This window comes from Leptothoe kymatousa TAU-MAC 1615, from assembly GCF_018739865.1.
In the GTDB taxonomy this organism is placed as follows: domain Bacteria; phylum Cyanobacteriota; class Cyanobacteriia; order Phormidesmidales; family Phormidesmidaceae; genus Leptothoe; species Leptothoe kymatousa.
Window position 1 is genome coordinate 1 of the sequence record NZ_JADOER010000009.1, and the last position, 207,167, is coordinate 207,167.

A 207,167-nucleotide genomic window follows, 5' to 3' on the forward strand; every position below is an offset into this window, starting at 1 on the left:
CTTGCATCGATGATTCTGCTTGCCGTTATGAATCATGCCGTTCTTAACGACCCTAGCAGAGTCACAATCAGGGCAATTTGGCAGAGGGGATGACATGATAAAGACGATGCATGATGTTATGGCTATACACTACCCTATCCTTACGTCTTTAGGACTACCAAATTGTATTACCTCCATTTACGCCCGAGCAGGTACAAATATTGGCCTTAAACTATGGCCTCGAATGGTCACGGATCGAAGCCACTGAGCTCTGCAATTTGGTGGGTGGCAAACCTTATCTTGTGCATCTTGCAGTTCACCATATTTGGAGTGGAGAAACATCCATAGGAGAAGTGCTAGATGCCCCACTTGTATGCGGCATTTTTGCATCTTATCTACAACAACAATTACGCCGATTGCAACAAGTACCGCGTCTAGCCAAAGTATTTAGCCAGGTTGTCTCAAACCAACTCTCGCATAGCCGCACCGCACTAGACCAGTTGCAAAGCATGGGTTTGGTCAGGCTAGCGGGGCATCACCCCCAACCAGCATGTAACCTTTTCGCCAATTACTTCTGTACCCAGTATGCCTATGGGGAAGGCTAATGCATGCGCACCCCGACAGTGGGGAACGAATATGCTAGAACGGAAGCGCTACTGGCATGATGCATCTGCTAAACGGTAAGTGAATAAACGTATTTCTCACTGGCTAGAAAATAACTGGGTAACCCCCGCCTACAGCGGTTGGGTGTTGCTAGGCATTACCCTTTGTTTTATTGGGGCGGCAACAAACACCATGGCGGGCTGGCTATACGTGATTGGTGGTGTCAACATTGCCCTGCTGTCAGTATCATCGATTTTGCCCCAGCGGGGTTTGGCAGGCATATCCTTGAGTCGCAAACCACCACGCCCGGTATCAGCAGGGGAAGCGCTGTCGATGGTGGTCGACGTTGAAAATACCACGGAGCGCCCTAAGAGTTTGCTACAGGTGCAAGACTTGGTGCCGAGGGCGTTAGGCAAAACTCAGAAGCATGCGATCGCAACACTCCCGGCCAAATCCCATCACACCTGGCGCTACGAAATCCCGACGGAGAGCCGCGGCATTTACAGCTGGCCAGAGATACGCCTGCGCACAGCCGCTCCCCTCGGCTTATTTTGGTGTAGCCGAATTCAGGCGGCCAAAGCAAAAGCCATTGTCTATCCACAAATTTTACCCCTGACCCGCTGTCCAGTGATGGACACCTTAGGCGATGAGGCCGGTAGACAACAGCTACAAAAAGAACCCATTAATGCCACTGGCACCGAAGGGCTTACCCGAGCACTGCGCCCCTATCGTTGGGGGGATCCCACCCGACTCATCCACTGGCGCACCAGTGCCCGCTATGGAGAACTCAGGGTACGCGAATTAGAAGTGCTCACCAGCCACCAAAGTTTAATTATTGCCCTAGATACATCCCACACCTGGGATCTCAACAATTTTGAAAGCGCTGTTATTGCCGCAGCATCACTGTACGACTATGGCCAAAAACAGGGGCTGGCCACCCAGTTTTGGAGTTCTCAAACCGGATTAATCCAAGAAAAAATCAGAGTATTAACCACCCTCGCGGGCATTCAGGCCGATACCACGGGCAACCACAAGCTACCGGCCCCACCCCTAGTGTGGCTAACAGCCCAGCCCAATCAACCGTTGCCCCACCATAGTGCAGAAATTGTGTTCTCCCCCCAAACGGCAGCCCATTCCAGTGGCGATAATACGACCACCAAGCACCGTCGCCTGGTGATTAATCCGGTCGATGATTTACAGCGTCAGCTCCAGAATGTGACCTAACTCAGATCTTGCACCAAGTCGGTTTTGAGCCTTAAACCCACATTGGATTCAAAATCCAACGCTAATTGAGGGCTGTCCACTAAAGGGGCAAGATTGGATTAAAAGCTCTAAATATAGAGCTTTCAGAGATCCTCTAACCCCTTTTAGTGGGTTTTCATTCGATTAGCCTTGGCACTTTTAGTCCAAGGTGGGCCGTGCTTCATCACCAGGTGCAAGATTTAAGCTAAGGCAAAATAAGAGGTAGTACAAAAAACAACCTAACGAGACGAATAGTAAGGTAAGCAATCAGGTGTAGCCATGGCCCAGCTTAAAACCCGTCGCCCTGAAAATATTGACGGCGATCTGTTTGTGGACACTAGCTGTATTGACTGTGATACGTGTCGTTGGATGGCACCAGCGATTTTTAGTCGTGCTGGAGAGATGTCTGCGGTGCATACCCAACCAACCACAGCTGAGCAACGGCTCCAGGCCTTAACAGCCCTATTGTCTTGCCCCACCGCATCCATTGGCACGGTGGCACGGCCCGACGACATTCAGCAAGCCCACAGGCAGCTGCCCGCACCAATTGAGGACAATGTTTTCCATTGTGGCTATCATTCAGAAAAATCCTATGGGGCTACAAGCTATTTTATTCAGCGGCCGGGTGGGAATATTTTGATTGATTCGCCCAGGTTTGCGGCGCCCCTCGTAAAGCAACTGGAAACCATGGGCGGGGTGAAATATTTGTACCTGACCCACCGAGACGATGTGGCGGATCATGCTAAGTTTCAGCAGCATTTTGGCTGCGATCGCATCCTGCACCAAGACGACATCACCCCAGACACCCAATCCGTTGAAATCCAACCCACAGGGCCATCCCCTTACCCCCTCGCCCCAGACATCACCATCATTCCAGTGCCGGGCCATAGCAAAGGCCATACGGTCATGCTCTACAAAAATCGGTTTTTATTTACGGGCGATCACCTTGCCTGGTCGAGCTATCTAGGGCATCTCCATGGGTTCCGGCGCTACTGCTGGTATTCATGGACCGAACAGATTCAGTCCATGAAACGATTGGCTGATTACGACTTTGAGTGGGTCCTACCGGGCCACGGTCGGCGGTTGCATAGCGCAGCCATGGCCCAGGAGATGCAAACCTGTATTGCCTGGATGGAAAAAGCCTAGTGGTCTGTCGGCCCATTCCCCCAGCAGGGCACTGCCCTGGGGGCCATCAACTGCTCTGCTGGGTGGGCCCATCCATCAACTGCTTTGCTGGGTGGGGCGCAGCAAAATATCGTGGACCTGCACATGAGCGGGCTGGCCTAGGGCATAGCCTACGGCATTGGCAATATCTTGGGGCTGTAGGACCGGAAACTGCTCGTACACCTGCTGGGCTTTCTCCTCACTGCCCGAATATTTGGCCGCAAACTCAGTTTCCACAAACCCTGGACTAACGGAAGAAATACGAATGGCGCTGCCATCGGCCCGCAGTTCTTTGCGCAGGCCCTCCGTCAGGGCACGCACCGCAAACTTCGAGGCAGAATACATGCCGCTACTGGGCACACGATGGCCAGACATGGAGCCAATATGGAGGATATGGCCCTGGTCATCCCCCCATTGCCGCATCAGTTTGACCGCTTCACGGGTGCAAATGCACAGGGCAATGACATTAACATCCAGGGTTTCTCGCCATTTTTCGGTATCCCCCCGGGTGAGCGGTTGTTGGTAGCCCAAACCAGCATTATTCACCAGCACATCTAAGCCTTGAAAACGCTCTGCGATCGCATCAAACCAGCTCAAAATTTGAGCTTCCTGGCGTAAATCAACAGATTGGGTAAGTACTTCAATTTCATATTGCAGCGCCAGGGTATCAGCCAATTCGGCTAGACGCTGGCGGCGGCGGGCACATAGGGCCAGGTTATAGCCCTGGGCAGCAAGCTGAGCCGCAATGGCCATACCAATGCCACTGGAAGCGCCGGTAATAGCCGCAATCGGGCGGTTATGCATAGTAGACAACGTGGGAAAAAACGATGGGGCTAAGAACCCTTTTGATTTTGAGAACGAAAGCGACCACCTTCAAAGCTGCGACGCTTTAGATGCTTGGTGTTGCGACCGGTCACTCGCTTCCGCCACATTTTGAAACTAGACTGCTTCATCTCCCGACGCATCAGGGCAATCACCTGCTTTTCTTGGAGGCCATATTGCAGTTCAATCGCCTCAAATGGCGTGCGATCTTCCCATGCCATTTCAAGCACACGGTTGATATTATCGGAATCCAGCTCGGGCAGTTTCACAGCAAACCTCTGATATTTAACGGTTGCCACATCCAGGCTAGAAGTTTCTCGAACCGAAAAACTATTATTTCCCTTGGACGTGGTTTATGAGAATATTATGTCTAAGTATTTATTAAAACGTTTTTCTCCGCAGGAGGTTCGGTAATGGACATTGATTTCCGTGTTGTCGCTGTTCTTGCTCCCATTGCCCTAGCTGCGGGCTGGGCTGGGTTCAATATCTTCCAAGCTGCCCTAGGCCAAATTCAAGATTGGCTAAGCGACGGCGAGTAAGTTACAGCTTGTAACGAAAAGTTATCGAATTACTCATATAAGTTGCCTTCTGCAAGGGAGGCAGCTTTTTTGTTGAGCTTTGATGCTGGTCTGGCCACGCCAGGCTCAGGCCTTTAGCCGTGAAACTTTATCGGCTGAGGGACTGACAAACGTCCCTTGTGTAGGCTTGGCCTCACAGGGTTTGAGCGTTTTGCCAGTCCCTCAGCTTGATCAAGCTGAGGGTAAAAGCGATCGCAGTCAAGCCAAGGTGAGTGTTTGGAGTCGTTCCATAATTTGGGCAAAGGCAATCCCACGATGGCTGTGGGTTTCTTTTTGGGCATCACTCATTTCGGCAAAGGTTTTGCCCTGGCTAGGTACATAAAAAATTGGATCATAGCCAAACCCATGGCTGCCCTTAGGCCCAGTCAAAATTTTGCCAGCACAGATGCCTTCCGTTTCTAAGGCAATGGCACCATCCGGGCTAGCCAAGGCTAGGGCGCAGACAAATTGAGCGCTGCGGTTTTCCGTATCCTTGAGCTCCCTCAGTACACGGTTGATGCGGTCTTGGTCATCTTTGCCGTAGCGCGCAGAGTATAGCCCCGGTGCGCCGTTTAAGGCATCGACCTGGAGGCCGGAATCGTCGGCAATGGCCCACTGACCGGTTGCGATCGCAACTTCCCGGGCCTTCAACCGGGCATTTTCAATAAACGTCGTCCCAGTCTCATCCACATCGATCTCTTTGGGCTTCAGCTGCAACTCCCAACCCAGGGGAGTTAGATAAACCTGCATTTCCTTCAGCTTGCCAGGATTACCCGTAGCAACAATGACAGTCGGCATAGCGCAAAAAAGAGTCTCAGCGTCCACATTTAACCATGGGACCCTGGGATAAAAACCTGATAGCGTAATCCAGGAGACGCCTACTGTTCATATCACCTTGGATAATCGCCCTAACTACTGGCAACTGCTGCCCTATATCCGCCGCCAGCAGACGATTCTCATTCCTGCTTTTCTGTGTACTTTAGTTTTTACTATTTACTGGCCCATCCTGGCCAAGTTAGGCGGTTTAGCCATTTCCACCCTAGTCCAGGGACAAGTGGCCGCCTTTGGCAAAGTGGCCGCCCTCACCTTAATCGGTTTGCTGATCCAAAAAGCCGCCCAATATGGGCAAGATTCCCTAATGGCCAAGGCGGCATTTCGGGTGGCCCATCAGCTGCGCACGCGAGTCTATGGCCATCTCCAAACCCTGAGTTTGACCTACTTTGAACAAACTAAAACAGGGGACTTAGCCTATCGGCTGACAGAAGATGTGGACCGCATCGGCGAGGTGATTTATAAGCTCTTCCACGATTTTGTCCCCTCAGCGCTACAGCTGGTGGTCGTGTTTGGCTACATGATCTACCTCAACTGGCAGCTCACAGCAACGGCCTTGATTTTAATTCCACTGCTGGCGGTGCTCTCGGGCTGGTTTGGCGAAAAAATGCTCAACGCCGCCCGCAGCAGCCAGGATAAAGTGGCCGATTTATCCTCCCAGGTGGCAGAAGTATTTGGCGGTATTCGTCTGGTGCAAGCGTTTGCGGCAGAAACCTACGAAGTAGACCGCTTTTCCCAAGCCTCTGCCAAAAACCGGGACGCCCGCTATTCAGTGGCCTGGCTCCAGGCCGTGCAGTTTCCGGTGGTGGGGTTTCTCTATGCCGGCATGATCGTGATTTTGCTGCTGGTGGGCACCTGGCAAATTAGCGTCGGGAATTTAGCCCGCGAAGGCTTTGGCACCTATGTGATCAACGCCCTGCTGCTGATCGATCCGGTGAACCATGTGATCCAAAACTTTAATGAGTTTAAGCAGGGGGAAGCATCCATCGACCGCGTGCTGGAGCTATTGCGCTTACAACCGGCTGTCAAAGATCGGCCCAATGCGCAACCGTTGCCAGCGGTCAGCGGCCAGGTGGAATATCGCGATGTTAGTTTTGCCTACGAAGCCGACCAGCCCGTCCTGCAAGCGGTTTCCTTAAGGGCACAGCCTGGCGAAACCATTGCCCTAGTTGGGCTATCGGGGGCGGGTAAAACGACATTGGTCAATCTGTTACCCCGTTTTTATGACGTGACCACGGGCGAAATTTTAATTGATGGGCACAATATTCAGCAGGTCACGCTCCATAGCCTGCGGCGTCAGATTGGCATTGTGCCCCAAGAAAATGTCCTGTTTTCCGGCACCATTGGCGAAAATATTGCCTTCGGCCAACGAAATTTTAACTTGGGAGAGGTGGAAGCCGCCGCCAAGGTAGCCAATGCCCATGGCTTTATTAGCCAGTTTTCCCAGGGATACCACACGTGGGTCGGAGAACGGGGCGTCAATCTATCGGGGGGCCAACGGCAGCGCATTGCGATCGCACGTGCTGTTTTGTTTGACCCCAAAATTCTTATCCTCGATGAAGCAACATCTGCGCTTGATGCGGAGTCAGAAGCATTAGTTCAAGAAGCACTGGAGCGCCTAATGCAGGGACGCACTGTGTTTGTGATTGCTCACCGCCTGGCCACCGTCAGACGATGCGATCGCATTCTGGTAATGGAAAAAGGCCGCATTATCGAATCCGGCACCCATACCCAGCTACTGGAACAATCGGGGCGCTATGCAAGCTTTTACACAAAGCAGTTTCAAGGATGACGTCAGAGAATCATCTGTTATCAGGAAACATCTTTTCAAAACTTTATGAATACGTTGGGATTTGATAGTTTTTTCAGAGCTGGTTCAGTATGGCTAGCAACTGTAGCGAAATATCTGGTATTGGATTACTGAGAGAGTGTCCTTAACTAAGGAAGTCATGCAAGGCAGGCGCTACAAAAGCATCACACCACTCGGCAGTACGGAGACAGCGTATCTGCTAAAAAATGGCATATGCCAAAATCGGGCACTCTGGACCGGACAAGGTCCAAAACGCAACTATTCACGCAGGCAAGCTCTGAAGTTAATCGGATTATCCACCGCCAGCACGGTTGTTAGCTTGGGCTGTCGGAGCACCCCTGGGAACTTTGTCGCACCCACCGGCAAGCCCTTAAAGACATCACGGTTTCAAACCGTCCAGGTGGACGCCTATGGGCAAATCGTTGGCAAAAAATCGATGCAAGCCAGCTATTTTGATGAGCCTGTATTACGAAATCCGTTGAGGAAGCTATTACCGCTGAGAATGATCAAAATTCCAGCCGGTGAATTTATGATGGGCTCCCCTGCCAGTGAACCCCACCATGATGATCAAGAGGGTCCCCAGCGTAAGATTCAGGTCCCCAGTTTCTACCTGGGAGCCTTTACCATCACCCAACGGCAGTACGAAATCATCATGGGCAGCAACCCATCCTATTTTACCGACGACCAAGGTAAGGATGGAGCTAATCTACCCGTGGAACAAGTGACCTGGCAAGATGCCGATGCCTTTTGCAAAAAGCTCAGCGAGATGTCCGGACGCACCTATCGGCTACCCAGCGAAGCTGAATGGGAATATGCCTGCCGAGCCAGCACAACAACACCGTTCTGTTTTGGCGAAACACTCACAACAGAAATCGCCAATTTTTTTGCTGACTTTAGCTTCACTGAAAATTACGAAGAGAACTACAGGAATACGCCCGTAGCTGTGGATAGTTTTTGGCCCAACGGATTTGGCCTATACAACATGCACGGCAATGTGTTTGAGTGGTGCGCCGATGATTACCATGAGAACTACAAAAATGCTCCCAAAAGTGTTGCCCCTTGGATTTCGGGACAAGCACAGGCGACAAAAATGATGCGCGGTGGCTCATGGTTTAACGATACCCCCTACTGTCGTTCGGCTGCGCGCGACAAAAACACCCAGATTGGCCTGAGCAACGCCTCAGGTTTTCGAGTTGTATGCGAACCAATAATTTGATGAGAACGAGGGTAGTATCGTACTTCGCTTGATGAGATTGATATATCTCTACAGCGTTATCAATCTCATCATTTGACTTCAAAAAATCGCTAATGCATTTTACAGAGCAAAGTCAGCCACAGACTATCAAGGGAAAGAGAGTCCTCCAAAAAAGACGGGAGGCCCAGCACCTTCTACCGCAAGGGTATAAGAACCAGTTGAACCAGTTTGATCGAACACACCAACATAAAATGTTCCTGTCTGACCAATACCAAGACCTGGGGGACGGAAAGTAAAGAAAGGATCTAAACCACCCAAGACAAAACTGCCCTGCTGATATGAGACGAGTTGCCCTGAGCCATCGAATATTACGACAGCAGGATCAGGCAAACTACCTCCATTCGAGGCTCCTAATGCACTAACGACATAATCGACTCCACCTACCAAGGTCTCTTGATAAATATCAATTACTCCTGTCTCTGGAAATTGAAGAATATAATCCTTGCCACTATTTAAAGAAAGTGGAGCTCCGAGAAGCTCATCCTGATAAGTTGCCATAGCTATGCTCCTCTAACGAGAATTAGACTGTGAACTTTACCAAGAAAATTATCTGGAGGCAAAATAATTCCGTCAAGTCTTTTTGTTAGAACATTCTGACAAAATTAAAATGTGTATACACATTCCTCAATAACCCCTAAAAACTATAGCCAGCAAAGCATCTAACCTCGAATCCTCATGGCATTACACAATCAAATCGGGCTATTTTTTTCCAGTTACTAGACTTTAGCAGTATTCAACGACTCTATAAGCATAGCTAGCCCACGGGAGGTTATTTATCTCTATGCTCACTCCAAATATAAAACATTTGATTTCCAGAAAAGTTCTTCTAGAAACCAAATGTTTTGAAGAAAACAATCTAAGCCCAACAACCATAACAGACTCGTCTCTATCAACAATCTCTTCGGGAGATCGCAAATCTTCCACCATTTCTTGGATATGTTGCGGCGATGGTGGCGTCAAACGAGAAACACCAATGTGATGACCAGGTTCAACAGTATACCAATAGTGCCAATCCCTTCAGCGAAGATATTGAAGAACTAGGTGGGCATGCCGAAGATTTTCACACCGATAATATAGAACAAGGTGAAAATTAACCCCACAGCATCTTTACGCTATCACCTTCACGATTGGTCCACTTGTCAAAGATGCCCAGGATAATAGCTGGGAAGAAACTCGCCGCCGCCAGACCCAAGGCAAAGGCCACCAACTGCCCCACAAATCCAGAGGAGTTCAGCCCAAAGAACCGGCAATTACCAGGGTCAGACCTACCATCACACGCCCCACAAACACCCGTTTCTTTTCAGAAGCATCTGGGTTGATCGGACGACAGCACACATCGTAGGCAATGGAACTGGAAATCACCAACAGCAGTCCCGATGAGGTCTAGAGAGCAGCAGCTAAACCACCCGCCGCCACCAAGGCAATAACCCAAGGTGCTCACTTCGGCACCTCGGGGGTGGAAAGCATAATGATTCTCGGTCAATCGATTAAAACGGCAAGATCTCCGTAAGTTTACGGAAGTCTTGCCGACGGATTACTCGGAATACTGCCAATGCCAGGGTTCTTGCTCTCCGGCTGGGTTCCCCTGGGGGTAGGACAGCGCAAAGCCATAGTTTTTGGCATATCTCTTTAGCCAACGATAGCCATCGGTTCTTTCAAAACTAATATCCCCATCAGTACTCTCATCAGCGTTTTTATCTCCAATCGCAACGGCATACCCACTGTGATAGTCACTTTGTTGCAACCACTGACGAATATCAATATTGTCTGCCGCTCGCTCGCGCAATCGCTGACGCTGCTCGGACAATGTCATAAAGCCAGCCACGGGGAACAACTCAACCCCCTCATTGCGAGCAGCCGCTACCATACGCCAAAAGGGTTCTACCACCTCCGGCTGAACCTGAATGCTACCGTCATCTAACAGATTGACTAAGGCATCAGGATTCGCTTCCCCATAGGTTTTAGGCTGGGGCTTAATGGCATCCCACCGACGACTGAGGGTATACGCTGTCCACTGATAGCCCTTTACCCCAAATCCCAACATTAGTAAGACCACGGTCACGCTGCCTAACACTTTCAGAATTAGCTTGGGTGGAATCAGCGTAATCGGTTTAGTAACAGGGGCAGAATCAACTGGCACATTAGCTTTCGCCGCCACGTGGGTAGGTAGCTCGCTATCATGGCCTACCTCCATGGCATTTACCGTTTTAGTCAAGCCAGCCAACGCCTCTGAGGCATTAGGGTAGCGCTGTTCGGGCCGCACATCGATCAGCCGTTTAATAAATGTTGCTAGCGCTGGACTAATGCTGTTGTCTGACCAGTGCACTTGCTTCGTCAGCGGATGAACCGGCAGCTTTTCAGGAACAACATCCGCCAGGGCCGCAATGGCTAATATCCCCACCGAGTAGAGATCGCTGGCATAACAGGGTTTTCCCCGTGCTTGTTCAGGGGCCATATAGCCAGCTGTCCCAACTTTTACAGTAGTTGTCATGCGTCCTTGGGGATCTAACTGGCTATGGCTCAGCTCCTTAACTACACCAAAATCAATCAAAAAAATATCGCCATTGCTATGCTGCCGAATCAAATTTCCAGGCTTAATATCCCGATGAATCACACCATTTTGATGCACAAACGCTAAAACCTGCAGAACATCCTTCAACAACTTGATGACGTAGCTCTCATCTAACTGTTTTCCTGGTCGAATTTCTTGGCGCAGATCATGCCCCTGGATCAGTTCTTGGGCAATGTAAAATTTGTTGCCCTGGTCAAAATACGCTAGCAGCTTAGGGATATGCGAATGTCGGCCAATCGTCTTTAAGACCCTTGCCTCTCGGCGAAACATGTCTAAAATTTTAGGGCTGGTGTGTATCAGCTCCTTAATGACACATTCCACCCGCTGGGGATGATGATGGTCAAGGGCGCGATAGGTAATGCCATAACCACCCTTGTCCAAAGTCTTTAGAATTTCAAAGCGATTCGCTAGCTGCATGGATAGTGTGTCTATTCGCCAATAACTAGGGGCAGTGAAGAATACTGCAGACGACAACACCCCATTCTCTACTGAATCTTGGCTCCATCAGCGCAACCCATAGCATTCTTTTAAATTCGTCTACTTGTCTCTAAAAGATGGCCAAATTTTCTGTCGTCCCGTCGCGTTTAGGGGTATCCACGGTTTAAGCTGATATGGCAAGCAATAGCTATTTATCGCTTACGGGTCAGGAAAGCCTTTTCTATCAAGGCTTTTAGGAACATAACATGTTCGACATAACCTGACTATTTGGATAGTGTCACAGGTGATTATTTATGGTTGGTCGCTACAGACGGGTATTTCCCCTTACATTGGTCGCTACGTTAGCTGCCATGGTTAGCCATGGTGCCACTTACCAGCCCCTATGGGCACAACCTAGCCCCACGATTGTCTGTAGCTATGACCCTAGTACCGGTGCGGCCAATCCCCTCGGCATGCGCACGTTTATCACCATGACCGAAACTGGCGGCACAACGGAAGTCAGCTACGAGCAGCTAGGATCCTTTGTGCCAGGTCCGGTGGAAGCCGTACTAACCAACAAACGCGCCTTGATTTTTCCCAATACGTCGATTGATGAGGCCCGTCAGCTCCTTCTAAACACAGACCAGTACTATCAGGAGCTGGTTGGCTTCAATGATCCAGAGGGGTTTGGTCCCGTGAACAATACTTTGGTTTGTCGAGCTTCCGCGGTAGCGGCCCCGCCAGTGCCGCCGCGTTCTACAGCCGCTGCCGAACTGCCAGATCTCGGGGGCAATACGACTCGAGAAGAGCTACCCAATTTAGGTGGCCCTATTGTAGGTGGCCCCATACCCACTGGCAGCCCCACCAGCCAGGCGGATGCGGCCCCAACAACTTTTTACAGCACCATTGCAGGCTTAGCAGATGGCAACTATCGCTATGTCTCGGGTCCTGCGGATGAGCGAGCGTATTCGGACCAAGAGTTACTCAACCGTGGTGGTGTTCTCTTCGTTTTTAGTAAGCAAGGAAACGCCGTCATTGGTAACTATAGCTATATCGATGGAGATTCGATCTGCGTCACCGGGCGTGTGAGTGGCAATACGATCACTGGGCAAGCTTACCCAGCCGATGGCATGGTCAACGACCTGGAAACCGATGTTGCGTTTTGGGGGCCGGCCACATTCTTACAGGTGCGTCGTCCCCAAGGGGATGATGGCCAACGTTACTACGGCAGCGCCACCCTAGAACTGAACGATTTTTCTAGAATTAATGCCGGTGGTTCTCTGCCCCCCAGCACGTGCCAGTGATACTCATGCACTTTAGCCAAACGGCCAAGACTTGTTTGGTTTAGTCTCCACCAACAGCTGATCTAAGTTTGTTTGCATGTGGGTGACTACTTGGTCATAGCATTGTTGAACATAGTGGCTATCCTGGGCGGCGCTCCGACCGGAGCGCTCAAAGATGATGGGCGCACACACTCGAGTATGAATGGGGCAAGGCCACGGCAGATGGGGAATAGGTCCGATCGCCAAACCCCAGGGCAAGCCTAGATATATGGGAAATACTTCTGGATCAATCCCCCATATCCATGGGAGCAGACCTTGCTGGTTTAGCCATTGGGCCTGTTCGTAGCAGTTTTCTAGGACGATAAATGTGTCATGGGCACCCAGGGAAACAACGGGGACAATGGGTACGTTTTCGCGCAGCGCTAGCTTAATAAATCCGGTCCGGCCCTGGAGCTGAATTTGGTGGCGCTGGCGGTGGGGTCGGAAAACATCTTGGGCACCACCGGGAAATACGAGCACATCGGCACCGCGCTGGAGGGCTGCGATCGCAAACTTAGGTTTGGCTGGCACTGCCCCACACTGCCCCGCCAAACGAGCCAACTGCGGATTCACCTGCCAAATTTTGGCATGCATCAACCCATACATGGGTCGGTCATACCCAAATCGCCGAAACCAATCCACCATGAGCATGACCAGATCCGGCGCGGCCAAACCGCCATTGTGAGACGCCACAAACAGCGCCTGATCAGGCACCCGGTGCCAACCATCGGTTCGCGCCCGAAAATAATGCTCATAAAACCATTCCCACTTAGGCATTAGCGACGCAATCACCGTTGGATCACGCTGGGCCAAAGCTACCTCAACGCTGTGGGTGCTAGCGGGCATAAATTCCTTTCACCGTTACTAACTACGCGAGGCCCCAAAGTGCCCCATCCCAAGAGACAGGATACAAGGCCCAGGACTATCCTCCCGCAAGGGTGCCCCCACAAAACATGGCCCCTATAAAATCGAGTGGCTTTGCTTGGCAAAGCCACTCGATTTTATAGGCCGAACTGTACGGATCAACACATCCGCCAGAAAACGTCCTGACCCCCTGCAATTCTTGTGAATATTGAAATGCTTTATAGCGCTGCAAATAGCTACAGATACAAAAAGGGCCCCCACCGAAGTAGGAGCCGCAGTAAGCGTTATTCCTTAATGATCTAATTGTGCCAATAAAGTTCGCTCTAAGTTGTGACGATGATCATGCCTTAGACGTGTTTAAGTTCATATCCCTGGACGAATATTTTCTGTACCGATCTGGTGCGAAGTGCGATCTGGTAGCCCAGGTAGACTAAATTTCTCTATGAAAAGAACTACCATATAAAGGTCGGCCCTGTGAAGCCGGCACTGCCCCCCTAAGCGCTACTGCCAATCCCATGGAATTTCTTAACCGTTTGCTAGGCCGTGATCCTGACGCTGTTAAGGCAAATATAGAAATCTACACGTGGCAAACTTGCCCTTACTGCATCCGGGCCAAATTGCTGCTGTGGTGGAAAGGGGCTAGCTTTACCGAATACAAAATAGATGGGGACGAAGCCGCCCGCGCCACCATGGCAGAACGGTCTAGCCAGCGACGCAGCGTGCCCCAGATTTTTATCAACGATAGCCATGTGGGCGGATGTGACGATCTCTATGCCCTCGATAGCAAAGGCCAGCTCGACCCATTGTTAACCCAAGTAGCATCGTAGGGTGGCCCATACCCACCATGGGAATTTAACGTTTGGGAATCAACAGGTTGATGGATTTTCGCATTGGCTGCGCCGTATGGGCCTACAAAGAATGGCTAGGTGATTTTTATCCCAAAGGCAGTCGCGCCACAGATTTTCTAAGGCTCTACGGTGAACGCATGACCTGCGTCGAGGGCAACACCACCTTTTACTCCATTCCCTCACCAGAAATCGTGCAGCGCTGGGCCGAAAATACCCCCGACACCTTTCGGTTTTGCCCCAAGCTACCGCGAACCATTACCCATGCCGGGGCACTGATGCCGCAATGGCGCAGTGCATTGGACTTTATTGAATTAATGCAGGGCCTCGGGCCAAAACTGGGGCCAATTTTTGCCCAACTGCCACCCAAATATAGCCCAGCCGCATTTCTAGATTTGCAGCAGTTTGTCACTCGCTGGCCCCATGGAACAACGCCCTTAGCGGTGGAAGTGCGCCACCTAGATTGGTTTAAGCCACCCCAAGCAGAACGACTGGATGCTTTGTTGACCCAGTTTGGGGTGGGGCGCGTGTTGCTGGATACGCGGCCGATTTATACCTGGAGCAATCCAGCAGACGACCCACAGCTACGCTCAGAGCGCAAAAAGCCTCGGGTGCCCCTATTGCCCACAGCAACGGCCCCCTTTGTGCTCGTGCGCTACATTAGCCATCCCGACTTGGACCGCAATCGTGATTTCTTAGCCGAGTGGGTAGACCATGTGGGCCAATGGCTGGCGCAAGGTCTCGCTGTTTACTTTTTTGTCCACTGTCCCCAGGAGGCAAAGTCTCCTGCCATTGCTCGCTATTTTCAAGAACAGCTAGAAAAAACAGGCATTGCTGTACCTCCACTGCCCTGGGCGTCAATTGAAGCCCCACCGCAACAACTGGGTCTATTCTGACCCGCCATAGAAGATTTTGACCAACAGCCTCCCGCAAAAAAACTTTATGGGTCTGCACCATGACAACCCAAGAAGAGAACGATGGCTTTGACTACTTCAAACTATGCTGGCTTCTACACTCGCTCCTGCCATCGAGCTAGAACTTGACGGGCACTCGGCTAATTGAGCTAGCCTGGACCGTGTTTTTTTAGAACCCTTTTTTCATTCCAATAAAATAGGGGAGCGCTAACTCCCCCGAGGTTCCTTGAAACGAAACGAAGCAAATCGCCAAATCCCTTCAATTTCAATGGCTCCAGCAAGTCTACTGAATGGTTGGCTTAGCTTTGGCTTAAATTCAGCCCGTTTAGAAAAGTGAAAAAGTAGTCAATAACTCAACAATCAATCAAATAATGCTAACTATCCATTGATATATAAGGGTTTTAAGGTGTTGACTAACTACTCAACAATTGGTCAACAGTCAGTCAACATGCTCAACATCCATTCATAGGAAGGGAAAGGTTTTATCGGTCCCATCAAACCGAATCATCCACCCACCCACATTCCCCACAATCTCAATGGACCCGCGCTGGTTTTGCCTGACGGATTAGCATCTCACAGTTGGGGCACCGGCCAGTAAACAGCGAATGCCAATCGAGCAATGCAAGCTGCTGTTCAGGGGTGAGTTTGACTGCTTTGGGGTGATACGGACTACCAGGACATTCCTTCGTCGTTGTAGGTTGGGGTGTCGTTGAGCTTCATGGAGTTAGGTGTAATGCAAGCCCTTGCCATACACAAAAATCAACTGCATCAACCTTATGTTATGAGTTAGATACCGTAAGGCAACGACGCCAAATAGTATTACTAGAATCCACTACGATTACCTCAAAAGTAAATACTGAATAAACTTCTTGAACTTCAATTACAGCATGCTCAAAAGCGGTTTCTCCAACATCAACCAGCTTTTCGCCGTGCTCATGGCTAGATGGAATAACACAATCAGAATATTCAATTCGATTGCCCAATGGATGGGGCCTTAAATAGATAAATATTTGATAATTCCAAAGTGTTACATTGCCTCTGTTGGTAATTGATATTTCTATCCAATGAGATTTGGATCTCTTTTGGAGTAGAACACCCGATTGAATTTCTAAATCAACTTTTGGGCTTAATATGCGGCCCTTAAAGAAACGTATGTAAGCTAAAGTTCCACCTATAAAAATACCAAGTATCCCTAAAATACTTGATATGGCATCAATAAGGTCCTTATTGGCAGATATTTTTTGAAAGGATATGATGCCAGCTTTGAAAGGGGAATATAATAATAACAGCAGTGCAAAAAGAAATAAGGCTTGTATCGTAAAACTGCTTGCGCGCCATAAGGGCTTCATGACTTAAAAGAAGACATACCAAATTATTAGGCTTAAAATTAGAATAATTAGCAAGATGCCTATTAAAGGGGGCCCAGGAGGTCTGGTCTTTCTCATCATGGAACGAGGCACAGGCCGCATAGAAGGACGAGAATTACTAGGTCTACTCATAATTCTGGTAAAAATATTTGATTGATACTGATGGTATACATATCTACTCTAAATTTTACGGATTTAGTCGTATTCTCTTAACCTCAGACTTTAACAAAGCGAATTATGGGGACCCTGTAGCCAGCCACAGGAACACGCATGACCGTCCCCAAAGCATTAACCAAGCCGAATCCAAGAAATCGTGTCCGACGCTGCTGCGAGTGCGGCGAAGGCAAAGAACAGGGAAAACCTGATTGGGTTAGGGGGACTGGCTCTAGTGCTGCTGGTGGCTGTGGTGGTTATGCGGGTGAGGGGGAAGCAGGTTGGTTAGCTGTGATTACCTGGCCTTGGACGGCTGCTGAGCGGGTGCGGCATGGAGTGTATGGGCGGCAGGGGGTTAGCCTTGGCTGTCGTTAGACTTCTCAGTAGTTTTTTCCTGAACATTACACCGGCTTACTAGCTCTTTAATCACTTCAGAATTAATTCTTTTTAGCCCACCAAGCGCGTGCATATCATCTTGACTCATTACGAGTGCAAGGGCAGTTAAGGTTCCTTCTACAGGTTGAAAACTTTCAAGGTCTTTCTGTGCTTGAGCCTCAATTTTTTTTAGTCGTTTGATTTCTGTGCATAACTCCAAGTCTGATGCTTTTGAATATGCGATTATTTTTTTTACCGTGGTGAGTGACTCTGGCGAATGTTCTCCAAGGTCAACGTCTTTGAAAAAATCCCTTGCCTTAAATTTATTAGTAGACATATTTCACTAGGGCTAAATAATCCGCCTAGTATAGCAATCACAAATTATGGAGGCCTTTTACTCACTAGCAGCTTGCATCAGAACCTGTGCAACCACCTCAAGCTTTACTTCAACCCCCATTTCCTTGAGGCGAACTAGGCTATCAACTACTTCTTTGAGCCTTTGGGTTCTCAGCTCATACATAGACTCTTGGTGCTCGGCGATAGCTTTATCCCGCTCATCTATTAGCTTCTGCCGTTCCAGCTGCAGGGAGCCTAGCTGAGCAAGCGCCTTAGCCTTGATCTCAGCTGCTTTGGCCGACTCTTGCTCACCCCTGCCCTGAACATAGTTTGTAGCACCGGAAAGCCCACATTCAAAAAGCTCTTCAATGGACTCCCTGAGCTTTTCTAATAGGTCTGGAGGGCTGCCAGGCAACTGGCGCATTCTGATGCGATAACGCTCTTCGTTCATGGCTAGACACCCACCAGCTCACGAACAGCAACTAGGGTTTCCCAGTCTTCGACTTCGAGCCCATTGCCGCCATGCGCGATGTGATAGGCATTTAAGGCTTTACATAAGGTTGCTAGCTCGGCAGCGATTTTGTCATTTGAACTAGACTTTTCATTCACTTGCAAGGTCAATGCAAGTGGAGATTGATTACCTGGATATGCCCCTAGCACTTTGCCCGTCGTTTGATTACCTGGATATGCCTCTAGCACTTTGCCCGTCGTTTGATTAACGATCATTAGGTAGTCACAGTGACTACATTGAGTTCGAGTCACGTTCTGACTACTTAGATAATGTCGCTCAGCACCAAGTCCACAATTTGGACAGTGTAAGGTTTGTTATGACGGCTAACGCGGTTGATGCAGGTCTGAATAGCCTAATACCAGGGGGAAAGGAGGTTAGCCAGCACCTATGGCTAGTCCCCGATAGCATTGCTGACGGCAAAACCTTGGCGGTTACCGATGGCCATAAAGAAAACACGCTTCAGCTCTGTGGTGTGGCTGTATCCGAAGGCGATCAGGTGGCCCGTGACCATCTACGTGAGCTGGTAGATATCGGGAATGGTGCCGTTATCGTAGTGCCCATCAAAAAGAACCGCAGTGGCCAGACCTTAGCCGATGTATTCATTACCAAATCTGGAGAAGAAGAAATTCATCTGAACTCGCAAATGATTCTAGATGGCCTGGCCTCAGTTGATGCTCAGGAAGTTGGCCAGTGCCCGCAGCCGGAAGTCTTAGCAAGGGCTGAAGATATAGCTAAAGAGCAGTAATCAAAGGCATTGGCCTATGCCCGCGTGATTCCGTGCGCTGTTACATATGTCAATATTTTTGCAACTGTGTGGGCGTGAATAGTGTGAGCGGTGTGAATTCATGTGAATCACGTTAATGGCTTATTTCCGTCGTCGATCAGACCGCATCGAACTCTGACCATGACGGTTATTGGTTAAGCAGGTTAAATAGGTATATACGCAGAAAGCGACGCTAACTTGGCGGGAAGCGTCGCTTTCAAGGTTTGTTCAATTGTTGGTCCCATTGTAATCGATGGTTCGGATTTTTTTGGCCCATGCCAGTGAAGATAAGACTGCTGTTATTGATTTGTATCAACGTCTAAAGGCACGAGGGTTCCACCCTTGGCTGGATAAGCTGGATTTACGGGCCGGTCAGAATTGGCGGGCTGAGATACCTAAAGCGATCAGAACCAGCGATGTATTTATTGCCTGTCTATCCAAGCAGTCAATCGCAAAACAAAGCTATGTCCAGCGGGAATTTAGGATAGCTTTGCAGGAAATGGCTAATAAGCCCCCTGGCAAGATTTACTTGATTCCGCTTCGTTTGGATGATTGCGATATTCCAGACCTCAGACAGGAAGAATCTGGCATTAGTTTGCGGGATTACCATTGGGCTAACCTTTTTGAGCCTGATGGGTTTGATCAATTAGTCAAAGATATTGAATATGGCTTTGCCGATATTCAAGGCAGCTCAACTGCTGTTTCGACGCCTTCTGATGCGGATAGCTCTGAACTGCCAGACTCCTTTAGGGCATCCCAGGATTCGAGCTATGAGGACGTATTGAAACGGCTAAAGGAACTCGAAGATAGAGTCAAGAATCAATCAGCACCTAAGTATGATCTGCGCGGTGCACAGTTTGCAGGCGGATTTGCTGAAACCGTTTTAGGTAACCAGATAGGTGAAGTCGTTAGCAATAAGTCATCAGCATCACAAGAGCCTCCCCATCAGTTGGCTACACCTTCGCAGAAAGCGCCAGTCAGAAAGACAAAGCCTAAAGAGGTAGCTAATAGATCACCTAAGCGCATAAACCTAGGCAAAGGTGTAATCCTTGAACTTGTTCACATCCCTGGTGGCACGTTTCTCATGGGCTCACCTGAAGGAGAAAGGGATGAAAATGAACAACCACAGCATCAGGTAAAGGTGCCTGAGTTTTGGATGGGAAAGTATCCAGTTACTCAGACTCAATACCGAGCAGTGATCGGTGAAAATCCTAGCCGTTTCAAAGGTGGTGATCGTCCTGTAGAAAGCGTTTCCTGGAATGATGCTATACAGTTTTGTAGCCAAGCATCTCAAAAGAGAGGAGAGGTGATCCGTTTACCGAGCGAAGCTGAATGGGAATATGCCTGCAGAGCCGGAACAACAACGCCCTACTCCTTTGGTGAAACATTAAAAAAAGAGCAAGCTAACTATCGCGGCGGCCTAGGTGAAACAAGTTTTGTAGGAGCTTATCCTGCTAATCAATGGGGGCTTTACGATATGCATGGCAATGTATGGGAATGGTGTCAGGACACTTGGCATGGCAACTATAAAGGCGCCCCAAATGATGGTTCTGCTTGGGAAGATCGAGAGGATGACAGCTCCCGCGCAATACGCGGTGGCTCCTGGATCAACGCTCCGTGGGTTTGCCGCTCCGCCGTTCGCTACGTCATTACGCCCGACTTCCGCGACAGCTACTTCGGTTTTCGCGTAGTATGTTCTGCGCCCAGGATTCTTCAGTAGCTCTTTTCACTTCTTGCTCTTTTGCCCTTTGCAAAGGTGAATCAGACATTACACTGAGACTAAATGTATCTAATTAAGACTGTCACAAGGCAGTCTTTGGCGCTTCACAATCAAAAACTGCAACTGTCACAATTACCGCCACACTTGATTAGTCCCGATTTAGTCCAGGACTAAAAGCAGTCCGTCCTAGTCCAGCCTGAATCCTTTGTGTGGCAGTGCATTTGATGTGATTGGTCCATTTTGGATTAGTTGCGGAAGGAGCAGCAAGTCAATCAGGCAAATATACTGAAAGCTATGTATATCAATACTTATGGCGATTAGTCCAGAAAAATGACTAGTCCAACGCTGGACTATACGGGGGTACCCCGATCCATGGGTCAGGTCATCCGAAGTGGCACACCGAACTAGTCGCATGTAAGACAGCGTTTTCTCAGCTTGGTATCGTGTAGGCGTTGGTTCACTATCATCATTGGGTTTCCGCCGATGATATGGGTGACGTGGAAGTACGGTGATTGATCCTCACCCAGCACTTGACCACTGAAACCAACGATTAATCAACTTCGACTGTGGCAGCAAGACATTTTCCTCGTTGCTGGTAATCATCTGGGTCATAGGTATCTGTATAACCGTATTCCCGGTTGTTCCACTGGATGAGCCCTTCAATATCGGCAGCATCAGCCATTGAAATCATATATCGAGCCGTATCGCCAAGCTGATTGGTTACCGAGTATGTGGCCGTCGCCAAGGTAGTCCCGCCGAACTCCTGAGCCCCTTCCTCGATCAACTCCCATTCAACCACTTGCTGCAGTTCATTAATCCGATTATCAGGCGACTTAGCGCAGAATAATTCACTTGCCTTGGTCGCATCACCTTCGGCCAGAGATTCCAAGTACTGCAAATGCAGCGGAACCTTCTGACCGCAACCGGCTAGGACAATCAAGCTAGCAACTACAAGATTTCTCATTCTGATTTTTCAGGAATAAAGGCACCTAATTATTCTTTTAGAGCCTTCGGATTCAGGATGGGGCGCATTAGCCTAAATGCGATCGCAAAAAAAAGAACCTGAAATCGTCAGGGTTCGGTACCATTGCGGCATACGAAAAATGTTCAAATTATGCCCAGGCCAGCCCTGACGAAGGAAGAGTGCTTGGATCGATATGGAGTTTCTGAACTTCCCAGCGATCCGGCTGAACGAATACGCCTTGTTCAGCCATGGAAAAACGCTACAGGGCCAAAAACTGAGCTTGGCAAAATGATCAGCTCCCAAAATCGCTTGAAACATGGGCTTTATAGCAAGAGTCACTTATTTGTCTATCTTGCCAGGGTTCGATTGGAGGCGATGATGCTAGCCGAGGTGCAAGAGAATTTTAGATTGAAGCTGGATGCGATCAAGGTCCGTGTCCCCGCATTGGGCGCGGCTGTGGAAGAAATACTGGAACAGGAGATCGAAGCTTCAGGAGTCCGGATTGTTTGACTGTCGCCAATTACGGGAAAATTGTTGTCTGGTTTTACCGTAATGTATCTGGCTTAGCCTGCTTTCAGTGGCTTCAGTCCATAGGCAATTTCAGATTCTCTAATCAATTCAGGGTCGGGCCGATCAAATTCGCCTTTTTGGATAGTATCCCAGGCCGTCTGAAAAGCCCATTCTTGCTCGGCTTTGCGCTTAGCTTGAGGCTTCCAATAGTTCAGTGCCCCAGGGCAGGGGCAAGTATCTCGGAATAAGCCTGGATTTGCTATCCGGTGGGCATAGCAGCTATCTTCCTGACTCCAGAAGCTGTCAATAATCTCTGCAAAGCCGATGATTGCTCCCCGCATTGCATCGATGCTCTCTTTAGTGATATTGGGATAAGCTTCAGCAAATTCTTTCTCGTATGAGCGGTTGCTACCGACATGAAGCAGGGTTAAGCCCCGGTGCTTAGTGTCCCAGCTCCTGAATTCAAGGGGTTTGACTCCCATGCCAATATCCAAGCAAAAGGGATTATGAATCGTTATCGCTCGTAAGTCTTTCGGGTATTCCATATTTGCTCCAGATATCTCTTTTCTGGATGCATCCCTTTGCTAATTATAGCTTAAAGAAGGTCGCCTAAGATCCTTTTATATCAAGCTTTATAGCCTTTTTGCAGCATTCAGGTTAGGCTTTACTCTGAAATTCTCTTCTCTCCATTGATTCCAGGTTTCTACTCCCTGCTTAAGCCGCGCTAAATGTTCTGAATCTGCCACCCATCAATCCTCACCTCAGCAATCCACAAACACTCTACCCATTCGGCTTATGCCACCCCTCAACCAATGCTTTCAGCACCGGGCCATACGGCACCTCTTCAATCGCCGCACCACCAGCTGACTTCAACGCCCCAATAAACCGCTCACGTTTAGTTGGCAGAATCATCGCACTCAGATACGCTGTCTGCTCAGCTTCCGTCGCAGTGGGGTTAGACGCTTCTAGTGGTTTGAGCAAGGCTTGAATTTCGGCAGCAGCCTCCGCGAGGGAAGGCGTTTCAGCAGATTGATTATTGATGGTGCCACCGATTTGGTCGCCTTGAACGGTTTCGGCAAAACCACCTGAAAACTGTGCATTACGGAGGTCGTACTTAGGAGTTTCAGACATTGGTGGCCTCGCTGCTAACAACTCTGTTATCTTCATCAAGTTTGCACTCTGCTCCCGATAAGCTACGATTTCACCGTCTTTGGCATTAAGCTCAGCACGATATCGTTGCTCCATCAGTGCCAACTTCGTTTCATAAAGTTCTTTTGCGCTGCTCTCTATAGCTGGTTTATCAGCATCTTCAGGCACCTCTAAACGAACAACAAAGGCCCCATCTTTTTTCTTTTCGATAGCCTGGATGGACAGGTCCTGCTCAGCATATTGAGTGCGGAGAGCTTGGAAAGATTGGAAAAACGCTTGCCAATCGATACCGTCTTTAAATATAAGGTCTACAGTATTTACGGCCTGCTGAAATAGTGCTGTAAACTCGCCAGGCTGGAACGTACCTTGGCTAGGACGACGCTCTTGTTGATTAGACTTGAGGTAAACATAATCACAAGTGATGTCAGCCAGTTTCGTAGAACTATTAACGTTCCAGTCTTCTATACAGGCTCCGGTCAAGGTTGCACCAGTTAAATCTGCCTGGTCAAGCTGCGTTTGATTTAGTTGGGCATTCGACAGATCGACACCTTGTAAATTCACTCGGTTAAGATCAGCGCCGATGAAATAAGTATTGGTTAAGGTGGCTCCTTGAAGCGTTCCCGTTTTGAGAGTTGAGCCAGTGAAATCTGCTTTGACCAGATTTGCACCTTGCAAGTTGATACCTTCCAGATTGAGGAGATGATCGTAGGACTGCCCCTGGTCATTGCCCGTAATCACCAGCTCACGAATTTTAGGATTATCTAGATAACTCTCTCCTGGGCGTATACGGTCCAGTTTTTCAGCATCTCGCCAACGGGTACGCATTAGCACGGCTCGCCTGAAGTCAGTGCTTTTGAGAAGAGACTGAGAGAAATCTGCGTCGGTCAATGTAGCCCCTCGAAAACTAGTGCCACCAGTGGCTGATAATGCAAGTGCAATAGAGCGAATCCAAGAATCTCGTATATCTCCTTTTAAGGCACGCCTAGCAATATAGGCACTGACCCTGACAAAGAATACAGTAGCTATAACCCCGACTAAAGAAGAATACAAACGGAAAATAGAATCCGGCTCGCTTGTGGTCACTAGCGCGAGAACAATACCTATACCTATGGCCACTGCCGTAACAGTCAAGACGGTTAGCATGGCCATCGAAGCGGTCTCAACTATGGCAAATGACACAGCGAAAGCACAGACCACCATAAAAGAAAAGGTAGTGGAAAAAGTAGCAAATACAAGAAAGATGCTGAGGAATAGATTACCGAAAAGTTCAGCACCCACCCGGGATGAGAGTGCAATAAGGAACACAGTAGGAGCCATAGTCAGGGCTAAAGTGGATAGCCCTATGCCTTTACGGAGAAAAAGAAAAATTATAGCCACACTTGCAATGAGAGCAAGAAGGTTGATGGGGGACAAGAATGATATATATATATATAAAGCACCCGTTGAAAAGCATAAAACACCATATAAAAGCAACGAGGCAACAACCAACCCAGCTGCCCAACGCCTTTGTAACCCAGCTTTAGCCTCACTAAAGTTCACCTCTGTCAAATTAGCATTGGTAAAATTCGTACTACGGATATCAGCTTCGCTGAAGTCTGCACCTGATAGGTCTTTGCCCTTAAAGCTTTGACCTCTGAGACTGACTCCTTTGAAATCCCGTCTACCTGCCTCATACAGTCGCAGCACCTCAGCGGCTTTCATGTCCTAGCTCCATACACCCAACCAATCAGCAATACCTTTTTAACTCATCAAGTACCTAGCCCACCTCAACTACTCCAAAGGCATCGCTGCAAAATGTTTCCGTAGCAGGTCATGCACAAATCGATAACGGCCACCGGTTCTTTGAATGAACCGATGTTTGACGGCATGGTCGAGAAAACGGGCGTAGTTCCATGGGGTGTATCCGTACTTTGTGAGGAAGATGCGAAGGACGAAGTGTTTAATAGCTACATATAACCCACCCAACATGGTGGATATTAGCCCGCTCACTAGTCCAAGAGACAGTCCACTCATCACACCGCCAAGAAGTCCACTCATCACCCCGCCAAAGAGTCCACCAAGAACCCCGTAACGAAGTGCATTTTGAATGCTTTTTCTTATGCCTTGATTTGGCATATCTTTTTCTGTGATTACAACGTTCCTGAAACCATTAAGCAGCCCGCTTATCAGTGATGTTATCAGCCCGCTTATCAGTCCAAAAGCTAATCCTATAAGCAATCCGCCAATCAGCATAAAAATAAACAAATTTGTCAAAATGCTCATTAGCCCGGCTATCCCCCCAAGCATAATTCCGAATATCAATCCGATCTTCAGTCCGTGCTTTAGTTCGTGCTTTAGTCCGTGCTGCAGTCCACGAAAAGACCACTGTACTTTTTCTATTGGTTCAATAGCGAGTACACCTAGTTCGTCAATTAGTCCAATCATTAGCCCGACAAGAAGCCCGAAAGCTAGTCCGAACGATAGCCCATCAAGTAAATCGCTCCTCAGCCAGGAAATTACCCAAAAAATCTGCCAGCAAAAAAGCCCAGAAATTAGCCCAACACTTATTCTATAGAGCATGCTTTGCCTATCAACATCAAGCCAATCTGGCTGCAATCCTTCAATCAAAAATTCAGTTTCATGGATATTTTCAAGCTGCTTTGCTAACCAGATAAGATAATGAATTGTTTTCTGTGGGCTAGGCTCTTTAACTGATTTATAAGTGCCTTGATTACCAGGCTCATGGAGCTGTTTTTCAACATAAGCATCAAATAGTTCCTGCTCATTACGAATAGGCTTACCCTGATATGCCACTACCAGCATGAACAGGAACAATGGCTTCTGGGCTAGCTCCAGTAGTGTGGGGTTACCCTTGATATTCTTCCAAAGACTTAATCGATTTAATTCTTCAAAGTACTCGCGAATCTGAACTTCTTTTAAGGACTCTAAATAGATAGCTCCATTTAGGCTGTCTAACTTAATTGCACCAGCTTCATACTCCTCCCGACGACAGCAAACAACAAGTTCTGGCATATGGGTTGTTTCTAAAAACTGGTTGATTTTCTCAATGCACTGCCTTTGTTTGGTTAGTCCTAGCTCATCTAGGCCGTCTAGCAAGAGCAGTATTTGATAATTAGCCAACCATTGGTGGATGGTACCTTCCGACAGATCATAGCGTTTTTGAAACTGATCAACTATCCATTTGCCAATAGATTCCCCATTCCAGCTCGAAAGCTCCAGGATAACTGGCACTGGTTGATCTGCATCCTTTTCTGTGCGAGCCACTAGATCTTGAGCCAGTTGCAATAACTCAGTTGTCTTGCCAGAACCTGGTTCTCCAAGAATAAGTAACTTCCCCTGTATGTCCTGACGTTCAAACACCTTCATGATTTTCTTGAACTTTAGTGGCAGTGGGGTTTTATTGCCTTTGATCCGTAGAGTTCGGTTAATAGTCGGAAAACTAGATTCCGTATCCTCTGGCACCAGTTCAATCTTAGATTTACCCACTCTTTGCCGCTGGTCTTCCATATAGAGATCTAGCTTGACCAGCTCATGTAAGGAGTTAGCTAGACGAAGATTGACTTCTTTTTTGACAATTTTCAGTAGCTGTTGGCGAGTGCGTTCTAGCTGGTCTGTGGTGGATTGAGCACGTTGAAACGGACTGCCAAAAATACCAGACAGCTTATCCCCGATATCAATCAGTACTAGAAAGGCTACGACTGATAGTGAAAGTACTACCCATAGCCAGGTAGGCATTAGCGACTGAAGCGTTTCCGCTACAGTGCTCCAACGGAAAGGTTCAGATTGCTCAGTCGAAGCTAAGAGAAGTGAGATCGCAACAGCTGAACCAGTCCCCAACATCACGTCTGCCCCTGCTGAGCTTGCTTCAGAGCTTCTTCTTCCTTAAGTTTCCGAATCAACGCCTTGACTTGAGCCTCAAAGCGAATGGGCACTCTAACAAGCTTGGTGGTTCGGCCAGTGGCAGGTCTACTCATGGGGATAACGGTTAACCGCGTTATCAGGAGTATACAGCTGGTCTATTGGGATTCCGTAAGCAATTAAATAACCCCCGATGCACTGAGCACCAGGGGCTGCTTTTTATAAGAATTTGAAGTGGCAGTATGTCTGCCATCCATACCTACAGTGCCAAGGATTAGATTCCTGACATCCATCAACTAGACCAGCTTTAATTAGGTATACATAGTAGAAAGCGACTCTAACTGGCAGGTCCGAGTCGCTTTCAAAGTGTGATGTGATGTTAGCCCAATTGTAGTAGATGGTTCGGATTTTTTTGGCGCATGCCAGTGAGGATAAGGATGCTGTTATTGACTTATACAATCGGCTAAAAGCTAAAGGTTTCAAGCCCTGGTTAGACAAGGTTGACTTACTACCTGGTCAGAGCTGGCGAGCCGAAATCCCCAAAGCAATTCGAGACAGTGACGTTTTCATTGCCTGTCTATCCAAGGCATCGATTGCTAAGCAAGGCTATATCCAACGTGAATTTAGAATGGCGCTTCAGAAAATGGGGGACATGCCACCTGGACAAATCTATCTAATTCCAGTTTGCTTAGATGATTGCCAAGTGCCCGAGCTGCGACAGGAGGAATACGGTATCAACCTGGCAGATTTTCAAGGGGTGGACCTGTTTCGAGAGGGGGAATTCGAGCGGTTGGTGAAGTCAATTGAGCTGCATTTTCCTAATTCGAAATTTACCCAAACTAGTTCTGCTTCAGTAGCGAATACTATAACGACGGAAAGCTGGCTAACCCTAGATGACGAAATTATTGACTGGCTTGAAAAAAAGAGTCAAGCATCAACAAATGAGGCAGCTATTCAGAAAGTATTCGACTGGCTTAAAGCCACGAAATCTAGCTTTCAGAGGGCAAATACCTTGATCCTGATGGGCTACCGACTGGGTCAGAACAGTGTTGACGATTGGCTTAATGACTTTAAAGCACGGCACCACGAGAAGTCGGTGTCATTAAATAAAGCCCTTCAGTGTTTTGAAGCTGGAGAATTCAATGAGTACATTTATGACGGTACTCCCAAGCAATATTTGGAGGACCATTATATGAGCGACATCATATGGATAAATCAGGAAACATACATCAAGGCTACCGAGATCTTTTGGCATATCGAATTACCTAGTACATCTCAGGGCTTTGGTGTGGCTGATACAGTACTACAAACGTTGACCGAAATATTCAAAGTCGATCAAGATAAACTTAAATATGAAGGCAGCAAAGCTTGGTATGAGGAATTCCGCAAGTGGTTCAACCCTACATATTTTGGTGCTGATGTATGGAATAAGTACTCAACATTTATTAAAACTAAGCACCAAGCTCAGTTTTATGATGAGCGCAATGATGCGTTGACTGATTTTGTAGCACAGGCTATTGGTTGGTCATATATTTATGGCAGCAGCTATCTTCGTCTATCTGGTACTGAGGCTAGGCAATATTACAATGTCCTAACTTTAGGAAAAAGCCTTAGGACGCTTCAGCAAAGTGTAAAGCATAGTCCTCCAGAAGAGCAGTACGTGTCTGAACTCGATACAGCTAAGGGATTGCTGCGCTGGGCAGAAGACAGTGCCTACACACCGGAAATTTATTTTTTCAAGCCATTATCACCCTACTCATCTAAGGTACGCATTAGACCCTGAATGTTTATAAGGGCTCTGGTTATTACAAGTTCCCATTGCTGAGGTTATTGAGTGGTGATTTAGGTTACGCCTGGGCTGGCCAACACATTTAGCACTGGCTCAGACATCTTCCATAATACTTTTACACTTCTTCCCCTCTTAAACTTTGCAAAAGCCCCTCAGAACAATCAAAATGAGACAGTTCACCTCAAGGTAAGAATGCTTGCTCCAATCCTCAAAGATGCTCTAGCCGCACTTAAAGACATCGCCAGAGATCTGAATATTTCACTCGATGACCTCACCCCAGAGTTACTAGATACGTACATCGCTGAGTGTTTTACAAACGCCCGTTTAAGAGACACATCCGATGGGTGAGTTTTATCAACGGTAAACATAAGCTTTACCTGTCTCTTAACTTGTCTCAAAAACTATGTGTCATAATTAAGTCATGCACATGAGTTCTGAGACACATAAAGATGAAAATCGGTTACGCCAGAGTTAGCACCCACGATCAGACCTTAGATCTACAAATTGATGCCCTTAACGCTGATGGGTGCGATCGCATCTTTACTGATGAGGGTGTGTCTGGTGCAAAATCATCCCGACCGGAGTGGGACAAGTGCCTTGATCAGTTACGCAAAGGTGACGTGCTGGTGATATGGAAACTAGACCGCGCTGGCAGGAGTACTAAGCATCTAATCGAGGTATCAGAGTTCCTGGAGTTCAAAGGTGTAGAACTGCGCTCTATTCAGGACCAGATCGATACCAGTACAGCCATGGGCAAGTTCTTCTTTCGCACCATGGCCAGTATTGCTGAGCTAGAACGGGACATCATCAAAGAACGTACCGAAGCAGGTTTGAAAGCTGCTCGTGCCCGTGGTCGTAAGGGTGGTCGCAAGAAAACGGTTACTAAAGGTCAGGAGTTAGAGGCTAAACGGTTGGCTGAGGCTGGAGAAATGCCAATCACGGAAATTTGTAAGCAAGTGGGTATCAGCCGAGCTACTTACTACCGTTTGGTTGATTAAGTTGCTGTCATCAGGCTTATCTAAAACCAACTTCTTTTCCAATCAGACATACTCTCCGCCCAGTTTTTCAATGACTCGTAACGGCTAAAGGTTCTATCCGCTTGCCTGGACAGTATAAGGGGAACCAAATCTCTCACTGATGACGAATAGCGCAACAGTGCCAGGTAGCGAATGAGGAAAAAGCTAATGAATTCGTAGAGAAAGTTATCATAATACAGCTTGACAAGCAGACTGAAATCCTTATTTTTTGCAGGCTATAGTTTTCCGTGCGAGAGGAGAGGAGCTGGGAATATCATAGTTGTAAGCTCCAGCAGTACTAATCCACTGCCCCCACCTTTTAATCCAATTCGCACTACGAAGGAAATCATAACCCCTGTCCCACGAAGACACTCCACCACCCAAAGCCGCCGTCAAAGGTTGCGAATATGGCCAGTCCAAGTCCGGGCTGTTCAGGGTCGCTATCGGAGAGACGAAAGGGAGGTGACCAGGAGGTGCTACCAGCTCTTCCCCCTCCATCCCTTGTGACCATGTCAGTTCGTCGTGGCTAAGCCAATATCCTTCCACTCCACTCTCATCATATTGATTCCATCCTACCCTCCGGGCGAACTGTATCCAGGCTTCCTTATTATCCTGTCCTGGGATATTCTCTGTTTCTATTAAGATTTCCAACTGAACTCCAAAACCATAACGCTCCCCAGAATGCTCAAACCAGAGGGTGTCTATCTCTTGCAAATTGGAGCAGGCGATATTCGAATACGAAAAACGCAAATCCCTGGAACGTGCTGATGATAACAGCGCATTCCAAGTCAGTTCGTCAGCTTCTCGCCACTGATGCTCCTCCAAAACCTGATCTAGCTTCCGAATCAATTGCTTCGCTCGAAAGTCATAGTGCTTTTTAAGGGCTGGGGTCACTAATGCACGAAATTGATTGTCCTCTAAATCGTCAGATGATGAAGACGCCAGTAATTGGTTGAAGGAGTCTGCAATGTCCTCTGAATTAAAGTTTGGTTTTTCAGGGATGTAGCCGAAAGCTTGTTCATAGGATGAACGGGCATTAGATGGTTCTTCTTGTTCTTCCCGTAAATTACCCTTAACCGCATAGGTAAAGAAAGCGATCTCTCGCCCCGATTTTGATTTAAATACATCAGGATTAGCATTGATCAACCGCTCACTTTCATCAACCAGAGTTTGCGCTTTTTCAATTCGCTTTTGTGCCTTTTCAATTTGTTTTTGTACTTTTCCACTAGAGTCATCAGAGGTAAACGGTATGAGATGGAGGTGAGCCATGGCCATGCTGCTCTTTAAGAGAGTCTGCTTCAACTCAGGACTATCGTCTGTAAACTCGGTAAAGGAAAAACCAATGTGTTTGATCGCATCTTCGGCAGCTTCTGGTTTTCCTTCATCTTCTGGCTTGTTGTATTCATACAGTTCGCCAACTAGAGTTGAGAGTTCATCCACCGTCTCAATATGGCTGGTGATCGCCATCGTCTTTTCTTCTGCCTGAGCTAAGTCAGCATCGGCATCAGCTAATTCTTGTTCAAGCTGCGCTAGTAACGCCTGCTGTCCCTGTGCCTTCTGCTCAGTTTGTTTGAGTTCCTCTTCTACCACTTGGCGCTGTGTTTCGGATTCTTTCAGGTCTTCCCCGGCCTTGGCAGCAAGGACTTCGGCATCCTGACGTTTTTGATTAGCCTCTTCAGCCAGGGTCTCAGCATCTTCACGCCGCTGATTAGCCTCGCTCATTTGCGCCCTCGCAAACACCGCTAACCCACATAAGACGGCTGCCATAGCGAGGGTAGCAACTAAAACTTGCCTTCCCCACCGAATCTCCCGTTGGGCCTGCCGATTCGCTTCTGCCTGAATCTGCTCGGCGTCTTCGGCAGCTTCCCGTGCAGCTTTTTCCCGTGCCAGTTCAGCTTCTTCTTCTTGCTGTTGAATACGTGATGCCGACAAAAACTCCTGATCTTCGATACTGGGGCTTCTCTCTGCGGCCCATTGCTCTGCCTCTGCCAGCGCCTCTCCACGCAATAATCGGGAACTATCCGTTTTACCCGACGCAACCCAGGCACGAAAACTTTCCGAGTAGGGGCGTAGTTTTTTTAATTCCGCGTCAATCCACACCTCGTCAAAGACAGCAGCGTAAATCGGGTTATAGACCTGGAGCAGGCCATCGTGCTTGACCACCAACCCCGCCAGTTGCAACTCCCGCTCTTCTAATCGATTCTGCGCAGGCAGCGACCCCACCTGCTGGATCTGGCGATACAACTCCAGCAGATATCCGGCCTTTTGCTCATTATCCAGCAAACGTTGGCGAATCGTCTTCAGGTGCTCCTGATGGTCTTGCGATTCCCACTGCTCAATCACCTGAGATCGCACTAATCCTTCGACTGCCGTTGGTTCACTGCCCTCGGTGATCGGAAATTTAGAATCCACCACCAATTGACATACCCGTTGAGTGAGAAAGGGTTGCCCGCCAGTCCAGTGCAAAATTTCCTGTAACACCGTCGGGGGACGATCTGCTTTTACTGCCAATCCAGCTGCCAGAGGCAAGGCTTCCTCAACGTCAAACCCTTTCAGGTTAATGGCCTTGCCAATATTAAATGGTGTTCGCTTGACATCCCCAATTAACTCCGATGGCATGGCCACACCGAACAACGCCAGGGTTAACCGTTGATAGTCTAGATTCTCCGCCCGCTTGTTATAGCAGGCACGAATCAGGGCAAAAAAGTCATCGGTAAAAGGTAGGGTGATGGTGCTATCAATCTCGTCAATCAAAATCACAATGGGACGATCAATGCCCGGTAAGAGCACCGTCTCGATGAATTCCCCTAACCGTTCCACTGGGTCAATAAAATCACGCTCTTTCAACCATTGACGAAATGTGGGGCGATCGAGCAATTTCAATTCACGATTCAATTGATTAATAATCCCGGCATACCAGCGGTCGGGCTGTTCAGATTGGCTATCCTTAGCCGAAAAATCAAGGGTCACTCCCGTCCAACCGTCTGCTCGCAATCGAGTTAGCGTCCGCACCATCAGACTCGATTTACCCATCTGCCGCGAATTCAAGACGTAGCAGAATTCCCTGGCTTTCAGGGCTTTATACAATTCATCATCGCTGGCCCGTATTATATATGAGGGCACATTCTGCGGTAAGGACCCTCCAACTTTATAAAAAGTGGCAGACAGGGGCGCGTCACTCATGCCAGACTCCTTAACCGTGAGCGGAAATAGGGACGATAAAGGCGCTCGTGGCGCAGTACCACATCATTGCCTTGCAACGTAACCAATCCCATACCATTGAGTTTAAAGCCAAGTATCGGTCTTAGCTCCACCGGGCGATCGGTCATAATCACTTGCTCAAACGCTGTGGCCAAGTCGGGATGTTGTTGCAAATTCCATAGGTGGCGTCGCAGATGTTCGCTATAAATCCCGCCATCGGTGGGAGCGTCCGTCAGCAGTTTTGGTAATGTCATATCCTGTTGCGCTAAATGATACAGCGCCAGACGCACCAGATAGGGATGTCCCCCCACCATATCCATCAACGCTTCCACATCACCTGTACCCCAACTCAATCCATGCTTGTCCATTAACTCCAACACCTGCGCAACACTAAACTCAGGCAGCTCCACAGCCAGTCCTACATTGAATGGCGAGGAATTCGTATCCAAGACCACATAGGATTCGGTGGAATGGGCGATGGCCATCCGTAGCTTAGCCCAGGTGTCATTCACCTTGGCCTTTTCATTCCAGGAGCGCAACAGTGTGAGAAATTCTTTCGAGACCGTTTCATAGGGAAACAGGCGATCAAGTTCGTCCAGTCCCAAGAATAAAGGCGTATCGAGCGTTGATAATAACTCCTCTTCAAAATAGTCGCTACAGTTTTCCTTAGGACCAAATAAGTCTTCGTCCCAACAGTCTTTTACCCGCTTGGGAGATAGCCCTAATTGCTTACTGACAGACGCACAAAATCGTTTCAAAAACACACTGGCATCAGCAAATGCTCGTTCGTCTGTCTCTAAAAACGAAATTGCCACCGGGCGATAACCCAATTGGACGGCACGATCTCGAATCCTCGCCAACAGAGATGTTTTCCCCATCTGTCGTGGTGCTTTAATCCGCACCAGTCCAGCGCGATTCTCAATCTCTTGCAGACAGCGCGTGTCCCAAGGTTCACGGCGGATGTAAAACTTGGAATCCAGTAGCATTGTGCCACCAGGCAGCTCCAGATCGGCAACAGGGTGCGGTGGCCCGTCATCAGATGGCTTTGCCTCATCGACTGGCTCCGCTTCAATCGGTTCTGGTACTTTACCCTCAGTAATCACCTCGGCTAGGTCTTGCACAAGTCGAGGAGTATCAGCAGGCGATTGCCAGTTTGACTGAGGAATCGCCTGCAAGGCTCGCCATAATTCTGCATGGAGAGGATAGTCCTTAGGTAAATTGACCCGAATTGGCAAAATTATAGGCTTTCTATGCGGTTTCCATAGCTGGCGAGCTGTTTGCACCTCCCCGGCTACTCTGTCACTACTCGCCGAGGTCTCAGACAATAACAGCAGTAGGTAATCACAATGTCGCAATTCCTGATCAATCTGAGTGACCCTCTGGAGTCCCTCAGCCGCCAGCACTGGGGTATGTCCCGCTGCTTTTAGATGGTCATGGAAAGCTTGCGCCAGAGTGACCTCAGGTTTTTGATTCCGATAGCGAATGAACACACGTTGCCCCGAAGTAGGATCATCCGTCGCTGTGGATGGCCCCAGCCAGATAGGTGTGTGTTCCTCTGGAATTCCTGCCAGTTGAATCGCATTACGGCCAAATTTGTAAGCCTCCTCATAGCGCTTGCCCGCTCCCAGGGCATCATAGAATCCCACAGCAAACTCGATGGCCGACCGGTCGCCAATGGCATTTGTCATACCAATCACGTAGGGAATATGCTGGGCGATCGCTTCTGCCTGCTCCTGGGAATAGCAGGCATTGAGCAAGACGCACTCCACCTGATCAGCCACGAGTTCGAACAGCCCAGACAAGGCCTCCCCATTGACAAGTTTTGCGTGCCCCGTCTCATCTTCAAAGACCAGCCCTTCTTCACCTACTCCATGTCCTGAAAAGTGAACAATATGGGGGTCGTGGCGTAGTATCGAACGACGCAGATCCCGGTAACGCAATGCTGTAGCCGTCTCGATGGTAAATTGCGATCTCTGCTTGGCACGGAGGAGTCCTTCCTCAATCTCCCGCATCTCCTCATCCAGACGCACCTTTGCAGTACCTGTCGGATTCGCAGATAACAGTAAGATTTTGCGGAGATCGCTCATGACATCGCGGCTTATAGATGTGGCTGCTGATTTGGGTTAGTGACAGCATAGTATTTGTCTGTGAATGCCGCAGTATCCGCAATGGTACTTATTCACTCTTCTTGATATGTCATAGCACCCGGTGTTATCCAGGGGCTTTGTTTTTGACAATCAACTCAAACTCTATTCAATTAGAATCCCGTGCTTATTCAGTAACTCGTGCCGATGCTCACAATACTGCTGTAGTTTGCCACAGCTTGTTACAGCCAGTTACAGATAGCCACAAGTTATAACTATTCAACTACCCACCAGGCATCCACAGTTGTAGAACCGGATGCAACGGTAGCTGTGAATTCAATAGACTCTACATTGAGTCGCATCCATACATAACCGGATCCAGCTAGCACCGCATCACCCCGACTCTGAATTACGTCTATCAATTTAGAGCCGTTTTCTTCCCCCACCCCTCTTCAAAAAGCGAGCGATAACCGAATCTACAGCTACCGCTCAATCGCTTATTGATGTGGTTATCGACCGCTTCCCCTATGGCGGGTGAAGCCTGGTTTTCGATTCGTGGTTTTCATATTGATTCAGTGACATATCTTGATTTCCAGGAATGGTGTAGATGCAATGATTTTTATTGGATTGGAATCCCGTGCTTTTCAAGTAGCGCGTGGCGATGTTCGAGCACTCGCATTTGACTATGGGACACTGCTAAAAGTTCTGATACATGCGCCGTCTTACGCCTCTCCTTTTCTTGGGCTTGCCAGGGGGCAGTAATGGGGCAAGGGGAATGAATTCAATATTCCATCCTGGGTAGGTGATTTGTAACAATGAAAGCCCCATACAGTAGTAGCTGTTTGCCACGATGTTCATCGTTTTGGATGGCCCATCAACATCAGCCAGAACGTAAACTTCCCCACGGAAAATCATGTCTATAAACCACTTATCCTGGGATCGCTTAAAGCACTCCACCGCGAACAGAATAGCCGGATCATTTACTTCTGAATTTCTTATTTTTTCAATCATTTTAGTTATTAGTTTGATTTTAATTTATAGCCTTAGACAATTCCCTTAGACAAAATATCTAGCGGCCTAGTGGGACTGGTGGGGCTGGTGGCGAGTACCTAAGGGCTGTCTATCCCTAATCTGTATGGTTTTAACGATTCTTTGCCCCCCTTAGACAACGGTATAAAATGGGTGTCTGGGTGGGTAAATGGGGGGTGTCAGCGGTCTGTCTAAGGGAGGTTATTTACTATTTAACCCCCCTCTCATGTGCTCACTAAGCGGCGTTAGCATCAGCTATTGACACCTTAATTGTTTCGCCGTTTACTACGACGTTTAAGGCCCCTGTATCTAGTCGATTGTTTCGCAGTCCATCGAGCACAATAGCCCATCCATGATTGGGAATTTCTTTTAATACCCTAATCTGGCTTCTAACCCTGCCGATGGTAATAGGTTCAGTGATTGATTTCCGTTCTAGATAGTCGGCAATAGTTGCGATCGCATCCTGAGCAGTGAAGCCCCCAAACTGAGCAACATCGCTCTTATTGCCTTGGGTAAACTCCACCACATTGCTAGGGGGGATAGGCTGTTTTGCTGGTGGTGGTGTCGGTGGTTGCGGGCCTGGTGGGAGCTGGTGGGCGAGGTTAGGAAATGCCAGATAAAACGGCTCATCAGTTCCCGGCATAGTGATATGTGCCAAGCCCTTTTGAATTAATTCTATCCTTACCTCACCGTTAGCGCGTAGCTTGGCTGTCCCTTTGGCGTCCCCCCTGGCGGTATTGGTATCAGCATGGGCAACGCTAATCAGCCGATAGTTAACCTTGCGGAAGTCAGAGAGACTACCTTTCATAAAGGTTTTGGCTACATCTTTGTCGATGTGCCCATCCCAGTTAGTCATTTCTTCCGCAATGATCGTCACGGGCTCAAACGTGGCACCCTTGACGGTGGAATAGATTTGGTAGCGCTCTTTTACTTCGGCGCTGACAGTCTTCAGATAAGCCTCAATCCCTGGGTAGTCCTGAGCTTTGCCGATAATTCGGTTAACACCTGCCCAGTTGCCCGCCTTGTAATGGGAATCAATCACCACGATTTCACCCGTCAGCAATTGCTGGATGTACTTTAAGAACGTAGTTTTGCCGCTGCCCTGTCTACCAGTGAGAAAGACGCAAGGGTAAAGGAATGAACCATCGGAGTTCTTAGCCGCGAATAGCTCAGTAAAGAGCGGTTGCCAGTCCTGGCGGGGATGCTCGATACTTCCCAGTGTTGGCGGTTCCGGTTCTGTGGGGGCGTCAGGTGGGACCTGTTGTTGGGTGAGTAGTTTATATAGGTTGTCTTGGCGGGCTTGGGTGTGGACATCCCGCTTATCTTCCCTATCCCTGGCATTGGCGGTTAGTTCATCAGAGGCCACCTTGGCAGCGGCCAAACTAGGAGCCGCCATGAGTAGCATTCCAGTTCGGCCCCAATGCTGGCCAGTGCCCTGAAAAAGACAGGCGGCAATGGTGAGGGCGCTGCTAAGGACTAAGCCCCCAATGCTAGTGGTATAGAGGGTTTGGCGGTGCTGTAGCCGTTGGGGTTCTTCGCACCGGCGCAACATTTCAAAGGTCACAACCATGGTCAAAATCTCACTCCATAAAATGCGATCGCAATTCCCACACCAAGCAATAAGACCCGGTATAGGATGGCTACTCTTAAATGCCTTTTGCTATTCCAAACCTGCCAGGTAAGCACCAACGGCACGGCCACCAGTAGGGCACCAATGGCAAGCGATAACAGTGGCGGGAATAGGCCCGCTATCACCAGGGAATCCAGCAGGCGGGCAGGGGTGGCAATGGTCAGAATCCATAGGAGGCAATCGACATAAGGCCCCCGTGATGGGATTGCCAGGGCATTGGCCCACCGAAAAGATGATTCGGAATAGATAGATAGTCTGTTGCTATCAACCTCTATCGCCTGGGTGATGGGTAGGCCCATAGGCCCCACGGTGGTCTGATTGACGTTTGCTTTATTGCTCATTACCACTGCCCCCCAGTTGGATGGTTGCGGATAATCTGCAGCTGTCTCTCATTGGTCCAGTAGTTACTGTTGGCCTGGTGGATGATGGCATTGCCGACTAACCATGTACAGAGCAACGCAACCAGACAACCAGCTCCCCACTTTGCAACCTCACCTAAACCGCTATCGGCCATGGGCTTAGGGCTGTAATGGCTGGGCCTTTCAGGCTGCACGGGGGCCTGGTGGATGTGCTGGTGAACAATGATTTTTCCTGGGTAAGTGGCGGGAAAATTATCCCAACTGCCCTGGCGACGTACGACGGGCGCTTTGTCGGTGGGTACGATGGCCCGGTTGTAATGCTTCATAATATGTAAATCCTGCTTCACGGCTGGGTAAGAGGGGATAGGGCTTTATCACGGCTACCTGTCCCCTTTTTGCATGGCTTAAATTTCATCGCCCCATCCACCACCGGCATTCACGGCTATAGATGATTGCTCTTGCTGTTGCGGTGGTGACTGTGGCACCGATGCCCCCTGGCGGGCGATTAGTGGGGATGTATCCACCATGACTAGCTCAGTCACGTAGTCCACCAGGGCTGTATACCCCAGTTCCGATGCCCGTTGCTTTGCACGGTCCCTAATGTGTTGCGGTAGTGTGATCCGGTTTTCGGTTCTTTCAGTTGCCATCGTTCTAAATGATTATGTTTCCTCGCTGGTGAAACCCTAGTGGGTCAATAGATACAGCCCTTGTACTTCCTTCTCTTGTGGGTCAGTAGCCACACCATAGCCACGGGCAGCGGCCAGACCTTTCACCCCCGGCAGCTGGCCACCACCACCGGCAATAAATGTGTGTTGGGCTTTATCCAAAATGTTCTGGGCACCTGTTGCAATGGCACTCATACGGGCATCAAACCAGCGCTCTAACTCGGCGTAATAGATGTCCTTAAAGTCTGTTGACCCATGCCCCTTTAGCAGGAATGTTGCACCCCCGGCAGTCTCTACACCAAGCCGTACTTCCTCGACGGTGGCCGCGTGTCCGTTGGTGTTCAGCCGTTGGGCAATGGTCTCGTAAAGCTTGGCAACGCCAGGAGTAGTGGAGTGGAAACCTAGCAGGGTATTTTCTTCATCCAGGCCAGTGATCGTGGTGTTTGCAAAGCCAATGTCTAAGACGGCAAAGCTGGCAGGAGCGGCCCCCTTCATAGCCTGTAGGTGTGCAATCTGAGCACAGGTGCCTAATCCCTCTGGTTGGGCAACTACACGGGAGATATTGACCTGAACAGATGCCCCATTAATGCTGACAAGGTGGTGACCTTTGAGACTACCGAGCTGGGCTTTCATCCCCTGGGTAGGAATAGAGCAGGCAACCTCAACGGGATGAACTTGGTGAGGCTGATCATGGGGCAGCAACTGGGCAATCGCAGCAACAGCAGCCACCGGGTAAAAATTGCCTTTCTCGCCATTGGCAAGAGACTTGGTTCCGGTCATGCCGTCGAGCTTGTCACCCAGGTAAAAAACACCTTGACCGATAGGACTGTTTTGCAATTCAACACGCCAGTTCTTTGAGTTCTGGCCAAAGAAATCAGTGGGCTCTGTCTCCAAAATTAGCGACCGGGCCTTGACAACTTCAGCCCCATTTGTGGCCTTGACCCACCCAGCACCCACCGCAACGCCCATAAGGTTAACGATGGTTTGCTGTGGTTTTGCCGGGTTAGCGTAACCCACTGATTGAGATGTGATTTGTTGATTAGCTTCGATTGAAAGCATTGATACTCCTGGGATTGAATTGGTTTTTCAGGGCGGCCACATTCCAGCAGTGGCAACGGATTGCAACGGTTTAAAGTCGCTGCTGGTGGTTTCGCGAACCGTTTTGCCCCGTGACATTCAAGGTAACACAAGGTACCATACTGTCAACTACTGAAGGCTACTTTAGTTTTCAGTGCTGTATTTTTGCTAAAACTTAGGAGTCGAACATGCTTGAAACCGTGCCAACTAAGAAGCCTCAAGTCAGCGCCTACGTGGATGTCTATGTTCAGAAGGTGATCGAATGGCTGGCCGAACAAGACGATCGGACGGTAAGCAAGTTTGTGGGCAGGCAACTTAAGCAGATAGCGGATGAAGCGATAAACAGCAATCAGTTGCCAGATCAATTAATGGATGAAATAGAACAACTCCGCGATTCAGAATAGAAATCGCAACCCAATCCCAAAAAGTTGTTTTAACAATTATAGGTAAAACAATTACCCAGCAAGGAATAAAAGACATTTACGGTAAAATCGTCTTCCGTTTTTACCGTAATTACTTGCCCTGAAAGGCTTGCAGGACTCTGCGGCATCTGTTAAGTTGATGTTGCCCGAAAGGGATGCCTTTAATCTAGGACGCTATTAATCACTCTTTCTTTGTGGGAAGAGTCCATGTTCTTTTGATAAGTAAGGTATCCCTATGTACGCCAAGGCACGAGGAACTGCAGAGCGAGCGAGCAGAGTCAGGACATTAACTGTAGAGTTCCCGAAAGAAGTACGGATCAATATCACAAAAGCATCGGCAGATCTTGAAATCTCCTGTGGGCAACTCGTTCGCGATGCAGTTGGCTCTTATTTAGAGCAAATCGAAGCGCAAAAGCAGAATCTTACCGCCGCTTAGCGGCAGGGCTCGGCCATCGGTCGGGTCTTTTTGTTTTTTCAGATTTTCCAATGAAAAGACCCGCGTGCGAGAAACACCGGGCAATGTCCACATTTTGAAGCCGTGAGGAGCGGCGAAATCTAGTATGGAAATTATAGCGAATAGACTGGCTGAGACGCTAGTCTCTCGGCTGGCCCAATTTGCCACTGGGGGTCAGCGATAATGGGAACCCCAGGAAAAGAAGTCAGTAAAAAAGACCCCTGCCCGATCTGCAGCAAGGGCGATTGGTGCCTCCAGCTGGGTGATGGCATTACTTACAACTGCAAACGTGTCGAAAAAGCCCCTGACGGATGGCGAGAGGTTCATCCCGCTAAAGATGGCACCAAGATATTCAGGCCCATTGAGGAACAATGGCAGAAGCCTCGCAGAAAAGCTCAGGTAAGGCAGTGGAATTACCACAACACAGACGGCAAAGCGACTGTCCAGGTCCACCGAAAAGATGATGATCGGGGCAACAAAAAGATTTGGCAAACATCTCTGATCGCTGGCAAGAAACCGAGACAACTCCTGTCTCAGGTGATGCCCTATCGCTACCAGGAATGCCTAGAACGAGCGAAGCGAGGAGAACGCATCTTTTGGGTGGAGGGGGAAACCTGTGCTGATGCTTTGTGGGACATTGGTATTCCTGCAACAACAACCATCCGGGGCAGTAAGGGATACAACTCTGAACAACACGTCAAACTATTCCCCACGGGCTCAATTGTTATCTGCCCAGACCGGGACAAGCCAGGACTTGAGTACGCCAATGCCATCGCTCAGGATTACCCAGAGGCACAATGGCTATACGCATTCCCTGATAGTTCGCTTTGGCAACGGCTGAATGATAGTGGCGGCGCTGATATAGGCGACTGGATTGAATCAGGAGTTACTGCTGAGCAAATACATGCGGCAGTTGGCCCCCGGCGCAATTATGGCGAGTTGCAATCTAAACCACGACAAAATAAGGGAAAAGTCGTTGCATTACCCACGGCAGCCCCCTTAGATATTGAAGGTTTAGGGAGTGCGATCTCTGAACTAATTGCCCAGGACTTAGAAGGGAGCGATCTGGCGCTTCGGCTAACAGGGTTGGCTGATGAGTTTCACAAGCCACACAACCAGATTGAAAAAATCTATTATCAGCGCAGAAAGGAAGTAGAGCGATCTGAGCAGGTCAAGGATGCTGCTACAGGGTTAAACACCCTCCAGCAAGTCAAGCAATCCACGCTGCCCATTGAAGCTGGTTTGTATGGCGATGGTGGTTTACTGGCTTGGCAATTACGGTCAATGGCTGAGGCGATGCCAACAGCCCCTGAATTCCTGGTCACAACATTAATCCCTGTATTGGCTAGCCGATTGGGAACGACTCAAACGCTAGTGATTAGCCCCCGTGCTGGGTATAAGGCCAGGCCAATTTTCAGGACAATGATTGTTGCTGAGACTGGCCGAAAAAAGACACCAGCCCAAAAGGCGATCATTGGCGCTTTTCATGAACTAGAGTCTATTTATTATCAAACATACAAACAGCAGCTAGAAAATTATGAGCAGGAATTAAGTGCTTGGAAACGTAATTCTGACGGAGAAGAACCCAAGCCATCACCCCCTGTCCGTAAGCGCTATGTGTCCACTGACGACACCCCAGCTGCCCGCATCCAGATACATGCCGAGAACCCTAGAGGACTTTGCTTATATCGAGATGAAGGCTCGCTATTTAGTACCGAGCGTGGCAGATACAACAGTGGCAAAGGCGACGGTGGCGAGACGGAGGCAGACCTGAGCGAATTCAACGGCGGGGCACTGTCCAAAGACAGAAAAGGCGATGGCTCAACATTCCTTGAAAAAACTGGAATATCCAGGACAGGTGCTATCCAGTACGCCAAATTGAAAGACCTCATGGGCTCTCACCAGGACGACTGCGGGGAATGGGCACGATATCTTTTCTGCACTGCGGATGCCCCACCCAGCTACCTCGATCTAACGGGTGATGATTCAGACGTCGGACTACAAAAGACGCTCATTGATTTGATTCAATGCCTGGATGAACTGCCCGAGCGTGACTATCTTCTCAGCTATGAGGCAAAGACGGCATTCATGGGGTATCAGCACCTATTGACCGACAGGGCTATGGAGACGGATCACCCAGCAATGGGGGCAGCGTTACCGAAATTTGAAACGTACTTTGGTAGGTTCTGCTTATTACTCCACGTGGTCAATGCAGTGCTGGCAGGTGAGCAACCGGCAGCTACAGTGGACGCTCATACCGTCGAAATCGCCCGACAATGGACTGAATATTTCTACGGTCAGTTTCAACTGCTGATGGCGCTCAACAGCCCCCAACAGGAACTAACAGGCAAACTCCTGACCCTACGGGATTACATTGCTCGCAAGGATGGCATTACAACTGCTGACCTGACCAGGGCCAAAAAGGGTAAGAAGGTTGAACTATTGCCAATGCTGACAACGTTGGTGGAGCAGGGGTTTATCCATGAGCAGGATGGTAAATACTTTGCCGGAGAACAGCCTACCCAGCAGACTGAAACCATTGCCAAACCTGAAGCTGATAAATCAGAGGCACCAGGCGAAACACCAGTAACACCTATCACCGTAAACACTCAGGTGGAGGTTATCTATCCCTCTGGAGAGGCACCCCCACCAGAGACCCCCCCGCCAGGCACTAAGGGGACAGTCACGGCCATCAACGATGACAACATCACCATCTTGATACCTCCCCCACCGGATAAGCCAGAGACCCCATTAGGGCAGTTATTCAAAACTGTGCCGTGCCATGTCGTCAAAGCCCTTCCGGCTTTAGCTAGCTAGGGGGTGACATCATGGAAATTAAACTACGCCGCTACCAGGAAACCATGGTGGTCAAGCTCTACAGAGCTATAAATCAAGGCCAGCGCCGGTTGTTGTGGATCGCCTTGATGGGACTCGGTAAAACCATCCTGGCATCCTGGGTGATGCGTGATGCTGTGTCCAGAGGAAGAACCTGTGTGTTCCTTGTTCCGTATACCGTCCTAATTGACCAAACCATTGAGACATTGCAGCTGCTGGGCGTTGAATGTTCGGCATTGCAAGGCAGCCGCAAATGCGATCGCAATGCTCCGGTAATAGTTGCATCCATGCAGACCATTACTGCAAGGCTGGGTAAATATTCCCTAGATGAGATTCTAGGACATCGAGATTTAATCTTTGTAGATGAGGCTCACGAAACGGCATTCCATAATAAATACCCTCATCTTGAAGAATGGGTTTTATCCCGTGGCGGTTACACCGTAGGGATGACGGCAACACCGTGGCGATTGTCTTCTAAGCAATGGCTCGGACAAAGGTTTGACATTGCCATCGAAGGACCACAGCCACCGGAAGCCGTCAAGCTTGGTGCAGTTGTCCCATGCAGGCCATTCCGCATTGGTGGAGTCTTTGACCTTGAAACACTGCGGGTAAAGAGTACTGGCGACTACTCCGAGGGAGATATGTCAGCACAGGCCACCAGGCCCGAGGCGTTGCGCCATGTGGTCAGAGAATGGCGACGCTTGGCAAGGGATAGGGCAACGATCATGGTGGGCTCAACCATCGAGCAGGCTAAGGCTACGCAGGATGTATTTAAAACCGCTGGTGTGGCTACTGCCCTAATCATCGGCGATACTCCCATACCTGAACGTAAGCGCATCTTCAAACAGGTGGAGGCTGGTGAAGTTCAAATAATCTGCAGTGTTGGTTGTTTGACCGCTGGGTTTAATCTGCCGGTTATCTCCTGTGTGCTCTATGTCAGGGCGACTAAGAGCAAGAGCCTGTTCTACCAAACTGCGGGCCGTGCGTGCCGTCCAGCCCCAGAGAAAACAGACTTTATCCTTTTGGATTTTGGGGGCAATGTTGGCCGCTATGGGAACCCAATGGCAGCACAGAACTATTCCATCCAGGGTGAACTCATTGAACAGGCACCCCCATCAAAAACGTGTCCCGACTGCGATGCTGAGGTCTTAGTCTTTGCCCAGATGTGCCCTGAGTGTGGCCATATGTTCTCTGATGGTGAGGAGCTACCAGAGGAGCCAGACACTGAATTAGGGCGTCTCACCGAATATGTGGACAAACTGACAAAACAACAAATAGCAGACCTGAGACGATGGCGTAAGGAAGCTTGGAAGGCTGGCACCAGCCCAGACCTACCAATTGAGTCATTCAGCCATGTTTACGGGTTCATCCCACCAGCGGAATGGATGCAGCACGCTTGTTTAGGCAAACGTGTCTCCACCAGGCGCAAACTGAAGTTTGTCGAATATCTAGAGAACGCTTATCAGGGTAAGCCCCAATGGGCCGAACGCTGGCTTTGCCACCACCTACAGATTGAGTTTGGCACCAGCGACCTTTCTATGATTTGCGATCGCAACTGGGGAGATGTTCTAGATCTGCCCTACTCCGCATCTTGGCAAGAGGTTCAACAGGCATATATGGAGCGAATGCGTTACACAACAGACCCTGCCGATGCGGTAGCCCTCAATGCTGCCCTGGACGATGCCAAAGAAAATTTGCAAACTTTTTCAATACCCGCGTAGCCATGACTGATAGATTGATTCCTGAATCCGAACTCAAAGCAATCGTCAAACAGATACTGGCAGACCTGTTAGGTGTAAACCCAGCTCAACAGCACCAGCGACAATGGTACAAAGCCTCTGAAGCAGCGCCATTAGTTGACATGGACACACCAAACAACCTTCATGACTTACGCATGTCGGGCGACCTTATCGAGGGCAAGCACTGGCGCCAAACCAACGGAGCTAACTCCAAACGTCCAACATACCAATATCACGTTGGCAACTGTCGCAAATTCTTAGAAAACAAGCGCAGCTAAGCAATGGCAAAACCGGATATTCAAGCTGAAGTGAAGGCTATAAACCTTACGCTGAAAGCTGACTGTCATCGTGTTTCTATCCAGGTGAGGGGAAGGCGGTTGTCCTTAGTGTCAACACTCCCCCCCAAACCAGGTAGCAACAAACGCAAACCACATCAACAACGAATATCACTAAAGCTAGGTGCAACCCTTGCAGGGATAAGGAGGGCAAAAGCTCAGGCGATCCTCTTATCTGATCAGTTAGATAGGGGAAAATTTACCTGGGAGGATTGGGGTCAAGACACTACCAAGACAACACGAGAGGTTAATAGCTGCGGTTACTGGCTCGACAGATTTAAGGCCGAAGTATGGAAAAATCTGCCAGAGGATAAAGAGTTCAACTGGCGGAAGAGATACCTATACTTCGGCCTTAATAAGCTCCCAACAGACAAACCACTGACCCCAGAAGCTATCGTCTTAGCTGTGTTGACCAAACCAGAGGATAGGAAAGCAGCTCGTGATAAAGCCTGTACTAGACTGCAACGATTCGCCAATTTTGCTGGCGTTGATGTTGACCTAAGCAAATACAAGGCCGGTTACTCAAGGTCTGACATTAAACCACGGGATATTCCTACAGATAAAGAGATTGAAACCCTCATCGATAACGTGCAAGATGCTGGCTGGAAGCATGTGTTTGCGCTGATGGCTACCTATGGGCTCAGAGACCATGAAGCATTCCTATGCACCCTGGAAAGCCGCAATGGGGCCCTAGTCGCTAACATCCCTAAAAACACCAAAACCGGCACCAGGACCGCTTACCCCTACCCTAAACATTGGGTTGAGCGATGGAGCCTAGCAGCCGGGCAGCCGCCTGAACTTAAAGCTCATCAGGCCTATGGGCAAAAGACAGCTGAGCATTGGAGAGATCGCCTGAAGTATCCAGGCACCCCCTACAATCTACGGCACGCTTATGCCATTCGATGCCACCATGCAGGCGTCGCCATTGGGACCGCAAGCCAATGGATGGGGCATTCACCAAAAACGCACTTGGACAGATACCAACGGTGGATATCTGAGACGGTTAGCCGTCAGGCATGGGAAAAACTCTAGTTCATGTTGAGTTAGTCAACATGCCCAGTTTGTTGACTAGCGTGTTGCCCCTCATATTGAGTCAAGCAGAATCCTTATACAGCAATGGTTTTGGCTTCTCAATATCCCATTTATCGCCCAGTTTGTTGACTAGCGTGTTGAGTAGCTGGTCAACGAGTGAAACACCTACACAGCAATATCTTCAGCCCCAAAAAGCTTTTTATTGACCTGTTGAGTAGCTATAGGTATTAAAAAACTGACAAGCTGACTTACAAGTTGACCAGCAACACAAGGCTACAGCGGAACTTTTTGGCTTAATTCTGGCTTAAAGATCTAGAGAATTAAGCCTATTTCAGGTGATTTTAGGGGTATCCATTAAACCGGAAATACCTTACCCGCAGCTAAATCGCCCAATAAAATAGGGGAGCGCTAACTCCCCCGAGGTTCCTTGAAACAAAACTTGTATGTTGTGTACATTATACCGATAAAATTCCCGTTTGGGAGCCCCGCAGTCCTTATTCCTAAAGGGCTTACGAGGAAATGCCAGTTTGGCCCAAAAAATCCGTACTACTACGTAACTTTCCTAGGAGCTTTGTAGGGAATAAACCTAGACCAGTCAGGGCGGCCAGTATTTTGCATTCAGAGAAATTAAGTTTTTTAAGCGCTTCGATTTTTCCGACGCTGAATCGATAGGTCAATGGCCAAGTTGATGGCCGCCACCATACTATCTGGGCGGGCAATACCTTGGCCGGCGATATCAAAGGCGGTGCCGTGGTCTGGCGAGGTGCGAATAAAGGGTAAACCGATGGTGGTATTTACGGCCTGGTCAAAGGCCAGCATTTTGACTGGGATTAGGCCTTGGTCGTGATAGAGGGCTAAGTAACCGTGGTGGGCTGGATGGCCAGACACGCTCCAGGCGCGGGCCGGGGTCACCCAGAGGGTATCGGGCGGAACAGGGCCATCGAGGGTGACCTGGGGAAATCGCTGTTGTTGTTCATGGAGCCAAGGAATCAACCAGTCCACTTCTTCTCGCCCGAGCTGTCCTTGCTCTCCACTGTGGGGGTTGAGGCCTGCGATCGCAACCCGGGGCTGCTGAATACCAAAATCCTGCTGCAAACAATCCAACAACAGCTCTAGTTTCAGGGTCATCAGCTCCGGGGTAAGCGCTGCTGGCACCTGACGCAACGGAATATGGGTGGTGGCCAATAGGGTACACAGGGTCCACTGGGTGATGGGAGATCGCGCTGCGAATAACATGCCAAACCGATCCACACCGGCCATCTCCGCTAGCAGTTCCGTTTGGCCAGGGTAGTGGTGCCCTGCCGCTAACCAAGCAGATTTTGCAATGGGCGCTGTCACCACCCCGTCATAGCCATCTTTGAGGCAATAGCTAATGGCGGTTTGCAAACTGCGAAAACTTAAATCGCCGCTGGCGGCATTGCCCTGCCCCAGCTGCAACCCTTGGTCAGCCCCCAAGGGCACATCAATCGTGGCATAGTCCCCCAGGGGCAACTGCACCTGATCGCCCAGGGCACGCAACCGCTGTTGATTCCCCACCAAGGTAATCTGAACATCCTTTGCCTGGATTAAGGGTAAGGCCTTCAGCACCACCTCTGGCCCAATCCCAGCCATATCCCCCAGGGTTACCAATAGCCTAATTGGATTAACGATTTCCATGGCGCTCATGCTCCCAGACAACTACCCATTTTCCAACCATATAGCAATCTGCTAACCCCAGCCGTCCGATACTACTCCAGGTTTTCCAGGTCGGTTCATGGACGACATCAGCAACGGTGAACAAAATGTTAGCGTTAATGAGTTGATCACATCGGCCTTGTCCCATGGCATTTAAACAGGTTTTCATTCGCACCGTCACCACTGCTGCCCTCGTGGCATTAGTGGGCTGTGCGTCTAACTCAACGCCAACTGACCAGGGGCCTGGAGCGCAAGCTGATCCAACACAACAGGCAGAAGGTCCTGCCCCGAGCCAGGCTGAGCTAGACGCCGCAGAAGCCGATTGGCGGGCGCGGCAGGACGAGATTAACCAAGTGCTAGCGTCCATGGACAGGGGCACATTTATTGGCAGCTCCCCAACGAAGGGCAACGCCACGGCAGATGTGGTATTGGTCAAGTTTTCTGATTTTGAATGTCCGTTCTGCGCGGTGGCAGCAGGCCACATGAAAGCTTTTGTGGAGGAACGCGGCGATGAAGTGCTCTATGTCTATAAGCACTTGCCCCTAAATAGCATTCATCCCGAAGCGACGCCTGCGGCTAAGGCATCTTGGGCCGCAGCCCAACAAGATCAGTTTTGGATCTATCACAATGGCTTATTTGCCAATCAAGAACGGTTGGGGGATGCCCTCTACCAAGAATTGGCCGAACAGATTGGGCTAGACATGGAACAGTTTGAACGCGATCGCACCAGCGAAGCGGCCCAGACAGCCGTTGATGCCGACCTAGCGTTAGCCGAGCAGCTACAACTACGCGGCACCCCCAGTTTTCTCATGGGGGGTTTGTTAATTCCGCCCGGCGTTCCCCCCGAGAGTTTTGGAGAACTCCTCGACAACCTGAAAGCCACCCAAACGCCCTAAGTACAGTCCTGAGTTCACCAGGCTTAGCCACTCTCCCACAATTTTTCCCTCACCGCCCTAGACAATCCATCCATGCCCATGTCTGCTCGCCCCAAAATCATTGTTATTGACGACGATCCCACCGGCTCCCAAACGGTCCACAGCTGTTTATTACTGCTCAAGTGGGATGTCGCCACCCTCAAACAGGGTCTGCTAGACAACTCTCCCATCTTTTTTATTCTGGCCAACACCCGGTCGCTCACCGCCCCAGAAACAGAACGCACCAATCGGGAAATCTGCCAAAACCTCCAACGGGCATTGCTAGAGACAAACACTCAAGACTACCTAGTGGTTAGCCGTTCAGACTCCACCCTGCGGGGACATTATCCCTTAGAAACCGATGTTGTTTCGGCGGAGCTAGGGCCGTTTGATGCCCACTTTATGGTCCCGGCCTTCTTTGAAGCAGGACGGATCACCCTAGACAGCACCCATTACATCGAAACAGACGGCATCCGCACCCCAGTCCATGAAACCGAGTTTGCCCAAGACTCTGTGTTTGGCTATGGTCACAGCTATCTGCCCAAGTATGTAGAAGAAAAAACCGCAGGTAAAATCCCTGCCCATCAGGTTAAACGGTTTACCCTAGACATTATCCAAAAAGATTCGACAACAGCCCTCATGGATCTAAAGGAGAATGTTTGTGTTGCCGTTGACGCACAACAACAAGCTGATCTAGATCGATTCTCCCAAGACTTGTTAACAACCGCCTCCCAAGGCAAAAAGTTTCTCTTTCGCAGTGCCGCAAGCCTACTCACCTCCTTGGCCGCCCTGCCGCCCCAGCCGATTGCCCCAGACAAGATGGCCAGCTACACCCGCAACCAAAAACCAGGGGTTATTTTGGTGGGCTCCCATGTCCAGAAAACCACACGACAACTAGAACACTTACTCAAGCAACCTGGCGTGGCTGGTTTAGAAGTAGATGTAGCCCGCCTAAACTCAGACCTAACCCGGGCCAGCACCATAGTGGCTGAAATTTTATCGCAGTTAGCCAGCGCATATGCAGCGGGGCAAACCGCCGTGGTCTACACCAGCCGCCAAGAGTTGGTCTTTGATGATGTGGACACCCGCTTAGCCTTCGGGGAAGCTGTTTCGAGTTTGCTGATGGATATTGTGCGGGGTCTGCCGAGGGACATTGGCTTTCTTATCAGCAAAGGGGGCATTACCTCCAATGACACCCTCAGCAAGGGTCTGGGCCTGACCTCCGCGCGTCTGCTAGGGCAGGTAATACCGGGCGTTTCTGTGATTACCACAGGGGAAGAGCACCCCCACTTTGCCAATCTACCGGTGGTGTTATTTCCCGGCAATGTCGGCGGGGATGATGCGGTCACCGCTGCCTTCCAGCGGATGGCAGCGGCCTAAGCTATTAGGCACGATTGGCGTTTTCTAGTTTTAGTTCAGCGAGGAGATCGGCTAAGCGATCGCACTTGGCCTCGTACCTATCTCCACAAAAATGACAGATCGCCTCCGCCGGTTCCTGTTTATTGATCATGTCCTGCAGCTCATCTTCGCCCAACAGCTTCAGGGCCGACAGCATGCGATCGCCATCGCAAGAACAATGGAACCGTAGCAGCTGACTCTCAGGAAAAATCTGTAGCCCCATATCCCCGACCAAATCTTCAAAGATCCGAGGCAGGGTCTGCTTAGCCCGCAGCATAGGCGTAAAGCCCGTTAGCGCCGATAGGCGAGATTCCAAAGCCGTTATCAACTGTTCATCCCTGGCGGCCTTAGGCAATACCTGCAACAACATTCCCCCCGCAGCTTCCACGCCGTCATGATCCACAAACACTCCCAACACTAACGCAGAGGGTGTTTGTTCAGAGGTGGCCAAATACTGCGTTAAATCATCTCCAATTTCCCCCGTCACCAGTTCCACAGTGCTGGAATAGGGATAGCCTAGCCCTGAATCGCGAACAACATACACATAGCCATTGCGCCCAACCGCCGCGCCCACATCGAGCTTGCCATGCTGATTAGGGGGTAGCTCCACCGATGGGTCCGACACATAGCCCCGCACGGTGCCATCTAATCTGGCATCGACTAAGATGCCCCCCAAGGGACCATCCCCCTGCACCTGAATATTAATCCGCGAATCTTCTCGCTTCATGCTGGAAACCAGCAAAGCCCCTGCCGTTAAGGTCCTACCCAAGGCCGCAGTGGCAACATAGGAAAGCTTATGACGCGTTCTGGCTTCTTCAACTAAACGGGTGGTAATGGCCCCTACGATTCTGATGCCGCCATCGGCTGCTACTGCTCGAATGAGCTGATCCGCCATGATATTCCTGATTTTCCTTAGACTTCTCTACTGTCCTATTGCTGCCCAAACGGAGCACCCATGGGCAAAATTAGTAGCCTGCTTTTGCACCCGACGAGAACAACACCATCGCCTTAGGCCTAAATCGCCAAGGGCGCACACGACTAATCTTTCACCACATCAAAGCACTCTACTGCTTTTACTGCTTTAAAGTGCCTTAGTGACATGGAAACGTGGCACAGCACAACCTTAGACAATTACCATTGTAAAGGTATTGCCGTCGCGTCAGCGGGCCCACAACTAGACCACTGTGCTCTAGTTGTTTGTGTTCTAGTTGTTTCAACCACTGCTATGTTCGGGATTTATCAACAAAGCAACCTACGAATTGAAATCGAGGCAACGGTGGCCCAACTGCACCAAAGCTTGACCCAGCCAGAGCAACTCCGTCAGTGGCTATGGCCCCAGCAGTTTTCCGATAACTTTCAAGCACCGCTGAATACCGGACAGGCTTTCTCTAGCTATGTCGGTCCCATCCGCATTGACCACACGGTAGAAACCTTATCGGATTCATCCGTTCGGTTCTTGCTCCATCGTGGCGTGGATGGGTTTCACGAATGGCACTGGGGCGATGGCTGGGTGCAATCCCGCATAGAAGGAGTCTCCACGCTGCCGCTCAATATTGCTCAAACCACCAGCCTGTTGCGTCTGCGGTTATATCTAGGGATGCAAAGCAATCAAGCAACCGAAAGCTAACCGCTTGAGCTAGCCCCCTCCTTACATCAAGCATTCTCGCCTGGGGCCAGAGCCCCCCAAACCAAGGCAATCACCTCAGCCATCCCCATATACTCTGCGCTAACACGACACTAATCGTTGTCCTGCACCCGCAACCGCACCGAATCCCCATGGGACGGAAGCCCCTCTGCCCCTGTCAAAGCATCAATCGCTTCAGCTACATTATTTAGGGCAGATTTGGAATATTGGATCAAGCTGGAATGCTTCATAAAGGTTTCGGTACTCAGGGGGGACGCGTACCGGGCGGCCCCCGACGTCGGCAAGGTGTGGTTTGGACCAGCGAGGTAGTCGCCTACGGCTTCTGGCGTATCGTGCCCGAGGAAAATAGCACCCGCCTGACTAATTTTTTCCAGCAGCTCCCAGGGTTCTTCCACTTCTAATTCCAAATGCTCTGGAGCAAACTGATTAGACAATTCGGCAGCCATCTCTAAGGAATCGACAACAATGGCAATGCCGTAGTGGGCAATTGCTTTTTCGGTAAGGGTTTGGCGCGGATGGCCAGCCAACTGACGATCGACTTCAGCCACGACTTTTTCGGCCAGAGTATTATCGGTGGTGATCAAAATGGCAGCGGCGAGGGGATCATGCTCAGCCTGGGCCAGCAAATCTGCAGCTACGTGCACAGGATTCGCCGTATGGTCGGCAATAATCAGCACCTCCGATGGCCCAGCCAGGGAATCAATGCCAACGGTTCCGTATACCTGCTTCTTCGCCAAGGTGACATAGATATTGCCAGGACCACTGATGATATCCACCTTGGGCACGGTATCGGTACCATAGGCTAGGGCGCCAATGGCCTGGGCGCCACCCACGCGATAAATTTCCTGCACCCCTGCTTCTTGAGCGGCCACCAGCACCGCTGGGTTAATGTGCCCCTGGGGAGTGGGCGTCACCATCACTAAGTGCCCCACTCCAGCTACTTGTGCAGGAATGGCATTCATGATCACGGTACTGGGGTAAGACGCTCGCCCCCCAGGTACGTAAATACCAGCCCGGGCCACAGGTGTGTAGCGCTTACCTAAAACAACGCCATTCTCTTCAAAGGTGACCCAGTTTTTGGGCAACCGCTGCTGATGGAAGGCTTTCACGTTTTTACACGCTAGGCGAATGGCGCTCAGCAACTCACTGGACACTTGTTGATAGGCAGTGTCGACCTCTGCACCGCTGATCCGCAACTCGCTAGCGGTCAGGGTTTGCTGATCAAACTTAGCGGTGTAATGCAAAAGGGCCTCATCCCCTGAGCTCCGAACAGCATTTAGAATTTCATGTACGGTGGCTTCTTGCTCAATCACCTGATTGGTGTGGATGCGATCGCAGATGCGCTGGAGTTCGGACTGCGCTTCACTGAGCTTGTATAAAGTTCGCAACATTGAGGCGGTTAGCGAGGGTGGGATGACTGTGACTGTTATAGCTTAGCGCGGATTAGATTAGGCCAGCCGGATTACCCAACCAGATTTTGAGTCCCGGAGGACCAATAACACACGATTTGGTGCTATAATTCGAGACCGACAAAAATTACATTGGCTAACAGTGGCAAATATTAAATCTGCGATGAAGCGCATCCAAATCGGAGAGCGCAATCGTCTACGCAACAAGTCCTATAAGTCAGCCGTAAAGACTCTGACCAAGACTTACTACGCAGCGCTCAACGATTACGCGAGCGAGCCTTCTGATGACAAGAAGAAGGCCGTTGATGCGACGATGTCGGCGGCGTTTAGCAAAATTGACAAAGCCGTTAAGCGTGGCAGCATCCATAAAAATGCAGCCGCTCGTCAAAAGTCCAAGCTAGCCCATGCGCTCAAGCAGCATGAAGCTCCCGCCTCCTAAAAGATGCAACTGGTTGATACCCACGTTCATATCAACTTTGATAGCTTTCAAGAAGATTTAGATGCCGTGGCAGCTGCTTGGCGACAGGCGGGTGTGGCTCATCTAGTCCATTCTTGTGTCGAGCCATCGGAGTTCAAAGCGATTCAGGCAATTGCCGATCGGTTTTCCGAGGTGTCCTTTGCGGTAGGGTTACATCCATTGGATATGGATAAGTGGACCCCCTCGCTAGCTGGTCAAATCAAAAAGCTAGCCTCATCCGATCAGCGTGTGGTTGCCATTGGCGAAACCGGCCTCGATTTTTTTAAGGCAGACGATCATGATTGTCAGATTGAAGCTTTTAAGGCGCAGCTCGCTGTTGCCCACGAGCTAAATTTGCCCGTCATCATTCACTGCCGGGATGCAGCACCAGCCATGCGAGAGGTGTTGCAGGCTTTTTGGGAAGAGCATGGCCCTGTGCAGGGTGTGATGCATTGCTGGACCGGAACCCCGGAGGAAACTCAATGGTTTCTAGATCTGGGCTTCTACATTAGCTTCAGTGGCATTGTCACATTCAAAAGTGCGACCCAGGTGCAAGCGTCGGCTCAAATGGTGGGGTGCGATCGCATCCTAGTGGAAACCGACTGCCCCTTCCTATCCCCCGTACCCAAGCGTAAAGAAAAGCGAAATCAACCGGCCAATGTGCTTCACGTAGCTGAGTTTGTAGCTAACCTACGCGGTATATCCCTAGAGGACCTAGCAGCTCAGACCACAACGAATGCCCGAACGCTATTTCATCTTCCTGACACATCTTTTAGCGTCACAACTTCATAAAAATAAGGGGGAGATGAATATTCAACCCCACTTTAATTAGCAATCAAGGGATAGCAAAGCCCTTAATTTTTGAGCACATACTCCATAAATAAACATACAAAGCGACAAGAATATTAAATTTCACTGCTAACTTGTGATATACTATCCCGGCTATGCGTTAGCCTTACGTTAGCCAACATGAATCCGCCCATGGACCTAACCACAATTTACGACGTTGGTGCCTAACGGTTGTTCTTCAAACTTGCCCATTGCGTCCATTTTAGCTATTGAATGCTAGCAAAACACTTGAAAATTCTTGATTTGGCTGCATTACCCCAGCGGTACGTGTAGTCATTCTTGTGTTTGCTTCTATCAATTAACTGGTTTTAACGATTTTTTTTTAACTCCTTCGTTTTATACCCCACTTAGTTTAGGCCTGACCTGCTTGAGGAGACGAATGACTGACTTAACCATTTCCCAATCCTCCTTTGTACTGCCCGACCTAGTTGAAATTCAGCGTTCTAGTTTCCGCTGGTTTCTGCAAGAAGGTCTAATTGAAGAATTGGAGAGCTTTTCCCCAATTACCGACTACACAGGTAAATTGGAGCTTCACTTTCTTGGTAAGGATTATAAGCTCAAAAGTCCTAAATACACCGTTGATGAAGCAAAGCGTCGTGATAGCACCTACTCGGTGCAGATGTACGTCCCCACACGCTTAATCAATAAGGAAACTGGGGAAATTAAAGAGCAGGAAGTATTTATCGGCGACTTACCCCTGATGACCGATCGGGGAACATTCATCATCAATGGTGCCGAGCGCGTCATTGTCAACCAAATTGTTCGTAGTCCCGGCGTCTACTACAAGGCAGAGACTGATAAGCACGGTCGTCGTACTTACAACGCTAACCTGATCCCCAACCGTGGTGCCTGGTTAAAATTTGAAACCGACAAAAACGACCTGGTTTGGGTCCGCATCGATAAAACCCGTAAGCTATCTGCCCAGGTACTCTTCAAAGCTTTAGGCTTAAGCGATGGTGAGATCTTTGATTCTTTACGTCACCCTGAATATTTCCAAAAAACCTTAGAAAAAGAAGGGCAGTTTAGCGAAGAAGAAGCACTATTAGAGCTCTATAGAAAGCTACGTCCCGGTGAGCCTCCAACCGTCTCCGGAGGACAGCAACTCCTAAACTCTAGATTTTTTGATCCCAAGCGCTATGACCTGGGCAAAGTAGGTCGTCACAAACTCAACCGCAAACTGCGCTTAAACGTCCCAGATGCTGTACGAGTACTCACACCCCAAGACGTTTTAGCAGCCATTGACTACCTGATTAACCTAGAGTTTGATATCGGGATCATCGACGACATTGACCACCTAGGAAATCGCCGTGTGCGTTCCGTAGGTGAGCTACTACAAAACCAAGTACGGGTAGGTCTCAATCGTCTAGAGCGGATTATCCGCGAACGCATGACAGTGTCAGACGCAGATTCTCTGACGCCTGCTTCTTTGGTGAACCCCAAGCCTTTGGTTGCGGCCATCAAAGAATTTTTTGGTTCCAGTCAGCTATCCCAGTTTATGGACCAGACTAATCCCCTGGCAGAGCTCACCCATAAACGTCGTATTAGCGCCCTAGGCCCCGGTGGTTTAACCCGCGAACGTGCTGGTTTTGCAGTACGAGACATTCACCCATCACACCACGGTCGTATTTGCCCAATTGAAACCCCTGAAGGCCCTAACGCGGGTCTGATTGGTTCCCTGGCAACCCATGCACGGGTTAACGACTTTGGCTTCATTGAAACGCCCTTCTTCCAAGTCGACAATGGTCGGATTCGACGAGACTTGCCATCCGTTTACATGACGGCTGACGAAGAAGACGATTTTCGTGTGGCTCCAGGGGATGTTCCCGTTGATCACGATAGCAATATGGTGGGTGAATCAGTCCCCGTCAGATATCGTCAGGACTTTATTACCACTGCGCCATCAGAGGTAGACTACGTCGCCGTTTCTCCCGTTCAAATTATTTCGGTAGCGACATCTTTAATTCCATTCCTAGAGCATGATGACGCTAACCGAGCCCTAATGGGTTCCAACATGCAGCGTCAGGCAGTGCCCCTATTGCGTCCCGAACGTCCATTGGTGGGAACAGGCCTAGAAGCTCAAGCAGCCCGTGACTCCGGAATGGTCGTCGTTAGCCCCGTAGATGGCGAAGTCACCTTTTTAGATGCCACTAAGGTAGTCGTTACGGATGCCGACGGGAAATCGTACGCCCAAGAGTTGCAAAAGTATCAGCGTTCTAACCAAGACACCTGCCTCAACCAGCGGCCCTTGGTGTTCACTGGAGACAAGGTAGTCACCGGTCAAGTCTTAGCAGATGGCTCTGCAACTGAAGGTGGCGAAATTGCCTTGGGTCAAAACGTACTCGTAGCTTATATGCCTTGGGAAGGCTACAACTACGAGGATGCCATCCTCCTCAGCGAGCGTTTGGTGTATGAGGATCTCTATACATCCATTCACATCGAAAAATTCGAGATCGAGGCTCGTCAAACCAAACTAGGACCAGAGGAAATCACCCGAGAAATTCCCAATGTCGGTGAGGATGCCCTACGGCAGCTTGATGAAACAGGCATTATTCGTATCGGTGCCTGGGTCACATCTGGCGATATTTTAGTCGGTAAAGTCACACCAAAAGGTGAGTCAGACCAGCCTCCAGAAGAAAAGCTATTAAGGGCAATTTTCGGTGAAAAAGCTCGGGATGTTAGGGACAACTCCCTCAGAGTACCCAACGGTGAAAAAGGACGAGTCGTCGATGTTCGTGTCTTTACCCGTGAGCAGGGAGATGAACTTCCCCCCGGTGCCAATATGGTTGTCCGCGTTTATGTAGCCCAAAAGCGGAAGATTCAGGTAGGCGACAAAATGGCAGGCCGACACGGAAATAAGGGTATTATTTCCCGGATCTTGCCCATTGAAGATATGCCCTATCTACCAGATGGCACACCGATTGACATCGTGCTTAATCCTCTGGGCGTACCTTCCCGTATGAATGTGGGGCAGGTATTTGAATGTTTACTCGGGTGGGCTGGCGAAAACTTGAACGCTCGTTTCAAGATCACCCCATTTGATGAAATGTACGGTGCAGAAGCATCCATGGAAACCACCCATGGCAAACTGCAAGAGGCACGGACCAACACGGGGAGTGACTGGGTATTTGATATCGATGATCCGGGCAAAATTCAGCTTTATGATGGCCGTACAGGTGAAGCTTTCGACCGCGCTGTCACCGTAGGTAAACCCTACATGCTGAAACTAGTTCACCTAGTGGACGATAAGATTCATGCTCGTTCCACAGGGCCTTACTCTCTGGTCACTCAGCAACCCCTAGGTGGTAAAGCGCAGCAAGGGGGTCAGCGCTTTGGAGAAATGGAAGTATGGGCACTTGAGGCATTTGGTGCAGCCTATACATTGCAGGAGCTGCTTACGGTTAAATCCGACGATATGCAAGGTCGTAACGAAGCACTCAATGCAATTGTGAAGGGCAAAGCAATTCCTCGTCCCGGGACACCAGAATCCTTCAAGGTATTGATGCGCGAGCTTCAGTCCCTATGTTTAGACATCGCGGTTCATAAACTCGAAACCCAGGAAGATGGCACCAGTCGAGATGTGGAAGTTGATCTCATGTCAGACTCCATCAATCGTCGTTCACCATCACGTCCGACCTATGAGTCCATCTCTCGTGATGAAACACCTGGAGAAGCACCGCCAGCAGCACCAACGGCTACACCTGCAGCTGCGCCTCCTCCTGGCCTAGAAGAGCCACAACCTTAGCAGTTTTGATTTGTTCAAAGCATTCAGGTAACCCACTAATCGCCTGACAACGTGGTTGTCATGCCTGAATGCTTTGAATCATGCCAAGAGTTTGAGGTCCTAGTTAGCCTTGCGAATGAGCAAGTGCTCCCCAGTCCATAACTATGTCCTGATGCATAGACCGCGTACAAGGAAGCAAGAGAATGCCGAAACTAGAACAGCGCTTTGACTATGTCAAAATCGGTTTGGCTTCGCCCGATCGGATCCGTCAGTGGGGCGAACGCACACTCCCCAACGGTACAGTCGTAGGGGAAGTAACTAAGCCAGAAACTATTAACTACAGAACGCTTAAGCCAGAAATGGATGGGTTGTTCTGTGAGCGAATTTTTGGCCCTGCTAAAGACTGGGAATGCCATTGTGGCAAATATAAGCGTGTCCGCCACCGTGGCATTGTTTGTGAGCGTTGCGGTGTTGAAGTAACCGAGTCGCGAGTACGCCGCCACCGCATGGGGTATATCAAACTGGCAGCCCCAGTCGCCCATGTTTGGTACCTCAAGGGAATTCCTAGCTATATTGCCATTTTGCTAGATATGCCCTTAAGGGATGTAGAGCAAATTGTCTACTTCAATGCCTATGTAGTACTAGATGCTGGCAATGCAGATAGTCTCAGCTACAAGCAACTACTGACGGAAGATCAGTGGATCGAAATTGAAGACCAGCTCTACGACGAAGAATCAGAGCTTTCAGGCATTGAAGTTGGCATTGGTGCTGAAGCGCTGCAGCGCCTCTTGCAAGACTTAGAACTTGAAACAGTTGCTGAACAACTGCGGGAAAATATTGCCACTGCTAAAGGTCAAAAACGCGCCAAGCTAATTAAGCGGTTGCGCGTCATCGATAACTTTATTGCAACCGGCTCACGGCCAGATTGGATGGTTCTGGATGTAATTCCTGTAATTCCACCGGATCTACGCCCCATGGTCCAGTTGGACGGTGGCCGCTTTGCAACATCAGACCTCAACGATCTCTATCGTCGTGTTATCAACCGGAATAACCGCCTAGCTCGACTGCAGGAAATCTTAGCGCCTGAAATCATTGTCCGAAATGAGAAACGCATGCTCCAGGAAGCTGTGGATGCGCTCATCGATAATGGCCGACGTGGTCGAACAGTCGTAGGTGCTAATAATCGACCGCTGAAATCACTGTCGGACATCATTGAGGGTAAACAGGGACGATTCCGACAAAACCTACTGGGTAAGCGTGTTGACTACTCAGGACGTTCTGTGATCGTGGTCGGTCCTAAGCTTAAGATTCATCAATGTGGTTTACCCCGTGAAATGGCTATTGAGCTATTTCAACCCTTTGTGATTCATCGATTAATTCGTCAAGGATTAGTCAACAACATCAAGGCGGCCAAGAAATTAATTCAACGCAATGACCCCAGTATTTGGGGAGTGCTAGAAGAGGTGATTGAAAATCACCCAGTTATGCTCAACCGCGCGCCCACACTACACCGTCTGGGTATTCAAGCATTTGAACCAATGTTAGTGGAAGGCCGTGCTTTGCAACTGCATCCACTAGTTTGCCCAGCATTTAACGCCGACTTCGATGGCGACCAAATGGCTGTACACGTGCCGTTGTCACTCGAAGCTCAATCAGAGGCGCGGTTATTAATGCTGGCGTCTAACAACGTTTTATCCCCTGCAACGGGACGACCCATTATTACGCCTAGTCAGGACATGGTACTGGGCTGCTATTATCTCACCGCAGAAAATCCTTATCAGCAAAAGGGAGCGGACTCCAACTTTGCCAGTATGGAAGACGCCATCATTGCCTATGAACAAGGCATTGTTGATCTGCATGCCTGGGTTTGGTTACGTTTTGACGGACCAGTAGAAGAGGAAGGCGATCCGATCGAAGTGATTGATAACGGTGACGGCATGGTAACCAAGCGTTATCAACATCGTCGGGTCCGCGAAGACAGTGACGGCAACCTAATCTCCCAACACCTGTACACCACACCGGGACGAATCATCTACAACCATGCTGTCCATACGGCACTTGCCAGCTAACACCACAGCATTGCTGAATCAGCAACGGCAAAACATTCTGAAGTCTTATCCAGTTAGCCAGTCACAAATTGAGGCAGAGAGACCCCATGGCAGATCAAGGTAACGAACAAGCTAACAACATCATTTTTCGTAATCGTATTATCGATAAGAAACAGCTCAAAAATCTAATTTCTTGGTCCTTTGATAATTACGGTACAGCCCGTACATCCGCGATGGCTGATGAGATCAAAGCGCTGGGTTTCAAATATGCAACCCGTGCAGGGGTGTCTATTAGTGTGGATGACCTACAGGTTCCCCCAAGTAAGCGCAAGCTATTAGACGCGGCTGAAGAAGAAATTCGCGACACCGAAGAACGGTATACCCGAGGGGAAATTACAGAAGTAGAACGATTCCAGAAAGTAATTGATACCTGGAATGAAACTAGCGAAGAACTGAAGGATGAAGTTGTTCGTAACTTCAAAGAGAATAATCCGCTCAATTCGGTTTATATGATGGCGTTTTCCGGCGCCCGGGGAAATATTTCCCAGGTACGTCAGTTAGTCGGGATGCGGGGATTGATGGCAAATCCCCAGGGTGAAATTATTGACTTACCCATTAAGACCAATTTCCGTGAGGGTCTGACCGTAACGGAATACATCATTTCATCCTATGGTGCTCGTAAAGGCTTGGTAGATACGGCACTCCGCACGGCGGATTCAGGGTATTTAACCCGTCGTCTTGTGGACGTTTCTCAAGACGTCATTATCCGTGAAATTGACTGTGGCACGGATAGATGTATCCCCCTTAGCGCGATGACTGATGGGGATCGAGTATTGATTTCTCTGGAAGATAAGCTGTTAGGAAGGGTCTTAGCGGAGGATGCAGTGCATCCCAAGACGGGCGAAGTGATTGTGCCTCGCAATGTGCCGCTCGACGCAGACATGGCGAGGGAGGTGGATCAGGCCGGGGTCAAAGAGGTGAAGGTGCGCTCTGCTTTGACCTGTGAGGCCGCTCGTTCCGTATGCCAACACTGTTACGGTTGGAGCTTAGCCCACTCCCATATGGTGGATTTGGGAGAGGCCGTGGGCATTATTGCGGCTCAATCTATTGGTGAGCCGGGCACCCAGCTTACGATGCGCACATTCCACACAGGCGGTACGTTTACTGGTGAACTGGCGCCTCAGATCAGGGCTAAAGTGACTGGTCAATTCCAAATGCCTGACGATTTGAGAACTCGTCCGTTCCGAACTCGCCACGGGGAAGATGCCCTCGTTATGGAGGCGAATGCCGATGCTAAATTGGTCATGGAAAGCGGTAAAACTCGCACCGTTTCCTTGCCCCAGGGTTCGATTGTGTTTGTACCCAACGGGGCCGCATTAGCGAAGGGAGATCTGATCGCAGAATTACCAACCACAGGTCGTGTCCGCAAAGTTACAGAAAAAGCGAGTAAAGACGTAACCTCTGACTTATCTGGAGAGGTCTTTTTTGAAGGCTTGGTCCAAGAAGAGAAAAAGGACCGCCAGGGAAATATTACTAAGCTGGCACAGCGTGGTGGTTTGTTATGGGTTCTTTCTGGAGAGGTTTATAACCTACCCCCAGGGGCTGAACCGACCGTTAAAAACGGTGACATGATCGATAGCAATGGCATTTTGGCTGAGACCAAAATTGTCACTGAACGCGGCGGTGTTGTACGTTTACCAGATCGATCTGATAGCAAGGGTAGTCGAGAAGTTGAGATTATTACAGCTTCTGTAATGTTAGACACTACCGAAGTGGCCGTCGAAAGCGGCCAAGGTCGTGAGCATTACTTCTTGCAAACGGATAAGGGCATTCGTTACTCACTAATTGCGACACCGGGTGCCAAGGTCATTGGAGATCAGGTTGTTGCCGAACTTGTAGACAATACCTATCACACTCAAAGTGGTGGCATCATCAAGTTCTCTGGCCTTGAGATTGCCAAGAAGAGTAAGGGCAAGCAAGGTTACGAAGTCACCAAAGGCGGCACTGTTCTTTGGATTCCAGAAGAAGCCCACGAGGTAAATAAAGATATTTCACTGTTGATGGTGGAAGATGGCCAATACATTGAGGCCGGAACTGAAGTTGTTAAAGACATTTTCTGCCAAATTAGTGGTGTCGTTGAGGTTACTCAGAAGAACGATATTCTCCGAGAAATCGTGATTAAGCCTGGCGCTATTCATATGGTGGATAGTCCAGATGCAGCCAGCGGCAAGGATGGTGTGCTGGTCAGCGCTGGGGAGGAAGTAATTCCTGGAGTAACAGCAGAGGAACTGCGTTTCGTTGAATATGTAGAAACTCCTGAGGGAGCTGCCTTATTGCTACGCCCTGTACAGGAATTTGAAGTTCCTGATAAGCCAACGATCCCTAGCCAACACGCCGTAAGTGACAGTGAAGATAACTCGATTGCGATCAAAGCCATTCAGCGTATTTTCTACAAAGATGGTGAACGGGTTAAATCCGTTGATGGGGTCGAAATTCTCCGTACTCAGTTAGTGCTCGATACGGATAGTGAAGCGGCTCAAATAACGGCTGACATTGAGTTGGTTGATGATCGAGAAAATTCTGAAATTCAGCGTTTACAGCTGGTGATTTTAGAAACCCTGGTGATTCGACGGGATATCGCTGCGGACCAAACCCAAGGCAGTACACAGACTCGTCTCTTGGTAGAAGAAGGCCAGGAAATTCAACCAGGGGCTGTTGTCGCCCGTACAGAGATCCAGGCGAAAGAAGCTGGAGAAATCCGAGGTATTCGTCAGGACGTAGAATCGGTGCGGCGTATTCTAGTTGTTCGTGATAGCGACCTTACAACCCTTGATCTAGGTGGTAAACCACCCAGTGTCAAAGTAGGGGATCTGTTGGTCGATGGGAGTCTCTTGGCTGAAGGTTTACTCTCTGAGGAATCGGGCCAGATTGTCGCTGTGAATGATGGCAATATCGTGCTGAGAACAGCAAGACCCTATCGAGTATCGACGGGGGCGGTTTTACACATTGAAGATGGTGACCTGGTGCAAAGGGGTGACAATCTAGTACTGCTGATTTTTGAGCGTGCGAAAACAGGTGACATTATCCAAGGTCTGCCGCGAATTGAAGAACTCTTGGAAGCGCGTAAACCGAAGGAAGCTTGTGTATTAACGGAGCGACCGGGTACAGCTCAGGTGGTGTATGGCGAAGATGAAACGGTTGAGGTGAAAGTTGTTGAAGATGATGGTGTAGTTTCTGAATACACTATCAACCCTGGACAGCCGATGATTGTTTCCGATAGTCAGCAGGTAAGCCTAGCGGAACCCCTGACCGATGGACCGTTGAATCCCCATCAAATTCTGGAGTTCTTCTTTAAGTATCATCGCGAAACTAAGGGCGTACACGAGTCGGCGATGATCAGCCTCCAGAAGGTACAAACGTTCTTGGTGAACGAGGTTCAATCGGTATATCAATCACAGGGTATTGATATTGCTGATAAACATATTGAGGTGATCGTGCGCCAGATGACCTCTAAGGCCCGGGTGGAAGATGGTGGCGACACCACGATGCTGCCTGGTGAACTTGTAGAGATTCGTCAACTTGAGCAGGTGAACGAAGCCATGTCGATCACGGGTGGTGCTCCGGCGGAATATACTCCGGTCTTGCTAGGTATTACCAAGGCATCTTTGAATACGGATAGCTTTATCTCGGCGGCTAGTTTCCAGGAAACGACTCGCGTGCTGACCGAAGCGGCTATTGAAGGTAAATCTGACTGGTTACGGGGTCTGAAAGAAAACGTGATTATCGGTCGCCTGATTCCGGCAGGTACAGGTTTTAATGCCTATGAGGAGCGTTCTACACCTGAACTTGACCCATCGTTTGATAAGGCATTTTTGTCCGATGATGTGGCGTTGCAGGATATGGTCTTGGATGATAGAACTGCCCGTGCCTATGACCGTGAAGGTGGTTTGAATATGTTCACCGATGAAATGCTGGGTGGAACGAACCCCAGTGGCGATGCGGCGGCAGCGACAAATACACCCAATACCCCAGAAGCTGGGGGCGGCAGTGCCCCGGAAGCCAAGACGCAACCACCGGCTTCGTTCTTGGATGATAATACTCTGATTGATGATCAAACAGCAGCACCTTAGTCGAGAGCGCTTAATTGTCGTTCGGATTTAGGTATCTGGGGCGATTAGCGCGTTATGCGTAGATTCATTGATTGACTATCTTTAAAGGGGTTGAGGCGAAAACTCACCCCCTTTTTTTTGCCAGAAAACCTGCCTTGTGAACAAGATCTTTACTGCTGAATACTTTTTTGGATGAAATAGGGTATAACCGTATGACAGTGTGCGAGTGTTCTGATTTTCTAAGGCAGTTATGACATCCCAAAGGTTTAATCCACAGAATTTTGTAGTCGGTGTGATTAAGTTCATATGTGGTGTTGCGATCGCGATCTTCGTCATTTGCCTAGCTGGCGCTGCCACGGCCCGCTACTTCTTAACGCAGCTATCCACATTGCCAGAGCGACCAGTCTACGAAAACGACGCTCCTGCAGCAAAAACGACCAATCCCCCCGACGCATCGAGCCCAAATCAGCCAGCTGCTGGCAATGAGCAAGCCCAGACCCCAGCCGCTGAAGCCCCCAAGCCCGAAGCATCGGACGCAAACGTCCTATTCAAAGCAACCGTCACTTACAGCGCAGGATTACTCGTGCGGACCGGGGCTGGAGCAGATTCTGAAACCATCGATGGCATAGACTATAACGAAACTATCGACGTTCTAGAAGAATCAGGAAAATGGTACAGAATACGCACTAGCAGCGGTGTTGAAGGCTGGATCAAAGGCAAAGATAACACTAAGCGCCTTTAATTACGATGATTATTGGTGTAGTTAATGCGAGCACCTGCCCAAAGTAATTTATTCCGCAACGTCTGATAGTAAGACTGATTTTGACGAAGAATTACAAACTTCGCCATATGTTCAGCCATGGAAATATCGGCTCGCTGACCAGGCCAAATAGATGTCGCCAAAACCCCATCCATCCACAGCTTAGTTGTCACAGCCGGATCGGCCAGGGGCCAAACACTCACGACACTACCGGCCGGAATGACCACTGGCCGACTAGATAAACTCAGCGGGCAAATAGGCGTAACCACCATCGCATCCATACCCGGATGCACAATCGGTCCATTAGCCGCCAACGTATAGCCCGTAGTGCCTGTGGGCGTACTAATTAACAAACCGTCTCCCTGATATTGGTCCACCACCTCACCATCAATTTCCATTTCCAAAATGGACGTAATCATCCGATCCGGTGATGCTGGTTTCACACACATCTCATTGAGGGCCCAATAGACCTCACTTAAAGGTTCACGATTGGTACGATTACCCTCGTGGATACAGGCCCTCAACATCATGCGCTGCTGCACGGCATATCGGTCTTCCAACAACCGATCCAAAACCGTCTCAAAATCCTCAATTTCATCGGAGGATTCCGTCAAAAAACCTAAATGACCACCAATATTAACAGCCAGGATAGGAATGTTTTCCGGGGCCAAATGTCGAGCTGCCGCTAATGCTGTCCCATCTCCACCCAGCACCACAGCTAAATCAATAGGCTGGTGCGCTGATGCTAGAAAAACCGGATAGGGATTATCTTTAGGCCCACTAGGACCAAGCAACACATTGGCTCCACGGCGTTCTAATTTTTCAGCACATTTTTCAGCCCAGCTCTTGCTGTAAGGGTTACCAGCTTTATGAACAATAATGACTTGGTTAAGCTGCACGGCAAGAAGAAAAAAGAATAGCGTCGCTAATCCGTTGTAGAGTTTTCTGCGCACGATACTGGAACATATCGAGTATGTATACAGTTCGCTTTATCCTCTACATAAGAAATGACAAAAGAATAGCATTACTGACTACTGGAACCGTTGTAAATGAACAGTAGTTGATAACTAGGTCCCTAGACTCAACCACTTACCCCAAGCAAAAACCATCAGGCCATCCACGACTACTGGTCACCACGCCAATCAATTTCAGCTTGTTCGACCACATAATTAGCCAAGGAACGAATTTCCTGTTCTGTCAGCTGATCGCCATAGGCACTCATCAACCCTTTCCCATTGGTAATCAATGTGGCAATTGCCTCTGCAGACCCATAGCCATGACGTTTTAAGGCTCGCTGTTTCAGACTTTTACCCCGGCGAATAATGTTGGCCCCATTTGGATGACAGCCTGCACAATGCACATCAAACAACGCAGCCGAAGAGGAACCCTGATCGGCCCAAGCCGACGGAACAAACAGCCAGAAACTGACCAGGAAGAAGCTAACGATTAGCCCCTTCACCATTGGTAACAATAATCGCATCCTACGTACTTTTGGCAACATTCAACCACCCACTGTGAGTCAAGAAACCTTCTCCCACCCCGGCCAGATCATTTGCCAGGTAGATAGCAGATTGTCCCATGGTAGTGCCTTTAAAAAATTGTCTGAATAGAAATTAAGAGAAGACTTATCCACGGATAGAGAAGCTAAACTTTGAAAGATCTTAGGGCAGGCAACCATAGCACCATGCAAAAAGGACCGTTACTCGTAAGCTTAGTTGTCCTCTCAGCAGTCGCTGGAGGCAGCTTTGCCTACGGCTGGAACAGCATAGAACAACTCAGCTTCACTGCCCCAGATGAGATTTCTGAGACACCGGCAGCAGCAGCGCCACACCCTAGACCTCAGTCTCCAGACCCCCTCCAGCAAGCGCCCGAAACAGCAGCACCCTCAAAAAAAGCTCTGGAGGGCAACTCCATAGAGGCAACTCTGTCGAATGTCACCACCGCACACGGCGTGCAAACCCTTGTTTTGGATGAATCGGAACTTAACCAGCTCGTTAGTGAAGCCCTTTTAAGTCAAGAGCACACAGCTAAAGTATTAGCCCATGCTCGTTCTTTTAGCACCAAACTTGAAAGCGATCGCATCGAAACAGGAGCCGTCGTCAACCTATCAGAGATCCCTCTAGACGGACTCCCAACCGACATCAAAACGGGCTTAACCCAGCTCCTAACTACAGTCCCAATGCTGGGCAATCGCGACATCTACCTGGGAATTATCGCTTCCCCCGAAATTCAAGATGACCAAATCAGCCTGCAGGATCTAAACATCAAGTTGGGCCAGTTGACCCTGCCCATGACAGATGTATCAGAGCACCTAGGGATCTCACAGTCAGACATCGAACAGCGACTCAATGCCGCTATTCTCAAACGAGGTATCAACCTCGAAAACATACAAATTATGGACCAAACACTCGTACTAACCGGCAATACTCCCTAAAACGGAGAAGCCAGCCTACTCCAAATCATTAGGCTGAACGCCCTTCATAATGCGTGACAACTCACTCTTTTCATCCACAGAAACCCGAGTGGGCGAGCCACTAATAATACGCTCTAAGTTACGGAAAGAGTCTTTAATTTCTGGACCATTGGCACTAATGGTATATTCGCGAATAGCCTTGTCATGCCAAGATCCCCGCATTTTAAAGACATTTAATGCCCGCGACATCTGACCTCGAATTTCCACGTACTGCAACATTAAAATCGTGTCCGTAATCGTGGAAATATGGGAGTCCGTAATGGAGTGGGACCCCATAAATTGCTCAGTCGTGTTCGTAAAAAAGCCGGTAATTTCTTCCTGCTTGGCATAGCCAGTTACGCCAATCACAAACTGCCGGAAGGAATTATTACTCACCCCCCGATCTAACGCAGACAATGAATCAATGGCAATGCGAGAAGGCTTAAAGGTAGCAATTTCAGATTTAATAATCTGTAAATGGTCTTCTAAACCAGCGGATTCAGGATAAGCACAAATAATTTTTAGCAGCCCTGCACGCTCTAGTTCTTCGAAATCAATTCCCCAGGAATAGGCATTTCGAGACAACTGTGCCCGAGACTCCTCGTAGGCAAACAAAATAGCTCGTTCGTTAGCCTTACAACCGTTCTCAATAAACTTACTCACTAACAGAGTTTTGCCGGTGCCGGTTGCCCCCGTAGCCAGAATAATCGAATCCTTAAAGAAGCCGCCCCCACACATTTCATCTAAAGCCTCTACACCAGACGAAACACGCACATTCGAAGACCGCTGGGTCAAGCGCATTGCCCCTAGGGGGAAGATATTAATGCCATTATTCGTAATCGTGAAGGGATATTCTCCCTTCATGTGGGTCGTACCCCGTAGCTTGAGGATTTCAATGGTACGACGACGGCGTTCTCCTTCTAAGACGTTACGCACAATCACCACATTGTCAGACACAAATTCCTCAACACCAAAGCGGGCAACTGGACCGTATTCATCCACCCGCTCAGTGGACATGAGCGTCGTTACCCCCATTTGTTTCAGGCGAGCGACTAAGCGGAATATTTCTCGTCGGACCACTTGAGCCGCATCGTACTGCTGAAACACAGCAGTCACCGAATCAATGGATACGCGCTTGGCCTTATATTTTCTAACGGCGTATTGAATACGCTCAATTAAGGCAGAAAGGTCAAAGTTTCCAACGATTTCCTGTCCTTCAGGATCAGGAGATGCGTCAAGAATAAATAGCTTGCCATCATTGATCAGCTGCTGTAAGTCCCACCCGAAGCTGCAGGCGTTTTGGATAATATCAGCTGGCGATTCCTCAAAGGTGACAAATACCCCTGGCTCGTCAAAATCAGTAATGCCGTTATATAGAAACTGAACGGCCATCAACGTCTTACCAGTTCCTGAGGTGCCACTAACCAAAGTCGCGCGACCAGAAGGCAAACCACCATGACTGATATCGTCAAAGCCTTCGATCATGGTGCGAATTTTTTTGACACCCGCCAAGGTACTATTCGAGGGGACCTCACCTTGAGAAGACTGAGTCATGATTTAGTAAATTGACCTGTTAAAAAATATTGTCAGAGAAAAGTGCATTAGTAATATTTCAACAGGTTAAGCTTTCAAGGGCAAGCATTACTGCTAATTCTGTGGAAAACAGAACTTTAACCCAGCCTAAAATCACAAATGCTCAAACAGTCGAATATCAGAGACAGCTATCAGAAATAAGAATTAAGTCGTGGAAAATACCTAATTCAAGCCTTGCATAATCAATTCTCCATTGCAAAGGATTTAAAGGTATTGACTCTCAATATTAATTAAAGTCAATTCAACTTAAATATGGCGCTGAGGCGATTGCAGCTCTCCAAACAGCGATCGCCTACTCATCCTCCCTGAGCTCGTCATACAGCAAGTCCAAACCAATCAGAACTCGCTCACGATCGGACAAATCGCCAATAATTTTACGCACAGGAGGGGGCAAAATTTTAGCTAATGTCGGGGTCGCCAGTATTTTATCTTCTTCAGCTAGCTGTGGATTTTGCAAAACGTCAATAACCTTAAGTGCATAAACACCTTGAAACTCTTCTTCCAATATCGTATTGAGCATTTTTAATGCCCGTGTAGAGTTAGGGGTGTTACCAGCAACGTACAGTTTTAAAATGTAGGTTTTTTTATAGGCCATTAGAAGACTCCCGAAGACATAGTGGATGTGGAGCATCATTGCCCACAGACATACACGGGAAGGGTGTAAAGTTGAGGCTAGATTTCACGAGGAATAGAACGTCGGTACATTTCACATAAATGAGCCAATACGTCAATTAACGTTAAACGGTAATCCAGTAGAATTTCTTCACTTCTACCTTCCATATGCAGCTGTTTGGAAAAATGATCCATAAGTTCCATATGAATCTCAACAACCTTAGAGATTGATACATCTGCAAAAAACGCCAAATTGACATAATCATCAATTCGTTGATTCAGACTTTTATCGTCCGATGAGAAATAGCTCAAAATGATTTGACGATAGTCTTGGCGAAGCTGATCTAAAAATTCATGGCGCTCTTCCAAAGTCATATTGCGAACAAAGTTTTGGGAATTGCGTTTGTAGTAAACGCCCAAATATCCCAAACGCTCTTGCAATTTCTCAGTTAAACGTTGTTGCTGAAGGCTGAGCAAGAACAGGCGATTATCGCGCGTTTCTTCTGCCGCTGCATTTTCATTTTCATTCAAAGCATTTTGATTGGCGGGGAGCTGTAGAAAGCGATCAATAGCTTCTCTAACTTGACTCTCGATAGAATCCAACTGATCGGGCGCGGCCATAATCACAGCGTCATGATAATCAGCTTGCGAAACAACAGCCTCTTGCTCAGTAATAACCAAAATTGGCAGCAAAATATCTCGCTCCCACAACTCATGCAAAAAACCCCATCCATCAGGAGCAGGTTGAACAACTAAACAATCGATTCGATGACGATTGCTAATGGTCCATTGCACAAACTCTGTTTGTGTTTTACTCCAACTAATGGCAAAGGGACTGTGGGCAAGCGTTTTTTTCAGTAGCTCAGCCATAGAGGCTTGAGCAGTATAAATTCCAACTAGGAAGCGTGCAGCCAAGGGTTAAGCAGATGTGACGCAATGTTAACTATTTATTACATTTATTTAACAATATTTCCCGTAGTAGATGTAAGCAACTCCCCTAATTTCAGTACTTGTACAGTCGATATTCGTAGTTGACCAAAACTTTGAATGGCTTGAACAATAATGCCCAATGACAACACCAATAGTCGAGTTCCCTAAGGATATAGGGTTAGGGTCAATGCTATAGCAAACTTAAGTATTTTTTATTTGTGTACGACCTAAACAAACACAACGTACCTAAGGTGTCAGGTTGTACACACTCTTTAAAAAGTAGTGATATTAATTAAACGAGCATGGAGGGATTCGAACCCCCGACCGCCAGAACCGGAATCTGGTGCTCTATCCAACTGAGCTACATGCCCTGGAATCCGACCTAAGTTAAGCCAGGGACCGTGCTTAATAGTAGCACTTGTGTTGGTATCTGTCTTAGGACCTTTACTTAAAAGTGACCGATACCCTACTCTCATGAGGCTGCACAATACGAGCTACGTGCTTGATATCCAAAACTTATCGAAAACCTTTGGTCAGCGACAGGCATTAACGGATTTAAATCTCACGGTATCACCAGGGGAGATTTATGGCCTTTTGGGCCCCAATGGGGCAGGGAAAACGACCACCATTAATTTATTGAGTGGACTATTATTCCCCGACGAGGGCGAGGTAAGCCTAGCTGGGACCCCTGTTTCAGACGCCACAAAACCTTATTTGGGGGTGATGCCGCAGCAAAATTTGCTTTACCAAAGTCTGACCTGTCGAGAGAATTTAGTTTTTTTTGCGAAAATTTATGGCCTATCAGGGTCTGAGCGCAACCGACGTATACAGAGGTGTCTGCAGTCAGTGCAATTAGAAAACCGTGCCGATAGTGTTGTCGGGGCATTAAGCGGTGGTATGCAACGCAGACTAAGCCTAGCGGTGGCTATTGTCCATGAGCCTAAGCTAGTGGTTTTAGACGAACCAACCACGGGGCTAGATATTGAGGCTCGTTATGGCGTGTGGGACCTCATCCGTCAGCTGAAACAGGATAGGGTGGCTGTTTTACTCACGACCCATTTGTTGGATGAAGCAGAGCGATTATGCGATCGCATCGGTTTTCTCAAGCAAGGACATCTGCTGATGCAAGGCAGCCTAGAAACCCTTCGTCATCGCATGCCGGCCCAAGAAGTCGTCACCATAGAAACACCGGATGAAGCCGCGGCCATTGCCCGAGCACGGGCCCATGGCTTTACTATGCGGCGCTACGATACCCGCCTCACCTTTTGGATACCCGAAAAATTAGAACTGCCAGACCTGCTAGCTAAATTTGATGGCATTACCTTAGATTCCATTGCCCGCAGCCCACTGACCCTAGAACACATCTACCTAGAGGTCACCCGAGCAGCATCCACACCAAAATAAGGAAGTTTTTGTAACCCTAGGGTTGTAGCAAGCACGGGCAAAACTCACGCAATTACACGGTCACCTTTAGCCCAGATTCACTGAAATTTACTCGGAGTTTATGGGCACACTCACATTGTGAGCGGTAGGGTGGACTAGTTCGACAGAACTTATATACCCGCTGCAATAGCAGCATTAACTTTCTATCTGACTGACTTTTTAGCAGTTCCCCCTATACAGAACTATCTATTTTACAAAGGGCTTTTGCTTACGGGCAAAGGTCCTTTGTGCAAAGGGCCCTTTTCACCAAGGGCCTTTTCACCAAGGACCTGTTTACAAAGAGCCTTTTGTGCAAAGGGTCTTTGTTTTGGTGGGATGCCGCCCATCGGCCTACCAAAGCTATAAATGTGAGCGACAACACATCCCTTTAAAGGTTCTTTAAATACACTTATCTAGGCTTTACAGACATTACTAAAGATCACAGGTTAAGTTAGTTGTAGTGATACGAACTACGTATACAGAAACCTAACTATTGGTTGAAACTTCCTGACAGAAGTTTTTGACCGTTATCCTAAACGGATCCTTATATACTGAAAACCTAAAACGCTGAAGCCTCTACCAATGGTGGGGGCTTCAGTGTTTTAAAGGACACACGGCGGCTACGATGGAATCTTAAACCTGACCATCAGCAACGATAAGATGGCATCACCACAACACTGCCAACGCTTGGCCCCAGGTGGAGACACCATAAGATGAATGGACCTAGAGCTATGAATAAATTTTTGCTAGTACTGCTGCCTGCATGTTTAGTCACTGCGATCGCAATCCTATCAGTGCAAAATGCAGACCCCGTCTCGCTCAACTTTCTAATGTTCCGCTCAGTTGCCCTACCCTTTGGCCTATGGCTGGGCTTTGGATTAGCCATAGGCATGGTAGGCATGGCAAGCTTATTGAGCCTGTCGGGCATCAAGTCGCGTTAATGGCCCATATCTAAACAACCATCAGGTAAAAATAGCGCCCCCCATCAGTTTTTCGTAACGGCGGTTCAGTTCCTGTTTGATCAAGGGCCACAGCTCTAACGTAGAATCTTGCAAAATCAGTTCCTCTGCCGCACCACGGGCTAGCTCCAGCACATCTTGATCATTCACCAGACTGGCCAACGCAAAATCCGGTAATCCCGATTGACGAGTCCCCAGCACCTGGCCCGGTCCTCGAAACCGCAGGTCCATTTCAGCAATAAAAAAGCCATCTTGAGACTGTTCCAATACCCGCAGACGCTGCAACGCAGTGTCACTCTTACTGCTACTCATCAATAAACAATAGGACTGGTCGGCCCCTCGCCCCACTCGACCACGCAACTGATGGAGCTGAGATAGGCCAAATCGTTCAGCATGTTCAATGAGCATGACACTGGCATTGGGCACGTCTACCCCCACTTCCACCACAGTCGTAGAAACTAAAATTTGCGTATGACGATCGCGGAATGCTGTGATGGCCGCATCCTTGTCGGCAGAACTCAAACGACCATGGAGTAGTCCCACCTTAAACTCAGGAAAAACCACCTCACTCAGGCGCTGATGTTCCTCAATGGCAGACCGCAGATCTAGCTTTTCCGATTCATCCACCAGGGGCAACACAATATATATCTGGCGACCCTGGGCAATTTCGCGACGGATCAAATCGTAGGCATGGTTGCGATCGCGACCACTCAATAACGTCGTCTGAATCGGTTTTCGCCCCGGCGGCAACTCATCGATCTGACTCACATCCAAATCACCATGGAGGGTGAGGGCCAGTGTCCGGGGTATGGGGGTAGCCGTTAGGGTCAGCACATGGGGATTGTCGCCTTTGCGCTGGAGTTTGGCACGCTGCGCCACCCCAAACCGATGTTGCTCGTCAATGGTGACCAACCCTAACCGATTAAATTGGACCGGGTCTTCAATTAAAGCGTGGGTGCCCACCAAAACTGGTAATTCTCCCGTCTCTAACTGGGAATGAATTTCCCGCCGTTTGGCCGTCTTAGTAGATCCCGTTAGCAGTTCTACTGGCAAATGCAAAAGATTAAACCAACCCACCAATTTTCGATAGTGTTGCTCCGCTAGCACTTCAGTGGGGGCCATCAAAGCAGCCTGATACCCAGCCTGAATAGCCGCCAAAATTGCCACCACAGCCACCACCGTTTTTCCAGACCCCACATCCCCCTGCACCAACCGATTCATAGGGATGGTTTCCTGCAGATCAACCAAAATCTCCTGCACCACTCGCCCTTGAGCTCCAGTCAGCTGAAACGGCAACACCTCATAAAACTGATCAATCAGCTCCCCGGTGGGCGCCATGCGAATTTGAGTTTGAGCCTGCTGCTGTTTGCGCCTAGACAACAGCCCCAATTGCAAATAGAAAAACTCATCAAACACCAAACGCCGACGGGCTAAGGAGAGGGCGTCATTGTCTGGGGGAAAGTGAATGTGGGCAATGGCCACCGGCAACTGTACCAACCCATGGTGCTCCCGTAGTGCAGTGGGGAACGGATCGCGAATTTCCACCGCAGCAGGTAAAGCCGCCACCACGGCTTTGCGCACAAGGGACGCTGGCACACCATCAGTCAGCGGGTAAACCGGCACCACACGCCCCACGGTGTCAGAATCGATTTCCTCTTGAGCATCCCCCAAAACTTCTAAGTCTGGGTCATCTAAGGTAATGCCATATTTTCCTTTTTTGACCAGGCCGGAGGCCGCGACCGTAGACCCCATGGGGTACATACGCTTTTGCCGCTCTTGCCAACCACGGTTGCGAAACCTAGCGCCTGCAAAAAAACGCCCAATTTTTAAGGTGCCGGTACCGTCATAGAGGCTGAGCTCAAAGATACTCAGCTTGGCATTACGCGGACTATTGAAACAATTGCAACGCCGTACCGTTCCCACAATGGTGACGGTTTCACCGGGTTTAAGATCGCGAATTTTAACCTGGCGAGCATAGTCTAGATAATCGCGCGGGTAGTAGAAGAGCACATCCCGCACCGTCAATAAACCTAGTTTGGCAAGGCGTTCACCATTTTTAGGCCCAATGCCCTTGAGGTAGGTGATGGATTGCTCCAAAGGATGCTTTGAGCGTAGCCCCCCGGTAGCCTGCAAAGACTTGGTTTTAGGCCGTTTCGATTTGGCAACGACAGGCGATTTGGTGGCCTCCGCCACCTGAGGCCGCTCACTAATTTGACGACTCTCTTGCAAGAATCGACGGGTATTGGCCACCAGGTGCTGTCGCTGGGCAAAGGTCAGCGCACTATATTTATCAAAATCTTCCGACAATGTACGCCATCGATCTTGCTCCATGGGCGTGGAGTAGGGCGGCGCGTGACGCAAACTATCACGGAGAAATTCACTAAACCGCTTGTGGTGTCCCTGCAGGTCATTAAATCCGGTTTCCGCCTCAACACTCAGGGCCTTTTGTAGGCGAATCCAGTCGGGCAGTTCGGCCATTAGTCGTTGGTCCAGCTCGATCTCCAGGCATCTTCAGCTTGAGCGATCGCAAGCTGTTTTTCCGCCGATTTATACGCGTGGCCCACACGCTTCAAATGGGCCATTTTTTTACGAATACGATTTCGCCAAACCGCCACATTGGCCTCAGCAAACTCAATTTCCGAGAGTCGCAAATGAATCATGACAAAATTAGGCAACGACTCCAACTGCAAAAGACGCGGCATCGGTCCTGCCCCGTCATCGCTAACCCTGTCCGCCTCGTCATCCCCCGCACTATCATCCCCCGTAATAATCGCAGCTGTAATCTCAGCCTCCTCCGACCACTGTTCAGATTCCTCACCATTCTCTTCGTCATCGGTCATCTGCTCGTCATCATCGTCCAACCGCCCCTTGCCAGGCTCATGCACAATTTTGATGGCCAACTTGACTAAATTAGGAGTCTTCATCGGAATATGGCCTAGCCGCTCCGATTCTGACGCAGCATTCAAAAGAGCCTGCGGCATTTCTGGCATCACATGGGCAGCCTGCAAAACCTCATTAGCCTGTTCCGATATCGCTTTTAGAACATCACGAATAGCCTTTTCAATTAAAATTTGCCGCCGCATTAACTGAGCAGGTTGCATCGATCCACTATCCAGGGGCTCCTCTTCAGCATCTTCAGCCATGGATACCGCATCCAACTCCTCGCCACCAATCACCAAGGTGCGAATTTCAGCCAGCAGTTGTTCCTCTTGGGATGTATCCGCAGCAGCCCCCTCATCCGCTGAGGTCTGCTCCTCCAATGGAGCCTCATCCGATAATTCATCGCTGCTATTATCCGACTTACGCTCAGCATCATCAGCCCCCCCTGAGCGATCCCGCAGGGATGCAGCCTCTAAAAACAACTGTCGAATAACGGCCAAACCATCCTCTTCCGCCGGACGCAAACTTAATTTCTTAGCCGTTTGCCATTTTTCCTCAAACTGAGACTGAATACTATTACCCAATTCACGTAAGCGCTGCTGCAATCGGTCCCGCTGCGACAAACTCAAATCCAAAAAACGCTCTGGATAAATTTGGGTACACACATGATAGGCCGCCAAAACCAGCTGTCGTTTACTAGCTTGACTCAGAATCTGTAAATAGCTATCCACCAAGGATTCCAATTCAGTGGCAATATCAGCAGTTTGCGTTTGAAGTTTAGAAAGCTGCTGTTCAATATGACCACTTGCATTACCCATGGGCAGAGATGTTTAACAAAGCAATAATGTAACAACAGAACCAGAATACGGCACCGTAAATCCCAGTATAAAAACTATAGCGAAAGTCTAGACTCCAGAGGACAGGGTACAACCAATTAACAAAAACTCTTAAGGCAAACTGAACCCACGTGAACGCTCGGCAAAATCAGCCCATAAAAATAGGGCAGGAACTATAGCAGGCCTGCCCCATGGAAATTAAAGACGTCAAATGCGATCAAAGACGAAGAAAATCTACTTCTTTTTCTTTTTGCCTTTTTTCTTATCAGACGCAGGAGCGGACTTTTTCTCTTCAGCAGGCGCTTCTGCTTTCTTTTTACCAGTTTGAGCAGCTACCTCTTCTGCAAAGTTTTCCTCTTTCTTTTCAATGCCTTCACCCAAAGTAAAGCGAGAAAAACGGCGAACTTGAATATTTTCACCCAAAGTTGCAACAGTCTGCTTGATCAGCTCTTCAATGGTCACATTCTGATCTTTGATGAAGGGCTGATCCATCAAAGACTTTTCTTTGAGGCCCTTCTCAATGCGGCCATCAACAATCTTGGCGCGAATATTCTCAGGCTTTTTAGCCAAATCTTCACGCCCCATCTCAATTTCTCGCTCGCGGGCAATGTCTGCTTCCGGAATGTCGCTAGTTTTAACCACCGTCACATTAGGACAAGCGGCAATCTGCATGGCAATATCACGGGCCAACGTTTGAAACTCGTCGCGACGCGCTACAAAGTCAGTCTCGCAGTTAACTTCAACCAGCACACCCACACGACCACCGGTGTGGATATAGCTGGCGACTAGACCCTCTGCAGCAACCCGACCTTCTTTCTTGGCAGCTGAGGTAATCCCTTTTTGCCGCAACCATTCAACAGCCTTTTGCAGATCGCCATCAGACTCCTGCAGGGCTTTCTTACAATCCATCATGCCTGCGCCAGTAGTATCACGCAGCTCTTTTACTTGCTTTGCAGAAATACCTGCCATTATTTCCTCCTACACTAACGTTATAAATTGCGTCAACAGACCTTACATAACTGGCTTCATCAGAAACTAGCTACGACTTAACACATCAGCAGCTGAGCCCGGTTGGACATCAGCTGCAAGGGTGCGAGAATCGAGGTTAACGTTGGACCTAATTAACCTTCTGCCACAGAATCGGCACTTGCCACAGGTGTTTCATCCGCTGCAGGCACTGCATCCGCTGCAGGTGCTTCATCCGCTGCAGGTGCTTCATCCGCCGCAGGTACTTCATCCGCCGCAGGTGCTTCACCAGCAGACGGTTGCTCATAATCATAGTCTTCTTCAGCACTTGGATAGTCGGCATAAATATCGCCGCCTTCACCACTTTCATCTTGGCGAGGCTGGCCGTGGGCTCCCTCGTAGATGGCGTTCGCAAGACTACCTAAAATCAGCTTGATTGAACGAATAGCATCGTCATTACCAGGAATAGGAATATCGACGACGTCAGGATCACAGTTAGTATCCAAGAGTGAAACGATGGGAATGCCAAGCTTTTGACATTCTTGAACAGCGTTATACTCACGCTTGATGTCAACCATGATGACCACATCTGGCAATCGACGCATCAACTTGATGCCGCCCAAATACTTCTGCAGTTTCTCTAACTCACGACGTAGAACCGCAGCCTCTTTCTTAGGCCGCAAGGCTAGCGCACCAGTTTCCTGCATACGTTCTAGCTCTTTCAAGCGCTCAACTCGAGTCTTAATGGTCGACCAGTTGGTGAGCATACCACCCAACCATCGCTGGTTAATGTAGTAAGAACCACAACGCTGAGCTTCTTCAGCCACAATGCCAGCGGCCTGACGCTTGGTGCCAACAAACAGAAACTTTTGACCCCTTTCCGCTGAGCTCCGCACAAATGAGTAGGCGTTATCGAGCAGCTGAGCGGTCTGAACTAAGTCAATAATATGAACACCGTTACGCGCGGTGAAAATATATTGATCCATTTTGGGGTTCCAACGGCGGGTCTGGTGACCAAAGTGAACCCCGGACTCAAGCAATTGAGCCAACGTTACAACAGGCATTTTTTTTCTCCTTTCGGGTTAAACCTCCACCTGGTGTGCATTCCAGCAATTTAACAAAGAACGAAAGCCCCCTTAAATTTGCTGCAACACCCGAAATAACCAAGTGTGTGAATTTTTCAAAGCTAAACTAGGGTAACACAGGACGTGCCTGAGCTTTTTGAGTAATACCAATGGTTCTGGTCAAGGGTACGAATTTGCTACCTACGGTTGCGATTTTGGGTAGGCTTTGAATGACCGATGACGTGTGTTTGATCTTCAATCTTCAAAGGCATAGGCTTGTCTCCTTTGATGCTGTCCGTCGTGAAATGAAGGCTTTTGGTGCTTATGACTGATTCACAACGCCCCGCTCCCATGCCATCCGCTCCACCGCCACCCCCCAAGCGTTCAGCACCACCACCGCCACCCCCCGGAATGGCGGCGGCCCGTGCAGGTGGCTCCCGTGCGGCGGCACCGCCTCCCATGCCAAAGTCTGCAGGCGGTGTTCGCGTTGGTAGTGGCCTGACCCTTGAGCGGCTTGTTCGTGAAGCCTTCGATAAAGGATTTTCTGATATTCACTTGGGTGTGGGCGAAGTACCTCGTTTTCGTAACCGTGGTGAAATTGACTCTACGGACTACCCAGAAACAGATGAGGCTACGTTTTATAGCTGGCTGGCTGAAATCCTAAAGCCGGATCAAATCCAAGACTTTAAACAGACGATGGATTTTGATGGGGCGGCCCATTTTGACTTCACCCGCGTGCGGATCAATATCTTCAATACTCTGCGCGGCCCTGCAATGGTCATGCGTCTGATTCCAGTCAAGATTTTGACGATTGATCAGTTGAACTTGCCGGTGGTGCTGAAAGACATTTGTCACTATCACAAAGGTCTGGTGCTGGTAACAGGCCCCACGGGCTCTGGTAAGTCCACATCGCTGGCCGCGATGATTGACTACATTAATACCGACATGCCCAAGCACATCATTACCATTGAAGACCCGGTGGAATTTGTGCACACCAGCCGCATGTCTTTGATCAAGCAGCGAGAAGTTGGCATTCACACCATGGAGTTTAAGAATGCGCTTAAGGCATCTCTGCGGGAAGATCCTGATGTGATTTTAGTGGGTGAAATTCGCGATCGCGAAACCGTTGACATCGCCCTGAAGGCAGCACAAACCGGACACCTCGTCTTTGGCACACTCCATACCAACAGCGCCGTTAAAACAGTGGAACGTGTCCTAGGTATGTATGAACCCGAGCAGCAAAGTGCCGTTCGAGTGTCCATTGCTGAATCCTTAGTAGCTGTCGTAGCCCAGGGGCTATGCCGCACCACTGATGGAAAACGGGCCGCATTCCACGAAATCTTGATCAATACCGATGCCATTAAGGACTACATCCAACGGGGTCAACTCGATGAAGTGGAAGCACTGCTGCCAAAATGCGGCTTTGACGGCATGTGTAACATGAACCAATCCCTTTACTCACTCTATGAATCCGGTCGGATTACCGAGGAAACAGCCCTAGAGATGTCACCTCGTCAAAATGAAATGGCGCAAATGCTACGAGGGCGAATTTAAAGCATCGCCCAGTAGTAATTCAGCTAAAATTTGCCATCCAGCCTTGCTCGCCAGGGCTGGATTTTATTTTGCAATGCTAATGGCAGCCAATGATCGTATTGAGGATAAATGGGCAATCTGGGTTTCAAGCTGTAGCCATGGGCCAGCAGCAAATCAGACAATTCCCCCAATCTCTGATGGGGATAAGTGGGGTTCACTTCATCTAAAGGACCAATACCCCCTAAATCAGAAACACCAGCCTCGATACAAGCCAAGATCGTGTCCGGAGAGCTGACCAAATTGGGAGGAATTTGAATCGCAATATCTTCAGGCAAAAGAGCTCTGGCGCATTTTACTGCGGCAATCAACATAGCATCGTCACAGGGCTGACCGGCCAACTGTTGAGACGCCCCAGGTTGATGCGGCTGCAAAATCACCTCTTGAATATGACCATAGCGTCGATGCAACGTTGCGATCGCCCGCAAAGACGCATCCCAGTCAGCCCTAGTCTCACCTATCCCCAAAAGCAAACCAGTTGTAAAAGGAATTCTGAGCTGACCGGCCCAAGTCAACTGCTGCAATCTCACCGCTGGTAACTTGCTTGGAGCATGGCGATGCACCGTTTTCAACAAACTTGGAGTTAGCTGCTCCAGCATTAACCCCATCGAAACATTAACCAATTTAAGACTTTGCATTTCCTGCAAACTTAATGGCCCCACATTAGTGTGGGGCAAAAACCCCGACTCTAAGGCCATCACACACAGCTGCTCAATCCTCTCCAGCCAGCTTGAACGCCTTGAACTCCGTGGATGCACCTCCCCACTCAGGATCAGAATTTCGATCGCCTCAACTTTATCAAGAATCGCTTTAGCCGACGCCAGACTAAGCCAACTATCCTGCCCAGGCGACACCCTGAAATTGCAGTAACTACAGTGATTGAAGCACTCGTAAGTAGGCACCAATGTATAGGCGGGACTATACGTTATGCGGGAAACCAAATTACCCAAAGCAGCTAATTATTTTTACAAAAAAGTGAGCAACCACTCATACGAAAAATAGGAATTTCAATAGGCCTAAACAGTAATAACACGACAAAAAGACAACCAAGACACGCTGACAACCGACACAGCGAAACCAAAAAAAGACTGTAAATAGGTAGTTTCAGCGACACAAGGGTAGCATCACGTACTACTCAAAGAACATGGGCAATCATTTGGCCTAAAATTCTACGCGTATTAAAAAGTTTACAAAAGTAGTTATTTATTCTAAGATAGATACAAGTAGGTAATCACCTACTGTCGTACCTCGACAATATTCATAGGATTCATAAATCATGACGACTACTCTACAGCAGCGCCAAAGCGCTAACCTGTGGGAGCAGTTCTGCCAGTGGGTAACTAGCACTGAAAACCGCCTATACGTAGGTTGGTTCGGCGTGCTAATGATCCCCACTCTGCTAGCTGCTACTGCTTGCTTCGTAATCGCCTTCGTCGCTGCTCCTCCCGTTGACATCGACGGTATCCGTGAGCCCGTTGCCGGTTCTCTTATCCTAGGTAACAACATCATTTCTGGTGCTGTTATTCCTTCCTCCAACGCTATCGGTCTGCACTTCTACCCCATCTGGGAAGCTGCTTCTCTAGATGAGTGGTTGTACAACGGTGGCCCTTACCAGTTGGTAATTTTCCACTTCCTCATTGGCGTTTTCTGCTACATGGGTCGTGAGTGGGAACTTTCCTACCGCTTGGGTATGCGTCCTTGGATCTGTGTTGCTTACTCTGCTCCTGTAGCAGCTGCAACTGCAGTATTCTTGATCTACCCCATCGGTCAGGGTTCTTTCTCTGATGGTATGCCTCTAGGTATCTCTGGTACCTTCAACTTCATGCTTGTTTTCCAAGCTGAGCACAACATCCTTATGCACCCCTTCCACATGATGGGAGTTGCTGGTGTATTTGGTGGTTCTTTGTTCTCCGCTATGCACGGTTCTCTGGTAACTTCCTCCTTGGTTCGCGAGACCACTGAGGTTGAGTCCCAGAACTATGGTTACAAGTTTGGTCAGGAAGAAGAGACTTACAACATTGTTGCCGCTCACGGTTACTTCGGCCGTTTGATCTTCCAGTACGCTTCCTTTAACAACAGCCGTTCCTTGCACTTCTTCTTGGGTGCTTGGCCCGTTGTTGGTATCTGGTTCACCGCACTGGGTATCTCCACAATGGCGTTCAACCTAAACGGTTTCAACTTCAACCAGTCCATCATCGACTCTCAGGGTCGTGTTGTTAGCACTTGGGCTGACGTTATCAACCGCGCCAACCTTGGTATGGAAGTAATGCACGAGCGTAACGCTCACAACTTCCCCCTAGACTTGGCTGCTGGTGAAGCTGCTCCTGTTGCTATGGTTGCTCCTTCCATCAACGCGTAGTCATCTTGATTGCGTAGTCTAGTTTAAGTAAAAAGCCTCCCTCGTTTGAGGGAGGCTTTTTTGCTTTTAAAGGTTTTTTTGCCTTACGACTCAATTCAGCGATGGTAGAAATTATTCATAAACGGGTTTCCCCGGCTGGGCACAATGCAATAATACGAACTTTGCAGCATATGGATAATTACGGCATCCGGAGAATAGGCTGACACTGCTGGAGATCCACCTGAAGCCATCAGCATAAACCTCAGGAGCAAGCCCCCGGATGTATGTCGTCACCAACCGTAATCTACAGCCCAATGCCCGTCCAGAAGAACGCTTTGGCGCCACATTCAACCGTAAGGGTCCCCATGAGCTGCGTCTAGCAGAAGCCCAAAAGGTGGGCGATCGCTGGCAGGTGGAAATTTTGGAAGACCGGGTAACCCACAACGGCGAAGAAATGTGGGCCAGTGAAGCCGCATTTTTAAAAGCGCAGCAACGCATGGGCCAAAATAAAACCAACGCCCTATTTTTTGTCCATGGATTTAATACAGCATTTAGCGATGCCCTAGAAATTGCCCATCGCATTGAGCGATTGTATAACCTAGAAATGGTTTTATTTACCTGGCCTTCCAATGGGGGCGGCACGGTTGAAGGTTTGGTCAGCTATCAGGATGATAAGCGCGATGCCGCCATCTCCATCGGCGCATTTGACCGATGCCTTGAAAAAATGGCTACCTACTTTCTCAAGCACAGGGATAACGCCTGTGGGTGCAAGTTTAATCTAGCCATGCACAGCATGGGCAATTATCTCTTTAAGCGATTGTTGTCGTCCTCAATTTATCAAGGAGAGACCCAGCTATTTGACAACATTGTCATGCTGGCAGCCGATGTCAACAACGAAGACCACGCAACATGGGTAGACCGGGTGCGTTTTCGCAATCGATTGTTTATTACCATCAATGAGGATGATACGGCCCTGTTAGCATCAAAGGCACTGGCAGGCGATGAACAAAAAGCAAGGTTGGGCCACTGGACCCGGAATTTAACCGCCCGCAATGCCACCTATTTAGACTTTACCGATTCGGCCCAAATTCAAGCGCACCACAATTATTTTACGGATGAGAGCGCCTTGAGAAATAGCCGGATTAAGGACGTCTTTTCGCGGGCGTTTAACGGACAAAAAGCAGAACGGGGCCTAGAATTTGATTCGGGCACAGGGGCATATCGGATTTTGTAACGGTTGCTTAAGTCCTTGACGCCGTCGTTGCTTAAGTCCAACGACGGCGTTTTTGTTCATACAGACAAATAGATAGAAAACACAACAAAATAGAATATTTAGAGACTTGGGATTAACGCCCCCAGGGATAAACACAAGGTTTTATCCTTGGGGGTTCATTCTATGGAACTCAGTGATTTATTCAAAAAGCGTGTGGGTAATGGCGTATATATATTAAGCAAAGCCGGATTAGCTAATTATTTCAGAGTAGATTGATATATCTGAACCTCTAGAAAGTTCTCATCTACTGTTTTACAGCGTTTGTGCATTGGGTGCTATGCCACGCGCGCATTTTCGATTTTCTAATCTATCAAGACTGTTGTGAAAAACAATTGTTTCACCAAATTCTTCGGCTTTGGATTGAGCATTGTCAGTATTCTGATGTTGCAGACCTCAGCCAATGCACAAACTTTAACATGGGCTAGGATCGAACTACTGCGTAATCGCGTACATCTTGTTTCTAAAGGTCGCACGGCAAGACGTGCTCGAATTTTTGACCAACTCAGTGTGGGAGATGCCCTCCGCACGTCTGCGTCGTCACGAGCTGAATTACGATTTAATGATGGTTCTTTGGCTCGCATTGGTTCTCACGCCACATTTAGATTCACTCCAAATACCCGCAATTTTCAGCTATCTAACGGTACAGTGTTGATGCTGGTGCCGCCTGGACATGGCCGTTCTACCATTCAAACCCCTAATGCAGTCACTGGTATTCAAGGGTCAGCATTATTTGTTCGATTTATTCCAGAAACCAACACCACCATTATTGGTGCTTTAACAGACAATCCTGGTGGACCGATGATGGCCTACAATCAGGACGGTTCGCAACAACAACCATTATCTTCTGGGCAGTTGGTGGTGGTAAACAACAATTCCGTTAGGCCACCTGTAGAGTTTGATCTTAGAACTTTCTATGAAACCAGCGGATTAGCCGAGGGTCTCAACCTCAATAACCCCAATGGTTCAATTGAGTCTGACGACCTAGATGCAGTGAGACAAGAGATCAAGGATGCCATCGAAAAACAAGCCCCATTATCAGACAGGGCAACTAGTAGTGCAACCTTTTCGGTACCTGCTTCAAGTTCTGGAAGTAATGATTTTTCCGAAGAACAAACAGACAGCTTTGCCAACTCAGAGACTGCGTTCAAAAACTCTCCTGCTGCTACCTTTCTAGGGGAAGTTCCAGCGCCCACACAATTGTCCGAGACAACTTCACCCAATGATGGTGGCACCAATGTACCCCTACCTTCCATAGATGAGATTCCACAAACAGCAGATATTGAAAGCAGCATTAGTTCTGATCTAGGGCTACCAAATAATGGTGCTGCTGCCAGTACATCCCCGCCCTTAAATGGCACGCCGCCTGGGTTAGGGGGCAATGTCCCCCCAGGGCAAGGTGGCACACCGCCTGGGTTAGGGGGCAATGTCCCCCCAGGACAAGGTGGCACACCGCCTGGGCAGGGTGGCACACCGCCTGGGTTAGGAGGCAATGTCCCCCCAGGACAAGGGGGCACACCGCCTGGGTTAGGGGGCAATGTCCCCCCAGGGCAAGGGGGCACACCGCCTGGGTTAGGGGGCAATGTCCCCCCAGGGCAAGGGGGCACGCCGCCTGGGCAGGGTGGCACACCGCCTGGACAGATTAATTAACTTCGTCATTGTGGATAATGTCTATCTGTATCGTTGTGATTACCTAGAGGTCTGCCACGAATAAGTTTGAGGGTGAGGCTAGCAAAAAGTTAACCGCGATGATTTTAATTTTGAACACGCCCTAGGCTCAATTTAGCTTTGACGGCTGTACTAAGTTTAGGTAACCACAACAGTTCTCTTACTAAACCGGCCCAGCAACATGGGAATCGTTGAAGGTGATGGTGTGGCCAGATGGCTCGGTAACGTCAAAAGAGCTATGGACCCCACCTTTTTTGATGGATGTTGTTGTGTAGCCAGCGTTTTTCAATAGCCCATGATGCAAATCTAAATCATCGACCATCAGGTCAAAGCTCACCTGATTAGGACGAGGAAGCATTTTCTTGATTAGGACTAGGTGGGTGCCGCCTCTTAACTCAAGGATGGCCATTCCTGGCATGTGGGCCACTTTGCGCATACCAATGAATTCAAAGAATTCAAGGGATTTGCCGAAGTTCGAAACATGTAAGCTGACGTGACCGATTGCTACGGCAGGACGTGGATCCGCCGGGGTTGAGGTTTGGGGTGAGGGGTTGGTTGTTGTATATGTCATGTTGTTGGTTGTAGAGAATAGTTAGATGTGATTATTGCGGTATTCCGTAGAACACGTGCATTGCAACGGTGATGCGTTCCCAGATACCGAGGATATATTTTTACCTGTTGGGTGGTTCTAGCATTTTGCTGAGGACATTTGCTTGTGTTAAAAACCACGGTAAATTAGATGCACTATTTTCAACAAGTAGTCATTTTTTTGTGACTATGGTGGGGAATGTTGTCTAATGAAATTTGGGCTCTCAGGGTAGGGTGGAAAGCCGTACCTCTAGAACATGCGGTAGAAAGCAACAAGAAAATCAATTATGAACGACTATGGCAAACAAATTTCTGAAAATTCATGTCCGGTTACCTATTGTTTGAGTGTAATCGGTGGCAAGTGGAAGCCGGTGATTTTGTTTTTGATTAGCCAGGATATTAATCGGTTTGGTCAGCTGCAGCGGCAGATCGATGGCATTAGTAAGCAAATGCTGACCAAGCATTTACGGGAGTTGGAAGAGGATGGGGTGCTCCATCGTAAGGTGTTTGATGAGGTGCCGCCCAGGGTGGAGTATACGCTGTCGGAACGTGGGAAGAGTTTGTGGCCGGTGATTAAGGCGATGCGGGATTGGGGAAATCAGCAGTTGGCGAAACAGTAGGGTGAACACCCCAGGCACGGCCCACCATGCCAATATTCGTTGCGATATGAAATATCCCCACATTCCCAATCGCATTGGAACATTGCGGTTGTATTAACCAGTTAACCGCCATTTGCCTGCCGTGGCAACGGCCCGCGGAATATCGCTGTTCTTAAACAGTTGCCAAAATGCCCCAACGCCCCCACCGGCCAAACCACCGGTCATAATTACTTTGAGTGCAATATCGGCAATTTTCTCGTTTAGGGATGGTTTAGGGTTAGGGCTGCCCATCATGGCATTGTTTGTCTGGGGAACTTGCCGAAATATTAACCCACTTCCACCGGTTCTGGTACCGGTGAATTGGTCCAGTAGCGGGCGTGCATGCGATCGCAATATGCCCCAAGATTCTCCAACTTCAGCCCATACTCTTGCATGGGCGACCCCACCGACGCCCGCAACAGATTTACCAGGGTGCCATATCCGGTCGCATCCAGGCTGGTGGGCTGGTCTCCCATTAGGTAGGGCTGGTCGCCCAGAAAATCACTAATGGCCTGTATATCCTGAATGCCAATGTCGTAGACCTCTTCACGACTGTGACGCCCCATGCCCTGGCCATAGATATCCCGTAGGGCATTCCGCCGCACCACATTGGGCACCAACCACTTGATCGGCACGGGCAAGTGGGCAAAAAACTGTTCTCGCACCACGGCCCAGGCTTCTTCTTCGGCCCAGCGGCTATAGAACATCGCCCAGTACAAATTCTCTTCCATCAGTCGCCGCATCCCGAGCATGATCGACTTTTGCCCAGCACTCAGATGCCGATCTAACGGGTCACCGTAGGTATCTTTGAGGTAGTTAATGATAAAACTAGAATCTGGAATGACCCGTCCCTGATCTTCAATATAGGGAAACTTCTTTTTCGGCGCCTTGAGCACATCGGCATTGGCGGCCACCTGATATGGCAACTCCGTCATCCGCAGGTAGGTTTCTAACTTAAGGCATGGAGGACTGGGACAACGAATTCCCAAGGAAGATGGAAACTGGTAAAGCGTAATCATGACGTCCTACAATGCGGCATTAGCCTAAGGGTAGAGGCCCCAGGCAGCAACAGCACAGACAAGTTACGAGATGTTGTGAAATGAAAAAAAGGGACAAACACCGACAAAGGCCAGACCGAAAATAGTCGCTGAGGAGCAAGCATCTGGGTAGTGGTAAAACGGCCTAGTGCAGCGTCAGAACTAAAAATTGAAGTAAGGACAGGGAGGGGGGAATCGCGAGTGGGGTATGAGGTTAGCAGCATTTTGCTAATCACTCATCGATGCTAAATTTTAGTCTTGACAGACCACTAGCTAAAGACAGGGTTAGTCAGCATGGGACAGCTGGGTAGGAATTTGGATGCGAAACATTGTTTTATTGTTGCTAGACTCACAGGTGAGACAACCCTGGTGATGCTCTACTACAATTTGGTATGAAATCGATAAGCCTAGGCCGGTACCTTTGCCAGGGGGTTTTGTGGTGAAAAAAGGATCAAACATACGTTTGATTACCGACTCTGGCACCGTAGGCCCGTTGTTGGCAATGCTCACGTCTACATTAGAACTGTTGGTTTGTAACGTAATCTCCACGGTCGGGGCTTCCACCTGATGTTCATGGAGGGCATCGATGGCATTGCTGATGATATTCATAAATACCTGGTTCAGCTGAGCGGGATAGCATTCCACGGTGGGAATATCGTTGTAACGTTTAATGATTTCAACGGCGGGAACGTCACCATCGGCCTTTAGCCGGTGCTGCAAGATCAGTAGGGTACTGTCGATACCCGCCGCTAGGTCTACGGCTTTGACTTCGGCTTCGTCCAATCGGGCAAAGTTCTTCAAAGAGGAGACGAGTTCTAAAATTCGCGTACTGCCGTTGGAAAGAGAATAGAAAATCTTAGGTAGATCTTGGATAACAAATTCTAGGTCGGAATCTTTGGTTAAAGATACCAATGAATCGGGTAAATCTGGATGCTGTTGATAGGCGTCCAATAGCCGCAGTAAATCGCCAACATATTCTTCAAGGTGGGCGATATTACCATGGATAAAGGTGACAGGATTGTTGATTTCATGGGCCAGACCGGCCACTAACTGCCCCAGGCTAGACATTTTCTCTCCTTGCACTAGCTGTAGCTGGGTGGTGCGCAGGGTGTCTAATGTGGTCATTAACTCGTCCGCCTGCTGGCGAGTTGCTTTTAATAGGGTGGCCTGCTGAATGGCCAACCCCATTTGGGCGGCAATTTGAGCCATTAGGTCTACGTCGCCAGACTGCCAGCGGCGGGGACCATCGTTTTGATATCCGGTCAATAGGCCCCACAGATTTTCACCTTGAAAAATGGGTGCGATCGCATAGGCCTTTGCCTGGAATTGTTCTAGTAGTTGAATGTGGCACTCGGTGTAGCCGGCGGTATAGATATCATCTACGGTAAATGTCTCTTGGTGGCGGTAGCGCCCCCCGAGGGTATCTTCCAAGAACGTATCCTTAATGGCTGTCAGCGTTCCCACCAGGGCATCCCATTCTTGACCGACGGATTCCGCAACAAACTGCCCGCTCCAATCGGGGGCAAACTGGTAAATGGCCACCCGATCTAACTCTAGTAAATGCCGAACTTCCCGGGTCGTGGTTTGAAAAATTGTTTCAATATCGAGAGATTGCCGAATTTTGTTGACCGTCCTGGCAATGAGGTTTTGTCGTTCTAGCAATTGTTCACGGGTTTTAGCCGCTGCCGCCCGCGCGCTTTGCTGCTGCATTTTCTTTAGATAGTCAGCCTGTTGAATGGCAACACCCAGGTGTTCTACAAGCAGCTGAACAAATTCAATGTCTTCTTGGGCCCAGTGGCGCGGTCCCTCGCACTGGTGAATACAGAATAGGCCCCAAAGCTTGTTTTCGATGTTGATGGGCACGACTAAATTGGCGCGGATTTCAAACTGTTCTAGAATTTGTCGGTGACAATCTTGCAGGTCGCTTTTGGTAATGTCTGAAATAGCATGGTATCGACCTTGGACATAAAGCGGAGCAAAGCGATCGCTAAAGCAATGATCGTGCACATGTTTATCGAGGGTGGATTGCCAACGGGCCCCCACTGACTCGGCAATAAAGGACCCTTCCCAGTCCTGGGTCGGATCAAATTTGAAAATACCGACGCGATCGCTATCGAGGAGATGGCGCACTTCTTGGGCCGTAGTTTTAAAGATGCGATGGATATCCTGGGATTGGCGAATACGAGAAATGGCCTGTACCAGAATCTTTTGGCGATCGGAGCGTTCTTTGACCACCTGTAAATATTTGGCTTGCTGAATCGCCACCCCCAGCTGCTCGGCAATGCAGTTAACAAATTCCACCTCATCTTCTTGCCAATACCTGGGGTTTTCGCACTGATGCACACAGAGCAATCCCCACAGCTCGGTTTGGCTGGTCAAAATTGGTACCACCAGGTTGGCGCGGACTTCAAACTTCTCTAAAATTTGAATGTGACAATCTTGCAGATCGTGGTTGTAAATATCTGGAATGCTACAGTATCTTCGCTGGGGGTATAGGGCCGCAAATTTTTCACCAAAACAATGGTCGTGCACTGGATTTGCCAGGGCCGACTTCCAGGGAGCCCCTACGGATTCGGCAATGAATTCACCTTCCCAGTCTTGTTCGGGGGCGAACTTAAAAATGCCGACACGGTCTGCATCTAGCAGGTGCCGCACTTCCTGGGCCGTAGTTTTAAATGTGCGAAACAGGTCTTGGGATTTACGGATTTGGCCCAGCACCCGCACCAGCACTTTTTGTCGATCGGAACGGGCTTTGACAGCTTGTAAATATTCGGCCTGTTGGATGGCTATGCCAAGCTGTTCACCAATGGAGCTGACAAAGTCAATTTCGTCGGCTTTCCAATCCCTGGGACCTTCACATTGGTGGACACACAGGAGTCCCCACAGGGTTTTCCCTTTAACGATGGGAACGACCATATTGGCCCGCACCTGAAACTGGGACAAAATTTGAATATGGCAGTCCTGCAAACCATGGTCGTAAATATCTGCGATCGCATGGGTTTTACCTTGCACATATAGGGGGGCAAAATCGTCACTAAAGCAGTGGTCATACACTGGACTTGCTAGGGCCGATTTCCAACTAGCCCCCACCGATTCTGCTACAAATTCGCCTTCCCAATCTTGATGGGGATAGAAATAAAATATCGCGACGCGATCGGCTTCTAAAAGTTGTCGGATTTCACTAGTCGTAGTCTTAAAGATACGGTGCAGATCCTGGGACTGCCTAATCCGAGTTACCACACGAAATAAAGCTGCTTGCTGAGACTCAGGACTATTGAAAGTTAAGGAAGCCGGCATAAACCAAGACCTAGTAAATACACATCTCTCGGACCAGAAGAATCCAGAATTTACCGTTTACTTTAATATTCCCGACCAGCTCTCACAGTTAGCAATACTACCTATGGCCCACGTTTAGCCGCCAATAGAGACCACCGATATAGCAAGTATAGGCACCGCTGACAAACAATACTATAGACTAACCATCAAATTCACATCACATTACACAATGACAACCTGGATCCATGTACCCGGCAAACTTATTTCAGGCCATGGCGTGGCCTCGGGCCAAGGGGGAGACCCACGTTTTCCCGGCGGTACGATTCGGATGCAACGGCCTGCATTTAAAGCCCTAGGGCTGGATCTTAGTCGCTATTTTCCCGGCACCCTCAACATTTCTATTCACCCCCAGCAGTACAGCATCCAGCAGGCAAAATATACGTTCAAACAGGTAAAGTGGGCGGACCATGCTCCCCCAGAAGATTTTTCATTTTTTGATTGTTGGCTCATGCTAGAAAGTGCCCAGCGCATTCCGGGATTAATCTACTACCCCCATCCAGAAACAAAGCCTGAGCATTTTCAAGACGGTGCCACCCTGGAAGTGATAACAGAATTTATCGACGGATTAAGCTATGGCATGGGCATGGGCATCGAACTAGATCAGAGTCAAATCCGGGTATGGCTGCTATAAAATCCATTACCGTATATCTGAAAAACGAACCTGGTAAACCGGCACAGAGTCTGGCTGGGGGAAAATCGAAATCTCATTCACCCTGCCCTGGTAGTAATACGGATGAATAGTATCTAGCTCAGGCGGTTGTTCAAATGCATAGTAAAGGACAGCGGCTTCTTGATGTAGCTGGCTGGAGGTGATGTAGCCCACCAATGCATGTTCAAAGGTGTGATAGCCATTTTTCCAAGGCCATTGTTTCGGAAAATCTTCCATGGGCTCATCGGTGGAGGCATCAATGTTGTTCCAGACCTCACCGAATTGCGGATCAACAAAATAGTTAAACCAGTAGTTGTAGGTCCCTGGGAGATATTTTGCCACCGTTGGCTCTGACAACGCCAAGGACGCCGTAAACTGATCTAGCTCAGCGTGCACCCACCAGGAGCGGGTCTCATTGATGGTACCATCGGGCAAAACACCGGAAGCCCAAGTCTCTGGAGCTGACAAATAGGCGCGCTCAAGGATTTTTGGACCGTTGTTCACAGCAAAATCCACCAAAGTTTGGTTACCGCTCAGGATACCAATCATGCGCATAAACCACATGGTTTTGATGGAGTGGCCAAAGTCAGTCTCTTCTAACAGGCTGGAAGTATCTGGGGAGAGTGCTGACAACAGAAATAGATTTTCTTCTTGTAGATAGAACTGGTCGAGCATAATTTCCGATAGCCAAACCATATCTTGGGTCCATTCTGTTCGCTCCGGCTCCGGCAAAATGGGTGCTAGCAACATCATGTAGGCATTGAGCTGATCCAGCTGGGCCACCAACATTTTATCGAGGGCGTTCCCCCATTCGCCGTCTTGTAGCTGCCATTGCAAAATACCCAGCTCAGCATTGTAATAGGTATCAAAGATAAACTCTTTGAGGGCCAGAATATCGGGTAGTACCTCTGGATCGCGGGTGAGGTAGTAGTAATAGCCAATGCCCATGAGCGCATAGGCCTGTCCTTGGGGGTTGCGATCTTCTAAGGCTGGCTCCCACTCGTTACTTTCAGCACTCCACAAGCCATAGGCACCCCCTGCTTCGCGATCAAACGCATGCTGTCTAAAATAGTCAACCCCCGCTTTGGCATAGTCTAAATATTGGCGTTCCCCGGTTAGGTGAAAGGCAACGCCATAGGTGTAGATCTGTCGCGATAGGGAAACAACATACTGCTCCTCTTTAATCAGCCAATCATTTTCAAATCCTTGAACTTCCGCGCAGGGGTTTTCTGGATTCACCAGGGTGCCATTGTCACATCGCACTGAGGGAAAGTTACCCATGGGGTCACCGAGGGCCGTGGGTAAGGTCCAAAAGGGAAGTAAGTCGTCTTGAACGTGGTTTAACCATTGCTGCCCCGTGGGGATGGCCTGCGACAACGCCTCCGTTGCCGTAGCGTCAGGCATAGTTTCCGGCAACGGCGCGGGGGAGGCTAGAGCCGCCCCTGAATTGGCCCCTTGGGACCAGGGTGGCAACGGTGGTGGTGGCATGGTTGCGGCTACCGCATCAACGCCCCACATCCCCACGGCCAATGCCAATGCGCTGATATTTGAACGACACACAAATCGATGGTTCATCTTTGAGGATGCCCTCAATGCTTTAAGTTTATGGACCGGTATCCATCAACTTAGGTTGCTAAGTTTGCCATTGTTAACATTGCGGCACTAGGCCATGGCCCAATGTGGCTGCACCGCTTTGCTAGAGCCGTTAGCGGCGGCCGGAACGCTGATGGTGGGTGCCACACCGGCCCGCTCTAGAATTTCTGGAATCAGGTCTTCGCGACGGATGGCCATGATATGGACACCCTGGCAAAGCGATTGGGCCAGTTTTACCTGTTCGGCAGCGATGGTAATGCCTTCTTGTAGGGGGTCATCCGCCGCCGCCAGGCGATTGATAATGGCTTCAGGGATATGCACTCCGGGCACGTTGCGGTTGAGAAATGCTGCATTTTTGGCAGACTTTAGCAAAAAGATGCCGGCTAAGACGGGCTTTTGGGCTGGAGCGGCGATTTGGGTCATAAATTTGTCCAGACGGTCAAAGTCGGAGATGAGCTGACTCTGGAAAAATTGAGCCCCGGCCTCTACCTTGCGTTCAAATCGTTTTTGCAAACCGGACCAGCTGGGGCACTGGGGGTCCACGGCGGCACCGGCAAAAATATCGAGGGCACCATTGGGCATGGGTTTTTCGTTGAAGTCTACCCCTTGGTTCAAGAGGCCAATGGTGCGCAGCAGTCGCACGGATTCTAAGTCGAACACGCCACGGGCTTTGGGGTTATCCCCTGCTTTTACCGGGTCTCCCGTCAGGGCCAACACGTTATGAATGCCGAGGGCGTGGGCCCCCATGAGATCGGCCTGGAGGGCAATGCGGTTGCGATCGCGGCAGGCCATTTGGCAAATGGGTTCAATGCCTTCCTGCTTGAGTAATACCGCCGCCGCTAGGGACGACATCCGCATCACCGCCCGGCTGCCATCGGTGATATTTACACCGTGCACCCGTCCCTTTAGCAATTTGGCCATTTCTACCATATGGCTGGCGTCGCCACCCTTGGGGGGCATCACCTCAGCGGTGATGATGAATTGGTTAGCTGCGATCGCAGACTGTAGCAAAGAGGACGGTGTATGGGAGCGATTAGTCATAACCATAAAAGTGACGTATTAAATAAAGGTGACGTTGCTATCTGCAAAAAGGTCAATTGTTCACACCTAGGGTGGAAACTAGGTATGCCAATGCCCTTGTCTCCAGCAACAGCAAAAAACATAAGGTGGCGATCAGCAGCCAGCGATAAAAAGCATCATTAATTGGGGACCCAGCCGATAGTTGGGCCCCGTCCCCCCTGGGTGAGACGCTACCCACAGCAGTAGAAACGGTTATTCCAAAGCTGCTGGAATTCAGACTAGAGGCGATAGAATTTAGGCCCCTGCTAAATTCAGCATTCTCCATTCGGGATTGGCCAGTTCACATGGCTATTCCATAATTATACCTATGGGACTAACCACCCCCTGCCAGATAATGCTACAGAGGTCTGGCATAGCCCAAGGCGTCCTTCACTTTGGTCAGGGTTTGGTCGGCGATGGTAGTCGCTTTTTCGTTGCCCTTTTTAAGCACCGACTCCAGGTAGCCCCGGTCATCCATCAGGGCCTGATACTTTTCTTGGATGGGCTGTAGCGCTGCGATCGCAGTTTCCGTCAGCAACGGCTTAAACTGGCCCCAGCCCATATCGGCACATTCCGCCGCCACCGCATCCTTTTCCTTACCCGACAGCAGCATATACAGCGTCAGCAGGTTATTACACTCAGGCCGTTCCGGGTTACCAAACTCCAGACCGCGCATGGGGTCCGTCTTACACTTCTTAATTTTCTTCTTAATCAGGTCGGGGGTATCACCAATTTCGATGCGGCTCAGTTCCGACGGGTCCGACTTAGACATTTTTTTCGTCCCATCCGTCAGGCTCATCACCCGCGCCCCATCGGCCCGAATCAGCGCATCGGGCACCTTCAACACCGGCTGCTTTTTCTTCCCAAACTGGTGGTTTAGCCGCACCGCAATATCCCGCGTCAGCTCAATGTGCTGCTTTTGGTCTTCGCCCACCGGCACCAAGTCCGGCTCATAGAGCAAAATATCCGCCGACTGTAGTACCGGGTAGTCCAACAGACCCACGCTGACATTTTCCCCCTGCTTTACCGCCTTTTCCTTAAACTGAATCATCCGCTCCAGCCAGTTCAAAGGCGTAATGCAGTTAAAGATCCAGGCCAGCTCGCTATGGGCACTTACATGGGACTGCACAAACACCGTGGAACGCTCCGGGTCAATGCCACAGGCCAGGTAGGCCGCCGCCACCTTATAGGTATTCTCCGCCAGCAGCTTCGGATCGTGGGGCACCGTAATGGCATGGAGGTCCGCTAAAAATAGGAAGCAATCGTATTCATCCTGCATCCCCTCCCAGTTGCGAATCGCCCCCAGGTAGTTTCCCAAATGTAAATTGCCAGTGGTTTGAATGCCTGAAAGAATACGCTTTTTAGTCATGAAGGAGAGTGGGCACAGCCCACGGATAAAAGGTTAAAGGGAAATGGGCGATTGAAAACCGCAGATTCCCATGTAGGGATATTGATTGATGGGGCCCCCGCCGCAAACCCGATGGCAGAACGTATCCCATCGGGAGGACGTCTTCTGAAAGATTTTATAAGACCACAGAGGATTTCTAGAAACAAGTTTGATATTCCCTGGCGGCAGCCCCCTAATCCGGGAAATACAGTTCATTGAAGTCGGACTATGTACCCTTTCCGACTTCCGCATTCCGCATTCCGACTTTCGAACACCAACAGACACAGGGCCTATCTCCACAAAATTATCCATACCTTAAAAACTCAGCCCTACCGATCCTCGGATCGACCCTTGGCCTATGATGGAAAACTGCCAAGTCGTTTTCCTGCACCCATGGCCAAGTGGACTCTCAAAACAGAATTTACCTTTGACGCGGCCCATTACATCAAAGACTATACTGGCCCCTGCGGTCGCATGCATGGCCACACCTACCGGGTCCGCATGGAGGCCGCCGCCCCCAAACTCCACAGTTCCGAATATTGCCCCCACGAAGTCATGGTCACCGATTTTCGCACCCTGCGCTGGGCCAAGCTGGATGTGGAAAAGGGCGGTTTGGACCACTGCGTACTCAACGAAGTCATGCCCGAAGGGTACGAAACCACCGCAGAAATGATTGCCAAATATATCTATGACAAAACATCCCAGGAGCTACCCGATGGCGTCACGCTGAAAGTGTGCGTGTCGGAAACGCCGGACTCCTGGGTGGAATACGAGGAGGATTGATGACTTCGATGGAAACGGTGGGCCGTGCCCACCCTGCAAATGTTGGAACTGCAAATGTTGGAACGGCGGGCCATGGCCACCCTACGGCCTATCCCATTGTGGAAACATTCCATTCGGTGCAGGGGGAAGGTGTTTGGACAGGCACCAATGCATTCTTTATCCGCCTGGCCGGGTGCGATGTGGGCTGTCCCTGGTGCGACACCAAAATCTCCTGGAGCACTAAACCCCATGCCCCCATCAACCTTGGGGAGTTGGTACACCAGGCCCAAGCGGCCCAGCCCTTTATGGTGGTGATTACCGGTGGTGAACCGCTGATGCACAATCTGTTGCCATTGACCCAGTCCCTGCAACAGGCCGGACTCCGGCTGCACCTAGAAACCTCAGGGGCCCATCCCTTAAGCGGTGACTTCGACTGGATTTCCCTCTCCCCCAAACGGTTTAAGCCACCCCAGCCCGAAATCTATGCCCATGCCCATGAGCTTAAGGTGGTGATTGCTAACTCAGACGATTTAGGGTGGGCAGAGGCCCAAGCGGCCCAGGTGCCGGAGACGACGGTAAAGCTGTTGCAGCCGGAGTGGACCAGCGATCACAGCCAGCAGCTGGTGTTGGACTATGTGAAACAACATCCAGCCTGGCGCATTAGTTTACAAACCCACAAATTTCTGGGGGTGAGGTGACCGTTCCTTTCGACTCCGCTCAAGGAACGACTTTTCCCAAGGCATGGGCTTAGGGCCTGTTAAAAATTAAAATCATGGTCTTTTTCCTTAAACGCATGGCTTAACAAGCCTTTTCGGATTAAGCCGTGAATTAGTTGCTTAACAGCGCCTTAGAACACCACCATTGCTGGCAGAGCAGAACCAACGCCAACCCATAGAACAGTTATACAAATTAAACGATGAAAAAAGCTGTTGTTTTACTCTCCGGTGGTCTAGATTCTGCCACGGCGGCAGCCCAATCCATTGCCGATGGTTATCGGCCCATTGCCCTATCGTTCCGCTACGGTCAGCGCCACGACCGTGAGCTGGTGGCCGCTAAGGTAATCGCTAGTCATTTGGCCATTGACCCACATTTTATTGTGGATGTGAACCTGGCCCAGTGGGGGGGATCGTCCCTGACGGATACGCAACAAACGCTGCCCCAAGATGGGGTGGTCACCGATGTGATTCCGTCCACCTATGTGCCGGGTCGCAATACGGTATTTATTTCCTTGGCCCTATCCCTGGCGGAGGCCCAAGGGGCCGAGGCGATTTATCTGGGCATCAATGCGGTGGATTATTCCGGCTATCCTGACTGTCGCCCCGAGTATTTAGAGGCGTTTCAAAAACTGGCCAGTCTCTCTTCCAAGGTGGGGGTGGAGGGTACGCCCATTGAGCTAAAAGCTCCCCTGGTGATGGATTCGAAGGTGGATATTGTCAAGCGGGCGGTGGCGCTGGGGGTGCCGATTCCTGAAACCTGGTCCTGTTATGCCGGTGGAGATAGGCCCTGTGGTAAGTGCGATTCCTGTCGAATTCGTGATCAGGCATTAGTCGAAGCGGGCTATCCGCAATGGGTCAGTTCTCACTAGTTGAATAGCAATGTTAATAACTTCTAAGAGACTGAGGGGGGGGGTTTTGACTATATTGCTCCAGGTCAATACCACCAAAGTCTTCCATAATCAGCCCATAGCCATTACCCCAGATCTCCAGACTGAGAGGACGAACAATTCCCTCAATCGGCAGATTTTTTGCGACCGTATATTGATTTCGAAACCTTACAAGTTCACTAAAGTTCGGATACTTCTGGGTCAGAGTCTTAATCACCACAGACTGCTGAGTTGCTATCTTTAAAGCTCGATATACTGTTGTTCGAGGGCCTTGATTAAGCGTCTCAACACAGGCATAGCCAGGTAGATGAGGGGGAGTAATCGGTACGGCAGTAATGCTCATTACTGGGTTTAAAGATGTGTCTGATCATATCTAGAATTCCCTTGAATTCGGTGTCTTGTACTTGTGCAGGATTCCCTAAAGAGGACTAGGGGGATCCTCTAGGGGGATTCGAATTTGAAACTCGGTGCCCTGTCCTAGCTCAGACTGTACGTCTAAACTGCCGCCGTGGGTCTCGACGATGATTTGATGTGCGATCGCAAGTCCCAATCCAGTCCCCTTGCCGATTTCCTTGGTCGTAAACAAATGGTCGAAAATCCTGGATTGCACCTCATCCGTCATCCCAGTACCATTGTCTGAAATTCGAATTTCCACATACTCAGCTAACTCAACAGTATTAATAGTGATTGTCTGAGGAGTCTTCTCCAAATCTTCAAAGGTCATGTGATTTGCCATTTCATCAAACATATCAATGGCATTGGCCAGAATATTCATAAATACCTGGTTCAGCTGTGCCGGGAAACAGTTGATTTCAGATAAATCATCACCATAGTGTTTAAGCACTTCAATGGCTGGACGGTGTTCATTCGCTTTAAGTCGATATTTGAGAATTAACAGGGTGCTATCGAGTCCTTCGTGAATATTGACGCTGACTTTTTGGGTTGTATCGGCCCGAGAAAATGTACGGAGACTGGTGCTGATATCTGTAATCCGATCAGCGGCAGTTTGCATTGAGTTTAATAGCTTAGGAAAGTCTTCCAGGAGAAAGTCTAAATCAACCTCTTCTGCACTAGCTTGTACTGCTTCATTGGGGGGCTGTTGCGATTGATAGGTATCTAGATGATCAAACAGATCTTGAATATAGTCTTTTGCATTTTCAACGCTACCGTTAAGAAAGCCAATGGGATTGTTGACTTCATGGGCCACCCCTGCGACTAAGTTGCCCAGCGTAGCCATTTTCTCCTGTTGGACAAGCTGTAGCTGGGACTGTTCTAATCGCTTAGCATAGTGTTGAGATTGTTGATAGAGGCGGGCATTCTCTAAAGAAATTGCGGCCTGGCTACAGAGAAAATTGAGTACTAAAATACGGTCTTTAGTAAATGCACCACTGGTGAGATGATTGTTGAGATATAAAATGCCAATTAGATGTCCTTGGTTGAGTAAGGGTAAACATAATATGCTTTTGGGTCGATGCTTTCTGAGGTAGTCATCAATGACCGGTAAGTCAGTCTTTAAGTCATTAATGACCAATGTTTTCTGGGTGTTTTTGACATATTGAATCAGGTTGACTGGTAAATTTGGATTATTGGCCAAGGGAACAGTCTGAAGTCTTGTTTGTTCAGAGCTAGCCGTTGCCTGTACCTGCCACTCTCCTTGTTCCGTCGGTAAAACCAGCGCACAGCTATTGCCCCCAGAGTTTTGGAGAATAATTTGGGTCAGTTGAGACAGCAGCTCGTCTAGTTGAATAGTGCCAGACAGTGCTTGGGAGGCTTTGAGGATGCTGGCAAAATCTAGAGCCTCATTCAGACTTGTGTTCTTGGAACTGTGGCGTGTGCCAGGATGAACGGAATCCTCTGGTGCAGCGATAGTCATCAGGGTGGTCAACATATCCCCTGCCGCCGCTGGTGGTTGCAGAATCGGTTCTAATAGTTCAGGATATCGGATTTCTAGGTCAGCGACTTTTACCTTGGCTCCCCAGCGTGCATAGCAATAGTAGGCTTCTTGCATATAGACTGCAGCAACTTTTTCTTTTTTCCACCCTAGGTAGAGCTTAGCTGCAAGCTCATTAGCAACGGCTTCTTCTTGAATATAGTCTTCTGCTTTGGCTCCGGCAATGGCCCTATCGTACCAATCTATGGCATCAGCATACTGATGCAGATAAGCGTACGTTCGGGCTTTAACTAACTCGTACTTATGCTGATAGTTAGCCGGACTATGTTGTCCCCACAGTTTCAACTTTTCTTGATTTTCAGCAATTCGTTGCAACAGTAAATCTGTGTGTTCTCTGCTAGAGTCTCTATTAGAGTCTAGGCTAGTTAAATCAACACATTGTTCTAGTTGTACAAGGGAATCGTAAAAAAAGAATAATGGTTGCATTACCATAGCTGTAGCGCTAGGCGCATGCTGTCGGGCTATATCAGCATATTCGCTTGCCAAGCTTAATTCTTCGAATAAATAAGCTAGAACCATTTTGTTGCTATACAAAACAAATAGGCCGATACCTTCACTTGCGGCTTGATATCGAGAGCTGACCTCAGATTCATCAAACGATGAATCTGTCAGTATCCAGGGCTGTGGATCCCCAATCGTTAATTTCGCCACCACCTGACTGTAAATGCGACTCCAGCCCAATTGCGACTCTTGATGAATGTTGGCAATTGCCTGACAGTAAGGCGGAATGAGCGATCGCAGGTCGTCTAAGTTCAGCCCCGCCAAAAATGATGTGGCACAAAGAAAAAACGCGCCGTAGGCAGCAAATTCTAAATCACCTGAGTCAAGCGTTTCCTGATAGGCCTGTTCAAGCGGATTTAGGAAATCTCTTAGGGCTTCTTTCCAGTGGGCGACTGTCATGTAGTGAACCACTTTAGCCCTGGCCTGTAAGCCCGATTTGGGAAACTGTTCGGTAATGGCCAGGGCTAACTCACCAAATTGGTACCCGGTTTCAATGTCATTTAAGACGGCGCATAACAGCAAGCCATAGTCTGCGTAAGTGTGGGCTGATTCCGGGGCGCTACCATACGCCAAACAAATGTTCATGCGGGTACAAATTTCAATGGGAATCAGTTGGGGGGCAGCAAAAAATGCGGCTGAATGCACCGCTCCCAAAATTTCAATCATGGCCAATTGGTCAGAGGTTTGATTGTGGGGGAGTTTGAGTAAATCCTTGATAGTCCTACCGGCAAGGGCCGTTTGAGTTTTAGCTAAGAGAGCTTCAACATCCGAGGGGGAGGGCTGCAGGGTAATGTTTGCTCCCAAGGCCTGTAGGATCTGAATTGCCGTTTCTACCGCTAGTAGGGGCTGACGGCTGGCCGTTTGGGCCTGAATTTTTGTTTTGTAAATGCCTACGGTCTCCAGGGGTGTGCGCACATGGTCTAACACTGTTTGGATACAGCTTTCCATGAGTTCAAATTCAGCACTCAGGTAGGCTGATTCTGCTGCTTTTTCATAGAGCGTCAATGCCAGGTTATAGTCCACACTCCAAATGTCATTGCCCAGTTTTTGGAGTAACTCCAGAGCAGCTCGGATACAGTCCAGTGCAGTGGAGTAGCCGGTCACTTCAAGCATTTTGTCCGCAGCTTGAAGGTTCAGCTGAATCAAGGCCCTAATGTCACGTTCAGTACTCAGTTGTTTGATTCCTACATTGAGATGAGATACGACTTCACAAATGACGGCATCTAAGTCTTCTGTGGGGGTATTGGCTAGCAACAATTGACCAATGGTGACATGGGTCGTAATCCTCGCCTCATCAGACAACAGTAAATACGCCGCTTGCTGGATTCGATCATGGGCAAAGCGGTAGATTATAGTTGGTTGAGCTTTGTTATGTTGAATAGTTTTTGAGGTAATATCAGGTGCTATTTTGTTAAGGGTTCTATTTTCATAAAAGAACTTATAGTGCCCTGATTCTGGAATCAGAAACCCTTCCCGCAGAGCGATCCATAGTTGTTCGGCAACATCATGGGGCGATTTTTCACACACCATTGCCAGAGTCTCCAAATTGATCTGGTTACCCATGCAAGCAGCCAACGTTAGTACCCCTTGCGTTTCGGATGGTAATGTCCTCAATCGCCCCATCATAAAAACAACCACATCATCTGTTGCAACTCGTTGTTCAACTTGAGCTAAGTTGTAGTTCCAAGACCCTGCATCGCTGTCAAAGTTAATACAGTTTTCCGCGTGTAATTCCTGCAAACACTGGGTTGTAAAAAACGGGTTGCCCTGGGTCTTTTTATAGATCAACTGGGCCAAGGGGTCAGTAAGGTTGATGGGACACCGCAGTGTATCGGCCACTAACTGAACAATATCCGGCTGGGCCAAGGGGGCAAGATCCAAGGTGCTGACGGGGATATGCTGACTAATATTCTCAACGGTCAGCATTAGTGGGTGAGCCGCGAATACCTCATTGTTCCGGTAGGCTCCCAACACAAGCAAATAGCCTGTTTGCGGATCGAACTCAGCCTCGACCATTAATTGGTTCAACAAGTTCAATGAGGCTAAATCAGCCCACTGAAGATCATCTAAAAAGATGACCAGAGGGTGCTCTTTTGTGGTGAACACCTGCACGAATTTACCAAATACCAGTTTGAATCGATTGAGTGCAGCACTGGCAGACAGTTCTGATAGTGCAGATTGTTCCCCGATGATATTTTTTAGTTCGGGAATCACCTCCAGGATGACTTGCCCATTGTCTCCAACTGCATTCAGAATATCTGTCTTCCATTGGGTAAGGGCCGCATCAGATTCACCTAAAAGTTGACCCACCAAGGTGCGAAACGCTTGGACAAAGGCACTAAATGGAATGTTGCGATTGAACTGGTCAAATTTACCTTTGATGAAGTAGCCCTTTTGTCGCGTAATCGGCTTGTGGACTTCATTAACGACGACTGTTTTACCGATGCCGGAAAAACCTGCCACAAGCATGAGTTCTGAATTACCTTGGGCAACCCGCTCAAAGGCATCTAGCAAAGTTTGGACTTCCTGTTCACGGCCATAGAGTTTCTCCGGGATCATGAAGCGATCGCACTCATCCCGCTGGCCCAATTTAAATGCGGTAATTTTCCCGTGTGACCGCCATTGCCCCAGGCATTGCTGGAGATCGGATTTAAGTCCAAGGGAACTCTGATAGCGGTTTTCAGCATTTTTAGCCATCAGTTTGGCCACGATTGTCCCCACCATGGGGGGCACTTCCGGGGCGACTTGATCCACAGGTGCAGGCAACTTAACCATGTGGCAATGGATTAATTCCAACGGATCGGCGGTGGGAAAGGGGAGTTGACCGGTGAGCAGTTGGTACAGCGTCACCCCCAGGGAGTAAAAGTCCGTGCGGTAGTCAATAACACGATTCATGCGGCCAGTTTGCTCAGGGGCCATATAGGCCAAGGTCCCTTCCAAGCTCTTGGGATTTTGGATAGCCTGGGTTTCCTTGGGCAACAGCGAGGAAATACTAAAGTCAATTAGTTTGACTTGTTTAGATTCTGGATAAATTAGAATATTGGCGGGCTTAATATCCTTATGAATTACTCGATGCTGATGAAGCTCGTGGAGAATATTCGCCAATTGGGTTGCGATACTGAGGATCTCAGAGAGTTTAAGGGTTTTTTGTTTAACAAACTGTCCTAGGTCAACGCCTCCCCTGTCTTCCATTACCAGGGCATAGCCATTACCGATGGATTCCAGACCGATGGGGCGGACAATGCCTGATAAGGGTAAATTTTTGGCAACCGTATATTGATTGCGGAACTGTACGAGTTCTGAAAATTTTGGATATTGCTGAGTCAGGACTTTAATCACCACGGGCTGTTGGGTGGCTGTTTCTACAGCTCGGTAGACTGTGGTTCGAGTCCCCTGGTAGATCATTTCTGTAACGGTGTAGTCAGTCAGTTGATGGGAAAGAAATGATTTAACAGCAGTGTTCATATCCTGAAAAATTAAAACAATCGTGGTAGCTCTAGATTTCCCAACATCCGAGTTATCGTTCTTGCCCTTGAAGCTAACTAACTTTTTGGTCAACTCAAGCCGTGCAACTCTATAATTAATCGATCTCAACACTTTTACGATGACAGTTCCTGCACGTAATCCCATCCACGTTATCGGCGGCGGCCTGGCTGGTACCGAAGCCACCTGGCAAATTGCCCAGGCGGGCATCCCGGTCATCCTCCACGAAATGCGACCGGTGAAGCGCAGCCCGGCCCACCATTCGGAGCATGTGGCGGAGCTAGTGTGCAGCAACTCCTTTGGGGCCAAGGCCACGGATCGGGCCTCCGGGCTGCTCCATGGGGAACTGCGGCAGCTGGGGTCATTGGTGATTGCTAAAGCCGACGAGAATGCGGTGCCAGCGGGGGGAGCCCTGGCGGTGGATCGGGCGGTGTTTAGCCGGGAGCTAACGGAAACCCTGGAGCAGCATCCGCTGATCGAGCTGCGTCGCGACGAAGTGCAGTCCATTCCCGACGACAGTACGGTGGTGCTGACCACGGGGCCCCTCACCAGCGATGCCCTAGCCACGGACCTGCGCCGGTTTACGGGCCAGGACTACATGAGCTTTTTTGATGCCGCTAGCCCCATTGTTGTCGGCGAATCGATCAATCGGGATGTGGCCTTTATGGCCTCCCGCTATGACCGGGGGGAGGCGGCCTATTTGAACTGCCCCATGGACAAAGAGCAGTACCTGGCCTTTTGGACGGCGCTGTGTGAGGCGGAACAGGCGGAGCTGAAGGACTTTGAACGGGAAACGGCGAAGTTTTTTGAGGGCTGTTTGCCCATTGAGGTGATGGCCCGCCGGGGGGAGGACACCATGCGCTATGGACCTCTGAAACCGGTGGGGTTGTTTGATACGGATCGCTATGGTGCGTTTGATGCGCCGGAAAATAAGGGTAAAAAACCCTATGCGGTGGTGCAGCTGCGCCAGGAGGATAAGGGTGGCCAGCTGTGGAATATGGTGGGCTTCCAGACGAACCTGCGCTGGGGCGAGCAAAAGCGGGTGTTCCAGATGATTCCGGGGCTGGAAAATGCGGAGTTTGTGCGCATGGGGGTGATGCACCGCAATACGTTTATTAATTCGCCGGAATTGTTGAGCAGCGCCCTGCAGTTCCACAGGCGGGAGAATTTGTTTGCGGCGGGGCAGCTGGTGGGCACCGAAGGGTATACTGCCGCCTGTGCCGGGGGCTGGTTGGCGGGCACCAATGCGGCCCGGTCGGTGTTGGGTCTGCCGCTGGTGTCGTTGCCGGTAACTACCATGGTGGGGGCGCTGTTTGGCTTTATTAGCTCGGCGGAACCGAAGCATTTTCAGCCGATGCCGCCTAATTTTGGTATTTTTCCGGCCCTGCCTGAACGGATTCGCAATAAGCGGGAGCGCTATGGTAAGTATCGCGATCGCAGTTTCTCAGACCTCCAAACCTGGGCCGAGGCCAACCAAATCCAGTTAAAACAACTCGCCTTAGCCACCGCGTAGCACCGCCCAATTCACCGAAATCATGGATAACCACTTTATCCTGTTGTTTTTAGACGGCCTCGGTTTAGGTACCGCTGGGGCCCATAACCCGGTGGCCGATCCAGAGGCCATGCCACGGGTGCGATCGCTATGCGGCCAGCCCTGGCTAGAACAGATCCAGATCCAACGGCCCAATTTTCTACTCAAACCCATTGACGCCACCCTGGGCGTTCCCGGTTTACCCCAAAGTGCCACTGGCCAAACCACCATCTACACCGGCCACAACGCCGCCAAATTTCGCGGCAAACACCAAACCGGGTTTGCCAATGGCTCCCTGCGGCGGCTAATCGAACCCCATGGGTTGTTCAAACAAGTCATGAAAAAAGGCGGCACCGCCACCCTGGCCAATCTTTATTCCCCCGCCTACTTCGAAGCCATTGCCCAGCGTCGGTGGCGCTACTCTGTGTGCACCCTGCTCAACATGACCGCCGGTCTACCCTTCCGGATGCAATATGAATACGAACAGGGCGAAGCCATCTTTTGGGATATTACGGGAGATATTGCGTGCGATCGCGGCATCGCCACCGCCCCCATCTCACCCGAAACAGCCGGCCAATGGTTAGCAAACCTGGGCGCCCACCACACCATTACCCTGTTTGAATGCTACCTCAGCGACTACGCAGGCCACGCCCAAAACTACCAGCGCGCCATGGACGTACTACAACGCATTGACCGGTTTGTTACCGCTGTACTAGACGCCCTATCCCCCAGCACCACCCTAATCGTCGTCAGCGACCACGGCAACGTGGAAGACCTATCTCGCAAATGCCACACCCATAATGCGGTGCCCCTATGGGTAGTGGGTCCAGCAGCCCAAGCCTTTGACCATGTGCAAGACCTCACACACATTACCCCGGCGATTCTGGCCCAGGTCTAAAGGGCTGGCACGCCCTCCCCTTAACAAGCATACAAATGCTGGGGACGGTATTTCTCAACAACCGTCAGCAAGTCCTCCGACTGCACCGGTTTAGACACATAATCTGTTGCCCCAAGAGAATTTCCCAATGGTTCATCCGCCTGCATCGTATGCAAAATCAAAGGCGTTTTAGCAAGCACCGGGTTATCCCTAAGTGTTTTAATCATTTCCCAGCCATCTACCTTCGACGTCACCACATCCAAAAGAATAATGTCAGGCATCAACTGTTCTGCCATTTGTAACCCCGCCTGGTGATTGTGGCTCAACACAACAAAGTATCCCTCACTGGCAAGGATTTTGCGCACCACATCACAGGATTCCAAATCATCATCAATCACTAACACACAGCCTAAACAGTCATCCCCCGGCAACTCTGGCACCTTCACCGCCGCATCAAGGGACAGCGGCCGGTCCAACCCATGGGCGCTACTGCCAACCGGTTCCTCCACAGGGCTTTCCACAGGGTTCTCTACACCACCCCCCCCAGGCTCAACCATTTGAACAGTTTTAGGAATACGCAAAGTGAAGGTGGTACCCACCCCCATTTCACTTTGCACATCCACCGTTCCCCCCATCATCTCCACAAACTGTTTCGTGATGGTTAGCCCCAACCCCGTACCGCCATACTTGCGCGTAGTAGACGAATCCGCCTGGGCAAACGCATTAAACACACGCTTTAGCTGGTCGGGCAGCATGCCAATGCCCGTATCCTGAATTTGAAACGTAATCCAAGGAATCTTACCGATGATACTGATATCAACACTTAAGGTAATGGTGCCATTATGGGTAAACTTGTTGGCATTGCTCAAGAGATTATACAAACTCTGCCGCACCTTCACCGCATCTGCCCGCATCTTACCAATGGTCTGGGAACATTGGATTTGCAAATTGTTGTTACTTTTAACAACAACCGGTTGAATGGTAGACACCACATCCTTCACTAAGGGCATCACCTCAAAGGTCTCTAGATGCAGATCCATCTGTCCCGCTTCTACCTTAGAGAGATCTAACACACCATCAATCAAACCCAGCAAATGTTTGCCCGCATCCTGAATCTTTTTCAATTCAGGAATAAACTCCGTTTGCTCCATATCCTGAGCATCTTCCTCTAATAGCTCACTGTAGCCAATAATGGCATTTAGGGGCGTGCGCAGCTCATGGCTCATATTAGCCAGAAAATCACTTTTCGCTTTGTTGGCCTGTTCTGCCTTGAGCCGTTCTGCTTCCGCTTTTTGACGCGCCTCATCCGCCTTTTTCAAGGCTTCGTCATTGGCCTCTAGGCTTAATGCCAGCTGAAACTCTGCCCGTTTCTGATCACTAATGTCCTGCCAGACAATGGACAGCCCCGTCGCCGTCGGAGTTAGACTCAGCTCCAACCAGCGCTCTTGGGCATACAATCGCGTCTCAAACGTCAGGGTCTCCTGTTGACTAACCGCCCGCTGATAATAATGTTTTTTCTCCTGCCCCAACTCCTTAGGAAACACAGACCACAACTGTTTTCCCATCAAATCTTCTGGCCGCTGATTCAAATCCTCCAGCGCAGACGCGTTAATACTCGTAATCATCCACTGATGATCCACGTCCACAGAGGCATCATCCATACTCTCAAACAGAGTATCAGCGATTTTCTCAACGCGATAAAATTGTTTTTTCAGCTGCCAACCATAGGCCGCAGCTCCCAGCATGCCTAACCCCCAGGCGATCGCTGCCAGTTGAAACCATCGAGTACGAACCGTAGTTTGCTGATAGGTCAACTCATAGGTTGCCATCAACGACTGCAACTGCTCAGTCGTGGGCACAGCCAAAAGGGATTGGGTCAACTGATCGACCTGGGGCTTCCTATCCAACACCACATTGGCCTGCTGCAGAATAGCACCAATGTCACCTTGCCCTGCCTGCTTCCCCGCCAGTGCCTGCACTTGACTAATGGTGGCACTCAGGTCAGCCGCCGCCGCATCGGCCGACAGGCCATAGACTAAGGCCTGATCAACCAAATGCGTAAGGGATTGCCCCAATGCACCGTCTGCATTGACCTGCCCTAGCAAAGCAGACATCTTCGCGAGAGACTCTTTTATCTGCCCATGCTCAACCTGAAATTGCTCGGATAGCAATGCCTTTTCTTCCAGCAGTTGATTGCTAGTTTCTACAACCTGCCACAGCTGTTGAGTGGCCTGATCATTTTGAGTATTCAACAACGCAGGTAGCGCCTGCAGACTCTGGCGAGAGGCCTCCGTCTGCGTTAGAGCTTCGGCTAAGGATGCATGATCAGGGTCCAATGTCTGACGCACTTCTAATACAGCCTGGTTGACACCAAGGTCATACTGCAGTTGCTTAGCTAGTGCATCTTTATATGTGACATGGTCTCCAGTGGGAATGGAGCGGCCTTTAAAAAGTAGTCCCCCCCAGATCATTAGTGCACCGGCAGTCGCCGAAAGTATGATCAATTTTTGCTTCATACTTTATATCCTGCAAAATGGTCCGTTGTTGTACATAGGATTAATGGACCTGATATCTACAGAATTGTTTCAAAATCAGATCAAATATTTATTTACCAAAAGGTCGATCGCCCTAGCGCCTAGAATATAAGATCCACAGGAGATCAGGAAACTTCTCAACAATTAAAACAAGCGCTTAAAAACATGAAGTCCCCATGGAATTTTCAACTTTCAAAAAAGATCTTTCCGGCTCACAAAGATGAGCTCCCATTACCCCAAAGAACAGCAACTGATAGAAATGAAATCCTCTTCCATGGCGAAAATTAACATTGCCCACGAAACCAGCTCCGCTGCCGCGGCAGAAAAACACGCCCAGAAACTGCGCAGAAATGGAGAAACCGTCACGTTAATCTGTCGAGAGACTTTCCCAATAGCAGATGCCATGTTTCCGTTTCTCGCCCATCTATCAGCAACGGCTGACTACACCCTCATTTTACTGCCACCTAGCTCCACTTCTAGCTCATCTGTTTGGATATCAAAAGAACTACATTTACAACATTCACTAGGCAACTTCACCAATATTTACCCAGCATTTTCAAACCACACAGACGTACCCAGATGGTGGGCAACAGAAGATAGTACAGTGAGAATACTCAGTTAACAACGTGGATCCACACATTAACAGAAAATACTAGCCTAACAGCGAGGCCATCGACCGATGGGCCGTTTGCCCCAACATCGTCTGGCCATCAATGTCAGCATACTGACGGCTTGAGCCAAACACCCCATCACCAGTGACAATCATATTTTTCTGTCGATCAAACCCTAGCATTAACCACAACAACGCCAGACCCACAGCGGCGATCAAAGTCGCTGCGAATCCTAAAGCATTTATCATTCTTGTTAGCATTAGCCTTAACCTGTTGCGCATTCGCCATGGGCATTATTTTTGCAACCCCACAGGCGTAAAACATAGACCTACCTCTGCACCCATGGGGTCTATAACCTTGTCTAGAGCATGCCCAAGAACAGCGTAGTTAACACACGTCAGTAGTAGCTCAAGGCCTCGGAAAACAGATATTCCTTGGCATACTTTTACCGTCTAAACCTAGACGACTAAAAAATCTCGACCATCGGTTCACAAACGAATTTACACAGCCAGCCCGTATTAAATCAAGATCATCTTAGCCATAGCTTAAAATCTGACCATTCTTTATAAAGAGGACTTTACAATCTGACCATACAGTCTAGAAAATTTGGCCATGCCCCATGGTGGCTGGCATAGGCTGCTTAAAATATTGTCAGCTTTTACAAAGACTGAGGATGCACCGCAAGAAATTTACTCAGGGACTGATAAAAGGCATCTGGCTCCACCAGGAATGCCCAATGATTCCCTGGTATTGTTTCTGTGGCTAGGTTTTTCAAATATTTCCGATAGGGTTTTAGCTGCCAGTCAAACCGGTTCACCCCTGCTTCTGGCTGCATAAACAAGCTAGGCACCTGAATATCCCCAATCAATCCTGGCACTCTCAGCACCGCATCAAAAATGCCATCCCGCGCTTCTAGGGTAAATTTACTACCTATCTTGCCATCACGTTTCTCTTCCAAACTCTCTCGGAAGACAGCCGCTTGCAAATCATTCCAGGCACGATATTGTTTCATCCGCTTACCCTGGTCAATGGCATCATCCCAGGTTTCAAACGGCCCCATCCCTTTTAGGAACGGTAGCGTGCCATAAAACAAAGGAAACGTCAGCCGAAAAATGCCCGGCATACCATAGACAAAAATGGGATCCACCAGCACCATAGACAAAAATCGCTCGGGTTGCCGCGTGGCCCAGTAGGTTGCCACCTTCCCCGACCAGGAATGTCCCACAATATGCGCTTTTGCCCAGCCCAGGTGATCCATCAGCTGAACCAGATCATTAACCACCGTATCAAAGTCATACCCGCCATCGGGTTTATCGCTTTGCCCATGGCCTCGCATATCCACGGCAATGGGTTGATAGGTCTGGGCCAACTGATCCGCCACCGCTGACCAGCCCAAAGCATGATCGGCTAAGCCATGGAGCAGCAAAATGGGCTCACCATCGGTTTCCCAGTCGAGATAAGACAGGTTAATGCGATTTAGGAAAACAGTTTTACGAATAGCCATAACATCATGGGGGTAGATGCCTATTCATCATGCCATTTGAGGCTCAGTTAATCACTGGCAAGCTCGGACTCAATCGGTAATTAACTGGGGTCAACTAGGGGCGCAATCCAATGGGGTTCGGAATTTTGAATTCGGAATTTTGAAGTCTACCCTAGCCAAGATGATCGGTTAAATTCGTGCCCCGCCAGTGATGGCACTCTGCCAGACAGCTTGTTGGAATATTTTGGTCTGGGCAAAAAAAATAAATCCAAAGTCTGGACGGTCCCGTACAGATATTTAGTTAGCAATCACACCAATAGATCAGGCCACGGCTGATGACGAACAGCTGCTCCCAGCAGTTTGTTCATCAGTGGTGCAGATTTTGCTGCTTAATCGTCAACAACATTAGGAGAAGACTCAGGCATGACTACTAACTCTCTAACCACCATTGCCGACATTGTGGTTCAAAGCGGTGGCGAGTTTGACCATAATAACCAGGACTTTGATATCCTGCTCCAGGCACTACAAACGGCTAACCTCACCAATGTTGTTGCAGATCCAAACGCAGATCTGACAGTTTTTGCCCCTACGGATGCCGCCTTTATTCAGCTAGCCCAAGACCTTGGCTTTGAGGGTAGTGATGAAGCCGGAGCCTTTAATGCCATCGTCGGAACCTTAACTGATTTGGGCAACGGCGATCCAATTCCGGTATTGCAAGCTGTGTTGCAATACCATGTTTCGGCAGATGCAAAGACTCTGGAAGATATTCAAGCTGCCGACTCAATTAGCACTTTGTTAGACGGGGCTACACTAACGCCCAATGGCAACTCTCTTATCGATAATGAGCCAGATATTGTTGACCCTAGTTTTATCGAAGCACTGACTGATATTCAAACCGATAACGGCATCATCCAGGGTATCGACCGGGTGCTAATCCCCCTAGATATTCCTGGTAATGGGCCAGCGCCTAGTCCTGCGCTGCCAGCTACCATTGCCGATGTTGTAGCGCAGAGCGGTGGCACTTTTGACGACAATAATCAGGATTTTGACATCCTATTAACGGCCCTAGAAACCGCCGGACTGACTGCGGCTGTAGCCGATCCAAATGCAGACCTGACAGTTTTTGCTCCGACAGATGCGGCCTTTATCCAGCTAGCCCAAGACTTGGGCTTTGAGGGTAGTGATGAACCCGGTGCCTTTAATGCCATCGTTGGTGCCCTGACTGAGTTAGGTGAGGGGGACCCAATTCCTGTATTGCAAGCTGTGTTGCAATACCATGTTTCGGCAGGTGCAAAGACTCTGGAAGATATTCAGATTGCCGACTCTATTAGCACTTTGTTAGACGGGGCCACCCTCACCCCCAATGGCAATTTTCTGATCGACAATGAGCCAGACATTATTGACCCCAAGTTTGTTGATGCACTCACCGATGTGCAAACCGGTAACGGCATCATTCAAGGGATTGATCGGGTACTGATTCCCCTGGATATTCCTGGCAATGAGCTGAATGTTGTACCGGGGACAAACGGTAACGATCATCTGTTGGGGACAGATAGCTCTGACCGGTTAGTGGGTTTTGCTGGCATTGACCGTCTCGTTGGGGGGGGTGGGGATGATATTTTTGTGCTTGGGGATGCCCACGGTAGTTTTTACGCGGAACATGAGTATCTAGACTTTGCTGACATTGTTGACTTCCAGGCAGGTGCGGATATTATCCAGCTAAGCGGCTCCATGGGGGATTACACGTTTAAGGCCGTAAACGGCGGCACGTGGATTTTTGCAGGTAATGAAAGTAAGGGAGAATTGGTGGCGGATGTGTTTAATGCATCGGTCGATGATGTGACTGCGAGCATTCAGTTTGTTTAGTAGGGTTAGCCGTTAGACTTGCAGGGCAAGCATCCTTTGAAAACGGTTGCCTGCCCTGCAAGTTCTCTGAATTTCAGGAAGATTGAACGCCTCTCAAGGTTCAGCGATAACACAAATCTAATGTAGGGGTTAGGGAGAAATCCAAAACTTTTTCAATTCTACCGCCCAAAAACTTACTGTCCCCAACAACAATGCCAGCCCCAAATCAGTGGGGGCCAATGCCACCGTCGAAAATATGTGCTGACACATTGGCACATACACCACCCCCAACTGCAAACAGAAAGTCAACGCCACTGCCCCCAGCAGTTTTTTATTTGACAACAGCCCAATCTTGAACAACGACTCTGAAGACGATCGCACCGCCTCCGATAGGGCAATGCGCGAAAACGCTAGCGTTGTAAACACCATGGTCTGCCAGGCCGGATTGCCCCCAGACCAATAGCCATGGGCCACCAGGATTAACACGACGCCCAACAACAACCCAATCCACAGAATGTCTTTACCCATGCCGCGGCTAAAGATACTCTCATTGGGTCGATAGGGATCCCGCTGCATTACCCCTTGTTCAGCCGGTTCAAAGCTTAAGGCCACCGCCAGCAAGCCATCGGCGATTAGGTTAATCCACAAAATCTGGATGGGCACCAGCGGAATGGGCATGCCCAAAAACGGAGCCAACAACAACAGCCACAGCTGGCCCACATTCCCCGCCAGGGTATATTTAATAAACTTCCGAATGTTGTCGTAGATCACCCGCCCTTCTCGCACTGCTGCCACAATCGAGGCAAAGTTGTCGTCTTGGAGCACAATATCCGCCGCTTCTTTGGCCACATCGGTACCCGTAATGCCCATGGCCACGCCAATGTCCGCCTGTTTCAGGGCGGGGGCATCGTTCACCCCATCCCCCGTCATGGCGACAATGTGCCCCCGCAGCTGCAATGTCTGAACGATGCGTAGTTTATCTGCCGGTGTCACCCGTGCATAGACGCTGGTACGCTCGGCCACAATATCCAACCGCTCGGCGGGCATTTTGCTGAGGGCTTGGCCGGTCAGCAGACCATGGCTAGAAATGTCTAAATCTTGGGCAATGTGCTGGGCGGTGAGGGGATGATCGCCGGTAATCATGACTACCTGGATGCCGGCGGTACGGCAAAGGCCAATGGCGGCTTTGACTTCGGCCCGGGCGGGGTCCATGAGCCCCACCATGCCGAGAAACACTAGGTTTTCTTCTAGGCGATGGGGCACCGTGGATAGGGGACGAAAGGCCAGGGCTAATACCCGCAGTCCCTGGTTGGCCAGCTGATCGTGGGCGGTGTAAATCCGCTGGCGGAGGTCATCGGTGAGCACTTGTACCTGGTTGTCTAGCCACACCCGATCCACTGTGGGTATTAGGCTTTGCAGGGCGCCCTTGCTAAAGATAACGGCGGTGGTGTTGGGGGGGACCACTCGCTGCCAGAGGGATTGCCAGGGTGGGGGCAAGGGGCGATCGCAACGGTGGCAGGTGGTCATGCGCTTGCGATCGGAGTCGAAGGGCACTTCGTCAATTCTGGGCCACAGATGGTCTAGCTTGTGTTTGGGCAACCCGGCCTCGGCGGCGGCGGTAACCAGGGCCGTTTCGGTGGGGTCGCCCATGGCAACCTGGTGGTTATCTAGGGCAGCATCGTTACACAGGGCGCCGCTGAGCAATAGCAAACTAAGGGATGGGGAATCGGCTCCATTATTTAGCGGTACCTGCTGCCCGGCCACATCCAACACGGTGACGGTCATGCGGTTTTCGGTGAGGGTGCCGGTTTTGTCGGAGCAGATGGTCGTCACAGAACCGAGGGTTTCCACCGCAGGCAAATGACGAATCAGGGCCTGACGTTTGAGCATGCGTTCCGCCCCCAGGGCCAGGGCGATGGTGACCACGGCGGGTAAGCCTTCGGGCACGGCGGCCACCGCCACACTCACCGCCGTGAGCAGCATCTGTCGCCAGGTTTCTCCCTGGACCAGCCCCAGGATGGCTATGACCAGGGAGATGGCGATCGCACCCGCCCCCAGGTACTTACCCAACTGGGCCAGCCGCTTTTGTAGGGGGGTGGCTTCGGCCTCCACCGACTGCAGCATGCGGGCAATGTGGCCAATTTCGGTGGCCATGCCGGTTTCGGTCACCACCAGGGTGCCCCGACCACGGGTGACGGTGGTGCTGTGGAACACCATGTTGCTGCGGTCCCCGAGGGCTTGCTCATCGGCAAACACGGCACTGGCCCGTTTATCCACGGGGGCAGATTCGCCGGTGAGGGCGGATTCTTGCACCTGCAGGTTAGCGGTTTCGAGCAGCCGTCCGTCTGCGGGGACAACGTTACCGGCCTCCAGCAACACCAGGTCCCCCCGCACCAAGTCCGCCATGGAGCATGCCTGCACCTGGCCATCCCGCTTGACCCGCACCGTGGGCACCGCCAGCTTTTTCAGGGCGGCCATGGCCCGTTCGGCCTTATATTCCTGGCGCAGCCCCAGCACCGCATTAAAAATAACAATGGCCAGGATTGCGATCGCATCCCGCATATCCCCCACAGCCACAGAAATCACCGCCGCCGCCAATAGCATCAACACCAGCGGTTCTCGCAACTGTTCCCATAGGGCCTGCCAAAGAGACTTTGCCGCTGTTGTCGCTAGCTCATTTGGCCCATGTTTGAGCAACCGTTCACGGGCAGCTGCCGCCGTCAAACCATTTTGACCATGGCTATTCACCTGTTGGACAACCACACTAGGATCCAGTTGATACCAATGACTCACGGCCGCTCACCATATAGGGAGTGAAATTGTTTCACTGTCGTAGATTTCCAGTGTAACGCCCTGATCCATAAAGGGTTATAGCCTTTTCCAAAAGAAAATACTTCAGCCGCCGAAGCACCTGAAGTATGGGGTTTAGTGTTTATGGAAAATCGTAACGCCAGGCTAGTTTTGATAGAGCAAAATAGACTGATCTGGCTCAATAACAACTACGGTTGGCGCGGTCACATTACCAACAACGACCCCCGCCGCTGCACCGCCCAACACCTCTAACAGGTCAGCATCCCCCAGAACTTCACCGATAATCAGACCACCGGCAGCACCAATGGCCGCATCTTCAATAATATCGTCGGTATCGGTCTGGCGTGGGTCTTTGCGGTCTGTGAGGGTTTCGGAAACGGCACTTAGGGTAAAGATGCGATCGCCCACCTCTGCGGAATCGGCCACATAGCGCAAGCCACCGTCCACCGGCTCAAACTGACCACGGATAATGCTGCCCGCTGGCAAAAACCGACCATCTACAGCGGTACGGTCCTGCAGGCGTAAATTGTACTCATGCACCTCATTTTTGTTGAGGTAGAGCGTATCATCGTTGCGAATAACTGTATCCAGGGACTGCGCTGCCTGGGCAACAACAACTGGATTAGCAGACCCAGGGGTGGTTTCTTGGGCCAGGCCAGGACTGACCACAGCACCGAGAGAAATAAGCACACTAGCAATTGCAACAGCTTTCATGGTGGATACCCCACTGAAACGTAATGAACCTGCTCTAACGTTAGGCTACAAAAATGAATATGGGATGAGTTTGCACTTATATGCATAGGCAGCGTTAAAAAACTATCAGCCCAGGCACGTATACACAAACTTTACACAATCCAATTCTTCTTGTTATTGACCAAGCTAGATGACTCGACAGATTGATTAAACCAATCCTGCCGAAAAACAAAAGAGCCCGCTATGCCAGCATTCTAACTGGCATAGCGGGCCACGCTCTCCGCCCCTACCTACCCACGAACCAACCGGGGCGATCTCAAACGGAGCGTCAACATATAAAGAGGATTAAAGTTTTACAAACAATCAGCGGCAGGGGCAACAGTAACTACTGCGCAAAATACTACAGCCTGCTTACATCAGCACCGACAGCGCCTAAAACAACGAGCCTACAGCTGGGCCAAAAACACGCCGACCTGTTCTACCACCGCCGGATCAGAAGCGGCCAACACCCCACCCAAAAAGCCAAACATGTGGCCTTCCCAAGACAGGGTTGTCATATCGGCATCAGGAAACATATTCCAGACCTGATCGCCATAGAGCAGCATGACAATAAACGCTAGGCCAATGGTTAGCAACGTCACCTCTAAATACCCACGGGCAATTAGATAACCCAAATAGCCAAAAATCAGACCGCTGGCCCCCAAATGGATGGCCGGACGCCCCAAAAACCAGGTACCCAGACCACTCACCAGGAGAATAACAACACTCAACGCATAGAAATTATCCACCCCCTGCAGCAAAACTAGCCACCCCAAAATCGCAAAGGGCAAGGTATTAGCAATTAAATGCCCCGCATTGCGATGAAGAATTGGTGAAAAAATAATACCCAGCAGACCCAAAGGTTCCCGAGGACGAATGCCCAGCAACCGATTAAGGCCGCCACCCAGGTAGGCAAAATTCACAATGCCAATTACCCAAGCCATAACAATACAATCCCTCAGAACCTTTGCCTGGGACTGCCAATCAATGGGAACAAACATTGAGACAATGACCGTTCCCAATATCATATAGATAAGGACCAGTTGTTGTTTAACCCCTGTCATTTACGTAAAACCTACTGCTACAAATTTTTTGAATTTGACAGTAGAAACACCCAAGATGATATCCCGAGAAATTTGAGATACTTCCAAGTAGATAGATAGCTGTACTTAACTTTACTTAAATTCGCGTAAAAAGCACACAAAAAAGTTGACATCCACATAAAAAGCAAAACATGGCGTTACATCTGCAGGGCTGGGTGATCTTCTATACCGATACCAGGCACAGATGTGAAGGAGCTGTAATACTAAATGACAGCGGCCAGAGTTTAATCTGACCGTCAATGGATGGGAGAATACTTTAGCGTTGCTGATGCAAGGGCTTGCCAGGGCATCAGCGTCAGCAGTCTGAATAATCACAGTTGGAAAAAGGATGAACGTAAAATCGTTGGTGGCCAAACTTAGCGCAGCACTGATAGTGGTGCTAGGGGTACTGGGATTTGCAGCTCCCAGCTGGGCCTATTTGCAAGACGATGTGGATATGCTGCTGGAGCTTAAGGATTGTCCGGTGTGTATCTTGAGTGAAGCCGATCTGTCTGGCCAAGACTTTGCCAGTGTCAATCTCAAGGTGGCTGAATTAAGCGATGCCAACCTGAGTAAAAGTAATTTGCAGGCAGCCAACCTGATGTTGGCAGAACTTAGAGGGGCTGACCTGACTGAAGCCAACCTGGAGGGGGCAACCATGAACGGCTCTCGCCTACAGGGTGCCGATTTGAGCGGAGCGGACCTGGTCGATGTGGTGCTAACCCAGGCCAACATTGATGGCGCCAACCTCCAGGGCGCTAACTTAGAAAATGCAGATCTCACAGCCGCCATAATTGGTAATGCCGATTGGCGGGGTGCCAACCTCAAAGGTGCCAACCTACGGGGCGCCACCTGGTCAGAGGCCATTATTTGCGACACCGTGCTACCCGATGGCTCCGTGGGAGATCGCAACTGCTAGATACGTTCAGAAGTCGGAGTTAGGAATTCGGAACGTATCCTGATTCCGACTTCCGACTTCAAAATTCCGAACTCATAACTCCCCCATGCCGATACTGTTCGGCTGTCGCCGCTACCCTAATTTTTCCTACCCTCCGCTGGAATCAATGAGTGAAATCACCCTTAATCTCATCGCCATTTCCGTATTTTCGGTGACGATGCTGATCTTGCTAGGTCCGTTGCTATCCATCTCACCAGAAGGATTAGCCACGGTAACAGCAACCTTGTTGGGGTTGGTGACCATTGACCAACTGGGTTGGCAGGGTCGCGGTGGCCGGTTACTCATCGACTGGCTATCGCAGCGCTCGCCAGAATATTGCGATCGCATCGTCCGCCACGAAGCCGGACATTTCCTCACCGCCTACCTCCTGGGCATCCCCATCGACGCCTACACCCTCACCGCCTGGGAAGCCCTAAAAGCAGGCATTGACGGCACCGGCGGCGTGATCTTCAAAACCGACGAAATCGACCAGGCCGTCAAAATCGGCAAAATCAGCCAGCAAGAAATCGACCGCTACTGCACCGTCTGGATGGCCGGCATCGCCGCCGAAGAAATCACCTATGGCAAAGCAGAAGGTGGCCATGACGACTGCATCAAGCTCAACCTACTGTGGCAGCAAATCAATCGGCCCCTCGCCGAAGTTCCCCTCAAACAACGCTGGTCCACCCTACAAGCCAAAACCCTAATCGAAAAACAACCCGACGCTTACAGCGCCCTGATCGACGCCATGGCCGAACGGAAACCCGTTTGCGAATGCTGCGACCTGATTGAACAGCACCTGCAAACCGCGGAAGCCTAGGGCAGCACGAATGCTGCGACCTAATTGAACAGCACCTACAAACCGCGGAAGCCTAAGGCAGCACGAATGCTGCGACCTGATCGAACAGCACTTACAAACCGCGGAAGCCTAGGGCAGCACGAATGCTGCGACCTGATCGAACAGCACCTGCAAACCGCGAAAGCCTAGGGCAGCGCCACGCTAAAAAATTAAAACAGCCGCAAGTCATACAAAATCCTGACCGATAGCGCCCAATATCGAAGGGCATCTACAGGGACGTGCACCCATAACATTGGTTTGCACCGGGCTCCCTAAAATTCGGCTTTGGTATACCCCTGTTTTCCCAACGGAAGTACCAACATATAGGTGGAACGATTTCCCCACGAATAAGTGGAACGATTTCCCCAGAAAGAAATAAGTGGAACGATTTCCCCAGAAATCCAAAGTTCAGAGCACCGCCCTGCCTTTCCGCATTCCGACTTCCGCATTCCGCCTGAGCTAATTGCTATCATGGTGCGTTACCCCTCACCAACGGCACCCAACAAATAACAACAAAACCATTGCCGTTTCACCAAACTTGATACAACATCAGTCAGAATGGATAGTTAAAACCGGCGTTGCTGCGCCTCCATAGGGTCCCATCCCCTAGATTCGGACCATCGGCCAATTTCCCGACTGTCCCATCCCCAAAAGCAGTAACCCACTACCAACAACGCTAATTTTTCCCCTACTGTGGATAAATAGCCATTTAGCAAACCCTTAAGTCCGCCGAGCGCGCCCACAACCAATGTCTACGTCAAAGCCTGGGTTAAAAAAATCCGTCACCACCGGCGCAGGAATCCGCCAAGCCTTCCTAAAGTTCTACGAAAGTAAGCAGCACAAGATCCTGCCCAGCGCCTCCCTGGTACCCGAAGACCCCACGGTTTTGCTAACGATTGCGGGTATGCTGCCCTTCAAACCCATCTTTCTAGGGCAGCGTAAATCCCCCGTAGACCGGGCCACCACATCACAAAAATGTATCCGCACCAACGACATTGAAAATGTCGGTCGCACCGCCCGCCACCATACATTTTTTGAAATGCTGGGCAACTTTAGCTTTGGCGACTACTTCAAAGAACAGGCCGTCGCCTGGGCCTGGGAACTCTCCACCGACGTGTTTAAGCTAGCGCCCAAAAACCTAGTGGTCAGCGTATTTAGGGAAGATGACGACGCCTATGCCATCTGGCGCGACCAGGTGGGCGTCCCCGAAAAGCGCATCATCCGCATGGATGAGGAAGACAACTTCTGGACCTCTGGCCCCACTGGCCCCTGTGGCCCATGCTCCGAAATTTACTACGACTTCCACCCCGAGCTGGGGGATGACGACATTGATCTCGAAGACGATACCCGGTTTATCGAGTTCTACAACCTGGTATTTATGCAATACAACCGGGATGCCGACGGCAACCTGACGCCGCTAGATGCCCAGAACATCGACACCGGCATGGGCCTAGAACGCATGGCCCAAATTTTGCAGCAAAAGCCTAACAACTACGAAACCGACCTAATTTTCCCCATCATCCAAACCGCGGCGGACATCGCCAAGGTGGACTACTTCAAACAGGATGACGCCGCCAAGGTATCCCTCAAAGTGATTGGCGACCACGTACGCTCCGTGGTGCATATGATTTCCGACGGCATCACCGCCTCGAACGTGGGTCGGGGCTATATCCTGCGTCGGTTAATCCGTCGGGTGGTGCGCCATGGGCGACTGCTGGGCATCGAAGGGGCCTTTATTAATGACGTGGCGGAAAGTGCGATCGCCCTGTGTGAATCCGCCTATCCTGACCTGAGAGAGCGGGAAACCGTCATCAAAACCGAACTAGAGCGCGAAGAAGCCCAGTTCCTCAAAACCCTAGAGCGGGGCGAAAAGCTGCTGGCGGAAATCCTACAGCGTAAGCCCAAGCAAATTTCCGGCGATGAAGCCTTTGAGCTATACGACACCTTTGGCTTCCCGTTGGAGCTCACCCAAGAAGTGGCCGAAGAAAACGGCATCACCGTGGATGTAAACGGCTTCGAAGCCGCCATGGCCGCCCAGCGGGAACGGTCCAAGAGCGCCCACGAAACCATCGACCTCATGGCCCAGGGCAGTTTGGCCCAGCTAGGCATCGACTCCACCGACTTTTTGGGCTACACCGACGCCACCAGCCAGGCCACCGTCAAAGCCATCCTGGCCAACGGCGAAACCGTCGACACCGCCGAAGCCGGCACCGATGTGCAGCTGGTGCTAGATAAAACCCCCTTCTATGCCGAGTCCGGCGGCCAAATTGGCGATCGCGGCTATCTTTCCGGCGATGCCCTGGTGGTGCGCATCGAAGATGTGCAAAAAGACAACGGCCTATTTATCCACATTGGCCGAGTGGAGCGCGGCACCCTGACCGTGGGTGACAGCGTCAGCGCCCAAATCGACCGCGCCTGTCGCCGTCGGGCCCAGGCCAACCACAGCGCCACCCACCTGCTCCAGGCCGCCCTCAAAAAGCTCGTAGACGACGGCATTTCCCAGGCCGGTTCATTGGTCAGCTTTGACCGGCTGCGGTTCGACTTCAACTGCCCCAGGGCCCTCACCGCTGATGAGGTGCAGCAGGTGGAAGCCCAGGTAAACACCTGGATTGCCGAAGCCCACAGTGCCCACATCGAAGTGATGGCCATCGACGCCGCCAAGGCAAAGGGAGCCGTCGCCATGTTTGGCGAAAAATATGGCGACGAAGTGCGCGTCATCGACTTCCCCGGCGTTTCCATGGAGCTATGCGGCGGCACCCACGTGGGTAATACCGCCGAAATCGGCGTGTTCAAAATTATTGCCGAAGCGGGCATTGCCGCCGGGGTGCGCCGCATCGAAGCGGTGGCGGGTCCGGCGGTGTTGGAATACCTCAACGTGCGCGACCAGATTGTAAAAGACCTGGGCGATCGGTTTAAGGCCAAGCCCGAGGAACTGGTGGACCGGATCACCAACCTACAGACCGAGTTAAAAACCACCCAAAAAACCGTCGATGGCCTCAAAGCCGAACTGGCCCTGCTCAAGTCCGACCAATTATTGGATCAAGCGGCCACCGTGGGCGACTTCCAGGTGCTAGTGGCCAACATGGGCGAGGTGGATGCCGACTCGCTCAAGACAGCGGCGGAGCGATTGCTGCAAAAGCTAGGGGACGGGGCCGTGGTGCTGGGTTCGATTCCAGCAGAAGGCAAGGTGAGCCTGGTGGCGGCATTTAGCAAGCCAGTGATGGAAAAGGGACTAAAGGCAGGCAAATTTATCGGCGGCATCGCCAAAATCACCGGCGGTGGCGGTGGCGGGCGGCCCAACTTTGCCCAGGCGGGCGGTCGCGATGCGACGAAGTTGCCTGAGGCGTTGGATGTAGCGAAGAGTCAGTTGGAGGAGGCGTTGGGTTAAAACACACCCCGCCCGAACGGCCCCCTCCCGAGAGGGGATGCAAGCAGTAGTTCGTCCATGGTGTTGATTGTTTTGTCGCGTTGTAGGGTGGGCACGGCCCACCTTCTAGCAACAGCACCTTTATTCATTGTCAGGTGGGCCGTGCCCACCCTCCGTGTTATGCAACTGCCTCCTGAAGAAGAGTCGCGTTTGACCATTAACATCGTGCCGATGATCGATGTGGTGTTTGCCATCCTGGCATTTTTTATTCTGTCTACGCTGTATCTGACGCGGGCAGAGGGATTGCCGGTAACTTTGCCAACGGCGGAAACCTCCACGGCCCAGGATGAGGCGGCGCTGACGCTGACGATTTCGGCGGCGGGGAAGTTGTTTTTGGGGGACCGGCCCGCATCGTTGGAGAATTTGCCGGCGGATGTGCAGGCGTTGGTGGCACCGGGGCAGCCTGCCATGGTGACGGTGCGGGCGGATGCGGCGACGCCCCATGGGGTGGTGGTGGCGGCGATGGATCGGATTCGGAATATTGATGGGGTGCGGTTGGGCATTGCGACGCAGCAGCCGTAACACGGCCCGCCATCGGCACATGCCTGGTCAATTCATTTTTAACAGATTAAATAATTGCTCGGCGGTAATGGCCAACGCGATAGTTTCGGGCACGATCAACGGGCTTGGCCCCTCGTGGAATGTGGGTAGCTGATCGGGTTGATAGATGGCGACGGAACGATCGGCTGGGTCGATTAGCCAGCCGAGACGACAGCCATATTGCAAACAGTAAACGATATTGTTGACAACACGGTTCTGTGCTTGGTCCGGTGAGAGAATTTCGATGGTCCAATCGGGGGGACGAGTCACGTTATCCAGCGGTTCGCCGTCATCATCTAGGGCGATGTTTTGCCAGCGAAAAACGGCAATGTCGGGAACAATGGAGCGGGTGCCAAAGCTACAGCGCAGTTCTGGGAAGGCATAGGCGATTTGGGAGCCTTCGGTCACTGCGTTGATGGTGTTGCAGAGTTTTAGCTGCAGGCGGCTATGTTTGCCTTTGGGAATTGGCTTTTGGGTGATTTTGCCGTCTATAAATTCACTGGCCGGAGTGGTCTCTGGCAGCGTCAGGAAATTATTGAGGGTAAGGGGTTTGGGGATGGCCTGGGTCATGGTTAAACCAGGAAGCATTGGATGTATTGTAGCGTAGGTCCTGGGTGGCCGTGCCCATTGCTTATTGTTCGGAATCGTTGGACAACAGATTTTTTAGGATGGATTGGGTGAGGGGATGATCTGAAAGTTGTTGGGTTTGGTTTGTTTCGATCACCTTTTGTAAGAGACCAACAAAGTTTTTAAAGAAGATTTTTGTGTGGGGATGGTCTTGGCCTAAAACAGTTTGGGCAATGGTGACAGCTCGAACAAACATTTTTTCTGCATCACCATAACGTTCCATCTGACCATAGAAATAAGCAAAATTATGTAAACTAATGGCGGTGGAGGGATGATCAGGCCCGAGTTGCGCTTCTCGGATTTCTAAGGATCGCGCATACAGCGGTTCCGCTTCGCTGTAGCGCCCCATTGATTCGTACAGCCCAGCCAGATTATTCAGACTCGTGGCGGTGGAGGGATGATCAGGCCCGAGTTGCGCTTCGCTGATTTCTAAGGATCGCGCATACAGCGGTTCCGCTTCGCTGTAGCGCCCCATTGATTCGTACAGCCCAGCCAGATTATTCAGACTCGTGGCGGTGTCGGGATGATCGAAGCCAAACCGTTCCTCCGTCATTTCCAAACGCCCTTTATACCAGCGTTCAGCTTCTGGCCAGAGGCTTTGACTCTGATAAAACCTGGCTAAACCAGTAAATACCCAACCTGGATTGTCATCATCCGCCAGAACATGATTAAGCCCTGTAGCTACCAATGCCATATGGGGCAAGCCTAAACCCACCTTGGGCAGGTCATATTTCCTAACCATGGGTTCAATAGCGCTAGCAAAGTTAGTCACTGCGACGGCCACGCCTTTTTGCAATGTAGACGTTTGATCACTGAGTTCAGTTTCTAATTTACTCACCGTAAATTCACGGATTAACTGATGCAGCTGATAGCTTCCATCATTATCACCCTGTAACAAATTACGCCGCACCAATTCCCCATCCAGCCCATCCTCCAAATCCTCCTCATCCCACTCCGGCAGCGCCCCCTCAATCAACCCCTGCGGTATCGGTGCCGCCGCAAACACCGCCAACAGCCCCATCAACGTTTTCGTCCCTGGGGTCAAATCCTGCCAGCTCAGCTCAAACGCCGCCTCTATGGAATACTCATAGGCAATCTCCTCCGGCAATGTCCGCATCGCCTTCGCATCCAGCCGCTTCCGCTCCAGCCGCTCCAGCAATTTCGCAAACGACACATTGGGATGCAGCGCCAAATATCGCGCAATTAACTCCACCCCCAAGGGCAACCGCCCCACCCACTTACATAGCGCCTCCGCTTCCGTCTGTTGCCGCCGCACCCGGTCCCCGTCATCCATCAACCGAGTCAGCAAGTCCATGGCCTCATCCAGGGGCAACACCCCCAAATCCAACCGATCCACCGGCCTGCCAAACCGCTGCCGCGAGGTCATCAACACCCGAAAGCTGGTCTGGTCTACGGGCAAACAGTCTTTGACATCACCATAGGCCTGCACATCATCCAACAACAACAGCCGCGGCCCTGGAAACGTTTCACACCAGCGGTCGTAACACCACTTTGCCTGGGCCGCACCATCCGTTATGCCATCCGGCAACTGCCAGTCAAATTTTGTTTTTACTGCACTTACTAACAGTGTGGCCAGGTTCTGTTCTTTTACCTTAAAATACCAGCGCCCACCGGGGTATTGTTCCTTTGCCGTGCGCACATACTGCTGGGCCAGGGCAGTCTTGCCAATGCCACCCATGCCCGACACCGCAGTAATGGCCACCTGGTCCGAGTTGTTTAGCTTCTTACCAAGGTCATCCAGCTCATTTTGTCGCCCCACAAACTCGCGGGCAACAAGATTTTCAAGACCATAATCTGGGGTGGTTTTCTTCGGCGGTTCCCCTCCCGGCGACTGTAGCTAAAGGTTGAGGGTGACGTTATCAATGCGTCCCTGGTTAAGGATGCCAATTTTATCTGCCAGCTTACCAGCATTCACCACACCCGCAGAGTTGGCCGCATCGGCAACAGCCTCCACACCGGCCTTAATTTCAGGATCTGCCTGGGCAATCTTCTCAACTTCCTCAATAATCTCGGCATCAATAATATCCGAGTCTCCGGGAAGAGACTTTTGGCTTGCCGCCTGTTCCAACTTAGCCACCGTATCAGGAGATTTACGTCGCAGGGCATCCAGCAGCTTGCCACCTCTTTCCATGGCCTTTTCACCCATGGTCTCACCCGTTTTCTCCAACATTTTGGTCAGGACAACGGTGGCAGCAGCAACGGCAATGGTCAATGGATCCATGGGCAGCGTAGAGATTTTGCACCTACGTTTTAGCAACTCTGCTTGATATTTGCCAGTCCCCCAACCGGGTACCTTCAGCAACCTATGGCAAAGACCAACACCTAACCCCCTCCGGGGAGGGGCACCGGGGTGGGTGCCAACCGGGCCATCGCTCAACCCACCCCAGAAAAAAGTTTGCTACGAATATTTTCGCTTTGAAAAAAGGATTTTTATTTATCGATTAAATGGTGGGCAATGCCCGTCCTCGTTGGGCATGCCCCATCGGGAATCTGCCTGTGTATCAACTGCTTCAACTGGTCCATCTGATTTTGCTGCACATCATGCAGTGGCTGCAGCCCTACCTCAGCCCCATTTGCTTTGTGCTGGCCTGGTCTGTGGTCATCCTTGGCCTCTGGCAAATGGTGGCCGCCACCCGCGATGGTGTGCAGCGAGCCCAAACCATGCATCGTATTCCCTGCGCCGATTGCAGCTTTTTTACCAACCAGTCAGTGCTGAAGTGTCCGCTACACCCCACCAGCGCCATGTCGGAAGATGCCATCGACTGCACCGACTTTGAAATAGATAGCCCCATTGTGGCGGCCCAGCAGCGGTTAAATAGCTATAAATAATTGGGAGTCTGGCGACGGTTCCCTAAAGCCCTCCGAGCATGGGCTAAATCTTCAGCCCCTCCCTAAAGCCATTGAAGGGCAAGAGGTTTGGCCATTTTCTTCTGACCCATGCATACACGGTAGCCATTAAAGGGAGCCAATGCAGCATTTTGAACCGTAGGCCGAAATGTGTGTACACCGAGCCTTGCCAAAGATAACCAACGGAGGGGTTTAGATCCTCTCACAATGGCTATTAATCTTCATTCAAATAAAAATAATTCGGGGGGTGTCGTCAGTTAGGATCTGGGTGGGGCAATATCATCCTCAGGTTAAGGCTAGCTGAATTTTTCCGGACCTTTATGGTTTGGCAAAGTTACATCAAACATTGGTGGTAAGTCAGCCTTTTTTGCGCCATTACCACAAATAGCGGGCAATCTGATACACATAGCTGATTGTGTGTTTCCTGACTCCGCTAGAAAACCGTTGGAACGTTGCAATGATTTCGATTTTTATTTTGACCCACAACGAAGAAAGAGATATTGCAGCGTGCATTGAGTCAGCTTTAATTTCCGATGATGTGATTGTGGTGGATTCGTTTAGTAGCGATCGCACCGTCGAAATCGCCGAAAACTATCCCGTACGCACCGTTCAACACACCTTCGAAAGCCACGGCAAACAGCGTACCTGGATGTTGCGCAACGTCCCCACCAAACACCAGTGGGTGTATCTACTAGAAGCCGACGAACGGATGACGCCGGAACTGTTCAACGAATGTGTGGCGGCGGCCCAGGCGGGCGAACACGTGGGCTACTATGCCGCCGAGCGGGTCATGTTTATGAACCGCTGGATCCGCCACAGCACCCAATATCCCCGCTACCAGCTACGGCTGCTAGACAAAGACTATGTTTGGTTCGACGACTATGGCCACACCGAGCGGGAAGTGTGCGATGGTTCCACCGGCTTTCTAACAGCCACCTACCCCCACTACACCTGTGGCAAAGGTCTCAACCGCTGGATCGAAAAGCACAACCGCTACTCTACTAACGAAGCGGCAGAGACCATCAAACAACTCTCGGACCACGGCGTAGACTGGCGGACACTATTCTTTGGCCGTTCCGAAGTAGAACGCCGCCGCGCCCTCAAAGATCTATCCCTGCGGCTGCCCTTTCGCCCCGTGGTGCGATTCTTCTACATGTACATTTTTTTGGGCGGCATTTTAGACGGCCACGCCGGATTTACCTGGTGCATGCTCCAAGCCTTTTATGAGTATCTAATCACCCTAAAAGTGTGGGAACTACAAAACGGCTACACCAGCGACGTAGACCTCACCACGCCATCGCCACAGCAAGAACCGAAAGAACTCGCCAGAACAACTTAGAACGTTCTTCACCAGACGAATATCGACAGAGAGAATTCGGAAGTAGGAAGCCTGGGGAGAATTCCTAACGGTTTCGTTTGAAATTAACGGTTTAACGAACAAATAGTTGGGTTCGGATAACTGTGGACAAACTAACCCCAGAAGACAGGGCTACTTTTTACCTTGTTACAGGGCTGCATTTTGCCTTGCATAGATTAGGTTCAACGAACAATGTTTGTGAACTATACCTGAAAAATTAGGCAATTTAAGAAGGCTCTGGGTCATGGCCCAAAGCCTTAATTATTTAGTGATATGTTGACCCAGGCTAAATCTCTAGCACAATATCTGCTAACCCTTGCCCACAACCATCAAACCGGTGAACTTATTGTCGAGTCGGGCACCGGCGAATGTTGGAAGCTTTATTTTTATTCGGGGCGATTAATTTACGCCACGGGGGGGCGGCATCCTGTGCGGCGATGGTACCGTTCGCTAAAACGCCATAACGATCAGTTTTCTAGTCGCTGGTTTACCTACATGCACACCCCCGGCGACTATTGGGAAGTGGACTTTATTCACCAGGCGGTGCAGCGCAAGTTTATCTCGCTAAACCAGGCAAAGGCCGCATTTCGCAGCATTGTGGAAGAGGTGGTGCTGTCCCTGACGGACTACCCGGCAGAACATCTACGCTGGCATGACAACCGGGTGGTGGGGCAACAGGCGCTGTTTGTGTCGGTGCAGCAGTCGTTGGTGCGATCGCGCCGTATCTACAGCCGCTGGAAGGCCGTTGCTGGCGACCACCTGCCCACCGTCGCCCCCCACGAGCTTCCCTACCTCTCACCCATCATCATCAATGCCCGAGGGCTACAGGTACACCTATCCGCCGCCAGCTATAAGCGCGTCAGTCGCTGGATGCAGGGGAACGTCACCCTCTGGGATATTGCCGCCCAAACCCAACGCCCCATGGCCGACGTCGTCAAAATGCTGGTGCCCTTAATTTACGAAGGCTGGGTCGACCTCCTCCCCATTGACGATATTCCAGCGCCCCATACCACCCGGCCCCTCTCCCAGGCCATGAAGCCGAAAACCAAGGGGTTAGTAGCCTGCATCGACGACAGCCCCCTGGTCAGCAAAGTCATGGCCGAACTCTTACAGCCCATGGGCTATGAAGTCTTACCCATCACTCGCCCCGTCGAACAAATTTCCATCCTCACCCAGCATCGCCCAGACCTCATTATTCTGGATTTGATCATGCCGAACATCAGCGGCTATGAACTTTGTAAATTCCTGCGCAATACCAAAGAATTTTACAAAACCCCCATCATTATCTTGACCGGGCGCGATGGCATGATCGATCGGGTGCGGGCCAAAATGGTCGGTGCCGACGACTTCCTCGCCAAACCCCCCGCCCCGGAAAAAATTGCCCAGCTATTGAATAAGCATATTGCGACAAAGGATACCTAGGCCCCAACAAGCTGGGCGAACCATTGCCCATTCCCCAGTCCCCCCATACAATTAATTCCTGCAAACTTACCGACCCTGAACGCATGCCCAGCTCCCAGCCCGATGCTCAAAACCCCCGCGAAATTCGCGCTGCTCGCCTACAAAAAGTAAGCGATTTGAAACAGCTGGGCCTCAATCCCTATGCCTACACCTGGGACATCAGCCACCAGTCCGCCCAACTCCAGAAACAATTTGCTGACCTACCCAACGGAGAAGAAGCAGACTTTAAAGTCAGCATCGCCGGTCGCATCATGGTGCGGCGGGTATTCGGCAAGCTGGCCTTTTTTACCCTGCAAGACGAAACTGGCTCGATTCAGCTATTTCTAGACAAAAAGACCATCCAGGCCGCCATGGCCGACACCGATGAACAAGCCTTTACCCACCTAAAACAGCTCACCGACGTGGGCGACTTTATGGGCGTGAGGGGCATCATCAAACGCACCGATAAGGGCGAACTATCGGTGAAAGTCAGCACCTATGCCATCCTCACCAAGGCGCTACAGCCCCTGCCCGACAAGTGGCACGGCCTCACCGACGTGGCCAAACGCTACCGCCAGCGCTATGTGGATCTAATCGTCAATCCCGAAGTGCGCGATACATTTCGCAAGCGGGCCCAAATCACCGCATCCATTCGCCGCTATCTTGACAATCAAAACTTTATCGAAATTGAGACCCCCGTTCTACAATCCGAACCCGGTGGTGCCGACGCCCGTCCGTTTGTCACCTACCACAACACCCTAGACATGGAGCTCTATCTGCGCATTGCCACAGAGTTACACCTAAAGCGGTTGATTGTGGGCGGCTTTGAGCGGGTCTTTGAAATGGGTCGCATCTTCCGCAATGAGGGCATTTCCACCCGGCACAATCCAGAATTTACCTCCATCGAGCTATACCAGGCCTACGCCGACTACCACGACATGATAGACATTACCGAAGCCCTGATTGTCAATGCCGCAGAAGAAGTCCTGGGCACCACCCAAATCACCTACCAGGGAGAGGCCATTGACCTCAGCACCCCCTGGAAGCGCATCACCATGCACGATGCGGTGGCGGAAAAAACAGGCATCAACTTTGCTGAGTTTACTGAGCTGGATGCCGCTAAGGCCGCCGCCAAAAAGGCCGGTCTCCACGGCATCGACGACTGCCCCAGCATTGGCCACATCCTGAATGAAGCCTTTGAGCAAACGGTGGAAACCACCCTGATACAGCCCACCTTTATTACGGACTACCCGGTGGAAATTTCCCCACTGGCTAAGCCCCACCGAGCCAAGCCCGGCCTAGTGGAACGCTTTGAGCTATTTATTGTGGGTCGCGAAACCGCCAATAGCTTTTCGGAGCTAACGGATCCGGTGGACCAGCGCCAGCGCCTAGAAGCCCAGGCGGAGAAAAAAGCCGCAGGGGACCTGGAGGCCCACAGTTTAGATGAGGACTTCGTGACAGCATTAGAGTATGGCATGCCTCCCACCGGCGGCATGGGCATGGGGATCGACCGGCTGGTGATGCTTCTCACCGACTCCCCCAGCATCCGCGATGTGATTGCGTTTCCCTTGCTAAAACCAGATCAGTCCGGGTCTGATTAGGTTCTTGGGGCTAAAGCAAAATCCATGGCACCAGGGCTGACTGGGTTCTTGGGGCTAAAGCAAAATCCGTGGCGCCAGGTCTGACTAGGATTTTTGGGCTAAAGCAAAAATCTATGGCACCAGGGCTGACTAGGATTTTTGGGCTAAAGCAAAAATCTATGGCACCAGGGCTGACTAGGATTTTTGGGCTAAAGCAAAAATCTATGGCACCAGGGCTGACTAGGATTTTTGGACTAATTTGGCCTAATTAGATCAATGCTAAAACCAAAGCAGTAGGGTCTAATTAAAATTATTTGGTCAAAGTGATTAAACTAGAGGGAATGCTGCTGAGTACATATACAGTGGCGCAGTCTTCTGCCAGTGTTCGGGGAAACCTTATTAGTGGTCTTGAATACTGCACTATGAGATCTCGGCGGTTCCCTTACACCGTTGCTGATGTACGGGCAGAAAACTGGCTGTAATAGGTGACCTTAGCCTGAAAATTACGGTCATACTGCTTCCATACACCAGCAATATTGCCTTATCGGTTGCTGATATAGGGCAGACACAATTTAGACAACACCCTGCTGAGCAGGGTGCTGACGCTCACAGCTTCCCAAAGCTCAGCAAATCCCCCAATTAATATATTTATTGCGAACTCGTATAAATCACTATGGCTCAGTCGTCTGCAGAAAGCACGTTGGCCCGCTTGTCCCAGGGCACCACACCCGGGCGCCTCAAGTCTCAGGTTCGCCATTTAACGAAGCCTAGATTTATCGAGCTGCTGGAACTGATCATTCAAGAGTTTGAGTATTTTCTCAAAGCCATCAATCTGATCAATAACCAGTCCCTGGAAACGCTCCTGGAAGAGCTACTGGAGGCCTTCACGCTTAAAATTGGGCAGATTTTAAAGGCAGACCGCACCACAATTTTTATTGTGGACAATGAAAATAAAGAGCTGTGGTCGAAAATTGCCCAGGGGGAAGGGGAAAAGGCCGTTGAGATTCGTATTCCCATCGGTAAGGGGATTGCCGGGTATGTGGCAGAAACCCGCAAAACCCTCAATATTCCTAACGCCTACGACGACCCCAGATTTAACCGAGCTACCGATAAGGAAACCGGGTATCGCACCAAGAACATTCTCTGCATGCCGATTTTTAGCAATGGGGAAAATGCTGTTGCGGTGGTGCAGCTGCTCAATAAAATTGGCGACGATCGCTTTACCCTGGAGGATGAAAAGGAGTTTGAATCCTTTGCGAGTTCCATCGGTGTGCTGCTAGAGAGCTGTAATTCTTTTTACACAGCGGCCCGCACCCAAAAAGGCCTAAACGCTTTGCTCAACGCCATTTCGTCCATGGAGCAAAGTTTGGAACTAGAGGTGACCCTGCAATCGGTTATGGCCGAAGCGCGCAAGCTGATGCAGGCGGATCGCAGCACCCTGTGGATTATCGATGGCAATGAGCTGTGGTCCAAGGTGCGCAATGCCGATGGTAGCCAAATGATTGAGCTGCGCCAGGCCATCGACGAAGACAGCATTGTGGGCTATGTGGCCTTTACCGGTGAAACGCTGAATATTGCTGATGCCTATAAGGATGATCGATTTGATCGCTCGGCGGACGATCGCACTGGCTATGTCACCCGCAGCATTTTGTGCATGCCCGTGTTTAATTCCTCTGGACAGCGCATTGGCGTCAGCCAGCTGATCAACAAAGCCCAAGGTCCCTTTACCCGCTCCGATGAATCGTTTATGCGGGCATTTAACATCCAGGCGGGCATCGCCCTGGAAAATGCCCAGCTGTATGAAAGCGTCTTGCTGGAAAAGCAGTATCAGAAAGATATCCTCCAAAGCCTCTCTGACGCGGTTATTTCCACCGACATGGGCGGACGCATCGTCACCATTAATGAAGCCGCCCTGGAGCTATTGGGGTGCCCCATGGAAGGCATGGCCGCCAGTGGCCAGTCGGCGGAAGAGGTCAAGCATGCCTGGGAGGAAGCCCTGCTGGGTCGTTTGGTGTGGGAGGTGATTCCCATCGAACAGCTGGATGACCGCCTGAAGGACAGTTTGACTAAAGGGGCCCAGCATTATGTGCCGGAGCAAAATCTGCACGTGGCCATGGCCGACATTGAGGGCAGCCTGTCGCTGCTGATACCGGCCCAGCCTCGCCGCAGTGGTTCTGGCTTTGTGGATGAGCTCATGGGGCGAGATACCCAATTCAATTTGTGGGGTTTGGCCAACCAGGAACTCGATCCAGAGCTGGATATCCATCAGTTTGAGCACAGCATCAATCTGACGGTGACGCCCCTAACGGACCCGAAGGGGGGCGTTCGCGGGGGCCTGGTGGTGCTAGAGGACATCAGCCAAGAAAAGCGGATGAAGACCACGTTGTACCGCTATATGACCCCCAGCGTGGCCGAACAGGTGATGGCCCTTGGGGAAGATTCTCTGATGGTGGGCAAACGCCGCGATGTGACCGTGCTATTTTCGGATATTCGTGGCTACACCACACTGACGGAAAGCTTGGAAGCGTCCCAGGTGGTCTCCATGCTAAATGAGTATTTTGAAACCATGGTGGAGGCGGTGTTCAACCATGAAGGCACCCTGGATAAGTTTATTGGGGATGCCCTGATGGCCGTCTTTGGTGCGCCGCTGCCGTTGGAAAACCATAGCTGGTCGGCCATTCAATCTGCCTTAGACATGCGCCAACGGCTGGTGCGGTTTAACGAGCTCCGACGGGAAAAGAAGCAGCCGGAAATCAATATTGGCATTGGCCTCAGCTCTGGTGAGGTGGTATCGGGCAACATTGGCTCCCACCGCAAAATGGAATATACGGTGATTGGGGATGGTGTGAACCTCAGTGCCCGGTTAGAAGGGGTGACCAAACAGTATGGCTGTGACATCGTCATGAGCGAATTCACCTATCGCCCCTGCCGGGAACTGGTTTGGGCGCGGGAGCTGGACTTGACCCGAGTGAAGGGCAAGATGCAGCCGGTGAAAATCTATCAGCTAATTGGTAAGCGTTCTGAACCGCTCCTAGAGAAGCAGGAGGAGTTCCTATCGCTCTATCAGTTGGGTCGAAAAGCCTACACGTCCCAAGATTTTGAGCGGGCCCTGAAAATATTTACCAAGGCTCAAGCTATGGCCCCCAGGGATAAAGCTGTGGCAATTCACATCGGTCGCACCCATGGCTATTTGAAAAATCCACCCCCGGCCACGTGGGATGGCGTCTATGTGATGACCACGAAATAACTGAATCTATCGGGCGGGATACCATGGCCCCACCGGGAAAAGGAAAACTCTTTGATGGTTAGGTAGAACCGCAGGTTGCCACGCTAAAATGAGCGATGCAATTTTTCTGGGTGATCCTATGGCTGAGCGCAAAAAGCTCTACGAAGGCAAGGCAAAGATTCTCTACGCGACTGAAGATCCCAATGTGCTGGTGTCTTACTTTAAGGATGATGCCACGGCGTTTAATGCCCAGAAGCGGGGCACCATCGTCAATAAGGGCAAGATTAACAATGCGGTATCCACCCATCTGTTTCAGTTACTAGAGGCCGAGGGCATTCCCACCCACTGGCTCCAATCGCCCAACGAGCGGGAAATGTGGGTGAAACCGGTGACCATTGTGCCCCTGGAGGTGGTGGTGCGAAATTTGGCGGCGGGCAGTCTGTGTCGCCAGACAGGCTTAGGGCTGGGCACCGCGCTGACACCGCCCCTGGTGGAGTTTTACTACAAGAAAGATGAGCTGGGGGATCCGCTGCTGACCCGCGATCGCATCCGGGCAATGGCCATTGCCAGTGACGAGATTGTCCACCAGCTAGATACCCTGGCCCGCCGCATCAATCAAATTCTCATTGACTTTTTCAACGGCTGCAGCATTACCCTAGTCGACTTCAAACTGGAATTTGGCACCCTCACCGACGGCACCCTCGTCTTGGCCGATGAAATCAGCCCAGACACCTGTCGCCTATGGAATCAAAATGAAACTGACATAGCGCGCCGGGTGATGGACAAAGACCGATTCCGCCAGGATTTAGGCGATGTCGAGTCAGGCTATCAGCAAGTGTTAGATCGAATTCTGGCACACACAAATTAAGTATTGAGGGAGTCTGTGCGGTAGAATTTTGCAGAAAATAAAGTATTAAATTCTGTTCATGTTTTTCTGGTGTAGTCATCAGGCCACCGCAGAAAAACATCGGGAGCGCTGAAATTTCAGCTACAGCCCTTCAGACCGGATTTAGTGTATGTCATTAACAGAAGCTTGCTAAGTCAGTCTTGAGAGCTACTGTTCCCATGTGGTGTAAGGAGTACGTTTTCTGTCTATGCGATTTTCGCCGACCCTATTGGCCTGTTGCACCGTTGCGACATTATTTAGCCTACCCGTGTTCGCATCAGAAGGGTCTGAGGTAGTTGAGACCTCAGCTCTTGCTGAGACCTCAGCGCCTGCTGAGACCTCAGCGCCTAACGCTGTGGTCAACGATAGTATTCCCACAGCAGAAGCTGCTCAATCTACCGAACAGTCAGTAGAGCACAATATTCCCGTTTCACCGGTGGTAGCAACGGGCAATATTACAGCAGAAACTGCTCAGTCTAACGAACAGCTACACGACATTCCCATTCCAGCCGTCGCCACCAGTAATGTCGTCAACTCTGGCGAGCCTCAGTTTTCCAAACCGGCTGATGAGCCCCTGCTGGCCCAACAAACCATCGATGTCGAACCGGCGGAACCGGCTGCTGAACCATCTGAAGAAAGCCGTGAAGACGCCCTACAACGCCTGCTAGAGGGCATTGACAATCCACCGGAGGCACCGGCGTCGGAAGCCCCACCAACGGACTCACCGGACACCGCAGAGCCCCCCAGCGACGACACTATTGTCGAAGAGGCACCGGCGGAAGAATCGGAAGAAGACGTCCAGGTCCTAGTGGCAGAGCTGGACGTGGTCACCCTAGACGGTAGCCCCCTAGATCCGTTCCTAGAGGATGTTGTCTATCAGGCCATTACCCTGCGTCCCGGGCGCGCAGCTACCCGTACCCAGCTCCAGGAAGACATCAACAACGTCTTTGCCACTGGATATTTTGGCAATGTTAGGGCCAGACCCGACGATACCGATCTAGGGGTGCGGGTCACCTTTGGCGTAGAACCCAATCCGATTCTCACTGGCGTTGACATCCGCACCGATGGCGCCGAAAGTGTACTCCCCGAAGAAAAGATTGACGAAATCTTTGGAGACCAATACGGCAGCATCCTCAACCTGATTGATTTTCAGGATGGCATTTTAGAGCTAAACGAGTGGTATCGCTCCCAGGGCTACGTCCTAGCCCAGGTGACGGCGGCTCCCCAGGTTTCAGATACGGGGGTGGCCACCCTGATTGTGGCCGAAGGGGTGATCGAATCCATCGAAGTGCGCTACATCGACGAAGATGGCAACAGCGTTGTCGATGGGGAGCCGGTGGATGGTAAAACCCGCCCATTTATCGTCACTCGAGAATTTGAAACTCAGCCAGGGGATGTTTTTCGCCAAGACAACATCCAGGAAGACCTACAGCGGGTGTTTGGCCTCGGCATTTTTGATGACGTTCGCCTTTCCCTAGATCCCGGTGATGAGGATCCGCGCAAGGTGAAAGTCGTGGTCAACATCGATGAAGCCAGCACCGGCTCTGTCGGCGCCGCTGTGGGCTTTAACCTCACCGGCGATGTGTTTGGTAGCGTCAGCTATCAACAGGACAACCTGGGGGGCAATAACCACAGCTTACGGACGGAACTACAGCTGAGCGAAAGAGACTTGTTGTTTGATGTCTCCTTCACTGACCCCTGGATTGCCGGTGACCCTTACCGCACCTCCTACACCGTCAATGGATTTAACCGACGGTCCATTTCTCTTATCTTTGATGGTGGCGATACCGACATTGACCTGCCCAACGGCGATACCCCTCGGGTAAATCGTTTGGGTGGTGGCGTGTCCTTTGGCCGTCCCCTGGACAATGGCTGGAGTGGTTCCGTCGGGGTGGAATATCAGCGCATCTCCATTCGCGATAGCGATGGAGACCTGTCGCCAGAGGACAGCCTAGGCAACGATTTAAGTTTCAGCGGCGATGGCAAAGACGATTTGCTGAGCGTGCCCTTTAGCTTGGTCTGGGACCAGCGTAATAACCCGGTTGCCCCCACCAGTGGTAGCCTGCTGCGCCTGGGGACAGAACAAACCATTCCCGTGGGTAAAGGCTCCATCTTCTTCAATCGCGTCCGGGCCAGCTATAGCCGCTATATTCCGGTGAATTTACTGCGCTTTGGCGATGGTCCCCAAGCCCTTGCCCTCAATATTCAAGGGGGTACGGTGCTGGGCGACTTACCTCCCTATGAGGCCTTTTCCTTGGGGGGCACCAATTCGGTGCGGGGCTTTGATGAGGGTGAGTTGGGTTCTGGTCGTTCCTTTGCCCAGGCCACGGCGGAATATCGCTTCCCCCTATTTACCTCCTTCTTGGGTGGGGCCTTGTTTGTGGACTATGGCACAGACTTAGGCACCGGGGACGACGTGCCCGGTAACCCAGCCGAAATTCGTGGCAAGCCCGGCAATGGCTTTGGCTATGGCGCGGGTATTCGTGTGCAAACCCCTCTAGGAGCGCTGCGCCTTGACTACGGCTTTAGCGATGAAGGGGATGGCCGCATTCACTTTGGTATTGGAGAGCGCTTCTAATGGCGGCCCTAGGCATGCAGCACACCCTGGCGACTCCGGTCACCTGCCAGGGAATCGGGCTGCATTTAGGTCAAACAACGCAAGTCACCATCAAACCTGCGGCAGTCAATAGCGATCGCACATTTGTGCGCACTGATTTAGGCTCCACTGCCATTCCAGCGGCGGTGGCGGCGGTGAATCAAACCCAGCTATCCACCCAGCTGGGTGGCTCCGACGGGGCCCAGGTGCGCACAGTGGAACATATCCTGGCGGCACTATGGGCCGCAGGTGTTGACAACGCTTGCATTGAAATCGATGGGCCAGAAGTCCCCTTAATGGATGGCTCAGCCGCAGACTGGAGCACCCAAATTCAAGCGGTGGGCACCGTTGAACAAACCGCCCCAAAAACCTTGCCTGAGCTGTCAGAGCCCATTGTTGTGCGCGAGGGTGATGCCTATGTGCTGGCCGTGCCCGCATCGCAGCTGCGCTTTAGCTATGGCATTGATTTTCCAGTAGCGGCCATTGGCAACCAGTGGCATAGCTGGTCTCCCAATGATGGAGACTTTTTTGAACTGGTGGCACCGGCTCGCACCTTTGCCATGGCGCACCAAATTGAAGGATTGCGATCTCAGGGACTAATCAAGGGAGGCAGCCTAGAAAACGCCCTCGTTTGCGACCAACAAGGCTGGCTTAACCCTCCCCTGAGATTTCCAAATGAACCGGCACGTCATAAACTTTTAGACTTAGTAGGGGATCTCAGTTTATTAGGTGTTCTCCCTACGATGCATGTGACCGCTTATCGCGCAAGTCACAATTTGCACGTGCAGTTAGCTCGCCAGTTAGCGACTGCCTGTGTTGCAGATGTGTTGGCATCCAAAACACATTCCAGATTGTCCCTGTAGTTTTTCTCTACAGGAAAAACAATTCTTGATGTGGACTAGGTTTAATGAGCCGAAAACACCTACGCCGTTGCTGTCAAAAAAAGTCTATGGCCACCATCATTGAAGATAAAACACATACTAATCAAGAGTCTCAACCGGCTAATGCCGAGCAAGATTCCCCTATAACCCTCACCCTAGAACAAATCCAAGAACTCCTTCCCCACCGCTATCCCTTTGCCCTAGTGGATCGCATCATTGACTATGTTCCTGGCAAACAGGCAGTCGGCCTAAAAAATGTCACGTTCAATGAACCCCACTTTCAAGGACACTTTCCTGGGCGTCCCATTATGCCAGGGGTGCTGATTGTGGAAGCCATGGCTCAAGTTGGTGGCATTGTGCTAACTCAAATGCCTGGTGTTAATGGCCTATGCATGTTTGCGGGCATCGACAAAGTTCGTTTTCGCCGTCCGGTTGTGCCGGGTGACCAGCTGGTCATCACAACAGAATTGCTCAGTGTACGCGGGCTAAAATTCGGCAAAATGCAAGCCAAAGCCGAGGTCGATGGTCAACTCGCGTGCGAAGGCACCCTTATGTTTTCTGTGGTTGAATAAAACGGAACCAATGCTCCCAACTGCTCTGATTCACCCTACGGCGGTCATCCATCCGAGGGCCCAAGTTCATCCCAGTGTTAAAGTGGGCCCCTACGCCGTGATTGGGGAAAAAGTTAGCGTTGGCAAGGACAGTGAAATTGGTTCCCACGTAGTGCTCGATGGTCACACCGAGATTGGTAAACGCAATCGCATCTTTACTGGGGCCGCGATTGGTCTAGAACCACAAGACCTAAAATACGATGGGTCCGAAAGCTTGGTGTCCATCGGCGATGACAACAATCTTCGCGAATATGTCACAATCAATCGCCCCACAAGGTTTGGTGAGATTACCCGTTTAGGCCATGGCAATTTGTTGATGGCCTATGCCCATGTGGCCCACAACTGTGTGATTCAAGACAATGTGATTATCGCCAATTCTGTTGCCCTGGCCGGCCACGTCCATATCGAATCCAATGTCCGCATCAGTGGTCTAGTGGGGATTCATCAATTTGTACACATTGGCCGTCACGCCATGATAGGAGGCATGAGCCGGATTGAGCGGGATGCCCCCCCCTACATGATGATAGAGGGCAATCCATCCCGGGTGCGCGGGCTCAATCAGGTGGGTCTGAAACGCTCCGGCATCGGCGATTTAGAATCGGGGCGCGTATATACGGGGCTCAAGCAAGCCTATCGCCTGCTCTATCGGTCGGGGCTGACCTTTAGCGAGGCCCTCGACAAATTAGAGTCTGTTGCCAACAACGAGTACGTGCAACATCTCCATAGGTTTTTAGTGGCGTCTCAACAGCCGGGGCGGCGAGGGGTGATTCCAGGGCGACATGTCCCGTCGCGTCACTAAGGTCCCGCCAGTTCTAGCATCTGCTTCTACCATGCAGTCTACCGATATTAGTTGGTCCCGTCCTGTGCGGGTATTTATTCACACCGGGGAAGTCTCTGGCGATTTGCAGGGCAGTTTCTTAGTGGAAGGGCTCAAACGTCAGGCATCTGAGCGTGGCCTGGCGATTGAAATTAGTGCCATGGGGGGACAGCGCATGGCCGCCGCTGGAGCCACCCTAATTGGGGATACGGTGCCCGTTAGCTCCATTGGCCTGTTTGAAGCATTGCCCCATGCGGCGGCGGCCCTCAAACTACAGCGCAGGGCTAAACAACATTTGACGGAAACCCCACCAGATGTGGTGGTGCTCATTGACTACATGGGTCCCAATGTGGGCATCGGCAAATTTATCCGTCGTCACTATCCCACCACCCCCATTGCCTATTTTATTGCTCCCCAGCTCTGGGTATGGGCCATGATGCCCGGTGATACGGACAAGATTTTGTCCATTGCCGATCGGGTTTTAGCAATTTTTCCAGGGGAAGCAAAATACTACAGAGACAGGGGGGGCCAGGTGACCTGGGTGGGGCATCCCCTGCTGGATAAGTTTGCGGACTATTCTCCAGTCGAAGCGAAACGCGACGCGCGCCAACAGTTAGCCATTGCGGCTGACGCAACGGTGATCACGCTGCTGCCTGCGTCTCGGCCCCAGGAGCTCACCTATGTAGTACCGATCATATTCACGGCAGCCCAACAGCTACAGGCCCAACTGCCGCAACTACAGTTCCTGGTGCCCCTGGCTAGGGATACGTTTCGTGAACCCCTGGAACAGGCGATGCAAGCCTACGGTCTAAAGGGACAGGTGGTCGCACAAGAGGATCAACTTCTGGCGATCGCAGCTGCGGATTTAGCCATTACCAAGTCGGGCACTGCCAATCTAGAAATTGCCCTGATGGATGTGCCCCAGGTGGTGATGTACCGCTTAAATCGGATTACGGCTTGGGTCGCAGAATTCCTACTCAAGTTCTCGGCTGACTATGTTTCACCTGTGAATTTGGTCAACATGGAGTCGATTGTGCCGGAGTTTGTACAGTGGGACGCAACTCCGGACGCCATCAGCCAAGTGGCGCTAAATCTGTTGAACGATCCGGATCAGCGGCAGAAAATGCTGGAGGGCTACAAAACAATGCGACAGCAGTTAGGCACCGTAGGTGTTTGCGATCGCACTGCAAATGAAATTCTAGATTTAGCCATCAGTAAGGCAAATAACCTTACCGAATATAGTGCCTGATTTAGGACCCGAGCAGGGTAACATGCGTCTGAGGAAGCGTAGGGGAGAAAACGCGTGAACATTACCGAATTATTTGTGAGAGGCGGCGTGGCCATGTGGCCCCTGCTAGTCCTTTCAGTGATTGCTCTCGGCACCATTATGGAACGCATCTGGTTCTGGTCTCGCATCATTACCCGTGAGCGAGAAGTTGCCGGTCGAGTATTAGAAGCCGCGCGGCGCGAATGGACCGCCGCCACAGAGATTGCCCAGCGGGCTCACCGACTACCCATGGGTCGTTTTCTCTATGCCGCCCTCAAGCTAAAAGATCAAGAGCCCGAAGTCTTTCGCTTAGCCCTAGAAACCGCCGCCAACGAAGAACTCGCCGCCATGCGTCGCGGTGACAAAGTCCTCGAACTGGTGATTGCCGTTTCTCCGATGTTGGGCCTACTGGGCACTGTCCTGGGTCTCATGAGCTCCCTTGGTTCATTAGACCTGAATGATTTAGCCATTGGTAGTGCCACCAGCGGTGCCGCTGCCGGTATTGGTCAGTCCCTTCTCACCACTGCCACCGGATTAATCATCGCCATTGTCAGTCTGATGTTTTATCGACTGTTCCAAGGCTTAGTCTTTGGTCAGGCAAAAGTCTTTCGCCAGTCAGGTAGTGAGTTAGAGCTGCTTTACCGTCAGGCTTGGTCCTTAAGCAACGGTAAACCGAGCGAACTGGGTATGTCGGTCAACTAGGATCTAAGCAATATGAAACTCGATATAGATGAAAGACAAAGCGACGGTATTGTCATTGAACTACTCCCCCTAGTTGACGTCGTTTTTTGCATTCTCACCTTCTTTATTTTGGCCGCCGTCGGTAGCCGCCAGCAAGCCATTAGCCTGGACTTACCCAATGCCAGCACCGGAGCCGCCCTACCCCCAGCCGCTCTCACCACCGGTCGCGATCGCCTTTATGTCAGCGTGGATCCCATCGGCCGCATCTATCTAGACCAGGACCCGATTCTGGAACAGAATTTGCTGGGATTGGTGGATGATTTCTACAAAGGTAATGCCCAGGGGATCGTGGTGCTCTACGCCGCCAAAGATGCACGCTACGACGATGTAGTGCGAGTGCTCGATATTTTGCGCAAAGTCGGTGGCAACCGGGTGGCACTAGCAACCCTACCGGCGGGTAGTCAAACCCCTGGCGCTGCCAGCGATAGTACCAACCCTGGAGATATTCCGGCCGAGATTCAAGACCTAATCAATGGGTCCGGGTCCGGGTCTCCCTTGCCAGGGTCCATATCCCCCCTAAATCCGTCCACGACTACGCCAATTCCCACCACCCCCGGCAGTTCCCTATCGCCGGGCAGCACCACACTGCCAACAAGCCCATCTGGCTTACCTAGCTTGCCAACAGACAGTGGGTCTCAAAACAACTAAACGATCAATTTCAACGAACTAAACCCATTAAGCCTGGAAAATCCATTAATCAATCAAGACGCACCGCTGATAACTGGGACCTACTATCAGGTTGAATTTGAGCCCTCGGAGCAAGTAAGAGCATTGCGAGCAGGCCTAGGCAACCGCGGCTTTACGAATGTTCGTATCACTAGCTATTTTAGTGGGCTCTATGTATCTCACTAGAGTCATAGATTCAGCTCTTTTCGAAGAAGCAAAAAGCAGGGTGCTTTGTGATCACACCCTGCTTTTTTTAAAGCCAAGAATGGCAAGTTTTTAGCCCTTAGCCATGGCCAGGTCCCATGCCAATGGCACCGGCATAAACCGCCTGGGCACCGAGCTCATCTTCAATGCGCAGCAGGCGATTGTACTTGGCCACCCGCTCACTACGGCACAGGGAGCCGGTCTTAATCTGCCCGGCCCGTGTCGCCACCGCCAAATCGGCGATGGTAGTGTCCTCCGTCTCACCAGAACGGTGACTAATCACGGAGGTGAGCTTATTGCGGGTGGCCAGGTCAATGGCTTCCAAGGTTTCTGTTAGGGAGCCAATCTGGTTGAGCTTGATCAAAATGGAATTACCTGCGCCTTGGTCAATCCCTTTTTGTAACCGCACAGGGTTCGTGACAAATAGGTCGTCGCCCACGAGTTGGGTGCGATCTCCAATCTTGTCAGTCAGCGCCTTCCAACTATCCCAATCTTCCTCATGGAGACCATCTTCAATGGACACAATGGGATACTGGCTGGCCAGCTTAGCTAGATAGTCAATGGTTTCCGCCGGGGAATGGGCCTTGCCATCAAAGATATACTGACCATCCTTATAAAATTCACTGGCCGCCACATCTAAGGCTAGGGAGATTTGTTCACCAGGCTTGTAGCCAGCCGACTCAATGGCTGCGATCAAAATTTCCAAGGCTTCCTGGTTAGACCCCAAGTTAGGGGCAAAACCACCTTCATCCCCAACGCCGCCGAGCAAACCTTTTTCATCCAATACTTTGCTCAGGCTAGCAAAGACCTCAGCCCCCCAGCGCAGCGCTTCTCGAAAGCTGCCGGCACCACTGGGCACAATCATAAATTCCTGAATATCCACATTGTTATTGGCATGGGCACCACCGTTAATAACATTCATTAGGGGCACCGGTAGCACATTGGCCAAGGGCCCACCAAGATAACGATAGAGCGGTAACCCCAGGGCCTGGGACGCCGCCTTAGCATTGGCCAAGGAAACGGCCAGAATCGCATTCGCCCCCAAGTTCGCCTTATTCTCCGAACCATCTAGGGCAATCATGGTGCGATCGATCACCATCTGATCTAGGGCATCTAAGCCCATCAGTTCCCGGGCGATTTTTTCATGCACATTGTCAACCGCCTTGAGCACACCTTTGCCACCGTAGCGAGCATCACCGTCACGCAGTTCATGGGCCTCAAAGGTACCGGTCGATGCCCCACTGGGAACTTGGGCTAGGCCCACAGCACCCACAGATAAATACACCTCGGCTTCAATAGTAGGGCGACCCCGAGAGTCCAAAATTTCGCGGGCACGAATTTCTTCGATTGTGGTTTCGAGTAGGTCAATCATTAATCGGTATTTCCTTGTGGATTAACTGTGAATGAACAGGCAGTAGGACTCACTGGTCATGGTGCCAATCGCCCGGGTAAACCCAACGCCATTGCACGATAAACCAGCATACGGTGCTATCCTGCATCAACGATAGGGTTACCTAGCAAAATGTAAGTAAAAGCACATCAACCTACCTACAAATTTTCCAACGCTGCTGATCCTCGGTACGATTCTAGGGGTCACATTCAAATAAACGCTCCACTTTATAGATCCCTTTATCTCCTGAAGCCACAAAGGCAATTTTTTAGGAGATCACCAGGGACCGAAAAGCAGCGTTAGGATTAATTCAAACTGAACCAAAGGAGCAAACTGCGATGCGTTTATTGCACACAATGTTGCGAGTGGGCAATTTGGAAAAATCACTTCAGTTCTATTGCGATGTATTGGGGATGACTCTCCTACGCCAAAAAGATTACCCCGGTGGCAAATTTACCCTAGCCTTTGTGGGGTATGGCGATGAAAGCGACCACACTGTTCTAGAACTGACCCACAATTGGGGGGTGGAGTCCTACGATTTGGGTGAAGGGTATGGGCACATTGCCCTCGGCGTAGACGATATTTACAAAACCTGCGAAGACATCAAATCACGGGGTGGCCAAGTCATTCGGGAGCCTGGTCCAATGAAACACGGCACCACAGTCATTGCCTTTGTTGGCGATCCCGATGGCTACAAGGTTGAATTGATTCAATTGAAAGATAAACCGGTAGCCCCACCCCAGGAGTCGGTGGCAACGGCGTAGCTTGGAATTAGGAGTTCGGAATTAGGACTTTAACTAGCGTCCGACTTCTGACTTCCGATTGCCGATTTCTGACTTCAAAACACGAGCCCCGCGAGGGCACGCCCCCAATTGATATACTGGTTAATCGTTTCCCTGCCAGAACTACTCAAACCCCATGCAGCCATCCAACCCCGACAAATTTACCGCCAAAGCATGGGATGCCATTGTTCAGGCCCAAGATGTGGCTCGACGTTTTCGTCAGCAATATCTTGAGGTTGAACATGTGATGGTGGCGCTGCTGGAGCAACAGGGATTAGCGGATACCATTTTAAATAAAACCAGCCTGAAGCCCGAACTGCTATTACAGGAGCTGGAAACCTTTGCCCAGCGACAGCCACGGGGGCGGGCCTCCGCCGATAGCAGCCTATATCTGGGTCAAAGTCTAGATCGCATGTTGGATCAGGTGGAAGCGGCTCGGCAACTGCTCCAGGATGACATTATTTCTGTGGAGCACATGCTGCTGGGGTTTGCGGAAGATGAACGCATTGGCAGACGCATCCTCAAGGGCTTTGAGCTAGATGTGTCCCATGTGCGGACAGCCATTAACCAGGTGCGCGGCAAGCAAAAGGCCACAGGACAAAACCCGGAAGATGCCTACGAAGCCTTAGAAAAGTATGGCCGTGACCTAACCGAGGAAGCTAAGCACGGCAAGCTAGACCCGGTGATTGGCCGCGATGAAGAAATTCGTCGGGTAATCCAGGTGGTATCGCGACGCACTAAAAACAATCCGGTACTGATTGGTGAACCGGGGGTGGGGAAAACTGCGATCGCAGAGGGACTGGCCCAGCGCATCGTCAATGGCGATGTGCCCGAATCGTTAAAAGATCGCCAGTTAATTTCCTTAGACATTGGTAGCCTGATTGCCGGCGCCAAGTATCGAGGAGAATTTGAGGAGCGGCTGCGCTCGGTACTCAAAGAAGTGGCCGAGTCCGATGGCCAGGTGGTGCTGTTCATTGACGAACTGCACACGGTCGTAGGTGCCGGAGGCGGCAACAGCAATGTGGATGCGGGCAACCTGCTAAAACCGATTTTAGCCAGGGGCGAACTGCGGTGTATCGGTGCCACCACCGTGGATGAATATCGCAAACACATCGAAAAAGATGCGGCCCTAGAACGACGGTTCCAACAGGTCTATATCGGTCAGCCCAGTGTGGAAAATGCCATTTCCATTTTGCGGGGTCTCAAGGAACGCTACGAGGCCCACCACGGGGTCAAAATTGTCGATTCTGCCCTGGTGGCCGCTGCCTCCCTGTCAGACCGCTACATTAGCGATCGCTTTCTACCCGACAAGGCCATCGATCTGATTGATGAAGCCGCCGCCAAACTCAAAATGGAGATCACCTCCAAGCCGGTGGAGCTAGAAACCATCGACCGACGGCTGCGACAGCTAGAAATGGAAAAACTCTCCCTACAGGGAGAAGAGTCCACCTCTCGCACCTCAAAACAGCGCCTCAGTCGAATTAAAAAAGAAATTGAAAAACTCTCGGTAAAACAGCAGCGACTAACCGCCCAATGGCAATCAGAGAAACAGGCACTCGATGCCATTACCGCCCTCAAGCAAGAAGAAGATCAGCTCCGGGTCCAAGTGGAACAAGCAGAACGGGCCTATGACCTCAACCGAGCTGCCCAGATTAAATATGGACGGTTAGAAGCCGTACAACAAGAATTAGAGATTTTAGACGGCCAGCTGCAAGAGATGCAGAACAAGGGCTCTACCCTGTTGCGCGAACAGGTAAGCGAAGCCGACATTGCCGAGATTGTTGCCAACTGGACCGGCATTCCAGTGAATCGATTAATGGAAACCGAGCGGCAAAAGTTGTTGCAACTAGAGGGCTATTTGCACCAGCGGGTGGTCGGCCAAAGCGAAGCCGTGACTGCCGTATCCGCAGCTATTCGTCGAGCCCGAGCTGGCATGAAAGATCCCGGCAGGCCCATCGGTTCGTTTTTGTTTATGGGACCAACCGGGGTGGGTAAAACTGAACTCGCCCGTGCCCTAGCCGACTGTCTGTTCGACACAGAAGAAGCCCTAGTGCGGATGGACATGTCAGAGTACATGGAAAAACATTCCGTTGCCCGTTTGATTGGTGCCCCCCCTGGATATGTGGGCTACGAAGAAGGGGGGCAGCTATCAGAGGCCGTGCGTCGCCATCCCTATTCTGTCGTACTGCTGGATGAGGTGGAAAAAGCCCACCCAGATGTATTTAATATCTTGCTGCAGGTCTTGGACGACGGTCGCATCACCGACTCCCAAGGGCGAACGGTGGATTTCCGCAACACCGTCATTGTGATGACCAGCAACATCGGCAGCGATCATATTCTGGATGTGGCTGGTGATGAGTCCCAATTTAATGAGATGCAGGAACGGGTATTGGGCGCCCTGCGGGGACATTTTCGTCCAGAGTTTCTCAATCGAGTGGATGATTTGATTATCTTCCACCCCTTAACGAAGGATGAACTCCGCTCCATCGTCACGATTCAGCTGAAGCGGTTGTATAAGCTGCTGGCAGACCAAAAGATTACCCTACATGTGTCAGAATCTGCCATCGACTATGTGGCGGACAAGGGCTACGACCCGGTGTACGGGGCACGACCGTTAAAGCGGGCAATCCAACGAGAATTGGAAAACCCCATTGCGACCAAAATTTTAGAAAATACCTTTGTGGAAGGTAGCCAGGTAGTGATTGACTACATCGAAGATCGTCTCAAGTTTCAGGTCAAAGCAGCGGAAGCCATAGATGATAAGGCCGCATAGGCAGATTATTCATACCTCTACGGGCTTCACTCCTGACCTATTTGACTCTGATGACCGGCGAACGCGGGCTATCCCCGTCCATCACCACCGATGCCCAATGGTGGCGCTGCAGCAATCTCCGATAATGGGAAAAGTCAAATTCCATGGTTTTGTGCAATGGGATAAGTTGTCTGAAGTATGCCTTGGATAGCAAAGTCCCCTACCGTGTCCCAAGCCTAGGGGAAACACAGATATCCCCTTCTATTTTTGTACTTTGGCAAATAGAAGGGGATATGGGTGATGGTTAGGGTGTTAACCGATTAGAGTATTTTCTTCGTCTTTACGTTTCGTCTTTACTTGGAGAAGAAATTGTCTTTCTTGCGCACAAAGAGATCGGTGAAGAAGGAAATAACCGTACGTTTTTCGGTTTTGATATTGGCATTCAGCGACATACCAGACCTCAAGGTGTAAGTTTCACCACGAGATTCTAAAACCTGAGATTGTAACTGAATCTCAGCAGGGAACCGATAAAACGGAAAGATTTCATCGGGGGGGAGGGCATCGTCACCAATGCGCACTAGGTGCCCGTCAACGTCGCCATATTCGCTGTAGGTAAAGGCATCAATCCGCACATCCACCTGTTTGCAACTGTCTGCGATGCCAGCTTGATCATCAGCCCGTACCGCAGCCCGACAATCGTCATTTAGCTGCACAAAGCCAATGTCTTTGTTGGGAATAAAGACGCGGGCGATGAGATTTTCCTGGGGAACAATTTCTAAAATTGGCTCGGTGGAATTAGCCGCATAACCTGGCTGGTTAGCCTTCATATTAAATACGGCACCGCTTACGGGGGCCTTTAGCTCCCGAAACTGAAGCTGCTCTTCGAGTTGGGCAATACGACTATCAATTTCCAGGCCCTGGGTTTCGTTTTGCAAAACCGTTTGCCCCAAGTTACTGTCAATGGTCGAAATGCGCTCACGATTGTTACGCATCTGACTTTCACGCGCACTCTTAAATTCAGCCTCAGATCGAGCCATTTCCTGTTTGGCCTGGCTCATCTGCGCCTCAAGGCGACGACTTTCTTCCTCAAGGTTATCGATACGTGTCTTAGCGTCATCCAGGCGGGCAACGCGGGCACTAACTTCCTGGGCTTGTTGCAGTCGGCTAAGTTCAGCAACCGCCCCCTTAGACTCAAGCCATTCCAAGCGCTCAAGAATCTCTTCGTTGGTGCTCAAATCATTTTGGGCATTGGTCAAGTTAGCCCGAGCATTCTCTAAATCTAGACGGGCTTGCTCCAAACGTCCTTCCAAATCTTTGATTTGATTTTTGTTTTGGGCCTGTCGGGTCAAAAATTCTTGGCGGGGACTGCTGGCTTCAGCGGCTTCAGTATCTGAGAGACCGGCTGTATTGCCATCTATCTGCGCTTGATAGATGCGATTACTGGCCAGCAGTTCATTTTTTTCCCGTAGGCGCTGTTCTAAATCAATGGTGCCGGAGCCCCTGCCCCCGTTGCCCTGGGCGCGGTAAAACTCGCTTTGAGTATTGAGCTGGTTGCGAATATTTTTGAGAGACGCTAATTCAGTTCTGGCGGCTTCCTGGTTGAAGGTGATGAGCACATCCCCCTTTTCGACCAGGTCTCCTTCGCGGACGTGGATTTTTTCGATCACACCGCCGCTCGGGGTTTGTACGGGCTGTACTACACCAACCGGCTCCAATTTGCCTTGGGCTGGAATGGTTTCTTCGACCTGGGCCAGAAAGGCCCATAGGATACTGATACTGGTGACGCTAAGAATGGCCCACACAATGGCCCGGGACCACAGCGGTGACTGGCGAAGAATGACAGGCTGATCAAAGGAACTAGCCTGACCTGGCGCATTATTTGGGACACCACCGTTTTGTACTTGTTGAGATGTCATGGCTAACCGTTCCCTTGTTGCTGATATAGACAGTAGTAGCGACCCTTAAGCGCTAGCAGTTCTTCGTTGGTACCATCTTCAACGATAGACCCTTGGTCCATAACTAGGATATTGTCAGCCGAGCGGAGCGCACCTAGTCGGTGGGTAATGAAGAAGACGGTGCGGCCCTTAGCCCACTTTTTCAGGTTGATGGATACCTGGGCTTCGGTGTCGTAGTCGAGGGCACTGGTGGCCTCGTCCAAGATTAGTAGACGGGGATTTTGAATAATTGTGCGGGCGATCGCAATCCTTTGACGCTGTCCCCCCGATAGGGATGACCCCCGCTCGCCAACGCGAGTGTTGTAGCCCACCGGCATCTCCATAATAAAGTCATGACAGCAGGCAATCTTGGCCGCCTGAATCACTTCTTCCGTCGTCGCTTCGGGGTTAGTCAAGGAAATATTTTCCTGAATTGACCCTTCAAACAGCAGACTATCCTGGGGCACAATACCCACCTGACGGCGCAACGAATATAGCTCTACCTTGTTGATATCGTAATTGTCAATCAAGATGCGGCCAGAGTTGGGCTCATACAGTCTGGGCAGCAGTTTCATCATGGTACTCTTACCCGAACCACTCAGACCCACGAGGCCGATGAACTGCCCTGGCTGAAATTCAGCGTTGATATTCGACAGCTGCAATGGCCCGGACGCGCCGAATCGGAAGGACAGGTTTTCATAGCGCACATGGCCTTTGATATCCGGCATGGGAATCTGGCTACGCTGCTCTTCTTCTTGCTCCTGGGGATGGTCGATGATGTCGCTCAGACGCTCTAGGGATAGGGCGGTTTCCTGGAAGTTTTGCCACAGCTGAGTCAGGCGCAGCAGGGGCTGGGTCACATAGCCAGCAATAATCCGGAAGGCGATTAATTCACCCAGGGTCAGTTCCCCGGCTAATACCAAGTAGGCACCAAACCAAAGCACCAGTAACCCCGATAGCTTATTGAGGAAGTTACTAGCAGAACTAGCGGTGGTAGAGGTGAGTACCGTCTTAAAGCCATCGCTAACGTAGCGACTGTAGCGGTCCTGCCATTTCCAGCGGGTGTTCAGCTCAATATTTTGGGCTTTAACGGTCTGAATACCCGATAGGGCTTCCACCAGGAATGACTGGGTTTTCGCATTTTGCTCCGCTTTGGCCCGCAGCTGGCGACGGACAATGGGCGAGACGAAAAACGTTAGTCCCAAAAACAGAGGAATCGTCGACAGGGATACCGCCGTTAGCTTGACGCTATAGATCAGCATCACAATGATGTAGACCACTGAAAAGACTGCGTCTAACACCACCGTCAACGCGGTACCGGTTAAAAACTGACGAATATTCTCCAGCTCGTTCACTCGGCTAGACAGTTCACCCACCGGTCGCCGGTCGAAGTATTTCAGCGGTAACCGCAGCAGGTGGTCAATGGTTTGGGAGGCCAGGGCCATGTCGATCCGATTCGTGGTATCGACAAATAGATAGGTACGCAAACTGCCCAGAATGGCCTCAAAGATGGCCACAATCACGAGGAAAATGCCCAGCACATGGAGCGTATCCACACTCTGCTGCACAATTACCCGGTCGATGATCACCTGAATCATCAACGGATTGGCCAAGCTAAAGATTTGGTAGAAGAACGAGGCAACCAAGACCTCGACTAAAATCCATTTATATTTCTGGAGGGATGGCACAAACCACGACAGACCAAACCGTTGCTGGGGTGTTTGGTTGGTCGTTTCCAGCAATAGGACTTCGCCTTCGTCCCCCCAGATTTCGGCAAAGGCCTGGGGCGAATGACGCACCAGCTCTTTGTCTTGGGGACTACCAATGACGTACTGTTTAGGGCTGGTTTCGTACAACAGGGCGTAACTATCCCGCCATTTAATCAGAGCCACTTTGGGTAACCGACCAATGGCGCTAGCCGGCACCTTGGCTAGCTGAGGCTTCAGCCCAAGCATATCGGCCACGGCCCCACAGGATGGCAAAGAGACCTGCCCCAGGCGTTCCCTCTGATTTTTCAGAACTTTACGCACCACATCTCGCTTGAAGGGCATGCCAAAATGCTTGGCCAGCATTTCGAAACAGGCCACCAAGGAGTCTAGATCTCCCCGGGCACGAATGTGGGGATAGGGCTGGTTGCTAGGTTCTGCCCCCGTATCTAAATCCATGCCCCGGGGAATATCTGGAGCAATGGGAATCTCGGGGACATCTTCCGGCTGTTTGGTATCGCCCCAGGGGTCGCCATCTAGCACTTGGGTGGCTTGTTTTTCCACCCGCTGCATCAGCGCCTGGGATGGAATCCCAACTAAACGCGCCCCTTCTTGCCCCAACACCTCGGTCGAAGCCATGGAAGGACTGAGCTGCGCCCCTTGTTCGTGAAAGGCTACGCGACCGCGACTGATAAACCACAGCTTTTGATTATCCAGGTCGCTGTACTTGAGCTGGCCCGTGGGCACTTCTTTGACAACCACGCCGGAGCCCAAAACTTCTTCGGTCAGCTCGGCGATGTTCCCCACATTGTGGGCCTGTTTTTCAAAGTAGCTACTGAGCAGCTCAAATAGCTCGGCTAGGTAGCATTGGCTCTGAACAGTGGCGGCAAATTGGGCATGGGCATTGATGAGCTGACTGATGGCCATAACCGGAATGGCCACTGCAACGATCTCGGTGGATGCGATCGCGCTTTCGCAGGGCACCCCTCGAGCGGGGCTCGCCAGTCCCAAAATATCGCCGGGGCCCAGCAGCTTTAGAGTAATAGGACTTTTAGTGTAGGGATCGTATCCCAATAAGCGAGCTTGGCCCTCGCGAATTAACACCACCTGGTGGGGCATCGTTTCACGCCGAAGGATCGGCTGTCCCATGCGATAGCGCAGCATTTGACTTTGTTCAGCCAATGTCTGCAGCACATCCGGCGGTAGATTTTGGAAGGGGGCTACATCCCGTAAATATTGATGTATAGGATTTAACGTATAAGTCATAAACTATGAGCGTGAACGGGTCACGCATAAACAGCTGATGTCTCAGGGCAAAAGGGGCTGCACAGCAGTAACCTGCGTTGTTTCTCGAAGCCATGTCGTAAACATTTCATCGATCAACCGCTGACGCATGGTCTCGTCAAACTGTGCCGGCACAAACTTTTCCAGCCGCGTAATCACGTACCATTCGCCAATGGGAGTGGGGGACCACAACTGCCCCGGCTGACTGACTGAAAGCATCCGTCCAATCATCGGGTGGGGAACACTTAACTCCACCGGGCCAATTAAGCCACCGGTTTGAGCTTCTTGGCCTTCGGAATAGTGGCGTGCCAGATCTGTAAAAGATTCTCCATCATCATTTAATCGGAAGTAAAGTTCCTGGGCCAAACTTGGGTCTTTAGTCCTAATCAGGGAGTAGAGCACTCGGTCCAGCTTAACCTTACGCTCCAAAAAATAGGATTCCACCTGGTTACCCCAAGTGTCTTCCTTAAACTTGGCAATTTTGGCCTGCCGCAGAGCAGTCATATACATTTGCTCTTGGGTGAACTTATTCTGCGTTTGCCATGCCTGTTGCTGCTCTTCGGTCACCAAATTGCGCTGGCGACAAAAGGTTTGATAGGCCTCTTCAGGATCACAGGCCACCGAATCAATGGCATTATCCAAAACGACTTCTTGCACCAACCGGGGCAAAAGCTGATGCTGTTGTAACTGATCCAGTAGCATCCGAATATCTAGCTCTGAATCGCCAATTTTTAAGACAGCTGCCATATCTCAAACCCTGATGGAATAAGCATTTAAAGGTATAAAAATAATATCTAGAATACAATTTGGGCAAATTTGGGCAACTAAAAACCTAATTAAGCCTGCCCTGGACTTACTTAGAAAAACCCATATTTCAACGAAAAGTTCATATGGTCTTTTTTCTATAACCCTTGAATAATCATACAGATTGATCTTCGAAACAGAGGCTCAATCCACCTGTTTTCCTTGATTGCCATACATTTTCTTACTTCTCTACATTTTCCTACACCTATCTCCTAACTTTTCCCTATGGTCATCGCCAACCGACGGAGCCAGCCTGTCGTCTTAAAACTGCACATACGCCAACCTCCCAGGGGCAATTCCCACCATGCAATGAACATGGCGACCAAAGTTAACTAATTCTTCACAAACTAGGTTGAGAGTCCGGTTGTTTTTCCGTACATCTGAACCCAGGCCTAGAAACGCTCACTGTGATGCGGCCTTGAAGTTTCTATGGCCGAAATTAATCTAACGTTTACAAAATATTGCCCTGCAGGTTGTTTCTCCGTACATCTGAATCCAGGCCTAGAAACGCTCACTGTGATGCGGCTTTGAAGTTTCTATGGCCGAAATTAATCTAACGTTTACAAAATATTGCCCTGCAGGTTGTTTTTCCGTACATCTGAACCCAGGCCTAGAAACGCTCACTATGATGCGGCTTTGAAGTTTCTATGGCCGAAATTAATCTAACGTTTACAAAATATTGCCCTGCAATCTGAATCCGCCAAGCAAGGAATAAACCTGCTGCATAAATAAGGCTGACCGACAGTGAATTTTTATAACGGCACTGGGAATACTCTGAAAAAATGTGCGCTATTACAGGCCCTCGATTGTTCATTAGAACTGGTCATACCTGGGGGCAGGCTACCCCTCTTTTCAGAGTTATCTAGATTTAGTTGTACTTAATCGGGTTTTAACCAGCCTTTCATCTAATTAGGACGAATCAGTCCTTAAATAATGTTATGCAAAAGTCTTCAAGTAGCGTTCCTCTGATTATTACTCTGGTCGGGTTAGGGCTCATTGCTAGCGTTTTTGGATTTATCACATTCTTAGCAAGCGGTGGGTCAGAACCAGCCTTACAATCCAATAAAAATTCGAGTTCAACGCAAGATAATAGCCGCAATAACAGTGCGGTCAACGCACCAGCAGATGCGCCAAAAGACAACGGCAACGCCATAGCGGCCGTGCAAGAGGTGCCTAAGGGCCTGTTCAACTATGGTGGGAGCACCACCTGGGTACCGATACATGAGCCAGCGAATGCAGTGATTGCTGCTGCATTTCCGGACTTTCAACTGCGATATACCTTGCCCACTAGCGATCCCCCGGGTTCGGGGACCGGCATTAAGATGCTGTTGGATGGTCAGCTGTCGTTTTCAGAATCCTCCCGGCCCCTCAAGGGCAATGAATATGATGCGGCCCAACAGCGAGGTTTCGCATTGGAACAAATACCAGCGGCCATTGATGGCATTGCCCTGGCCGTAAACCCAGAGCTGGGAATGGACGGTTTGAGTATTGAGCAAATCCAGGCAATTTACAGAGGCGAAATTGGCAACTGGTCGGAGCTGGGAGGCCCTGATATACCGCTGACGGCCTATAGCCGGACGGCGGCGGCGGCGGGTACATCTGAATATTTTCTAGAATCCATTGTGGATGCGGAGGCCTTTGGAGAAAACGTAGTCTTTGTGGGCGATACGACGACCGGCGTCAAGGAAGTCGCCAATGATCCAGGGGGCATTTACTACGCTTCGGCCCCTGAAATTGTGAACCAATGTGCCATCTATGCCATTCCTGTTTCTAGTCGAGAACAGCCCGAAAACTTTGTAAATCCTTTCGACAATATTTGGAGAACAGGGCAAAACTGCTTTAATCAAAAGAATACTGTTAATAAAGAAGGATTTCGGTCTGGGGACTATGCCCTAACTCGACGCCTATTTGTGATTGTCAAAGCCGATGGAGCCATTGACGAAACCGCTGGACGAGCCTATGCCGATATTTTGCTTTCTCCTGAGGGACAAGCCGTCATAGAAGACACGGGGTTTGTGGGTATCCGTTAGGGCTGTTCCGGCTTACACTTTTAGCCATGGAGAGAACGTGATATAGGCTAACGGATGCAGCGGATTACCATTGACCCAGATCAACTGGGATCATCAGACACCCTACAACTAACCCGCGAACAAACCCATTATTTGCAGCGGGTGTTACGCCTCAAGTCGGGGGATCTGTTTATTGCCCAGGATGGGGCAGGCCATCAATGGCGCAGCCAGCTGATGGAGGTATCGGGGCAAGCCAAAATTCTCTCTGACCTGGCCCCAAAGCCACCACCTGCAAGTCTGGAGCTGGTGGCGGCCCTGCCCAAGGCTGGGTTTGATGATGTTGTTCGTCAAGCAACAGAGCTGGGGGTGACGGCAATCTATCCTATTCTCAGCACCCGTACCCTACTCAAGCCGAGCCCTAAAAAAATAATGCGTTGGCAGCGCATTGCCCAGGAGGCATCTGAGCAATGCGAACGGGGCCATGTGCCTCAAATTTTTGCCCCTGAAAGTTTTGAACATTGGATTAACAATGTTCCTAACAATTCGGGGAACTTTTTTTGCGTTGCTCGCGTCAATGCACCTACATTGTTAACACGTGTACAATCGCTTCTGGTCGATTCGCCTCAGCAATCGCTTCGCGTTGTGGTTGGTCCAGAAGGGGGCTGGACAAATAGGGAAATTACGGTTGCGATCGCTCATGGCTATCAGCAGACCTCACTTGGGTCAGGAATATTACGTGCAACAACAGCTTCATTAACAGCTTTGGCGATTGTCTCATCAGCCAGAGAACAGTTGATTTAAGTCCACTTCGCGTGTTTGTTCGGATGGCCAGAAAAATCAGCTTTAATTACATTAAAGGAATTATAAAGGTGCGTTTGACTTTACTAGCCTTTTAATGTAGCTCAAGGGTTTAGCATTTATTAATCGATTACTATGCACGATTCCAGCTAAAACTAATACACACCTTCAAGACTGAAATCTGAACTTAACGCAAGCAGAGAAAAATTGTTAACGCATCTGCTAAATAAAGATTTTTATAAAAATGCAATTGATGTTAACAAATCTCGCGTATTTGTTCGGATGGCCAGCTGATTTAACTTTAGTTAATTTAAAAAAAGTTCAAATCACATGGGTTAGTATGTTTCATCCTACCTATGTGCCTTGGATATGGGGTTTAGTGTTTCATTAATCTATCATCATGCAAAGTTCAGCCAATAAAGATCACGTATTTTCAGGGTTTCACGCATTATCTGAACCAATTCGCATTCAAGTTTTAGAGCTTTTGCGCGAAGGAGAGTTTTGTGTAGGCGACATGTGTGAGCGCCTTAGCATTGCTCAGTCAAAACTGTCTTTCCACCTAAAAACACTTAAGCAAGCCGGTCTTGTCACAGCGCGACAGCAAGGACGCTGGATGTACTATAGTATTAATCCCGATCAGCTTAATGTATTGGAAACCTATCTTTCCAGCTATTAGCTGCCTAAACCGAGTGCTGCTGACGACAACAAACAAAAGCAGTAATCGTCGTTTTGGTAACGAATAGCTCAGTTTGAATATCTCAAAAAACACGGTGTACTGTTTTGTTTTAGACAGTACACCGTGTTTTTTAAGGTCTGGCTTCCACTAAATTCGACGTTTTTAAGGGTTAAACCACCGTGGAGAGTCTGTTCTTGGCAAATATTGTTATCTTTGCCATGGTTAATCCCCTAGGGGGCTTGAATTTGCCGGTGAACACGGTCCAATAGAACATCAACCTGGGAGATATCTGCCCTGGTGAAACTATGGGCCGCCATGCGATCATAAATAAAGGCGGCATCAACGGGTTCGGCTTCGATGGCTTGCAGGACCATGGCCACGGTTTCTGGGGTAACGGGCAGGGGGGTAGCCGTTTGGGCATAGTAGGCATCGGCAACTTTGGCAACGGCAACTGCGATCGCACGCTGACGGGGCGTATAGTCAGCCCACAGAGAAGACTTGACAATGCCGGGGGAGGCCTGAACCGACCCCGGCTGGCTCAACACCGTAGGACTGGCCTCCGCTGGGGCCAGACACCCCATCACCACCACTATGCCTAAAAGAATATGTTTCATGCCGTTGTAGCTCATTTGCAGCGATAGCCATAGCTTAAGCGAGGCACCTTTCCAAAGGGATGCCCCTTAGTGTCTTGTGTCAGACACAAAAATGCCATGGCAAAATCAACGGCCCCCTAGCCCACTCAAAACGAACCGTGGCGCAAAACGCTAACAGTCTTGACCCATGACCAAGCGGCCATCATGGGTATGATAGATACCCGTAGGTTCAAGCACAGACTCCGGGGCGGCGAAAACGTTTTATTGGCATCAGTGGATCACATTAGGAACATTCCTGGCTCATAATCAGACGACCATCGGCCAGCTGAAAAATACCTGCGGGCTCTTGAATACTATCATTTGACTGAGATCCAACCGATGGAGGCATGATCTCCACCCCACCGGTGGAGTAGGCACTGCCAAAACGCCCCGTTGGAGCTTCAGCCAGATCACTACTCCCCGTTAACGTTAAAGCACCGTCTGCTTGGGCCGATGCCACACAGGAGGTGGCGATGAGAGTATCGGTATTAACAAACAGAGTGGGTAAATCTGTCAGGTTGTTTTGAATAAAGCCCGTATCCAGGGTGGTTAAGTTAACGGCACCGCTAATTCCTTGTTCAGAGCTAGCGGTGATATCGCTAAGGGGGGTGGGCCGGGGTCGTGATTCGATGCCAAAGATGCCCTGGGCCGTAATATTGACCTGACCACCAGATCCGGTAAAGGCATTGGCAGTAATGTCGCTATCTTCGGTGGGAATAGCAACAATCAGGGGGGCAACAATGTTTATATTCCCGCCATTGCCCCCTGAGGCAGCTGTGCCCCCGGTAGCCGTAATCTGACTGTTGGTGCGGAGCAACAAAATGTCGTCTAGGGTAAGGGAGATATTGCCGCCATCTACGGCATCGGACTCCGCATTGATCAGGCTGGCATTGACCAGTTCTAAACGGTTGGTGATGACATCTATGTTGCCGGCCTGGTTGTTAGACCGAGAAATAACTGAGAGTTCTCCATTGTCGAGGCGCACCTGTTCTGCGGCCCTAATGCGAATATCGCCCGCATCGCCCGCACCAGCGGTACCCGTATTTAATTCGGCACCATTGGAAATGGTCAATGTATTGGCCATAACTTCAATATCACCGCCATCACCGATGGCATTTTCCCTGACCGTGCTGAAAACGGCACTGGGCTCTGTTTGGTCTGCACTGGTGCCATCAAAAATTGCCTGATCTTGTATCTCGAGGCGAATATTACCCGCATTTCCCTGGCCAAAGGTACTAGTGGCTAATTGCGCTCCATTGGTGACGGTCAGACTGTTCGTGACAACTTTTACCTCACCACCATTGCCCGTGGCGTCCATGCCCACGGAACTAGTGATGGAACTCGAACCAGAACTAGCAATGTCTGTGCCATCAAAGAAGACATTCCCCTGGAACTCAAAAACAGCGTCGTCGGTGCCGCCGTCCAGCACAACACTCTCTTGGGCATTAATTGAAACATCCCCGGCATTGCCTAGGCCCAACGTGCCAGCGCCAATACCTCCACCATTGCGCAGGGAAAGAGAATTAGCAACAACAGTAATATTGCCCCCGGTGCCAATGGCCTCTGGACCCACTGCACTAATGATCCCATTGGGGTTATCGATGCCATCCACTGAAATATTACCTTCAATGTTTAGGATAATATCCCCGGCGTCTCCTGTTGCCAATGCCCCCGAAGATATAGATGCTGTTTTACCCAACAGATTGAGATTGCCAGCATTAATTTCAATATTGCCGCTGTCGCCCCCAGCTTCTGAGAACGATGAGGTTAAGATCACTGCACGTTGATCGCTCTTACCATCGATCACGACGTCATCTCGGATGTTGAGAATTAAGTTACCAGCATCGCCTACCCCAAATGATGTAGCCCCTAGGTTAGCGCCATTAACTAGTTCTAAAGCGCCACCAGCGATGGTGATATTGCCGCTATTACCCACGCCTGTTGCTTGAACAGCACTAATTAACAAGCTTAGTGTTTCATCCGTTTTCGTCCCACCTATGGTTACTTTTTCAGTTGCATTGATATTGATATCGCCTGTATTCCCTGTACCGGCATTACTCGACACAATCGATGCGCCATTAACTACTTGCAGGGTACCGGTTGAAATCGTAATGTTGCCGCTATTGCCAATGGCACCGGGGCTAATTGTATTGATCAGAGAAGGGGCACCGGGGCTATCGCTAAGGCCATCTAGCACCACGGTGTTTCTAGAATCGATGAGAATATCGCCAGCATTACCTTGGCCAAAGACAATGGAGCCCAGCTGACTCGTCCCCAATAGGACAAGGTCGTTTGTTGTGATGTTAATGTCTCCTACTTGTTCACTTGTCGTGGCCACCAGCGCAGTAACAATAGCAGAGGCAATGGATGCATTAGACAGCGTTAGGTTGTCGGCATATATGGCAAAGTTTTCATTGCCGGTTGTTGTGATACTCGCGATCGCACTATTATTCAGGTCAATATCTGCTTTATCTACGGTAGAAGGTATCGCCAGGGCATAGGTGTCGGGGGAGAAACCGACTTGGCCACTGGTTGCGATCGCGCCAATTTCTGTGCGGGTCCCAAATACGGTTAACTGCGCATCCTCAAAGAGAACATTCCCCCCAAGCAAAACAAGAGATTCACCGGCTGGCACCTGCAGCCCCGAGTTAGGGCTGCCTAGGGGCGCTAGGGTACGGGCCCGATTAACAATGTCCCCGGTTGGCTGGGTGCCCCTAAACAAAAAAGCCGATGGATTAACCGTCAGCAGCTGCTCTGAACCTGGGATAAGGGCGCTGAAGGTGCCACCATCTCCAAATTCAACCGCGTCTGCCGTGGTGGCAATAAACGAACCTTGCAAATTGAGGCTGGCCCTAGGGCCAAACACTATGCCGCTGGGGTTGAGCAAAAATAAATCGGCATCTGAACCAAACGTGCCCAATAAGCCATTAATTTCGGACGGGCTGCCCCCGGTTACGCGGCTAAAGATATTAGCAATGTCGGGGACGCTAATAAAAAAGACGGTTTCGCTAGGGTCAATGTTAAAGGACTCAAAACTATGGAATAGATTTTGCCCCGCCGTGGTGCCACCGTCTATTAGGAACAGGTTAGGTATGGCAGAGTTGACTTGGGTACCCACTGTGGTATCTGGAATGGGGGCCGCAGCGACAGAACTATTTCGAAAAAAAATTGCGGCTGGCAATAGTGCCAAGGCCAAACTTAGCCATAGCAAAGAGGTATAACATTTTTTCATTGGGGGCAAATGCAGTGACATCAAGAACATTCCTGACCCATAACCCACCGACCGTCGGTCAGTTGGTAAATGCCAGAAGGTTCTTGAATCCTATCATTTGGCTGCTTTAGCCCAGATTTTTCAGAACAAGCTAACGTTCTCTCAAAGCAGATAATAACCGGGACATGGCCAGAGCCCTATGGGAATACCCCATAAATGCAGACTCACTTCACTATACGGCTAGTGCAGCGTCAACGCTAAAAATTGGGATTCTGCCTTGATGAAGAGTAAAGGGTAAAGAGTCACGCTTCATCTCGTTTACCCTTTACTTTTTACTGACCTTATCCTAAATCTTACGCTGGACAGACCACTAGCTGGGGTTTGGGCTAGAAAATTAGCGTTGCGGCATCTCGCCCTAAACCACTGTTTCGATCAGGGCCTCGACCCGCTCTTTGACTTCATCGCGCACTCGGGGAAAAATCTCGGGTTGCTCGGCGGGATCGTCTAGCTGCCAATCGTCAAAATAGTCCCGCTCTAACCACTCGGGGGGGAGGCTCACACCGCAGCCGCACATAGAGATGACCACATCAAAGTCTTCTGGCTTAAATTCGCTGAGGGCATTGGAGGTTTGGTGGGTGATGTCAATGGCAATGTCCTTCATGGTTGCGATCGCTTCTGGACGCACCTGGCTAGCTTCCAAACCAGAGCTAGTCACCTTAATTTTGCCAGCCCCTAAAATTCTTGCAAAGCCTTCCGCCATCTGAGAACGAGACGAATTTTTCTTACACACAAACATGACACACTTCATAGGCGTCTCCATTGAAATCGTTCATCCATCTAACTCGATGAATACATCCTGCCAGCCTCCCCTGAGAAGAGTCTGAGGGGAAGATTAGCGTGGAACTTGGAATGATATAGCAATCCAGCAAGATCCATCCATATCATCAGCAAGTACGCCATTTTTCCCCGCTTACCCAAGGGAACCGCTATCATTTCAAATAGATTCAAACTAGCGCCATGACAACGACCACCCAGAGTCCTGTACTGTCACTCTTCCAGGCATTTGCTGACCCCTACCGCGTGCAGGTGGTGGAGCTATTGCGCGACCAGGAACTCTGCGCCTGTGACATCGCACAGCATTTGGGCATCAGCGCATCGAAGCTGTCCTTTCATCTAAAAACCCTAAAAGAAGCAGGCATTGTCCAGGGTCGGCAGGAAGGCCGCTGGATTTACTATCGTCTGAACCTGCAACAGTTCCTTGTGCTAGAGCAATATTTCTCAGAATTTCGCCGCAACAGCCCAGTTTTACCCGCCCGTAACTGCCCAGACTAATAGCCCTGGCTCCTTTTTCGTAATTGATGGGGCTGTGGTGGGCCCCACACTGTCCGACGCCCATACTTGAAATAATTTTGAAACGTTTTCGCCAAACGTCGTCTACACGACTTGACAGTTCAAGCTGAATTGAAATAATAAAACTGTCGGTACATTCCCCTTGGGATTTCTATGGCGAAAGTTGCGATTAACGGCTTCGGTAGAATTGGACGCCTGGTGCTAAGGGCTAGCTGGGGCTGGCCAGACCTAGAGTTTGTCCACATCAACGAAATTAAAGGGGGCAGTGTGGCCGCCGCCCACCTGCTGAAGTTTGATTCGGTCCATGGGCGCTGGCGGCCAGAGGTGGAAGCCACCACGGCAGACGAACTATTGATAGACGGCAAGCCCGTTAGCTTTAGCGCATATGCCAGCCCCGGTGACGTGCCGTGGGAAGACTTGGGGGTGGATATGGTGCTGGAATGTTCTGGCCAGTTTCGGACCCCCGAACTGCTGGATCCCTATTTTCAGCGGGGGGTGAAAAAGGTGATTGTGGCCGCGCCGGTAAAGCAGGGAGCGCTAAACATCGTTTATGGCATTAACGACCACCTTTATAAGCCCGATGAGCACCATTTGCTCACGGCGGCTTCCTGCACCACCAACTGCCTAGCGCCGGTGGTCAAAGTAATGCAAGAAGGTCTAGGCATTAGGCACGGGGTGATTACCACCATCCACGACCAAACCAACACCCAAACCATTGTGGATACCCCCCACAAAGATCTACGCCGGGCACGGGCCACGGGCATGTCGTTGATTCCCACCACCACGGGCTCGGCAACGGCCATCAGCATGATCTATCCCGAACTCGAAGGTAAGCTCAACGGGTTGGCGGTGCGGGTGCCGCTGTTGAACGCCTCCCTAACGGACTGTGTCTTTGAGGTGGAGCGCCCCACCACCAAAGCTGAGGTAAACGAGCTATTTAAGACAGCGTCTGAGGGTGAGTTATCAGGCATTTTGGGCTACGAAGAGCGACCTTTAGTGTCCATCGACTACAAAGACGACCCCCGGTCTTCCACTATTGATGCGCCATCCACCATGGTGAACGATGGCACCCAGGTAAAAGTATTGGCCTGGTATGACAACGAATGGGGCTATTCCTGCCGCATGGCCGAGCTGGCCCGCAAGGTGGCCCAAGGGGGGAATTAAGAAGTCGGAATTAGGAATTAGGAAGTTGGAAAAAAGCGACTTCCTAATTCACCATGCCTAATTCTTTTCTAAACAACGTAACCGGATGTTCTACTGCCATGGATGCTTCTTCCACAATTGACCGAACTGGTATTCGCAACTATGCCATTGTGACCGCCGCCTATTGGGGCTTCACCATTACCGATGGGGCGCTGCGGATGCTGGTGTTGCTTTATTTTCATACCCTGGGCTATACGCCGCTGGAAGTGGCAATGTTGTTTTTGTTCTATGAAATTTTTGGCATTGTTACGAACCTATTTGGCGGCTGGATTGGTTCTCGCTTTGGGGTAAAGCTGACGCTCTACAGCGGCATTGCCCTACAAATTGTAGCGCTGCTATTGCTGACACCGGTGAATGACGCCTGGCCCCTGGCCTTGGCCGTTCCCTATGTGATGGTGGCCCAGGCCCTTTCTGGAGTGGCAAAAGATCTCACCAAGATGAGTTCGAAAAGCGCTATTCGGTTGGTAATTCCGCAGAACGCGCAGTCGTCGCTGTTTAAGTGGGTGGCCATTCTCACTGGGTCTAAGAATGCGCTGAAGGGGGTGGGGTTCTTTCTGGGTGGACTGCTGCTGGCCACCTTTGGCTATGTTAATGCCCTGGTGATTATGGCGGTGGGGCTGATGGGGGTGCTGGTGTCGGGGCTGTGGTTGCCCGCCGGCATGGGCAAGGTGAAAGCCAAGGTGAAATTTAGCCAGCTATTTTCTAAAACAAGAGAGATTAATAGTCTCTCGGCGGCTCGGTTCTTTTTGTTCGGGGCCCGAGATGTTTGGTTTGTGGTAGGCCTGCCGGTTTTTCTCCATAGCGTCTTGAACTGGTCCTTTGAGCAGGTGGGGGGATTTTTGGCCATTTGGGTGATTGGCTATGGCCTGGTGCAATCGTTGGCACCAACGTTGCTGCGTCGGTTTGGGGCGGGCGGCCCGCCCCAGGCTAGCACCATTCGGTTTTGGACCGGGCTGCTGACGGCGATTCCGGCGACTATTGCGATCGCACTCCAGCTCGGTCGTCCCCCAGGGCAAACCATTGTTCTAGGGCTAATGGTGTTTGGCATTGTCTTTGCCTTTAACTCATCGGTGCATTCTTACCTGGTGTTGGCCTACACCGAAGCTGACAAAGTTGCCCTCAATGTGGGTTTTTACTACATGGCCAACTCCGGGGGGCGCCTAGCGGGAACGGTGCTGTCTGGGCTGATCTTTCAAACCTACGGTCTGGTAGGATGCCTGTGGGTATCGGCGGTGTTTGTGCTGCTGGCGGAGCTAATTACGCTCAAGCTGCCTAATCCCAAGGCTTCTAAGGAACTGGTTCACTAAGTACAAACAGCAAAACCCATAGCTTGAAAAATATATCGCCTGCTAATTTTTATAATTTAGCGGGCGATATTTAAATTTTTCACAAATTGGTAACAAATTGGCGAACCCTATCGTCTAACTTTATGTCTGTTCCCACGTTCGTTCGTTAATTTAAAGCTCTTATGAAATTCTGCTATAAATTCACTCAATATTTTCTATTTTCCATATTTTTAACTGTTGTGGCGTCTCCACCGGCTATGGCCTATGTGGGTCCGGGGGCAGGGTTAGTCTCCATTGCGGCGTTCATTGCCTTTGCGGTGGCAATTGTTGCCGCCCTATTCGGTTTTCTATGGTTCCCGATCAAACGACTGCTCAGTAAACAGAACACTGTTGCCAGCACCGAAGAGCCCCTATGCGAAACTGAGGAAGGCTAACCGTGGTAGAGTGGACACTTTCTATTCTGCTGATTGTTATATTTGCTTTTCTTTTAAAGAGTTTTCAGCTAGATAAGACGGGGGGAATGGTTATTGAAACCGCCTTAAATTCCCTCGAAGTTCTATCATCGCCCCAATTGAGTGATAGACAAAAAGAAGTTGGTCTACAAAAGAATTCCCTCAAGCTATTTGGACTGTTTTTCAAGCTAGTCTTTGGCGCTATCGTTGCGTTAGCTTTGCCGTTAGGATGTTTGTGGATAGCTGACAAGTCTCGGTTGATAGCATTAGATACTGTTTTAGCCCTCACCGTATCGCCTCACTTTTTGGTTGTTAGCACCCTGATGTTTGGCGGCTGGTGGTTTTTCAACCAACGGCGCCAGCCCCCAGAGACTGACAGCAGTTATTCTCCATTGGATCAGGCCCTGCATAGAATGTCTTTCAAAACCTACGCCACGCAAGTGTCCGTAGCCAGGTTAGAAGACAAACTATTTGCTAAAACATTAGCGCCCCTGCGACCAAAACCTGTTTTTATTACCGCCTTGCCTAGGGCAGGCACCACATTGCTGCTTGAATGCCTGGCCGATAATCGGGAGTTTGCCGCCCACTGTTATCGGGACATGCCGTTTGTGTTAATTCCCTGCCTGTGGAACAGATATTCTAGAATGTTCCAGCAGAGAGTTGAGGCCCAGGAACGTGCCCACGGCGACGGCATGCACATTAGCCCAGATAGCCCTGAAGCATTGGAAGAAGTGATTTGGACAGCCTTCTGGGGCAAACACTATCAAGCCGATCGCATCATTCCTTGGGATATTGAACAAAATAAACAGTTTAATGACTTCTTCCGCTCCCATATGCGTAAGATTATTTTTTTACGTCGCCATAAACTTGCTAATACGGCACGTTACATATCCAAAAACAATGCCAATATCGCCCGTATACATACCCTGAGACATCTCTTTCCAGATGCAATTATCTTAATTCCCTTTCGTAATCCCATCCACCATGCGGCGTCTATGCTGCAACAGCATAGAAATTTTCTGAATATCCATAAAACAGACGCCTTCGCCTCAGAATATATGAAAGCCATAGGGCACTATGACTTTGGTGAAAATCTATGCCCCATAGACTTTGATGGATGGCTCGATCAGCGGATATCCACAGATACTGAATCCATAACTTTTTGGTTGGAATACTGGGTCGCGAGCTATGGGCACCTACTTAGGGAAAACTCTAAGGTAGCCCATTTCTTTAATTATGATGCGCTGTGCCAGGACCCCGAGCATGGTCTCCTGGCTTTGGGCAAAATTGTAGACAGTAATGCCCCTGACACATTAGCCCAAAAGGTAAGTGTTATCGGTAGTCCAAGACCTAAAAAGTTAGACACCTCTTTGATTCCTGAGGCCCTTCTGCAGAAGGCAAATACAATTTATCAATCCTTACAGGACGTTGCATACAATTAGCTGGGCTTTGGGCCAGACGATAGTCCTACCTAGTGGTCTTTCAAGACTAAGATTTAGGATTGGGGCCATTAAAGAGTGCAGCGTTACCCTTGCCCCTTGACTCTTTATCTTTAAACAATCCGAACTTTTAACGTTGATGCTGCACTAGCAGTTTGCTGGAAAAATTATAAGGAATGAACTAATGACAGTAAACAGTAAAATTGATTTTCATAAATTAAGCTTAGGCAGTTTTATTACATCCTGTACGTTTATTGTCTTTTTAGCCGGTTATATCATTCGTGATGAAGAGGTTTTTCCTTATAAATATTTTGTGACCGCCAAGGAAGGTTTTGGGCACGTTTCCAAACAATTTTCAGGTGAATTACCCCCTCACTATCACTATTTAGACCAATCGTTCCCAGAGGTTACGGCGCCTAACCCTTACCCAGGATTGAATTTAGTCACAAAGCTAGCCACTGATGATCTGATTGTTGCAGACATCATGGATGCCCAAGGCAATACCCTGCACAGGTGGGAGCTGGATTGGTTTGATATTTGGCCCGATGCCGATCACCTGCACCCGGAAAGAGCACCCAAGCAGAGACCGGGGACCACTATCCATGGCGCCGTGGTGATGGATAACGGCGACCTGGTTTTCAACTATGAATATATGGGTCTTGTGCGTGTAGACCTGGATGGCAAGGTCGTTTGGCGTTTACCCTATGAAACCCACCATTCTGTGCATTTGCATGATGATGGCAATCTATGGGTCAGTGGGATGAAATTCCAAACAGAAAAGAATGAATTTATCCCCCACATAATCCCACCTTTTTGGGAAGACACGATTTTAAAGGTGTCGCCGGAGGGAGAGATTTTAAAGGAATGGAATGTTCCTGAGCTGCTTAGAAAAAATGGGTACGCAGGACTTTTACATTTAAGGTCGATCCCCAGCTATGAGACAGAGGTTTACAATTTGGACCCCACCCATTTGAATGATGTGGAAACATTCCCCTCTGATATGAAAGCAGGTGTCTTTAATCCGGGGGATGTGCTGATTTCTCTGCGCAATATCAACGCGGTGATGGTTTTTAATGAAGACACTGATGAAATTAAGTCTATGATCATCGGTGAATTTATCAATCAGCACGATCCAGACTTTATCGATGGCAATACTATTTCGGTATTTGATAACAACCAAGGGGATGATCTAAACGCAGAAAATTTCAAAAGTCGGATTTTGAAATTTTCCTTCAAAGACAATATTGCCAATACTAAAGAGGTTTTCTTTGAGGGCAGTGGGAAGAACCCCTTCTATACACAAATCCAGGGCAAAAACCAATGGTTGCCCAATGGTAATTTATTGATTACTGACTCCCTATCCGGGCGAGGCTTTGAGCTTAATCCGCAGGGTGAAATGGTTTGGCAGTATTTTAATTATCTGGATGACGAGAAGAAACTGGTTGGCAGGGTGACTGAGGTACAGCGGCTTTCTGAAAAATATGAAAAGATCTTTAGCAAAGACTGAAACTAAGCATCAGGAAAACCCATCCTCGGTCGCTAGGTAGCCACAATGGTTGAACCATCGGCTAGTTGCCCCTCTCCCCTAATCCGTTTCACCTGGGCATGACGGCGGGCCGCTCGTTGACACAGCCTGGGGAGGGATTGTTTGGCTGGACGCCTGCTGATGTAAACAGCCCGGATGGCAGTCGGCAGTGCACAGTCGGGAGTTAGGTAAAGAAAATCGGCCACGATGCCGGGTGCGGTTTTTTCTTTTTGATCGTCGATTTTGGCGGCTTCGGCTGGGTATTGAGCGACTCATTTCCAGGATTCTTCAAAGGACAACAGTTTTTTTGTGGCTAGGAGAAAAGGAGCATGGACGCCCCATGGGTACGGGACGGGTCCGCGAGGAAATCATTGCAGGCAATGCTGCGATCGCACCCCGCCCTCAACTTATGGCAACGCTGCACCAGGTCCTCCATTTGAGTTCAGCCTTGCTCAAGGTTCCCAAATGTGGTTTTAAGCTATAACAAGCTACAGGGTTTCCATAGGGCAGTTGTAACTAAGGATCTGTTAAGAAACTACTTCACGGTTTAGTCCCGAAAGGCTGGTTCAGTCACAATTCAAATGGAAAAGACCATGATTTTATTTTTTAACAAGCCCTAATCTAAGTCTGTTGCTAGTTCGTACTCTTTGAGTAAAGTATCAAAATAGGCGCGATCGCTAGGACAGGCTTCTGGGTCAGCCGCAAACTCTTTACAACACTGGGGATTACAAAATCCAACGGTATTACCCCGATAGGTGGTCAGGGAATCTTCGCGCACATCTTTGCCAGAACGGGGACAAAATTTGTTAATAGGTTTGCTGTTCATGGACCGGCATCCTAAAATTTACACACGGAAACCCATCCTACTCAATCTGAAACGGTGGGTAAATCCACGTTGCAGATTTCACATTCCACAAATTCACAACCCGACTTATCAGAAGAGAGCAATAGCTGGTCCATAGATTTCCTCACGTCAGTGGCGGCCCTTGGCTTTGGAGATATATTCCCCCCAAGGCATTCTTCCAAGCGCTCCAGTTTGTCCAGACCAATGGCTGGGTAGCCTTTAATATTAAAGAGACGTTCCTCGACAATTCAAATATCTCTAGATTCTCCCGATTCATCCGAGAGCTAATCTTTTCTGAATACTTGGACATTCATCATCTAGAACGCCATCGCCATCGCCTATCGATGGAGGCCCCCTATACTACTTTGCATTAGTGGGGCAAAAAACCGCTGAGACTCCCCACGTTTTTTTGCACAGACTCAAGCCATAGGGCAAAAAAGAGAACAACGTAGGCTTTACGGCAAACCGCCATGGGCGATACGGGCCTTGCATGGGCTCCCCCTACTACCCATAGGTATTTTCCAGGTGCAAACGTCTAACGTCGATATATCAGTAGCAGTAGCCCTTCACCGCATCCATCAGAATTGCACCACAGAAATCCGCATCCTTAGTGGTCACATCATACATGCGGGCATGGCGTAAATTGGCCCCCTGCAAATTGGCATTGTTGAGATTTACAGACTCTAACTCTGCCCATCGAAGATCCGCATTGCTCAAATCGGCCCCAGACAAATCCGCGTTCCGAATGCGTACCGCCCTCAGGCGACAGCCGGGACAATGCTTAGTCACCCGCAAAGCCATGACCCTCAGGGGCGTTTCTGCCTGAAGTAGCATCAGTATAATGGCGGCAGTCAAAAACACTCGGATTAGCTTCATGGCTTTTCCCTCTTAAGCCTGGGACAATAGTATGAAATACGAGTCGATTAATTTTAACAAAAAGTTCTCTCTATTTAGCGACCAATGGACGCCGAAGGTCGTTGCTGAAATGAACGACTACCAATTGAAGTTGGTAAAAGTTGAAGGTGATTTTATCTGGCACGAACATCAAGATACGGACGAGACATTCATTGTACTTGATGGCATCTTACGCATCGATTTTAGGGATGGCAGCGTCACCCTGAAAACTGGTGAAATGTTTGTGATCCCCAAGGGCGTAGAACATAAACCCTATGCTGAGGGTGAGGTCAAGATGCTACTGATTGAGCCTCGGGGGGTGGCAAATACCGGAGATGGCACGGCTAGCGATCGCACCGCCACCCATGACGCTTGGATATAGCCGGCGCACCAAACGGGGCCATATACCCGTCCCCAAACTAAAATCGCAGGTTGATACGGCCTCCAACGGGCAACGTGCGCCATCAAAGCTGGCAATGTGCGCCATCAAAGCTGGCAATGTGCGCCATCAAAGCTGGCAATGTGCGCCATCAAAGCTGGCAATGTGCGCCATCAAAGCTGGCAATAGCGCCATAAAAGCCACCATCAAAGAGCATGTCCCATGCAAACAACACCTTAAAGGTTTTACCAGGCTCTCTTCCCCATTAATTCCAAAAGAAGAAAGGTTACATCAACATTTTCCAGTAGCACGTTTTGGAGAATATAAATATCTCCCAAAACACGCCTAGCCTCAACGTCCCGAAGTTAGTCAGGGGTTACAGCGATAGACCAACGCACAGGGGAGCAAATGTTCTATCGCGCCTTAACATAGACACAAAAATTAAGCTATCTAGACATCAACATTGTAGAATCCAACGTTCTTCGATAAGGTAACAAAGTTGAACTATCTTCCTGATGTCGCCAGGAGCTGTTAAGAAACGAATTCACGGCTTAATCCGAAAAGGCTTGTTAAGCCATGCTTTTAAGGAAAAAGACCATGATTTTAATTTTTAACAAACCCGCACTGTAAATTTTAAATAAGAAAAGGAGATTGTCGATATATCCCCAAATGCATTGACGGATGGAGATTTTAGCAAGTTTACCGATCTAATCATCCCGCATAGTGCAACGATTACATTGTTCTGGCCCAGCCTTTCCAGAGTAAACAAATTAGCTGTTAGATAATGCCTAGTTCCCAACCAAAAATCAAACTTGAAAATCTCATTAAGATTTACGGACAAAATCCTCAGAGAGCGTTAAAGCTCTTTCAAGAAGGTGGAAACCGAGACAATATCCTGGAAGCGACAGGCAATGTTTTAGGTGTAGCTAATGTCTCTCTTTCTATTGAAGAGGGTGAGCTATTTGTCGTAATGGGCCTATCGGGATCAGGGAAATCCACTCTGGTACGATGCATCAATCGCTTGATTGAACCGACGAGCGGTCAGATTCTGATTGACGGGGAAGATGTGACCCGAGTTGATCAAGAACGGCTGCGAGAAATTAGACGCACCAAAGTATCCATGGTGTTTCAACGGTTTGGGCTATTACCCCACAAAACCGTTTTAGAAAATGTTGAATACGGTCTGAAAATGTGTGGACTGCCTTTGGCGGAGCGCCATGAAAAGGCCCAGCATATGCTCGATGTGGTAGGTCTGCACCAGTGGGCCAACTATGCCCCCAGTTCCTTGAGCGGTGGTATGCAGCAGCGGGTTGGATTAGCGCGGGCACTGGCAACCGAAGCCCCCATCCTCCTAATGGACGAAGCCTTTAGTGCGCTGGACCCGTTAATCCGTCGGGAAATGCAGGATGAACTGATGCGGCTGCAGTCGGAACTCAAGCGGACGATTGTGTTTATTAGCCATGACATCCAAGAAGCCCTGAGAATTGGCGACCGGGTAGCCATTATGAAAGATGGCCACTTGGTGCAGGTGGGTACACCGGAAGAGATTGTTACCAATCCGGTGGATGGCTACATTGCTGCATTTACCCAGGATGTAAATCGCGCCCAGGTGCTCAAAACAGGCTCCATCGTTCGCCAGACCGTACCGTTTATCCTCGGCAAGGGCTCTGCCCGAGCGGCCCTAGACCAAATGCAGGGCAATGCCCTGACCCGCATGCATGTGGTCGATCGCCACGGCAAGCCCATTGGGATTCTCAATCAAGCCGAACTGCAAAACGCCGTCACCAGCAATGTGCAAGATGTGGAATCGGTGATGAGCACCGATTTCCCGGTGGTAAAGGCCAGCACCAGCTTGGAAGAAATTTTCCATCTGGCTCGGTTTGGGGTGCCCATGGCGGTGATCAATCGCTCTGGCAAGTTTAAAGGCGTCGTAGAGCAGTCAGATATTCTGGCGAGCATTGGTCGCCTTAGTAACGACAAAGCCGATGTGCCCCAAGCACTATCCACTGCCGTTTAAATTGTCAATTGTTTAATTATGATTCCAGACATTTTTAACTGGTTGTTCTTCAACCAGTCGAGCCAAATCATCCCCCTGGGAGATTGGATTTCTGCTGCTGTCGCGTGGGTAGTGGTTAACTTTCGCTGGGTGTTTCAGTTGATTCGAATTCCCATCAGCCATACGCTCAATGCCATCGAAGCATTTCTGCAATGGTTGCCGCCCATTCTCTTTATCGCGGTGGTTGTGTTGTTTGCCTGGCAGTTTGCCACTCGCAAGATTGCCATCTTGAGTTTGTTTGCCATGGTGGCCATTGGCATGATCGGGGCCTGGACCGAAACCATGACCACACTATCCTTGGTGATTGTGGCCGTGCTGCTGTGCATTGTGGTGGGGTTGCCCCTAGGCATTGCCTCCGCCCGCAACAATCGAGCCGAGGCCATTATTCGACCGATGTTAGATGCGATGCAAACCCTGCCCGCATTTGTTTATTTGGTGCCTGTGGTGATGCTGTTTGGGACGGGTAAAGTGCCAGGGGTCATTGTTACCTTTATTTTTGCCGTTCCCCCCCTCATCCGCCTGACCAACATTGGCATTCGCCAAGTATCGGAAGAAACCGTAGAAGCCGCCCTGGCCTTTGGGTCCACCCCTAAACAAATGCTGTGGGAAGTGCAGCTACCCCTGGCTATGCCCACCATTCTTGCGGGGGTGAACCAGGCCATTATGCTGGCCCTTTCCATGGTGGTAATTGCCTCGCTGATTGCCGTGGAAGGCTTGGGTCAGATGGTGAATCGCGGCATTGGCCGTTTGGATGTGGGTCTGGCGGCGGTGGGGGGCCTTGGCATTGTGCTGATGGCCATTGTGCTTGACCGCATTACCCAAAATGTGGGGAAATCGTCTCAAAACAGCCTCAATTGGCGCGATCGCGGACCGTGGGGAGCCCTGCGTAAGCTCACCAGCCAGCGTCGGCCTTCCGTATCCACCCCCTAGGGACTACGTTCTCTAACACACTTAACAGAATTGGATTTTCCTTTTCACTTCAGTTGTTCTATCGCATAGGAATTTGAAGACTATGACTTTTAAATTCAAGCAATGGCCCGTTGCTCGAGTTCAGCCCGCATTCACAGGGCTTGCGATCGCACTTACCCTCACCGCCTGTACCGGTGGTGGGCAACAAGCCACCGACAAAGCTGCCGGTGGGCTACCGGGCGCAGGTGTCAGCGTCACCCCGGCCTATGCCCTGCTTGAAGAAGCCTTTCAAACCGAGGTGGTCAACATTGGCCTTGAGCAGTTGGGCTATGACATTAACAAGGCCAAGGAGCTGGAATATGCCTCCATGCACGTGGATATCGGCAACGGCGGCATCGACTTTACCGCCGCCCACTGGGATCCGAACCAGGTAGAATTTTTCGAAAATAGCGGCGGCGACGAAAAGCTAGAGCGGGCAGGGCTGATTGTGGCCGACGTGCTCCAGGGCTATAAAATCGACAAGGCTACAGCGGAGAAATACAACATTACTACTTTGGATCAGCTCAAAGATCCAGAAATTGCCGCCCTATTCGACAGCGACGGCGACGGCAAAGCCAACATGGTCGGCTGCAATACCGGCTGGGCCTGTGAGCTAATTATTGAACACCACATCGACGAGTATGGCCTGCGGGACACCGTACAACAGGACCAGGGTCAATATTTTGCCCTGATTGCCGATAGCGTTACCCGCTTTGAACAAGGTAAGCCCATTCTCTTCTACACCTGGACGCCCCTATGGCTCCACAATACCCTGGTAGAAGGGGAAGATGTCACCTGGGTTGAAGTACCCTATACTTCATTCGCCGATCAGCAGGGGGATGACTTAGATGACATTGAAACCCTAGTGGATGGCAAAAACCTTGGCTTTGGCATTGCCCAACAGCGGATTGTGGCCAACCAAGAATTTATCGATAACAACCCCGCCGCTGCTAAATTCTTTAGCCTGGTGGAAGTTCCCATTGATGCTGTGAACGACCAAAATAAGCTCGTTCAGGATGGTGAAGACAGCCTGGATGCCATTCGTGGCCACGCCGAAGCTTGGGTTACAGAAAACCAAGCTGAGTTTGATGGTTGGGTAGAGGCCGCATTAGCCGCTCAGTAAGCTGTATAGATCGCTGATTGCCATAGTGGGTAAAAGATTCACTCAGATCTTGCACCAAGTCGGTTTTGAGCCTTAAACCCACATTGGATTCAAAATCCAACGCTAATTGAGGGCTGTCCACTAAAGGGACAAAATTGGATTAAAAGCTCTAAATATAGAGCTTTCAGGGGTCCTCTAACCCCTTTTAGGGGGTTTTCATTCGATTAGCCTTGGCACTTTTAGTCCAAGGTGGGCCGTGCTTCATCACCAGGGGCAAGATTTAAGTTCACCCACTGAGTCGCAATCAGCAGCCTTTTCAATTGTTCCACGACACATAATTTTGAGAACCGCAATGTTTAATCTAAAGCTATCTGCAATGAATTGTGCGCGACCTGTATTTACAGGACTTGCGATCGCCCTTAGCCTCACCGCCTGCACCTCTGGCCAACAAACAGACAAAGCCACCGACGGCAACGCCCTGCCCGGCGATGGTGTGAACGTCACCGCCAGCTATGGCCTGATTGAAGAACTGTTCCAAACCGAAGTGGTCAATATCGGTTTAGAGCAGTTGGGCTACACCATCAATAAGCCCAAGGAACTAGAATATGCCTCCATGCATGTGGACATGGCCAACGGCGGCATCGACTTCACCACAGCCCACTGGGAAAAACTACACCAAGGCTTTTTCGACAACAGCGGTGGCGATGAAAAGCTAGAGCGTACGGGGGTCTATATTCCCAATGTGCTCCAGGGCTACAAAATCGACAAAGCTACCGCAGATGAGTACGGTATTACATCCTTAGATCAGCTGAAGGATCCAGAAATTGCGGCTCTGTTTGATTCCGATGGCGATGGCAAAGCTAACTTGACCGGCTGCAACCCTGGTTGGGGCTGTGAGCTAGTAATTGAGCATCACTTAGAGGAATACGGTCTGCGAGATACGGTACAGCATGACCAGGGTCAATACTTTGCTTTGTTAGCGGACACTATGACCCGCTACGATCAGGGTAACCCTGTTCTTCTCTACACCTGGACACCCCTTTGGGTCCATGGTGTCCTTAAGGAAGGGGAAGATGTTACCTGGCTCGAGGTACCCTATACGTCTTTACCCGAAGAGCAAGGCGAAGTCTCTGAAGCGGATACGTCTGCGGAGGGTAAAAACCTTGGCTTTGGTGTGGACCAACAGGTGATTGTGGCAAACCAGACCTTTGTGGATGAAAATCCGGTGGCGGCTACGTTCTTTACGCTGGCTAAGCTGCCTTTGGATGATGTGAGTGCTCAGAACCAGCTAATGGAAAATGGTGAGGATAGCCCCGAGGCAATTCGTGGCCATGCGGAAGCTTGGGTTGCGGACAATCAGGCTGAGTTTGATAGCTGGGTTGAAGGGGCTCTTGCTGCCAAGTAAGACATTTGGAGATGCTGTAAGGGCATCTAGTTAAATCCTAGGGCAACCTGCGAAAGATGATTTCGCAGGTTGTTTTTTTATTGGGGTGCTATATGGATAATTCGCAGTATAGTATGCCGATTGGGATGGATAGACTACCGGTTTGCAGTGTAGTATGCCAATTTGGATGGATAGACTGAAAAAGTAGACCTAATAAATAATTGGCCGACGTCAAAATTTCGACTACTTCTCAAGCTTATTTTTTACACTTATTGTGTTGCTGATCGAATTAATGTAGCGGTGATGCTATGCAAGCCAAACGTCAAGAGCAACTTTCCTCTACTGATGCTGAAGTAATTTTAGAGCGATTGCCTGAGCGAATCCGTGCTGCTTTAGCCAGGTAGGGTGCGTGACAAACGCACCGCTTACAATTACACCACGATCGTAAATCGGCTCTGCGAAGTCGCAAATAAACCAAACCTCATCACAGATATCGACGATTTCGTTGATACCCGCTCGGGCAAGGCAAGGCTGAAATACAAAATTAACGGTAGCGATCTCAACTGGGACATTGAGATCAACAATGATTGGGCTAACACATTGATGCTTTCCTACACCATGGACGACATTGAATGCGATGGCTGTCGATTTTACTTCAAAGAGAATGGACAAGCGATAATCTTGTTCTATCTGGATGAAGCCGCCGCAAATGAAATTAACAAACTGTCGAACAATACTCTGAAACCATTTATTCCCAAATGATACGGGATCGTGAGCAATGCCATTCAGAAGCTCCGACCTATAGCGTAGCAAAGCAGTAGAATCAACCCATCATGTTTCTGCAGTATAGCGAATAGAGAGGCACAGGAATGAGCCGAATCGTCTTGACCACCATTGGCTCTTTCGGAGACTTGCATCCAAAGATTGCGATCTCACTTGAGCTGAATAGAGTCCCCAATCAGGGCTGGTGAGATGTTCATTCCAGTTTGGTAGGATGAATAATAATGCAACATGTCCCATGAATCTCTCGAAATTTGTCGTCTACCTAGCGGCCATCGTCTTTATCCTCTACGGTCTGGCCTTCACCATCAACCCAAACGGCATGTCCATGCTGGTGACAGGGACCGAGCTGACTAACACCTCAGACCTTGTGGACTTCCGGGCAACCTATGGCGGCATGACCATCGCCATTGGGGTGATTATCCTATACCTTCATGCCATCAACCAGATTCGCCCCAGTTTAATTGCCGTGACTGTTGTGCTGCTCTCCATGGCAGGGGCTCGCACCATCGGCTTTATCGTTGATGGCGCGCCTAACTATTTGATGTACGCCTACCTGGTCCTCGAACTCGGCGGTGGCTTGTTAGCCCTATTGGCTCTGAGCAAAACCCAGAACATCGACTGAGCGCACAGAAAATGGAAAAATCCAAAGCTAAGAACAATTCAAGAGTGTCTGTGCTGTCAATCTCTCAGGCCACGACAGCCACATTTACCGACCTTTATTTTCAATATACCTTTTTGTTCTTTATCCAGGTGGGGAGCAAAAGAGTCTTGTGCCCCATTAACGGCGAACTGATTGGCAATGCCGAAGATGTGATTATATTTCCCCCTGGGTCCATGGTCACGCTGGAAAATCGCCCCGTGTTTGGCAACGACTATCAAGCCACCGGCGTTTGCTTTCCGCACCCTATGATAGAAACCATCTTCTCCGACAAAAGGCCGGAGCCAACGGGCATCCAAGTCCTGCAATCGGATCAGTCTGGGCAAATCTTAAATACGGTCCAGGCCACCCTAAATGACCCAGAACTACCCGAACCGATCAAACAGCATCGGCTGCTGGAACCTCTGATCTGGCTAAAACATAACGGCATTTATCTCACCCCCCAGGCAGAAGAGAATCCCCTCAGCAAGGTAAGAAGGCTAATTGAAACAGATTTAAGCCATCCCTGGCGGTCCGGTGAAGTGGCGGAACACTTTGCCATTAGTGAGGCCACCATGCGGCGTTGGCTAACCAAGTCTGGGCAAGGGTTTTCGAAAATATTGCAAAACACAAGGCTTGAACACGGCCTCAGCCTGTTGCAGTCAACAGATATTCCCATTTCTGCGATCGCATTCGATTGTGGCTTCAAAACGCCGTCCCACTTTTCAGATTCGTTTAAGAAGCGCTTTGGCATCAAGCCCAGTGAGATCCGCAAGGTGGAAGGTTGAGCGTTTTTCGATAGTTTCTGCCCGACTGGTGGAAGTATAGTCAAACCGTCCTTGATAAATTCAGAGTGTAGAAAATGCTCAACAAGGACCACAACCATGCTTCGTCAGATTCTTTCCCTTGGCGTATTGCTCACCACTGCGATCGCGGCTCCTGCCGCTGCCCAGGGCTTTAACTTAACCAGCACAACAGTCTCCGAAGGCGAAACCCTGACCAACACCCACGTTTTTGCAGGCTTTGGCTGCGAAGGAGAAAACCAATCACCACAGTTGTCATGGACCGGCGCACCGGCAGACACAAAAAGCTTCGCCATCAATGTATACGATCCAGATGCACCAACAGGTTCAGGCTGGTGGCACTGGAATGTGGTGAATCTCCCCGCATCTACCAACTCCATTGGACAAAATGCAAGCCTCAATAACGGCCTGCCGAGCGCGGCGATTGAAATTCGCAACGACTATGGCACCATAGGCTTTGGGGGTGCTTGCCCCCCGCCCGGCGAAGTCCACCGCTATACCTTTACGGTGTATGCGCTGGGTACGGCACAATTGGACCTACCGGAAAATCCTAGCAATGCCCTTGTTGGCTTTATGATCCGTGCCAATATGCTCGACAGCGCAAGCCTCACCGCCGTTTACCATCGATAATGGTAACAATTTCTTCCCGGCTTCTCCCTAGAGGGTCGGGAACAATGGAACGCCTACGTGGTCGATGCTTAGTCAGCGTAGGTGACAACAACAATCTAGTTAGCATTGTTCCCCAAACCAGCATCCTTACAACTCTAGCCCCCATGGTGATGCAGAATGCGATCGCACGTGCCCCCAAAGGAGAGTTTATCCGTTACGAAGTTAACGTCCAGAGCATTCAGGGTCAAATCATGATAAACACATGCACAGCCCAGTCACATCAACGGGTGATTCACAACATATGAAGTTCAGCCCACCATCACCTCACTTTTGCCGGAATCTATCAAGCTATACCTGTTGATTGAGTTAGCAACCCGGTTCTCCAGCAGGCTGTCCATCCATGGTAAATTTACTCCCCCTCAACCCATCCAGCCTCCAACTCATGGGCTTGCTGGCATCCATCCATTTCACCCTGTGGTGCCATCGGTTATCAAACACCGCACCCGCTATTTAAAGTACTTTTCTATACCAGCACGGTTGACTCAACCAAGCCTGAATCAAGCTTTTACAAAGTTCAAATTGCCCCTCTGGAATCCACATCCACCACCTGTAGCTCAGACTCAGTAGCCCATATCATCGGCCCAGTCTGCGCTATGAAGCAACGCCACTACAACATTTTTTCCCATATCTGCCTGACCAGCGTCCTGGCACTCACGGGTCTAGCCATGGCAACGAGCCAGTTTGGCTGGTCCCTATACCTGGAGATTTTCTCTCATTTTCAAGTTCAATATTTTCTAGCAGCCCTCATAATCGCAGCCACAGCAGCACTCCTGCGCAACTATCGGCTATTGCTAGTTATTTTATTTTGCACTGCCCTGCTATCTGCCCAGGTGATGCCCTGGTATATTCCAGTTAGCCTAGGGGGGCCATCGACCAACTATCGCATTGTTTTAGCCAACCTCAATTTCAACAACGAGGATGCTGGCGCAGCCCTCACACTAATAGACCAAGAACAGCCCGACCTAGCGTTATTCCTAGAGACTGGTCGCCCTATGGAGCAACAGCTCACAGCCCTAAAGCGTGACTATCCTTACAGCACGACCCCAGAGGATGGCATTCTTCTATATAGCAAATACCCGCTCACAGACATACACCTAAAACAGTTTGGCCGCTACGCAAGGGAGTCTCTAACAGCCCACTTTAAAGTTTTCGACACCCCTATTTCCTTAGTCGCTGTCCATCCACTACCGCCCATAGAGTCAAAAATGTTTTTGTCTCGCAACACATTACTCAATGACGTGGGGCAATATATCAAAGCCCAGACAGATGCTGTCATCTTCCTAGGGGATCTCAATATCACCATGTGGTCACCCTATTATCAACATTTTATCCAACAAACTCAGCTTAAAAATACTCGGCAAGGTTTTGGCATTCAGCCCACATGGCCAAGGGTGGGCAGCTATTTTGGGCTACCTCGCTGGACCCAGTGGCTCATATCTCCCTTACAAATTCCCATCGACCATTGTTTGGTGAGCCCACAGATTCGAGTAGCCGATGTTCACACTGGCACCGATACAGGCTCTGACCACGCCCCACTAGTGGTGGATTTAGTCATTCCTGCCGCTAAACCAGCATAGTGGGCATGGTTGCGATCTGGGTTACGGGCTTGTGAAAAAATAAAATCATAGCCTTATGTCTTGAAATCATGGCTCAACCAGCCTTTTCGGATTAAACCATGAAGTCGTTGATTGACAGCGCCTAAGACACATTTTTACCGACTGCCTGTAAAGACGACGCCACGGTTTGAGACGCATCCGGGAAAAAGCTGTACAGCTTTTTAATCAGACTGTGGATCCCCTCACTGCCCCCCGCAATTAGGCCTGCCGTCAGCCCCAGGTCTAGCACTCTAAAAAGATATAACCGAAATATTTCTAGGGTGATAACGGGGGCAGGATACTGAATAATCCCTTCCAATGATCGAATGCCCACTAATCCCATCAATAGGCCAAAGACGATGGCAACGCGCAAAATACTTTGGCGAATATGCTGTTTGTAGGACCGCAAACTTTCCTTAGCATTCAAAAGCTTTAGCTGAGCGGCCTTCACCCCTACATTACTAGCATCTGCTTTCACATCGGGAGAGAGCGAATCTAACTCCAACTGACGCTGCTCTAACTGAGTCGCAAGCCGGGATTTCTCTTGAGAGAAGTAAGAGAGTGCATACACTTCCAGAGCCCTCTCCAAAAACAAAGCCACAATAATAAGTATAGAAAGCCGTTGAACCACAGTTTCAACAGACAATTTCGATAATACTAGCGGCTCTATCGGAATCAGTATATAGATCAAGCCACAGACTAAAATGGCATAAAACAAATAACGCAGAAGCTTCAATAGGGGCTGACTATTCATTGCACTGTCTCCTGATAGAGTTTAGGGAGGTCGCAGATCCATTGCGGCCACATGTGAGCCATACATTTATTCAATCAGTGGCCAAGGGGCCAATTCCAGCCATGCTCGCAAGAATCCCCATATCGCCGTTTCTGGTGTTGGCTTTCCCTAGAATTTAGGATAAGGCCAGTAAAGCGTTAAACGAGATGACGAGCTACTCTTTACTCTTCATCAGAGCGAATGCCAAGTTTCAGCCTTGACGCGGCCTTAGATAAGGATCGGCAGCGCTAGGATATTTCTAAGCACATTGAACAATAGCCGTATAGTTATATACCTTCAAAACAACATATATACGGACGCAACGTCTTCGCAGCCATTATTTTTGCGGTAACCATTGCAATTAATCCAGGGTCTTAGACGCTTTGATTAGCCACCAATTGATGACTATTTGCCAAAAATTGAACCTACAGGCCTGTATCGTAAACGACAGTAATGCAAACAAATGAATATTAGTGTTTACACCAGAATTTAATAATTAATTAATCAATGCTAATATTAATGACATAAAGTTAAGACGTTTATTAGGGACGTCTTTGGAGCTATGGAATACACAAATTCTTAGGGTTTTTGGTAAACTCACAGGTCATTTATTTCCTTGGTAGAGATTATGACTATGCTCCTGGAAGTGGTGTGAAGGGTGTCCAGATCAGATGCACATAAAAATTTCCATTTAAGAAATGGTGGGAAAAGAAATCAGTTTTTTGATGGTTTTTCTCGTCCAGTAGAGATTTTCAAAGCCTCCACAGTGGGCTTTCTCAATAAATATAAATAGGTTTTCAAGTTCCACTTGGAAAGAGATTCCCAGTGTTTTTTTCTGGGGTGTCAGACGCGGTCGTAGCAAGGCTACGCGCAATATTCGGTTGCCATTTATTAGGAGAGTATATCTATGTCGCAAGGCGTAACAGACCAACAGCAGGCTAATCGTCCCACGCCTGTTCTGATGATTCCCATTAGACGGTGTGGCAGTCACGCCTTACGCTTAAGACTCAACGCTAGTCCAGACTTTTATTCGCCATATCCCATGCACATAGTGGATTTTATGCCACTGGTGCCTGCCTATGGAGATCTGAGCAACGATTGGAACTACTTCCAGATGGCAGTTGATTTGGTCGGGCTCCAAAACTCAACCATGGTGAAGTGGGATGGGGTGGCGCTTGACCCCGTGAGTATTTTTAATACGATAAAAGATAAGCCCCGCAGCGTTCACATGGTTGCATGGGAAATGCTATTCCAGGCAGGGGAACAAAATAATGCCAAGCTCGTAATGGATAAGTCCCTCGACAACATTCATTATGCCTCCGATCTAGTTTCTCTGTTTGATGACATGCTGTTTTTGAACGTTGTCCGTGATCCAAGGGCACAGATTTGCAGCATCAACCGCGCCATTATCCATGATTACGATACGCTGCTTAACAGCCTGACTTGGGTGAAGGCTCACAAGGCCGCTAAAGCCTTAGCTGACAAATTTCCTGACCGTGTTTTAACCATTCGCTACGAAGACTTTTTAACCAATCAAGAGGCGGTCTTACGTAAGGTATGTCAGTTCTTTAAGATTGATTTTCTACCGACAATGCTAGATATCTCAGCCTCTCCAGAGGCTCAAAGCATCGCCGGTAGATCGGCTCTGTGGGAAAATAATTGCTTTGCCCCCATCGCTGCCAACATCGACAAATTCAAAAAGGCACTGAGTGCAGAAGAGATTGAAATTATTGAGACAGTGACCAAAGATTATATGGACCTGTACGGCTACAGTTTCATGACTTCGGCCTCGGCTAACGTCAATGATGATGCCATTGAATCTGCCAAAGAACGTAGCGCATTGGGCAAGCATAAAGCATGGCTAGATCTAGAGTTGTTTGATCCTCAAGATTATCAACTCAGACAGTTTCGCAATGACTATCTGGGCATGATCAAACAGCGGTTGACGGCCTCTCAAAAGAAAAAATTAAACGGCAGCTCGGTGAACGTCCAAGGGATTCAACTGCAAAAAATTGCCTAGTTAATAATTGCTTAATTAGAGGGGGAAATTAGGTCTCATGGTTCAGACTCCGATCAAGTCTAAAAGTTTAGATATTGAGGCGTTACAAGCGAAGTATGTGGATAAGTCTCCAATGCAAATTCTTGAGTTTGCCTTAGAGCAGTTCGATAACATCTCACTTTCATTTAGTGGTGCTGAAGATGTCGTTCTAATTGACATGGCGACCAAAATCAAAAGTGACATCCAAGTGTTCACCATTGACACAGGTCGTCTACACAAGGAAACGTATCAGTTTCTCGACCAAGTCCGAGAGAAGTACAAAATCGACCTGGAAGTTCTTTTTCCAGACACTGAGAAAGTTGAAACTTTAGTTCGAGAAAAAGGGCTATTTAGTTTTTACAAAGATGGCCACAAAGAATGTTGTGCGATTCGTAAGGTGGATTCTCTTCGTCGAAAATTAGCCACAGCAGAGGCCTGGATCACTGGGCAGCGTAAAGACCAGAGTCCGGACACGCGCGCCAGTATTCCGGTCATCCAAGCCGATACGGCTTTTTCCACCGCCGACAATCAATTGATTAAGTTTAATCCCCTGGCCAGTTGGTCATCGGCGCAAGTCTGGAAATATATCCGATTTAACAAAGTGCCCTACAACTCATTGCATCAGCAGGGGTTTATTAGCATTGGCTGCGAACCTTGCACCATGGCAGTTTTGCCAAGTCAGCACGAGCGAGAAGGGCGCTGGTGGTGGGAAAACAGTGCCGATAAAGAATGCGGCTTTCACTCGATCAATTCAAAGCCAGGCACCTGATTTTGGGGAGGGTTCTAAACCGCTGGCGGCTGGCAACAGCCCTAGCACACCCCATCGTCTAAATCTGTCGCGTCGTGTGACGGTTAATGACAGTTCATCAGGTTATTTGCCCTGGTCTTGGAACGCTAGGGCTGTTGTATACGAGAGACAAAATAGGAGTTGTATTATGTCTATTGGTTTAATTGAAGCCCATGGTAAACAGCTGGTAAATCGGGTTTTAGATGGCCCCCAGCGCCAAGATTTATTTGAAAAGGCCCATGCCCTACCGCGCATTACGCTGTCTACGCGCAACATTGCCGACGTGCAGTGCATTGCCACCGGCATCTATAGTCCCCTGGAAGGGTTTGTTAATGAAGCTGAGTACACGTCTATCGTGAACGATATGCGCCTCAGCAATGGTCTCGCCTGGTCGATTCCGGTCACGCTGCAGATTCCGGCGGATGAAGCGGATAAGTGTCGGCTGGATAGTCAGATTGCCCTAGCCCATCCCAATGGCGACATTTTGGCGGTGATGACGGTGGAGAGCAAGTTTACCCCCGACCAGGACCATGAGGCCCAGAAAGTCTATCTCACCACCGAGGACGCCCACCCTGGGGTGAAGGCGATGAAGGCGGAAGGCCCCGTCTATTTGGGGGGACCGATTTCTCTGGTGAACACGATTCCCTATGACAACTTTTTGGACTATCGCCTCAGCCCGGTGCAAACGCGACTGGAGTTTGCCAACCGTGAGTGGAAAACGGTGGTGGCCTTCCAAACCCGCAACCCCATCCACCGGGCCCATGAGTACATCACTAAAACGGCCCTAGAAACCGTGGACGGGTTGTTTATTAACCCCCTGGTGGGCATGACCAAGTCGGATGATATTCCGGCGGATGTGCGGGTGAAGTGCTATGAGACCATTATGCGGCTCTACTACCCGGAGGATCGCACCCTGTTGGGCGTATTCCCAGCCGCCATGCGCTATGCCGGTCCTCGGGAGGCGATTATGCATGCGATCGCACGGCAGAACTATGGCTGCACCCACTTTATTGTTGGCCGTGACCATGCCGGGGTGGGCGACTACTACGGCACCTACGATGCCCAGAAGCTATTCGACGAATTTAACGCCGATGAGCTCAAGATTCAGCCGGTGAAGTTTGAGCATGCCTTCTACTGCACGCGCACCAAAGGGATGGCCACCGCCAAGACCAGCCCCAGTGCCAAGGAAGAGCGCATCCATCTGTCCGGCACCAAGGTGCGCACCATGCTCAGGGAAGGCAAGTGCCCGCCCCCTGAATTTAGCCGCCCCGAAATCGCTCAGATTCTAGTAGACTCTATGCAGTCTCCTGAACTGACGACGGCCTAAGCGCCGCTAGTTGGGTCCCCTGGGTGGTCTGCAGACCACCCAGGGGACTTAAAATATTCTCTGGAAACGATAATATAATTCAGCATCTACTCTTATTCGTTAGTAAAATTTGGGTCGCTTTTTTTGAGCAGACCCCAACAGGAACACACATACACTTACTCCCACTTATATCTATTAGGGTGCGATCAAAATGGTATTAGAAAGTTGGCTATTGCTGGCCAGCGGAGGGGTGGTCACCGGCATATTGGCCGGGCTGCTAGGCATCGGGGGGGGCGTGATTTTAGTTCCCCTAATGATTACATTGGGCTACGCGCCCATTAAGGTGGTGGCCACCAGCAGTTTGGCCATAGCCATTACGGCCATAGCCGGCAGTATTCAAAACTGGCGCATAGGTTGCCTGGATATAAAGCGCGTGGTGTACCTGGGGGTGCCCGCCTTAATGACGGTGCAACTAGGGGTGCTAATTGCGACCCAAATACCCGCCCACATGATTTTATTAATGTTCGGGGCCTTTTTAATCGTCAATATTTATCTAATTGACTGTCGTCAAAAATTATCCACTGCACCCAACGGAAAGCGCGTCTCCCCACTTAACCCTCTAGCCTCTGAGCTTCTCGTGGGTGCCATTGCCGGTCTATTAACCGGAATATTGGGCGTGGGCGGGGGAATTGTTATGATCACCCTGCAAATGTTGTTGCTGGGCAGACATATCAAGGCCGCCATTCAAACTAGCCTGGGGGTTTTGGCCGGTGTGGCGTTGTCGGCTTGTTTGGTCCATGGCACCAAAGGTAACTTGTTGGTGATGCCGGGTCTCACCCTAGGTTTGGGGAGCTTGCTCGGCGTTAGGCTGAGTACTCGATTTTTACCCAAACTCCCCGATGCAACCGTCAAACTTATTTTTAGAATCTTTCTAGCGGTAATGTCGGCCTATGTTTTTTGGCAGGCCTATCAGATATTTCCAGAGACCTATGGGGTGAACCCCTACGGCCTCAGCTACCTGACCGTGGGATAGGGGCAAAATTAGCAGTGATTTGTCGAAAATCTGGTGAACGTGGCCGGAGCTTTGTCTTACCAGGCTTTTGTCTTTTGTTTCCTAAATTCTCAAGTACTTGCCCAGGCTTACAAAGAATTGAACAATCCCACTAAAAATATCCTGAAAATTGATAACGGTACTTTTTTTATTTAAAGACCTCAAAAAGTTGTTCCACCTTTAATTGACAATCCTTGAAGTAAGTTCCAGAATTTTTATTGGGTGATATCTCACTAGAATAAATTACAAAAAACTGCTTCATTGGAAACGAGAGGAGCAATTCTACGGTTGAAATAGTATTTTTGTTTCTCGATTTCAATTATTGAAACGTTCTAGTTTACGAATAAGACGCTTAGGAGTATAAATTTGTGGCTATTGGTTTAATTGAACCTCATGGTAAACAGCTAGTAAATCGTTCCCTTGAGGGTAATGAGCGTCAGGACCTATTTGAAAAGGCCCATGCACTGCCAAGAATCACCCTCTCCACTCGCAATATTGCAGATTTACAGTGTATTGCCACTGGTATTTACAGCCCTTTGGAAGGTTTCGTTAACGAAGCTGACTATAATTCCATTGTTAATACCATGCGTCTCAGCAATGGTTTGGCATGGTCCATTCCTGTAACGCTACAGATTTCTGAGGCCGATGCTGAAAAGTGTCGTCTAGATAGTCAGATTGCTTTGGCTCATCCCAACGGTGAGATCATGGCGGTGATGACGGTGGAGAGCAAGTTTACTCCCGACCAGGACCATGAAGCTCAGCAGATATATCTGACCACTGAGGACGCCCACCCTGGTGTAAAAGCCATGAAGGCTGAAGGCCCCGTTTATTTGGGTGGCCCCATTTCGTTGGTGAATGATATTCCCTACGATAACTTCCTGCAGTACCGCCTCAGTCCCGTAAAGACTCGTTTAGAGTTTGCTAACCGTGGCTGGAAGACTGTTGTGGCCTTCCAAACCCGCAACCCCATTCACCGGGCCCACGAGTACATCACTAAGACGGCCCTAGAAACCGTTGATGGTCTGTTCATTAACCCCCTTGTGGGCATGACCAAGTCGGATGATATTCCGGCGGATGTGCGGGTGAAGTGCTATGAGACCATCATGCGCTTCTATTACCCTGAGGATCGCACCCTGCTGGGGGTATTCCCCGCAGCTATGCGCTACGCTGGCCCCCGCGAAGCGATTATGCATGCGATCGCACGGCAGAACTACGGCTGCACCCACTTTATTGTTGGTCGCGACCATGCTGGAGTGGGCGACTACTACGGCACCTACGATGCCCAGAAGCTGTTCGACGAATTTAACTCCGATGAGTTGAAGATTCAGCCCGTTAAGTTCGAGCACGCCTTCTACTGCACCCGTACCCAGGGTATGGCCACGGCTAAGACTAGCCCCAGTACGAAGGAAGAGCGCATTCACCTATCCGGTACTAAGGTGCGTGCCATGCTGCGGGAAGGCAAGTGCCCTCCCCCTGAGTTTAGCCGCCCAGAGGTTGCTCAGATTCTGATCGATTCTATGCAGACTCCCACATTGAGTGCTGTATAGGTTCAGGTTCGGGGCATTAGCCCTGGCTAAATGCTGAACTAATATCGTTCTTTAGGAGTGCAAGTATCTTGCACTCCTTTTTCATGGGGAGTCAATGGCTTTTGGGTGGATTGGTTGGGGTTTAGCTAACTCCTGGGGGAGACGCTTCGCGAACGACTACGCTCAGTTAGCGGGGGGGGGGATTGCATCGATTGGGTTTTAGCTTCGGCTGCGCTCAGCTAGCAGGGGGCATCGGCTGCGCTCAGCTAGCGAAAGGGGGGTATGAATTAGCTGGGTTTAGCTAATTCCTGGGGGAGACGCTTTGCGAACGGCTGCGCTCAGTTAGTGGGGTTACCGGATTTTTGTAAGGGTTAATGTAAAACAAGAGGGGCTGATTAAGGAGTTAATTGATTACTCCTTTGCCGTCAACTAAACAAGTGAAGTTCTTGCTTCCGTTACGTAGCTTTACATAAGCCCCCCTGAAATTTAAAGCTTGTTATCAAGAACACCCAGACTGTACTGAGAAATGCGGACAGCCCTGTGAACTTAGCTAAACCATACGCTTTTATAATTCATGCGGAGTTTTAAGGGGTGGCGGTCCTGGTTATTGCCAAGTTTCGTGATGCTGTTGGGCATCGGCATCAGCCTGGGGTTATTGACCTACGGTGAGGGGGGAGTATTTTTCAATGGCGATGCCGGATTGCGGGCGCTACTATCCCAGCAATTAACCTGGGGCTCGTGGCAACAGGTGTCGCTCAATATTTCGCAACCGCCGTGGGTGTTGGCCCTGTGGCGCCAAGGTCTGTATCCATTTACCCCGCCCTATGCCTACGAGCAACAGGGCAACTACTTTATTGATGCGCCCTTCACGTTTTCTGTGATTACGGCTCCGTTTTATCGGCTCCTGGGCTACCGCGGATTTTATGTCATCCCGATTATGTCGCTGTGGGTGATTTGGGGACGGATCTGGCAGGTGTGTCGGATCTGGCAGGTGCGCTCCACTATCATTGCCCTGAGTTTAAGTTTGGTTATTTTTGCCTCTCCCCTGACGCTGTATGGCGCGATGTACTGGGAGCATACCCTGGCGGTAGCCCTTGCTTTTTGGGGCATTTCGGGGATGTTATTCCACAGTTTGCCCGAGGGATTTACCAGCCGCATTAGCTTTAACCAGGCCCTGGTGAATGGTGTTTGCATTGGTCTTGCCACCTGGCTGCGGTCTGAGTTTTTCTGCCTGGTGCTGGTGCTGGCTGTGTTTATGGCCCTGAGTTTATTGCCCCACACCTATTTGCCCAAATGGCTGCAACTGGAGATTCCCCAGGGCTTATCCAGGCTATTGGTCTCAACTTGTTTGGGCGCCATGGGGGCCACCGTGCTCGGTCTGTTGGCGATAAATGCGGTGATTTATGGCCATCCCTTGGGTGTTAATGCCCTGGAGGTAGACACCGCCATCTCCGTAAGCCAGCGTTTAGCCGAGGTGCAGAGCAACTATATTCACCTGGTGGTGGCCCTGTTGCGGTATTTTCCAGCGGTGCTCCTGGGGTTGGGGCTGCCGTGGTTAATGCAGGGACAAGCCCGCGAAACAGCCTTACGGCTAGTGTGGGTGGGTGGTTTGTTTGCCGTCATTGTGCCCCTGGCGGCACCCCTGGCCATCGATACCGAACAGTGGGGCCCTCGGTTTTACTTAATTCTGATTCCCCTGGTGGGGCTGGTGGTGGCCGCCGCCCTGCGACACCTGTGGCTCGATAAAAATACCCGGAATAAACTTTTTGCTGCGATCGCATGCATCATCGTCATCGGCAGCCATAGCAACCTCGTCAACGGAGGTCTACGGGACTACCGCGACCCCTTAACCAATTCCACCTCCCTGCCCCGGCAGGCGGCCCCGGTGGTGCCCGCCATCAAGGCCCTCAGCAACTACGACGAACGGTGGGTGGCCATGTCTCACCAGCATGTGGCCCAGCAGCTATGGCCCAGCGTCCGCTCCAAAATTTTCTTCCGGGTCAAAACCGATCCAGAAATTGAACAGCTAGCGGCGGCCCTCGTCGACCAAAACGAAACCTCCTTTATCTACATCTGCGATCCGATCCAGCCCTGTTCCATTTCCGAGCAGCAGCGGTTTCTATATAAATTGCCAAATAACCAGATAGACCTGGCGTTTGAATCCTTGGGCACCTTCGGCCACTATCCCTTCTATCGCGGCGTAATTCAAACCGAAGCCACCGCCAGGCCAGCATTTTCCACCCCCAACTCCCTGAACGGGCGGTAGGGCGCGGTCAAACGACCCACTGGCACTGCCCCAAGCCCCTGGCCCACCCACTAATGATAGGATTTGTCCCATGTGTTGATGCGCCTTGGGCGGCATCCCAAATCCTGCCTCTATGACATACACTACCGAGTTGGTCAGAGCGCCCCAGGGGCCGCTCCAGATTGCCCCCCATCACAGTTTGTTGTTCTCTTTGGTAATTCCCACCTACAACGAACGCAACAATATTGGCAACTTGGTAGCCCAGCTGACAACCTTGCTAAACCGGCGCTTACCCGAGCAGTACGAACTCATTTTAGTGGACGACAACAGCCCCGATGGCACCTGGCAAGTGGCCCAAGGGCTGGCCCATCCCCACCTACAGGTGATGCGGCGACAGCAGGAGCGGGGCCTATCGTCAGCGGTGATTCGCGGCTGGCAGGTGGCACGGGGGGAAATTTTGGCGGTGATCGATGCCGATTTGCAGCATCCGCCGGAGACACTGGTGCAGATGATAGACCAGATACTCAATGGCGCGGATTTGGCCGTCGCCAGTCGCCATGTATCGGGGGGGGGCGTCAGCGACTGGAGCCTAGCGCGGCGGCTGTTGTCGCGGGGGGCACAAACGTTGGGCCTGTTGATTTTACCGGGGGTGGTGGGTCGAGTCACCGATCCCATGAGCGGTTATTTTATGGTGCGTCGCCAGGCCATTGCCGGGCCGATCTTAAATCCGCTGGGGTACAAGATTTTGCTAGAGGTGCTGGGCCGAGGACGGGTGAAAACCATTGCCGAGGTGGGCTATGTGTTTCAGGAACGGGAAGTGGGGGAAAGTAAAGTGACCTGGCGGCAGTACGTGGAATATTTAGGCCATTTGGTGCGGCTGCGGGTGGATGGCAAAATTGCCCGCATGGCCCAACGGTTTCCCCTGGGGCGGTTTCTACGGTTTGGCCTGGTGGGGTTGAGCGGTGTATTTGTGGATATGGCGATGCTGTATTTACTGAGCGACCCCACCACCTTGGCCTGGGGCCTCACCCGTAGCAAACTTGTTGCCGGGGAAGTGGCTATCCTGAACAACTTTTTGTGGAATGATGCCTGGACCTTTGGCGACATTGCAAAATCGCAGCAGGGGATGGGGGCAAGGCTGAAGCGGTTTTTGAAGTTTAATGCGGTTTGTTTGTTGGGTTTGGCATTAAATGTGCTGTTGCTAAATTTGTTGTTTAACGTCGTGTTTGGACAGCAGTATCGATATGCGGCAAACCTAATTGCGATCGCCCTCGTTACGGCCTGGAACTTTTGGCTAAATCTAAAGCTAAACTGGCGGGTAACCCAAGTAAAAAAGAAGTAAAAAAGCAGCGATCTAGTGTCCCAGCGCCCCAGCAAGTTAGCCACATCCCCAACTCGCCCGTCAGCCAATGGGGGGAAACTGGACTGGATTTTACTCGCCGCCATTGCGATCGCCTGTTTGCTCCGCGTCGTTTATATTGACGGCCGAGAGCTATGGTACGACGAAGTGCTGTCCCTATTGCTATCCACCACCCAGCGCATCAGCTATGGCGATCCTGCCGGTGTCCCCATTGCCCTCGCAAACTATAGCCCCTTGCTACAGCTCCCCCCATTGGACAGCGTTAGTGACATCCTCAAGGGCATTAAACCCCTCTTCCAGGGCCTGGTGGGAAGAGAACCCCATCCACCCCTGTTCTTTTTATGCCAATATCTATGGCTGCTGGTCACCAACAACCAGGCCATCGCCCTACGGAGCCTGAACCTATTGCTGAGTTTGGGGGCCATTTTTGGGGCCTACGGCATGGGCAAAGCCCTGTTTAATCAGCGGGGCGGCCTGGTGTTTGCGGCCCTGTTGGGTTTAAATCCATTTTTTTGGTTTCATTCCCTCAATGTGCGCATGTATTGCCCAACGGTGCTGTGGGTCACCCTGGCCGGTTGGGCCGGTGTGCAACTGTGCTACCAACGGCCAGGGCGTCGTCTGGGGTGGTATGTGCTGTTGACCCTGGCCATGGCCGCCGGGATTTTAACCTATTATCTCTCTGCCCTTGCCTTTGTTGCCTTGGGGGTTGTGTTTTTAATTCAAGACCGACAGCGCTGGTGGCACTACGGCCTCTGTGGCTTGGGTGCCGTCGGTTTGGCCAGCCCCTGGATCTATTGGGGGGTGCCCCAACAGCTGAGAAATGTGGATCTACAACGGTTTGCTAACAACAGTAGCTGGCTCGAAACCATGGTGCAACATATCCAGGGCATCCTCGAGGTGTTGGGCATTCAGCTGGCAGTGGGCGACTGGGCCACAGGGTTGCCAACCGCATTCGTGTTGGGCGTGGGTGTTTTGGTGAGTCTAGGTCTGGCGCTAATGATTGGGCAGCTATGGCATTTATTGCGCCATCGGTCCATGTCGCTATTGCTGGTGGTACTGAGTTTGGGGTGTTTGCCCCTATTGCTGATGTTGGGATTCGACATTCTCTCGGGTCAATCTACCCTGGCCTGGGGCTTTGGCCGTACGGGAATGTTTATTTTGCCAGGGTTGTTGTTGTTGATTACCGCCTGGATTGTGCATTTGCCACACCGTTGGCAAATGTTTGCGATTGCTACGCTGCTGGCGGTTTATCTCGGTTTAAATGGGGCGGATATGGCCCTGCGGCAGCGGCAAGTGTTTCAACAGATTGCGGCCACGGCCACCCCAGCCGAGTCAACGCTGATTGCGATGAATTCTAAGGCCTGGGGGCATGTGTTGCGGCTAGTGTATTACTTCCCTGCCGAGACGCCTGTGAAGTTGTTGGCCACCGACCCGGCGATGCTGCCCGATGCGTTAAACGACGCCTTAGCCACGGCGGAGTATGACCAGGTGCTTTGGCTAGAAGCCATGCGACCGGTGTGGAAAGCGCCAAAGGCAGATGAGGCAGAACAGATTCGGCAGGATATTGAGGCCCGTTTGGGGGCTGGATATACCCTGGCCAACCGTCAGGAATTAGTGGGGACGATGCAATTGGATAGATTTAGCCTGGCGGTTTATGAAAAGTAGGCCAGGGGGATTTTGACCGGAGTGGGGCCAGCCCTTTAGGGATGTCGGTAACATGGTCAGCGAAGGCCCGCTATCCTTTGAAAACCCGTTATTTTTTCCACAGCTATGCCAGACTGCCTTGCGCTAATTGCCCATGACACCAAGAAGAACGACATGGTGGCCCTGGCAACCAATTATCAGCATGTGTTGTCGCGCTATCACCTGATTGCCACGGAAAATACGGGGCAGCTGATTGCCACGGTGACAGGGCTGTCGGTGGAACGACTGGCCCCTGGCAGCCAGGGGGGCGAATTGCAAATAGCGGCGCGGGTGGTCTCTGGCGATGTGACCGGGGTGATTTTTTTATTGGACCCGGTGAGCGTTAACCCCAACGAACCAGATATTCGGGCCCTGTTGCGGGTGTGTACGCTGCACAATGTGCTGTTGGCCACCAATATGATTACGGCGCAGCTGGCGATTGAAGCGGTGGCAAAACGCCGGGATGCCTATTTGATTTTTAACCCGGTGGCGGGGCAGGGAAATCCCGATCGCGATCTGGCGCTGATCCGTCAGATTTTGGTACCCCAGGTGAATCTGCACACGATTTTTACCGAGGCCGATGTGGATGTGATTGCCCAGGCAAAGGGGGCGATCGCAACCATCCAGGCAAACCAAACCACGGCTGAACCCGGTTTTATCATTGCCTCCGGTGGCGATGGCACCGTATCTGCGATCGCAGGGGCCACCATGGAAACCGGCATTCCCCTGGGGGTGATTCCGCGCGGTACCGCCAACGCCTTTGCCGTGGCCATGGGCATTCCCACCGATTTGCAACAGGCCTGTGAAGCCATTGCCGCTGGCCATACCCGCGTGGTGGATGCCGCCTATTGCAACAAAATTCCCATGATTCTGTTGGCCGGCATGGGGTTTGAAGCCGAGGTCGTAGAAAACGCCAACCGAGAACTAAAAAATCAGCTGGGGGCCTTGGCCTACCTACTTTCCGGGGCACAACAGTTTTTCACTCAAGAGTCTTTTCAAGTGCAGATTGAAATCGATGGCCAGACCATAGACGATGTGGCGGTGGCCGTTACCGTGGCCAATGCCGCACCGCCCACATCGGTGATGGCCCAGGGATTTGGCGATGTGATTCCCAACGATGGCCTGCTAGAAGTCACCATTGCGGTGCCCCAAACCCGGCTACAGGGGATGAATATGATGGCCAGCCTGTTTACCTCGGCCCTGGTGAAGTCTCAGTTTGAGCGGGAAGACATTGTGTGTTTGCGCACCAAACGGCTGAAGGTGAAGACAGATCCGCCCCAGAAACTGGTGGTGGATGGGGAGCTATGGGATGCTAACCCGATTGAGTTTGAATGTGTTCCAGGGGGATTGACCATCTTTTCGCCGCTGATGCAGCAGTAGGGCAAAAGGCTAAATTCCTTAAATACTTTCGTCTCAATAAAAGACTCGCTATCTTCTTTTAAGTCTGATAATGATACTCATTAATATTTACTTGAGAACAGGCAAGGGGAGGTGCGATCACACCCCTAATATTTCGTCTCACCCTAAGACTGAAAACCTTAAGGTTGGTCTTAAATAAATAACACTATGTCTCAAAAATAGACATGCCTGGAATCTGATTAAAGACACAACAAGGCTATGAATAGAGAAGAAATTAAAACCATTATTTTCAAGGCTGTGATTCAAGTTTTGGTTGGAGCCAAAGCTGGCTGCTTGGTCCCTGTTTTGATTCTCGGGTCCAAGAAAGGCTGAGATGGCCCATTGATTGATTGGCAATGACAGCTTATCTAGGCTGCGCGGCTTAGCTAGCGATGTTGACAAACATATACAGCTTTTCGATATCGATCAAAGAGCATTACAGGTCTGTGCTGATGCTGACTGTCCAATATTCGGTGAAGGACCTGGGGGTGCCTGCTCCGCAATGGCTCGATGCATTCTGCTGTTGGTAAGAGGTTAGCCTTATTGTAGAGATTTGTTTTTTAGACTAATTCCTGGATGACTGAGATCTTGCAGCAGTCTCAATGTACGTTCTCACTGTGTTGTACGTCGTATCTGAGATAACGGTTGCTAGGTATATGGTCTAATGGAGTCTTTAAATAAAGTTGGATGTGACGCGCTAAAGAAGTGATCTTGACTAGAAATCAAGTCTCAAAATAAGATAAGCAGCCTTGACTTAAGTCTTGAGTTGTTTTTGCTTAATCTCAATATGAGATTGGTTGTGCTGGTGAGATTATTAGTAGTGCTCTTGTGTTTGTTCTCTCCCATGATTGTGCATAAATAAGCTGTACATCTTTGCAGGCGAGTTATGGGTACCCCACAATTTTCGACCTTATTGTTGAGTCTAAAGGTAGGGGGCTCGCTGGGCGATATCGCTACAGTGGCCATAATTTCATTAACGATGATGGGCTGCGGCAGTTTGACTCAGAAAGAAGCACAGCACTCACAAAATAAACAAATAGCCCTAACTCAAGTAGAGAGCACGCTCAACCAGGAAATAGTCCAAACCGGAAAAATTGGCGAACAGCCGGTAGGCAAAAATGATGTAGGTAAATCTAGCAAAAAGGACTTTACCTCTAACTCCTCAGCTACATTTAGGGAACGGAATAGCTTCTACGTTGGCAGTTTTGGCAGTCTTATTCGCAGCATTGCTTTTAGCCCTGATGGGAAAACTATTGCCTTTGGTGATAGCGTTGGCCGCATTCGACTATGGGATCTGCGGGGAAACGAAATTGCTAAAAGTCCTCTGGGATCCGACCATAGAGGAGCGGTTTTTAGTGTGAGTTTTAGCCCTGATGGCAATATTATTGCTTCCGGTAGCAGCAGCGACATGACCATTAAATTATGGGATACCAACGGTAATAATCTCTCTACCCTGTCTGGACATCAGGGAACAATTTATAGCGTCAGTTTTAGCCCTGACGGGAATACTCTCGCCTCTGCCGGGAGAGATGGAATAAAACTATGGAGCACAAATGGCACTGAACTTGCCACATTAACCGGCCATCAAGATTGGGTATCCGAAGTAAGTTTCAGTCCTGACGGGAATACGCTTGTCTCTGCTAGCAAGGATAAAACCGTCAAGCTGTGGAATATAAACGGCACAGAATTAGCCACATTTAACGGACATGAAGATTGGGTTGGCAGTGTAAGTTTTAGCCCTGATGGGACTACGATAGCTTCTAGTGGTAAAGACAAGACCATCAAACTATGGAGCACAAATGGCACTGAACTTGCCACGCTAACTGGCCATGGGGGCACTGTTTTGGTCGTTAGATTCAGCCCCGATGGCAATCTTATTGCCTCTAGTAGCACCGATAATACGATTAAGTTATGGAACCGCAATGGCAACGAACTTGCCACATTAACTGGCCATGAGAGTCAAGTTGCCAGTTTAGACTTTAGCCCGGATGGCAATACTCTGGTCTCTGCTAGTACTGATGGTGGCATCAAGCTGTGGGAGCGCGATTAGATCAATGCACTACTAGGCTTGAAACTGGGTGCGAATGGCTTCCATGCGTTTGCGGTTTACCCCCAGGTCGGACTTGCCTAGGCGGGCGGCGGCGCGCATTTGCACTGTCCCAGCCGTGGCATAGAACTCAATGTCGTCCACAAAGCCCATAAGCTTGCTGGAAAATTCGGCATAGAGGTAGGTGTCGGTGCTTTCGATAATGGTGGAGCGTTCCATGCCTTCGATGATGGTTTTTAGGTGTGCGATCGCATCGGCGGGAGACTTATCGGTGGTCAGGGGGGCGATGTAGTGTTCTTTGTCGCCGCTATCGGCTTGGGTGCTGACACAGTTGGGGGTGCCGGGACAGGCTAGCAGCTGACCGTCGGTGACACCTAGGTTGTTGGGACGTGTACCTGAGAAAGAGAAGAGAGCCATATGTACACCCGTTAGTATGGGGTGATCATATCGTTTAATTTGGCGGGGGTACAAATTTGGCGATGGGGTACCTTTTGTGGTTCAGGTTTGGATGTGTTGAATTACTTCACCAAGACTGTTCGTCTCAAACTAAGACTATCTGTATTTTAATGAGTCTTGATATAAGATTATTAATCTTAGTTTGAGATTAATTTTATTGAGGTGATATTTTCCTGAATTGATACTTTTGAGCGAATATTTGCGGCTGAAGAATTGGAATGTAGCTCGCTAACCACTGCATTTGGAAGCCATAAAGGAGTGCCTTCCGCCTTCCGCCTTCTCTAGCAGCTCCTGCTTTTTCTACTTGATATGTTCGATGGGAACTTGCAGCCATTGGCTCAGGGTATGGATTAGCCAGTCTCGTTCTGTTTGGGTGGCGGCGGGGAGGGTGAAGGTGTGGGTGGCGGTTTTGATGGTGATGGTGGATTCTGTGAAGGTTCTTGTGGCGGACTTTGGGGTTTGTTTGCTGATGAGCTGAACGTCGGAACGGGAAGCGCTGCGGTGGCGGGTGCCGATAAATTTGTAGGTGGCGGTGATGGTGTCGGGGTCGATGTGTAGTTTGGTTTGTTGTAAGAGCCGCCGGGCAAAGGGCAAAATCACAATGCTAATGACGACAGCGATCGCAGGCAGGCCAACTAAAAGGATAAGCCCGTCGATAAGGTTGCCGCTGAGAAATGCGGCGAATATCATCAGAATTATTTTGAAGGTTTGGACGCTGATGGGGGTGCCCACGAGAATAAATAACAACAGAAGACCGGGGGGTAATCCCTTGGGGGGAATAAGGACCTCTAGGGTTTTGGGGTGATCGGTTTGGCTGACCATGATGTTGCTGTTGGCCGGTCTGCCGGGGAGTTGGATTGCGGCACTGGCCTGGGGAACTAGCTGGCCTGGGTTTTCTAGTGTTTCTAGGGCTTGGGTGGCGGAACTGGGCCGACGGTCGAGATTGGGATTGGTCAGCCAGGTGAGCCAGTTAGTCAGGTTTTGGTTCAGGCTGACCTGGGAGGCAAACTCCAGCCGCATGTCTTTTTGGGGGAGGTCGGCGGGATGTTTGCCGGTGGCGGCATAGATCAGGGTAGCCCCAAGGCTATAGAGGTCGGAGGCGGGGCTGGCATGGCCGCCAAATTGTTCTGGGGGCATGTAGCCGTAGGTGCCGACGATGGTCATGGTGTGGTCCGATTGGGTGGCCCCGGTTTGGACGGAGTCGAAGTCGACTAGGTACACCTGGCCCACGTGGTTGCCGGTGCGATCGCTGAGCAACACATTGCTGGGTTTAATGTCTCGGTGGATGACGGTGGGCTGGCGCTGGTGCAGATAGTCCAGAATTTTGAGCAGCTGTAGGGCTAGCTGGTGGAGGTCGTCTTCGCTAAAGCTGCGGCCCGCCTGTAGCTGTTCTTGCAGGGACTTGGCGGGAATGTAGGACTGCACCTGGGCAAAGCCTTTGTGGTTGTCTAGCTCGGTGTCGAAGTAGTCGAGGTATTGGGGAATGCCGGGAAAGGATAGGGTTTTGAGGGAGGCGGCCCCCCGCTCGAACAGCTTGTGGTCCTGCCATTGGAACTCGGGGCCAAATAGCAATACTTTAACGATTACCGGCTGATGGGTGGTGAGGTCTTTGGCAATGTAGGTGTGTCTGGCCCCTTTTTTGCTCAGGCGCGTCTGCAGTTGATATCGGTTATTTAAGATCTGCTGGTTCATTCGCCATACGCCCTATTTTCCAAGGATAAGCCCGGATGGTCCAGGGTACCCAAGACTGTAATTACACACAAAGCCTGGGGTTTTCCGTGGCAGCGGGCTAATTTTCTAAATGGCTTTATAAAGCGAAGGGGCGTTTTTTAACCAGGTTTACTAAATTTGGAGCTGGTATGACACCTAGTTGTCCCTTAGGGTGGATCTTTCTAGCAAATACTACAATTTCCTGTGCGAACAGTGTGGCGCAAAAGCTCTGGAGAACCGAGGCGTTTCCTAAAACTGTGCGTTTAAATACATAGGGAGTATTACGCTTTTTCGCCGAAACGGGTTAATTTTCTGGGCGACGATACAATTCGGTAGCACGCAGTGGGAAACGTTTATGGTTGATGCTGCATCTACAAAAACCTTCAATTTTTTTCACCATTGGTACCCGGTTTCGCCGGTGGTCGATCTGCGGCCCGAGCATCCGACGGCGGTGACGGTGCTGGGGATAGCCATGGTGATTTGGAAGCCGCGCCATTGGGAAACCTATCGGGTGTTTTTGGATCAGTGCCCCCATCGGCTGGCGCCCCTGAGCGAAGGTCGGGTGGATGAACAAACGAGCCATTTGATGTGTAGCTACCACGGTTGGCAGTTTGATGGCGAAGGGGTGTGTCAATCGGTGCCCCAGGCCAAACCGGACTTTGCACCGGAGCAGCGATCGCAACTGTGCGCCACCGCATTACCCACCCAAACCGAGAATGATTTGCTATGGGTTTGGCCCGATGCCGCCAGTGCAGATCTGGCGGCGCAAACGCCATTGCCCCTGTCGCCCCAGATTGATGCCAGTAAGGGGTTTGTGTGGGATTCCTATGGGCGGGACCTGGCCTATGACTGGCAAACGCTGGTGGAAAATGTTGTTGACCCCAGCCATGTATCCTTTGCCCACCATGGGGTGCAGGGAGATCGGGCCAATGCCGCACCGTTGTTGATGGAGATTTTGCAATCTACGATGGAGCGGATCGAATCGGAAACGAAGGGACGGTTTACCAGCCATTTAACGTTTGAGCCCCCCTGCCGGGTAGAGTATGCGATGACCTTTGGCGATACGGGAAAAAAAGTGGGGCTGGTGACCTACTGTGTGCCGACGGTGCCAGGGAGATGCCGAATTGTGGCTCAGTTTCCGCGCAATTTTGCCCAACGGATACATCGGTTGATGCCGCGCTGGTGGCCCCATGTGACCATGCGCAACCAGGTGTTGGATGGGGATATGGTGTTGTTGCACCAGCAGGAACAACGGCTAAAACAACAACCTCAGAATTGGAAAACGGCTTATAAATTGCCTGCTACGGCGGATCGGTTTGTGATTGAGTTTCGCAAATGGTGCGATCGCTACCTGCCAGGCCAACCTTTTTGGGAACGCGCAGGCCCCACCGAGACCCAGGACCACCGGCAAATGCTGGATCGGTATCATCAGCACACGCAGCATTGCCAGAGCTGTCGAGGGGCGCTGACCAATATTCGGCGGTTGCAGTGGGGCTTGTCGGGGTGGTTTGTGGTTTGCTTGATGGTGGTGGCGGTGTTGCCGGATGGGGCGCGCCTATGGCCAGGGTTGTTGTTATTGGGGTTGGGCACCCTGGGGTTGGGCGGGGCGGCGGGGCTACGGTTTTGGCTAGAGCCTAAGTTTGTTTTTGTGGATTATATCCATGCCGACCGAAAATAGAATTAAAGGCCCCAAAGCGTAGAATGTTCCTGAACAGGTATTTGGAGCTGCTGACTTAGGGTTTGCAACAGCCATTCTCGGTCCGCCTGGGTTTCGGTGGGTAGCTCAAAGGTGTGGTTAGGTGTTCTTAAACTTACATACGACCGCCGCTGATCGCTCAACAGCTGCAACGATTTGCGGGGGGCATAGTAGCGACGGGTTTGGTTAAACAGGCGAGTTTCTGTAATGAAGTTCGCTTCGATGCATAACTTCCGCTGCATTAGGCTGTTCGGCTTGCCCAGAATGGCGATCAGGAGGATGGCGGCCAACCACCCCAGGGGCGAGAACAGGAAAAAAAAGATCAGGAAGATAAACTCCATGCCAAGGGTTAGCAGCAAGAAGGCCAAGAGTAGCAACAGTATAAGCAGGCCGCCGGGGGCGTTTGAAATGTTGGCTAAATCAATTTTTTTAACGGGAAATATAATTTCGGTGGCCTGGGGCTGATTAGTTTGTCTAACAATAATTTGGCTAGTGGTAGGGCTGAGGGTGGGAACCGGCTCTTGATAAAGGATCGCCGTCTGTTTTGGTAGATTGGCGGGTTGTTTTGCGGCTTGAACCCGAGGTTCCGAGGGTGCCGTCCAGTGGGTGGATTCTTTAAGGGCCTGCATGGCCTGGGCGGCGGTGGCCAAACGACGGTCTAAATTGGGATTGGTCATCCACTTTAGCCAGGTCACCAGGTTGTTGCTCAGGGTAACCTGGTCCGCAAAATCGATGGCCATATCTTTTTGGGGCAGGTCGGCGGGATGTTTGCCGCTGACGGCATAGATCAGGGTGGCCCCCAGGCTGTAAAGATCCGAGGCGGGGCGGGCGTTGCCGCTAAACTGCTCCGGGGGCATATAGCCATAGGTGCCCACAATGGTCATGGTGTAGTCGGACCGGGAAATGCCGGTTTTGACCGAGTCGAAATCCACCAGGTACACCTGGCCCACAGGGTTGCCGGTGCTATCTTCTAGGAGAATGTTGCTGGGTTTAATATCCCGGTGGATGACGGCGGGCTGGCGCTGGTGGAGATAGGCCAAAATTTCCAGCAACTGTAGGGCCAGTTGCTGGATGTCGTCTTCACTAAAGGTGCGGCCCGCCTGCAAATGTTCTTGCAGGGATTTTGCCGGAATGTAGGACTGCACCTGGGCAAACCCCTTGTGGCGACCTACCTCCACATCAAAGTAGTCGAGGTATTGGGGAATGCCCGGAAAGGACAGGGTTTGTAGGGCCGCGGCACCGCGCTCAAATAGCTTATGGTCCTGCCATTGGAAGCCGGGGCCAAACAGCAACACTTTGACGACGACGCGCTGATCGGTGTGTAGGTCTTTGGCAATAAAAGTGTGTCTGGCCCCCTTTTGGCAAAGGCGCTTTTGCAACTGATAGCGTTCGTTTAAGATCCACTGGTTCATTAAGGTGTCATGGGCCTGGCTTCTTTGTTTTGGATACCCAGGATTAGGGTTTGCAGCGATCAGTGGGAAGGGGGAATTTGGAAGTCGGAATTAAGAAGCTGCGCCCTTAATGGCCTGGTTTAGATTTTTGGGGTTTTGGTATCCGAGCAGGGGGCCAGGCGTTACTGGAAACTCTTTGGTTTAGATACAGGGAAAGTGATCGGGTTTTCGGATGTGGGCCTGGTTTTGCCTTGGTTGTTTGGGGCTTATTTTTACCTATCTCAAAACAAGACTGAATAATTCCTATCTAGACTCAACCCGAGTCAACTCAGTCTTGATTTGAGACCTAATTTAAGCACGTGAATGGGGCGATTCGGTATCAACAGAATGTGCGCCTTTTCCGACTTCCTCAGGGGATGTATTTAATGGTGAGCTGCAACCATTTGCTAAGCACCTGGACGAGCCATTCTTGTTCTTTGAGGGTGATGGTCGATAGGTTAAAGGAATGGGTGGAGGTTTTGAGGCTGACGCGGGAGGTGGTTTTATTCATCACTAGCTGGAGAGCGACGCGGCGAGATCGGTGTTGACGGAGGCCAAAGAAATCGTAGGTTTTGGTAATGTTGTGTGGGGTAATACGTAGGCGGGCCTGTTGCGAAAAGGAGAGGATGGCCGGAAGTATGGTGACTGCGGCGATTGCCCCCACGGGCAACAGAATTAGCGACAGCAACAACCCCACCCCCAAGCGACCATTCATAAAGGCAAATATGCCCCCAAAAAAGATCATCATGGCGATTAGGCTGGTGGGGGCACCGACAAGGAGAAACAGCCAGAACAGGGTGGGGTGCAGGTCCCTGGAGGGCAGCAAAATTTCTAGGGTTTGGGGATGGTCGGTTTGGCTAACCATGATTTTGCTATCCACGGGTTTGGCCGGTAGCCGGATGGGAAAATCGATGGAGTGCTGGGATAAAACAGGCAAAGATTGCCCTGGGGTGGGGGCATTTAGGGCCTGGATGGCATCGGCGGCGGACCGGAGGCGATGGTCTAGGTCGGGGTTGGTTAAACGCTTGAGCCAAATAATAAAATGCTGGCTGAGGTTGACCTGGGTCTGGAACTCGATGCCCATATGTTTTTTTGGCAGGTCGGCGGGGTGTTTGCCGGTGGCGGCATAGATCAGGGTGGCCCCCAGGCTATAGAGATCGGAGGCGGGGCTGGCCTGGCCGCTAAACTGCTCCGGGGGCATGTAGCCGTAGGTGCCCACAATGGTGATGGTGTAGTCGGACTGGGTGGCCCCGGTTTTGACCGAGTCGAAGTCTACCAGGTGTACCTGGCCCACATGGTTGCCGGTTCTGTCATCTAGCAAAATGTTGCTGGGTTTAATATCGCGATGGATGACGGCGGGCTGACGCTGGTGGAGATAGGCCAGAATTTCTAGGAGCTGGAGGGCTAGCTGGCGCAATTCATTTTCACTAAAGGTGCGGCCCGATTGCAGGTGTTCTTGTAGGGATTTGGCAGGAATGTAGGACTGGACCTGGGCAAAGCCTTGGTAGCTACCGAGCTGGGTATCGAAGTAGTCGAGGTAGTGGGGAATGCCGGGAAAGGATAGGGTTTGGAGCGAAGCGGCACCGCGTTCGAAGAGTTTGTGGTCTTGCCATTGGAACTCGGGACCGAATAGGAGTACTTTGACGATGACCGGCTGGTCGGTGTTGAGGTCTGTGGCGATATAGGTGTGTCTGGCCCCTTTTTTGCTTAGGCGCGTTTCCAGTCGATATTGGTGGTTCAAGATCCACTGGATCATGGAGAGGTCATACATCTATAGGCTCTGGCTGGTTTGAGTCTTGATGTGGATGGGGGTGTATTACGTTTTGGCTATGGATGCACTGACCGGATGGGAATTTGGAAGGGGGCAAGTTGTGGTGACGAAGGTGGGGGGTATTTTGCTCCATCTGGGGTACCTGGGTGGGTACTTTTTTATCAATGGGGCCTGATTTGGGGGATTTGTGGCTAAACTGTGGGCAGATTGCCCTAAATTTGGAAAACCGCATTAGCCTTTGCCCATGGTGGAAGATATTTTTCTAGCTCGAACCGAGGAGCAGCAGCAGTTTCGAAGAATGTTGCTAGAGAAACTGCCCACAGGGTTAAAAAAGCATTTTCCAACGTTTTCAAAGCCGTTTGCTAAATTAAAGCCTGCCTCGGAGACTGAAGACCGGGCGGCGATCCTGCTGTTTTATGGGGCAGGGGGCATGGGCAAAACGTCGTTGGTGCGACGGTTGCGAAAGCTGGTAGCGGAAGAATTTAAGGGCCAGGTTAATACCCTGTTTCTAGACTGGGAGGATGAGCAAAAGCTGACCCTGGATTTGCAGGTGGGCCATGACTTTATTGAACCGGAGGCGATGCTGAATGTGCTGCATCGCACATTGGTAAAGGCGGGCTGGGGGAATGACCTGAAGGATTACGAGAAAACTATCCAGGCATTGCGAAATACCGAGTCTAAGGTGGAGGATGCCATGAAGGCATCCCAGGCGACCAGTGAATTATCGGACAAGGTGAGTAAGCTGGGGGCCAAGGGAATGGCCACATTAATTCGGTTGTATCCAGGGGCGGGGGCAATCGATCAAAAAACATTAGAAACCACGCTGGATAATACATTTCAGGTGGGTGCGGAGGGGTTGTACCAGGCGCGGCGGTTTGTGCAAAAGTCGCTAACGCCAACGGAATATGAGATCTATGCCCAGCCCGACGAGCGTTTGGCGGAAGCCCTAGGGAAAGGCATTGCCAGGGTGGCGGAGCGGAAACCACTAACGCTGTTGTTTGACACCTATGAAATTGTGGATCGACCCGAGTGTGACTACACGCTGCGGCGAGTGATTCAGGAGAGCGGCGGGCGCACCCAATGGGTGGTGGCGGGGCGAGCTAACCTGGCGGATAGTGGGCAGCGGGGGAGCTTATATTTTCGTGGGTACAAGCGCGACTTTGCAGAAACCCAGCTATATGCCAAGTCCCTAAGTGAGTTTGGTCTGGATTTAATTCAGGATTATTTTGCCCAGGTGGTGCCGGATCGACCGCTGAATGAGCAGGATGCGGATGCGGTGACGCGGTTTAGTTTGGGGATACCGTTTGTGATCCGCCAGGCGGCGGTGATGTATCGGGAGGGAAAACCGCTAGAAGAGATTATTGCGCCAGTGGAGAAGGTGCCCCTGGGCACTGATGTGTCTGCCTATGATCGGGTGGTGACGGAAACCAGCGAGCGGTTTTTGATGCACTGTTTTAGTGCCAAGGAAAAAGAAAAAGATTTACAGGCGATCTATGCATTGGCGCTGATGCGTCGCCCGGATGCGGGGCTATTGCGGGCGATGTTGGATGAGACGGATTTAGAAAAACGGCTGCAAACGTTGCGGGAGCGGTATTCGTTTATTTTGGTGGAGCAGCTGCGGCTGGATGAAAAGCTCAATCGGTTTTTGCAGGGGTATTTGTTGAGCGATTTGCGGCGTACGAGTGAGCGGTTGCAGGGGCTGAATGAAAATGCGCTGGCGTGGTTGGAGCTACAGCTAGAGGAGAAAACCCAGGGGATTACGGATACGGCGGAAACGCTGGAAGATGAGGCGATGGCGGAGCTGGTATTGGATGTGGCGCACCATCGTTTGTGGAAAAGTGAAAACAATGGCTGGCGGTATGTGGTGCCGCGATTTGTGGAGGGATGGCAGTATAACCGCAGTTGGAGCCGTGGTTTGCTGGAGGTGGCGGAGTATTTTAGGGCGGCGATGGGGAAAGAAAATAGGAAACGGCTGGGGCAGTTTGGGATGGTGCTGGCAGGGGGAACGGATGAAGAGGCGTTGAACAACGTTTTAGATGATTTAAAGACGCTGGAACGGCGGAACTGGTTTGATGAGAATAAGGCTGAACTTAGCAGTATTTTGTTGTTGAAGCAGGGGCAATTTTTGCAACGGCAGGGACGCAATCAGGAGGCCTTGGCGGTATGTAATAGTGTGGAGGGAAAGTTGCCTGGGGAAGCGGTTAGGTTGAAAAAAGATCTGGCCAATACGTTTGAGAAAATTGGTTGGATGTTTTCTGTCAGAAACAGCCAGGCTGTACCTTCACAGGAAGGTGCCAAAGCTCTGGCTAAAGCTGTTAAGCTAAATCCTGATAATGGGTCTCATTTAATCGCTTTAGGAGTAACTCAGCATGGGCTTAAGCAAAATGAGAAAGCTGTTGAAAATGTTTTATCAGGGATTGAGTTAGAAGGAGAGAAAAATTATTCATTAAATATTCTTGGTTCTGTATACAGTGACCTGAAGCGTCACGATGAGGCGATTGAGGCGTATCAAAAAGCGATTGAGCTGAACCCAGAATATGCGATGGCTTACTACAATTTAGGCAATGCTTACAGTGACCTGAAGCGTCACGATGAGGCGATTGAGGCGTATCAAAAAGCGATTGAGCTGAACCCAGAAGATGCGACGGCTTACTACAATTTAGGCATTGCTTACAGGGGCCTGAAGCGTCACGATGAGGCGATTGAGGCGTATCAAAAAGCGATTGAGCTGAACCCAGAAGATGCGACGGCTTACAACAATTTAGGCATTGCTTACAGGGGCCTGAAGCGTCACGATGAGGCGATTGAGGCGTATCAAAAAGCGATTG

168 protein-coding genes, 1 tRNA gene and 1 pseudogene are annotated in these 207,167 nt (G+C 50.2%); 98 read left to right on the forward strand and 72 right to left on the reverse strand.

Annotated features, from left to right (window positions below; translation table 11 throughout):
- Positions 1-96: transposase-like zinc-binding domain-containing protein (locus IXB28_RS17145; RefSeq protein WP_456085725.1), on the reverse strand; the 96-nt coding region annotated here is incomplete at its 3' end.
- Positions 97-161: 65 nt separating this feature from the next.
- Between IXB28_RS17145 and IXB28_RS17055 the strand changes: the two genes are divergently transcribed.
- From IXB28_RS17055 to IXB28_RS09915, 3 genes are all read left to right on the forward strand, one after another.
- Positions 162-584, forward strand: coding sequence for an AAA-like domain-containing protein (locus IXB28_RS17055; RefSeq protein ID WP_215618671.1), 423 nt, complete (start codon positions 162-164; stop codon positions 582-584).
- A 79-nt stretch (positions 585-663) separates the two neighbouring features.
- The gene (locus IXB28_RS16920) at positions 664-1,806 is read left to right on the forward strand and encodes a DUF58 domain-containing protein (RefSeq protein WP_215618425.1); all 1,143 of its coding nucleotides are present in this window, start codon (positions 664-666) and stop codon (positions 1,804-1,806) included.
- 297 nt (positions 1,807-2,103) lie between these two features.
- Positions 2,104-2,970 carry an MBL fold metallo-hydrolase gene (locus IXB28_RS09915; RefSeq protein ID WP_215618426.1) on the forward strand — a complete coding sequence of 289 codons (867 nt, stop codon included), beginning with the start codon at positions 2,104-2,106 and terminating at the stop codon, positions 2,968-2,970.
- A gap of 75 nt (positions 2,971-3,045) precedes the next feature.
- Here IXB28_RS09915 and IXB28_RS09920 read toward each other — a convergent pair whose 3' ends face one another.
- Both IXB28_RS09920 and IXB28_RS09925 read right to left on the reverse strand, forming a co-directional pair.
- Positions 3,046-3,792 carry an SDR family NAD(P)-dependent oxidoreductase gene (locus IXB28_RS09920; protein WP_215618427.1) on the reverse strand — a complete coding sequence of 249 codons (747 nt, stop codon included), beginning with the start codon at positions 3,790-3,792 and terminating at the stop codon, positions 3,046-3,048.
- A 29-nt stretch (positions 3,793-3,821) separates the two neighbouring features.
- On the reverse strand, positions 3,822-4,079 hold the full coding sequence (locus IXB28_RS09925; protein ID WP_215618428.1) for a TIGR03643 family protein: 258 nt from the start codon (positions 4,077-4,079) through the stop codon (positions 3,822-3,824).
- Positions 4,080-4,223: 144 nt separating this feature from the next.
- Here IXB28_RS09925 and IXB28_RS09930 point away from each other — a divergent pair, with 144 nt between their 5' ends.
- Positions 4,224-4,349, forward strand: coding sequence for a photosystem II protein Y (locus tag IXB28_RS09930; protein WP_215618429.1), 126 nt, complete (start codon positions 4,224-4,226; stop codon positions 4,347-4,349).
- 237 nt (positions 4,350-4,586) lie between these two features.
- Here IXB28_RS09930 and rdgB read toward each other — a convergent pair whose 3' ends face one another.
- The gene (gene rdgB, locus IXB28_RS09935) at positions 4,587-5,165 is read right to left on the reverse strand and encodes an RdgB/HAM1 family non-canonical purine NTP pyrophosphatase (RefSeq protein ID WP_215618430.1); all 579 of its coding nucleotides are present in this window, start codon (positions 5,163-5,165) and stop codon (positions 4,587-4,589) included.
- A 97-nt stretch (positions 5,166-5,262) separates the two neighbouring features.
- Between rdgB and IXB28_RS09940 the strand changes: the two genes are divergently transcribed.
- Both IXB28_RS09940 and IXB28_RS16595 read left to right on the forward strand, forming a co-directional pair.
- Entirely contained in the window at positions 5,263-6,990 is a 1,728-nt protein-coding gene (locus IXB28_RS09940) for an ABC transporter ATP-binding protein (RefSeq protein ID WP_215618431.1), read from the forward strand.
- A 136-nt stretch (positions 6,991-7,126) separates the two neighbouring features.
- Positions 7,127-8,224, forward strand: coding sequence for a formylglycine-generating enzyme family protein (locus IXB28_RS16595; protein WP_215618432.1), 1,098 nt, complete (start codon positions 7,127-7,129; stop codon positions 8,222-8,224).
- Positions 8,225-8,350: 126 nt separating this feature from the next.
- Here IXB28_RS16595 and IXB28_RS09950 read toward each other — a convergent pair whose 3' ends face one another.
- From IXB28_RS09950 to IXB28_RS09960, 3 genes and pseudogenes are all read right to left on the reverse strand, one after another.
- The gene (locus IXB28_RS09950; RefSeq protein ID WP_215618433.1) at positions 8,351-8,761 is read right to left on the reverse strand and encodes a hypothetical protein; all 411 of its coding nucleotides are present in this window, start codon (positions 8,759-8,761) and stop codon (positions 8,351-8,353) included.
- Between the two features lie 405 nt (positions 8,762-9,166).
- A pseudogene (locus IXB28_RS17060) lies at positions 9,167-9,736 on the reverse strand (sodium:solute symporter family transporter); the annotation flags it as partial.
- A 61-nt stretch (positions 9,737-9,797) separates the two neighbouring features.
- Positions 9,798-11,252, reverse strand: a complete 1,455-nt coding sequence (locus IXB28_RS09960) for a protein kinase domain-containing protein (protein ID WP_215618435.1) — start codon at positions 11,250-11,252, stop codon at positions 9,798-9,800.
- A 314-nt stretch (positions 11,253-11,566) separates the two neighbouring features.
- Here IXB28_RS09960 and IXB28_RS09965 point away from each other — a divergent pair, with 314 nt between their 5' ends.
- The gene (locus IXB28_RS09965) at positions 11,567-12,556 is read left to right on the forward strand and encodes a hypothetical protein (protein ID WP_215618436.1); all 990 of its coding nucleotides are present in this window, start codon (positions 11,567-11,569) and stop codon (positions 12,554-12,556) included.
- Positions 12,557-12,568: 12 nt separating this feature from the next.
- Here the strand turns inward: IXB28_RS09965 and IXB28_RS09970 are convergent, their stop codons facing one another.
- A complete protein-coding gene (locus tag IXB28_RS09970) occupies positions 12,569-13,420 on the reverse strand; it encodes a lysophospholipid acyltransferase family protein (protein WP_215618437.1) in 852 nt (283 codons plus the stop codon).
- Between the two features lie 533 nt (positions 13,421-13,953).
- Here IXB28_RS09970 and grxC point away from each other — a divergent pair.
- Positions 13,954-14,265 carry a glutaredoxin 3 gene (grxC, locus tag IXB28_RS09975; protein ID WP_215618438.1) on the forward strand — a complete coding sequence of 104 codons (312 nt, stop codon included), beginning with the start codon at positions 13,954-13,956 and terminating at the stop codon, positions 14,263-14,265.
- A 50-nt stretch (positions 14,266-14,315) separates the two neighbouring features.
- Complete coding sequence (locus IXB28_RS09980) at positions 14,316-15,179, forward strand: DUF72 domain-containing protein (protein WP_215618439.1); 864 nt, start codon at positions 14,316-14,318, stop codon at positions 15,177-15,179.
- A gap of 797 nt (positions 15,180-15,976) precedes the next feature.
- On the opposite strand, the gene IXB28_RS09985 is transcribed toward IXB28_RS09980, so the two are convergent.
- Positions 15,977-16,546: a hypothetical protein gene (locus tag IXB28_RS09985; RefSeq protein WP_215618440.1), complete on the reverse strand. Its 570-nt coding sequence runs from the start codon at positions 16,544-16,546 to the stop codon at positions 15,977-15,979.
- A gap of 288 nt (positions 16,547-16,834) precedes the next feature.
- On the opposite strand from IXB28_RS09985, the gene IXB28_RS09990 reads away from it, so the two are divergent.
- A complete protein-coding gene (locus IXB28_RS09990) occupies positions 16,835-17,092 on the forward strand; it encodes a hypothetical protein (RefSeq protein WP_215618441.1) in 258 nt (85 codons plus the stop codon).
- Here the strand turns inward: IXB28_RS09990 and IXB28_RS09995 are convergent.
- From IXB28_RS09995 to IXB28_RS16925, 3 genes are read right to left on the reverse strand one after another with little or no spacing between them, the layout of a single operon-like run.
- Positions 17,073-17,429, reverse strand: a complete 357-nt coding sequence (locus tag IXB28_RS09995) for a hypothetical protein (protein WP_215618442.1) — start codon at positions 17,427-17,429, stop codon at positions 17,073-17,075. The two genes, IXB28_RS09990 and IXB28_RS09995, sit on opposite strands and share 20 nt — an antisense overlap.
- 57 nt (positions 17,430-17,486) lie before the next feature.
- Positions 17,487-17,879 carry a hypothetical protein gene (locus tag IXB28_RS10000; RefSeq protein ID WP_215618443.1) on the reverse strand — a complete coding sequence of 131 codons (393 nt, stop codon included), beginning with the start codon at positions 17,877-17,879 and terminating at the stop codon, positions 17,487-17,489.
- A gap of 2 nt (positions 17,880-17,881) precedes the next feature.
- Positions 17,882-18,190: a hypothetical protein gene (locus IXB28_RS16925; protein WP_326521003.1), complete on the reverse strand. Its 309-nt coding sequence runs from the start codon at positions 18,188-18,190 to the stop codon at positions 17,882-17,884.
- 65 nt (positions 18,191-18,255) lie between these two features.
- Between IXB28_RS16925 and IXB28_RS10010 the strand changes: the two genes are divergently transcribed.
- Together IXB28_RS10010 and IXB28_RS10015 are read left to right on the forward strand one after the other, a co-directional pair.
- Positions 18,256-18,684 (forward strand): thermonuclease family protein, encoded by a 429-nt coding sequence (locus IXB28_RS10010; protein WP_215618444.1) that lies wholly within the window; start codon positions 18,256-18,258, stop codon positions 18,682-18,684.
- A gap of 271 nt (positions 18,685-18,955) precedes the next feature.
- The gene (locus tag IXB28_RS10015) at positions 18,956-20,422 is read left to right on the forward strand and encodes an SUMF1/EgtB/PvdO family nonheme iron enzyme (protein ID WP_215618445.1); all 1,467 of its coding nucleotides are present in this window, start codon (positions 18,956-18,958) and stop codon (positions 20,420-20,422) included.
- A gap of 550 nt (positions 20,423-20,972) precedes the next feature.
- On the opposite strand, the gene IXB28_RS10020 is transcribed toward IXB28_RS10015, so the two are convergent.
- Positions 20,973-21,386, reverse strand: a complete 414-nt coding sequence (locus IXB28_RS10020; protein ID WP_215618446.1) for a lipoprotein — start codon at positions 21,384-21,386, stop codon at positions 20,973-20,975.
- Between the two features lie 183 nt (positions 21,387-21,569).
- Here IXB28_RS10020 and IXB28_RS10025 point away from each other — a divergent pair, with 183 nt between their 5' ends.
- A complete protein-coding gene (locus IXB28_RS10025; protein WP_215618447.1) occupies positions 21,570-21,896 on the forward strand; it encodes a hypothetical protein in 327 nt (108 codons plus the stop codon).
- Positions 21,897-21,949: 53 nt separating this feature from the next.
- Here the strand turns inward: IXB28_RS10025 and IXB28_RS10030 are convergent, their stop codons facing one another.
- From IXB28_RS10030 to IXB28_RS16795, 4 genes are all read right to left on the reverse strand, one after another.
- Positions 21,950-22,441, reverse strand: a complete 492-nt coding sequence (locus tag IXB28_RS10030; protein ID WP_215618448.1) for an ASCH domain-containing protein — start codon at positions 22,439-22,441, stop codon at positions 21,950-21,952.
- Positions 22,442-22,676: 235 nt separating this feature from the next.
- The gene (locus tag IXB28_RS10035) at positions 22,677-24,746 is read right to left on the reverse strand and encodes a pentapeptide repeat-containing protein (RefSeq protein WP_215618449.1); all 2,070 of its coding nucleotides are present in this window, start codon (positions 24,744-24,746) and stop codon (positions 22,677-22,679) included.
- Between the two features lie 69 nt (positions 24,747-24,815).
- Complete coding sequence (locus IXB28_RS10040; RefSeq protein ID WP_215618450.1) at positions 24,816-26,885, reverse strand: NACHT domain-containing protein; 2,070 nt, start codon at positions 26,883-26,885, stop codon at positions 24,816-24,818.
- The gene (locus IXB28_RS16795; protein ID WP_274609688.1) at positions 26,885-27,019 is read right to left on the reverse strand and encodes a hypothetical protein; all 135 of its coding nucleotides are present in this window, start codon (positions 27,017-27,019) and stop codon (positions 26,885-26,887) included. The genes IXB28_RS10040 and IXB28_RS16795 overlap by 1 nt, the downstream gene beginning before the upstream one ends.
- A 281-nt stretch (positions 27,020-27,300) precedes the next feature.
- On the opposite strand from IXB28_RS16795, the gene IXB28_RS10045 reads away from it, so the two are divergent.
- Both IXB28_RS10045 and IXB28_RS10050 read left to right on the forward strand, forming a co-directional pair.
- Complete coding sequence (locus tag IXB28_RS10045) at positions 27,301-28,686, forward strand: toll/interleukin-1 receptor domain-containing protein (RefSeq protein ID WP_215618451.1); 1,386 nt, start codon at positions 27,301-27,303, stop codon at positions 28,684-28,686.
- A 455-nt stretch (positions 28,687-29,141) separates the two neighbouring features.
- The gene (locus tag IXB28_RS10050; protein WP_215618452.1) at positions 29,142-29,690 is read left to right on the forward strand and encodes a recombinase family protein; all 549 of its coding nucleotides are present in this window, start codon (positions 29,142-29,144) and stop codon (positions 29,688-29,690) included.
- A 240-nt stretch (positions 29,691-29,930) separates the two neighbouring features.
- Here the strand turns inward: IXB28_RS10050 and IXB28_RS10055 are convergent, their stop codons facing one another.
- From IXB28_RS10055 to IXB28_RS10090, 8 genes are all read right to left on the reverse strand, one after another.
- Positions 29,931-32,891, reverse strand: a complete 2,961-nt coding sequence (locus IXB28_RS10055; protein WP_215618453.1) for an AAA-like domain-containing protein — start codon at positions 32,889-32,891, stop codon at positions 29,931-29,933.
- Positions 32,888-34,996 carry an AAA-like domain-containing protein gene (locus IXB28_RS10060; protein ID WP_215618454.1) on the reverse strand — a complete coding sequence of 703 codons (2,109 nt, stop codon included), beginning with the start codon at positions 34,994-34,996 and terminating at the stop codon, positions 32,888-32,890. Before IXB28_RS10060 ends, IXB28_RS10055 begins: the two co-directional genes overlap by 4 nt.
- 693 nt (positions 34,997-35,689) lie before the next feature.
- On the reverse strand, positions 35,690-36,004 hold the full coding sequence (locus IXB28_RS10065; protein WP_215618455.1) for a hypothetical protein: 315 nt from the start codon (positions 36,002-36,004) through the stop codon (positions 35,690-35,692).
- A gap of 253 nt (positions 36,005-36,257) precedes the next feature.
- Positions 36,258-37,592, reverse strand: coding sequence for an AAA family ATPase (locus IXB28_RS10070; RefSeq protein ID WP_215618456.1), 1,335 nt, complete (start codon positions 37,590-37,592; stop codon positions 36,258-36,260).
- Positions 37,593-37,594: 2 nt separating this feature from the next.
- Positions 37,595-37,993: a hypothetical protein gene (locus tag IXB28_RS10075; protein WP_215618457.1), complete on the reverse strand. Its 399-nt coding sequence runs from the start codon at positions 37,991-37,993 to the stop codon at positions 37,595-37,597.
- The gene (locus IXB28_RS10080; protein WP_215618458.1) at positions 37,993-38,337 is read right to left on the reverse strand and encodes a hypothetical protein; all 345 of its coding nucleotides are present in this window, start codon (positions 38,335-38,337) and stop codon (positions 37,993-37,995) included. The genes IXB28_RS10075 and IXB28_RS10080 overlap by 1 nt, the downstream gene beginning before the upstream one ends.
- Before the next feature lie 78 nt (positions 38,338-38,415).
- Complete coding sequence (locus IXB28_RS10085) at positions 38,416-38,658, reverse strand: hypothetical protein (protein WP_215618459.1); 243 nt, start codon at positions 38,656-38,658, stop codon at positions 38,416-38,418.
- Positions 38,659-38,694: 36 nt separating this feature from the next.
- Complete coding sequence (locus IXB28_RS10090; RefSeq protein WP_215618460.1) at positions 38,695-39,735, reverse strand: ParM/StbA family protein; 1,041 nt, start codon at positions 39,733-39,735, stop codon at positions 38,695-38,697.
- Between the two features lie 206 nt (positions 39,736-39,941).
- Between IXB28_RS10090 and IXB28_RS10095 the strand changes: the two genes are divergently transcribed.
- From IXB28_RS10095 to IXB28_RS10120, 6 genes are all read left to right on the forward strand, one after another.
- On the forward strand, positions 39,942-40,157 hold the full coding sequence (locus IXB28_RS10095; protein WP_215618461.1) for a hypothetical protein: 216 nt from the start codon (positions 39,942-39,944) through the stop codon (positions 40,155-40,157).
- Between the two features lie 253 nt (positions 40,158-40,410).
- Positions 40,411-40,611 carry a hypothetical protein gene (locus IXB28_RS10100; protein ID WP_215618462.1) on the forward strand — a complete coding sequence of 67 codons (201 nt, stop codon included), beginning with the start codon at positions 40,411-40,413 and terminating at the stop codon, positions 40,609-40,611.
- A 201-nt stretch (positions 40,612-40,812) separates the two neighbouring features.
- Positions 40,813-43,446, forward strand: a complete 2,634-nt coding sequence (locus IXB28_RS10105) for a DUF3987 domain-containing protein (RefSeq protein ID WP_215618463.1) — start codon at positions 40,813-40,815, stop codon at positions 43,444-43,446.
- An 11-nt stretch (positions 43,447-43,457) separates the two neighbouring features.
- On the forward strand, positions 43,458-45,185 hold the full coding sequence (locus IXB28_RS10110) for a DEAD/DEAH box helicase (protein ID WP_215618464.1): 1,728 nt from the start codon (positions 43,458-43,460) through the stop codon (positions 45,183-45,185).
- Between the two features lie 2 nt (positions 45,186-45,187).
- Positions 45,188-45,481 carry a hypothetical protein gene (locus tag IXB28_RS10115; RefSeq protein WP_215618465.1) on the forward strand — a complete coding sequence of 98 codons (294 nt, stop codon included), beginning with the start codon at positions 45,188-45,190 and terminating at the stop codon, positions 45,479-45,481.
- A gap of 3 nt (positions 45,482-45,484) precedes the next feature.
- Entirely contained in the window at positions 45,485-46,570 is a 1,086-nt protein-coding gene (locus IXB28_RS10120) for a site-specific integrase (protein WP_215618466.1), read from the forward strand.
- 636 nt (positions 46,571-47,206) lie between these two features.
- Here the strand turns inward: IXB28_RS10120 and pdxA are convergent.
- Positions 47,207-48,226 carry a 4-hydroxythreonine-4-phosphate dehydrogenase PdxA gene (gene pdxA / locus IXB28_RS10125; protein WP_215618467.1) on the reverse strand — a complete coding sequence of 340 codons (1,020 nt, stop codon included), beginning with the start codon at positions 48,224-48,226 and terminating at the stop codon, positions 47,207-47,209.
- 164 nt (positions 48,227-48,390) lie between these two features.
- On the opposite strand from pdxA, the gene IXB28_RS10130 reads away from it, so the two are divergent.
- Positions 48,391-49,140, forward strand: a complete 750-nt coding sequence (locus IXB28_RS10130) for a DsbA family protein (protein WP_215618468.1) — start codon at positions 48,391-48,393, stop codon at positions 49,138-49,140.
- A 78-nt stretch (positions 49,141-49,218) separates the two neighbouring features.
- Positions 49,219-50,538, forward strand: coding sequence for a four-carbon acid sugar kinase family protein (locus IXB28_RS10135; protein ID WP_215618672.1), 1,320 nt, complete (start codon positions 49,219-49,221; stop codon positions 50,536-50,538).
- A gap of 4 nt (positions 50,539-50,542) precedes the next feature.
- On the opposite strand, the gene hslO is transcribed toward IXB28_RS10135, so the two are convergent.
- Positions 50,543-51,451, reverse strand: coding sequence for an Hsp33 family molecular chaperone HslO (gene hslO, locus IXB28_RS10140; RefSeq protein ID WP_215618469.1), 909 nt, complete (start codon positions 51,449-51,451; stop codon positions 50,543-50,545).
- A gap of 330 nt (positions 51,452-51,781) precedes the next feature.
- On the opposite strand from hslO, the gene IXB28_RS10145 reads away from it, so the two are divergent.
- Complete coding sequence (locus IXB28_RS10145; RefSeq protein WP_215618470.1) at positions 51,782-52,183, forward strand: hypothetical protein; 402 nt, start codon at positions 51,782-51,784, stop codon at positions 52,181-52,183.
- Positions 52,184-52,293: 110 nt separating this feature from the next.
- On the opposite strand, the gene hisD is transcribed toward IXB28_RS10145, so the two are convergent.
- Entirely contained in the window at positions 52,294-53,592 is a 1,299-nt protein-coding gene (hisD, locus tag IXB28_RS10150) for a histidinol dehydrogenase (RefSeq protein ID WP_215618471.1), read from the reverse strand.
- Between the two features lie 160 nt (positions 53,593-53,752).
- On the opposite strand from hisD, the gene rpsT reads away from it, so the two are divergent.
- The 6 genes from rpsT to IXB28_RS10180 all read left to right on the forward strand — a co-directional run bounded on the left by rpsT (position 53,753) and on the right by IXB28_RS10180 (position 65,536).
- Positions 53,753-54,049 (forward strand): 30S ribosomal protein S20, encoded by a 297-nt coding sequence (gene rpsT / locus IXB28_RS10155; RefSeq protein ID WP_215618472.1) that lies wholly within the window; start codon positions 53,753-53,755, stop codon positions 54,047-54,049.
- A 3-nt stretch (positions 54,050-54,052) separates the two neighbouring features.
- The gene (locus tag IXB28_RS10160) at positions 54,053-54,859 is read left to right on the forward strand and encodes a TatD family hydrolase (protein WP_215618473.1); all 807 of its coding nucleotides are present in this window, start codon (positions 54,053-54,055) and stop codon (positions 54,857-54,859) included.
- A 436-nt stretch (positions 54,860-55,295) separates the two neighbouring features.
- Positions 55,296-58,658 (forward strand): DNA-directed RNA polymerase subunit beta, encoded by a 3,363-nt coding sequence (gene rpoB, locus IXB28_RS10165; RefSeq protein WP_215618474.1) that lies wholly within the window; start codon positions 55,296-55,298, stop codon positions 58,656-58,658.
- Positions 58,659-58,840: 182 nt separating this feature from the next.
- Positions 58,841-60,706 carry a DNA-directed RNA polymerase subunit gamma gene (locus IXB28_RS10170; protein WP_215618475.1) on the forward strand — a complete coding sequence of 622 codons (1,866 nt, stop codon included), beginning with the start codon at positions 58,841-58,843 and terminating at the stop codon, positions 60,704-60,706.
- A gap of 86 nt (positions 60,707-60,792) precedes the next feature.
- Positions 60,793-64,815 carry a DNA-directed RNA polymerase subunit beta' gene (locus IXB28_RS10175; RefSeq protein WP_215618476.1) on the forward strand — a complete coding sequence of 1,341 codons (4,023 nt, stop codon included), beginning with the start codon at positions 60,793-60,795 and terminating at the stop codon, positions 64,813-64,815.
- A 229-nt stretch (positions 64,816-65,044) separates the two neighbouring features.
- A complete protein-coding gene (locus tag IXB28_RS10180; protein ID WP_215618477.1) occupies positions 65,045-65,536 on the forward strand; it encodes an SH3 domain-containing protein in 492 nt (163 codons plus the stop codon).
- Here the strand turns inward: IXB28_RS10180 and IXB28_RS10185 are convergent.
- A complete protein-coding gene (locus tag IXB28_RS10185) occupies positions 65,533-66,453 on the reverse strand; it encodes an NAD(+) kinase (protein WP_215618674.1) in 921 nt (306 codons plus the stop codon). The genes IXB28_RS10180 and IXB28_RS10185 overlap by 4 nt on opposite strands.
- Positions 66,454-66,677: 224 nt before the next feature.
- On the reverse strand, positions 66,678-67,034 hold the full coding sequence (locus tag IXB28_RS10190; RefSeq protein WP_246559731.1) for a c-type cytochrome: 357 nt from the start codon (positions 67,032-67,034) through the stop codon (positions 66,678-66,680).
- Positions 67,035-67,238: 204 nt separating this feature from the next.
- Here IXB28_RS10190 and IXB28_RS10195 point away from each other — a divergent pair, with 204 nt between their 5' ends.
- Positions 67,239-67,988: a hypothetical protein gene (locus IXB28_RS10195; protein ID WP_215618478.1), complete on the forward strand. Its 750-nt coding sequence runs from the start codon at positions 67,239-67,241 to the stop codon at positions 67,986-67,988.
- A gap of 15 nt (positions 67,989-68,003) precedes the next feature.
- Here the strand turns inward: IXB28_RS10195 and kaiC are convergent, their stop codons facing one another.
- The 4 genes from kaiC to IXB28_RS10215 form a co-directional block, all read right to left on the reverse strand.
- The gene (kaiC, locus tag IXB28_RS10200; RefSeq protein WP_215618479.1) at positions 68,004-69,560 is read right to left on the reverse strand and encodes a circadian clock protein KaiC; all 1,557 of its coding nucleotides are present in this window, start codon (positions 69,558-69,560) and stop codon (positions 68,004-68,006) included.
- A 331-nt stretch (positions 69,561-69,891) separates the two neighbouring features.
- Positions 69,892-70,194 (reverse strand): circadian clock protein KaiB, encoded by a 303-nt coding sequence (gene kaiB / locus IXB28_RS10205; protein ID WP_215618480.1) that lies wholly within the window; start codon positions 70,192-70,194, stop codon positions 69,892-69,894.
- Positions 70,195-70,271: 77 nt separating this feature from the next.
- Positions 70,272-71,126, reverse strand: a complete 855-nt coding sequence (locus IXB28_RS10210) for a circadian clock protein KaiA (RefSeq protein ID WP_246559732.1) — start codon at positions 71,124-71,126, stop codon at positions 70,272-70,274.
- Between the two features lie 312 nt (positions 71,127-71,438).
- Positions 71,439-71,512: transfer RNA gene (locus tag IXB28_RS10215), tRNA-Arg, on the reverse strand.
- A 127-nt stretch (positions 71,513-71,639) separates the two neighbouring features.
- Here IXB28_RS10215 and IXB28_RS10220 point away from each other — a divergent pair.
- Both IXB28_RS10220 and IXB28_RS10225 read left to right on the forward strand, forming a co-directional pair.
- Complete coding sequence (locus tag IXB28_RS10220) at positions 71,640-72,545, forward strand: ABC transporter ATP-binding protein (RefSeq protein WP_215618678.1); 906 nt, start codon at positions 71,640-71,642, stop codon at positions 72,543-72,545.
- Positions 72,546-73,294: 749 nt separating this feature from the next.
- Positions 73,295-73,504, forward strand: a complete 210-nt coding sequence (locus IXB28_RS10225) for a lipopolysaccharide assembly protein LapA domain-containing protein (protein WP_215618481.1) — start codon at positions 73,295-73,297, stop codon at positions 73,502-73,504.
- A 21-nt stretch (positions 73,505-73,525) separates the two neighbouring features.
- On the opposite strand, the gene recG is transcribed toward IXB28_RS10225, so the two are convergent.
- The 4 genes from recG to rpsB form a co-directional block, all read right to left on the reverse strand.
- On the reverse strand, positions 73,526-76,000 hold the full coding sequence (recG, locus tag IXB28_RS10230; protein ID WP_215618482.1) for an ATP-dependent DNA helicase RecG: 2,475 nt from the start codon (positions 75,998-76,000) through the stop codon (positions 73,526-73,528).
- Complete coding sequence (locus IXB28_RS10235; RefSeq protein ID WP_215618483.1) at positions 76,000-77,220, reverse strand: hypothetical protein; 1,221 nt, start codon at positions 77,218-77,220, stop codon at positions 76,000-76,002. The genes recG and IXB28_RS10235 overlap by 1 nt, the downstream gene beginning before the upstream one ends.
- 252 nt (positions 77,221-77,472) lie before the next feature.
- Positions 77,473-78,207 carry a translation elongation factor Ts gene (gene tsf / locus IXB28_RS10240; protein ID WP_215618484.1) on the reverse strand — a complete coding sequence of 245 codons (735 nt, stop codon included), beginning with the start codon at positions 78,205-78,207 and terminating at the stop codon, positions 77,473-77,475.
- Positions 78,208-78,359: 152 nt separating this feature from the next.
- A complete protein-coding gene (rpsB, locus tag IXB28_RS10245) occupies positions 78,360-79,268 on the reverse strand; it encodes a 30S ribosomal protein S2 (RefSeq protein WP_215618485.1) in 909 nt (302 codons plus the stop codon).
- A gap of 324 nt (positions 79,269-79,592) precedes the next feature.
- Between rpsB and IXB28_RS10250 the strand changes: the two genes are divergently transcribed.
- Entirely contained in the window at positions 79,593-80,822 is a 1,230-nt protein-coding gene (locus IXB28_RS10250) for a type IV pilus twitching motility protein PilT (RefSeq protein WP_215618486.1), read from the forward strand.
- Positions 80,823-80,845: 23 nt separating this feature from the next.
- Here the strand turns inward: IXB28_RS10250 and cofG are convergent, their stop codons facing one another.
- Positions 80,846-81,799 carry a 7,8-didemethyl-8-hydroxy-5-deazariboflavin synthase subunit CofG gene (gene cofG, locus IXB28_RS10255; protein ID WP_215618487.1) on the reverse strand — a complete coding sequence of 318 codons (954 nt, stop codon included), beginning with the start codon at positions 81,797-81,799 and terminating at the stop codon, positions 80,846-80,848.
- Between the two features lie 335 nt (positions 81,800-82,134).
- Here cofG and psbA point away from each other — a divergent pair, with 335 nt between their 5' ends.
- The 3 genes from psbA to IXB28_RS10270 all read left to right on the forward strand — a co-directional run bounded on the left by psbA (position 82,135) and on the right by IXB28_RS10270 (position 86,116).
- Positions 82,135-83,217, forward strand: a complete 1,083-nt coding sequence (gene psbA / locus IXB28_RS10260) for a photosystem II q(b) protein (RefSeq protein ID WP_215618488.1) — start codon at positions 82,135-82,137, stop codon at positions 83,215-83,217.
- A gap of 259 nt (positions 83,218-83,476) precedes the next feature.
- On the forward strand, positions 83,477-84,430 hold the full coding sequence (locus tag IXB28_RS10265) for an alpha/beta hydrolase (protein WP_215618489.1): 954 nt from the start codon (positions 83,477-83,479) through the stop codon (positions 84,428-84,430).
- Between the two features lie 420 nt (positions 84,431-84,850).
- Complete coding sequence (locus tag IXB28_RS10270; RefSeq protein ID WP_215618490.1) at positions 84,851-86,116, forward strand: FecR family protein; 1,266 nt, start codon at positions 84,851-84,853, stop codon at positions 86,114-86,116.
- A 181-nt stretch (positions 86,117-86,297) separates the two neighbouring features.
- Here IXB28_RS10270 and IXB28_RS10275 read toward each other — a convergent pair whose 3' ends face one another.
- The gene (locus IXB28_RS10275; RefSeq protein WP_215618491.1) at positions 86,298-86,570 is read right to left on the reverse strand and encodes a hypothetical protein; all 273 of its coding nucleotides are present in this window, start codon (positions 86,568-86,570) and stop codon (positions 86,298-86,300) included.
- Positions 86,571-87,009: 439 nt separating this feature from the next.
- Here IXB28_RS10275 and IXB28_RS10280 point away from each other — a divergent pair, with 439 nt between their 5' ends.
- Complete coding sequence (locus IXB28_RS10280) at positions 87,010-87,342, forward strand: winged helix-turn-helix transcriptional regulator (protein ID WP_215618492.1); 333 nt, start codon at positions 87,010-87,012, stop codon at positions 87,340-87,342.
- Between the two features lie 93 nt (positions 87,343-87,435).
- Here the strand turns inward: IXB28_RS10280 and IXB28_RS10285 are convergent, their stop codons facing one another.
- The 3 genes from IXB28_RS10285 to IXB28_RS10295 all read right to left on the reverse strand — a co-directional run bounded on the left by IXB28_RS10285 (position 87,436) and on the right by IXB28_RS10295 (position 91,694).
- A complete protein-coding gene (locus IXB28_RS10285; protein ID WP_215618493.1) occupies positions 87,436-87,615 on the reverse strand; it encodes a hypothetical protein in 180 nt (59 codons plus the stop codon).
- A 32-nt stretch (positions 87,616-87,647) separates the two neighbouring features.
- Entirely contained in the window at positions 87,648-88,379 is a 732-nt protein-coding gene (locus IXB28_RS10290; RefSeq protein ID WP_215618494.1) for a glutathione S-transferase family protein, read from the reverse strand.
- Positions 88,380-88,682: 303 nt separating this feature from the next.
- Positions 88,683-91,694 (reverse strand): GAF domain-containing sensor histidine kinase, encoded by a 3,012-nt coding sequence (locus tag IXB28_RS10295; RefSeq protein ID WP_215618495.1) that lies wholly within the window; start codon positions 91,692-91,694, stop codon positions 88,683-88,685.
- Positions 91,695-91,902: 208 nt separating this feature from the next.
- Between IXB28_RS10295 and IXB28_RS10300 the strand changes: the two genes are divergently transcribed.
- Positions 91,903-92,364, forward strand: coding sequence for a hypothetical protein (locus IXB28_RS10300; protein ID WP_215618496.1), 462 nt, complete (start codon positions 91,903-91,905; stop codon positions 92,362-92,364).
- A gap of 6 nt (positions 92,365-92,370) precedes the next feature.
- On the opposite strand, the gene IXB28_RS10305 is transcribed toward IXB28_RS10300, so the two are convergent.
- The 3 genes from IXB28_RS10305 to trpS all read right to left on the reverse strand — a co-directional run bounded on the left by IXB28_RS10305 (position 92,371) and on the right by trpS (position 96,403).
- A complete protein-coding gene (locus IXB28_RS10305) occupies positions 92,371-93,957 on the reverse strand; it encodes an AGE family epimerase/isomerase (protein ID WP_215618497.1) in 1,587 nt (528 codons plus the stop codon).
- Positions 93,958-94,044: 87 nt separating this feature from the next.
- Positions 94,045-95,016 (reverse strand): methylenetetrahydrofolate reductase, encoded by a 972-nt coding sequence (locus tag IXB28_RS10310; RefSeq protein WP_215618498.1) that lies wholly within the window; start codon positions 95,014-95,016, stop codon positions 94,045-94,047.
- 376 nt (positions 95,017-95,392) lie between these two features.
- Positions 95,393-96,403 (reverse strand): tryptophan--tRNA ligase, encoded by a 1,011-nt coding sequence (gene trpS / locus IXB28_RS10315; protein WP_215618499.1) that lies wholly within the window; start codon positions 96,401-96,403, stop codon positions 95,393-95,395.
- A gap of 411 nt (positions 96,404-96,814) precedes the next feature.
- Here trpS and IXB28_RS10320 point away from each other — a divergent pair, with 411 nt between their 5' ends.
- From IXB28_RS10320 to queC, 3 genes are all read left to right on the forward strand, one after another.
- The gene (locus IXB28_RS10320) at positions 96,815-97,204 is read left to right on the forward strand and encodes a 6-pyruvoyl trahydropterin synthase family protein (RefSeq protein WP_215618500.1); all 390 of its coding nucleotides are present in this window, start codon (positions 96,815-96,817) and stop codon (positions 97,202-97,204) included.
- The gene (locus IXB28_RS10325; protein WP_246559733.1) at positions 97,204-97,881 is read left to right on the forward strand and encodes a 7-carboxy-7-deazaguanine synthase QueE; all 678 of its coding nucleotides are present in this window, start codon (positions 97,204-97,206) and stop codon (positions 97,879-97,881) included. The genes IXB28_RS10320 and IXB28_RS10325 overlap by 1 nt, the downstream gene beginning before the upstream one ends.
- 218 nt (positions 97,882-98,099) lie before the next feature.
- Positions 98,100-98,768 carry a 7-cyano-7-deazaguanine synthase QueC gene (gene queC, locus IXB28_RS10330; RefSeq protein WP_215618501.1) on the forward strand — a complete coding sequence of 223 codons (669 nt, stop codon included), beginning with the start codon at positions 98,100-98,102 and terminating at the stop codon, positions 98,766-98,768.
- Between the two features lie 13 nt (positions 98,769-98,781).
- Here the strand turns inward: queC and IXB28_RS10335 are convergent, their stop codons facing one another.
- Both IXB28_RS10335 and IXB28_RS10340 read right to left on the reverse strand, forming a co-directional pair.
- Positions 98,782-99,129: a serine/threonine-protein kinase gene (locus IXB28_RS10335; RefSeq protein ID WP_215618502.1), complete on the reverse strand. Its 348-nt coding sequence runs from the start codon at positions 99,127-99,129 to the stop codon at positions 98,782-98,784.
- 75 nt (positions 99,130-99,204) lie between these two features.
- Positions 99,205-104,703 carry a trifunctional serine/threonine-protein kinase/ATP-binding protein/sensor histidine kinase gene (locus tag IXB28_RS10340; protein ID WP_215618503.1) on the reverse strand — a complete coding sequence of 1,833 codons (5,499 nt, stop codon included), beginning with the start codon at positions 104,701-104,703 and terminating at the stop codon, positions 99,205-99,207.
- Positions 104,704-104,842: 139 nt separating this feature from the next.
- Between IXB28_RS10340 and trmFO the strand changes: the two genes are divergently transcribed.
- The gene (gene trmFO, locus IXB28_RS10345; RefSeq protein WP_215618504.1) at positions 104,843-106,234 is read left to right on the forward strand and encodes an FADH(2)-oxidizing methylenetetrahydrofolate--tRNA-(uracil(54)-C(5))-methyltransferase TrmFO; all 1,392 of its coding nucleotides are present in this window, start codon (positions 104,843-104,845) and stop codon (positions 106,232-106,234) included.
- A gap of 22 nt (positions 106,235-106,256) precedes the next feature.
- Positions 106,257-107,150, forward strand: coding sequence for an alkaline phosphatase family protein (locus IXB28_RS10350; RefSeq protein ID WP_215618505.1), 894 nt, complete (start codon positions 106,257-106,259; stop codon positions 107,148-107,150).
- Between the two features lie 20 nt (positions 107,151-107,170).
- Here the strand turns inward: IXB28_RS10350 and IXB28_RS10355 are convergent, their stop codons facing one another.
- The gene (locus IXB28_RS10355; protein ID WP_215618506.1) at positions 107,171-109,645 is read right to left on the reverse strand and encodes an ATP-binding protein; all 2,475 of its coding nucleotides are present in this window, start codon (positions 109,643-109,645) and stop codon (positions 107,171-107,173) included.
- A 277-nt stretch (positions 109,646-109,922) separates the two neighbouring features.
- Here IXB28_RS10355 and IXB28_RS10360 point away from each other — a divergent pair, with 277 nt between their 5' ends.
- Positions 109,923-110,285, forward strand: coding sequence for a hypothetical protein (locus IXB28_RS10360; RefSeq protein ID WP_215618507.1), 363 nt, complete (start codon positions 109,923-109,925; stop codon positions 110,283-110,285).
- 30 nt (positions 110,286-110,315) lie between these two features.
- On the opposite strand, the gene IXB28_RS10365 is transcribed toward IXB28_RS10360, so the two are convergent.
- Positions 110,316-110,522, reverse strand: a complete 207-nt coding sequence (locus tag IXB28_RS10365; protein ID WP_215618508.1) for a hypothetical protein — start codon at positions 110,520-110,522, stop codon at positions 110,316-110,318.
- A 410-nt stretch (positions 110,523-110,932) separates the two neighbouring features.
- Positions 110,933-111,778: an alpha/beta fold hydrolase gene (locus IXB28_RS10370; RefSeq protein WP_215618509.1), complete on the reverse strand. Its 846-nt coding sequence runs from the start codon at positions 111,776-111,778 to the stop codon at positions 110,933-110,935.
- Between the two features lie 402 nt (positions 111,779-112,180).
- Between IXB28_RS10370 and IXB28_RS10375 the strand changes: the two genes are divergently transcribed.
- Positions 112,181-113,623, forward strand: a complete 1,443-nt coding sequence (locus IXB28_RS10375; RefSeq protein WP_215618510.1) for a fasciclin domain-containing protein — start codon at positions 112,181-112,183, stop codon at positions 113,621-113,623.
- A 129-nt stretch (positions 113,624-113,752) separates the two neighbouring features.
- Here the strand turns inward: IXB28_RS10375 and IXB28_RS10380 are convergent, their stop codons facing one another.
- From IXB28_RS10380 to IXB28_RS10390, 3 genes are all read right to left on the reverse strand, one after another.
- Positions 113,753-116,395, reverse strand: a complete 2,643-nt coding sequence (locus IXB28_RS10380) for a cation-translocating P-type ATPase (protein ID WP_215618511.1) — start codon at positions 116,393-116,395, stop codon at positions 113,753-113,755.
- Between the two features lie 162 nt (positions 116,396-116,557).
- On the reverse strand, positions 116,558-117,127 hold the full coding sequence (locus IXB28_RS10385) for a hypothetical protein (protein WP_215618512.1): 570 nt from the start codon (positions 117,125-117,127) through the stop codon (positions 116,558-116,560).
- 425 nt (positions 117,128-117,552) lie between these two features.
- Entirely contained in the window at positions 117,553-118,089 is a 537-nt protein-coding gene (locus IXB28_RS10390) for a rhomboid family intramembrane serine protease (protein ID WP_246559734.1), read from the reverse strand.
- A gap of 487 nt (positions 118,090-118,576) precedes the next feature.
- Here IXB28_RS10390 and IXB28_RS10395 point away from each other — a divergent pair, with 487 nt between their 5' ends.
- The 4 genes from IXB28_RS10395 to IXB28_RS10410 all read left to right on the forward strand — a co-directional run bounded on the left by IXB28_RS10395 (position 118,577) and on the right by IXB28_RS10410 (position 123,951).
- On the forward strand, positions 118,577-119,146 hold the full coding sequence (locus tag IXB28_RS10395; protein WP_215618514.1) for a pentapeptide repeat-containing protein: 570 nt from the start codon (positions 118,577-118,579) through the stop codon (positions 119,144-119,146).
- Positions 119,147-119,291: 145 nt separating this feature from the next.
- A complete protein-coding gene (locus tag IXB28_RS10400) occupies positions 119,292-119,984 on the forward strand; it encodes an ATP-dependent Zn protease (protein WP_215618515.1) in 693 nt (230 codons plus the stop codon).
- Between the two features lie 766 nt (positions 119,985-120,750).
- A complete protein-coding gene (alaS, locus tag IXB28_RS10405) occupies positions 120,751-123,390 on the forward strand; it encodes an alanine--tRNA ligase (RefSeq protein WP_215618516.1) in 2,640 nt (879 codons plus the stop codon).
- A 159-nt stretch (positions 123,391-123,549) separates the two neighbouring features.
- Positions 123,550-123,951, forward strand: a complete 402-nt coding sequence (locus tag IXB28_RS10410; protein ID WP_215618517.1) for an ExbD/TolR family protein — start codon at positions 123,550-123,552, stop codon at positions 123,949-123,951.
- A gap of 27 nt (positions 123,952-123,978) precedes the next feature.
- Here the strand turns inward: IXB28_RS10410 and IXB28_RS10415 are convergent, their stop codons facing one another.
- The 3 genes from IXB28_RS10415 to IXB28_RS10425 form a co-directional block, all read right to left on the reverse strand.
- A complete protein-coding gene (locus tag IXB28_RS10415) occupies positions 123,979-124,539 on the reverse strand; it encodes a Uma2 family endonuclease (RefSeq protein ID WP_215618681.1) in 561 nt (186 codons plus the stop codon).
- 61 nt (positions 124,540-124,600) lie between these two features.
- Positions 124,601-126,376, reverse strand: a complete 1,776-nt coding sequence (locus tag IXB28_RS10420; RefSeq protein ID WP_215618518.1) for a tetratricopeptide repeat protein — start codon at positions 126,374-126,376, stop codon at positions 124,601-124,603.
- Positions 126,377-126,454: 78 nt separating this feature from the next.
- Positions 126,455-126,838, reverse strand: a complete 384-nt coding sequence (locus tag IXB28_RS10425; protein WP_215618519.1) for a hypothetical protein — start codon at positions 126,836-126,838, stop codon at positions 126,455-126,457.
- A gap of 275 nt (positions 126,839-127,113) precedes the next feature.
- Between IXB28_RS10425 and IXB28_RS10430 the strand changes: the two genes are divergently transcribed.
- From IXB28_RS10430 to IXB28_RS10490, 13 genes are all read left to right on the forward strand, one after another.
- Complete coding sequence (locus IXB28_RS10430; protein ID WP_215618520.1) at positions 127,114-127,446, forward strand: hypothetical protein; 333 nt, start codon at positions 127,114-127,116, stop codon at positions 127,444-127,446.
- A gap of 475 nt (positions 127,447-127,921) precedes the next feature.
- Entirely contained in the window at positions 127,922-128,803 is an 882-nt protein-coding gene (locus IXB28_RS10435) for a glycosyltransferase family 2 protein (protein ID WP_215618521.1), read from the forward strand.
- Positions 128,804-129,094: 291 nt separating this feature from the next.
- A complete protein-coding gene (locus IXB28_RS10440) occupies positions 129,095-130,243 on the forward strand; it encodes a response regulator (RefSeq protein ID WP_215618522.1) in 1,149 nt (382 codons plus the stop codon).
- Positions 130,244-130,326: 83 nt separating this feature from the next.
- A complete protein-coding gene (gene lysS, locus IXB28_RS10445) occupies positions 130,327-131,862 on the forward strand; it encodes a lysine--tRNA ligase (RefSeq protein WP_215618682.1) in 1,536 nt (511 codons plus the stop codon).
- Between the two features lie 652 nt (positions 131,863-132,514).
- Complete coding sequence (locus tag IXB28_RS10450) at positions 132,515-135,088, forward strand: GAF domain-containing protein (RefSeq protein WP_215618523.1); 2,574 nt, start codon at positions 132,515-132,517, stop codon at positions 135,086-135,088.
- Positions 135,089-135,206: 118 nt separating this feature from the next.
- Complete coding sequence (gene purC, locus IXB28_RS10455) at positions 135,207-135,935, forward strand: phosphoribosylaminoimidazolesuccinocarboxamide synthase (RefSeq protein ID WP_215618524.1); 729 nt, start codon at positions 135,207-135,209, stop codon at positions 135,933-135,935.
- 226 nt (positions 135,936-136,161) lie between these two features.
- Positions 136,162-138,531 (forward strand): BamA/TamA family outer membrane protein, encoded by a 2,370-nt coding sequence (locus tag IXB28_RS10460; protein ID WP_215618525.1) that lies wholly within the window; start codon positions 136,162-136,164, stop codon positions 138,529-138,531.
- Positions 138,531-139,412 (forward strand): UDP-3-O-acyl-N-acetylglucosamine deacetylase, encoded by an 882-nt coding sequence (gene lpxC, locus IXB28_RS10465; RefSeq protein WP_215618526.1) that lies wholly within the window; start codon positions 138,531-138,533, stop codon positions 139,410-139,412. Before IXB28_RS10460 ends, lpxC begins: the two co-directional genes overlap by 1 nt.
- An 86-nt stretch (positions 139,413-139,498) precedes the next feature.
- Entirely contained in the window at positions 139,499-140,002 is a 504-nt protein-coding gene (fabZ, locus tag IXB28_RS10470; protein WP_215618527.1) for a 3-hydroxyacyl-ACP dehydratase FabZ, read from the forward strand.
- 10 nt (positions 140,003-140,012) lie between these two features.
- On the forward strand, positions 140,013-140,840 hold the full coding sequence (gene lpxA / locus IXB28_RS10475) for an acyl-ACP--UDP-N-acetylglucosamine O-acyltransferase (protein WP_215618528.1): 828 nt from the start codon (positions 140,013-140,015) through the stop codon (positions 140,838-140,840).
- A gap of 31 nt (positions 140,841-140,871) precedes the next feature.
- Positions 140,872-142,107: a lipid-A-disaccharide synthase gene (lpxB, locus tag IXB28_RS10480; protein WP_215618529.1), complete on the forward strand. Its 1,236-nt coding sequence runs from the start codon at positions 140,872-140,874 to the stop codon at positions 142,105-142,107.
- A gap of 54 nt (positions 142,108-142,161) precedes the next feature.
- Positions 142,162-142,827, forward strand: a complete 666-nt coding sequence (locus IXB28_RS10485; protein ID WP_215618530.1) for a MotA/TolQ/ExbB proton channel family protein — start codon at positions 142,162-142,164, stop codon at positions 142,825-142,827.
- A 12-nt stretch (positions 142,828-142,839) separates the two neighbouring features.
- Complete coding sequence (locus IXB28_RS10490; RefSeq protein WP_215618531.1) at positions 142,840-143,514, forward strand: ExbD/TolR family protein; 675 nt, start codon at positions 142,840-142,842, stop codon at positions 143,512-143,514.
- Between the two features lie 301 nt (positions 143,515-143,815).
- On the opposite strand, the gene eno is transcribed toward IXB28_RS10490, so the two are convergent.
- Positions 143,816-145,108 (reverse strand): phosphopyruvate hydratase, encoded by a 1,293-nt coding sequence (gene eno / locus IXB28_RS10495; protein ID WP_215618532.1) that lies wholly within the window; start codon positions 145,106-145,108, stop codon positions 143,816-143,818.
- A 356-nt stretch (positions 145,109-145,464) separates the two neighbouring features.
- Here eno and gloA point away from each other — a divergent pair, with 356 nt between their 5' ends.
- Both gloA and clpB read left to right on the forward strand, forming a co-directional pair.
- Complete coding sequence (gloA, locus tag IXB28_RS10500) at positions 145,465-145,890, forward strand: lactoylglutathione lyase (protein WP_215618533.1); 426 nt, start codon at positions 145,465-145,467, stop codon at positions 145,888-145,890.
- A gap of 154 nt (positions 145,891-146,044) precedes the next feature.
- Positions 146,045-148,681 (forward strand): ATP-dependent chaperone ClpB, encoded by a 2,637-nt coding sequence (clpB, locus tag IXB28_RS10505; RefSeq protein WP_215618534.1) that lies wholly within the window; start codon positions 146,045-146,047, stop codon positions 148,679-148,681.
- Positions 148,682-149,013: 332 nt separating this feature from the next.
- Here the strand turns inward: clpB and IXB28_RS10510 are convergent, their stop codons facing one another.
- Genes IXB28_RS10510 through IXB28_RS10520 form a run of 3 tightly spaced genes read right to left on the reverse strand, consistent with a single transcriptional unit; the run spans position 149,014 to position 154,331 of the window.
- Entirely contained in the window at positions 149,014-150,576 is a 1,563-nt protein-coding gene (locus tag IXB28_RS10510) for an HlyD family efflux transporter periplasmic adaptor subunit (RefSeq protein ID WP_215618535.1), read from the reverse strand.
- 2 nt (positions 150,577-150,578) lie between these two features.
- Complete coding sequence (locus IXB28_RS10515; RefSeq protein WP_215618536.1) at positions 150,579-153,566, reverse strand: peptidase domain-containing ABC transporter; 2,988 nt, start codon at positions 153,564-153,566, stop codon at positions 150,579-150,581.
- A 42-nt stretch (positions 153,567-153,608) separates the two neighbouring features.
- A complete protein-coding gene (locus tag IXB28_RS10520; RefSeq protein WP_215618537.1) occupies positions 153,609-154,331 on the reverse strand; it encodes a peptidylprolyl isomerase in 723 nt (240 codons plus the stop codon).
- 995 nt (positions 154,332-155,326) lie between these two features.
- On the opposite strand from IXB28_RS10520, the gene IXB28_RS10525 reads away from it, so the two are divergent.
- The 3 genes from IXB28_RS10525 (at position 155,327) to IXB28_RS10535 (ending at position 157,871) form a co-directional block, all read left to right on the forward strand.
- On the forward strand, positions 155,327-156,418 hold the full coding sequence (locus tag IXB28_RS10525; protein WP_215618538.1) for a PstS family phosphate ABC transporter substrate-binding protein: 1,092 nt from the start codon (positions 155,327-155,329) through the stop codon (positions 156,416-156,418).
- A 54-nt stretch (positions 156,419-156,472) separates the two neighbouring features.
- Positions 156,473-157,198 (forward strand): 16S rRNA (uracil(1498)-N(3))-methyltransferase, encoded by a 726-nt coding sequence (locus tag IXB28_RS10530; protein WP_215618539.1) that lies wholly within the window; start codon positions 156,473-156,475, stop codon positions 157,196-157,198.
- Positions 157,199-157,595: 397 nt separating this feature from the next.
- A complete protein-coding gene (locus IXB28_RS10535; protein ID WP_215618540.1) occupies positions 157,596-157,871 on the forward strand; it encodes an ArsR/SmtB family transcription factor in 276 nt (91 codons plus the stop codon).
- 230 nt (positions 157,872-158,101) lie between these two features.
- On the opposite strand, the gene IXB28_RS10540 is transcribed toward IXB28_RS10535, so the two are convergent.
- The 3 genes from IXB28_RS10540 to arsC form a co-directional block, all read right to left on the reverse strand.
- Positions 158,102-158,485 (reverse strand): hypothetical protein, encoded by a 384-nt coding sequence (locus IXB28_RS10540; RefSeq protein WP_215618541.1) that lies wholly within the window; start codon positions 158,483-158,485, stop codon positions 158,102-158,104.
- A gap of 262 nt (positions 158,486-158,747) precedes the next feature.
- Complete coding sequence (locus tag IXB28_RS10545; RefSeq protein ID WP_215618542.1) at positions 158,748-161,735, reverse strand: two-partner secretion domain-containing protein; 2,988 nt, start codon at positions 161,733-161,735, stop codon at positions 158,748-158,750.
- A gap of 394 nt (positions 161,736-162,129) precedes the next feature.
- A complete protein-coding gene (gene arsC / locus IXB28_RS10550) occupies positions 162,130-162,522 on the reverse strand; it encodes an arsenate reductase, glutathione/glutaredoxin type (RefSeq protein WP_215618543.1) in 393 nt (130 codons plus the stop codon).
- Positions 162,523-162,731: 209 nt separating this feature from the next.
- Here arsC and IXB28_RS10555 point away from each other — a divergent pair, with 209 nt between their 5' ends.
- The 6 genes from IXB28_RS10555 to IXB28_RS10580 all read left to right on the forward strand — a co-directional run bounded on the left by IXB28_RS10555 (position 162,732) and on the right by IXB28_RS10580 (position 168,951).
- A complete protein-coding gene (locus IXB28_RS10555; RefSeq protein WP_215618544.1) occupies positions 162,732-163,046 on the forward strand; it encodes an ArsR/SmtB family transcription factor in 315 nt (104 codons plus the stop codon).
- 171 nt (positions 163,047-163,217) lie between these two features.
- Positions 163,218-164,228 (forward strand): ArsJ-associated glyceraldehyde-3-phosphate dehydrogenase, encoded by a 1,011-nt coding sequence (locus IXB28_RS10560; RefSeq protein WP_215618545.1) that lies wholly within the window; start codon positions 163,218-163,220, stop codon positions 164,226-164,228.
- A 98-nt stretch (positions 164,229-164,326) separates the two neighbouring features.
- Entirely contained in the window at positions 164,327-165,574 is a 1,248-nt protein-coding gene (gene arsJ, locus IXB28_RS10565; RefSeq protein WP_215618546.1) for an organoarsenical effux MFS transporter ArsJ, read from the forward strand.
- 161 nt (positions 165,575-165,735) lie between these two features.
- Positions 165,736-165,987 carry a hypothetical protein gene (locus tag IXB28_RS10570; protein ID WP_215618547.1) on the forward strand — a complete coding sequence of 84 codons (252 nt, stop codon included), beginning with the start codon at positions 165,736-165,738 and terminating at the stop codon, positions 165,985-165,987.
- A gap of 2 nt (positions 165,988-165,989) precedes the next feature.
- The gene (locus IXB28_RS10575; RefSeq protein ID WP_215618548.1) at positions 165,990-167,447 is read left to right on the forward strand and encodes a sulfotransferase; all 1,458 of its coding nucleotides are present in this window, start codon (positions 165,990-165,992) and stop codon (positions 167,445-167,447) included.
- Between the two features lie 181 nt (positions 167,448-167,628).
- On the forward strand, positions 167,629-168,951 hold the full coding sequence (locus IXB28_RS10580) for an arylsulfotransferase family protein (protein WP_215618549.1): 1,323 nt from the start codon (positions 167,629-167,631) through the stop codon (positions 168,949-168,951).
- Positions 168,952-168,983: 32 nt separating this feature from the next.
- Here IXB28_RS10580 and IXB28_RS10585 read toward each other — a convergent pair whose 3' ends face one another.
- Entirely contained in the window at positions 168,984-169,175 is a 192-nt protein-coding gene (locus IXB28_RS10585; RefSeq protein ID WP_215618550.1) for a hypothetical protein, read from the reverse strand.
- Positions 169,176-169,309: 134 nt separating this feature from the next.
- Between IXB28_RS10585 and IXB28_RS10590 the strand changes: the two genes are divergently transcribed.
- Positions 169,310-169,453 carry a hypothetical protein gene (locus IXB28_RS10590; protein WP_215618551.1) on the forward strand — a complete coding sequence of 48 codons (144 nt, stop codon included), beginning with the start codon at positions 169,310-169,312 and terminating at the stop codon, positions 169,451-169,453.
- Positions 169,454-169,585: 132 nt separating this feature from the next.
- Here IXB28_RS10590 and IXB28_RS10595 read toward each other — a convergent pair whose 3' ends face one another.
- Both IXB28_RS10595 and IXB28_RS10600 read right to left on the reverse strand, forming a co-directional pair.
- A complete protein-coding gene (locus IXB28_RS10595) occupies positions 169,586-169,795 on the reverse strand; it encodes a YHS domain-containing protein (protein WP_215618552.1) in 210 nt (69 codons plus the stop codon).
- Positions 169,796-170,362: 567 nt separating this feature from the next.
- Positions 170,363-170,689, reverse strand: coding sequence for a pentapeptide repeat-containing protein (locus IXB28_RS10600; protein WP_215618553.1), 327 nt, complete (start codon positions 170,687-170,689; stop codon positions 170,363-170,365).
- A 31-nt stretch (positions 170,690-170,720) separates the two neighbouring features.
- Between IXB28_RS10600 and IXB28_RS10605 the strand changes: the two genes are divergently transcribed.
- The 11 genes from IXB28_RS10605 (at position 170,721) to IXB28_RS10655 (ending at position 181,045) form a co-directional block, all read left to right on the forward strand.
- Positions 170,721-171,089 (forward strand): cupin domain-containing protein, encoded by a 369-nt coding sequence (locus tag IXB28_RS10605; protein WP_215618554.1) that lies wholly within the window; start codon positions 170,721-170,723, stop codon positions 171,087-171,089.
- Positions 171,073-171,435 carry a hypothetical protein gene (locus tag IXB28_RS10610; protein WP_215618555.1) on the forward strand — a complete coding sequence of 121 codons (363 nt, stop codon included), beginning with the start codon at positions 171,073-171,075 and terminating at the stop codon, positions 171,433-171,435. The genes IXB28_RS10605 and IXB28_RS10610 overlap by 17 nt, the downstream gene beginning before the upstream one ends.
- 435 nt (positions 171,436-171,870) lie before the next feature.
- Positions 171,871-173,103, forward strand: coding sequence for a quaternary amine ABC transporter ATP-binding protein (locus IXB28_RS10615; RefSeq protein ID WP_215618556.1), 1,233 nt, complete (start codon positions 171,871-171,873; stop codon positions 173,101-173,103).
- Positions 173,104-173,121: 18 nt separating this feature from the next.
- Positions 173,122-174,072, forward strand: a complete 951-nt coding sequence (locus tag IXB28_RS10620; RefSeq protein ID WP_215618557.1) for an ABC transporter permease — start codon at positions 173,122-173,124, stop codon at positions 174,070-174,072.
- An 82-nt stretch (positions 174,073-174,154) separates the two neighbouring features.
- Positions 174,155-175,213, forward strand: coding sequence for a glycine betaine/L-proline ABC transporter substrate-binding protein ProX (proX, locus tag IXB28_RS10625; RefSeq protein WP_215618558.1), 1,059 nt, complete (start codon positions 174,155-174,157; stop codon positions 175,211-175,213).
- Between the two features lie 355 nt (positions 175,214-175,568).
- Positions 175,569-176,597, forward strand: coding sequence for a glycine betaine/L-proline ABC transporter substrate-binding protein ProX (gene proX, locus IXB28_RS10630; RefSeq protein ID WP_215618559.1), 1,029 nt, complete (start codon positions 175,569-175,571; stop codon positions 176,595-176,597).
- A 384-nt stretch (positions 176,598-176,981) separates the two neighbouring features.
- Positions 176,982-177,338, forward strand: a complete 357-nt coding sequence (locus tag IXB28_RS10635; RefSeq protein ID WP_215618560.1) for a hypothetical protein — start codon at positions 176,982-176,984, stop codon at positions 177,336-177,338.
- A 256-nt stretch (positions 177,339-177,594) separates the two neighbouring features.
- Positions 177,595-177,981, forward strand: a complete 387-nt coding sequence (locus tag IXB28_RS10640; RefSeq protein ID WP_215618561.1) for a DUF4345 domain-containing protein — start codon at positions 177,595-177,597, stop codon at positions 177,979-177,981.
- Between the two features lie 50 nt (positions 177,982-178,031).
- The gene (locus IXB28_RS10645; RefSeq protein WP_326521009.1) at positions 178,032-178,784 is read left to right on the forward strand and encodes a helix-turn-helix transcriptional regulator; all 753 of its coding nucleotides are present in this window, start codon (positions 178,032-178,034) and stop codon (positions 178,782-178,784) included.
- 96 nt (positions 178,785-178,880) lie between these two features.
- Positions 178,881-179,429 (forward strand): YbhB/YbcL family Raf kinase inhibitor-like protein, encoded by a 549-nt coding sequence (locus IXB28_RS10650; protein WP_215618563.1) that lies wholly within the window; start codon positions 178,881-178,883, stop codon positions 179,427-179,429.
- A gap of 632 nt (positions 179,430-180,061) precedes the next feature.
- Complete coding sequence (locus IXB28_RS10655; protein WP_215618564.1) at positions 180,062-181,045, forward strand: endonuclease/exonuclease/phosphatase family protein; 984 nt, start codon at positions 180,062-180,064, stop codon at positions 181,043-181,045.
- Between the two features lie 121 nt (positions 181,046-181,166).
- Here IXB28_RS10655 and IXB28_RS10660 read toward each other — a convergent pair whose 3' ends face one another.
- Positions 181,167-181,634 carry a hypothetical protein gene (locus IXB28_RS10660; RefSeq protein ID WP_215618565.1) on the reverse strand — a complete coding sequence of 156 codons (468 nt, stop codon included), beginning with the start codon at positions 181,632-181,634 and terminating at the stop codon, positions 181,167-181,169.
- Positions 181,635-182,742: 1,108 nt separating this feature from the next.
- Between IXB28_RS10660 and IXB28_RS10665 the strand changes: the two genes are divergently transcribed.
- The 10 genes from IXB28_RS10665 to IXB28_RS10710 all read left to right on the forward strand — a co-directional run bounded on the left by IXB28_RS10665 (position 182,743) and on the right by IXB28_RS10710 (position 197,279).
- Positions 182,743-183,855 (forward strand): sulfotransferase family protein, encoded by a 1,113-nt coding sequence (locus tag IXB28_RS10665; RefSeq protein WP_215618566.1) that lies wholly within the window; start codon positions 182,743-182,745, stop codon positions 183,853-183,855.
- A 37-nt stretch (positions 183,856-183,892) separates the two neighbouring features.
- Entirely contained in the window at positions 183,893-184,642 is a 750-nt protein-coding gene (locus IXB28_RS10670; protein ID WP_215618567.1) for a phosphoadenylyl-sulfate reductase, read from the forward strand.
- 166 nt (positions 184,643-184,808) lie between these two features.
- Positions 184,809-185,987, forward strand: coding sequence for a sulfate adenylyltransferase (sat, locus tag IXB28_RS10675; RefSeq protein WP_215618568.1), 1,179 nt, complete (start codon positions 184,809-184,811; stop codon positions 185,985-185,987).
- Between the two features lie 190 nt (positions 185,988-186,177).
- Complete coding sequence (locus IXB28_RS10680) at positions 186,178-186,999, forward strand: sulfite exporter TauE/SafE family protein (RefSeq protein WP_215618569.1); 822 nt, start codon at positions 186,178-186,180, stop codon at positions 186,997-186,999.
- Between the two features lie 386 nt (positions 187,000-187,385).
- Complete coding sequence (sat, locus tag IXB28_RS10685) at positions 187,386-188,564, forward strand: sulfate adenylyltransferase (RefSeq protein ID WP_215618570.1); 1,179 nt, start codon at positions 187,386-187,388, stop codon at positions 188,562-188,564.
- Between the two features lie 553 nt (positions 188,565-189,117).
- Positions 189,118-190,809: an LA_3751/LA_3752 family putative glycosyltransferase gene (locus IXB28_RS10690; protein WP_215618571.1), complete on the forward strand. Its 1,692-nt coding sequence runs from the start codon at positions 189,118-189,120 to the stop codon at positions 190,807-190,809.
- Between the two features lie 112 nt (positions 190,810-190,921).
- The gene (locus tag IXB28_RS10695; RefSeq protein ID WP_215618572.1) at positions 190,922-192,130 is read left to right on the forward strand and encodes a glycosyltransferase; all 1,209 of its coding nucleotides are present in this window, start codon (positions 190,922-190,924) and stop codon (positions 192,128-192,130) included.
- A 15-nt stretch (positions 192,131-192,145) separates the two neighbouring features.
- A complete protein-coding gene (locus tag IXB28_RS10700) occupies positions 192,146-193,813 on the forward strand; it encodes a glycosyltransferase family 39 protein (protein ID WP_215618573.1) in 1,668 nt (555 codons plus the stop codon).
- Positions 193,814-193,918: 105 nt separating this feature from the next.
- A complete protein-coding gene (locus IXB28_RS10705) occupies positions 193,919-195,211 on the forward strand; it encodes a methylglyoxal synthase (protein ID WP_215618574.1) in 1,293 nt (430 codons plus the stop codon).
- A 976-nt stretch (positions 195,212-196,187) separates the two neighbouring features.
- Positions 196,188-197,279, forward strand: coding sequence for a WD40 repeat domain-containing protein (locus IXB28_RS10710; protein ID WP_215618575.1), 1,092 nt, complete (start codon positions 196,188-196,190; stop codon positions 197,277-197,279).
- A gap of 12 nt (positions 197,280-197,291) precedes the next feature.
- Here IXB28_RS10710 and IXB28_RS10715 read toward each other — a convergent pair whose 3' ends face one another.
- A complete protein-coding gene (locus IXB28_RS10715; protein ID WP_215618576.1) occupies positions 197,292-197,693 on the reverse strand; it encodes a DUF1499 domain-containing protein in 402 nt (133 codons plus the stop codon).
- A gap of 339 nt (positions 197,694-198,032) precedes the next feature.
- Positions 198,033-199,424, reverse strand: a complete 1,392-nt coding sequence (locus IXB28_RS10720; RefSeq protein ID WP_215618577.1) for a serine/threonine protein kinase — start codon at positions 199,422-199,424, stop codon at positions 198,033-198,035.
- A 373-nt stretch (positions 199,425-199,797) separates the two neighbouring features.
- Here IXB28_RS10720 and IXB28_RS10725 point away from each other — a divergent pair, with 373 nt between their 5' ends.
- On the forward strand, positions 199,798-201,120 hold the full coding sequence (locus IXB28_RS10725; RefSeq protein ID WP_215618578.1) for an aromatic ring-hydroxylating dioxygenase subunit alpha: 1,323 nt from the start codon (positions 199,798-199,800) through the stop codon (positions 201,118-201,120).
- 2 nt (positions 201,121-201,122) lie between these two features.
- On the opposite strand, the gene IXB28_RS10730 is transcribed toward IXB28_RS10725, so the two are convergent.
- Together IXB28_RS10730 and IXB28_RS10735 are read right to left on the reverse strand one after the other, a co-directional pair.
- A complete protein-coding gene (locus IXB28_RS10730; RefSeq protein WP_215618579.1) occupies positions 201,123-202,550 on the reverse strand; it encodes a serine/threonine protein kinase in 1,428 nt (475 codons plus the stop codon).
- A gap of 388 nt (positions 202,551-202,938) precedes the next feature.
- Positions 202,939-204,324, reverse strand: a complete 1,386-nt coding sequence (locus tag IXB28_RS10735) for a serine/threonine protein kinase (protein ID WP_215618580.1) — start codon at positions 204,322-204,324, stop codon at positions 202,939-202,941.
- 259 nt (positions 204,325-204,583) lie between these two features.
- On the opposite strand from IXB28_RS10735, the gene IXB28_RS10740 reads away from it, so the two are divergent.
- A partial coding sequence (locus IXB28_RS10740; RefSeq protein ID WP_215618581.1) for a tetratricopeptide repeat protein occupies positions 204,584-207,167 on the forward strand: 2,584 nt, incomplete at its 3' end.

What these genes read in the sequence shown, in the direction of transcription:
- IXB28_RS09915 (WP_215618426.1), top strand. Translation starts at nt 2,104, where the DNA reads ATGGCCCAGCTTAAAACCCGTCGCCCTGAAAATATTGACGGCGATCTG.
- IXB28_RS09920 (WP_215618427.1), bottom strand. Translation starts at nt 3,792, where the DNA reads ATGCATAACCGCCCGATTGCGGCTATTACCGGCGCTTCCAGTGGCATT.
- IXB28_RS09930 (WP_215618429.1), top strand. Translation starts at nt 4,224, where the DNA reads ATGGACATTGATTTCCGTGTTGTCGCTGTTCTTGCTCCCATTGCCCTA.
- rdgB (WP_215618430.1), bottom strand. Translation starts at nt 5,165, where the DNA reads ATGCCGACTGTCATTGTTGCTACGGGTAATCCTGGCAAGCTGAAGGAA.
- IXB28_RS09950 (WP_215618433.1), bottom strand. Translation starts at nt 8,761, where the DNA reads ATGGCAACTTATCAGGATGAGCTTCTCGGAGCTCCACTTTCTTTAAAT.
- IXB28_RS09960 (WP_215618435.1), bottom strand. Translation starts at nt 11,252, where the DNA reads ATGCAGCTAGCGAATCGCTTTGAAATTCTAAAGACTTTGGACAAGGGT.
- IXB28_RS09965 (WP_215618436.1), top strand. Translation starts at nt 11,567, where the DNA reads ATGGTTGGTCGCTACAGACGGGTATTTCCCCTTACATTGGTCGCTACG.
- IXB28_RS09970 (WP_215618437.1), bottom strand. Translation starts at nt 13,420, where the DNA reads ATGCCCGCTAGCACCCACAGCGTTGAGGTAGCTTTGGCCCAGCGTGAT.
- grxC (WP_215618438.1), top strand. Translation starts at nt 13,954, where the DNA reads ATGGAATTTCTTAACCGTTTGCTAGGCCGTGATCCTGACGCTGTTAAG.
- IXB28_RS09980 (WP_215618439.1), top strand. Translation starts at nt 14,316, where the DNA reads ATGGATTTTCGCATTGGCTGCGCCGTATGGGCCTACAAAGAATGGCTA.
- IXB28_RS09985 (WP_215618440.1), bottom strand. Translation starts at nt 16,546, where the DNA reads ATGAAGCCCTTATGGCGCGCAAGCAGTTTTACGATACAAGCCTTATTT.
- IXB28_RS09990 (WP_215618441.1), top strand. Translation starts at nt 16,835, where the DNA reads ATGACCGTCCCCAAAGCATTAACCAAGCCGAATCCAAGAAATCGTGTC.
- IXB28_RS09995 (WP_215618442.1), bottom strand. Translation starts at nt 17,429, where the DNA reads ATGTCTACTAATAAATTTAAGGCAAGGGATTTTTTCAAAGACGTTGAC.
- IXB28_RS10000 (WP_215618443.1), bottom strand. Translation starts at nt 17,879, where the DNA reads ATGAACGAAGAGCGTTATCGCATCAGAATGCGCCAGTTGCCTGGCAGC.
- IXB28_RS10010 (WP_215618444.1), top strand. Translation starts at nt 18,256, where the DNA reads ATGACGGCTAACGCGGTTGATGCAGGTCTGAATAGCCTAATACCAGGG.
- IXB28_RS10015 (WP_215618445.1), top strand. Translation starts at nt 18,956, where the DNA reads ATGGTTCGGATTTTTTTGGCCCATGCCAGTGAAGATAAGACTGCTGTT.
- IXB28_RS10020 (WP_215618446.1), bottom strand. Translation starts at nt 21,386, where the DNA reads ATGAGAAATCTTGTAGTTGCTAGCTTGATTGTCCTAGCCGGTTGCGGT.
- IXB28_RS10030 (WP_215618448.1), bottom strand. Translation starts at nt 22,441, where the DNA reads ATGGAATACCCGAAAGACTTACGAGCGATAACGATTCATAATCCCTTT.
- IXB28_RS10035 (WP_215618449.1), bottom strand. Translation starts at nt 24,746, where the DNA reads ATGAAAGCCGCTGAGGTGCTGCGACTGTATGAGGCAGGTAGACGGGAT.
- IXB28_RS10040 (WP_215618450.1), bottom strand. Translation starts at nt 26,885, where the DNA reads ATGTTGGGGACTGGTTCAGCTGTTGCGATCTCACTTCTCTTAGCTTCG.
- IXB28_RS16795 (WP_274609688.1), bottom strand. Translation starts at nt 27,019, where the DNA reads ATGAGTAGACCTGCCACTGGCCGAACCACCAAGCTTGTTAGAGTGCCC.
- IXB28_RS10045 (WP_215618451.1), top strand. Translation starts at nt 27,301, where the DNA reads ATGGTTCGGATTTTTTTGGCGCATGCCAGTGAGGATAAGGATGCTGTT.
- IXB28_RS10050 (WP_215618452.1), top strand. Translation starts at nt 29,142, where the DNA reads ATGAAAATCGGTTACGCCAGAGTTAGCACCCACGATCAGACCTTAGAT.
- IXB28_RS10055 (WP_215618453.1), bottom strand. Translation starts at nt 32,891, where the DNA reads ATGAGTGACGCGCCCCTGTCTGCCACTTTTTATAAAGTTGGAGGGTCC.
- IXB28_RS10060 (WP_215618454.1), bottom strand. Translation starts at nt 34,996, where the DNA reads ATGAGCGATCTCCGCAAAATCTTACTGTTATCTGCGAATCCGACAGGT.
- IXB28_RS10065 (WP_215618455.1), bottom strand. Translation starts at nt 36,004, where the DNA reads ATGATTGAAAAAATAAGAAATTCAGAAGTAAATGATCCGGCTATTCTG.
- IXB28_RS10070 (WP_215618456.1), bottom strand. Translation starts at nt 37,592, where the DNA reads ATGGTTGTGACCTTTGAAATGTTGCGCCGGTGCGAAGAACCCCAACGG.
- IXB28_RS10075 (WP_215618457.1), bottom strand. Translation starts at nt 37,993, where the DNA reads ATGAGCAATAAAGCAAACGTCAATCAGACCACCGTGGGGCCTATGGGC.
- IXB28_RS10080 (WP_215618458.1), bottom strand. Translation starts at nt 38,337, where the DNA reads ATGAAGCATTACAACCGGGCCATCGTACCCACCGACAAAGCGCCCGTC.
- IXB28_RS10085 (WP_215618459.1), bottom strand. Translation starts at nt 38,658, where the DNA reads ATGGCAACTGAAAGAACCGAAAACCGGATCACACTACCGCAACACATT.
- IXB28_RS10090 (WP_215618460.1), bottom strand. Translation starts at nt 39,735, where the DNA reads ATGCTTTCAATCGAAGCTAATCAACAAATCACATCTCAATCAGTGGGT.
- IXB28_RS10095 (WP_215618461.1), top strand. Translation starts at nt 39,942, where the DNA reads ATGCTTGAAACCGTGCCAACTAAGAAGCCTCAAGTCAGCGCCTACGTG.
- IXB28_RS10100 (WP_215618462.1), top strand. Translation starts at nt 40,411, where the DNA reads ATGTACGCCAAGGCACGAGGAACTGCAGAGCGAGCGAGCAGAGTCAGG.
- IXB28_RS10105 (WP_215618463.1), top strand. Translation starts at nt 40,813, where the DNA reads ATGGGAACCCCAGGAAAAGAAGTCAGTAAAAAAGACCCCTGCCCGATC.
- IXB28_RS10110 (WP_215618464.1), top strand. Translation starts at nt 43,458, where the DNA reads ATGGAAATTAAACTACGCCGCTACCAGGAAACCATGGTGGTCAAGCTC.
- IXB28_RS10115 (WP_215618465.1), top strand. Translation starts at nt 45,188, where the DNA reads ATGACTGATAGATTGATTCCTGAATCCGAACTCAAAGCAATCGTCAAA.
- IXB28_RS10120 (WP_215618466.1), top strand. Translation starts at nt 45,485, where the DNA reads ATGGCAAAACCGGATATTCAAGCTGAAGTGAAGGCTATAAACCTTACG.
- pdxA (WP_215618467.1), bottom strand. Translation starts at nt 48,226, where the DNA reads ATGGAAATCGTTAATCCAATTAGGCTATTGGTAACCCTGGGGGATATG.
- IXB28_RS10130 (WP_215618468.1), top strand. Translation starts at nt 48,391, where the DNA reads ATGGCATTTAAACAGGTTTTCATTCGCACCGTCACCACTGCTGCCCTC.
- IXB28_RS10135 (WP_215618672.1), top strand. Translation starts at nt 49,219, where the DNA reads ATGTCTGCTCGCCCCAAAATCATTGTTATTGACGACGATCCCACCGGC.
- hslO (WP_215618469.1), bottom strand. Translation starts at nt 51,451, where the DNA reads ATGGCGGATCAGCTCATTCGAGCAGTAGCAGCCGATGGCGGCATCAGA.
- IXB28_RS10145 (WP_215618470.1), top strand. Translation starts at nt 51,782, where the DNA reads ATGTTCGGGATTTATCAACAAAGCAACCTACGAATTGAAATCGAGGCA.
- hisD (WP_215618471.1), bottom strand. Translation starts at nt 53,592, where the DNA reads ATGTTGCGAACTTTATACAAGCTCAGTGAAGCGCAGTCCGAACTCCAG.
- IXB28_RS10160 (WP_215618473.1), top strand. Translation starts at nt 54,053, where the DNA reads ATGCAACTGGTTGATACCCACGTTCATATCAACTTTGATAGCTTTCAA.
- rpoB (WP_215618474.1), top strand. Translation starts at nt 55,296, where the DNA reads ATGACTGACTTAACCATTTCCCAATCCTCCTTTGTACTGCCCGACCTA.
- IXB28_RS10170 (WP_215618475.1), top strand. Translation starts at nt 58,841, where the DNA reads ATGCCGAAACTAGAACAGCGCTTTGACTATGTCAAAATCGGTTTGGCT.
- IXB28_RS10175 (WP_215618476.1), top strand. Translation starts at nt 60,793, where the DNA reads ATGGCAGATCAAGGTAACGAACAAGCTAACAACATCATTTTTCGTAAT.
- IXB28_RS10180 (WP_215618477.1), top strand. Translation starts at nt 65,045, where the DNA reads ATGACATCCCAAAGGTTTAATCCACAGAATTTTGTAGTCGGTGTGATT.
- IXB28_RS10190 (WP_246559731.1), bottom strand. Translation starts at nt 67,034, where the DNA reads ATGCGATTATTGTTACCAATGGTGAAGGGGCTAATCGTTAGCTTCTTC.
- IXB28_RS10195 (WP_215618478.1), top strand. Translation starts at nt 67,239, where the DNA reads ATGCAAAAAGGACCGTTACTCGTAAGCTTAGTTGTCCTCTCAGCAGTC.
- kaiC (WP_215618479.1), bottom strand. Translation starts at nt 69,560, where the DNA reads ATGACTCAGTCTTCTCAAGGTGAGGTCCCCTCGAATAGTACCTTGGCG.
- kaiB (WP_215618480.1), bottom strand. Translation starts at nt 70,194, where the DNA reads ATGGCCTATAAAAAAACCTACATTTTAAAACTGTACGTTGCTGGTAAC.
- IXB28_RS10225 (WP_215618481.1), top strand. Translation starts at nt 73,295, where the DNA reads ATGAATAAATTTTTGCTAGTACTGCTGCCTGCATGTTTAGTCACTGCG.
- recG (WP_215618482.1), bottom strand. Translation starts at nt 76,000, where the DNA reads ATGGCCGAACTGCCCGACTGGATTCGCCTACAAAAGGCCCTGAGTGTT.
- IXB28_RS10235 (WP_215618483.1), bottom strand. Translation starts at nt 77,220, where the DNA reads ATGGGTAATGCAAGTGGTCATATTGAACAGCAGCTTTCTAAACTTCAA.
- tsf (WP_215618484.1), bottom strand. Translation starts at nt 78,207, where the DNA reads ATGGCAGGTATTTCTGCAAAGCAAGTAAAAGAGCTGCGTGATACTACT.
- rpsB (WP_215618485.1), bottom strand. Translation starts at nt 79,268, where the DNA reads ATGCCTGTTGTAACGTTGGCTCAATTGCTTGAGTCCGGGGTTCACTTT.
- IXB28_RS10250 (WP_215618486.1), top strand. Translation starts at nt 79,593, where the DNA reads ATGACTGATTCACAACGCCCCGCTCCCATGCCATCCGCTCCACCGCCA.
- psbA (WP_215618488.1), top strand. Translation starts at nt 82,135, where the DNA reads ATGACGACTACTCTACAGCAGCGCCAAAGCGCTAACCTGTGGGAGCAG.
- IXB28_RS10265 (WP_215618489.1), top strand. Translation starts at nt 83,477, where the DNA reads ATGTATGTCGTCACCAACCGTAATCTACAGCCCAATGCCCGTCCAGAA.
- IXB28_RS10270 (WP_215618490.1), top strand. Translation starts at nt 84,851, where the DNA reads ATGTTGCAGACCTCAGCCAATGCACAAACTTTAACATGGGCTAGGATC.
- IXB28_RS10275 (WP_215618491.1), bottom strand. Translation starts at nt 86,570, where the DNA reads ATGCGCAAAGTGGCCCACATGCCAGGAATGGCCATCCTTGAGTTAAGA.
- IXB28_RS10280 (WP_215618492.1), top strand. Translation starts at nt 87,010, where the DNA reads ATGAACGACTATGGCAAACAAATTTCTGAAAATTCATGTCCGGTTACC.
- IXB28_RS10285 (WP_215618493.1), bottom strand. Translation starts at nt 87,615, where the DNA reads ATGATGGGCAGCCCTAACCCTAAACCATCCCTAAACGAGAAAATTGCC.
- IXB28_RS10290 (WP_215618494.1), bottom strand. Translation starts at nt 88,379, where the DNA reads ATGATTACGCTTTACCAGTTTCCATCTTCCTTGGGAATTCGTTGTCCC.
- IXB28_RS10295 (WP_215618495.1), bottom strand. Translation starts at nt 91,694, where the DNA reads ATGCCGGCTTCCTTAACTTTCAATAGTCCTGAGTCTCAGCAAGCAGCT.
- IXB28_RS10300 (WP_215618496.1), top strand. Translation starts at nt 91,903, where the DNA reads ATGACAACCTGGATCCATGTACCCGGCAAACTTATTTCAGGCCATGGC.
- IXB28_RS10305 (WP_215618497.1), bottom strand. Translation starts at nt 93,957, where the DNA reads ATGAACCATCGATTTGTGTGTCGTTCAAATATCAGCGCATTGGCATTG.
- IXB28_RS10310 (WP_215618498.1), bottom strand. Translation starts at nt 95,016, where the DNA reads ATGACTAATCGCTCCCATACACCGTCCTCTTTGCTACAGTCTGCGATC.
- trpS (WP_215618499.1), bottom strand. Translation starts at nt 96,403, where the DNA reads ATGACTAAAAAGCGTATTCTTTCAGGCATTCAAACCACTGGCAATTTA.
- IXB28_RS10320 (WP_215618500.1), top strand. Translation starts at nt 96,815, where the DNA reads ATGGCCAAGTGGACTCTCAAAACAGAATTTACCTTTGACGCGGCCCAT.
- IXB28_RS10325 (WP_246559733.1), top strand. Translation starts at nt 97,204, where the DNA reads ATGACTTCGATGGAAACGGTGGGCCGTGCCCACCCTGCAAATGTTGGA.
- queC (WP_215618501.1), top strand. Translation starts at nt 98,100, where the DNA reads ATGAAAAAAGCTGTTGTTTTACTCTCCGGTGGTCTAGATTCTGCCACG.
- IXB28_RS10335 (WP_215618502.1), bottom strand. Translation starts at nt 99,129, where the DNA reads ATGAGCATTACTGCCGTACCGATTACTCCCCCTCATCTACCTGGCTAT.
- IXB28_RS10340 (WP_215618503.1), bottom strand. Translation starts at nt 104,703, where the DNA reads ATGAACACTGCTGTTAAATCATTTCTTTCCCATCAACTGACTGACTAC.
- trmFO (WP_215618504.1), top strand. Translation starts at nt 104,843, where the DNA reads ATGACAGTTCCTGCACGTAATCCCATCCACGTTATCGGCGGCGGCCTG.
- IXB28_RS10350 (WP_215618505.1), top strand. Translation starts at nt 106,257, where the DNA reads ATGGATAACCACTTTATCCTGTTGTTTTTAGACGGCCTCGGTTTAGGT.
- IXB28_RS10355 (WP_215618506.1), bottom strand. Translation starts at nt 109,645, where the DNA reads ATGAAGCAAAAATTGATCATACTTTCGGCGACTGCCGGTGCACTAATG.
- IXB28_RS10360 (WP_215618507.1), top strand. Translation starts at nt 109,923, where the DNA reads ATGAAATCCTCTTCCATGGCGAAAATTAACATTGCCCACGAAACCAGC.
- IXB28_RS10365 (WP_215618508.1), bottom strand. Translation starts at nt 110,522, where the DNA reads ATGATAAATGCTTTAGGATTCGCAGCGACTTTGATCGCCGCTGTGGGT.
- IXB28_RS10370 (WP_215618509.1), bottom strand. Translation starts at nt 111,778, where the DNA reads ATGGCTATTCGTAAAACTGTTTTCCTAAATCGCATTAACCTGTCTTAT.
- IXB28_RS10375 (WP_215618510.1), top strand. Translation starts at nt 112,181, where the DNA reads ATGACTACTAACTCTCTAACCACCATTGCCGACATTGTGGTTCAAAGC.
- IXB28_RS10385 (WP_215618512.1), bottom strand. Translation starts at nt 117,127, where the DNA reads ATGAAAGCTGTTGCAATTGCTAGTGTGCTTATTTCTCTCGGTGCTGTG.
- IXB28_RS10390 (WP_246559734.1), bottom strand. Translation starts at nt 118,089, where the DNA reads ATGGCTTGGGTAATTGGCATTGTGAATTTTGCCTACCTGGGTGGCGGC.
- IXB28_RS10395 (WP_215618514.1), top strand. Translation starts at nt 118,577, where the DNA reads ATGAACGTAAAATCGTTGGTGGCCAAACTTAGCGCAGCACTGATAGTG.
- IXB28_RS10400 (WP_215618515.1), top strand. Translation starts at nt 119,292, where the DNA reads ATGAGTGAAATCACCCTTAATCTCATCGCCATTTCCGTATTTTCGGTG.
- alaS (WP_215618516.1), top strand. Translation starts at nt 120,751, where the DNA reads ATGTCTACGTCAAAGCCTGGGTTAAAAAAATCCGTCACCACCGGCGCA.
- IXB28_RS10410 (WP_215618517.1), top strand. Translation starts at nt 123,550, where the DNA reads ATGCAACTGCCTCCTGAAGAAGAGTCGCGTTTGACCATTAACATCGTG.
- IXB28_RS10415 (WP_215618681.1), bottom strand. Translation starts at nt 124,539, where the DNA reads ATGACCCAGGCCATCCCCAAACCCCTTACCCTCAATAATTTCCTGACG.
- IXB28_RS10425 (WP_215618519.1), bottom strand. Translation starts at nt 126,838, where the DNA reads ATGGATCCATTGACCATTGCCGTTGCTGCTGCCACCGTTGTCCTGACC.
- IXB28_RS10435 (WP_215618521.1), top strand. Translation starts at nt 127,922, where the DNA reads ATGATTTCGATTTTTATTTTGACCCACAACGAAGAAAGAGATATTGCA.
- IXB28_RS10440 (WP_215618522.1), top strand. Translation starts at nt 129,095, where the DNA reads ATGTTGACCCAGGCTAAATCTCTAGCACAATATCTGCTAACCCTTGCC.
- lysS (WP_215618682.1), top strand. Translation starts at nt 130,327, where the DNA reads ATGCCCAGCTCCCAGCCCGATGCTCAAAACCCCCGCGAAATTCGCGCT.
- IXB28_RS10450 (WP_215618523.1), top strand. Translation starts at nt 132,515, where the DNA reads ATGGCTCAGTCGTCTGCAGAAAGCACGTTGGCCCGCTTGTCCCAGGGC.
- purC (WP_215618524.1), top strand. Translation starts at nt 135,207, where the DNA reads ATGGCTGAGCGCAAAAAGCTCTACGAAGGCAAGGCAAAGATTCTCTAC.
- IXB28_RS10460 (WP_215618525.1), top strand. Translation starts at nt 136,162, where the DNA reads ATGCGATTTTCGCCGACCCTATTGGCCTGTTGCACCGTTGCGACATTA.
- lpxC (WP_215618526.1), top strand. Translation starts at nt 138,531, where the DNA reads ATGGCGGCCCTAGGCATGCAGCACACCCTGGCGACTCCGGTCACCTGC.
- fabZ (WP_215618527.1), top strand. Translation starts at nt 139,499, where the DNA reads ATGGCCACCATCATTGAAGATAAAACACATACTAATCAAGAGTCTCAA.
- lpxA (WP_215618528.1), top strand. Translation starts at nt 140,013, where the DNA reads ATGCTCCCAACTGCTCTGATTCACCCTACGGCGGTCATCCATCCGAGG.
- lpxB (WP_215618529.1), top strand. Translation starts at nt 140,872, where the DNA reads ATGCAGTCTACCGATATTAGTTGGTCCCGTCCTGTGCGGGTATTTATT.
- IXB28_RS10490 (WP_215618531.1), top strand. Translation starts at nt 142,840, where the DNA reads ATGAAACTCGATATAGATGAAAGACAAAGCGACGGTATTGTCATTGAA.
- eno (WP_215618532.1), bottom strand. Translation starts at nt 145,108, where the DNA reads ATGATTGACCTACTCGAAACCACAATCGAAGAAATTCGTGCCCGCGAA.
- gloA (WP_215618533.1), top strand. Translation starts at nt 145,465, where the DNA reads ATGCGTTTATTGCACACAATGTTGCGAGTGGGCAATTTGGAAAAATCA.
- clpB (WP_215618534.1), top strand. Translation starts at nt 146,045, where the DNA reads ATGCAGCCATCCAACCCCGACAAATTTACCGCCAAAGCATGGGATGCC.
- IXB28_RS10510 (WP_215618535.1), bottom strand. Translation starts at nt 150,576, where the DNA reads ATGACATCTCAACAAGTACAAAACGGTGGTGTCCCAAATAATGCGCCA.
- IXB28_RS10515 (WP_215618536.1), bottom strand. Translation starts at nt 153,566, where the DNA reads ATGACTTATACGTTAAATCCTATACATCAATATTTACGGGATGTAGCC.
- IXB28_RS10520 (WP_215618537.1), bottom strand. Translation starts at nt 154,331, where the DNA reads ATGGCAGCTGTCTTAAAAATTGGCGATTCAGAGCTAGATATTCGGATG.
- IXB28_RS10525 (WP_215618538.1), top strand. Translation starts at nt 155,327, where the DNA reads ATGCAAAAGTCTTCAAGTAGCGTTCCTCTGATTATTACTCTGGTCGGG.
- IXB28_RS10530 (WP_215618539.1), top strand. Translation starts at nt 156,473, where the DNA reads ATGCAGCGGATTACCATTGACCCAGATCAACTGGGATCATCAGACACC.
- IXB28_RS10535 (WP_215618540.1), top strand. Translation starts at nt 157,596, where the DNA reads ATGCAAAGTTCAGCCAATAAAGATCACGTATTTTCAGGGTTTCACGCA.
- IXB28_RS10540 (WP_215618541.1), bottom strand. Translation starts at nt 158,485, where the DNA reads ATGAAACATATTCTTTTAGGCATAGTGGTGGTGATGGGGTGTCTGGCC.
- IXB28_RS10545 (WP_215618542.1), bottom strand. Translation starts at nt 161,735, where the DNA reads ATGAAAAAATGTTATACCTCTTTGCTATGGCTAAGTTTGGCCTTGGCA.
- arsC (WP_215618543.1), bottom strand. Translation starts at nt 162,522, where the DNA reads ATGAAGTGTGTCATGTTTGTGTGTAAGAAAAATTCGTCTCGTTCTCAG.
- IXB28_RS10555 (WP_215618544.1), top strand. Translation starts at nt 162,732, where the DNA reads ATGACAACGACCACCCAGAGTCCTGTACTGTCACTCTTCCAGGCATTT.
- IXB28_RS10560 (WP_215618545.1), top strand. Translation starts at nt 163,218, where the DNA reads ATGGCGAAAGTTGCGATTAACGGCTTCGGTAGAATTGGACGCCTGGTG.
- arsJ (WP_215618546.1), top strand. Translation starts at nt 164,327, where the DNA reads ATGGATGCTTCTTCCACAATTGACCGAACTGGTATTCGCAACTATGCC.
- IXB28_RS10570 (WP_215618547.1), top strand. Translation starts at nt 165,736, where the DNA reads ATGAAATTCTGCTATAAATTCACTCAATATTTTCTATTTTCCATATTT.
- IXB28_RS10580 (WP_215618549.1), top strand. Translation starts at nt 167,629, where the DNA reads ATGACAGTAAACAGTAAAATTGATTTTCATAAATTAAGCTTAGGCAGT.
- IXB28_RS10590 (WP_215618551.1), top strand. Translation starts at nt 169,310, where the DNA reads ATGGGTACGGGACGGGTCCGCGAGGAAATCATTGCAGGCAATGCTGCG.
- IXB28_RS10595 (WP_215618552.1), bottom strand. Translation starts at nt 169,795, where the DNA reads ATGAACAGCAAACCTATTAACAAATTTTGTCCCCGTTCTGGCAAAGAT.
- IXB28_RS10600 (WP_215618553.1), bottom strand. Translation starts at nt 170,689, where the DNA reads ATGAAGCTAATCCGAGTGTTTTTGACTGCCGCCATTATACTGATGCTA.
- IXB28_RS10605 (WP_215618554.1), top strand. Translation starts at nt 170,721, where the DNA reads ATGAAATACGAGTCGATTAATTTTAACAAAAAGTTCTCTCTATTTAGC.
- IXB28_RS10610 (WP_215618555.1), top strand. Translation starts at nt 171,073, where the DNA reads ATGACGCTTGGATATAGCCGGCGCACCAAACGGGGCCATATACCCGTC.
- IXB28_RS10615 (WP_215618556.1), top strand. Translation starts at nt 171,871, where the DNA reads ATGCCTAGTTCCCAACCAAAAATCAAACTTGAAAATCTCATTAAGATT.
- IXB28_RS10620 (WP_215618557.1), top strand. Translation starts at nt 173,122, where the DNA reads ATGATTCCAGACATTTTTAACTGGTTGTTCTTCAACCAGTCGAGCCAA.
- proX (WP_215618558.1), top strand. Translation starts at nt 174,155, where the DNA reads ATGACTTTTAAATTCAAGCAATGGCCCGTTGCTCGAGTTCAGCCCGCA.
- proX (WP_215618559.1), top strand. Translation starts at nt 175,569, where the DNA reads ATGAATTGTGCGCGACCTGTATTTACAGGACTTGCGATCGCCCTTAGC.
- IXB28_RS10640 (WP_215618561.1), top strand. Translation starts at nt 177,595, where the DNA reads ATGAATCTCTCGAAATTTGTCGTCTACCTAGCGGCCATCGTCTTTATC.
- IXB28_RS10650 (WP_215618563.1), top strand. Translation starts at nt 178,881, where the DNA reads ATGCTTCGTCAGATTCTTTCCCTTGGCGTATTGCTCACCACTGCGATC.
- IXB28_RS10655 (WP_215618564.1), top strand. Translation starts at nt 180,062, where the DNA reads ATGAAGCAACGCCACTACAACATTTTTTCCCATATCTGCCTGACCAGC.
- IXB28_RS10665 (WP_215618566.1), top strand. Translation starts at nt 182,743, where the DNA reads ATGTCGCAAGGCGTAACAGACCAACAGCAGGCTAATCGTCCCACGCCT.
- IXB28_RS10670 (WP_215618567.1), top strand. Translation starts at nt 183,893, where the DNA reads ATGGTTCAGACTCCGATCAAGTCTAAAAGTTTAGATATTGAGGCGTTA.
- sat (WP_215618568.1), top strand. Translation starts at nt 184,809, where the DNA reads ATGTCTATTGGTTTAATTGAAGCCCATGGTAAACAGCTGGTAAATCGG.
- IXB28_RS10680 (WP_215618569.1), top strand. Translation starts at nt 186,178, where the DNA reads ATGGTATTAGAAAGTTGGCTATTGCTGGCCAGCGGAGGGGTGGTCACC.
- IXB28_RS10690 (WP_215618571.1), top strand. Translation starts at nt 189,118, where the DNA reads ATGCGGAGTTTTAAGGGGTGGCGGTCCTGGTTATTGCCAAGTTTCGTG.
- IXB28_RS10695 (WP_215618572.1), top strand. Translation starts at nt 190,922, where the DNA reads ATGACATACACTACCGAGTTGGTCAGAGCGCCCCAGGGGCCGCTCCAG.
- IXB28_RS10705 (WP_215618574.1), top strand. Translation starts at nt 193,919, where the DNA reads ATGCCAGACTGCCTTGCGCTAATTGCCCATGACACCAAGAAGAACGAC.
- IXB28_RS10715 (WP_215618576.1), bottom strand. Translation starts at nt 197,693, where the DNA reads ATGGCTCTCTTCTCTTTCTCAGGTACACGTCCCAACAACCTAGGTGTC.
- IXB28_RS10720 (WP_215618577.1), bottom strand. Translation starts at nt 199,424, where the DNA reads ATGAACCAGCAGATCTTAAATAACCGATATCAACTGCAGACGCGCCTG.
- IXB28_RS10725 (WP_215618578.1), top strand. Translation starts at nt 199,798, where the DNA reads ATGGTTGATGCTGCATCTACAAAAACCTTCAATTTTTTTCACCATTGG.
- IXB28_RS10730 (WP_215618579.1), bottom strand. Translation starts at nt 202,550, where the DNA reads ATGAACCAGTGGATCTTAAACGAACGCTATCAGTTGCAAAAGCGCCTT.
- IXB28_RS10735 (WP_215618580.1), bottom strand. Translation starts at nt 204,324, where the DNA reads ATGATCCAGTGGATCTTGAACCACCAATATCGACTGGAAACGCGCCTA.